212 protein-coding genes, 1 tRNA gene and 1 pseudogene (2 of these 214 cut by a window edge) are annotated in these 227615 nt (G+C 68.7%); 109 read left to right on the forward strand and 105 right to left on the reverse strand.

The features are described 5' to 3' along the window. The 5 genes from yvcK to tpiA all read left to right on the forward strand — a co-directional run. Nucleotides 1-1028, forward strand: the 3' portion of a protein-coding gene (yvcK, locus tag ACFWFP_RS05115; RefSeq protein ID WP_379293212.1) for a uridine diphosphate-N-acetylglucosamine-binding protein YvcK. 37 nt of this gene lie to the left of the window's left edge; only the last 1028 of its 1065 coding nucleotides appear in the window; its start codon lies beyond the left edge, outside the window; its stop codon occupies nucleotides 1026-1028. Then, nucleotides 1019-2002 (forward strand): DNA-binding protein WhiA, encoded by a 984-nt coding sequence (gene whiA / locus ACFWFP_RS05120; protein WP_056810477.1) that lies wholly within the window; start codon nucleotides 1019-1021, stop codon nucleotides 2000-2002. Before yvcK ends, whiA begins: the two co-directional genes overlap by 10 nt. Before the next feature lie 215 nt (nucleotides 2003-2217). Then, the gene (gene gap, locus ACFWFP_RS05125; RefSeq protein WP_378627065.1) at nucleotides 2218-3234 is read left to right on the forward strand and encodes a type I glyceraldehyde-3-phosphate dehydrogenase; all 1017 of its coding nucleotides are present in this window, start codon (nucleotides 2218-2220) and stop codon (nucleotides 3232-3234) included. A gap of 5 nt (nucleotides 3235-3239) precedes the next feature. Continuing rightward, the gene (locus ACFWFP_RS05130; protein ID WP_379293214.1) at nucleotides 3240-4454 is read left to right on the forward strand and encodes a phosphoglycerate kinase; all 1215 of its coding nucleotides are present in this window, start codon (nucleotides 3240-3242) and stop codon (nucleotides 4452-4454) included. A gap of 3 nt (nucleotides 4455-4457) precedes the next feature. After that, complete coding sequence (tpiA, locus tag ACFWFP_RS05135; RefSeq protein ID WP_379293215.1) at nucleotides 4458-5246, forward strand: triose-phosphate isomerase; 789 nt, start codon at nucleotides 4458-4460, stop codon at nucleotides 5244-5246. Between the two features lie 75 nt (nucleotides 5247-5321). Here the strand turns inward: tpiA and ACFWFP_RS05140 are convergent, their stop codons facing one another. Further along, nucleotides 5322-6107, reverse strand: a complete 786-nt coding sequence (locus tag ACFWFP_RS05140; RefSeq protein ID WP_379293217.1) for an META domain-containing protein — start codon at nucleotides 6105-6107, stop codon at nucleotides 5322-5324. Between the two features lie 71 nt (nucleotides 6108-6178). After that, nucleotides 6179-6709, reverse strand: coding sequence for an MmpS family transport accessory protein (locus ACFWFP_RS05145; protein WP_379293218.1), 531 nt, complete (start codon nucleotides 6707-6709; stop codon nucleotides 6179-6181). 236 nt (nucleotides 6710-6945) lie between these two features. Between ACFWFP_RS05145 and ACFWFP_RS05150 the strand changes: the two genes are divergently transcribed. After that, on the forward strand, nucleotides 6946-8541 hold the full coding sequence (locus ACFWFP_RS05150) for an MFS transporter (protein ID WP_379293220.1): 1596 nt from the start codon (nucleotides 6946-6948) through the stop codon (nucleotides 8539-8541). 99 nt (nucleotides 8542-8640) lie between these two features. After that, nucleotides 8641-8874, forward strand: a complete 234-nt coding sequence (gene secG, locus ACFWFP_RS05155) for a preprotein translocase subunit SecG (RefSeq protein WP_101468684.1) — start codon at nucleotides 8641-8643, stop codon at nucleotides 8872-8874. Between the two features lie 9 nt (nucleotides 8875-8883). Here the strand turns inward: secG and ACFWFP_RS05160 are convergent, their stop codons facing one another. Further along, nucleotides 8884-11034, reverse strand: a complete 2151-nt coding sequence (locus ACFWFP_RS05160; protein ID WP_379293222.1) for a thiamine pyrophosphate-dependent enzyme — start codon at nucleotides 11032-11034, stop codon at nucleotides 8884-8886. 505 nt (nucleotides 11035-11539) lie between these two features. Here ACFWFP_RS05160 and ACFWFP_RS05165 point away from each other — a divergent pair. Continuing rightward, entirely contained in the window at nucleotides 11540-11950 is a 411-nt protein-coding gene (locus ACFWFP_RS05165) for a hypothetical protein (protein WP_379293223.1), read from the forward strand. A gap of 34 nt (nucleotides 11951-11984) precedes the next feature. Here the strand turns inward: ACFWFP_RS05165 and ACFWFP_RS05170 are convergent, their stop codons facing one another. Beyond that, nucleotides 11985-12842, reverse strand: a complete 858-nt coding sequence (locus ACFWFP_RS05170) for a hypothetical protein (protein ID WP_379293224.1) — start codon at nucleotides 12840-12842, stop codon at nucleotides 11985-11987. Between the two features lie 375 nt (nucleotides 12843-13217). On the opposite strand from ACFWFP_RS05170, the gene ACFWFP_RS05175 reads away from it, so the two are divergent. Genes ACFWFP_RS05175 through ACFWFP_RS05185 form a run of 3 tightly spaced genes read left to right on the forward strand, consistent with a single transcriptional unit; the run spans nucleotide 13218 to nucleotide 17658 of the window. Next, a complete protein-coding gene (locus ACFWFP_RS05175) occupies nucleotides 13218-14183 on the forward strand; it encodes an alpha/beta hydrolase fold domain-containing protein (RefSeq protein ID WP_379293225.1) in 966 nt (321 codons plus the stop codon). Further along, nucleotides 14180-15952, forward strand: coding sequence for an ABC transporter ATP-binding protein (locus ACFWFP_RS05180; protein WP_379293227.1), 1773 nt, complete (start codon nucleotides 14180-14182; stop codon nucleotides 15950-15952). The genes ACFWFP_RS05175 and ACFWFP_RS05180 overlap by 4 nt, the downstream gene beginning before the upstream one ends. Next, a complete protein-coding gene (locus ACFWFP_RS05185; protein WP_379293228.1) occupies nucleotides 15949-17658 on the forward strand; it encodes an ABC transporter ATP-binding protein in 1710 nt (569 codons plus the stop codon). The genes ACFWFP_RS05180 and ACFWFP_RS05185 overlap by 4 nt, the downstream gene beginning before the upstream one ends. 102 nt (nucleotides 17659-17760) lie before the next feature. Here ACFWFP_RS05185 and pgl read toward each other — a convergent pair whose 3' ends face one another. Genes pgl through tkt form a run of 5 tightly spaced genes read right to left on the reverse strand, consistent with a single transcriptional unit; the run spans nucleotide 17761 to nucleotide 24299 of the window. Next, nucleotides 17761-18546 (reverse strand): 6-phosphogluconolactonase, encoded by a 786-nt coding sequence (gene pgl / locus ACFWFP_RS05190; RefSeq protein ID WP_379293229.1) that lies wholly within the window; start codon nucleotides 18544-18546, stop codon nucleotides 17761-17763. Further along, on the reverse strand, nucleotides 18539-19447 hold the full coding sequence (gene opcA / locus ACFWFP_RS05195) for a glucose-6-phosphate dehydrogenase assembly protein OpcA (RefSeq protein WP_379293230.1): 909 nt from the start codon (nucleotides 19445-19447) through the stop codon (nucleotides 18539-18541). The genes pgl and opcA overlap by 8 nt, the downstream gene beginning before the upstream one ends. Next, nucleotides 19444-21015 (reverse strand): glucose-6-phosphate dehydrogenase, encoded by a 1572-nt coding sequence (gene zwf / locus ACFWFP_RS05200; protein WP_379293231.1) that lies wholly within the window; start codon nucleotides 21013-21015, stop codon nucleotides 19444-19446. Before zwf ends, opcA begins: the two co-directional genes overlap by 4 nt. A 4-nt stretch (nucleotides 21016-21019) precedes the next feature. After that, nucleotides 21020-22153 carry a transaldolase gene (gene tal / locus ACFWFP_RS05205; RefSeq protein ID WP_379293232.1) on the reverse strand — a complete coding sequence of 378 codons (1134 nt, stop codon included), beginning with the start codon at nucleotides 22151-22153 and terminating at the stop codon, nucleotides 21020-21022. A gap of 4 nt (nucleotides 22154-22157) precedes the next feature. Beyond that, on the reverse strand, nucleotides 22158-24299 hold the full coding sequence (tkt, locus tag ACFWFP_RS05210; protein ID WP_379293233.1) for a transketolase: 2142 nt from the start codon (nucleotides 24297-24299) through the stop codon (nucleotides 22158-22160). A 502-nt stretch (nucleotides 24300-24801) separates the two neighbouring features. Here tkt and ACFWFP_RS05215 point away from each other — a divergent pair. Beyond that, nucleotides 24802-25737 carry a heme o synthase gene (locus tag ACFWFP_RS05215; RefSeq protein ID WP_379293776.1) on the forward strand — a complete coding sequence of 312 codons (936 nt, stop codon included), beginning with the start codon at nucleotides 24802-24804 and terminating at the stop codon, nucleotides 25735-25737. A 77-nt stretch (nucleotides 25738-25814) separates the two neighbouring features. Here ACFWFP_RS05215 and ACFWFP_RS05220 read toward each other — a convergent pair whose 3' ends face one another. Next, nucleotides 25815-27314 (reverse strand): FAD-dependent monooxygenase, encoded by a 1500-nt coding sequence (locus tag ACFWFP_RS05220; RefSeq protein WP_379293234.1) that lies wholly within the window; start codon nucleotides 27312-27314, stop codon nucleotides 25815-25817. A 95-nt stretch (nucleotides 27315-27409) separates the two neighbouring features. Between ACFWFP_RS05220 and ACFWFP_RS05225 the strand changes: the two genes are divergently transcribed. Continuing rightward, on the forward strand, nucleotides 27410-28012 hold the full coding sequence (locus ACFWFP_RS05225; RefSeq protein ID WP_379293236.1) for a TetR/AcrR family transcriptional regulator: 603 nt from the start codon (nucleotides 27410-27412) through the stop codon (nucleotides 28010-28012). 62 nt (nucleotides 28013-28074) lie between these two features. Here the strand turns inward: ACFWFP_RS05225 and ACFWFP_RS05230 are convergent, their stop codons facing one another. Next, on the reverse strand, nucleotides 28075-29040 hold the full coding sequence (locus tag ACFWFP_RS05230; protein WP_379293237.1) for a quinone oxidoreductase family protein: 966 nt from the start codon (nucleotides 29038-29040) through the stop codon (nucleotides 28075-28077). 76 nt (nucleotides 29041-29116) lie between these two features. On the opposite strand from ACFWFP_RS05230, the gene ACFWFP_RS05235 reads away from it, so the two are divergent. Further along, entirely contained in the window at nucleotides 29117-29482 is a 366-nt protein-coding gene (locus ACFWFP_RS05235) for a hypothetical protein (protein ID WP_379293238.1), read from the forward strand. A 71-nt stretch (nucleotides 29483-29553) separates the two neighbouring features. On the opposite strand, the gene ACFWFP_RS05240 is transcribed toward ACFWFP_RS05235, so the two are convergent. From ACFWFP_RS05240 to ACFWFP_RS05260, 5 genes are all read right to left on the reverse strand, one after another. Then, nucleotides 29554-30525: a heme A synthase gene (locus ACFWFP_RS05240; RefSeq protein WP_379293240.1), complete on the reverse strand. Its 972-nt coding sequence runs from the start codon at nucleotides 30523-30525 to the stop codon at nucleotides 29554-29556. 68 nt (nucleotides 30526-30593) lie between these two features. Then, a complete protein-coding gene (locus ACFWFP_RS05245; protein WP_379293241.1) occupies nucleotides 30594-31376 on the reverse strand; it encodes an ABC transporter permease in 783 nt (260 codons plus the stop codon). Next, nucleotides 31373-32305 carry an ABC transporter ATP-binding protein gene (locus tag ACFWFP_RS05250; RefSeq protein ID WP_378989105.1) on the reverse strand — a complete coding sequence of 311 codons (933 nt, stop codon included), beginning with the start codon at nucleotides 32303-32305 and terminating at the stop codon, nucleotides 31373-31375. The genes ACFWFP_RS05245 and ACFWFP_RS05250 overlap by 4 nt, the downstream gene beginning before the upstream one ends. Nucleotides 32306-32378: 73 nt before the next feature. Beyond that, nucleotides 32379-34097, reverse strand: a complete 1719-nt coding sequence (gene mptB / locus ACFWFP_RS05255; RefSeq protein ID WP_379293243.1) for a polyprenol phosphomannose-dependent alpha 1,6 mannosyltransferase MptB — start codon at nucleotides 34095-34097, stop codon at nucleotides 32379-32381. A 79-nt stretch (nucleotides 34098-34176) separates the two neighbouring features. Then, nucleotides 34177-35106, reverse strand: a complete 930-nt coding sequence (locus tag ACFWFP_RS05260; protein ID WP_379293244.1) for a rhomboid family intramembrane serine protease — start codon at nucleotides 35104-35106, stop codon at nucleotides 34177-34179. A gap of 356 nt (nucleotides 35107-35462) precedes the next feature. On the opposite strand from ACFWFP_RS05260, the gene ACFWFP_RS05265 reads away from it, so the two are divergent. From ACFWFP_RS05265 to ACFWFP_RS05305, 9 genes are all read left to right on the forward strand, one after another. After that, nucleotides 35463-36248 carry a helix-turn-helix transcriptional regulator gene (locus ACFWFP_RS05265; protein ID WP_379293778.1) on the forward strand — a complete coding sequence of 262 codons (786 nt, stop codon included), beginning with the start codon at nucleotides 35463-35465 and terminating at the stop codon, nucleotides 36246-36248. Further along, nucleotides 36245-37681 (forward strand): Fe-S cluster assembly protein SufB, encoded by a 1437-nt coding sequence (gene sufB / locus ACFWFP_RS05270; RefSeq protein ID WP_379293245.1) that lies wholly within the window; start codon nucleotides 36245-36247, stop codon nucleotides 37679-37681. The genes ACFWFP_RS05265 and sufB overlap by 4 nt, the downstream gene beginning before the upstream one ends. Next, complete coding sequence (gene sufD / locus ACFWFP_RS05275) at nucleotides 37681-38859, forward strand: Fe-S cluster assembly protein SufD (protein WP_379293246.1); 1179 nt, start codon at nucleotides 37681-37683, stop codon at nucleotides 38857-38859. The genes sufB and sufD overlap by 1 nt, the downstream gene beginning before the upstream one ends. A 32-nt stretch (nucleotides 38860-38891) precedes the next feature. After that, nucleotides 38892-39659, forward strand: a complete 768-nt coding sequence (gene sufC / locus ACFWFP_RS05280; RefSeq protein WP_379293247.1) for a Fe-S cluster assembly ATPase SufC — start codon at nucleotides 38892-38894, stop codon at nucleotides 39657-39659. Nucleotide 39660: 1 nt separating this feature from the next. After that, nucleotides 39661-40914, forward strand: a complete 1254-nt coding sequence (locus ACFWFP_RS05285) for a cysteine desulfurase (protein ID WP_379293249.1) — start codon at nucleotides 39661-39663, stop codon at nucleotides 40912-40914. Between the two features lie 3 nt (nucleotides 40915-40917). Then, complete coding sequence (gene sufU / locus ACFWFP_RS05290; RefSeq protein ID WP_379293250.1) at nucleotides 40918-41400, forward strand: Fe-S cluster assembly sulfur transfer protein SufU; 483 nt, start codon at nucleotides 40918-40920, stop codon at nucleotides 41398-41400. Next, entirely contained in the window at nucleotides 41397-41804 is a 408-nt protein-coding gene (locus tag ACFWFP_RS05295; RefSeq protein ID WP_379293251.1) for a metal-sulfur cluster assembly factor, read from the forward strand. The genes sufU and ACFWFP_RS05295 overlap by 4 nt, the downstream gene beginning before the upstream one ends. A 172-nt stretch (nucleotides 41805-41976) precedes the next feature. Next, nucleotides 41977-42405 carry a DUF4189 domain-containing protein gene (locus tag ACFWFP_RS05300; protein ID WP_379293252.1) on the forward strand — a complete coding sequence of 143 codons (429 nt, stop codon included), beginning with the start codon at nucleotides 41977-41979 and terminating at the stop codon, nucleotides 42403-42405. A gap of 215 nt (nucleotides 42406-42620) precedes the next feature. Beyond that, nucleotides 42621-43049 carry a DUF4189 domain-containing protein gene (locus ACFWFP_RS05305; protein ID WP_379293253.1) on the forward strand — a complete coding sequence of 143 codons (429 nt, stop codon included), beginning with the start codon at nucleotides 42621-42623 and terminating at the stop codon, nucleotides 43047-43049. A gap of 60 nt (nucleotides 43050-43109) precedes the next feature. Here ACFWFP_RS05305 and ACFWFP_RS05310 read toward each other — a convergent pair whose 3' ends face one another. Beyond that, the gene (locus ACFWFP_RS05310) at nucleotides 43110-43733 is read right to left on the reverse strand and encodes a TetR/AcrR family transcriptional regulator (protein WP_379293254.1); all 624 of its coding nucleotides are present in this window, start codon (nucleotides 43731-43733) and stop codon (nucleotides 43110-43112) included. Between the two features lie 159 nt (nucleotides 43734-43892). Between ACFWFP_RS05310 and ACFWFP_RS05315 the strand changes: the two genes are divergently transcribed. Continuing rightward, nucleotides 43893-45182: a PucR family transcriptional regulator gene (locus ACFWFP_RS05315; RefSeq protein WP_379293255.1), complete on the forward strand. Its 1290-nt coding sequence runs from the start codon at nucleotides 43893-43895 to the stop codon at nucleotides 45180-45182. Nucleotides 45183-45574: 392 nt separating this feature from the next. Further along, nucleotides 45575-46045, forward strand: coding sequence for a DUF4189 domain-containing protein (locus ACFWFP_RS05320; protein ID WP_379293257.1), 471 nt, complete (start codon nucleotides 45575-45577; stop codon nucleotides 46043-46045). Between the two features lie 52 nt (nucleotides 46046-46097). Here the strand turns inward: ACFWFP_RS05320 and ACFWFP_RS05325 are convergent, their stop codons facing one another. The 3 genes from ACFWFP_RS05325 to ACFWFP_RS05335 are packed head-to-tail and all read right to left on the reverse strand — an operon-like array spanning nucleotide 46098 to nucleotide 48642. Beyond that, complete coding sequence (locus ACFWFP_RS05325) at nucleotides 46098-46760, reverse strand: methionine ABC transporter permease (protein ID WP_379293258.1); 663 nt, start codon at nucleotides 46758-46760, stop codon at nucleotides 46098-46100. Beyond that, nucleotides 46760-47773, reverse strand: coding sequence for a methionine ABC transporter ATP-binding protein (locus tag ACFWFP_RS05330; protein ID WP_379293260.1), 1014 nt, complete (start codon nucleotides 47771-47773; stop codon nucleotides 46760-46762). The genes ACFWFP_RS05325 and ACFWFP_RS05330 overlap by 1 nt, the downstream gene beginning before the upstream one ends. After that, nucleotides 47770-48642, reverse strand: a complete 873-nt coding sequence (locus ACFWFP_RS05335; protein WP_379293262.1) for a MetQ/NlpA family ABC transporter substrate-binding protein — start codon at nucleotides 48640-48642, stop codon at nucleotides 47770-47772. Before ACFWFP_RS05335 ends, ACFWFP_RS05330 begins: the two co-directional genes overlap by 4 nt. Before the next feature lie 131 nt (nucleotides 48643-48773). Here ACFWFP_RS05335 and ACFWFP_RS05340 point away from each other — a divergent pair, with 131 nt between their 5' ends. Next, nucleotides 48774-49640, forward strand: coding sequence for a MetQ/NlpA family ABC transporter substrate-binding protein (locus ACFWFP_RS05340; protein ID WP_379293263.1), 867 nt, complete (start codon nucleotides 48774-48776; stop codon nucleotides 49638-49640). Between the two features lie 10 nt (nucleotides 49641-49650). On the opposite strand, the gene ACFWFP_RS05345 is transcribed toward ACFWFP_RS05340, so the two are convergent. Together ACFWFP_RS05345 and ACFWFP_RS05350 are read right to left on the reverse strand one after the other, a co-directional pair. Then, nucleotides 49651-50187: a GNAT family N-acetyltransferase gene (locus ACFWFP_RS05345; RefSeq protein ID WP_379293264.1), complete on the reverse strand. Its 537-nt coding sequence runs from the start codon at nucleotides 50185-50187 to the stop codon at nucleotides 49651-49653. Between the two features lie 15 nt (nucleotides 50188-50202). Continuing rightward, nucleotides 50203-51105, reverse strand: a complete 903-nt coding sequence (locus ACFWFP_RS05350) for a Ku protein (protein WP_379293265.1) — start codon at nucleotides 51103-51105, stop codon at nucleotides 50203-50205. A gap of 110 nt (nucleotides 51106-51215) precedes the next feature. On the opposite strand from ACFWFP_RS05350, the gene ACFWFP_RS05355 reads away from it, so the two are divergent. Both ACFWFP_RS05355 and ACFWFP_RS05360 read left to right on the forward strand, forming a co-directional pair. Next, nucleotides 51216-52283: a lycopene cyclase family protein gene (locus ACFWFP_RS05355; RefSeq protein ID WP_379293267.1), complete on the forward strand. Its 1068-nt coding sequence runs from the start codon at nucleotides 51216-51218 to the stop codon at nucleotides 52281-52283. Nucleotides 52284-52490: 207 nt separating this feature from the next. After that, the gene (locus ACFWFP_RS05360; RefSeq protein WP_379293269.1) at nucleotides 52491-54878 is read left to right on the forward strand and encodes an MMPL family transporter; all 2388 of its coding nucleotides are present in this window, start codon (nucleotides 52491-52493) and stop codon (nucleotides 54876-54878) included. Between the two features lie 66 nt (nucleotides 54879-54944). Here the strand turns inward: ACFWFP_RS05360 and ACFWFP_RS05365 are convergent, their stop codons facing one another. Beyond that, nucleotides 54945-55709 (reverse strand): SDR family oxidoreductase, encoded by a 765-nt coding sequence (locus tag ACFWFP_RS05365; protein WP_379293270.1) that lies wholly within the window; start codon nucleotides 55707-55709, stop codon nucleotides 54945-54947. A gap of 124 nt (nucleotides 55710-55833) precedes the next feature. Here ACFWFP_RS05365 and ACFWFP_RS05370 point away from each other — a divergent pair, with 124 nt between their 5' ends. Continuing rightward, nucleotides 55834-57465, forward strand: coding sequence for an ABC-F family ATP-binding cassette domain-containing protein (locus ACFWFP_RS05370; RefSeq protein WP_379293272.1), 1632 nt, complete (start codon nucleotides 55834-55836; stop codon nucleotides 57463-57465). A gap of 127 nt (nucleotides 57466-57592) precedes the next feature. After that, nucleotides 57593-57865 (forward strand): helix-turn-helix domain-containing protein, encoded by a 273-nt coding sequence (locus ACFWFP_RS05375; RefSeq protein WP_266290315.1) that lies wholly within the window; start codon nucleotides 57593-57595, stop codon nucleotides 57863-57865. A gap of 24 nt (nucleotides 57866-57889) precedes the next feature. Here ACFWFP_RS05375 and ACFWFP_RS05380 read toward each other — a convergent pair whose 3' ends face one another. The 4 genes from ACFWFP_RS05380 to ACFWFP_RS05395 all read right to left on the reverse strand — a co-directional run bounded on the left by ACFWFP_RS05380 (nucleotide 57890) and on the right by ACFWFP_RS05395 (nucleotide 60501). Beyond that, nucleotides 57890-58849: a hypothetical protein gene (locus tag ACFWFP_RS05380; RefSeq protein WP_379293273.1), complete on the reverse strand. Its 960-nt coding sequence runs from the start codon at nucleotides 58847-58849 to the stop codon at nucleotides 57890-57892. A gap of 17 nt (nucleotides 58850-58866) precedes the next feature. Next, a complete protein-coding gene (locus ACFWFP_RS05385) occupies nucleotides 58867-59286 on the reverse strand; it encodes a hypothetical protein (protein ID WP_379293275.1) in 420 nt (139 codons plus the stop codon). Between the two features lie 286 nt (nucleotides 59287-59572). Beyond that, nucleotides 59573-59992 (reverse strand): thioesterase family protein, encoded by a 420-nt coding sequence (locus ACFWFP_RS05390; protein ID WP_101467162.1) that lies wholly within the window; start codon nucleotides 59990-59992, stop codon nucleotides 59573-59575. 86 nt (nucleotides 59993-60078) lie between these two features. Then, nucleotides 60079-60501: a cupin domain-containing protein gene (locus tag ACFWFP_RS05395; protein ID WP_379293780.1), complete on the reverse strand. Its 423-nt coding sequence runs from the start codon at nucleotides 60499-60501 to the stop codon at nucleotides 60079-60081. A gap of 137 nt (nucleotides 60502-60638) precedes the next feature. Between ACFWFP_RS05395 and ACFWFP_RS05400 the strand changes: the two genes are divergently transcribed. Further along, nucleotides 60639-61139, forward strand: a complete 501-nt coding sequence (locus tag ACFWFP_RS05400; RefSeq protein WP_379293277.1) for a MarR family winged helix-turn-helix transcriptional regulator — start codon at nucleotides 60639-60641, stop codon at nucleotides 61137-61139. 70 nt (nucleotides 61140-61209) lie between these two features. On the opposite strand, the gene ACFWFP_RS05405 is transcribed toward ACFWFP_RS05400, so the two are convergent. The 3 genes from ACFWFP_RS05405 to acnA all read right to left on the reverse strand — a co-directional run bounded on the left by ACFWFP_RS05405 (nucleotide 61210) and on the right by acnA (nucleotide 64813). Continuing rightward, nucleotides 61210-61285: transfer RNA gene (locus tag ACFWFP_RS05405), tRNA-Trp, on the reverse strand. 17 nt (nucleotides 61286-61302) lie between these two features. After that, a complete protein-coding gene (locus ACFWFP_RS05410; RefSeq protein ID WP_067452641.1) occupies nucleotides 61303-61872 on the reverse strand; it encodes a TetR/AcrR family transcriptional regulator in 570 nt (189 codons plus the stop codon). Between the two features lie 130 nt (nucleotides 61873-62002). Further along, the gene (gene acnA / locus ACFWFP_RS05415; protein ID WP_379293279.1) at nucleotides 62003-64813 is read right to left on the reverse strand and encodes an aconitate hydratase AcnA; all 2811 of its coding nucleotides are present in this window, start codon (nucleotides 64811-64813) and stop codon (nucleotides 62003-62005) included. A gap of 283 nt (nucleotides 64814-65096) precedes the next feature. Here acnA and ACFWFP_RS05420 point away from each other — a divergent pair, with 283 nt between their 5' ends. The 10 genes from ACFWFP_RS05420 to ACFWFP_RS05465 all read left to right on the forward strand — a co-directional run bounded on the left by ACFWFP_RS05420 (nucleotide 65097) and on the right by ACFWFP_RS05465 (nucleotide 74532). After that, nucleotides 65097-65648, forward strand: coding sequence for a DUF6676 family protein (locus tag ACFWFP_RS05420; RefSeq protein ID WP_379293280.1), 552 nt, complete (start codon nucleotides 65097-65099; stop codon nucleotides 65646-65648). A 250-nt stretch (nucleotides 65649-65898) separates the two neighbouring features. After that, nucleotides 65899-67338 (forward strand): NlpC/P60 family protein, encoded by a 1440-nt coding sequence (locus tag ACFWFP_RS05425; RefSeq protein ID WP_379293282.1) that lies wholly within the window; start codon nucleotides 65899-65901, stop codon nucleotides 67336-67338. Nucleotides 67339-67514: 176 nt separating this feature from the next. Next, nucleotides 67515-68675 carry an AAA family ATPase gene (locus tag ACFWFP_RS05430; RefSeq protein ID WP_379293283.1) on the forward strand — a complete coding sequence of 387 codons (1161 nt, stop codon included), beginning with the start codon at nucleotides 67515-67517 and terminating at the stop codon, nucleotides 68673-68675. 23 nt (nucleotides 68676-68698) lie between these two features. After that, entirely contained in the window at nucleotides 68699-69655 is a 957-nt protein-coding gene (locus ACFWFP_RS05435; RefSeq protein ID WP_379293285.1) for a DUF58 domain-containing protein, read from the forward strand. Beyond that, on the forward strand, nucleotides 69652-70656 hold the full coding sequence (locus ACFWFP_RS05440) for a VWA domain-containing protein (RefSeq protein WP_056810311.1): 1005 nt from the start codon (nucleotides 69652-69654) through the stop codon (nucleotides 70654-70656). The genes ACFWFP_RS05435 and ACFWFP_RS05440 overlap by 4 nt, the downstream gene beginning before the upstream one ends. 84 nt (nucleotides 70657-70740) lie before the next feature. Then, nucleotides 70741-71457 (forward strand): 3-oxoacyl-ACP reductase FabG1, encoded by a 717-nt coding sequence (gene fabG1 / locus ACFWFP_RS05445; protein WP_379293287.1) that lies wholly within the window; start codon nucleotides 70741-70743, stop codon nucleotides 71455-71457. Between the two features lie 127 nt (nucleotides 71458-71584). Next, the gene (gene inhA, locus ACFWFP_RS05450) at nucleotides 71585-72421 is read left to right on the forward strand and encodes an NADH-dependent enoyl-ACP reductase InhA (RefSeq protein WP_358111777.1); all 837 of its coding nucleotides are present in this window, start codon (nucleotides 71585-71587) and stop codon (nucleotides 72419-72421) included. Then, complete coding sequence (locus ACFWFP_RS05455) at nucleotides 72421-73470, forward strand: ferrochelatase (RefSeq protein ID WP_379293288.1); 1050 nt, start codon at nucleotides 72421-72423, stop codon at nucleotides 73468-73470. The genes inhA and ACFWFP_RS05455 overlap by 1 nt, the downstream gene beginning before the upstream one ends. 86 nt (nucleotides 73471-73556) lie before the next feature. Next, a complete protein-coding gene (locus tag ACFWFP_RS05460; RefSeq protein ID WP_379293289.1) occupies nucleotides 73557-73952 on the forward strand; it encodes a hypothetical protein in 396 nt (131 codons plus the stop codon). Between the two features lie 88 nt (nucleotides 73953-74040). Continuing rightward, nucleotides 74041-74532: a hypothetical protein gene (locus ACFWFP_RS05465; RefSeq protein WP_379293290.1), complete on the forward strand. Its 492-nt coding sequence runs from the start codon at nucleotides 74041-74043 to the stop codon at nucleotides 74530-74532. A 72-nt stretch (nucleotides 74533-74604) separates the two neighbouring features. Here ACFWFP_RS05465 and ACFWFP_RS05470 read toward each other — a convergent pair whose 3' ends face one another. Together ACFWFP_RS05470 and ACFWFP_RS05475 are read right to left on the reverse strand one after the other, a co-directional pair. Next, nucleotides 74605-75417 (reverse strand): hypothetical protein, encoded by an 813-nt coding sequence (locus ACFWFP_RS05470; protein ID WP_379293291.1) that lies wholly within the window; start codon nucleotides 75415-75417, stop codon nucleotides 74605-74607. A 112-nt stretch (nucleotides 75418-75529) separates the two neighbouring features. Next, a complete protein-coding gene (locus tag ACFWFP_RS05475) occupies nucleotides 75530-76354 on the reverse strand; it encodes a DUF3097 domain-containing protein (RefSeq protein WP_379293292.1) in 825 nt (274 codons plus the stop codon). A 107-nt stretch (nucleotides 76355-76461) separates the two neighbouring features. Between ACFWFP_RS05475 and ACFWFP_RS05480 the strand changes: the two genes are divergently transcribed. Then, nucleotides 76462-76893, forward strand: a complete 432-nt coding sequence (locus tag ACFWFP_RS05480) for an NfeD family protein (RefSeq protein ID WP_378627172.1) — start codon at nucleotides 76462-76464, stop codon at nucleotides 76891-76893. A gap of 2 nt (nucleotides 76894-76895) precedes the next feature. Continuing rightward, complete coding sequence (locus ACFWFP_RS05485; RefSeq protein ID WP_379293293.1) at nucleotides 76896-78137, forward strand: SPFH domain-containing protein; 1242 nt, start codon at nucleotides 76896-76898, stop codon at nucleotides 78135-78137. An 82-nt stretch (nucleotides 78138-78219) separates the two neighbouring features. On the opposite strand, the gene ACFWFP_RS05490 is transcribed toward ACFWFP_RS05485, so the two are convergent. The 3 genes from ACFWFP_RS05490 to ACFWFP_RS05500 all read right to left on the reverse strand — a co-directional run bounded on the left by ACFWFP_RS05490 (nucleotide 78220) and on the right by ACFWFP_RS05500 (nucleotide 82208). Continuing rightward, the gene (locus ACFWFP_RS05490) at nucleotides 78220-79428 is read right to left on the reverse strand and encodes a molybdopterin-binding protein (protein WP_379293295.1); all 1209 of its coding nucleotides are present in this window, start codon (nucleotides 79426-79428) and stop codon (nucleotides 78220-78222) included. Between the two features lie 203 nt (nucleotides 79429-79631). Further along, nucleotides 79632-80705, reverse strand: a complete 1074-nt coding sequence (locus tag ACFWFP_RS05495; protein WP_379293296.1) for a tartrate dehydrogenase — start codon at nucleotides 80703-80705, stop codon at nucleotides 79632-79634. A gap of 9 nt (nucleotides 80706-80714) precedes the next feature. Further along, complete coding sequence (locus tag ACFWFP_RS05500) at nucleotides 80715-82208, reverse strand: NAD-dependent succinate-semialdehyde dehydrogenase (RefSeq protein ID WP_379293298.1); 1494 nt, start codon at nucleotides 82206-82208, stop codon at nucleotides 80715-80717. 107 nt (nucleotides 82209-82315) lie between these two features. Here ACFWFP_RS05500 and ACFWFP_RS05505 point away from each other — a divergent pair, with 107 nt between their 5' ends. Both ACFWFP_RS05505 and ACFWFP_RS05510 read left to right on the forward strand, forming a co-directional pair. Continuing rightward, nucleotides 82316-83557, forward strand: a complete 1242-nt coding sequence (locus tag ACFWFP_RS05505) for an aspartate aminotransferase family protein (protein WP_379293299.1) — start codon at nucleotides 82316-82318, stop codon at nucleotides 83555-83557. 31 nt (nucleotides 83558-83588) lie between these two features. Then, on the forward strand, nucleotides 83589-84083 hold the full coding sequence (locus ACFWFP_RS05510) for a DUF3830 family protein (protein ID WP_379293300.1): 495 nt from the start codon (nucleotides 83589-83591) through the stop codon (nucleotides 84081-84083). Between the two features lie 67 nt (nucleotides 84084-84150). Here ACFWFP_RS05510 and ACFWFP_RS05515 read toward each other — a convergent pair whose 3' ends face one another. Both ACFWFP_RS05515 and ACFWFP_RS05520 read right to left on the reverse strand, forming a co-directional pair. Next, on the reverse strand, nucleotides 84151-85545 hold the full coding sequence (locus ACFWFP_RS05515; RefSeq protein WP_379293302.1) for an amidase: 1395 nt from the start codon (nucleotides 85543-85545) through the stop codon (nucleotides 84151-84153). A 12-nt stretch (nucleotides 85546-85557) separates the two neighbouring features. Further along, the gene (locus tag ACFWFP_RS05520) at nucleotides 85558-86523 is read right to left on the reverse strand and encodes a D-2-hydroxyacid dehydrogenase (protein WP_379293303.1); all 966 of its coding nucleotides are present in this window, start codon (nucleotides 86521-86523) and stop codon (nucleotides 85558-85560) included. A gap of 86 nt (nucleotides 86524-86609) precedes the next feature. Here ACFWFP_RS05520 and ACFWFP_RS05525 point away from each other — a divergent pair, with 86 nt between their 5' ends. From ACFWFP_RS05525 to ACFWFP_RS05535, 3 genes are all read left to right on the forward strand, one after another. After that, complete coding sequence (locus tag ACFWFP_RS05525) at nucleotides 86610-87350, forward strand: Asp/Glu/hydantoin racemase (RefSeq protein WP_378995253.1); 741 nt, start codon at nucleotides 86610-86612, stop codon at nucleotides 87348-87350. A 76-nt stretch (nucleotides 87351-87426) separates the two neighbouring features. Continuing rightward, entirely contained in the window at nucleotides 87427-88158 is a 732-nt protein-coding gene (locus ACFWFP_RS05530; protein WP_379293304.1) for a maleate cis-trans isomerase, read from the forward strand. Then, nucleotides 88145-88801, forward strand: coding sequence for a GntR family transcriptional regulator (locus ACFWFP_RS05535; RefSeq protein ID WP_379293306.1), 657 nt, complete (start codon nucleotides 88145-88147; stop codon nucleotides 88799-88801). Before ACFWFP_RS05530 ends, ACFWFP_RS05535 begins: the two co-directional genes overlap by 14 nt. 10 nt (nucleotides 88802-88811) lie before the next feature. On the opposite strand, the gene ACFWFP_RS05540 is transcribed toward ACFWFP_RS05535, so the two are convergent. Next, nucleotides 88812-90428 carry a protein kinase gene (locus ACFWFP_RS05540; protein ID WP_379293308.1) on the reverse strand — a complete coding sequence of 539 codons (1617 nt, stop codon included), beginning with the start codon at nucleotides 90426-90428 and terminating at the stop codon, nucleotides 88812-88814. Between the two features lie 184 nt (nucleotides 90429-90612). Between ACFWFP_RS05540 and ACFWFP_RS05545 the strand changes: the two genes are divergently transcribed. Further along, nucleotides 90613-91467 carry an isocitrate lyase/phosphoenolpyruvate mutase family protein gene (locus tag ACFWFP_RS05545; RefSeq protein ID WP_379293309.1) on the forward strand — a complete coding sequence of 285 codons (855 nt, stop codon included), beginning with the start codon at nucleotides 90613-90615 and terminating at the stop codon, nucleotides 91465-91467. A 27-nt stretch (nucleotides 91468-91494) separates the two neighbouring features. On the opposite strand, the gene ACFWFP_RS05550 is transcribed toward ACFWFP_RS05545, so the two are convergent. Both ACFWFP_RS05550 and ACFWFP_RS05555 read right to left on the reverse strand, forming a co-directional pair. Further along, a complete protein-coding gene (locus ACFWFP_RS05550; RefSeq protein WP_379293310.1) occupies nucleotides 91495-92121 on the reverse strand; it encodes a DUF305 domain-containing protein in 627 nt (208 codons plus the stop codon). Next, nucleotides 92118-93767 (reverse strand): LVIVD repeat-containing protein, encoded by a 1650-nt coding sequence (locus tag ACFWFP_RS05555; protein ID WP_379293311.1) that lies wholly within the window; start codon nucleotides 93765-93767, stop codon nucleotides 92118-92120. The genes ACFWFP_RS05550 and ACFWFP_RS05555 overlap by 4 nt, the downstream gene beginning before the upstream one ends. A 230-nt stretch (nucleotides 93768-93997) precedes the next feature. Here ACFWFP_RS05555 and ACFWFP_RS05560 point away from each other — a divergent pair, with 230 nt between their 5' ends. Then, entirely contained in the window at nucleotides 93998-95731 is a 1734-nt protein-coding gene (locus ACFWFP_RS05560; RefSeq protein WP_379293313.1) for a BCCT family transporter, read from the forward strand. On the opposite strand, the gene ACFWFP_RS05565 is transcribed toward ACFWFP_RS05560, so the two are convergent. Further along, entirely contained in the window at nucleotides 95728-96648 is a 921-nt protein-coding gene (locus ACFWFP_RS05565; RefSeq protein WP_379293315.1) for a 3-methyladenine DNA glycosylase, read from the reverse strand. The two genes, ACFWFP_RS05560 and ACFWFP_RS05565, sit on opposite strands and share 4 nt — an antisense overlap. A gap of 249 nt (nucleotides 96649-96897) precedes the next feature. Here ACFWFP_RS05565 and ACFWFP_RS05570 point away from each other — a divergent pair, with 249 nt between their 5' ends. Continuing rightward, nucleotides 96898-98301, forward strand: coding sequence for a lipase family protein (locus ACFWFP_RS05570; RefSeq protein ID WP_379293317.1), 1404 nt, complete (start codon nucleotides 96898-96900; stop codon nucleotides 98299-98301). Here ACFWFP_RS05570 and ACFWFP_RS05575 read toward each other — a convergent pair. Beyond that, complete coding sequence (locus tag ACFWFP_RS05575) at nucleotides 98233-98922, reverse strand: TetR family transcriptional regulator (protein ID WP_379293318.1); 690 nt, start codon at nucleotides 98920-98922, stop codon at nucleotides 98233-98235. The genes ACFWFP_RS05570 and ACFWFP_RS05575 overlap by 69 nt on opposite strands. 122 nt (nucleotides 98923-99044) lie before the next feature. Between ACFWFP_RS05575 and ACFWFP_RS05580 the strand changes: the two genes are divergently transcribed. The 3 genes from ACFWFP_RS05580 (at nucleotide 99045) to ACFWFP_RS05590 (ending at nucleotide 102647) form a co-directional block, all read left to right on the forward strand. Further along, nucleotides 99045-99833 (forward strand): SDR family oxidoreductase, encoded by a 789-nt coding sequence (locus ACFWFP_RS05580; RefSeq protein WP_379293319.1) that lies wholly within the window; start codon nucleotides 99045-99047, stop codon nucleotides 99831-99833. 25 nt (nucleotides 99834-99858) lie between these two features. Next, complete coding sequence (locus ACFWFP_RS05585; RefSeq protein ID WP_379293321.1) at nucleotides 99859-100923, forward strand: diacylglycerol kinase; 1065 nt, start codon at nucleotides 99859-99861, stop codon at nucleotides 100921-100923. Between the two features lie 113 nt (nucleotides 100924-101036). Further along, on the forward strand, nucleotides 101037-102647 hold the full coding sequence (locus tag ACFWFP_RS05590; protein ID WP_379293322.1) for an FAD-binding protein: 1611 nt from the start codon (nucleotides 101037-101039) through the stop codon (nucleotides 102645-102647). A 36-nt stretch (nucleotides 102648-102683) separates the two neighbouring features. Here the strand turns inward: ACFWFP_RS05590 and ACFWFP_RS05595 are convergent, their stop codons facing one another. After that, nucleotides 102684-103664, reverse strand: coding sequence for an Lrp/AsnC family transcriptional regulator (locus ACFWFP_RS05595; protein ID WP_379293323.1), 981 nt, complete (start codon nucleotides 103662-103664; stop codon nucleotides 102684-102686). Between the two features lie 140 nt (nucleotides 103665-103804). On the opposite strand from ACFWFP_RS05595, the gene ACFWFP_RS05600 reads away from it, so the two are divergent. Further along, entirely contained in the window at nucleotides 103805-104179 is a 375-nt protein-coding gene (locus ACFWFP_RS05600; protein WP_379293324.1) for a VOC family protein, read from the forward strand. Between the two features lie 47 nt (nucleotides 104180-104226). Here ACFWFP_RS05600 and ACFWFP_RS05605 read toward each other — a convergent pair whose 3' ends face one another. The 10 genes from ACFWFP_RS05605 to ACFWFP_RS05650 all read right to left on the reverse strand — a co-directional run bounded on the left by ACFWFP_RS05605 (nucleotide 104227) and on the right by ACFWFP_RS05650 (nucleotide 115572). Further along, a complete protein-coding gene (locus tag ACFWFP_RS05605) occupies nucleotides 104227-105291 on the reverse strand; it encodes a hemolysin family protein (RefSeq protein ID WP_379293325.1) in 1065 nt (354 codons plus the stop codon). Next, nucleotides 105284-106639 (reverse strand): hemolysin family protein, encoded by a 1356-nt coding sequence (locus ACFWFP_RS05610; protein WP_379293326.1) that lies wholly within the window; start codon nucleotides 106637-106639, stop codon nucleotides 105284-105286. Before ACFWFP_RS05610 ends, ACFWFP_RS05605 begins: the two co-directional genes overlap by 8 nt. 285 nt (nucleotides 106640-106924) lie before the next feature. After that, the gene (locus ACFWFP_RS05615) at nucleotides 106925-108361 is read right to left on the reverse strand and encodes a GuaB1 family IMP dehydrogenase-related protein (RefSeq protein ID WP_379293327.1); all 1437 of its coding nucleotides are present in this window, start codon (nucleotides 108359-108361) and stop codon (nucleotides 106925-106927) included. A 51-nt stretch (nucleotides 108362-108412) separates the two neighbouring features. Next, nucleotides 108413-109273, reverse strand: coding sequence for a DMT family transporter (locus tag ACFWFP_RS05620; RefSeq protein WP_379293328.1), 861 nt, complete (start codon nucleotides 109271-109273; stop codon nucleotides 108413-108415). Between the two features lie 121 nt (nucleotides 109274-109394). Further along, nucleotides 109395-110846, reverse strand: a complete 1452-nt coding sequence (locus ACFWFP_RS05625) for a DEAD/DEAH box helicase (RefSeq protein WP_379293330.1) — start codon at nucleotides 110844-110846, stop codon at nucleotides 109395-109397. Between the two features lie 255 nt (nucleotides 110847-111101). Then, a complete protein-coding gene (locus tag ACFWFP_RS05630; protein ID WP_379293331.1) occupies nucleotides 111102-112040 on the reverse strand; it encodes a M56 family metallopeptidase in 939 nt (312 codons plus the stop codon). A gap of 64 nt (nucleotides 112041-112104) precedes the next feature. Then, the gene (locus ACFWFP_RS05635; RefSeq protein ID WP_279537543.1) at nucleotides 112105-112494 is read right to left on the reverse strand and encodes a BlaI/MecI/CopY family transcriptional regulator; all 390 of its coding nucleotides are present in this window, start codon (nucleotides 112492-112494) and stop codon (nucleotides 112105-112107) included. 62 nt (nucleotides 112495-112556) lie between these two features. Continuing rightward, nucleotides 112557-113381, reverse strand: coding sequence for an ABC transporter ATP-binding protein (locus ACFWFP_RS05640; protein ID WP_379293332.1), 825 nt, complete (start codon nucleotides 113379-113381; stop codon nucleotides 112557-112559). Further along, entirely contained in the window at nucleotides 113378-114529 is a 1152-nt protein-coding gene (locus ACFWFP_RS05645) for a FecCD family ABC transporter permease (protein ID WP_379293334.1), read from the reverse strand. Before ACFWFP_RS05645 ends, ACFWFP_RS05640 begins: the two co-directional genes overlap by 4 nt. Beyond that, complete coding sequence (locus ACFWFP_RS05650) at nucleotides 114526-115572, reverse strand: FecCD family ABC transporter permease (protein WP_379293335.1); 1047 nt, start codon at nucleotides 115570-115572, stop codon at nucleotides 114526-114528. Before ACFWFP_RS05650 ends, ACFWFP_RS05645 begins: the two co-directional genes overlap by 4 nt. Nucleotides 115573-115682: 110 nt before the next feature. On the opposite strand from ACFWFP_RS05650, the gene ACFWFP_RS05655 reads away from it, so the two are divergent. Further along, on the forward strand, nucleotides 115683-116381 hold the full coding sequence (locus ACFWFP_RS05655; protein WP_379293337.1) for a hypothetical protein: 699 nt from the start codon (nucleotides 115683-115685) through the stop codon (nucleotides 116379-116381). A gap of 86 nt (nucleotides 116382-116467) precedes the next feature. On the opposite strand, the gene ACFWFP_RS05660 is transcribed toward ACFWFP_RS05655, so the two are convergent. The 5 genes from ACFWFP_RS05660 to ACFWFP_RS05680 all read right to left on the reverse strand — a co-directional run bounded on the left by ACFWFP_RS05660 (nucleotide 116468) and on the right by ACFWFP_RS05680 (nucleotide 124303). After that, the gene (locus tag ACFWFP_RS05660) at nucleotides 116468-117898 is read right to left on the reverse strand and encodes a wax ester/triacylglycerol synthase family O-acyltransferase (RefSeq protein ID WP_379293339.1); all 1431 of its coding nucleotides are present in this window, start codon (nucleotides 117896-117898) and stop codon (nucleotides 116468-116470) included. Next, nucleotides 117895-118932 (reverse strand): alpha/beta hydrolase, encoded by a 1038-nt coding sequence (locus tag ACFWFP_RS05665; protein WP_379293340.1) that lies wholly within the window; start codon nucleotides 118930-118932, stop codon nucleotides 117895-117897. The genes ACFWFP_RS05660 and ACFWFP_RS05665 overlap by 4 nt, the downstream gene beginning before the upstream one ends. 1071 nt (nucleotides 118933-120003) lie before the next feature. Further along, nucleotides 120004-120516 (reverse strand): pyridoxamine 5'-phosphate oxidase family protein, encoded by a 513-nt coding sequence (locus ACFWFP_RS05670; protein WP_379293341.1) that lies wholly within the window; start codon nucleotides 120514-120516, stop codon nucleotides 120004-120006. After that, on the reverse strand, nucleotides 120513-120959 hold the full coding sequence (locus ACFWFP_RS05675) for a nitroreductase/quinone reductase family protein (RefSeq protein ID WP_379293342.1): 447 nt from the start codon (nucleotides 120957-120959) through the stop codon (nucleotides 120513-120515). Before ACFWFP_RS05675 ends, ACFWFP_RS05670 begins: the two co-directional genes overlap by 4 nt. Nucleotides 120960-121066: 107 nt before the next feature. Further along, entirely contained in the window at nucleotides 121067-124303 is a 3237-nt protein-coding gene (locus ACFWFP_RS05680) for a BTAD domain-containing putative transcriptional regulator (protein ID WP_379293343.1), read from the reverse strand. A 150-nt stretch (nucleotides 124304-124453) separates the two neighbouring features. Here ACFWFP_RS05680 and ACFWFP_RS05685 point away from each other — a divergent pair, with 150 nt between their 5' ends. Then, the gene (locus ACFWFP_RS05685) at nucleotides 124454-126025 is read left to right on the forward strand and encodes an MFS transporter (protein WP_379293344.1); all 1572 of its coding nucleotides are present in this window, start codon (nucleotides 124454-124456) and stop codon (nucleotides 126023-126025) included. Between the two features lie 108 nt (nucleotides 126026-126133). On the opposite strand, the gene ACFWFP_RS05690 is transcribed toward ACFWFP_RS05685, so the two are convergent. Beyond that, nucleotides 126134-126754: a maleylpyruvate isomerase family mycothiol-dependent enzyme gene (locus ACFWFP_RS05690; RefSeq protein WP_379293345.1), complete on the reverse strand. Its 621-nt coding sequence runs from the start codon at nucleotides 126752-126754 to the stop codon at nucleotides 126134-126136. Between the two features lie 70 nt (nucleotides 126755-126824). On the opposite strand from ACFWFP_RS05690, the gene ACFWFP_RS05695 reads away from it, so the two are divergent. Then, complete coding sequence (locus ACFWFP_RS05695; protein ID WP_379293346.1) at nucleotides 126825-127730, forward strand: MerR family transcriptional regulator; 906 nt, start codon at nucleotides 126825-126827, stop codon at nucleotides 127728-127730. Between the two features lie 50 nt (nucleotides 127731-127780). On the opposite strand, the gene ACFWFP_RS05700 is transcribed toward ACFWFP_RS05695, so the two are convergent. Next, entirely contained in the window at nucleotides 127781-128293 is a 513-nt protein-coding gene (locus ACFWFP_RS05700) for a L,D-transpeptidase (RefSeq protein WP_379293347.1), read from the reverse strand. Nucleotides 128294-128436: 143 nt separating this feature from the next. Next, on the reverse strand, nucleotides 128437-128820 hold the full coding sequence (locus ACFWFP_RS05705) for a hypothetical protein (RefSeq protein WP_379293349.1): 384 nt from the start codon (nucleotides 128818-128820) through the stop codon (nucleotides 128437-128439). 257 nt (nucleotides 128821-129077) lie between these two features. On the opposite strand from ACFWFP_RS05705, the gene ACFWFP_RS05710 reads away from it, so the two are divergent. Continuing rightward, nucleotides 129078-129461 (forward strand): PaaI family thioesterase, encoded by a 384-nt coding sequence (locus ACFWFP_RS05710; protein ID WP_379293782.1) that lies wholly within the window; start codon nucleotides 129078-129080, stop codon nucleotides 129459-129461. 75 nt (nucleotides 129462-129536) lie between these two features. Here the strand turns inward: ACFWFP_RS05710 and ACFWFP_RS05715 are convergent, their stop codons facing one another. Then, a complete protein-coding gene (locus ACFWFP_RS05715; RefSeq protein ID WP_379293350.1) occupies nucleotides 129537-130109 on the reverse strand; it encodes an exonuclease domain-containing protein in 573 nt (190 codons plus the stop codon). Between the two features lie 245 nt (nucleotides 130110-130354). Between ACFWFP_RS05715 and ACFWFP_RS05720 the strand changes: the two genes are divergently transcribed. The 8 genes from ACFWFP_RS05720 to ACFWFP_RS05755 all read left to right on the forward strand — a co-directional run bounded on the left by ACFWFP_RS05720 (nucleotide 130355) and on the right by ACFWFP_RS05755 (nucleotide 136639). Further along, nucleotides 130355-130657 (forward strand): urease subunit gamma, encoded by a 303-nt coding sequence (locus ACFWFP_RS05720; protein WP_101467224.1) that lies wholly within the window; start codon nucleotides 130355-130357, stop codon nucleotides 130655-130657. 9 nt (nucleotides 130658-130666) lie between these two features. Beyond that, nucleotides 130667-130978 carry an urease subunit beta gene (locus ACFWFP_RS05725; protein WP_379293351.1) on the forward strand — a complete coding sequence of 104 codons (312 nt, stop codon included), beginning with the start codon at nucleotides 130667-130669 and terminating at the stop codon, nucleotides 130976-130978. 57 nt (nucleotides 130979-131035) lie between these two features. Further along, the gene (locus tag ACFWFP_RS05730) at nucleotides 131036-132757 is read left to right on the forward strand and encodes an urease subunit alpha (protein WP_379293352.1); all 1722 of its coding nucleotides are present in this window, start codon (nucleotides 131036-131038) and stop codon (nucleotides 132755-132757) included. A gap of 158 nt (nucleotides 132758-132915) precedes the next feature. Further along, nucleotides 132916-133461: a YbaB/EbfC family nucleoid-associated protein gene (locus ACFWFP_RS05735; RefSeq protein WP_379293354.1), complete on the forward strand. Its 546-nt coding sequence runs from the start codon at nucleotides 132916-132918 to the stop codon at nucleotides 133459-133461. A 109-nt stretch (nucleotides 133462-133570) separates the two neighbouring features. Next, nucleotides 133571-133900 carry a type VII secretion target gene (locus ACFWFP_RS05740; protein WP_379293355.1) on the forward strand — a complete coding sequence of 110 codons (330 nt, stop codon included), beginning with the start codon at nucleotides 133571-133573 and terminating at the stop codon, nucleotides 133898-133900. A 2-nt stretch (nucleotides 133901-133902) separates the two neighbouring features. Then, a complete protein-coding gene (locus tag ACFWFP_RS05745; protein WP_379293356.1) occupies nucleotides 133903-134883 on the forward strand; it encodes a hypothetical protein in 981 nt (326 codons plus the stop codon). Between the two features lie 47 nt (nucleotides 134884-134930). Beyond that, entirely contained in the window at nucleotides 134931-135602 is a 672-nt protein-coding gene (locus ACFWFP_RS05750; protein WP_379293357.1) for an O-methyltransferase, read from the forward strand. Between the two features lie 107 nt (nucleotides 135603-135709). Continuing rightward, nucleotides 135710-136639, forward strand: coding sequence for a LysR family transcriptional regulator (locus ACFWFP_RS05755; RefSeq protein ID WP_379293358.1), 930 nt, complete (start codon nucleotides 135710-135712; stop codon nucleotides 136637-136639). A 9-nt stretch (nucleotides 136640-136648) separates the two neighbouring features. Here ACFWFP_RS05755 and ACFWFP_RS05760 read toward each other — a convergent pair whose 3' ends face one another. From ACFWFP_RS05760 to ACFWFP_RS05800, 9 genes are all read right to left on the reverse strand, one after another. Next, nucleotides 136649-137461, reverse strand: a complete 813-nt coding sequence (locus ACFWFP_RS05760; protein ID WP_379293359.1) for a carbohydrate ABC transporter permease — start codon at nucleotides 137459-137461, stop codon at nucleotides 136649-136651. After that, on the reverse strand, nucleotides 137451-138398 hold the full coding sequence (locus ACFWFP_RS05765; RefSeq protein ID WP_379293360.1) for a carbohydrate ABC transporter permease: 948 nt from the start codon (nucleotides 138396-138398) through the stop codon (nucleotides 137451-137453). Before ACFWFP_RS05765 ends, ACFWFP_RS05760 begins: the two co-directional genes overlap by 11 nt. Beyond that, nucleotides 138399-139256 (reverse strand): metallophosphoesterase, encoded by an 858-nt coding sequence (locus ACFWFP_RS05770; RefSeq protein ID WP_379293361.1) that lies wholly within the window; start codon nucleotides 139254-139256, stop codon nucleotides 138399-138401. Continuing rightward, nucleotides 139253-140623, reverse strand: a complete 1371-nt coding sequence (locus ACFWFP_RS05775) for an ABC transporter substrate-binding protein (RefSeq protein WP_379293362.1) — start codon at nucleotides 140621-140623, stop codon at nucleotides 139253-139255. The genes ACFWFP_RS05770 and ACFWFP_RS05775 overlap by 4 nt, the downstream gene beginning before the upstream one ends. Nucleotides 140624-140659: 36 nt before the next feature. Next, nucleotides 140660-141781: an ABC transporter ATP-binding protein gene (locus ACFWFP_RS05780; protein WP_379293363.1), complete on the reverse strand. Its 1122-nt coding sequence runs from the start codon at nucleotides 141779-141781 to the stop codon at nucleotides 140660-140662. A gap of 231 nt (nucleotides 141782-142012) precedes the next feature. Further along, nucleotides 142013-143236: a cytochrome P450 gene (locus tag ACFWFP_RS05785; RefSeq protein WP_379293364.1), complete on the reverse strand. Its 1224-nt coding sequence runs from the start codon at nucleotides 143234-143236 to the stop codon at nucleotides 142013-142015. Nucleotides 143237-143325: 89 nt separating this feature from the next. After that, nucleotides 143326-144177, reverse strand: coding sequence for an alpha/beta fold hydrolase (locus ACFWFP_RS05790; protein WP_379293365.1), 852 nt, complete (start codon nucleotides 144175-144177; stop codon nucleotides 143326-143328). 21 nt (nucleotides 144178-144198) lie between these two features. Next, nucleotides 144199-144645 (reverse strand): PaaI family thioesterase, encoded by a 447-nt coding sequence (locus tag ACFWFP_RS05795; protein ID WP_378988382.1) that lies wholly within the window; start codon nucleotides 144643-144645, stop codon nucleotides 144199-144201. Between the two features lie 169 nt (nucleotides 144646-144814). Continuing rightward, the gene (locus ACFWFP_RS05800; RefSeq protein WP_379293366.1) at nucleotides 144815-145801 is read right to left on the reverse strand and encodes a zinc-binding dehydrogenase; all 987 of its coding nucleotides are present in this window, start codon (nucleotides 145799-145801) and stop codon (nucleotides 144815-144817) included. Between the two features lie 207 nt (nucleotides 145802-146008). Between ACFWFP_RS05800 and ACFWFP_RS05805 the strand changes: the two genes are divergently transcribed. Further along, on the forward strand, nucleotides 146009-147226 hold the full coding sequence (locus ACFWFP_RS05805; protein ID WP_379293367.1) for a DUF418 domain-containing protein: 1218 nt from the start codon (nucleotides 146009-146011) through the stop codon (nucleotides 147224-147226). A 30-nt stretch (nucleotides 147227-147256) separates the two neighbouring features. Next, the gene (locus ACFWFP_RS05810) at nucleotides 147257-148465 is read left to right on the forward strand and encodes a DUF418 domain-containing protein (RefSeq protein WP_379293368.1); all 1209 of its coding nucleotides are present in this window, start codon (nucleotides 147257-147259) and stop codon (nucleotides 148463-148465) included. On the opposite strand, the gene ACFWFP_RS05815 is transcribed toward ACFWFP_RS05810, so the two are convergent. Together ACFWFP_RS05815 and ACFWFP_RS05820 are read right to left on the reverse strand one after the other, a co-directional pair. After that, nucleotides 148409-149083 (reverse strand): class I SAM-dependent methyltransferase, encoded by a 675-nt coding sequence (locus ACFWFP_RS05815; protein WP_379293369.1) that lies wholly within the window; start codon nucleotides 149081-149083, stop codon nucleotides 148409-148411. The two genes, ACFWFP_RS05810 and ACFWFP_RS05815, sit on opposite strands and share 57 nt — an antisense overlap. A gap of 162 nt (nucleotides 149084-149245) precedes the next feature. Then, on the reverse strand, nucleotides 149246-149917 hold the full coding sequence (locus ACFWFP_RS05820; protein WP_379293370.1) for a TetR/AcrR family transcriptional regulator: 672 nt from the start codon (nucleotides 149915-149917) through the stop codon (nucleotides 149246-149248). A gap of 90 nt (nucleotides 149918-150007) precedes the next feature. Here ACFWFP_RS05820 and ACFWFP_RS05825 point away from each other — a divergent pair, with 90 nt between their 5' ends. The 4 genes from ACFWFP_RS05825 to ACFWFP_RS05840 all read left to right on the forward strand — a co-directional run bounded on the left by ACFWFP_RS05825 (nucleotide 150008) and on the right by ACFWFP_RS05840 (nucleotide 153653). Next, entirely contained in the window at nucleotides 150008-151495 is a 1488-nt protein-coding gene (locus ACFWFP_RS05825; protein WP_379293371.1) for an MFS transporter, read from the forward strand. 109 nt (nucleotides 151496-151604) lie between these two features. Then, complete coding sequence (locus ACFWFP_RS05830) at nucleotides 151605-152255, forward strand: urease accessory protein UreF (RefSeq protein WP_379293372.1); 651 nt, start codon at nucleotides 151605-151607, stop codon at nucleotides 152253-152255. 32 nt (nucleotides 152256-152287) lie between these two features. Next, the gene (gene ureG, locus ACFWFP_RS05835; RefSeq protein WP_379293373.1) at nucleotides 152288-152995 is read left to right on the forward strand and encodes an urease accessory protein UreG; all 708 of its coding nucleotides are present in this window, start codon (nucleotides 152288-152290) and stop codon (nucleotides 152993-152995) included. Beyond that, nucleotides 152985-153653, forward strand: a complete 669-nt coding sequence (locus ACFWFP_RS05840) for an urease accessory protein UreD (protein ID WP_379293374.1) — start codon at nucleotides 152985-152987, stop codon at nucleotides 153651-153653. The genes ureG and ACFWFP_RS05840 overlap by 11 nt, the downstream gene beginning before the upstream one ends. A gap of 61 nt (nucleotides 153654-153714) precedes the next feature. On the opposite strand, the gene ACFWFP_RS05845 is transcribed toward ACFWFP_RS05840, so the two are convergent. From ACFWFP_RS05845 to ACFWFP_RS05860, 4 genes are all read right to left on the reverse strand, one after another. Then, nucleotides 153715-154440, reverse strand: a complete 726-nt coding sequence (locus tag ACFWFP_RS05845) for a hypothetical protein (protein ID WP_379293375.1) — start codon at nucleotides 154438-154440, stop codon at nucleotides 153715-153717. A 260-nt stretch (nucleotides 154441-154700) separates the two neighbouring features. After that, nucleotides 154701-156122, reverse strand: a complete 1422-nt coding sequence (locus ACFWFP_RS05850; RefSeq protein ID WP_379293376.1) for an NAD(P)/FAD-dependent oxidoreductase — start codon at nucleotides 156120-156122, stop codon at nucleotides 154701-154703. Nucleotides 156123-156279: 157 nt separating this feature from the next. Next, nucleotides 156280-157164 (reverse strand): tat pathway signal sequence, encoded by an 885-nt coding sequence (locus tag ACFWFP_RS05855; protein WP_379293377.1) that lies wholly within the window; start codon nucleotides 157162-157164, stop codon nucleotides 156280-156282. A gap of 126 nt (nucleotides 157165-157290) precedes the next feature. Beyond that, complete coding sequence (locus ACFWFP_RS05860; RefSeq protein WP_379293378.1) at nucleotides 157291-157497, reverse strand: hypothetical protein; 207 nt, start codon at nucleotides 157495-157497, stop codon at nucleotides 157291-157293. A 189-nt stretch (nucleotides 157498-157686) separates the two neighbouring features. On the opposite strand from ACFWFP_RS05860, the gene recC reads away from it, so the two are divergent. From recC to recD, 3 genes are read left to right on the forward strand one after another with little or no spacing between them, the layout of a single operon-like run. After that, nucleotides 157687-161022 carry an exodeoxyribonuclease V subunit gamma gene (gene recC, locus ACFWFP_RS05865; protein ID WP_379293379.1) on the forward strand — a complete coding sequence of 1112 codons (3336 nt, stop codon included), beginning with the start codon at nucleotides 157687-157689 and terminating at the stop codon, nucleotides 161020-161022. Beyond that, entirely contained in the window at nucleotides 161019-164381 is a 3363-nt protein-coding gene (locus ACFWFP_RS05870; protein ID WP_379293380.1) for a UvrD-helicase domain-containing protein, read from the forward strand. Before recC ends, ACFWFP_RS05870 begins: the two co-directional genes overlap by 4 nt. Then, entirely contained in the window at nucleotides 164378-166303 is a 1926-nt protein-coding gene (gene recD / locus ACFWFP_RS05875; RefSeq protein ID WP_379293381.1) for an exodeoxyribonuclease V subunit alpha, read from the forward strand. Before ACFWFP_RS05870 ends, recD begins: the two co-directional genes overlap by 4 nt. A 45-nt stretch (nucleotides 166304-166348) precedes the next feature. Here the strand turns inward: recD and ACFWFP_RS05880 are convergent, their stop codons facing one another. The 4 genes from ACFWFP_RS05880 to ACFWFP_RS05895 form a co-directional block, all read right to left on the reverse strand. Further along, nucleotides 166349-168559: a DUF4153 domain-containing protein gene (locus tag ACFWFP_RS05880; protein WP_379293382.1), complete on the reverse strand. Its 2211-nt coding sequence runs from the start codon at nucleotides 168557-168559 to the stop codon at nucleotides 166349-166351. A 73-nt stretch (nucleotides 168560-168632) separates the two neighbouring features. Continuing rightward, the gene (locus tag ACFWFP_RS05885; protein WP_379293383.1) at nucleotides 168633-169670 is read right to left on the reverse strand and encodes an ATP-binding protein; all 1038 of its coding nucleotides are present in this window, start codon (nucleotides 169668-169670) and stop codon (nucleotides 168633-168635) included. Further along, nucleotides 169667-170368: a response regulator gene (locus ACFWFP_RS05890; RefSeq protein WP_379293384.1), complete on the reverse strand. Its 702-nt coding sequence runs from the start codon at nucleotides 170366-170368 to the stop codon at nucleotides 169667-169669. Before ACFWFP_RS05890 ends, ACFWFP_RS05885 begins: the two co-directional genes overlap by 4 nt. 100 nt (nucleotides 170369-170468) lie before the next feature. After that, on the reverse strand, nucleotides 170469-171149 hold the full coding sequence (locus ACFWFP_RS05895; protein ID WP_379293385.1) for a TetR/AcrR family transcriptional regulator: 681 nt from the start codon (nucleotides 171147-171149) through the stop codon (nucleotides 170469-170471). 147 nt (nucleotides 171150-171296) lie between these two features. Between ACFWFP_RS05895 and ACFWFP_RS05900 the strand changes: the two genes are divergently transcribed. Next, nucleotides 171297-172871, forward strand: a complete 1575-nt coding sequence (locus ACFWFP_RS05900; RefSeq protein ID WP_379293386.1) for a succinic semialdehyde dehydrogenase — start codon at nucleotides 171297-171299, stop codon at nucleotides 172869-172871. Nucleotides 172872-172915: 44 nt separating this feature from the next. Further along, the gene (locus tag ACFWFP_RS05905; RefSeq protein ID WP_379293387.1) at nucleotides 172916-173743 is read left to right on the forward strand and encodes an SDR family NAD(P)-dependent oxidoreductase; all 828 of its coding nucleotides are present in this window, start codon (nucleotides 172916-172918) and stop codon (nucleotides 173741-173743) included. Between the two features lie 79 nt (nucleotides 173744-173822). Here the strand turns inward: ACFWFP_RS05905 and ACFWFP_RS05910 are convergent, their stop codons facing one another. Together ACFWFP_RS05910 and ACFWFP_RS05915 are read right to left on the reverse strand one after the other, a co-directional pair. Next, nucleotides 173823-174629: a putative protein N(5)-glutamine methyltransferase gene (locus tag ACFWFP_RS05910; RefSeq protein ID WP_379293388.1), complete on the reverse strand. Its 807-nt coding sequence runs from the start codon at nucleotides 174627-174629 to the stop codon at nucleotides 173823-173825. A 64-nt stretch (nucleotides 174630-174693) separates the two neighbouring features. Next, nucleotides 174694-175566: a YdcF family protein gene (locus ACFWFP_RS05915; protein WP_379293389.1), complete on the reverse strand. Its 873-nt coding sequence runs from the start codon at nucleotides 175564-175566 to the stop codon at nucleotides 174694-174696. A 163-nt stretch (nucleotides 175567-175729) separates the two neighbouring features. Here ACFWFP_RS05915 and ACFWFP_RS05920 point away from each other — a divergent pair, with 163 nt between their 5' ends. Next, complete coding sequence (locus tag ACFWFP_RS05920; protein ID WP_379293390.1) at nucleotides 175730-176581, forward strand: bifunctional 5,10-methylenetetrahydrofolate dehydrogenase/5,10-methenyltetrahydrofolate cyclohydrolase; 852 nt, start codon at nucleotides 175730-175732, stop codon at nucleotides 176579-176581. Nucleotides 176582-176630: 49 nt separating this feature from the next. Here the strand turns inward: ACFWFP_RS05920 and ACFWFP_RS05925 are convergent, their stop codons facing one another. The 3 genes and pseudogenes from ACFWFP_RS05925 to ACFWFP_RS05935 all read right to left on the reverse strand — a co-directional run bounded on the left by ACFWFP_RS05925 (nucleotide 176631) and on the right by ACFWFP_RS05935 (nucleotide 179135). Further along, nucleotides 176631-177932 carry a hypothetical protein gene (locus ACFWFP_RS05925; protein ID WP_379293391.1) on the reverse strand — a complete coding sequence of 434 codons (1302 nt, stop codon included), beginning with the start codon at nucleotides 177930-177932 and terminating at the stop codon, nucleotides 176631-176633. Nucleotides 177933-178043: 111 nt separating this feature from the next. Next, nucleotides 178044-178415 (reverse strand): annotated as a pseudogene (locus ACFWFP_RS05930) (L,D-transpeptidase); the annotation flags it as partial. Nucleotides 178416-178691: 276 nt separating this feature from the next. Next, a complete protein-coding gene (locus ACFWFP_RS05935) occupies nucleotides 178692-179135 on the reverse strand; it encodes a winged helix-turn-helix transcriptional regulator (RefSeq protein WP_379293392.1) in 444 nt (147 codons plus the stop codon). A gap of 75 nt (nucleotides 179136-179210) precedes the next feature. Between ACFWFP_RS05935 and ACFWFP_RS05940 the strand changes: the two genes are divergently transcribed. Then, on the forward strand, nucleotides 179211-180095 hold the full coding sequence (locus tag ACFWFP_RS05940) for an NADP-dependent oxidoreductase (protein ID WP_379293393.1): 885 nt from the start codon (nucleotides 179211-179213) through the stop codon (nucleotides 180093-180095). A 1-nt stretch (nucleotide 180096) separates the two neighbouring features. Here ACFWFP_RS05940 and ACFWFP_RS05945 read toward each other — a convergent pair whose 3' ends face one another. Then, entirely contained in the window at nucleotides 180097-180756 is a 660-nt protein-coding gene (locus tag ACFWFP_RS05945; protein ID WP_379293394.1) for a cyclodeaminase/cyclohydrolase family protein, read from the reverse strand. A 149-nt stretch (nucleotides 180757-180905) separates the two neighbouring features. Between ACFWFP_RS05945 and ACFWFP_RS05950 the strand changes: the two genes are divergently transcribed. Continuing rightward, complete coding sequence (locus tag ACFWFP_RS05950; RefSeq protein ID WP_379293395.1) at nucleotides 180906-181943, forward strand: LLM class F420-dependent oxidoreductase; 1038 nt, start codon at nucleotides 180906-180908, stop codon at nucleotides 181941-181943. A gap of 64 nt (nucleotides 181944-182007) precedes the next feature. On the opposite strand, the gene ACFWFP_RS05955 is transcribed toward ACFWFP_RS05950, so the two are convergent. Beyond that, nucleotides 182008-182343, reverse strand: coding sequence for an STAS domain-containing protein (locus ACFWFP_RS05955; protein WP_101468711.1), 336 nt, complete (start codon nucleotides 182341-182343; stop codon nucleotides 182008-182010). A gap of 38 nt (nucleotides 182344-182381) precedes the next feature. Further along, nucleotides 182382-182555, reverse strand: a complete 174-nt coding sequence (locus ACFWFP_RS05960; RefSeq protein WP_379293804.1) for a hypothetical protein — start codon at nucleotides 182553-182555, stop codon at nucleotides 182382-182384. Between the two features lie 52 nt (nucleotides 182556-182607). Here ACFWFP_RS05960 and ACFWFP_RS05965 point away from each other — a divergent pair, with 52 nt between their 5' ends. From ACFWFP_RS05965 to ACFWFP_RS05975, 3 genes are read left to right on the forward strand one after another with little or no spacing between them, the layout of a single operon-like run. After that, on the forward strand, nucleotides 182608-183087 hold the full coding sequence (locus ACFWFP_RS05965; RefSeq protein ID WP_379293396.1) for a cation:proton antiporter regulatory subunit: 480 nt from the start codon (nucleotides 182608-182610) through the stop codon (nucleotides 183085-183087). Nucleotides 183088-183146: 59 nt separating this feature from the next. Further along, a complete protein-coding gene (locus tag ACFWFP_RS05970) occupies nucleotides 183147-183629 on the forward strand; it encodes a cation:proton antiporter regulatory subunit (RefSeq protein ID WP_379293397.1) in 483 nt (160 codons plus the stop codon). Nucleotides 183630-183639: 10 nt separating this feature from the next. Then, nucleotides 183640-184833: a cation:proton antiporter gene (locus ACFWFP_RS05975; RefSeq protein ID WP_379293784.1), complete on the forward strand. Its 1194-nt coding sequence runs from the start codon at nucleotides 183640-183642 to the stop codon at nucleotides 184831-184833. A 54-nt stretch (nucleotides 184834-184887) separates the two neighbouring features. Here ACFWFP_RS05975 and ACFWFP_RS05980 read toward each other — a convergent pair whose 3' ends face one another. Together ACFWFP_RS05980 and ACFWFP_RS05985 are read right to left on the reverse strand one after the other, a co-directional pair. After that, nucleotides 184888-185541 (reverse strand): response regulator, encoded by a 654-nt coding sequence (locus ACFWFP_RS05980; RefSeq protein ID WP_379293398.1) that lies wholly within the window; start codon nucleotides 185539-185541, stop codon nucleotides 184888-184890. Continuing rightward, entirely contained in the window at nucleotides 185538-186554 is a 1017-nt protein-coding gene (locus ACFWFP_RS05985) for a histidine kinase (RefSeq protein WP_379293399.1), read from the reverse strand. The genes ACFWFP_RS05980 and ACFWFP_RS05985 overlap by 4 nt, the downstream gene beginning before the upstream one ends. Nucleotides 186555-186731: 177 nt before the next feature. Here ACFWFP_RS05985 and ACFWFP_RS05990 point away from each other — a divergent pair, with 177 nt between their 5' ends. Genes ACFWFP_RS05990 through ACFWFP_RS06000 form a run of 3 tightly spaced genes read left to right on the forward strand, consistent with a single transcriptional unit; the run spans nucleotide 186732 to nucleotide 188793 of the window. After that, nucleotides 186732-187007: a hypothetical protein gene (locus tag ACFWFP_RS05990; protein WP_379293400.1), complete on the forward strand. Its 276-nt coding sequence runs from the start codon at nucleotides 186732-186734 to the stop codon at nucleotides 187005-187007. A 29-nt stretch (nucleotides 187008-187036) separates the two neighbouring features. Further along, entirely contained in the window at nucleotides 187037-187495 is a 459-nt protein-coding gene (locus ACFWFP_RS05995) for a CBS domain-containing protein (protein WP_379293401.1), read from the forward strand. A gap of 14 nt (nucleotides 187496-187509) precedes the next feature. Further along, nucleotides 187510-188793 (forward strand): SLC13 family permease, encoded by a 1284-nt coding sequence (locus tag ACFWFP_RS06000; protein ID WP_379293402.1) that lies wholly within the window; start codon nucleotides 187510-187512, stop codon nucleotides 188791-188793. Nucleotides 188794-188806: 13 nt separating this feature from the next. Here the strand turns inward: ACFWFP_RS06000 and hutG are convergent, their stop codons facing one another. The 3 genes from hutG to ACFWFP_RS06015 are packed head-to-tail and all read right to left on the reverse strand — an operon-like array spanning nucleotide 188807 to nucleotide 192358. Next, a complete protein-coding gene (hutG, locus tag ACFWFP_RS06005) occupies nucleotides 188807-189724 on the reverse strand; it encodes a formimidoylglutamase (protein WP_379293403.1) in 918 nt (305 codons plus the stop codon). Continuing rightward, a complete protein-coding gene (hutI, locus tag ACFWFP_RS06010) occupies nucleotides 189721-190911 on the reverse strand; it encodes an imidazolonepropionase (RefSeq protein ID WP_379293404.1) in 1191 nt (396 codons plus the stop codon). Before hutI ends, hutG begins: the two co-directional genes overlap by 4 nt. A 10-nt stretch (nucleotides 190912-190921) precedes the next feature. After that, complete coding sequence (locus ACFWFP_RS06015; RefSeq protein WP_379293405.1) at nucleotides 190922-192358, reverse strand: purine-cytosine permease family protein; 1437 nt, start codon at nucleotides 192356-192358, stop codon at nucleotides 190922-190924. Nucleotides 192359-192490: 132 nt separating this feature from the next. Between ACFWFP_RS06015 and hutH the strand changes: the two genes are divergently transcribed. After that, entirely contained in the window at nucleotides 192491-194050 is a 1560-nt protein-coding gene (gene hutH / locus ACFWFP_RS06020) for a histidine ammonia-lyase (RefSeq protein ID WP_379293406.1), read from the forward strand. A 154-nt stretch (nucleotides 194051-194204) separates the two neighbouring features. On the opposite strand, the gene helR is transcribed toward hutH, so the two are convergent. Then, complete coding sequence (gene helR, locus ACFWFP_RS06025; protein WP_379293407.1) at nucleotides 194205-196397, reverse strand: RNA polymerase recycling motor ATPase HelR; 2193 nt, start codon at nucleotides 196395-196397, stop codon at nucleotides 194205-194207. A gap of 142 nt (nucleotides 196398-196539) precedes the next feature. Further along, entirely contained in the window at nucleotides 196540-198216 is a 1677-nt protein-coding gene (gene hutU / locus ACFWFP_RS06030; protein WP_379293408.1) for a urocanate hydratase, read from the reverse strand. An 85-nt stretch (nucleotides 198217-198301) separates the two neighbouring features. Between hutU and hutC the strand changes: the two genes are divergently transcribed. From hutC to ACFWFP_RS06105, 15 genes are all read left to right on the forward strand, one after another. Beyond that, nucleotides 198302-199057: a histidine utilization repressor gene (hutC, locus tag ACFWFP_RS06035; protein ID WP_379293409.1), complete on the forward strand. Its 756-nt coding sequence runs from the start codon at nucleotides 198302-198304 to the stop codon at nucleotides 199055-199057. Between the two features lie 367 nt (nucleotides 199058-199424). After that, nucleotides 199425-199751, forward strand: coding sequence for a hypothetical protein (locus ACFWFP_RS06040; protein WP_379293410.1), 327 nt, complete (start codon nucleotides 199425-199427; stop codon nucleotides 199749-199751). Between the two features lie 9 nt (nucleotides 199752-199760). Then, nucleotides 199761-200360, forward strand: a complete 600-nt coding sequence (locus ACFWFP_RS06045; protein WP_379293411.1) for a hypothetical protein — start codon at nucleotides 199761-199763, stop codon at nucleotides 200358-200360. A 698-nt stretch (nucleotides 200361-201058) separates the two neighbouring features. Beyond that, nucleotides 201059-202108, forward strand: a complete 1050-nt coding sequence (locus ACFWFP_RS06050) for a polyprenyl synthetase family protein (RefSeq protein ID WP_379293412.1) — start codon at nucleotides 201059-201061, stop codon at nucleotides 202106-202108. Then, nucleotides 202105-203367 (forward strand): hypothetical protein, encoded by a 1263-nt coding sequence (locus ACFWFP_RS06055; RefSeq protein WP_379293413.1) that lies wholly within the window; start codon nucleotides 202105-202107, stop codon nucleotides 203365-203367. Before ACFWFP_RS06050 ends, ACFWFP_RS06055 begins: the two co-directional genes overlap by 4 nt. 50 nt (nucleotides 203368-203417) lie before the next feature. Then, nucleotides 203418-204413 (forward strand): fatty acid desaturase, encoded by a 996-nt coding sequence (locus tag ACFWFP_RS06060; protein WP_379293414.1) that lies wholly within the window; start codon nucleotides 203418-203420, stop codon nucleotides 204411-204413. Further along, nucleotides 204404-205201, forward strand: a complete 798-nt coding sequence (locus tag ACFWFP_RS06065) for a methyltransferase family protein (protein WP_379293416.1) — start codon at nucleotides 204404-204406, stop codon at nucleotides 205199-205201. Before ACFWFP_RS06060 ends, ACFWFP_RS06065 begins: the two co-directional genes overlap by 10 nt. Nucleotides 205202-205237: 36 nt before the next feature. Beyond that, a complete protein-coding gene (mvk, locus tag ACFWFP_RS06070; protein ID WP_379293417.1) occupies nucleotides 205238-206284 on the forward strand; it encodes a mevalonate kinase in 1047 nt (348 codons plus the stop codon). Beyond that, on the forward strand, nucleotides 206281-207342 hold the full coding sequence (gene mvaD, locus ACFWFP_RS06075) for a diphosphomevalonate decarboxylase (protein ID WP_379293419.1): 1062 nt from the start codon (nucleotides 206281-206283) through the stop codon (nucleotides 207340-207342). The genes mvk and mvaD overlap by 4 nt, the downstream gene beginning before the upstream one ends. Then, complete coding sequence (locus tag ACFWFP_RS06080; protein ID WP_379293420.1) at nucleotides 207339-208421, forward strand: phosphomevalonate kinase; 1083 nt, start codon at nucleotides 207339-207341, stop codon at nucleotides 208419-208421. The genes mvaD and ACFWFP_RS06080 overlap by 4 nt, the downstream gene beginning before the upstream one ends. After that, entirely contained in the window at nucleotides 208418-209515 is a 1098-nt protein-coding gene (gene fni / locus ACFWFP_RS06085; protein ID WP_379293421.1) for a type 2 isopentenyl-diphosphate Delta-isomerase, read from the forward strand. The genes ACFWFP_RS06080 and fni overlap by 4 nt, the downstream gene beginning before the upstream one ends. Next, nucleotides 209508-210566: a hydroxymethylglutaryl-CoA reductase gene (locus ACFWFP_RS06090; protein WP_379293422.1), complete on the forward strand. Its 1059-nt coding sequence runs from the start codon at nucleotides 209508-209510 to the stop codon at nucleotides 210564-210566. The genes fni and ACFWFP_RS06090 overlap by 8 nt, the downstream gene beginning before the upstream one ends. Further along, nucleotides 210563-211735 (forward strand): hydroxymethylglutaryl-CoA synthase, encoded by a 1173-nt coding sequence (locus ACFWFP_RS06095; protein ID WP_379293423.1) that lies wholly within the window; start codon nucleotides 210563-210565, stop codon nucleotides 211733-211735. The genes ACFWFP_RS06090 and ACFWFP_RS06095 overlap by 4 nt, the downstream gene beginning before the upstream one ends. A gap of 9 nt (nucleotides 211736-211744) precedes the next feature. Continuing rightward, nucleotides 211745-213226: a flavin-containing monooxygenase gene (locus tag ACFWFP_RS06100; protein ID WP_379293424.1), complete on the forward strand. Its 1482-nt coding sequence runs from the start codon at nucleotides 211745-211747 to the stop codon at nucleotides 213224-213226. Next, nucleotides 213223-214701, forward strand: coding sequence for a flavin-containing monooxygenase (locus tag ACFWFP_RS06105; RefSeq protein WP_379293425.1), 1479 nt, complete (start codon nucleotides 213223-213225; stop codon nucleotides 214699-214701). Before ACFWFP_RS06100 ends, ACFWFP_RS06105 begins: the two co-directional genes overlap by 4 nt. Here the strand turns inward: ACFWFP_RS06105 and ACFWFP_RS06110 are convergent. From ACFWFP_RS06110 to mftR, 6 genes are all read right to left on the reverse strand, one after another. After that, the gene (locus tag ACFWFP_RS06110; protein ID WP_379293426.1) at nucleotides 214693-217050 is read right to left on the reverse strand and encodes a SpoIIE family protein phosphatase; all 2358 of its coding nucleotides are present in this window, start codon (nucleotides 217048-217050) and stop codon (nucleotides 214693-214695) included. The two genes, ACFWFP_RS06105 and ACFWFP_RS06110, sit on opposite strands and share 9 nt — an antisense overlap. A 52-nt stretch (nucleotides 217051-217102) precedes the next feature. Further along, a complete protein-coding gene (locus ACFWFP_RS06115; RefSeq protein ID WP_170112222.1) occupies nucleotides 217103-217696 on the reverse strand; it encodes a SpoIIE family protein phosphatase in 594 nt (197 codons plus the stop codon). 19 nt (nucleotides 217697-217715) lie between these two features. Beyond that, the gene (locus ACFWFP_RS06120; RefSeq protein ID WP_056809992.1) at nucleotides 217716-218129 is read right to left on the reverse strand and encodes an ATP-binding protein; all 414 of its coding nucleotides are present in this window, start codon (nucleotides 218127-218129) and stop codon (nucleotides 217716-217718) included. Beyond that, nucleotides 218119-218499 (reverse strand): STAS domain-containing protein, encoded by a 381-nt coding sequence (locus ACFWFP_RS06125; protein ID WP_056809990.1) that lies wholly within the window; start codon nucleotides 218497-218499, stop codon nucleotides 218119-218121. The genes ACFWFP_RS06120 and ACFWFP_RS06125 overlap by 11 nt, the downstream gene beginning before the upstream one ends. Nucleotides 218500-218509: 10 nt before the next feature. Continuing rightward, entirely contained in the window at nucleotides 218510-219415 is a 906-nt protein-coding gene (locus ACFWFP_RS06130) for an STAS domain-containing protein (protein ID WP_056809988.1), read from the reverse strand. 110 nt (nucleotides 219416-219525) lie between these two features. Continuing rightward, nucleotides 219526-220152 (reverse strand): mycofactocin system transcriptional regulator, encoded by a 627-nt coding sequence (gene mftR, locus ACFWFP_RS06135; protein ID WP_379293427.1) that lies wholly within the window; start codon nucleotides 220150-220152, stop codon nucleotides 219526-219528. 75 nt (nucleotides 220153-220227) lie between these two features. Here mftR and mftE point away from each other — a divergent pair, with 75 nt between their 5' ends. Next, on the forward strand, nucleotides 220228-220929 hold the full coding sequence (gene mftE, locus ACFWFP_RS06140; protein ID WP_379293428.1) for a mycofactocin biosynthesis peptidyl-dipeptidase MftE: 702 nt from the start codon (nucleotides 220228-220230) through the stop codon (nucleotides 220927-220929). Further along, nucleotides 220926-222170: a pre-mycofactocin synthase MftD gene (gene mftD / locus ACFWFP_RS06145; protein WP_379293429.1), complete on the forward strand. Its 1245-nt coding sequence runs from the start codon at nucleotides 220926-220928 to the stop codon at nucleotides 222168-222170. The genes mftE and mftD overlap by 4 nt, the downstream gene beginning before the upstream one ends. A 99-nt stretch (nucleotides 222171-222269) precedes the next feature. Here mftD and ACFWFP_RS06150 read toward each other — a convergent pair whose 3' ends face one another. Then, complete coding sequence (locus ACFWFP_RS06150) at nucleotides 222270-222461, reverse strand: hypothetical protein (protein ID WP_379293430.1); 192 nt, start codon at nucleotides 222459-222461, stop codon at nucleotides 222270-222272. On the opposite strand from ACFWFP_RS06150, the gene ACFWFP_RS06155 reads away from it, so the two are divergent. Then, on the forward strand, nucleotides 222454-222729 hold the full coding sequence (locus ACFWFP_RS06155; RefSeq protein WP_379293431.1) for a hypothetical protein: 276 nt from the start codon (nucleotides 222454-222456) through the stop codon (nucleotides 222727-222729). The genes ACFWFP_RS06150 and ACFWFP_RS06155 overlap by 8 nt on opposite strands. Here the strand turns inward: ACFWFP_RS06155 and ACFWFP_RS06160 are convergent. After that, nucleotides 222726-223235: a MarR family winged helix-turn-helix transcriptional regulator gene (locus ACFWFP_RS06160; RefSeq protein ID WP_379293432.1), complete on the reverse strand. Its 510-nt coding sequence runs from the start codon at nucleotides 223233-223235 to the stop codon at nucleotides 222726-222728. The genes ACFWFP_RS06155 and ACFWFP_RS06160 overlap by 4 nt on opposite strands. Before the next feature lie 256 nt (nucleotides 223236-223491). On the opposite strand from ACFWFP_RS06160, the gene ACFWFP_RS06165 reads away from it, so the two are divergent. The 3 genes from ACFWFP_RS06165 (at nucleotide 223492) to ACFWFP_RS06175 (ending at nucleotide 227216) form a co-directional block, all read left to right on the forward strand. Beyond that, nucleotides 223492-225168, forward strand: coding sequence for a fumarate hydratase (locus tag ACFWFP_RS06165; RefSeq protein ID WP_379293433.1), 1677 nt, complete (start codon nucleotides 223492-223494; stop codon nucleotides 225166-225168). Nucleotides 225169-225305: 137 nt separating this feature from the next. Further along, the gene (locus tag ACFWFP_RS06170) at nucleotides 225306-226697 is read left to right on the forward strand and encodes an ABC1 kinase family protein (protein WP_379293434.1); all 1392 of its coding nucleotides are present in this window, start codon (nucleotides 225306-225308) and stop codon (nucleotides 226695-226697) included. Between the two features lie 9 nt (nucleotides 226698-226706). Further along, entirely contained in the window at nucleotides 226707-227216 is a 510-nt protein-coding gene (locus ACFWFP_RS06175) for a M15 family metallopeptidase (RefSeq protein ID WP_379293435.1), read from the forward strand. 19 nt (nucleotides 227217-227235) lie between these two features. Here the strand turns inward: ACFWFP_RS06175 and ACFWFP_RS06180 are convergent, their stop codons facing one another. Beyond that, nucleotides 227236-227615, reverse strand: partial view of an epoxide hydrolase family protein gene (locus tag ACFWFP_RS06180; RefSeq protein ID WP_379293436.1) — the final stretch only. Its footprint extends 760 nt past the window's final position; 380 of the gene's 1140 nt are visible here — the last part of the coding sequence; its start codon lies beyond the right edge, outside the window — the gene reads right to left on this strand; it ends in the stop codon at nucleotides 227236-227238.

Here is a 227615-nt window from a genome sequence, read left to right on the forward strand (position 1 = left end):
TGGGCGGCGGCCATGGGCTGTACGCGACATTGACGGCCGTGCGCAGGCTGACCAAGCGGATCACCGCTGTCGTCACCGTCGCCGACGACGGCGGGTCCTCCGGTCGGCTGCGCGCCGAGCTGGGCATGCTCCCGCCGGGTGATCTGCGGATGGCCCTGGCAGCGCTGTCCGACGACGCCGACGATGTGTGGACCACGACGGTGCAGCACCGCTTCGGCGGCAACGGCGCGCTCGCCGGGCACTCGGTGGGCAATCTGATCCTGGCCGGGCTCACCGATATCCTCGGTGATCCGGTGGCCGCGCTCGACGAGGTGGGCAGGCTGCTGCGGATCACCGGCCGGGTGCTGCCGATGTCGCCGATTCCGCTCGACATCGAGGCCGAAGTATCGGGCCTGGAGTCGGATCCGCGGATCGGCCGGTGCGTGCGCGGTCAGGTTGCGGTGGCGACCACGCCGGGTAAGGTCCGGCGGGTGCGGCTGATTCCGTCCGATCCGCCTGCCAGCCCCGAGGCGACCTCGGCCATCGAGGACGCGGATGTTGTTGTGCTGGGACCCGGTTCGTGGTTCACCAGCGTCATTCCGCATGTCCTGGTGCCGCACTTGCACGCGGCGCTGGTGCACACGCGGGCACGCAAAGTTCTCGTGCTGAATCTGGCGGCGGAGCCCGGCGAGACAGCCGGCTTTTCCGCAGAGCGTCATCTGCATGTATTGTCCCAGCACGCACCGGATTTCGCGGTCGACGACGTGCTCGTCGACTCGGCGTCGGTGCCCGAGGGGCGGCAACGGGAACATGTGGCAAGAGCCGCCGAACAGTTGCGTGCACGGGTAACGTTCTGCGATGTCGCCGAGCCGGGAACGGATCGGCATCATCCCGGAAAACTTGCCGCCGCACTGGATCAGCTGATCCGGTCGCCGCGGTCGCAACTGACTGGGCTTCGATTCGAGAGACGGCACAGTGCCTCAGATGTGCACAGTGTTCCAGATGAGCGTTCGGGGTCGGTGGGAAAGGAGCGCGTCTCGTGGCGATGACAGCCGAGGTGAAGGACGAGCTGAGCAGGCTCGTGGTGTCGCAGGTCAGCTCGCGTAAAGCGGAACTGTCGGCGTTGCTGCGGTTTGCGGGCGGTCTGCACATCGTAGGGGGCAGGGTGATCGTGGAAGCCGAGGTGGACATGGGGTCCATCGCCCGGCGACTGCGCAGAGAGATCTTCGAGCTGTACGGATACGGCTCCGACGTGCATGTGCTCGGTGCGGGCGGGTTGCGTAAGACCTCGCGCTACGTCGTGCGGGTGTCGAAGGAAGGCGAGGCGCTGGCGCGCCAGACCGGATTGCTCGATGTGCGCGGCCGCCCGGTGCGTGGGCTGCCCGCGCAGGTGGTCGGCGGCAGCATCGGTGACGCCGAAGCGGCGTGGCGTGGCGCGTTTCTCGCGCACGGCTCGCTCACCGAGCCGGGTCGTTCCTCGGCGCTCGAGGTGAGCTGCCCCGGCCCGGAGGCGGCATTGGCGCTGGTCGGCGCGGCGCGCAGGCTCGGCATCACCGCGAAGGCGCGGGAGGTGCGCGGCACGGACCGGGTCGTGGTGCGTGACGGCGAGGCGATCGGTGCCCTGCTCACCCGGATGGGTGCCCAGGACACCAGGCTCACCTGGGAAGAACGGCGGATGCGCCGGGAGGTGCGCGCCACCGCCAACCGGCTCGCCAACTTCGATGACGCGAACCTGCGTCGTTCGGCGCGCGCGGCCGTCGCGGCGGCGGCGCGGGTCGAACGGGCGCTCGAGATCCTCGCCGACGATGTCCCCGAGCATCTCGCCGCGGCGGGCAGGCTGCGGGTACAGCATCGGCAGGCCTCGCTGGAGGAACTCGGTCAGCTGGCCGAGCCGCCGATGACCAAAGACGCTGTCGCGGGCCGGATCCGGCGATTGCTGTCGATGGCCGACCGGCGCGCCAAGGACCTCGGCATCCCCGATACCGAGTCCGCGGTGACAGCGGAACTGCTCGACGACGCGTAGTAGGTACAGGCACAGACTCCGCACGCCGCAAGGTGTGGCGAATCCGACGATTAGGGCAGAGCGGTCATGCATGGCCGCTCTGCCCTTTATTCTGGGGTCTCCGCAGGCCTGAGGCCGGGAGCTCACAACTCACAGGTGGCTGTCGTGAAGGCTGGCGCGGCTACTACTGTGGTGATCGTCGGAATGAATCCGCTTGAAAGCTGAGGAGCGATAACGTGACTGTCCGGGTAGGTATCAACGGCTTCGGTCGTATCGGACGTAATTTCTTCCGTGCGGTGGAGGCGCTGAAGGCCGTCGGCGAGACCGATATCGAGATCGTCGCGGTCAACGACCTCACCGACATCAACACCCTCGCCACCCTGCTGAAGTACGACTCGATCCTGGGTCGTCTGCCGCAGGACGTCTCCGTCGAAGGCGACACCATCGTGGTCGGCGAGCAGCGCATCAAGGCGCTCGCGATCAAGGAAGGCCCCTCGGCACTGCCGTGGGCCGACCTGAACGTCGACGTGGTCGTCGAGTCGACCGGCATCTTCACCGCCGCCGAGAAGGCCAAGGGTCACCTGTCCGCCGGCGCCAAGAAGGTCATCATCTCCGCGCCCGCCACCGGCGACGACATCACCATCGTGATGGGCGTCAACGACGACAAGTACGACGGCAGCCAGAACATCATCTCCAACGCGTCGTGCACCACGAACTGCCTCGGCCCGATCGCCAAGGTGCTCAACGACTCGTTCGGCATCGTGAACGGTCTGATGACCACCATTCACGCCTACACCCAGGACCAGAACCTGCAGGACGCGCCGCACAAGGACCTGCGTCGCGCCCGGGCCGCTGCCCTGAACATCGTGCCCACCGGCACCGGCGCCGCCAAGGCCATCGGCCTGGTGCTGCCCGAACTGCAGGGCAAGCTCGACGGCTACGCGCTGCGCGTTCCGGTCCCGACGGGCTCGGTCACCGACCTCACCGCCACCCTGGCGAAGCCGGCCACCATCGACGAGATCAACGCCGCGATGAAGGCCGCTGCCGAGGGCCCGATGAAGGGCATCCTCAAGTACAACGAGGACCCGATCGTGTCGAGCGACATCGTCACCGACCCGCACTCGTCGATCTACGACGCGCCGCTGACCAAGGTCATCGACAACCAGGTCAAGGTCGTCTCCTGGTACGACAACGAGTGGGGCTACTCGAACCGGCTGGCCAACCTGGTCGATCTCGTCGGCAAGTCGCTCTGACCGCGATGACAGTTCAGACACTTCAGGATCTCCTGGCCGAGGGTGTCGAGGGCCGGGGCGTGCTCGTGCGCTCCGACCTCAACGTTCCCCTCGATGACAATGGCCAGATCACCGACCCGGGCCGCATCATCGCCTCGGTGCCCACCATTCAGGCGCTGGTCGAAGCCGGCGCCAAGGTGGTCGTGATGGCACACCTGGGCCGCCCGAAGGGCGAGCCCGACGCCAAGTTCTCCCTCGCCCCCGTGGCGGCGAAGCTGGCCGAGCTGCTGGGCCGCAATGTCCAGCTGGCCGGTGACGTGGTGGGCTACGACGCGCTCTCGCGCTCGGAGGGCCTCACCGACGGCGACGTGCTGTTGCTGGAGAACGTGCGCTTCGACCCGCGCGAGACCAGCAAGGACGAGTCCGCGCGGGCCAAGCTGGCCGCGGCGTTCGTCGAGCTGGTCGGCGACGACGGTGCGTTCGTCTCCGACGGTTTCGGCGTGGTGCACCGCGAGCAGGCATCGGTCTACGACGTCGCCCAGCAGCTCCCGCACTACGCGGGCACGCTGGTCGCGGCCGAGGTCGAGGTGCTGCAGAAGCTCACCGAGGACCCGGCCCGCCCGTACGCGGTGGTGCTCGGTGGCTCCAAGGTCTCCGACAAGCTCGCGGTGATCGAGGCGCTGGCCCCCAAGGTCGACACCCTGGTGATCGGCGGCGGCATGTGCTTCACCTTCCTTGCGGCGCAAGGACTTCCGGTCGGTGGCTCACTGCTGCAGGCCGAGATGATCGACACCTGCAAGGATCTGCTCGAGCGCTTCGGCGACGTGCTGCACCTGCCGGTCGACATCGTGGTGGCGGACAAGTTCGCGGCCGACGCCGACACGAAGACTGTCGCGTCGACCGAGATCCCCGACGGCTGGCTCGGCCTCGACATCGGCCCCGAGTCGGTGTCACGGTTCTCCGCACTGCTGACGGAAGCGAAGACCGTGTTCTGGAACGGCCCGATGGGTGTGTTCGAGTTCGAGAAGTTCGCCGCGGGCACCCGTGGTGTCGCCGAAGCCATCGTGACCGCTACCTCCAAGGGTGCGTTCACGGTCGTCGGTGGCGGCGATTCGGCGGCCGCCGTGCGTGCCCTCGGCCTGCCCGATGACGGTTTCTCGCACATCTCCACCGGCGGTGGCGCGTCCCTGGAATACCTGGAAGGCAAAGAGCTGCCCGGTATTTCGGTGCTGGAGGGCTGAGCGATGGCATCCCGGAAACCGCTCATCGCGGGCAACTGGAAGATGAACCTCAACCACCTCGAGGCCATCTCGCTGGTGCAGAAGGTGGCGTTCGCGCTGCCCGAGAAGTACTTCGCGAAGGTCGACGTGACGGTGATCCCGCCGTTCACCGATCTGCGCAGTGTGCAGTCGATCGTCGACGGCGACAAGCTCCTGATCACCTACGGTGCCCAGGATGTCTCGTCGCACGACTCCGGTGCCTACACCGGTGAGATCAGCGGGTCGATGCTGGCGAAGCTCGGCTGCACCTTCGTGGTGGTCGGGCACTCGGAGCGTCGTCAGTACCACCACGAGGACGACGCGACCGTGCTGGCCAAGGCCGAGCAGGCGCTGAAGAACGAGATCACCCCGATCGTCTGCATCGGTGAGGGTCTCGGCGTCCGTGAGGCAGGCACCCACGTCGAGTACAACCTCGAGCAGCTGCGTGGTTCGCTCGAGGGCCTGACGGCGGAACAGATTTCGCAGGTCGTCATCGCGTACGAACCGGTCTGGGCCATCGGCACCGGCAAGGTCGCCTCGGCGGCCGACGCGCAGGAAGTGTGCGGCGCGATCCGCGGCGAGCTGGAGAAGCTGGCTTCCCCGGAGGTCGCCGCCGGTGTGCGCGTGCTCTACGGCGGCTCGGTGAACGCCAAGAACATCGGCGAGCTGATCCGTCAGACCGATATCGACGGCGCGCTGGTGGGCGGTGCGTCGCTCAAGGGTGACGAGTTCGCCACCCTGTCGGCGATCGCCGCGGGCGGTCCGCTGCCCTGATCGAGCACTGAACACCGAAGGGCCGGAAACCGAGTGGGTTTCCGGCCCTTCGCGTTTCGTGCGCAGAATGTGCCGCTACTGGGCGCGCAGGATGAGGCCGTAACCGTTGTCGTTGCGCAGGGTGAGGGTGTCGGCGTCGATGGTGGCGGTGGTTCGGCCGTCCAGCGCGCGCAGCACATTCTGCTCGACCTCCATCACTTCCGGCGAGCACATCATCCTGGTGGTGGCGACGGCGAAGTTCACCGCGTCGCCGGGCCCGACGCCCGCGGTGCCGGTGATCCGGTTGCAGCCCGCCGAACCGTTGACGGTGCCGCCCTCGCCGATGGTGAGATTCGGGCTCACCTGGTCGAGCGTGGTCGAGCGGATCTGCCCGTCCGGGGTGAGCATGGTGGTGACCACCCACGCGGTGCCGGTCAGCGGCTTGTCGGGCGACACGATCTTCTTGTCGGTGAGATGGATCGTGACGGACTTGCCGGTCAGCGTCAGCCGATCACCGTCGAGGCGCCAGGTGGGGTCGGATTCCAGGAAGGTGCTCTGCCAGGCGTCGGCGCGTTCGCGATCGCCGGGACATGCCATCAGGGTGCTTGCCAGCGGCGAGGTGTGCAGGATGTGGTTGCTCAGGTCGACGGTGCCGCCCGCGGAGTTGCAGCCGGAGTTCGCCGAGATCCGTCCGTCGGTGAAGCTGAGCGTCATCGGACCGCCGCCCGGTATCTCGTCGCCGACGACCTCGGTGGAGACATAGGTATGACCCATCGGCGTGGCAGTGTCGTCCACCGGTTCCTTGTCGGTCGATCCGCACCCGGCGGCCACCATGCCGACCAGGGCGAGCAGGGCGGCCAGAGGACGAGGTGATATCCGCATGGAGCCGATGGTACGGACCGCCCCGAGCACCGCTCGTCGATGTTCGGGGCGGGTCGCGATCGGTGTGGGAACTACTTGCCCGCGTCGCCCGTGCAGCTGGCGCTGGCGAGCTGGCCGGTGGCCTGGTCCTCGGCGATCACCTTGTCGCCGACCGTGATCTTGCAGGACACCGTTCCGCCGTCGATGCCCGACATCACGCTCAGCGACACGAACTTCACGAGCCCGGTGATCGTCACGTCCTTGGACCACGGCAGCGCGGTATCGGACTCCGTGACCACGTCGAGGCTGCCATCGGTGTAGATGACCGTCGAGGTACCGGTCCCGCCGGCCTGATAGGAGACGGTGACCTCCCGGCTCACCTCGTTCTCGATCTCATTGGCGACCGTGCCGACGAGCGCGACACATCCGCCGACGACCAGCAGCAGGACCACCAGCACCCCACCGAGCACCCAGGGCCACACCTTCTTCTTGCGCGGCGGCTGCGGGTAGCCACCCTGGGGCGGGTAGCCACCTTGCTGCGGGTAGCCACCCGCGGGCTGCTGGCCATAAGGCGGCGGTTGCTGGCCATAGGGCTGTTGCGGATGGCCGGGTGGGACAGTCATGCGGTTTTCCTCCGTGTCGTGCAGGCCCGCCGAACGAAACGGGAGCTCTGTACTGATCGCTCGAAAGCGACCAGAAGATAACACCGCATCGAAGATTCGCACTTCTATTGTCTTGCACCACAGTATTTCTGCGGGTTCACGGGGATCTTTCGCGGCCGCCGGCGCCGCCGTCGTCGCGCTGTCTCGGCACCGAGTGCTGGACGGGGATCGGCAGTCGCCAGGGATATGCTCGACCGGTGGGCACAGAGGCGGCGGAGCGGATCTCGACCTGGGCTCCGTTGCGCTCGCCGGTGTTCCGGGCGCTGTGGATCGCCCAGCTGGTGTCGAATCTTGGCACGTGGATGCAGACGGTCGGCGCGCAGTGGATCCTCGTGGATCAGCCGAACGCCGCGGCGCTGGTCTCGTTCGTGCAGACCGCGCTCGCCCTGCCGGTGATGTTGCTGTCGATCCCGTCCGGCGTGCTGGCCGACCTGGTCGACCGGCGCAGGCTGCTGATCGGCGCGCAGACCGGGATGGCGGTCGCCTCGCTCACCCTCACCGTCTTCACCGCCACCGGCCACACCACGCCCGCGGTCCTGCTCGGCCTGCTGTTCCTGCTCGGCTGCGGGCAGGCGCTCACCGCGCCCGCCTGGCAGGCGGTGCAGCCCGAGCTGGTGCCGCGCGACCAGATCACCTCGGCGGCGGCGCTGGGCAGCATGAGCGTCAATATCGGCCGAGCCGTCGGGCCCGCGGTGGCGGGTGTGATCGTGTCGATCGCCGGGCCGACCGTGGTGTTCGGGTTCAACACGGTGTCGTTCGTCGGCATCGTCGCGGTGCTGCTGGTGTCGAAGTGGCCGACGCGAACCAGCCCGCTCCCCAGTGAACGGCCCCTCGCGGCATTGCAGGCAGGCACCCGGTTCATTCGGGCCGCGCCCGCGATCAGGAGGGTGTTGTTCCGCGCGATCCTGTTCATCGCTCCCGCCAGCGCGGTGTGGTCGCTGCTGCCGGTGATCGCCCACGACCGACTCGGACTGTCGTCCTCCGGCTACGGTCTGCTGCTCGGCGCGCTCGGGCTCGGCGCGGTGTGTGGCGCGCTCGGCCTGTCACGCCTGCGGGTTCTGTTCACCCCCACTCAGCGGCTCGCGCTCGCGGCGGTCCTGTTCGGCATGGGTGCGGTCGCGAGCGCGCTGGTCCACCACGTGGTGCTGGTGCTCGTGTTGCTGGTGGGGGCCGGTCTCGCGTGGTTGCTGGCGATGGCGACGCTGAACTCGACCATGCAGTTGCTGCTGCCCGCCTGGGTGCGCGCCCGCGGGCTGTCGGTGTACATGCTGGTGTTCATGGGTGGGCAGGCCATCGGTTCGCTGCTCTGGGGCCTGGTCGCCGGGGCCTACGGCGCCGTGACGGCGCTGCTGATCGCGGCCGCGCTGCTGGCGTGCTGTGCCGTGAGCACCCTGTGGTGGCCGATCCGGCACAACGTCGAGGACATCGACCTCTCACCGGCGGCGTTCTGGCCCGAACCGCAACTCGTCGTCGAACCCGACCCCGAGAACGGCCCGGTGCTGGTGATGCGCGGCTATGACGTGCCGCCCGAGGACGTTGCCGCGTTCACGGAATCGATGGCGCTGGTCGGGCGATCGAGGCAGCGCACGGGGGCGATGGAATGGCGGCTCTACCGCGACGTCGGCACCGTCGACCGCTTCGTCGAAGCCTTCGTCGTGCGGTCCTGGGCCGAGCACATGCACCAGCACCAGGTGCGCCTGACCGCCCGTGACCGGGAAATAGAACAGACCGTCGCCCAGTACTCCGCAGGCACCCACACGGTCGCACATCTGGTCGCGGTCGAGCGTGATTAGGCGTACCCGCGCCGTCGCTGCGGCCGTGTGCGGCAGAGGAACGCAGTCGCGTCGGGGCCCATTAGACCAGTCGGTCCCGCACCACCTAGGATGAACCTCATGTCGCTGTTCCTCGATATCCTCCTTGTGATCACCAGCTTGCTGTTGGTGCTGCTGGTGCTGCTGCACCGCGCCAAGGGTGGCGGCTTGTCCAGCCTCTTCGGTGGCGGCGTGCAGTCGAGCCTGTCCGGCTCCACCGTCGTCGAGAAGAACCTCGACCGCATCACCATCTTCGTCGGCATCGTCTGGTTCATCGCGATCCTCGGCATCGGCCTCGAGATCAAGTTCGCCTGAGTTTCCGCGTCAGTGCGATAGACGGATTGCGGCTGCTTCGATATCCGCCTCGCTCAGCAGGACGGTGTCCGCGGCGGGACCGAGTGGAACGAAACTGTCCGCACTCGTGACTCGGGCGAGCGCACCGCGATAGCCCGAGTCGATCAGCGCCGCGTAGACCGACTCGGAAACGCCACCGCTGCTGCGAGTTTCGTCGGCGACCAAGACCCGGCCGGTGGCTTCGGCGTGGTGGAGCAGGTCGTCGGCCGGTAGGGGATTCAGCCAGCGCAGGTCGAGTACCCGGGTGTGGATTCCTTGGGCGGCAAGGCGATTCGCGCTGCGCAGACTCATCGGGACGCCGTTGCCGAAAGTGACGATGGTGAGGTCGGTGCCGTCGCCGTAGGTGCGTGCCGTGCCGATCGGGATGTGGTCGGTGACGGGGGAGGCCAGCCAGGCTTCGTCGCCTGGATGTAGATCCTTGGTGTGGTACAGGGCTATCGGTTCGACGAAGACGCAGACTCGGCCGTCGACGCGAGCCGCTGAGACACAGGTGCGCAGCATGGCTGCCGCGTCATCGGCGCGCGCGGGCACCGCGACGACGAGGCCGGGGATATCGCGCAGCGCCGCCAGGGAATCATCGTTGTGGAAGTGGCCGCCGAAGCCCTTCTGGTAGGCAAGGCCGGCGATGCGCACCACCATCGGATTGCGGTACTGCCCGTTCGAGAAGAAGGGGAGGGTGGCCGCTTCGCCGCGGATCTGATCGGCCGCGTTGTGAACATAGGCCAGGTACTGGATCTCGGGGATCGGGATGAATCCGGCCAACCCGGTGCCGAGCGCGGTGCCGAGGACGGACTGTTCGTCGAGGAGAGTATCGAACACCCGGCGAGCTCCGAAGCGTTTCCTGAGGCCCTTGGTGACACCGTATACGCCGCCTTTGCGGCCGACGTCCTCGCCGAATACCAGCACATCGGGGTCTGTGGCGAGGAGTTCGCCGAGAGTATGATTGATCGCTTGCGCCACCGTCATCCGGGAGTCGGACGCCTGTGGTGCAGGGCCACGCCGGGTGACGTCCGCGCGGATCGAGGTGGGGTGAGTCGGCGCGAGCGGCGCGATCACGGCCGCCGCGGAATCGAGCCGAGCCTCATGAACCACCTCGTCGGCAGTCTCGCGCACGCGAGCGCCGATCCGCTCGTAGCGCTCGCGCAGATCGCCCGCGTCGACACCCGCCGCGATCAGGAATCGGGCGGTGCCGAGCAGGGGATCGCGGGCGAGGTCTGCGGCGATATCGGCCGGACCGCGGTAGGCGGACTCGACATCGGACCCGGCGTGTCCACCGAGCCGCACGGTGCGCAGGTGCAGGAAGACCGGCGCCCGCCAGGTCCGTGCCAGATGCACCGCGTCTTCGGCGGCACCGAGGACGTCGGGCAGATCGCACCCGTCGGCGGCGAGGTAGGTGAGCCCCGGGCGTGGACCGTAGGCGCGCTCGATCCAGTCCGGCGCGGTCGGCACACTGATGCCGAGGCCGTTGTCCTCGCACACGAAGACCAGCGGCATCGGTACTCCCTGATGGGCGGCATGCAGTGCGGCGTTGACGGCACCGACCGCCGTCGAGTGGTTGGCCGAGGCATCCCCGAAACTGCACACCACCACTGCGTCAGCCGGCCACGGACACGAAATCCCCTGCTTCGCAGCACGATCCAACGCGAAGGCCAGCCCCACGGCTCGCGGCAGGTGCGACGCGATGGTCGAGGTCTGCGGAATGATCGAGGCCGCCGCGCTGCCGATCACCTTGTGCCGGCCGCCGGAAATCGGATCAGCAGCCGCTGCGACAACCCCCAGCAAGACATCCCGAATCGGATCCAGCCCCGGAATCTGCTTGCATCGCTGCACGAAGAACGCTGCCGAGCGATAGTGCAGCAACGCCGGATCGTCGACGCGCAGCGCGGCCGCCACCGCCGCGTTTCCCTCGTGTCCCGACGACCCGATGCTGTAGAAACCCTGCCGCGCGACCCCCAACCGGCGAGCGGTCAGGTCGAGATGCCTACTGGCAGCCTGGGATTCGAACAACTCCACCCCGAACGCGGCATCGATGCTCCCGACCTTATCGATCCGATCGGACACGACGAGACCGTCCAGCGCGGCCCGAAAGGCCCCATCCAGGTCGAGCGAACCCAGCGCCACCGCAACTCCTCGCCCGCAGTCGAGTCGACGTCCGAACCGTCGGCATGCCAAGAACCCGATGCTAGCGCCTGTCCAGGCGGATCCAGGGAGAACCCGAAAGGGAAGGATCCAGCAACCGAGACAGCCGTGGCTGGAGTGTCGGGGTAGTTCGTGCGGCCGGTAGTGTCCGGTGTTCATGTGGGACGGCGAAGGAGGGGCTATGACGACGCCAGGTGGACCGGGTGGTTCGTGGGGGTATCCGCAGCAATCGGGGCCTTTCGGGGCGCCGCCGCAGCAGCCGTACCCGCAGCAGCCGTATGGTCAGCCCGGATTTCCACCTCAGCGGCCGCAATACCAGCAGCCCCCTGCTCGATACGGTGCGCCGCAGGCGAATTATGCCGCGCCGCAGCAAAGTCCGCCGCCGAGTGGACCGCAGGAGAGCGCGGCGGTGCAGGCGTATCTGGCGGCTGTCGCGCACCATATGAATACGGGCGGGCTTCAGGTGAGCCGCAATTGGATTGGTCCGGTGCTGTCTCTGATCGGCGTCGGCGCGGTGATCAAGAGTTCGCTGAATCCGATCGAACTGGCCGTGTGTGTCGGCCATGCGGGCGAGATATCACCCGCCACCGTCGCCGGATTCACCAGGCAGGTAGATGAATTCGCCCGCTCGATCCGGCGCCCGAGCGCCTTCGCGGTGAAGGGTGGCGCCTGTGCCGTCGCCGCACTGATCTCCGATCGGGTACACCCGGCCAGTTTCGGCGCCGTCACCAACAAGGCGATGAGCTACGGCACCGTCGTGGTTCCCGCGGTGATCGACCTCGGTAACCGGCAGATGATGATCGCCCAGAACACTCCGATGATGGGATTCGCGCTCTGGAGTACCGTGCGCGGCAAAGCCGGTATGTACCTGCCGGATCCCCGTGCCGTCTTGGGCTGACCGCCCGCGACGGGCACCGCACACCGGCTGAATCTCACTGTGCCCGTACGACAATGGTCGCGATCATCGTTCGCCCGTCCCGGACGGTGGTGGTGATGAGCTGGGTGTAGAGAAGGTCCTCCGCTGACGTGCCGCCGGGGCGACGTTCGGTCAGGTCGAGTTCGTAGCTGTCGGGGCCGGTCTGGTTGATCTGGGCGCAGTAGGTGGTGCCGAGCGGCACGTACTTGTCGATGCCGTCCTGGATGGTCGGGGCCGAACCGACGGTGTCGGCTTCGGGGACAACGTAGGACCGTGCCTTGTCGCCGTTGCGGTCGGTGTAGAAGGCGTACTCGAAGCCGAGGATCACACCCGGGCCGGAGTTCCGGTCCCCGGGACCTCGGCCGATGGTGAAGGTGCCACGCTGTTCGCCGGCGCAGGCGAGTGGCCCTGCCGTCCTTCTCGTCGTCGTCGGTGGGCTGGTCGCCGCGACGACGACCGTTTCTTCGGGTCCACTGCTCTGACCGCTCACGACGACGTACGTCATCGCCGCCGCCACGCCGACCGCGACCGTGGCCATCGAACCGAGCAGGACGATGCCTGCCGTGCCGCGGCCCGACTTCGCGGAGGGATCGGTGGTGTGCGTTCGGCTGGACGGCGACTGCTGTCGACCAGATACCTGGCCCGGCTTGAAGATCGCGGCCATCGGGTCGTGATCCCACGACGGCGGAAGTTCGCGCAGATCCTGCTGATTCGGCCGTGCGGGCGACCAGTCCGGCAGCCGAGCAGGTTGCCAGGTAGTCGGGGCTTGTTCGTGCGAACCCGCAACGGCGGCGGGATCAGGCCCGAGGGCGTCCAGCGGCGGACCGAAAGGTGACCCCGAACTCTCGTCCTCCCATGGTCGCGTGGCAGCCACCCGTCACCCTTACCCTTCCCATGCCGGGCACCTAGCACCCAGCCCGCGCGCAACTCGGGGCACGACGGCACCACAGGTAGCAACCCGTGACAGTTCCCATTCGGCAAACTCGCGTCCCCCGCCAACCGATCGACCGACAATTTACCCGGTACGCCCCGGTGCGGAACCGGACGAGGCGGGCGGCCAGGGGATATGACGACAGGCTGTGCGATTGATCATGATCTGGCAAAAGCAGGTTTGAACGACTCGAACGCGGCAAGGGTCCGGCGCCGAGGACAACCGCAGGTTTCTGAAAGCGTGGGGGTGGTTGCGGCTGTCAGGGTAGCTCTACGCCGCCGGGAGAGCGGGCGGCGAGTGAGCGCCAGGAGGCAGATCATGCGAGGCAGAGTTCCTGTTCGGATGCGGGTGCTGACCGCACTGAAGGGTGGGCCGGATTGGGATTCGATCACTCCGGCGGAGGTGATCGAGGGGCGGGCGGCGCAGGAGGCGTTGCGCCGGTCCGCGTTCGGGTCGTTCATCACCGGTCGGCCGGATCGCGGTGCGCTCGGTACCGATCACACGCTCGAGCTGGCTGGTCGCACGCTGCGTGTTCGCGTGCACCGGCCGGTGCGTGGAGGGTCGGGGTTGCCGTTGATCGTCGCGTTTCACGGTGGCGGGTTCATCAGTGGGGTCCCTGAGCAGGATGATTGGCTGCTGAGTCATCTGGCCGCCGAGTGCCCGGCGGTGGTCGCTTCGGTGGACTACCGGCTGGCACCCGAGCATCCGATCCCCGCCGCCGTCGCCGATGCCCGCGACGCGGTCCCGCTTCTACTCGCGCGGGCGCAACAGTGGGGTGCGGACGGTACTCGGCTCGCGCTGCTCGGTAGCAGCGCGGGTGCCACCCTCGCGGCATTGACCGCCTTCGGCACTCCTGACCTGCGGACGCAGGTGCTGATCAACCCCCAGCTCGATTGGACCGACGGGGTGTTCGACTACCCCTCGTTCACCGAGAACGCGGACAGCCCCACCGCGACGCCGGCGAACTGCCGTGCGGTGCAACGCATCGCGTTCCCCGAGGGATTCGACGCGCGACAGATTTCGCCGATGTTCCACCACGACCTCGCCGGTTGCGCTCCCACCCTCATCCAGTGCGCCGGCCTCGACCCGCTGGAAGATCAATCGCCCGCCTACGCCGCCCGCCTGCGGCAGGCCGGTGCCGAGGTCACGCTGACCCGCTATCCCGAAGCGACACACGGTTTCCTGAGTATGCGGGGCCTGATCCCGGCGGCCGGACCCGCCCGCGCGGAGATCCTCGACCATCTGCGCAGCCACCTGGCTGTGCGTTCAGGAGCACGTCGATGACCGACGTCAGCGAACAGCCCACTCGGGCAACGAGTCTCACGAGCTTGCTTCGACCGTATCTCGGCAGTTTCGGTGCGGTGGTGATCCTGCAGGTCGCCGGGGCGGTGGCGGGGCTGGCTCCGTTGCTGGCCGTAGTCGAACTGGGTCGAATCCTGTTGTCGCCCGGCGAGATCGACCACGCTCATGTGTGGCTCGTCGTGCTGGTCGGTGCGGCTGGTCTGCTCGTCCGATTGCTGTGTACCGCGGCCTCTTCGGCGATCGGGCACCTGCTCGACGATCGTGTCCAGCTGTCGTTTCGGCGGCAACTGGCCGATCAGCTGGGGCGGGTGCCGATCGGCTGGTTCGCACGGCGGCGCACCGGTGAGCTGGCGAAGATCGTCGGCGACGACGTGAGCGCGGTGCACCCTTTCATCGCGCACGCGCCCGGCGAACTGGTGTCGGCGTTCGTGGTGCCGTCGGTCTCGCTGATCTACCTGTTCACCGTCGACTGGCGGCTCACCCTGATCACCCTGATTCCGGTGGTGCTGGCGATCGCGCTCGTCCCCTTGATGATGACCCCCACCCGGCTGCGTGAACAGCAGGATTTCGACACGGCCATGGGTGGTATCGCCAGCTCGGTCGTCGAGTTCGTGCAGGGCATCGCGGTGGTGAAGGCCTTCGGCGGTGCCGAACGCGCCCATCGCCGATTCCGCACCGCCACTGATGATTTCGCCGACATCTTCCTGCGGATGGTGCGTGGCCTGGCGGGCATCGCGGCGGGCATGCAGGTGGCGCTGTCGCCGCCGTTCGTCCTGCTGGTAGTACTGACCGGCGGCACGGTGCTGATCGCGAACGGCGGGATGGCCCCGGCCGATCTGCTGCCGTTCCTGCTGCTCGGTATCGGGCTCACCGCTCCCGTGGCAGCGCTCGGACACGGTTTCGACGATCTCCAGGCCGCGGGGCGGGCGGCAGGCCGGATACGCGATGTGCTCGACGAGGCGCCGCTACCCGAGCCGACCCGGCCGAGAGTGCCGCAGGGGCATCGCGTGCGGTGGCAGGGTGTCCGGTTCGGCTACGACGCCGAACACGAAGTGCTGCGCGGAATCGACCTCGTGCTCGAGCCCGGCACAGTCACCGCACTCGTCGGACCGTCGGGCAGCGGCAAGTCCACCCTGGTCCAGCTGCTGCCGCGGTTCTTCGACCCCACCCACGGCTCGGTCTCCCTCGGCGGCGTCGACCTGCGCGAACTCGGCAGCCACGAGCTCTACCGGACGGTCTCGTTCGTCTTCCAGGATGTGCGACTACTGCGGGCCTCGGTCGCGGACAATATCGCCCTCGCCGTGCCCCATGCCGACCGCGACACCGTGATGCGCGCCGCCCGCCTGGCGAACATCCACGACCGGGTGCTCGAACTGCCGCACGGCTACGACACGGTGATCGGCGACGACACGGTCTTGTCCGGCGGTGAGGCACAACGGATTTCGCTGGCGCGCGCCCTGCTCGCCGATACCCCGGTCCTCGTCCTCGACGAGGCGACAGCGTTCGCCGACCCGCAGACCGAGCAGGCCGTGCGGCAGGCGCTGTCGTCGCTGGGCCGTGACCGGACCGTCCTGGTCATCGCCCACCGGCTGGAAACGATCGCCGACGCCGACACCGTCGTGCTGCTCGACAACGGCACGATCCTCGAACAGGGCAGACCCTCGGATCTGCTTGCCCGACACGGAAAATTCGCCGACTTCTGGCACGCGCACCGAACGGTGACCGCGGAACTACAGGGAGATCCACGATGATTCGCATGCTGTTGCGCGTGCTCGGAGCCGACTACGCGGGTCCGGTTCGGCGCACGGTCGCGCTGATGACGGTCACCGCGGTCGCCGAGGGCCTGTCCTATGCGCTGCTGGTTCCCGTGCTGCGGGCGCTGTTCGGCGACGACCCCGCCGCTGCCCGGCCCTGGCTGATCGCACTGGGTGGGTCCGTTGTCTTCTATGCCGTCCTGCGCTACCGCAGTGACCTTTCCGGATTCCGCGTCGGCACCACGCTGCTGCGCGGGGTGTATTACCGACTCGGCGACCACCTGGCCCGACTGCCCATCGGCTGGTACACAGCGGGACGGGTGGGTGAGGTGTCGGTGCTCGCCAGTCGCGGTGTGCTGCAGGCGTTGAGCGTGCTCGCACACCTGCTGGCGCCGCTCATCTCGGCCGCCGTGACGCCGTTGACGATCATCGTGGTGATGTTCGCGTTCAACTGGCAGCTGGGGTTGGCGGCGGCGGCCGCCGTGCCGCTCGTGGCGGCGATCCAGGTCTGGTCGGGGCGTGCGATGGCGGTCGGCGACGCGCAGCGGCACGAACGCGACCACGACGCCGCGCAACGGGTGATCGAGTACCTGCAGGCCCAGCCTGTTCTGCGTGCCGGTGGGCGTACCGCCGAACGGTTCGGCCTGCTCGATGATTCGCTCCAGGAAGTCGCGCGCGCCTCGCGCCGCCGAGCCTTCACGGCGCTGCCCGCAATCCTCGGCCTGTCGTTCGCGGTGCAAGCGGTGTTCACCGGCCTGCTCGCCCTCGGCACGTATCTGGCTCTCGGTGGAATCATCGGTGCGCCGGAGTTCTTGGCGATCCTGATCCTGGCCGCTCGGTGCGCCGACCCATTGCTGTCCCTCGCTGACATCGGCGGCCAACTGCGCGGTGCCCGATCCGAACTGGTGCGTCTCGAGGCATTGCTGCGGACCGAAACCCTCCCGGAACCCAGCACGCCGCTGGAGCCGCAAGCCCATGACCTGGCCTTCGACGCCGTCACCTTCCGGCACGGCACCCGCACGGTGCTCGACGAAGTCTCGCTGACGATCCCCCAGGGACAACGGCTGGCCGTGGTCGGGCCGTCCGGCGCGGGCAAAACCACTCTCCTGCACCTGATCGCCCGCTTCTACGATGTCGACGCGGGCACCGTCCGCATCGGCGGCGTCGATGTACGTTCCGTCAGCACCGAAACACTGATGGCCCAGTTCGCCATCGTCTTCCAGGACGTCTACCTCTTCGACGGCACGATCGAAGACAACATCCGCCTCGGCCGTCCCGACGCCACCGACGACGAAGTGCGAACCGCCGCCACCGCGGCCCGCCTCGACGAGGTGATCGACCGGCTCCCCGGCGGCTGGGCGACCAACGTCGGTGAAGGCGGCGCGCTTCTGTCCGGCGGTGAACGCCAACGTGTTTCGATCGCCCGAGCCCTCCTGAAAGACGCCCCGATCGTCCTGCTCGACGAGGTGACCTCCGCCCTCGATCCCCTGAACGAGGCCGCGGTCCACGAGGGCATCGAACGCCTGATGGCAGGGCGAACCGTAGTCATGGTGGCCCACCGCCTGCGCACCGTCCACCGCGCCGACCGCATCATCTTCCTCGACCACGCCCACATCGAGGAAGACGGAACCCACGACGAACTCCTCGGTCGCGCAGGCCGCTACGCCGGCTTCTGGACAACCTCCCTGACCCCGGTCACCTGACCCGATGAACCCGGGCCGGTCCCGCTGACCGCGCTCGGCGAGGCTCACCCGACACGACGAAGCCCGGGCCCGATCAGCGTCGGCCCGGGCTTCGTCAGCGGCTTATTCGTCGTCGAGCAGCAGATCCGAGGCCGCGGCCTCGTCGATGACCCAGGTGGTCGACTCGATGCCGACCGCGCCGGCCGAGGGGATGTCGTCGGGGGAGGCGCCGTTGACGGCGGCGGCTACCGCGGCGGCCTTGCCTTCGCCGCTGACCACGAGCATCACGTGGCGGGAGCGGTGGATCGCGGGCAGGGTCATCGTGACCCTGGTCGGCGGGGGCTTCGGGCAATTATGGACGGCGACAACGTAATCCGTGGTTTCCTGCACCGCGGGGGAGTGCGGGAACAGGGAGTCGATGTGGCCTTCGGGACCCATGCCGAGGACCGTGAGGTCGAACTCGCCGCGTTCGTCGAGTTCGGTGTGCACGACCTGGGCGTAGGCGGCCGCGGCTTCCTCCGGGGTGCTGTAGGGGCCGTCGGAGGGGCCGATCGGGAAAACGTGGGCCGGGTTCAGCGCAACGAAGTCCAGCAGCGCCTCGCGGGCCTGGAGTTCGTTGCGGTCCTTGTCGCCCGCGGTGACGAAACGCTCGTCGCCCCAGTAGACGTAGAGGGTGGACCAGTCGATGTCGCCGGGGGACTGGCGGACGCGCTGGAGCAGGCGGATGCCGTCACTGCCACCGGTGATCGAGACCGAGGCGTGGCCGCGTTCGGCCTGGGCGGAGACGATCACGTCGACGAAGCGTTCGGCGGCCGCGTCGGCGAGCGACTCGGCGTCGTCGTGGATCTCGATCGTGTTGGCGGGGAATTCGGCACCGAGGTCGTCGTGCACGTCGATATGGTCACTCATAGGTCACCTTCTCGATTCCGGCGAGCGCCTCGGCGTAGATCTCGTCGGCGTCGAGCCGGCGCAGTTCTTCGGCGAGGCAATCGCGAGTTTCCCGGCGGGCCAGCGCGATCCGCTGGTCGGGTTCGCCGGTGCGGGTCAACGTTGCCGTCCTTCCTAGTTGCGGGCGTTCGATGGCGATCGAATCGGTGGTGCGCTGGATTTCCACCTTCAGCTCCCCGGTCTTGCGGATCACCGGGCAGTGCAGCCGGGAGGCCAGCCAGCCGGCCAAGGTGTCGAGTGCGGGCTCGGAGGCCAGGCCCGACACGGTGACCGAGGTGACCGGTTCGAACGGCGGCTCGTCCAGTGCCGCGGCCAGCAGGGCCCGCCAATAGGTGATGCGGCTCCACGCCAGATCGGTGTCGCCGGTCGCGTAGGAGAAGCGGCGCTTCTTGATCGCGGCCTGAGGGTCGGGGGCGTAGGTGGCGTCGGTGATGCGGCGCTTGGCCAGCTTGCCCACCGAGTCCATCGACGGGTACTCCGGCGCGCCACGCGGCCACCACGCCACCACCGGGGTGTCGGGCAGCAGGAACGGGGTCACCACGCTGCTTTCGTGGTTCACCAGCGCACCTTGCAGGCGCAGCACGATCACCTCGGCCGCACCGGCGTCACCGCCGACGCGGATCTGGGCGTCGAGGCGGGTTTCGGCGTCGCGGTCACCACGCGCCAACACGATGACCCGGCACGGATGTTCGCGGCTGGCGTCGTTGGCGGCGTCGATAGCGTCCTCGGCATCCGAGGAATCCAGGGTGCACACCACCAGCGTGAGCACCCGGCCCTGGGTGATCACGCCGTTGGTCTCGCGCAACAGCACCATCCGCTTGCCGACATCGACGGTGTTGGTGTCGGGCATGTCGACGATCACGGACGCCGCCATTCCCGCCCGCTGCGCGCGAGCATCTCATCGGCCGAGGTGGGACCCCAGGTCCCGGCTTCGTACGGTTCGGGTTTGCCGCCCGCGGTCCAGTGCGCGAGCACGGGATCGAGGATGCGCCAGGACAATTCGACCTCCGCGTTGACCGGGAACAGCGACGGCACGCCGAGTAGCACGTCGAGGATGAGTCGTTCGTAGGCTTCGGGGGAGGACTCGGTGAACGCCTCGCCGTAGCTGAAGTCCATGTTCACATCGCGCACTTCCATGCCGGAGCCGGGGACTTTGGAGCCGAACCGCAAAGTGATGCCCTCGTCCGGTTGCACCCGGATGACCAGGGCATTCTGGCCGAGCTCCTCGGTCATGGTCTGGTCGAAGGGCAGGTGCGGCGCGCGTTTGAACACCACCGCGATCTCGGTCACCCTGCGGCCGAGGCGTTTTCCGGTGCGCAGGTAGAAGGGCACACCCGCCCAGCGCCGGTTCTCCACGTGCAGGGTGAGCGCGGCGTAGGTCTCGGTCCGCGACTGCGGATCGAAACCCTCCTCCTCATGCAGGCCGACGACATGCTCGCTGCCCTGCCAGCCTTCGGTGTACTGGCCGCGCGCGGTCGTCTCATCCAGCGGCGCAACGAGTTTGGTGGCCGAGAGAGCCTTGATCTTCTCGGTGGTGAGCTGCATCGGCTCGAAGGAGGTGGGCTCCTCCATCGCGGTCAGCGCGAGCAACTGCAACAGGTGGTTCTGGATCACGTCACGGGCGGCGCCGATTCCGTCGTAATAGCCTGCGCGACCACCCAATCCGATGTCCTCGGCCATGGTGATCTGCACGCTGTCGACATAGTTGGCGTTCCAGATCGGCTCGAACAACTCGTTGGCGAAGCGCAGCGCCAGGATGTTCTGGACCGTCTCCTTGCCGAGGTAGTGGTCGATCCGAAAGACCTGTTCCTCCGGGAAGACCCGGTTGACCAAGGCGTTGAGCTCCTTGGCACTGGTCAGGTCGTGGCCGAACGGCTTCTCGATCACCACGCGCCGCCACGGGGTGTACCCGTCGAGCGCCGGTTCGGCCTGGGCCAGGTGGTGTTCGGAGAGCTGATCGAGGACCACGGGGAACATGTTCGGCGGAATCGACAGGTAGAAGGCGTAATTGCCGCCGGTGCCGCGGGTTTCGTCGAGGTTGTGCAACGTATCGGCGAGCGTCGCGAAGGCCGCGTCGTCGTCGAAACTGCCCTGCACGAACCGCACCCCTTCGGCCAGGTGATCCCAGACCTCCTGGCGGAAGGGGGTGCGCGCGTGCTTCTTCACGGCCTCGAGTACCACCGAGGCGAAGTCTTCGTCGGCGTAGTTGCGCCGGGCGAAGCCGACCAGGGCGAAACCAGGGGGCAACAGCCCTTGGTTCGCCAGGTCATAGATGGCCGGCATCAGCTTCTTGCGGGACAGATCTCCGGTGACACCGAAGATCACCAGGCAGCACGGGCCCGCGATGAAGGGGACCCGTTTGTCGCGTTCGTCGCGCAGCGGGTTGTGCCACAGCCCCGCCGTCCGATCCGTCGATGCTGTGCCGGCCATCGTGCTAGTTGCCCTCCGCCGCGATGTCGAGCTGGCCGGTGGTGGCCTCGATCAGCTCGCCCCACGCGCTCTCGAACTTGTCGACGCCTTCGCGCTCGAGCAGCGCGAACACATCGTCGACGTCGATTCCCACCGCTGCCAGATCGGCGAAGACCTGAGCGCCCTCGGCGCCACGGCCGCTGAGCGTGTCGCCCAGCACCTCACCGTGATCGGCGAACGCCTGCAGCGTCTTCTCCGGCAGGGTGTTGACCGTGTTCGGGCCGACGAGCTCGGTGACGTAGAGGGTGTCGGGGTAGTCCGGGTTCTTCACCCCGGTCGACGCCCACAGCGGCCGCTGCCGGTTGCCACCCTGTGCGGCCAGGTGGTTGTAGGTGGAGGTGTGCGCGCCACCGTCGAACACGTCCTGGTACTCGGCGTACGCCAGACGCGCGTTGGCCACACCGGCCTTGCCGCGCAGGGCGAGGGCCTCCGGGGTGCCGATCGCCTCGAGGCGCTTGTCGATCTCGGTGTCCACGCGGGAGACGAAGAACGACGCCACCGAGTGGATCTTGGCCAGGTCGTGGCCACCGATCTTGGCGTTGCGCAGACCGTCGAGGTAGGCGCCCATCACCGCGCGGTAGCGCGGCACCGAGAAGATCAGCGTCACGTTCACGCTGATGCCCTCGGTGAGCACCGAGGTGATGGCGGGCAGACCGGCCTCGGTGGCCGGGATCTTGATGAACAGGTTCTTGCGGTCGACGATCTTCCACAGCTCGATCGCCTGGGCGACGGTCTTGCCGGCGTCGAAGGCGAAGCGCGGGTCGACCTCGATCGACACCCGCCCGTCCACGCCGCCGGTCGCCTCGAACACCGGCGCGAGCACGTCGCAGGCGGCGCGCACGTCGTCTGTGGTCATCGTGCGGATCGCGGCGTCGGCGTCGGCGCCTTGGGCCGCAAGGTCTTTCAGCTGCGCGTCGTAGGCGTGGCCCACGCTCATCGCGGCCTGGAAGATGCTCGGATTGGTGGTGACGCCGACCACGCTGCGGGTCGCGACCAGGTCGGCGAGATTGCCGGACTGGATACGCTCGCGCGAGAGATCGTCGAGCCACACCGAGACGCCCGCGGCCGAGAGCGCGGCGAGATTCTCGTTCTGTGCCATGGTCTTACCCCTTCACCTTGTCGGTGGAACGCAGTGCCGCGCGGACGACGGCATCGGGGGTGATACCGAATTCGCGGTACAGAGTCTTGTAGTCGGCCGACGCGCCGAAGTGGTCGATGCCGACGACCTCGCCCGCGTCACCGACGAATCGGTGCCACGGCATCGCGATACCGGCCTCGACCGCGACCCTGGCCCGCACCGACGGGGGCAGCACCTCGTCGCGGTATCCCTGATCCTGCACGTCGAACCACTCCACACACGGCATCGAGACCACGCGGGTCGGGATGCCCTGCTCTTCCAGCGTAGTGCGCGCGGCGACCGCGAGGTGGACCTCGGAGCCGGTGCCGATGAGGATCACTTCCGGTGTGCCGGTGGACGCCTCGGCCAGCACGTAGCCGCCCTTCTTGACACCCTCGTAGCTGGTGCCCGCCAGCGTCGGCACGTCCTGACGGGTGAGCGCCAGCGCGGACGGACCGTCCTGCTGCGGCGACTCGTGCACCGGGAAGTGCGAGGTGTGCTCGTCGGAGTCCCGCTCGAGCACGGTGCGCCAGGCGTGGACGGTCTCGTTGGCGTCCGCGGGGCGAACGACGTTGAGGCCGGGGATCGCGCGCAGCGCGGCCAGGTGCTCGACCGGCTGATGGGTCGGGCCGTCCTCGCCGAGGCCGATGGAGTCGTGGGTCCACACGTAGATCGCGGGCACCCGCATCAGCGCGGCCAGCCGAACGGCCGGGCGCATGTAGTCGCTGAACACGAGGAAGGTGCCGCCGTAGGGGCGGGTCGGGCCGTGCAGCGCGATGCCGTTGAGGATCGAGCCCATCGCGTGCTCGCGGATTCCGAAGTGCAGGGTGCGCCCGTACAGGTTGGCCTTCCACGCGCCGGTGGAGATCGACTCGGGGCCGAAGCTCGGCTGGCCGGGCATCGTGGTGTTGTTGGACTCGGCCAGGTCGGCCGAACCGCCCCACAGCTCGGGCAGCTCGTCGGCGACCGCGGCGAGGAACTTGCCCGACGCCTTGCGGGTGGCCATGCCCTTGGGGTCGACCTCGAAGCTCGGCAGCGCCTCGGTCCAGCCCGCGGGCAGCGAGCGGGTCTGCAGGCGATCGAAGAGTTCCTTGTTCGCCGGGTTGGCCTCGGCCCACTGGGCGAAGCCCTGCTGCCACTTCGCCTGCGCCTCGGCGCCGCGGGCCAGTGCCTTGCGGGTGTGCTCGATGACGGCCGGGTCGACGTCGAAGGACTTCTCCGGGTCGAAGCCCAGCGCCTTCTTCACCGCGGCGACCTCGTCGGGGCCCAGCGCGGCGCCGTGCGCGCCACCGGTGTTCATCTTGTTCGGGGCCGGGAAGCCGATGATGGTGCGCAGAATGATGATCGAGGGCTTGGACGTCTCGGCCCTGGCCGCGTCCAGGGCCTTCTCGATGGCCACCACATCTTCGCCGCCCTCGACGATCTGCACCTGCCAGCCGTAGGCCTCGTACCGCTTGGCCACGTCTTCGGTGAAGGCGATGTCGGTGTCGTCCTCGATGGAGATCTCGTTGTCGTCGTAGATCACCACGAGGTTGCCCAGCTGCTGGGTGCCCGCGATCGAGGAGGCCTCGGCGGTGACGCCCTCCTGCAGGTCGCCGTCGGAGGCGATGGTGTAGATGAAGTGGTCGAACGGGCTCGTGCCCTCGGGGGCGTTCGGGTCGAACAGGCCGCGCTCGCGTCGCGCTGCCATCGCCATGCCGACCGCGGAGGCCAAACCCTGACCCAGCGGGCCGGTGGTGATCTCCACGCCGTCGGTGTGGCGGAACTCGGGGTGGCCCGGGGTGAGCGAGCCCCACTGGCGCAGCTGCTCGAGGTCGGTGAGCTCCAGGCCGAAACCGGCCAGGTAGAGCTCGATGTAGAGGGTGAGGCTGGAATGCCCACAGGACAGCACGAACCGGTCGCGACCGACCCAGCTGGGGTCCGCGGGGTTGTGGCGCATCGTGCGCTGGAACAGGGTGTAGGCCACCGGCGCGAGGCTCATCGCGGTGCCGGGGTGCCCGTTGCCCGCCTTCTGCACGGCGTCGGCGGCGAGTACCCGGGCGGTGTCGACGGCCAAGGTGTCGAGGTCCGTCCAGTCGCTGGGGTAGTTCCGCTGAGTGAGGGCGCGAATGTCGTCTGTGACTGGCACGACCGTAGTTCTCCTGACCTAGGTTTCGTCGACGGCGATAGCTTGGCTGCGGCGATGATGTTCGACAGCGGGTCGCACGCGGCCGGGATGCGTACCGATGTACAGGAATACCCTAGTGGTGCTGCTACAGCGGTTGGCGCGAACCCTGGCGTTGAGTCTAGTTCGAATCACCCCGAGTCGGCGGTGTGCGGTGTAGACCATCGCCGCCGCGCGGGCCGAGCCCGTCACGATGCCGTTCACCTGCGCGTCGACGCTGGTTCACCGCCGGGTGGGCCCGGGATGCGGGCTCGCGGGGCGTAGTGACCGCGCCCACGGTGGCGGGGGTCTGGCGCGGAGCGGCAGGTGAGTGGGTCTACCATCCTCTGTAGTAGTGGCCGCGCCGCAGCCGCGCGCTGCTCGTTCCATTACCGGATGCGAAGCGAAGCACAGCGTGCGAGGAGAAACAGTGCGGATCGGTCACGAGCCGGGTAGTAGCGGTGCGCACGGAACTTCGTCGACGGCGCTGGCCGACCGACTCCAGGGCGACAGCCTCGCCGCGCGGATAGTGCGCAAGCCCCTTGCCTACATCGCGCTCACCAAACCACGCGTCATCGAGTTACTGCTCGTTGCCACCATTCCGACGATGTTGCTGGCCGACCGCGGCACGGTGGACATCCGGCTGATCCTGGTCACCCTGTTCGGTGGCTGGATGGGCGCCGCCAGCGCCAACACTCTCAACTGTGTGGCCGACGCCGATATCGACAAGGTGATGAAGCGGACCGCGCGACGCCCGCTGGCCCGCGAGGCGGTGCCCACCTCGCACGCGTTCGTCTTCGGCGTCGTCCTCGGCGCGATCTCCTTCGCCTGGCTGTGGTGGCAGGCCAACCTGCTCAGCGGGTTGCTGGTCGTCGCGACGATCCTGTTCTACGTTTTCGTCTACACCAAGGGCCTCAAGCGCCGGACCTCGCAGAACGTGGTGTGGGGCGGTGCGGCCGGCTGCATGCCCGCGCTGGTCGGCTGGTCCGCGGTGACCGGCGATATCGGCTGGCCCGCGGTGGTGCTGTTCGCGGTGATCTTCTTCTGGACGCCGCCGCACACCTGGGCGCTGGCCATGCGCTACAAGGAGGACTACCGCGCGGCCGGTGTGCCGATGCTGCCGGTGGTCGCGACCGAGCAGGTGGTGACCAAGCAGATCGTCATCTACACCTGGTTGACAGTGCTCGCGACGATGGCGTTGGTGCCCGCGACCGGCGTCATCTACGCGGCGGTCGCACTGGTGGCCGGTGCCTGGTTCCTGCTGATGGCGCATCAGCTCTACGCCGGGGTGCGCCGCGGCGAGTCGGTGAAGCCGTTGAAGCTGTTCCTGCAGTCGAACAACTACCTCGCGGTGGTGTTCTGCGGTCTGGCCGTCGACTCGGTGCTCGGGTGGGACACGATCGGCAGCCTCGTCGGGCTATAGGACATTCTCGAGACAGTGGCCGGGCAGCGATGCCCGGCCACTGTCGTTTCCGGACTACATCGGGCCGGGGCGAAACTTCACCAGCGATGGGCGAGGTGGCCGTCCGGCCGGATCAGGATGGTGGTGCCCGCCGTTGCCGAAAAGGCGGTGAAGGCGTGTCCGTCGGTGTCGACAAGTGTCACAGACGCCGGTCGGGCGGATGGCTCGGACGGGGCGTCGACGCGGCGAATCTCGACCGTCAGAAGGCCGGATTCGTCGATCGGTGTCGCGGGGAAGCCGGATGTCGAGTTCGGGCCTGCCGCGAACTCGATGTCGTCGGTGGTCGGGGCGAAGCGGAGCAAGGTCGCGTGGGGGCCTCGGAAAAGGTCGAACAGGCGGATCGGGCGCCCGGACCGGTCGTGCAGAGGGGCGTCGGGTGCGCGATCGCCCGCGACGAGGCAACCGTGGTCGGTGGGGGAGCGGTAGGTGATGTCGAGTTGGCGGGTTTCGGGGCCGCGGCGCATCGCGTCCTCGTCGCCGTCGACGAGCTTGTCGAGCAGTTCGGTGCTCAAGCCGAGCACACGGGCGGCGACGGTGCGACGTTCGGATTCGTAGGTGTCGAGCGGGGCCGGGTTGCCGTCGAGGGCCGCGGCCAGCTTCCAGCCCAGGTTGTAGGCGTCCTGGACACCGGTGTTGAGGCCCTGGCCGCCGGTCGGCGGGTGGACGTGGGCGGCGTCGCCGGCGAGGAACACCCGGTCGGCGCGGAAGCGTTCGGCGAGTCGAATGTTCGGGCGCCACACCGTGATCCAGGACAGGTCGCTCAGTGCCAGACCTGTCGCGGGGCCGTGGCGGTCGGCGAGTTCCTGCAGGGCGGCCAGATCGGGGAAGCGGTCGTCGGTCAGCGGGGCGGCGAACTGGAAGCGCCGCGCGCCCGGTAGCGGGGACAGAGCAAAACCGGTCATCGGCTGGTCGGCCGCGGCGGCGAACCAGTAGCCGTACTCGTGGTCGAGGGAGTCGGCGCGGACATCGCCGAGCAGCATCTTGATCGAGTCGTCGGTGCTGCCCTCGAAGGCGATCCCGAGGCGCTTGCGCACCGTGCTCGCGCCACCGTCGGCGCCGACCAGGTAGCTCGCGCGCACCGACTCCGATGTGCCGTCGCGCTGCAGAGTGGCGGTGACGCCACTGTCGTTCTGAGTGAAATCGACCAGCGCCGTGGCGAATTCGACCGTCACCCCGAACTCTGCGAGCCGCGCGCGCAGGATCGCCTCGGTGTCGGACTGGCCGAGCACCCAGGTGTTCGGATACGGCACATCCGGTGTCGGCTCGGCCGGTTCGGCCACGCGGCGCTCGCCGACGAAGGTCCCCGCGATGTACGCGCGCATCACCGGGACCCCACGCCCGGCGGCCAGTACCGCGTCGATGACGCCTAGGTCGTCGAACACCTCCAGCGTGCGTGGTTGGAGGCCGTCGCCGCGCGACCCCTGAAACGGTGTATCGGCCCGGTCCACGAGGCGTACGTCCACGCCGCGCCGTGCGAGATCGAGGGCGAGGGTGAGACCGGTCGGGCCCGCACCGGCGATGAGTACCTGTTCTGACATGGGGATACCTCCTGCGACAATAACTGAACTAAGATTCAGTGAGTATGAATTCAGTTTCAGTGTTGGTACCGTGCTTGTCAAGGAGGTGATGTCCGATGGTGGGCAGCAGGCGCGAGAAGTCCGCGGAGACCGAGCAGGCGCTCAAGGACGCGGCCCGGCAGGTCTTCGCCGAGCACGGCTACCTGAACGCGAAGATCACCGACATCACCACCGCCGCCGGCCGTGCGGCGGGCTCGTTCTACAACCACTTCGCGAGCAAAGAGGAACTGCTGCAAGCACTTCTGCGCGATATGGCGGTGGCGAGCGACGAGCGCGCGGCGGACCCGGAGCACAACGGCGACTTCACCGACCCGGCCGCGGTGCGGTACCACGTCCGCGGCTACTGGACCTTCGCCCGCGAACACGCCTCGGTCCTGCGCGCGATGGGCCAGGCGGCGCAGGTCAGCCCGGATTTCGCCCGGATCGTCGCGGGCTTCGGCGCCGAACAGCGCACCGACATCGCCGACCACGTGGCGGACTTCCCGGAACGCGGTTTACGCCTGCCGGGAACCGTCGACGTCAGCCTGGCGATGATGTTCGCCGCGGTCGACGGGATGTTGCGCATGGTCGAAGACGGCTCGTTGACCATCGCCGACGAGGAGGCGATCGAGTCGATCACCCGTTTCGTCTACCGCGGGCTGACCGGCCGCGACTACTAGGTGCGATCCGAGAGGTTCCGAACTCCGCGTGCGCTGCTGGAACGCTTTGTTACCCGTCGTGGCTACGGCAGCAGGACGATCGAGCCCGTGGTCTTTCGCGCCGCGAGATCGCGATGGGCAGTGGCCGCGTCGGCCAGGGGGTAGGTGGCGCCGATGCGGAGGTTCAGGGTTCCCGCGGCGATCCCGTCGAAGACATCGGTGGCGCGCCACAGGAATTCGGTGCGGTCGCGGGTGTAGGCGCCCAGGGACGGGCGGGTGAGCCAGAGGGAGCCGGCGGGGTTGAGGCGTTGCGGGTCGAAGGGCGCGACCGCGCCGCTGGCCGCGCCGAACAGGGCGAGGGTGCCGCGGATTCGGAGTGCGGCGAGGCTCGCTTCGAAGGTGGCGGCGCCGACGCCGTCGTAGACCGCGGCTACGCCGATGCCGTCGGTGAGGTCACGGACGCGGGCGGCCAGGTCGTCGCCGTAGCGCAGGACCTCGGTGGCGCCCGCTTCGCGGGACAGCTTCTCCTTCGCGTCGGTGGAGACCGTGGTGATGACTCGGGCGCCCTTGGCGACGGCCATCTGCGTGAGCAGCAGGCCGACGCCGCCGGCGCCCGCGTGGATGAGTACCGGGTCACCGGGTTCGGGGGAGAAGACCGATTCGGTCAGGTAGTGGGCGGTCATGCCCTGTAGGAGGGCGGCGGCCGCGACGGCCGGTTCGACGTCGCGGGGCACCCGCACCGCCACGGCTTCGTCGACGGCGACCAGGTCCGCGTAACTGCCGGGCGCCGAGGCCCACGCGACGCGGTCGCCGACGGCGAACTCGGTGACATCCGAACCGATCGCCACCACGATGCCCGTGCCCTCGGAGCCGGGGATGTAGGGCGTCGCCTGCGGGTACTGGCCGGTGCGGAAGTAGATGTCGATGTAGTTGACGCCCACGCCCTGGGTCTCGACCAGCAGCTGACCGGGCCCGGCCTGCGGGTCTGGCACCTCGACGTACTGCAGGACCTCGGGACCGCCGTGCTCGGAAACCTGAATCGCGCGCATGGGTTCTCTTTCTACACCCCGTGTTCCAGGCCACTCGGGGCTGGACTGGAAACTACCGGCCGGTAAACTGCGGTTCATGAGTACAACCGCCGCCCCCGAGGCCGTGAAGGTGCCGGCCGAGGTCGAGAAGTCCATCGTGAAGTTCCTCGCCCAGCACGGTGGATCGGGAACGGCCGTGCTGCAGTACATCGGCAAGCAGGGCGTGCGGATCACCCTGGTCGGTGCCGACGGCATCCTCGGCGACCGGGTGGTCGGCGACATGGCGACCGCGAAGGCGCTCGTGGAGCGCGTCGACGGCCTCGCCGAGACCGACGAGTGGAGCCGCGAGCTGGGCTCGATCGTCACCCCCGCCCCGACGCACTGGGCCAGGATGGCCGGCTGGGTCGCCGGTCAGACCAAGTTCCCGAAGGCGCGCAACGCGAAGTTGTTCGCAGGCGCCTGACGCCCGGAGACGAGAAAAGCCCGCGAATCGCACTGCGACGCGGGCTTTTTCGTGTTCGGAGTTTCCTGACCTCAGCGCACGGAGGTTTGTGACAGGGCGGGCGCGTCGATCTTCTCGCGTGTGCGCAGCGACGCCCACAGTGCGGCGGTGGCCGCGGTGCAGGCCGCGGCCCCGCCGACGTGGATGGCGACGAGGGCGGCGGGCACATCGGTGAAGTACTGCACGACGCCGACGAGCGCCTGCGCCAGCACCAGCCCGAGCAGCACGAACAACCGCTTGCGGATGGCCGCCGACATGCCGACGGCGTACAGGCCGAAGGCGAGTCCGATCAGCAGTGCCAGATAGCCGATGAGCAACTGCGAGTGCAGGTGCACCAGCGTGACGATCTCGACTTCCAGTCGCTCGACCTGCCGCTCGATGCTCTTGTCGCCGGCATGGGGTCCGGCCGCCGTGACCAGCGTGCCCGCGATGAGGACACCCGCGAGCGCCACACCGGACAGCGCGGTGAGCCAGCGCAGGGGAGCGGGCACCTGGACGGTTTCGATGCCGTCGTCGGGTTCGCAGATCTTCGCGTACAGCACCACCGCCAGCCAGACCATCGCCATCGAAGCGAGCAGGTGCACGGCGACGGTCCACCACAGCAAACCGGTGCGCACGGTGATACCGCCGATGATCGCCTGCACGACCGTGCCGCCGGGCATCAGCCACGCGTAGGTCAGGACTTCCTTGCGTCGCCGTGCCCGGATGACGGCCAGCACGATCAGCCCGGCGCACAGCGTCACCGCGAAGGTGAGCAGCCGGTTGCCGAACTCCACGGTCTGGTGCAGGACGGGCACTTCCGATACCCCGATGGGGGTGAAGCTGCCGGGGAAGCACTGCGGCCAGGTCGGGCAGCCGAGGCCGGAGGCGGTGACGCGCACGATCGCGCCGGTCACCGAGATTCCCGCCTGACTCAGGATCACCGCGATGGCGATGAGCCGCTGCACCCGCAGCGAGGGGAGCGGCAGCCGGTCGACGAGGCCAACGAAGGCGCGATACAGCACGTCAGGAATGGTACCGGCCAGGAATTCGGCGCTGATACCAGGGCTACTACAGTGCGTCGTTGGACACGTCAGTGGAACCGGAACAGCCGGGTCGCCAGCCATCCGCACACCACGCCCCACACCGCGAGCACCGCCACCCCGTACCAGTCGATCGACCCCGTCAGCGCCGTGTCCAGCGCGAACGCCAGCGCCCCCGACGGGATGAGCCGCGCGATCACGGTCAGTGCGGTGGGCAGGGTGTCGCCCACGAGTACCAGGCTGGCGATGCCGAGCATGATGAACCACAGGATGTTGGCCAGCGCCAGCACGACCTCGGCCTTGAGCGTCCCACCCAGCAGCAATCCCATCGCCGCGAAGGTGGCCGTGCCCAGGGCGATCACCAGCGCGCCGAGGGCGAGTCCGCCCATTCCGGGCCGCCAGCCCAGTGCGACACCGATGGCGCCGAGCAGCATCGCCTGCAGCACCACCACGATGAGCACGGCCGCGCACTTGCCCGCGATCACACCCCAGCGGGGCAGCGGTGTCGCACCGAGCCGTTTGAGGGCGCCGTAGCGGCGATCGAAGCCGACCGCGATGGCCTGGCCGGTGAACGCGGTCGACATCACCGCGGTCATCATCACCATCGGCACGATCCGGTCGACCCGGTGCTCGCCCAGGTCGCCGAACGGCAGCAGGGTGAGACCGATGAGCAGGGTGATCGGGATGAACATGGTGAGCAGCAGCTGTTCGCCGTTGCGCAACAACAGTTTCAGCTCGAGCCCGGTCTGCGCGGTGAGCATCGTCGTGCGCGAGGCGGGCCGCGGATCGGGGGTGAAGGTGCCGGGCAGGAAACGGCTGGTGGTCTCGCTCATCCGCGCAGGTCCCGTCCGGTCAGTTCGAGGAAGACGTCTTCGAGGCGACGCTGGTCGATGCGGATGTCGGTGGCCAGCACGTCCATCCTGGCGCACCAGGCGGTGACGGTGGCCAGCACCTGCGGGTTGATCTCGCCCTCGACGAGATAGGTGCCCGGTGTCGTCTCGCGCGGCGAAAAGCCTTCCGGGAGAGCCGAGGTGAGCAGATTCAGATCGAGTTTCGGTGGGGCGCAGAACCTCAGCTGCCCTGCCGCGCCGTGGGCGGTGACCTCGGCGGGAGTGCCCTGGGCGACGATCTGCCCGTGATCGATGATGACGAGCTGGTCGGCGAGCTGCTCGGCCTCGTCCATCATGTGCGTGGTGAGCACGACACTCACGCCGTCGCGGCGCAGGGCGTCGATGAGTTCCCAGACGATCAGCCGGGCCTGAGCGTCCAGACCGGCGGTGGGTTCGTCGAGGAACACGATCTCGGGCTTGCCGACCAGCGCGCACGCGAGCGCGAGCCGCTGCTGCTGGCCACCGGACAGGCGACGATAGGGAGTGCGGCGATTGTCGCGCAGGCCCAGCGTCGACAGCAGCCAGTCGGGATCGATGGGATCGGCGGAGTAGGACGCGACCAGGTCGAGCATCTCGCCCGCGCGGGCGCCGGGGTAGGCACCGCCGCCTTGGAGCATCACGCCGATGCGCGGACGCAACTGCTCGGAGTCGGCGATCGGATCGAGGCCGAGGACGCGGACCGTGCCGGCATCCGGGCGCACGAAGCCCTCGCACATCTCGACGGTGGTGGTCTTGCCCGCACCGTTGGGGCCGAGCAGAGCGAACACCTGAGCGGGCTCGACATCGAACCGGAGGCCGTCTACCGCTGTGGTCTCGCCATAGCGCTTGACCACACCGTCGACGCTGACGGCGGGTCCAAGGCGTGTTGTCACAACCGCGCCTCGCTGACGCTCGGCTCCGTCGCGCCAAAAGGTGCTGTGCCCTTGGTTCGCTCGCTGCGCTCCCTCACGTTGTCACACGGTAAGCCGTGCCCTCCTGTGACGGAGCCGACACCCCCGGCTGCGCCCGCCATGGCAGCGTGTGCCGGGTGAGCGCGAAGAACAACGCGAAGCACACGACGGCCGCGAGCGCGGCGCCGATGATCTGGAACACCTGGAATTCCGCACCACGCGGCATCACCAGCATGGAGACCACCGCCGAGAACGCGACGGCGGGCACGCGGAACACCGGCTGGGTGGCCCAGGCCGCCAGCGGCACGATCGCCCACAGCAGGTACCAGGGCTGGACCACCGGGAACAGCAGCACTATCGCCGCGAGCGAGACGCCGAGCGCGCCGACGGGGTGGAGGCGGCCCATGCCGGTGGCGACGAGCATTCGGACCGTCACGTAGCCCGCGACCACCGCCGCGATGGGCCGGGTGATCGACAGCAGAGCGGTGGTGTGGTCGCCGAGTCCGAGGAGCACGCCGCCGAAACCGGTGACGATCCCGATGATGGTCGGGAGCGACATCCAGCTCCGGACGGCATTGGCGACGCTGAGCGTATTGACCCAGCCGAAGCCGAGCCCACTGGCGAAACCGATGAGAAGCGTTGTCGCCACGGCGATGACGCCGAGCAGCGCCGCGGCTTTGACGACGGCGGTGAGTGTGCCGCCCCAGCGTCTGGCCAGCGCCATGCCGACGAAGCCGAGCGCGATGATGGAGGTGAGCTTGATCGATGACGACAGCGTGATCACCACCGCGCCGCCGATCAGCAACCCGTAGGCGCGGGTGTCGAAGGGCGGCAGATTCGTGGCCGTGAGCCGGTCGGGTGTGCCTCCTTCGCCGTAGATCGCGCGCAGCATGAGCTCCACCCCGGCCAGCATCAGCCCGAGCATCAACGCGTCGTTGTGCACCCCGCCGACCAGGTGGAACAGCACCAGCGGATTGGCCGCACCGAGCCACAGCGCACTCACCGGCGCCACCCCGCACCGCACCGACAACCGCGGCAGCGCCCACACGATCAGCGCCACCCCGGCCAGCGCCAGCAGCCGGTGCACCCACACCCCGGCGATGATGTTGTCTCCGGTCAGCTCCGCGATACCGCGACCGATCCAGAGGAAGAGCGGACCGTACGGCGCGGGCGTATCACGCCAGATCGTCGGCACATTGTTGGTGAGCACATTGTCGATCCCGAGCCCGGCGACGGGGCCTTCGGAATACGGGTCGATTCCGCGGGCGGCGATCTCGCTCTGGGCCAGATAGGAATAGACGTCGTTGCTGAACATCGGGGGCGCCACCGACAGCGGAATGATCCACAGCAGCAGCGTGCGATCCAGCTGGGAGCGGGTCAGCCGGTGCAGTGGCGAACCCGCGAGCCCGCCGATCGCGAACCGTCCGAGCAGCAACCACGCGCCGATCACCAGCGCGGTGCCGAACATGCACATCGCGAGGGACCCGGTGTGCGCTCGCGCGAAGATGCCGAGCACCCGCACGCCCGAGACCGGATTCTGGTGCACGGGTTGGGCGCCGATGCCCAGCGCCGCGATCGCCATCAGCACCGCGCCGGTCGCGCCCATCAGCCGGATCCGGTCCAGTTGGGCGCGTTCGCTCTTGTCGAGCCCGGGGACTTCGGTCTCGTCGCGATGCAGCACCGCGACGGTGTGATCGGGCGCGGACACGTCGAGCCCCAGAGCTCGCCGCCCGAACGCCAATGTCTTGCGCGCCGCGCCCTCCAGTACCGCCACGAAGTCAGAGCCTAGTGTGCGCGGGCGCGACAGGGTTCGTCAGTCGTTCGCGCACCGCAGGCGCGCCTGTCGCGGCGGGCTACCTGGGTGCTTCGACGGGGGTCGGCGCGGTCACGGCCGGTGGTCCGACGAACGCCGGGTCCGCGCGCAGCGAGAGCGCGGCGGCGACGATCACGGCCACGCAGATCAGCGCTACCGCGCCGAGCGCCGCCCAGCCGATGCGCTGGGCGGACCGCTGATCGCGGGCCGACAGCCAGCCGGGCACGAACAGGATGCCGAGCGCGCTCAACGTGCCCGCGGCCAGACCACCGAGGTGGCCCCACAGCGAGATTCCCGGGATCGAGAAGCTGATCAGCACGTTCACGCCGATCACCACCAGCATCGGGGTCGGGCTCTGCCGCAACCGGATCAGCGTCACCGTGACAGCGCCGAACAGGCCGTACACCGCGCCGGAGGCGCCGGCCGTCGCCGTCACCGAGTCCGACAGCGCCATCACCGCCGCCGACCCACCCAGCAGCGAGACCAGATAGACGCAGCCGTACCTGACCCGGCCCAGCACCTGCTCGAGGTCGCGCCCCACGACATACAGGGCGAACATGTTGACCAGCAGATGGATCGCGCCGTAGTGCAGGAACCCCGACCCGAGCAGCCGCCACCACTCGCCGTCGGCCACCAGCAGCGGCACCAGCACGAACTCCCGGAACACCGACGACCCGCGGTAGTTGTACATGGGACTACCGGCCTGCGCCGCGGTGAGCACATAGACCAGCACATTGACCGCGATCAACCCGTAGGTCACGTACGGAACCGCGCCGCCTTGGCGTGCGCCGCCGACGGTCCGCACCGGCCGCACGTCCCGCTGACCCTGCCGCACACAATCCACGCAGTGCTGCCCGACCGCCGCCGGACGCAGGCAGTCGGGACAGGCGGGCCGCCCGCATCGCGTGCACGCGAGTCCGGTAGGCCGATCGGGATGACGGACACACGTGGGTGTGAGCGGGTTCGACACCCTGCCATCGTGCCAGACCGCACCCGGCGCCCGCCGCGTTCGCCACCGCGCCCCCCCGGGCCGTCGATCGCCGCGTCGTGGTGCGAATATCGCCTGCGAGCAACGCCGGGCGAGCGTGCCGGGCAGACCTTCCGGCACCGGATTCGGTGTTGCTGGGCGCGGGGTGGTCGCGGTGGCCGACCTGTGCGATGGGTCACCCGGCCGAGCGCCGGCGATCGGGCCGCAGGGTCCGCACCTGGGGTTTGTCGGGTGGGGGAGAGCCCCGATGATCTTCATCGCAGGTCAGGGCACCCTTTGTCAGGTGACCCTTATTAGATTTAGGGAAGCAATTCCGCCACACTGGTGTTGTGAAAACCGTGGGTTTGCGGACAGGCGTGGAAAGTGACGGTCGTAAGACGACCGGCACTCGGTCGTCGGCTGTCCCCGCGGCGGCCGCGCACGAAGGGCAGACCAGGGCGGCCATCGTCCAGTTGCTGCTCGAGCAGGGGCCGATCACCGCAACGGCGATCGGCACCGAACTCGGTCTCGCACCCGCCGGGGTGCGCAGGCACCTCGACGCGCTCATCGACGCGGGCCAGGCTCGGGCGAGCCGCTCGGCGCCGTGGCAGCAGAAGGGGCGCGGCAGGCCGGCCAAGCAATACCAGCTCACCGCGGCGGGCCGGGGCAACCTCGGGCACGCCTACGACGATCTGGCCGGGGCGGCGATTCGCCAGCTCGGCGAGATCGGTGGCGACGCCGCGATCGCCGAATTCGCGCGCAAGCGGGTTCGCGTGATCGTCGACGGCATCGAACCCGTCGCCGAGCACACCGCACCGGTGATCGAGGCCAAGGTCGAGGAGATCGCGGAAGCGTTCGCCGAGGCCGGTTTCGCCGCCACAACCCGTCAGGTCGGCGCCGGTGTGCAGATCTGTCAGCACCACTGCCCGGTGGCCCATGTCGCCGAGGAGTTCCCGCAGTTGTGCGCGGCCGAATTGGACGCTTTCCGCGACCTGCTCGGTACCCACGTGCAGCGCCTTGCGACGATCGCCAACGGCGATTGCGCCTGCACCACCCACGTACCGCTGGTCGCGGTGCCGAAGATCCCATCCGCCGCACAGCCCGCGGCGGGACGAACGAACGACTCCGGAAGGAGTGCCGAATGACGACCTCTACCGACCAGGTGCAACCGCTTACCCAGGACGAAACCATCGCCTCGCTGGGCACCTACGGTTACGGCTGGTCCGACTCCGATGTGGCCGGTGCCAGTGCGCAACGTGGCCTGTCGGAGGCCGTCGTCCGCGATATCTCGGCCAAGAAGAGCGAACCCGAGTGGATGCTCGACGTGCGCCTCAAGGCGCTGCGCATCTTCGATCGCAAGCCCATGCCGAACTGGGGTTCCAACCTCGACGGCATCGACTTCGACAACATCAAGTACTTCGTGCGTTCGTCGGAGAAGCAGGCCGAGAGCTGGGAAGACCTGCCCGAGGACATCAAGAACACCTACGACAAGCTGGGCATCCCGGAAGCGGAGAAGCAGCGTCTGGTCTCCGGTGTCGCGGCGCAGTACGAATCCGAGGTCGTCTACCACTCCATCCGCGAGGATCTGGAGAAGCAGGGCGTCATCTTCCTCGACACCGATACCGCGCTCAAGCAGCACCCGGAGATCTTCCAGAAGTACTTCGGCTCGGTCATCCCCGCCGGTGACAACAAGTTCTCCGCGCTCAACACCGCTGTCTGGTCGGGTGGCTCGTTCATCTACGTGCCGCCGGGCGTGCACGTCGACATCCCGCTGCAGGCCTACTTCCGGATCAACACCGAGAACATGGGCCAGTTCGAGCGGACGCTGATCATCGTCGACGAGGACGCCTACGTCCACTACGTCGAGGGTTGTACAGCCCCGATCTACAAGTCCGACTCGCTGCACTCCGCGGTCGTGGAGATCATCGTGAAGAAGGGCGGCCGCTGCCGCTACACAACCATCCAGAACTGGTCGAACAACGTGTTCAACCTGGTCACCAAGCGGGCCAAGGCCGAAGCGGGCGCCACCATGGAGTGGGTCGACGGCAACATCGGCTCCAAGGTCACCATGAAGTACCCGGCGGTCTGGATGACCGGCGAGCACGCGCACGGCGAGGTTCTCTCGGTTGCCTTCGCGGGCCCCGGCCAGCACCAGGACACCGGCGCCAAGATGCTGCACCTGGCCCCGCACACCTCCTCGACCATCGTGTCGAAGTCGGTGGCGCGTGGCGGCGGTCGCGCGTCGTACCGCGGTCTGGTCCAGATCAACAAGGGCGCCAACGGTTCCAAGTCGACCGTGAAGTGTGACGCGCTGCTGGTCGACACCATCAGCCGCTCCGACACCTACCCCTACGTCGACATCCGCGAGGACGACGTGACGATGGGTCACGAGGCGACCGTCTCCAAGGTCTCCGAGGATCAGCTGTTCTATCTGATGAGCCGCGGCCTCACCGAGGACGAGGCGATGGCGATGGTGGTGCGTGGCTTCGTGGAGCCGATCGCCAAGGAATTGCCGATGGAATACGCACTGGAACTGAACCGGCTCATCGAGCTGCAGATGGAAGGGGCCGTGGGCTGATGTCGACGCTCGAGACGCCGATCCAGAATCCTGGCGCGGGCGCCGCGGTCAACAAGGGCGAGGTCTTCACCTCGTTCGACGTCGACCAGTTCGAGATCCCGTCGGGTCGCGACGAGGCGTGGCGGTTCACCCCGCTGCGCCGCCTGCGCGGCCTGCACGACGGCACCGCTGTCGCCGACGGAGTAGCCACCGTCGAGGTGAGCGAAGTCGCCGGTGTCACCGTGGAAACGGTGGGCCGCACCGACTCTCGCCTCGGCCAGGCCGGTACCCCCGCCGACCGTGTTGCCGCTCAGGCCTATTCGGGCTTCGAGTCGGCGACCGTGATCACCGTCGGCCCGGAAACCGAAGTGTCGGACCCGGTGACGGTCACCATCACCGGTCCCGGTGAGGGCAAGACCGCCTACGGTCACCTGCAGGTGCGCCTGGACAACTTCGCCGTCGCCACCGTGGTCATCGACCAGCGCGGCAGCGGAACGTATGCCGAGAACGTCGAATTCGTGCTCGGTGACAGCGCCAAGCTCACCGTCGTCGCGGTCCAGGAATGGGACGAGGACGCCGTGCACGTCACCGCGCATCACCTGAAGCTGGGTCGTGACGCGAACCTGCGTCACGTGTCGGCGACCCTCGGCGGCGACCTGGTTCGCCTGTCCGGCACCGTGCGCTACGCCGGTCCCGGTGGCGAGGCCGAGCTGTTCGGTCTGTACTTCGCCGACGCGGGTCAGCACTTCGAGCAGCGTCTGCTGGTCGACCACGCCGAGCCCAACTGCAAGTCCGATGTGCTGTACAAGGGTGCGCTGCAGGGCGATCCGTCCTCGCCCAAGGGTGACGCTCGCACGGTCTGGATCGGCGATGTGCTGATCCGCGCCGCCGCCGAGGGCACCGACACCTACGAGGCGAACCGCAACCTGGTGCTCACCGACGGCGCGCGCGCCGACTCGGTGCCGAACCTGGAGATCGAGACCGGCGAGATCGCCGGCGCCGGACACGCGAGTGCCACCGGCCGTTTCGACGACGAGCAGCTGTTCTACCTGCGCGCTCGCGGCATTCCCGAAGACGTCGCCCGCCGCCTGGTGGTGCGTGGCTTCTTCTTCGAGATCATCCAGAAGGTCACGGTCCCCGAGGTCCGGGAGCGGCTCGAGGCGGCCATCGAGGCCGAACTCGCCACTGTCGGTATCTGACTCACCTACTTCCCACGAAGGATTCGAATTCGATGACCACCTTGGAAATCAAGGACCTGCACGCCGAGATCACCACCCCCGAGGGTGAGTCCAAGCAGATCCTCAACGGCGTGAACCTCACCGTGAAGTCCGGCGAGACGCACGCCATCATGGGCCCCAACGGCTCGGGCAAGTCCACGCTGTCCTACGTGATCGCGGGCCACCCCAAGTACACCGTCACCCAGGGCACCATCACCCTCGACGGCGAGGACGTCCTCGAGATGTCGGTCGACGAGCGCGCCCGCGCCGGCCTGTTCCTGGCCATGCAGTACCCGGTCGAGGTCCCCGGCGTCTCGATGTCGAACTTCCTGCGCACCGCCGCCACCGCCGTGCGCGGCGAGGCCCCCAAGCTGCGCACCTGGGTCAAGGAGGTGAAGGAGTCGATGAAGGAGCTCGACATCGACTCGGCCTTCGCCGACCGCTCGGTGAACGAGGGCTTCTCCGGTGGCGAGAAGAAGCGCCACGAGGTCCTGCAGCTCGGCCTGCTCAAGCCGAAGATCGCGATCCTCGACGAGACCGACTCGGGTCTGGACGTCGACGCGCTGCGCATCGTCTCCGAGGGCGTGAACCGCTACAAGGAGCGCGAAGAGGGCGGCGTGCTGCTGATCACGCACTACACCCGCATCCTGCGCTACATCAAGCCCGACTTCGTGCACGTGTTCGTCAACGGCAAGATCGTCGCCGAGGGTGGCTCCGAGCTGGCCGAGGAACTCGACGCGAACGGCTACGAGCGCTTCACGTCCGCGACCGCTGGAGCCTGACATGACCGCGACGGTGCCCGCCCTCGACGTGGCCCGGATCCGGGCCGACTTCCCCATCCTGCACCGCACGGTGCGGGACGGGAAACCGTTGGTGTACCTGGATTCCGGCGCCACCTCGCAGCGTCCGCTGCAGGTGCTGGACGCCGAGCGCGAGTTCCTGCTCACCCGGAATTCGGCGGTGCACCGCGGTGCCCACCAGCTGGCGGAGGAGGCGACCGACTCCTACGAGCAGGCGCGTGCCGATATCGCCCGCTTCGTCGGCGCCGATCCCGGCGAGATCGTGTTCACCAAGAACGCGACCGAGTCGCTGAACCTGGTGGCCAACGCGTTCGGTGACGACCGGTTCCCCTACAAGGTCGGTCCCGGCGACGAGATCGTCATCACCGAGCTCGAACACCACGCGAATCTCGTTCCGTGGCAGGAGCTCGCGCGGCGCACCGGTGCCACCCTCCGGTGGTACGGCATCACCGGCGACGGCCGCATCGACCTGGACTCGCTCGAACTGTCGCCCGCGACAAAGGTTCTCGCGTTCAGCCATCAGTCGAACGTGACCGGCGCGGTCGCCCCGGTGGACGAATTGATCCGCCGGGCGAAGGCCGTCGGGGCGCTCGTCGTGCTCGACGCCTGCCAGTCGGTGCCGCACATGGCGGTGGACTTCCACGCACTCGGTGTCGACTTCGCCGCGTTCTCCGGCCACAAGATGCTCGGCCCGATGGGCGTGGGCGGACTGTACGGCCGACGTGCGCTCCTGGAGGAGACGCCGCCGTTCATCACCGGTGGGTCGATGATCGAGACCGTCACCATGGAGAAGACCACCTACGCGCCGCCGCCGCAGCGCTTCGAGGCGGGTACGCCGATGACCTCGCAGGTCGTCGGACTGGCCGCCGCGGTGCGCTATCTCGAGGACCTCGGCATGGACGCGATCGCGGCCCACGAGCACGCGCTCACCGGTGCCGCGCTCGAGGGTCTGTCCGGGATCGACGGTGTGCGGATCGTCGGACCCATCGAGAACGTCGATCGCGGTGGCGCGGTGTCGTTCGTGGTCGACGGGATCCACGCCCACGACGTGGGCCAGATCCTCGACGACCAGGGTGTCGCCATCCGGGTCGGGCACCACTGCGCCTGGCCGCTGCACCGCAAGTTCGGTGTCGCCGCCACCGCGCGTGCCTCGTTCGCCGTCTACAACACCCTCGATGAGGTCGACGCGCTGGTTGCGGCCGTGCGGAAGGCCAAGACCTTCTTCGGAGTTGCCTAGATCATGCGTATGGAACAGATGTACCAGGAAGTGATCCTGGATCACTACAAGCACCCGCACCACCGCGGGCTGCGGGAACCGTTCGGTGCGCAGGTGCACCACGTGAACCCGACGTGCGGCGACGAAGTGACGATGCGCGTGCAGATCGACGACGCCGGTGAGGTCGCCGATGTCTCCTACGACGGCCAGGGCTGCTCGATCAGCCAGGCCGCCACCTCGATCCTCACCGATCAGGTGATCGGGCTGCCGGTGCAGCAGGCGCTGAAGGTGGTCGACTCGTTCAGCGAGATGATCTCCAGCCGCGGCGCGATCGAAGGCGACGAGGACATGATCGGCGACGGCATCGCCCTCGCCGGCGTGAGCAAGTACCCGGCGCGGGTCAAGTGCGCGCTGCTCGGGTGGATGGCGTTCAAAGACGCTGTCGTGCAGATCAGTTCGGCCGAGGAAACCAAGACACCGATGGGAAATGGGGAGTCTGCCACATGAGTGAGAGCACCGATACCGCACAGACCCCGGACGTCGCGCAGGCAGTCGAGGTCGACAAACCCGCCGAGGTCGAGTTGACGGCCGAACAGATTCAGCACCTCGAGGACCTCGAGGAGGCGATGCGTGACGTCGTCGACCCCGAACTCGGCATCAACGTCGTCGACCTCGGCCTGGTCTACGGCCTCTCGGTCGACGGGGAGAACATCTGCACCCTCGACATGACGCTCACCTCGGCGGCCTGTCCGCTGACCGACGTCATCGAAGACCAGTCCCGCAACGCGCTGGTGCGCAGCGGTCTGGTCGAGGACCTGAAGATCAACTGGGTCTGGATGCCCCCGTGGGGCCCGGACAAGATCACCGACGACGGCCGCGAACAGTTGCGCGCCCTCGGCTTCACGGTGTAGCACTGAGCTTTCGGGCCCGGATCCTGGCTGGATCCGGGCCCGTTTTGTTGCGGTTATGTGTCGACCGGTGTCGGTGTGATATTTCCCGTTTCGGTTGGCTGCCCCCGGGCGATCAGTGATGATCTTGAAGGTTCTGGGCTTGCCGGAACAGTGTCAAGAGGAGATCTTTCGAATGAGTTTCATGAGTAAGGCCGGCCTCGCCGTGGCGGCACTCGGCCTTGCGGCCGGCTCGGTGCTGGGTGCCGGTTCGGCGAATGCGGCGGGCGACCAGTGGGGCGCGATGGCCGCGGACGGAGACTGGGCGAACTACGGTCGTTCGGTCGGCTATCCCACGCGTGCCGAGGCCGAGGCTGCCGCGCTGGAACAGTGCGCCGCGGATGGTTGCATGGTGGAAGCCGTGTGGGCCAACGGCTGCGCGGCCCTGGTGGAGAACGATGAATTCATCGCCTGGGGCAAGGGCGCGACCCGCGCCGACGCGGAGCGGGAGGCATACCTCGCGCTGACCGAGGGCACCCCGCAGAGCCTGCTCGTCAACGTCGGTTCGTCGCAGCTGGCCGGCGGTCATGTGATCGAAACGGTCTGCACCGCCAACGCGGGCTGATCGTCACGGTGATTATCGAGCCCGGACCGCGCGACGGTCCGGGCTTGCGTCGTTTTCGCCCCGGGCAGTGATCACGGCAAGAGCAAGCGGGCCCGGATTGATGTGCTGACGGCGGTGATGTGATATTTCACCGCACGGTTGGCCGTCAACGGTTGTTCGATGATGATCTTGAAGGTTCCGGACTTCCGGAACAGCTTCCAGAGGAGATCTTTCGAATGAGTTTCATGGGTAAGGCCGGCTTCGCCGTGGCGGCGCTCGGTCTTGCGGCCGGGTCGGTCCTCGGTGCCGGTTCGGCGACCGCGGCGGGTAACCAGTGGGCGTCGATCGCGGTGAGCAAAGGTGAGCTGATCTACGGCACCAGTGCCAACGAAGCCGATGCACCGTCGGCCGAAGCTGTTGCGCTGGCTGATTGCCACTACGCCGACTGCGAGGTCCTCGCCACCTGGGCCAACGGTTGCGGCGCGCTCGTACAGAGCGACGATGCCTTCGCCTGGGCGATCGGCGCCAATCGGGCAGAGGCCGAGCGTGTCGCGTACGAGCAGCTGTCGACGGTGACGCCCACCGCGATTCTGGCCAACACCGGTTCGGCGAACCTCAGTGGCGCCAAGATCGTCGACGTCATCTGCACGGCGAACGCGCGCTGACCATCACATAGCGAACGGGCCCGGATCCTCACCCAGGATCCGGGCCCCTGCTGTTGTGCACTAGGCGTTTTCGATCACGGCGACCGAGTCGATCCAGGCGCTGATCATGTCGGCGGTACCGGCGATGATGGCGTCGAGTTCGGCGTCGTCGAGTTCGACCGAACGCAACGCGGTGGCGAAGCCCGCGTTGAGCACGACGAAGGCCATCACGTCGATGTCGACATGTTTGATCGGGCCCATGAACTGGATCAAGTAGAGCTTGATGAGCATCCGCAGCCGGGGCTCGAATTCGGGGATACCGCTGCCGTAGAACTGCAGATCGGCGACCAGGGCGCGCACGAGCGGTCCGTTGGCGACGAGGATGTCGACGGCGGAGCGGATCAGATCGATGACGGCATCGCGGGGGGACTGGCCGGAACTGGCGGTCAGCAGCTGGCTGTAGCGCTCTTCTACCTGCAGAAACAGGCTGTTGTTGAGTTCTTTGACGATCTCGTCGCGGTCGGTGAAATACCGGTACAGCGTGCCGATGCTCATGCCCGCTTCGGTCGCGATCCGGTTGGTCGAGGTATTGCCGATGCCGCGGGTGCCGAAAAGATGAGCGGCCACCGTGAGAATGCGTGTTCTCGTCTCCTTCGCCCGGTCCTGCTTAGGGCGTTTGCGCTGCTTATCGGCTTGCGGGGGCATCCATCGACCTCGGCGGAAAGAAGAGTAGAAGGTGAGCGGTTGCTCACCCTACAGTCATGATCACAGAGAAACCGCAGTGTAGGCCATCACATCGGCCGACAGCGCGGAAGCACAACCACTACCGGCGGCGCCGGGGTGTAGAGGAAGGAGGAGTCGACGATGACGATCCCACTGGATGAGACGGCCCTGTGGCAGCCGCTGCGCGATGTCCGGACGATGACCAGCCGGTTGGTCGGCCACTTCGTCGACAATGTCGCGACCTGCCGGACGCTACCCGGCGATGTGATCGCCGGCGACGTCACCTCGGTCACCCGGATGTGCCTGGAAATCGTCGGTGGCATGCTGGACGGCCGCGACGAGGAGGTGAAGCTGAACCGGCTCGCGGTGGCGGCGGCGGGCTGGGCGCGCGAAGGCGTGCCGATCGACACGATCCTGCACGCTTTCCACGAGGGCTTCCGGCTTTCCTTCGACGCGGTCTACGACGAGGTGGCCGACGCCGATCGCGCGAGCCTGATCCACGGCTTCCGCCGGGTCGTCGAGATCTCGGACCTGTTGTGTACCACGGTGACTCGTTCCTACATCCGCGAGCATCGCGAGGCTGTCGGCGAGCATCACACGGCGGTGCACACTCTCACCTCGGCGTTGCTGGCCGGTCAGTCGACTGTCACCATGGCCCGCGAGGTCGGCATCACTGTCTCCGACGCGTATTCGGTGCTCGCGCTCTCGATCGGGGCGCACCCCGACGAGCGCGACCCGCGCGTGAACGGTGCGGTGGTGGCCCGGCGCAAGCTGCGCAGGGTGCAAACGGCGTTGGCGCACCGGTGCGGTGAACAGGTGCTGTCGCTGCTGTCGGTCGACGGTGGGACGCTGCTGATCCCGGCCGATCTGCTGGTCGGCGAGCAGCTCGACGCGCTGGTCGAAGCGTTGTCGAGGGCCGCGCATGTCGACATCACCGCCGCTCTGGTGCCGGCCGCGACGGAGGAGATCCCCGACGCGGCCCAGCGCGCCCACGAACTGCTGGACATGGTGGAGCGTCTGGACAGTGCCCCCGGCCTCTACCGCTTCGGCGACCTGGCTTTGGAGTACCAGCTCACCCGCCCCGGTCCCGGGCGCGCCCGGCTCGGTGAACTCCTGGCTCCCCTCGACAACCACCCCGAGCTCTACGAAACCCTGCGCGTGCACATCGCGAACAACATGAACCGCCAGCGCACCGCCCGGCTGCTGCACATCCACACCAACACCGTCGACTACCGACTGCGCCGGGTAGCCCAACTCACCGGCCTCGACCCGGCCCAATCCTCGGGCCTGTGGCAACTACGTTCCTCGATGATCGCCCGCAGTTTCCACACCGGCCCCGCCCCCCACTCCACCACCGTCACCGAATCCAGAATCCCCCGCCGCCCCACCCCCCACCCCTACTCGGACCTGGACGGAGCCCGCTCGGCCTGACCCCCACACCCCGGCCCCGGCACCGCGACCCCGAAACATCGTGCTGCCGGGGCCTCGGCACGTCGATGCGGCAGTCCGCCAGCAAGAAACCGAACGGGCGCTTCGAAACGGAGCGGATCCGATTCGGTCCGTCGTTGCTTGTCGGTGGGCGTTGTTAGTCTGTGGCAGACGAACGGTTCGGGAGGAATCGGGCGTTTCGACAAGCGAGAAGTGTTGTGGCCGGAAATGTCTCGGCGCTATGACAGGTTCGCTGAATGGTGTCGTGGCGATGCCGGAACGCTATTTCCGGGGGAGTCGGCGGCCGTTCATGATTGGTTCGGCTTCGAGGCGCGGAGTCGGTATTTCGACGGGGAGAATCTCTGATGTCTGTTGTGGGCAAATATGCCTTTGGGGTGGCTGCGCTGTCCGCGGTGGCGGCGTTCACCGTGGTGAACGCCGGGCCCGCGGCCGCGGGGGCGAGTGGTGTCGCGATCGCCGAGGCGCCGGGGTACACCGCGGTGTCGCGCGATGGTGGATTCGAGACCGCGTCGGGTGACCTGTACGGGGCACTGGCGTTGTCGCCGGGGCGCGCCGTAGTGGCCTCGGCGGTGAATTACGGCAGTTGGGCGGCGGCGAGCCAGGCCGCGCTCGATGAGTGCGGCGTGCGCGACTGCCAGGTCGTCGTCGAATTCCGTAATGCCTGCGGTGCGGTGGCCCAAGGCGCCGACTACCGCTTCGGCTGGTCGTGGGATCACTCCCTGGACGCGGCCGAGCGCTCCGCGGTGGACGTGCTCGGCATCAGCGCGGCCCCGTTCCCGGATCCGGGTTCGGCCTCGCCGCGTGCGGCCAGTGTCATCCTGTCCGCGTGCACGGCGAACGTGTAGACCAACGCGAAGCAGCAGGGCACGGACCGAATAGGCCCGTGCCCTGCTGGATTCAGCGGCGCAGTACTTTCCTGGCCAGCCAATTGCCGAAGAACTGCACACCCTGCACACCGGCGATGATGATCAGCACCGCCACGATCGTGACCTGCCACTGGAATTGCTGATACCCGTAGACAATGGCGAAATCACCGAGCCCGCCACCGCCGACGGTGCCCGCCATCGCGGAGATATCGACAATCGAGATCACCACGAAGGTGTAGCCGAGAATCAACGGCCCCAGCGCTTCCGGAATGATCAGCGTGAGAATGATCCGCAGCGGTCCCGCGCCGACCGCACGCGCGGCCTCGATCACGCCCGGATCGACCGTCACCAGGTTCTGCTCCACGATCCGCGCGATCCCGAACGAGGCCGCGACGATCATCACGAACAACGCCGCCTCGGAGCCGATCGTGGTGCCGACCACCTCCAGAGTGACCGGGCCGAGCGCGGCCAGCAGGATGATGAACGGAATGGGCCGCACCACATTGACGATCACATTCAGCACGAAATAGATCGGCGCGTTCGCCAGCAGGCCACCCTTGCGGGTCGTGTACAGCGCGGTCCCGAGCACCAGCCCGATCAGGCCCGCGACGACGAACGTCACGCCGACCAGATAGACCGTGGTCCCGATCGCCTCGAACAGTGTGGGCCGCAGTTTCTCCCAGTTGGTCTCCATCAGCCCGCCTTCCGTTCCAGGTCGGCGACCACGCGATCCAGCGCGGCATCGGGCCCGTGCAACGCCAGGGTGACACTGCCGAAGGTCTTGTCCTGCAACGTGCTCACCCCGCCGTAGACGATCTCGAAGCGCACGTCGGCGGCGGTGGCGGCGGCCAGCACCGCACCGAGGCCGCTGTGATCGTCGATGTCGACGGTGACCAACCGGCCGCCGTGGAGCTCGCGCAACCGATCCAGCTCCGTCGCGTCGGGCCGGTTGTGCAGCACGGTCGCCACGAACGACCGTGTCGGAGCGGCCTGCGGCGCGGCGAAAACATCGAAGGTGGAGGCCAATTCGACGATCCGGCCCTCGGCGAGCACCGCGACCCGGTCGGCGACCGCGCGGATCACATCCATCTCGTGGGTGATCACCACGATGGTCACCCCGAGTTCGGCATTGATCTTCTTCAGCAATCGCAGCACCTCACCCGTGGTCTCCGGGTCCAGCGCGGAGGTGGCCTCGTCGGCGAGCAACAGCGAGGGCGAGGTGGCCAGCGCCCTGGCGATCCCGACCCGCTGCTTCTGCCCGCCCGAGAGCTGATCGGGGTAGGCGCGCGCCTTGTCGGTGAGCCCGACGAAGTCGAGCAGTTCGGCCACGCGGGCCTTGCGTTCAGCCCGTTTCCAGCCGGCCACCTTCAGCGGATACTCGATATTGCCCGCGGCGGTGCGGGATCGGAACAGGTTGAACTGCTGGAACACCATGCCGATATCGCGGCGCAGCGTGCGCACCGCCGACTCCGGCACCCCGGTGATGGGGGTGCCGGAAATCGTGACGGTGCCCGAAGTCGGCTTGTCCAGCGCGTTGATCAGCCGTACCAGCGTGGACTTGCCCGCTCCGGAATATCCGATGACGCCGAAGATCTCACCCGGTTCGATCCGCAGGTCGATACCGTCGAGGGCGGTGTGCCGATCGTCGCCGCTGCCGAAAACCTTCGTGACGGAGCGGAATTCGACAGCGGCGGGTTCGGCACTCACTTGGTCGTACGGATGCCCTGCTGCACCCGGTCCAGGATCTGCTCGAGCTCGGCGCCGGGGCGGTTCACCGCGACCGCCGTGCCCTTGGTGACCTCGGCGTGCGCGGTGGCCACCGCCGGGTCCTTCCAGATCTCGACCAGCTTCAGATACGTCGGATTCGTCTTGTCCTCGGCACGGCTGACGATCACATTGATGTACGGCTCGGCGGCCGGATTGTTCGGATCATCCTTGTACAGCGCCGATTTCGGGTCGACGCCCGACCGGTCGAGGAAGGTGTTGTTGATCACCGAGCCGTCGACCGACGGCAGTGACAACGCGGTCTGGGCGGCATCGACGGGAGTCACTCGCACCTTGGACGCGGCTTTGTCGATGTCGGCGGGGGTCGGCTGGGCCGAGGTGCCGGTGAGCTTCAGCAAGCCGGCGGCCTGCAGCACGAACAGCGCACGCGCCTGGTTGGTCGGATCGTTGGGGATCGCGATCTCACCACCGGCCGGGATATCGGCGAGAGCCTTGTGCTTCTTCGAGTACAGGCCCAGCGGCACGATGTACGTCGAGCCGATCGGCGTGAGCGTGTCCGAGCTCGCCACGTTGTACTGGCCGAGGAACTGCAGATGCTGGAACAGATTGAGGTCGATCTGTTTCTGCGACAGCGCCGTATTCGGCTGCTTGTAATCGGAGAAATTGGTGACCTTCAGCGTGATGCCCTGCTCTTTCGCCTTCTGTTCGAAGACCTCGAAAGCCTTGTCCTTGTCGGTGGTGCCGATCCGCACGACCGTGCCCGACGCGTCATCATCGGAACCGCACGCGGTCAGGGTGAGGGCCGCGGTTGCTATCAGCACTGGGATCGCCAGTGTCCGACGGAATTTCACTTGTACTCCCGAATTGCTAGCAGAAGATGAACTCGGCCATCCAAGCCGCCGGCGCTACCCGCCGACAACGGTTTGACTTGCCATGAGCGAAATCCTCGCAAATACTGGGACGGCCGTCTAACTTGCGGACAATGCGAATCCTGCGCCGTCTTCTGGCGATTCCGGTCCTGGTCGCGCTGGCAACGGGGGCGGTGAGCTGTGGGCAAGACCACCCGGACGGCGTGGTGCGTATCGGTGTGAACGACATCGCGCAACCGCACTGGGACGTGTACAAACGCAAGGCGGCCGAGCAGGGCATCACCGTCGAATACGTCAACTTCACCGACTACAAGCAGCCCAATCCGGCGCTGGCGCAGAAACAGGTCGACCTCAACAAATTCCAGCACGTGCGGTACCTGGCCAACTACAACGTGGCCAACAACGACACGATCGTGCCGATCGGCGCGACCGAGATCTTCCCGCTCACCCTGTACTCCACGAAGCACACGTCGGTCGCCGAGATCCCGCGGGGTGGGCAGATCACGCTCAGCAACAATCCGGCGCAACAGGTTCGCCCCTTGCTCGGGCTGTCGGCGGCGGGGCTGATCGTGCTGAAGGGTGGCGCGAGTTGGGACTCCACGATCGACGACGTCGACACCGGCGCCTCGAAGGTGCGCCTCACCACGATCGATCCGACGCTCACCGCGCAGTCGCTCGACAGCGTCGACGCGGCGTTCGTCGACGACACCTTCGCCGGGCCCGCGGGCCTGACTCAGCAGCAGGTCATCTATACCGACGATCCCGAGCGGCCGGAACTGAAGCAGTACATCAACGTCTTCGCGGCACGGGCGGCCGACAAGGACAACCCGACCTATCTGAAACTCGCCCAGCTCTACCATGATCCGGAGGTGGTGGCCGCGGTGCAGGCGGAAACGGGCTACGCGGGAATCTTCAAGACCAACGATGCCGCCGACCTGCAAGCCACGCTGCGCGAGCTGGAATCGAAGTTCCGCAAGTAGCGGCGGCGGGTCAGCGCAGCGGGTGGTCGACCGACAGTCGTCCGCGGCGGACGAGATCGCGTTTGCTGATCGGCGGCAGCGCGGCATCGTCGTCGGGGGCAGCGGGGTTGGGCCGCACGAGCAAGGTGACGGTGGCGGCGGGCACGAATCCGCTGCTGGTCATCAGCGCGGCCGAGGCGCTGTTGCGGTCCTCGACATCGGTGACGATATGGCGGGCGCCGCGTGCGAAGAGGGCCTGCGAGCACACGTTCACCAGCTGTCGCGCGATCCCGTGGCCCTGCATATCGGGGGCGACCGCGATCCATTCCAGATACGCCCAGTCGTCGCGATGCTCGAATTCCATCGACCCGAGGACGAACCCGACCACCCGGTCGGAATCCAGGGCCACCCAGCAGGCGTTGTCCGGGCTGTCGAGGTGCTCGGCGACGGCCGTGAGCGACCACGACGTGTACGGCTTGATGGTGGTGTCGAAGACCTGATGGCCGAGGTCGAGGACTTGACGCAGGTGTCCCAATCCCATCGGCACGACAGCGATGGCGGTGTCCATAGCCGCCAGTGTGCCCTACGCGCCCTTACGGGTCGCGGTCTTGGATGCCGCGGCTTTGCTCGTGGCGGCTTTGCGCGGCGCGGCCTTCTTGGCGGCCTTTTTCGCGGGCTTCTTCGCTGGTGCGGCTTCCCGGCGCCCGCTGGACTCGAGACTGCGTTGCAACGCGGCGACCAGATCCACGACTTCGGCATCGGCCTGTTCGGCGGGCGCGGTCTCGGCGGCGGGCTCGACCTTGCCGGTGCCGCTGGCGATCGCCTCGTCGAGCAACTTCTGCAATTCGATCTGGTATTCGTCGGTGTATTCGGACGGGTCGAAATCGCCCGACATCGACTCGACGAGGGTTTCGGCCATCTTCAGTTCCTGCGGGCGCGGGGCGGGCGCGTCGCCGAGCGACGGGAATTCGACGGCCCGCACCTCGTCGGGCCACAGCAGCGTCTGCAGGACCAGCACACCCTCACGCACGCGTAATGCGGCCAATCGGGTCTTCTGGCGCAACGTGAAATGGACCAGCGCGGTCTTGTCGATGCGTTCGAGGGTCGCCGCCAGCAACTGATAGGCCTTGGGCGTCGCGGAATCCGGTTCGAGGTAATAGCTCTTGTCGAACAGCACCGGGTCGATCTGGTCGGACGGCACGAATTCCAGCACGGGAATCTCATGTTTCTCCGCCGCGGGCAGTTTCGAGAAATCGGCGTCGGTCAGCACCACCTGCTCGCCGTCGGGCGAGGTATAGGCCTTGTCGATATCGGAGTACTGCACGGATTTGCCGCACACCTGACAGACCCGGTCATATTTGATCCGGCCCCCGTCCACGGCGTGGACCTGGTGGAACCGAATGTCATGGTCCTCGGTCGCGGTATAGACCTTGACCGGGACATTGACCAGCCCGAAAGCGATCGAGCCCTTCCAGATCGATCTCATGCACCCCATCATGATCGATATGTCGCGCCGCGGCGAGCAAGCGATCTCGAATAGGTGCCCGCCCGTGATCCGGCGGTGCTTGAAATCGTTGCGTCTGATCCAATGGCCGGGTGGGCGTGGAGGTGATCGTGTGTGGGCTCGGCCCTGCGGGTCGGGCCGTTGCCCATCGTGCGCTGGCGGCGGGGCGCGACGTCACGGTGATCGACCCTCGCCCGGATCGGGTGTGGACGCCGACCTACGCGGCGTGGGTCGATGAGCTGCCCGGGTGGCTCGATTCCGGTGTGGTCGCCGCGACGGTCGACGGGCCGGCGGCGTGGGCGGTGCGCGAGCATCGGATCGATCGCGCCTATCAGGTGTTCGATACGGCGGCGCTGCAGTCGTCGTTGACGCTCGATGGGGCGACCGTGATCGCGGACCGGGCTGTCGAGGTGAATACGCGATCGGTGCGAACCGCGGGTGGGCTGACCCGTCGCGGGCAGGTGGTCGATGCCAGGGGGCTGGCCCGGTCGCCGCGTCGCGCCGAACAGACCGCCTATGGGGTGGTCGTGGACCGCACGGGACTCGAGCCGACACTGTTCATGGACTGGCGACCGGACAACGGCGCGAATCCGGACGACCCACCGTCGTTTCTGTACGCGATACCCCTGAGCGCCGGCACCGTGCTGTTCGAGGAGACCTGCCTCGCCGGGCGGCCCGCGCTCACGCCGGAGGTGCTGCGGCGCCGGCTCGAACACCGGTTACGTGCGAGGGGGATCGCGCTCACCGGAACCGAACCTGTCGAACGGGTGCGGTTTCCGGTACAGGGCGGCACACCGGGGCGCGGCCGATTCGGGGCGGCCGGTGGGTTCACCCACCCCGCGACCGGATACAGCGTCGCGGCCGCTCTCGCCGCGGCGGACACCGTTGTCGCGGGTGATGTGGTGTGGACGCCCAGCGCGCGGGCCGTGGCCGCCCTGCGCCGCGCGGGGTTGCGCGCGCTGCTGGCTCTGCCGCCGCGCGAGGTCCCGGTCTTCTTCGAGACGTTCTTCGGTTTGCCCGCACCTCTGCAGCTTTCCTATCTCTCCGGCCTCGATGACCTCCGCGGCACCCTTGCCGCGATGCGCGCGCTGTTCGCCGATCTTCCGCCGAATCTGCGCCACACTGTCGTGACCTCGGTCGTCGGCGCGGCTCGCGGATAGCCGAAGCCGGGACCCGTCGCGAACCGGACGAACAAGGGTGTGCCAGAGGCCCGGCGGTGCCGCCACGAAGTTGCTACGATCGCCACGCGAACGTGCCGACCCGCCAACAGGATCGGGCCGACGAGGCGGGACGGCCGGAACTACTCCGAGCCCCCGCACGCCGACATGCGCTTCGCGCGATGGTGTGACGAGTTAGGGGACAATCCGGTGTTCGAATTCACCAGGCGGCGCAGCCGCTGGGTGCTCGGCGTTTTCGCGGTGCTCGCGGTGGTGCTCGGCGCACTGGGCGCCACGCTGTTCGAACGGGTGGAGGGCGGCGGATACACCGACTCCGGAAGCGAATCCAGCCGCGCGCTCGAGGTGTTGCGCACCGAGTTCGGGCAGGCGCCGCCGAACCTGCTGCTGCTGGTGGAGACCGAGTCCTCGGTCGAGGACCCCGAATCCACCGCGGCGGCCACGGCATTGGTCGCCAACCTGCAGGAACGGGCCGGTGTCACCGAGGTGATGTCGTACTGGACCTCCCATCAGCCCGCGCTGCGCAGTGTCGACGGCAAGCAGGGCCTGATCGTCGCCAGTGTGCTCGGCAGCGAACGCGAGATCGACGAACGCGTCACCGCCATCTCCGAAGAGCTGACGGGCGAACAGGGCTCGTTGCAGGTCAGGGCAGGCGGATTCGCCATGCTCATGCACGAGACGGTGCAGCAGAGCAAGACCGACATCGCCAAGGGCGAGGCCATCGCGTTCCCGCTCACCCTGATCGCGCTGCTGTTCGTCTTCGGCGGTTTGGTCGCCGCGAGCCTGCCGCTGCTCGTCGCCATCGGCACCGTGCTCACCACCATGGGCGCGCTGTGGTTGCTCACGCTGTTCATGCCGCTGTCGGTCACCGCGACCAACGTGGCCACGCTGCTCGGCCTCGGGCTGGCCATCGACTACAGCCTGCTGATCGTCAACCGCTATCGCGACGAACTGGCCGAGGGCCGCACCCCGGCGGGCGCGGTGGCCACCACCCTGCGCACCGCGGGCCGCACTGTCGCGTTCTCCGCGCTCACTGTCGCGGTGGCGCTGGCCGGGTTGCTGTTCTTCCCGCTGCTGGCGATCCGGTCGATGGGTTACGCGGGCATCGTCGTGGCGGCACTGGCCGCGCTGGTGTCGCTCACCGCGCTGCCCGCCGCGCTGTTGCTGATCGGTACGCGCATCGACAAGGGCCAGCTCGGCTGGTGGTTCCTGCGCGCTCCGCGTCCCGCACCGGGTGAGGGCGCCTGGCACAAGCTGGCCACGGCCGTGATGCGCAAGCCGATCTCGATCGGACTGGCCGTCACCGCGCTGCTGCTGCTGCTCGGCGCGCCGTTCCTCGGCGTGAAACTCGGTTTCCCCGATGAACGAACACTGCCGGAATCGATGAACTCCCGTCAGGTCACCGAGATCGTGGCGCGCGACTTCGGCGAGAGCGACCAGCACACCCTCGTCGCGGTGCTGCCCGAAAGCGCCTACAGCGCCGCGGGACTCGACACCATCGCCCGGGACATGTCCGACCTGGACAATGTTCGCCGCGTCGACACCGCCACCGGCAGCTATGCCCAGGGTGGGTTGCTCGTCGAGCCCACCGCGGCCAACGCGCGCTTCCGGGTCGAGAAGGCCGTCTATCTGTCGATCGTGCCGGCCACCGGTGACAGCGACGCCCTGGCGAACCTGGTCGAGCAGGTACGCGCGGTGCAGACGCCGAGCGAGTTGCTGGTCGGCGGCGTGGCCGCGGCCAACGCCGACTCGGTCGCCGCGATCGAGAACGCACTGCCGTGGGCGCTCGGTTTCGTGGTGATCATGATGCTGATCGTGCTGTTCGCGCTCACCGGCAGCGTGGTGCTGCCGGTCCTGGCGGTGATCCTGAGCGCGCTGAGTCTGACCGCGACCTTCGGTGCGCTGGTGTGGATCTTCCAGGACGGCCACCTGTCCGGGGTGCTCGGTTTCACCGTCACCGGAGACCTGTCGGCCACCGTCCCGGTGATGCTGTTCGCGGCGGCCTTCGGGCTCGCGATGGACTACCAGGTCTTCCTGCTGTCGCGGATCCGGGAGGAATACGACCGGACCGGCAAGAACGAGACCGCGGTCGCGCTCGGACTGGAGCGGGTGGGGCGCATCGTCACCGCCGCGGCGATTCTCATCTCGCTGGTGTTCCTCGGCTTCCTCGCCTCCGACATCACCTTCATGAAGGCCTTCGGCATCGGCCTGCCGCTGGCCGTGATCGTCGACGCCACCCTGGTGCGCGGGTTCCTGCTGCCCGCCGCGATGAAGGTGCTCGGCGACGCGAACTGGTACGCACCGGAATTCCTGCGCCGACTGCACGACCGGTGGGGGCTGGACGAGGGCGGCTCGGGCCGGACGAAACGTGAAGTGGTGGTGCGTGATCCGCTCGCCGCCAGGCCGGAGGAGATCGTCGTCGTGGATCCGCTCGCGCGAGCGGAGGCGGCGCGGGCGGAAGCGGCCCGGGCTGAGGCCGAACGTGCCGATGCGGCGCGGGCCGAGGACGGCGCGCGGGAGAACTCGCGGGCGCAGGAGAGTATCTCGGCCTCGGCGGGCAGCCGCGAGAGCTCGGACTGACACGACATCGCAGGGGCGGGCGCCGTCGAACCGCTGCCCGCCCCTGCGAGTTTCGGATGCTGTGTGTCAGATGCCGCCGGTGGACAGGAACCCGCCGTCGACCCGCACGCAATCGCCGGTGATCCAGGCGGCCTCGTCGGACACCAGGAAGGCGATCAGCCGGGCGACGTCCTCGGGCACGCCGAGTCGCTTCAGCGGGTACACGCTCGCGGCACGCTCCTCGTCGTCGGCGTACAGCGCATCGGCGAACTTGGTCTTGACCACGCCCGGCGCCACCGCGTTGACGCGGATCTTCGGGCCCAGCTGCCAGGCCAGCTCCTCGGTGAGCCGGATCAGCGCCGCCTTCGACGCGCCGTAGGCCGAGATCACTCCGGACGACCGGATGCCCGCGACGCTGGCCACGTTCACCACCGCACCACCGTGCTCGGCCATCCACGCCCGGTAGGCCTGCTGCACATAGCCCAGCGACGCCACCACGTTCACATCGAAGATCTTGCTGACGCCACCCAGATCGGCGTCCATCAGCGGACCGTAGACGGGGTTGATGCCGGTGTTGTTGACCAGGATGTCGAGCGAGCCGTACTCGGTGACGGCCCGTGCCACGGCCTCCGCGCGCGCGTCGGCATCGCCGGCGTTGCCGGCGACAAAGCTCACCTGGCCCTGGTGGCCCAGTGCGCGCAGCTCGGTGGCCGCGGCCTCCAGCGGCTCGGCTTTACGCGCGGTGATCAGTACGTTCGCACCGCGGCGCATCAGTTCGGCCGCCGTCGCGAGCCCGATGCCGCGACTGGCTCCGGTGACGAGAGCGGTGCGGCCAAGTAGATCGGTAGTCATGGCAAGAGAGTAACCACGCTCACATCGGGCAGCGCCGGGTTCGGCTTCCGGACGCGTCGACGGTAAAATAAGTGGTTCTTGCCGATATGCCCTTCCCGTTTTGTCTTACTCTGAGGAGAACTCTGTGATCACGGCGACCGACCTGGAGGTCCGGGCCGGAGTCCGCACCCTGCTCTCGGCCCCGGGGCCGGCGCTGCGGGTGCAGTCCGGCGACCGGATCGGACTGGTCGGTCGCAACGGTGCGGGCAAGACCACCACCCTGCGCATCCTCGCGGGTGAGGGTGAGCCGTACGCCGGAAAGATCACGCGCTCCACCGAGATCGGCTATCTGCCGCAGGACCCGAAGGAAGGCGATCTCGATGTGATCGCCAAGGACCGGGTGCTCTCGGCGCGCGGCCTCGACGTGCTGCTGCGCGACATGGAGAAGGCTCAGCTCGAGATGGCCGAAGTGGCCGACGATGCCGCCCGCGACAAGGCGATTCGCCGATACGGGCGCCTCGAAGACCAGTTCTCCTCGCTCGGCGGTTACGTCGCCGAGAGCGAAGCGGCGCGCATCTGCAACAGCCTCGGACTGCCCGACCGCGTCCTCGATCAGCAGCTGCGCACCCTCTCCGGTGGTCAGCGCCGCCGCATCGAGCTGGCCCGCATCCTGTTCTCCGCCTCCGACGGCTCGGGCGGTCGCTCCGATCGCATCCTGCTGCTCGACGAACCGACCAACCACCTCGACGCCGACTCCATCACCTGGCTGCGCGGGTTCCTGCAGAACCACGACGGCGGCTTGATCGTGATCAGCCACGACGTGGAACTCCTCGGCGACGTGGTGAACAAGGTGTGGTTCCTCGACGCCGTGCGCGGTGAGCCCGACGTCTACAACATGGGCTGGAAGAAGTACCTCGACGCCCGTGCCACCGACGAGCAGCGTCGCGTTCGTGAGCGCGCCAACGCCGAGAAGAAGGCGGGCGCGCTGCGTCAGCAGGCCGCCAAGCTGGGCGCGAAGGCCACCAAAGCCGCTGCGGCACACCAGATGGTGCGTCGCGCCGAACGCTTGATCAACGAGCTCGACGACGTGCGGGTGAGCGACAAGGTCGCGCGCATCCGGTTCCCCGAGCCCGCGGCCTGCAGCAAGACGCCGTTGATGGTGAAAGACCTGACCAAGCTCTACGGTTCCCTGGAAATCTTCACCGGCGTGAACTTCGCCGTCGACAAGGGCAGTCGCGTGGTGGTGCTCGGGCTCAACGGTGCCGGTAAGACCACCATGCTGAAACTGCTCGCCGGTGTCGAGACGCCGACCGCGGGCGGCGTCGAGCAGGGTCGCGGACTCAAGGTCGGCTACTTCGCCCAGGAGCACGACACCCTCGACGATCAGGCCTCGGTCTGGGAGAACATCCGCCACGCCTCCCCGGACGCCGGGGAGCAGGAGCTGCGCAGCCTGCTCGGTGCGTTCATGTTCACCGGTCCGCAACTCGACCAGCCCGCGGGCACACTGTCCGGCGGTGAGAAGACCCGACTGGCTCTGGCCGGGCTGGTGTCCTCGGCGGCGAACGTGCTGCTGCTCGACGAGCCGACCAACAACCTCGACCCGGTCTCGCGCGAGCAGGTCCTCGAGGCGCTGCGCACCTACGCCGGCGCCGTGGTGCTGGTGACGCACGACCCGGGCGCGGCCGAGGCGCTCAACCCGGAGCGGGTCATTCTGCTGCCCGACGGCACCGAGGACCACTGGTCCGCGGAGTACGCGGAGCTGATCGACCTCGCCTGATCGGTGGTGAAAACCCTGTGTCGGGGCGGAACTCGCCGCGATTGCGTGAGTTTGATCACTGTTTTCGTTGATCACCGAGTGCGGAGTGTCTAGCCTGGAAGAAGTGCTCGGCGACTCGGAGGAAGCCATGAGCGACAGTGCCAGACAGGCCGCTAGGTCGGCCAAGGGTAAATCGACGATCGGCAAGGCAGCCCTGGGCAAGGGCACCCGGGTAACGGGCAAGTCCCGCGACCGGTTGCAGTCCCAGCTGAAGAAGCAGTACGAGGCGGGGGCGTCCATTCGCACCCTGGCCAGGTCCACCGGCCGCTCGTACGGCTTCATCCACAATGTGCTGGTCGAGTCACATGTGGAACTGCGTGGGCGCGGCGGCGCCAATCGGCGCAAGAATCCGGCCGACTGAGCCGCGCGCGGCGCGACGGTGCCGCTACCAGCCTGCGACGGATCCGTCGCCACGGACCAGCAGGTTGGCCAGGCTGGCGAACAGTGGCAGCCCGGTCTTGATCTCGAGGTACGCGAACTGTCCCTGCGGGTTCACCTCGAGGAAGTAGTACTCGCCGTCGGTGCCGAGGCGCAGGTCGACCACGCCGAAGCTGAGTCCGAGCGCGCCCATCAGGGTCGCGAGGGACTTGCTGACCGACGCCGGTAGCCGGTCCGGCGCGAACGCGACCGAGGTGTCGAGCCGGGAGTCGATGCGCCCGACCCCTGCCTGGGAGTCGATGCGCACACTCCACTCGACGCCGTCGACCCAGACGACCCGAAGATCGCAGCCTGCCTCCACGTAGTCCTGGAACGTGGTCGGCGTCGAACGGATCGACTCGAGCCTGCCCAGCTCGGACCTGGTGATGATCCTGGTCTCCGAGAACTCGCCGCGGCCCGTGCCGGTGCGTTTGTACACCACTGGACCGCACCGGGATTCGACGAAACTACGCGCCTCGTCCGGGTCGTTGGTGATCAGCGTTTCCGGGATGGTGAAACCCGCCCGCTGCGCGGTTTCGAGCTGAACGATCTTGCGGGTAGCGGTGCGCTCGGCGGCCGGATCGTTGACCCAGTACGCCGGGATCGACCACAGCATGCCCTGCAGGAATCCGTCGCACTCGGCCTGGCGGAACTCGTCGTCGGCGGCGCGCACGCCGGTGGGAACCCGGCACGGGTGCGGCCTGCGCCACCACACCGCGCGCACGTCGTCGAGACCGTGGATATGCGACATCGCCCGGTTGGTGCCCGCTTTGTCGAGACGGAAACTTCCTGTCTCGGAAGGGAAGTCGCGCAGGTCGAGCCGAATCGGGTCGAGCCCGTGGTGTTCTCGCAGGGTCGACGCCAGCGCATCGGCGTGCAGGTCGTCGGTTTCGGAGACGATGAGCACGGCGTCGGTAGCGCCTTCCATGACTTGCGCGCGCCGTTTCAGTCGAGGCTGTCGCAGTTGATGCCGTCGCGGAAGGTGAACGTCGCCCCGGTGACACCACCTCGTTCGGCGATGCGCAGTTTCGCGGCCCAGCCGCGGGTGGCGCGGGCCAGCTGCTCGTCGCCGAGCGCCTCCGACGGTTCCGGGGCGAGGGTGATCGGCCGGTCGACGAGCTCGACGCGCATGCGCCGGGTGAAATCGGCGCATGCGCCGGGGCGGATGTCGACCCGTACCTGACGTTCACCCGCGCCGGCGCGGTCTTCGGTGAGCCGGACGACGTCGCTGCGGTCGAAAGTCCAGGTACCACCGTCGACCCGCACCGAGATGTCGCGATCGGACTCGGCCACCAGCAGTCCGCGCAAGGCGGGGCCCCGATCTCGGGACGACGCGGTTGCGGGGAGGTGGATGGCGTCGGTCATGGGCACTCACTCCGATCTTCTCGTCTGCTCGCGATTTGCCAGAACCCCAAAAGGTGCTTCGGATCATAACGTGAACGAGTGGTCCGCCGAGCGGGTTCGCGAGATTTGCGGAGCGCCGGGCAAACCGCCGAGCGGCGCGTGATCGCCTTGCGGGGAAAGAATTTCGGACAACTCGGATGCGTGAGCCGTGTTCGGGTGGGCAATCCGGCAGCAAACATACGACAACGGCGCGGTGGGCAGCCCAGGGTGGATGCCGGGAGCCGCGCGCCGCGCCGTTGTGTGTTCGCTAGAGGCCGAGCAGCTCGGGATTCTCGGCGAGCCCACGGAAGTGTTCGGCCGGTTCGGCGACGAGCCGGCGGGTCGTCAGATCCATCGCGCCCGCCACGACGGTGATCTCCGCGGAGACAGTGCCGTCGAGTTTGATGATCTGCTGGTGGAAGCGGAAGACCTTCTCGCCTTCCTTCCAATCGAAGACGCAGGTCACCGTGACCTCGTCGCCGCCGCGCAGCTCGCGCTTGTATTTGATGGTCGACTCGAGCACTACCGCGCCGACGCCGCTGGCGATGAACTTGTCCTGCGAGATGCCCGCCGCGCGCATCAGCTCCCATCGGGCGTGCTCACCGTACTGGTGGTAGACGGCGTGATTGAGATGGCCCTGGGTGTCGAGCTCGTAGCCGCGGACGAGGACCGGTACGGAGAACGTCATACGGCGTATAACCGGCCGCTTCGGCGCCGTTGTTCCCGATCGGGCTGCAATCTGCGCCACAGCGTGGTGGGGGAGCGCATGACGGATCAGGGGCGATGGGCGTTGCGCTCGGCCCACCACGCGGGCGCGTCGACGAAGTGATTGTCGAATTCCTCTTGGGCGGCGACGAATTCCTCCTGGGTCGCCTCGCCGTGGATGAGCCGGTCGAGCAGGCGGAAATACTCGAAGCGCTGGACGCCGGGCATCAGGGCGATGAGGATGCGCGCGCCGCTGTCCGGGGTGGCGCCGAAGGCGTGCGGCATCTGTCGCGGGACGACCAGCGAGCCGCCCGCGCCGAGGGTGAGGATGCGATCGCCCGCCATGACCTGGAGTTCGCCGTCGGCGACGTAGAACAGCTCGTCGGAGCGGGTGTGGAAGTGTGGTGCGGCGCCGTCGGCGCCCTGCGCCATCGTGACTTCGAGCGTGCTCACCGTGCCGTCGCTGGCGTTCGCGTCGGTGAGCAGGCGCATGCGCACGTTCTCGGTGCCCAGGGTCTCGGCATCCTCGGGCAGGCAGAGGGCGATGTCGCGGGCGTTCGTCATGACCATTCCGTTCGTCGGTTGATAATTCGCTACCGAACTATATCTCAGCGAATAGAATCGTGTCCATGGATGAACGCGAACCGGATGTGGTCGATGCGATCACGGCGCAGTGGCGGCGGGAGCGACCCGATCTGGAACTCGAGGCGATGGCGGTGTTCGGCAGGCTCGGCAGGCTGATGAACACCGCCACGGCGCGGATCGACAGCGTGTTCACCGCACACGGTTTGCAGCGCGGTGAGTTCGATGTGCTTGCGGCGCTACGTCGTTCGGGTTCGCCCTTCGAGCTCAACCCGTCGGTGCTCGCCGACACCTTGATGCTGTCGCGCGCGGGGATGACCGGCCGCATCGACCGGCTCGAAGCGGCGGGCCTGGTCCGCCGGATCGCCGACCGCGAGGATCGTCGCGCCGTCCGGGTGGCGCTCACCGAGGAGGGCCGGACTCTGGTCGACACGGTGGTCGTGGCGCACACCGAGAACGAGACGGCGATGCTGTCGGTGCTGACGGCCGCCGATCGTGGCGCCCTGGACCGGATCTCACGAACCCTGCTCGACGGCTGGGCGCTCTGACGTGTCCGATCCCTGCCGGGGAAAGGACACCCCGCGATGATCCCGCCGCGCGCAACCGGTGAAAGTTCGGTGGCCATGGAGGCGGGAATCGAACCCGCGACATCCGTCCGGTGGAGTCGGCGTTCTCCCTGCTGAACTACTCCATGGCCACGTCGAGCCCAACTCAGGCTTCCTTGCGCCGCACTGACGCTTCGACGAGATCCAGTACGGCGGAAAGGTTTTCGTTGGTGTGGCCCGAGGCGATGCGGGCGATGAGGCCGTCGAGAACCAGGTCGAGGTAGCCGAGCAGGACGTCGGTGGGGACGTCGTCGCGCAGGGCGCCCGCGGCCTTGCGACGCTCCAGGCGGGCGAGTGTCGCGGCGGTCAGTTCGGCCGAGCGCTGGGTCCAGCCCGCGCGGAATTCGGGGTCGGTGCGGACTCGGCGCGCGATCTCGAGGCGGGTGCCGAGCCAGTTGAATTCCTCCGGGCGGGCGAGCATATCGCGCATCACCTGGACGATGCCCTGGTTGGCGGCGACTTCGGCCATACGTTCGGCATCGTCCTTGGCCAGGGCGAAGAAGAGTGCGTCCTTGTCACGGAAATGGTGGAAGATCGCGCCGCGGGACAGGCCGATGGCCTCTTCCAGGCGGCGCACGGTGGCGCCGTCGTAGCCGTATTCGGCGAAGCAGCGTCGTGCACCGTCGAGGATCTGGCTGCGGCGCGCGGCGAGGTGGTCGTCGCTGACCTTGGGCATGATTCCTCCAGCTAGCGGATACACGGGCCCCCGCCCCGGCGAACCGAGACGGGGGCTGTCGCATTATTCACGGGCAACGAATGCCCTTGTGGCGCAACACCTCACGATGTCACGCCACCGGATCGAGCAGTTAGCCGCGGATCATGTTGCGCAGCACGTACTGCAGGATGCCGCCGTTGCGGTAGTAGTCGGCCTCACCGGGGGTGTCGATGCGCACGACCGCGTCGAACTCGGTGACCTTGCCGTCTTCCGCGGTGGCCGTGACCTTGACGGTCTTCGGGGTGACACCCTCGTTGAGGGCGGTGATCCCCGCGATGTCGAAGGTCTCGGTGCCGGTCAGGCCCAGCGACGCGGCCGACTGGCCGGCCGGGAACTGCAGCGGCACAACGCCCATGCCGATCAGGTTGGAGCGGTGGATACGCTCGAACGACTCGGTGATGACGGCCTTCACGCCCAGCAGGCTGGTGCCCTTGGCGGCCCAGTCACGCGAGGAGCCCGAACCGTATTCCTTGCCACCGAGCACGACCAGCGGGATGCCCGCGGCCTGGTAGTTCTGCGAGGCGTCGTAGATGAACGCCTGCGGGCCACCGTCCTGGGTGAAGTCGCGGGTGTAACCACCCGAGACGTCGTCGAGCAGCTGGTTGCGCAACCGGATGTTGGCGAAGGTGCCACGGATCATCACCTCGTGGTTACCGCGACGCGAGCCCAGCGAGTTGTAGTCCTTGCGGGCCACACCGTTGGCGTCGAGGTACTGCGCGGCGGGGGTACCGGGCTTGATCGGACCCGCCGGGGAGATGTGGTCGGTGGTGACCGAGTCGCCCAGCAGCGCAAGGACGCGGGCGCCCTTGATGTCGGTGACGGGGCTCGGGTCCATCGACATGCCGTCGAAGTACGGCGCCTTGCGCACGTAGGTCGACTTCTCGTCCCACTCGAAGGTGTCGCCCTCCGGGGTGGCCAGGCCCTGCCAGCGCTGGTCACCGTCGAAGACGGTGGCGTAGGAGTTGCGGAACATGTCCTGGCTGATCGAGGACTTGATGGTGTCGTCGATTTCCTGCGGCGAAGGCCAGATGTCCTTCAGGAACACCTCGTTACCCTCGGTGTCGGTGCCGAGCGCGTCGGTCTCGAAGTCGAAGTCCATCGTGCCCGCGAGCGCGTAGGCGATGACCAGCGGCGGGGAGGCCAGGTAGTTCATCTTCACGTCGGGGGAGATGCGACCCTCGAAGTTGCGGTTACCCGAGAGCACGGCGGTGACCGAGAGGTCGTTGTCGTTGATCGCGGCCGAGATCTCCTCGGGCAGCGGGCCGGTGTTGCCGATGCAGGTGGTGCAGCCGTAGCCACCGACGAAGAAGCCGAGCTTCTCGAGGTAGGGCCACAGACCGGCCTTCTCGTAGTAGTCGGAGACGACCTGCGAGCCCGGCGCCATGTTGGTCTTCACCCACGGCTTGGTCGACAGGCCCTTCTCCACCGCGTTGCGGGCGAGCAGGGCGGCGCCCAGCATGACCGACGGGTTGGAGGTGTTGGTGCAGGAGGTGATGCCCGCGACCACGACGGCGCCGTGATCGAGGACGAAGTCGCCGCGCTCGGTCGAGCGCACCTGCACCGGCTTGGACGGGCGGCCCGCGGCGCCGTTGGCGGCCGAGTGGGCGGGGGTGTAGCTGTCGCTGGCCGAGGAGGCCGACACCGACACCGGATCCGAGGCAGGGAAGGTCTCGTCGACGCCTTCGTCGAGCGCGGTGAAGTCACCGGTGACGTAGTCGCCGATGTCGGAGCGGAACGCCGACTTCGACTCGCTGAGCAGGATGCGGTCCTGCGGGCGCTTCGGGCCCGCGATGGAGGGGACGACGGTGCCCAGGTCCAGCTCCAGGTACTCCGAGTACGCGGGCTCGTTGTCGGCGTCGTGCCACATGCCCTGTTCCTTGGCGTACGCCTCGACGAGCGCGAGCTGCTCGTCGGTGCGGCCGGTCAGGCGCAGGTAGTTGATGGTCTCCTCGTCGATCGGGAAGATCGCCGCGGTGGAACCGAACTCCGGGCTCATGTTGCCCAAGGTGGCGCGGTTGGCCAGCGGCACCTCGGACACACCGGCGCCGTAGAACTCGACGAACTTGCCGACGACGCCGTGCTTGCGCAGCATGTCGGTGACGGTCAGCACCACGTCGGTGGCGGTGACGCCCGGCTTGATCTCACCGGTCAGCTTGAAGCCGACCACGCGCGGGATCAGCATGGAGACCGGCTGGCCGAGCATCGCTGCCTCGGCCTCGATGCCGCCCACGCCCCAGCCCAGCACGCCGAGGCCGTTGACCATGGTGGTGTGCGAGTCGGTGCCGACACAGGTGTCGGGGTAGGCCTGACCGTTGCGGACCATGACGGTCGGGGCCAGGTACTCGATGTTGACCTGGTGGACGATGCCGACGCCGGGCGGGACGACCTTGAAGTCGTCGAAGGCGCCCTGGCCCCAGCGCAGGAACTGGTAACGCTCGCCGTTGCGCTCGTACTCGAGGTCGACGTTGCGCTCCAGTGCGTCCGCGCGGCCGAAGACGTCGAGGATCACCGAGTGGTCGATGACCATGTCGGCGGGGGAGAGCGGGTTGACCTTGCTCGGATCGCCACCGAGGACGGTGACGGCCTCACGCATGGTGGCCAGGTCGACGATGCAGGGCACGCCGGTGAAGTCCTGCATGATCACGCGCGCGGGGGTGAACTGGATCTCGACGCTCGGCTGTGCCGAGGGGTCCCAGTTCGCGATCTCGCGGATGTGATCGGCGGTGATGTTCGCGCCGTCCTCGGTGCGCAGCAGGTTTTCTGCCAGCACCTTCAGGGCGTAGGGCAGCTTCTCGGTGCCGGGAACAGCCGAGAGACGGAAGATCTCGTAGGAGTTGCTTCCGACCTCGAGCGTGCCCTTGGCGCCGAAGGTATCAATCTTCGTCACGTCAGCTCCACTCATGTGTGAGGGTGTGCCGCCGGCGGGGCTGTGCCGGCGACTCGCGTCTTCGGAGGGGGTATCCGGCACCGTGAGATGCCTGTTTCCTCGCCGTACGATCCTAACAGTACGCTTGTCCTATGAAATACGCGGGGGCCGTCGGTGGTGCCGCGCAGGCGTAAGCGGGCGCCGAGTCGCGTACTGTGCCTCACGAGCGAAGTCGGGGAAGACGCAGTGACGCTCACCTTGGCAGTGTTGGACGCCCGTCGCGACACCGGCGATCGTGGCTCGACAGACCGGATGGAAGATGACCACTTTTGCGCCGATGGCGGCCGAACTGCCGCCGAACACCGTGCTGAGCAGCGTCGCGTCCGACCTCGCCGACAATCACGTCGCGGCCCCCAAGGGTCAGGATCAGGAGAAGCTGGCGGCGATCGTCGCGCAGGCGCGATCCGAGGGGATCCCGCTCAGCGTCGTCATCGTTCCCGGTAATCCCGGCCACGACTCGAGCCTACGTGACCTGGCGACCGAGGTCGGCGAGAACACCCACGGCACCGTCGCGGTGTTCAGCGACGACTGGCTGGGTACCTACAGCGACACCATCAGCCGGGTGCGGCTGGAGTGGGCCGAGGACGCGGCCAAGTACAAGGGCAACCATCCCGAAGAGGCCGTGCAGGCCTTCGTCGGCCGGCTCGAGCAGCCGGAGGGGGTGTCCTGGGGTGTCATCACCATGGTGTTGCTGACCCTGACGGCGCTCGTGATCGCCGGGCTGTACCTGGTGAAGGTCCGCCGTGGTCCCGATGCGGACGCACCGGCCACCGCCACGTCACCGCGCATCGACGCGAGTTCCACCAACTAACTGGTTTCGCTGCAGTCACATTTCAAGACCAACGGTCTGTTTTCTGCGGTAGAAAGCCGTCCTTTGTCAGGCTAATTCCGAGCAATCGATGAATTGTTGCCGCGCCCCGCTGTGACGGATGTTTCCTTTGGGAACGATGTGTCGTACGGTTGCGATGAACGCGATCGTGAATGCAGTGGTACAGGGGGCATTGGTCGACTCTTGTGGTCGGTGTTTCGACTGATGCGCCGGTGGCGTATGTCGAGTCGAGATGCTCGGAGGTACCGTGCGCAGTGCGGGCAGGCGGGACGAACCAGGTCTATTACGAATAGCGATCGGTTTGCTGGCGGTGGTGGCAGTGCTGCTCGCCGCGGGACCGGTCGCTGCTGTGCCACCCCCTCCGCCCAATCCGTCCGACGGTGAGATCGCCGGGGCGGGCGCCCAGGTCGACGCGCGGGTCGGTGAGATCGGCGTCCTGATCAATCGCGTCGCCGCGGCCGATCAGCAGTTGCGCGAACTCGACGACCAGCTCGCGGGCAAACGGGAAGCGGTCAACCAGGCGCTCGTCGACCTGCAGACCGCGCGCGACGCCGCCGACGCGGCCGCGGCCGCCGTGGCCGACAGCCAGACCCAGCTGGCCGACGCGGGCGTGAAAGTCGGTGCGGCACGCCAGGATTTCGATCAGGTCGCCACCCAGGCGTACGTGCGCCCCGCCACCAGCTCGGTCGTCACCTATCTCGCCTCCTCGACCCCCGACGCCGCGATGGATCGCGCGCAGGTACTCGGCATGGTGTCGAAGAATCAGCGCCAGGTACTCGACGGTCTGCGCCGCGCCCAGGTCGCCCAGGCCAACCAGAACTCCGCCGCCCGCCAGGCCAAGGCCGACGCCGACACCGCCGCCGCGGGCGCGGAACGCCGGCGCGACGCCGCCCAGACCGCGGTGAACATCGCGAAATCCGAATTCGACACCCAGGCCGTGGCTCGTGACACCCTGCGCCGCGACCGCAGCGCGGCCCAGTCCGCCCTCGACGTCGCCCGCTCGACCGTCGCCGGGCTGCAGAGCCAGCGTGAGATCTTCCTGGCCTGGGACGACCAACGCGAAGCCGAGGTGATGGCCCTGCTCGCCGCCGCCAACGCCGCCGCCTCGCGCGCCGCCGCCGACAAAGCAGCCCGCGACCGCGCCGCCCAGCTCAACGAAGGCCAGCGCCCGCACGCCGACCTCGAGGCGACCCCGGCGTCGCCGCGCACAACCAAGCCGCGCCCGTCGCAACCGCAGGTCACCGGTTCGGCGGCGATCGAAACCGTGGTCGACCGCGCGATGTCGCAGCTCGGCGTCACCTATGCCTGGGGCGGCGGCGACGAGGACGGTCCCACCCTCGGCATTCGCGACGGCGGCACCGGTGACGCCCACGGCGACTTCGACAAGGTCGGCTTCGACTGCTCGGGTCTGATGCTCTACGCCTTCGCCGGTATCGGGGTCTCGCTGCCGCACTACAGCGGCTACCAGTACAACGCGGGCACCCGGGTCGACGTCGAGGACCGCGAACGCGGCGACATGCTGTTCTGGGGTCCCGGCGGCAGCGTGCACGTGGCGATGTATCTGGGTAACGGCAAGATGATCGAGGCCCCTGAATCCGGGGATGTCGTGAAGATTTCCCCGGTCCGCGAGGACGGCATCATGCCGTACGCGGTCCGCATCGTCACCGGGTGAGTGTCTATCGCCGCTGGTAGGGGCGAGATCGGTGCAGCCTGTGCCACATTTGCCGCCGCACGTGAGCGGCGTCACGAGCATGACGAATCCCCGTCTAGTACTGGCCGGTTGCGGCGCACCGGGCGATTCAATGGAATAGTTGGTGCCGCACGCACAGGACCAAAGCGAAAGCGGGGATGTTGGTGACTTCGACGGAAGGTGTGAGCGGGCCGAAGCTGGCGAAGGACGCCGGTACGGCCACGCCGAGCACCCTGGAGCGTGACGTCCAGACTCTCGAGAAGGCGATCTACGAGGTCAAGCGGGTTATCGTCGGTCAGGACCGGCTCGTCGAGCGTTTGCTCGTGGGTGTTCTGGCACGCGGACACGTGTTGCTCGAAGGTGTGCCTGGCGTCGCGAAGACTCTTGCGGTGGAAACCTTCGCCAAGGTCGTCGGCGGCTCGTTCTCCCGAGTGCAGTTCACCCCGGACCTGGTGCCGACCGACCTCATCGGTACCCGCATCTACCGGCAGGGCCGCGAGGAATTCGACACCGAGCTCGGCCCGGTCGTCGCGAACTTCGTGCTCGCCGACGAGATCAACCGCGCGCCCGCCAAAGTGCAGTCGGCACTGCTCGAGGTGATGGCCGAGCGCAAGCTGTCGATCGGCGGCAAGACCTACCCGATGCCCGATCCGTTCCTGGTCATGGCGACCCAGAACCCGATCGAGAGCGAGGGCGTGTACCCGCTGCCCGAGGCGCAGCGCGACCGCTTCCTGTTCAAGGTCGTCGTCGACTACCCCTCGGTCGAGGAAGAGCGCGAGATCATCTACCGGATGGGTGTGAGCGCGCCGGAGCCGAACCAGATCCTCGACCCCGAGGACATCATCCGCCTGCAGAAGGTGGCCGCCAACGTCTTCGTGCACCACGCGCTCGTCGACTACGTGGTCCGCGTGATCACCGCGACCCGCACGCCCGCCGAGTTCGGCATGGAGGATGTGGCGAGCTGGATCTCCTACGGCGCGTCCCCCCGCGCGAGCCTGGGCATCATCGCCGCGGCGCGCTCGGTCGCGCTGATCCGTGGCCGCGACTACGTGGTTCCGCAGGACGTCGTCGAGGTCATCCCCGACGTGCTGCGCCACCGCCTGGTGCTGTCGTACGACGCACTGGCCGACGAGGTTTCGCCCGAGGACGTCATCAAGCGCGTGCTGCAGACGGTCGGCCTGCCGCAGGTCGCTCCGCAGGCCAACGGTCAGGCCGCGCCGCAGCAGCCGCCGGTGCCCCAGCCGCCCCAGTCCCAGCCTATGCCGCAGGCGGTGAACGGGCAGCAGTCCCAGCCCGCCGGCTCCGTCGCGCCCCAGTGAGTGCGCCGGAACCCGTTGTCCGCGTGCCCGTGTCGTCTCACGCTCCGCCCTCGTTCCGTGCCGGTGAACTGACCGACCCGAAGCTGGCCGCCGCGCTCAAGACCCTCGAGCTGACCGTGCGGCGCCGCCTCGACGGCGTGCTGCACGGCGACCACCAGGGGCTGATCCCCGGACCGGGTTCGGAACCGGGCGAGGCGCGGCTGTACCAGCCGGGTGACGATGTGCGGCAGATGGATTGGTCGGTCACCGCCCGCACCACCCATCCGCATGTGCGACAGATGATCGCCGATCGCGAGCTCGAGACCTGGCTCGTCGTCGACCTGTCGTCGAGCCTGGACTTCGGCACCGGCCGGGTGCACAAACGCGATCTCGCGATCGCGGCGGCCGCGGCGATCACCCACCTCACCTCCGGCGGCGGTAACCGGATCGGCGCCGTCGTCGCGACCGGTCAGGACCTGGTGCGGATCCCCGCCCGCAGCGGACGCATGCACGCCCAGACCCTGCTGCGTGGCATCGCCACCACCCCGCACGCCCGCGACGGTGTGCGCGGCGATCTCAAGGCCGGGATCGAATCGCTGCGCCGGCCGCAACGCAAACGCGGTCTGGCCGTGGTGATCAGCGACTTCCTCGGTGACGTCGACTGGCAGCGGTCGCTGCGCGCGATCTCCGCCCGCCACGACCTCCTCGCCGTGGAAGTGCTCGACCCCCTCGATGTCGCGCTGCCCGACGGCGGCGACGTGGTGCTGCACGATCCCGAATCGGGACGCACCCGCGAGTTCAGCGTCACCCCCGCGCTGCGTGCCGATTTCGCGGCCGCGGCCAGGGCCCAGCGTGAGCAGGTTGCCCAGGCGCTGCGCAGTTGCGGTGCGCCGGTGCTCACCCTGCAGACCGATCGGGACTGGATCGCCGACGTGGTCCGGTTCGTGTCCACCCGGCGCCACAGCCTCGGCGCCCCGAGCGGGCGGGTGCCTCGCCAGTGAGTATTTCGCATTTCACGGCCGTCGTCTGGCTCGGTTTCCTCGCGGTCGTCGCCCTGCTCGTGCTCGGTTACGTGCTGGTGCAGCGCGCCCGGCACAAGCGGATGCTGCAGTTCGGCAACATGGCCATCCTGGAGCGGGTCGCCCCGTCGCGACCGAGCCCGATGCGCCATGTCCCGATCGCGCTGATCCTGGCGGGCCTGGTCCTGCTGACGATCGCCGCGGCCGGTCCGACCGCCGTGCAGAAGGTGCCGCGTAACCGCGCGACTGTTGTTCTGGTGATGGATGTTTCGCTGTCGATGGAAGCCACCGACGTGGAGCCCAACAGGTTGCAGGTCGCGCAGAAGGCAGGCAAGGATTTCGTCGACGGTCTGACGCCCGGTATCAACCTCGGTTTCGTCACGTTCGCCGGCACGGCCTCGGTGATGGTGTCGCCGACGACCAACCGCGAGGCGGTCAAGCACTCGATCGACAACATCAAGCTGGCCGAGCGCACCGCCACCGGCGAGGGCGTCCTCACGGCCCTGCAGTCCATCGACACGCTGGCCGCCGTCCTCGGCGGCGCCGAGACGCCACCGCCCGCGCGGGTGGTGCTGATGTCGGACGGCAAGCAGACCGTGCCCGACGACAAGGACGTCGACAACCCGCGCCACGGTTTCACCGCCGCGCGCCTGGCCAAGAACAAGGGCATCCCGGTCTCGACGATCTCCTTCGGTACCGAATGGGGCACGGTCGAGATCCCGGACTCCGACGGCAAGGGTTCCCAGCGGGTGAAGGTACCGGTCGACAACGACTCGCTGCGCGAGATCGCCGAGCTGTCCGGCGGCGACTTCTACACCGCGTCGTCGCTGGCCGAACTCACCGCGGTCTACGACACCCTCGAGGAACAGATCGGCTACGAGACCACGCGTGGCGATGCGAGCAGGCCGTGGCTGTTGTTCGGCATGCTGGCCATCGCGGCGGGAGTCGTGGTCAGTTTGCTCTATCGTCAACGCCTGCCCTAGCTCCCACCGCCCCGCGTTGTGAGCTGTCGCAACGGCGCGACCCTGACGCGGGGCGCACGAATCGGAACAGATAGGTTGGACCCTATGTCGAACGTCACATCCCGGTCGGTCCTGGTCACCGGCGGTAACCGCGGTATCGGTCTCGCGGTCGCGCAGCGACTGCAGGCCGACGGCCACAAGGTCGCCGTCACCCATCGTGGATCGGGGGTGCCCGAGGGCCTGTTCGGTGTGAAATGCGATGTCACCGACAGTGATTCGGTCGATCGTGCGTTCACCGAGGTCGAAGAGCACCAGGGCCCGGTCGAGGTACTGGTCGCCAATGCGGGCATCACCGACGACACCCTGCTGATGCGCATGACCGAGGAGCAGTTCGAGAAGGTCATCGACGCCAACCTGACGGGTGCGTTCCGCTGTGCCAAGCGTGCCAACCGCAACATGCTGCGGGGCCGCTGGGGCCGGTTGATCTTCCTGGGCTCCGTGGTCGGCCTGAGCGGCCAGGCTGGGCAGATCAACTACGCCTCGTCCAAGGCCGGCGTCATCGGTATGGCGCGCTCGATCAGTCGTGAGCTGGGTTCGCGCTCGATCACTGCCAACGTGGTCGCGCCCGGTTTCATCGAGACCGACATGACCAAAGATCTGCCCGATGATCTGAAGGACATGGCGAAGAAGTTCATTCCGCTGCAGCGCCTCGGCCAGCCGGAAGACATCGCGGCCGTCGTCAGCTTCCTCGCCTCCGAGGACTCCCGCTATGTCACCGGCGCGGTTATCCCGGTCGACGGCGGCATGGGCATGGGTCACTGATCCGATAGAGGCGCTGTCGTCCACGTCGACGGCCGCCAGTGCATGGGTCACTGATCCGCTAACGGATTGCCCCGCGCCACCGACAAGGTGGCGGCAACCATACTGATTTCAGGAGAACCGAAAACTCATGGGCGGATTGCTCGAAGGCAAGACCATCCTGGTCACCGGCATCATCACCGACTCGTCGATCGCGTTCCACGCGGCCGCGATCGCGCAGGAGCAGGGCGCGAGGGTGATCATCACCGGTATTCCCGAGCGCTTGCGGCTCATCGACCGCATCGCCAAGCGGCTGCCGCAGGAGGTGCCGCCTGCCATCGGCCTCGACGTGACCAACGAAGAGGATCTGGCCGCGCTCACCGAGAAGCTGCGTGAGCTGGCGCCCGAGGGCATCGACGGCGCGCTGCACTCCATCGCGTTCGCGCCCCGCTCGATCATGGGCCCCGGTGCGCTGCCGTTCCTCGAGGGCCCCGGCCCCGATGTCGCCAAGTCGTTCGAGATCTCCGCGTGGAGCTACGCCTCGCTCGCGCGCGCCGTGCTCCCCGTCATGAACGAGGGCGGCTCGCTGGTCGGCATGGACTTCGATCCGCGCGTGGCCATGCCGTACTACAACTGGATGGGCGTGTCCAAGGCCGCGCTGGAGTCGGTGAACCGCTATGTGGCGCGTGAGGTCGGCGCGGCCAAGAAGGTGCGCTCCAACCTGATCGCCGCGGGCCCGATCAAGACCCTCGCGGCCAAGGCCATCGCGGGCACCGCCACCGACGATGCCAAGCAGCTCGTCCAGCTCGACCAGTACTGGGACGGCGCGTCGCCGATCGGCTGGGACGGCAACGATCCGCGCGCGGTCGGCAAGTCGATCGTGGCGCTGCTCTCGGATTGGCTGCCCGCCACCACCGGCTCGATCATCTACGTCGACGGCGGCGCCAGCCACAACATGTGGTTCCCGGAGAACATGTCCCTGAGCTGATGCCGGACGCCCTGCTGCTGCTGTCCTTCGGTGGTCCCGAAGGTCCCGAGGACGTGATCCCCTTTCTGGAGAACGTCACTCGGGGCCGCGGGGTGCCCCCCGAACGGCTCGCCGAGGTGGCGCAGCACTACCTGCATTTCGGCGGGATCTCGCCGATCAACGCGTTGAATCTGCAGATCATCGCGGCGCTCGAGGCCGACCTCGCCGATGCCGGGATGGATCTACCGGTCTATTTCGGCAATCGCAACTGGCATCCCCTGGTCGAGGACACGGTCGCGCGGATGACCGCCGACGGTGTGCGCTCGGCGCTGGTCTTCCCGACCTCGGCGTGGGGTGGGTACTCCGGTTGCCGCCAGTACGACGAAGACATCACCCGAGCCCGCACGGCTGTCGGCGCCGGTGCCCCCGAGCTGGTGAAACTGCGCCAGTACTTCGACCACCCGCTGCTGATCGAGTCGTTCGCCGACGCGATCACCGCCGCGGTGCACCGGATTCCGGCCGATCGCCGCGAGCGAGCGCGCCTGGTTTTCACCGCACATTCCATCCCCGTCTCGGCCGACCTGTCGGCGGGACCGCCGGCCGAGGGCGGGCGCCTCTACAGCAGGCAGGTCGCCGAAGCCGCCCGATTGTGTGCCGCGGCAACCGGTTTCGCCGAGTACGACGTGGTGTGGCAGTCGCGCTCGGGCCCGCCGCAGGTGCCGTGGCTCGAACCCGACATCGTCGACCACCTGGATGTGCTGCACGGCAAGGGAATCGACGCCGTGGTGGTGTGCCCGGTCGGTTTCGTCTCCGATCATCTCGAGGTGATCTGGGACCTCGACAACGAAGCCGCGACCCGCGCCACCGAGCTCGGCATGGCCTTCGCCCGCGCGGGGACGCCCGGCACCGATCCGCGGTTCTCCCGGATGATCGTCGAACTGATCGCCGAACGCGTGAGCGACGGTCCGGTGCGCGAACTCGGCACGGTGCCCGGGTACGGCTGCACTGTCGACGGTGCCCTGTGTGCTCCCGGTTGCTGCGAACTGCCCGCGCGCCCGGTTCGGCGCTGAACACAACCGGATAACCATTCACCGGTAGTCCCCGGTTCGAGGAGTAGCCTTTTCACAGTTGCGCTCGACTGATCGGAGGATTTCCGATGAATTCGACAACGCCGCGCCGCGCCGCCGGGTTCGCCCTGGTACTGACCGCCGCCGCGCTCGGTCTGACCGGCTGTGGCGGGGATTCCGGCTACCAGACCCAGCCCCCGCAGCCCACCGAGCCCACGATCTCGCAGGCATCCGTCCAGGAACTGTGCGGCATTCTCGACGGGCAGAAGGGGACGTGGAAGGCGCTGGGCCCGCGGGTCGCGCGGGTGGCGTTCACCGGCGCGGTGAGACTGTGGACGGTCAACGACACCGTCGCCAACGCCGCGATCGCCTACAACCGCCACATCGTCGACACCGTCACCGGCCGCACCTGCCCGCAGGTTCGCGATGCGACGCTCGCCTCGCTCGATGTGCCCAGCCTCAAAGTCGCCCTCGGCGGATTCTGAACTGGCACTTCCCACTTCGAGCCGGCTCTGCGTTAGCATCGCCGCAGACCTTCGCCCGAAGGTCGGGTGATGCTACGGGGAGGGCCCGATGAACCGTGCCGAGATGACGCTGACCGCACTGGCTCGGGGAGGTCTTCGCACCGGCGACGGCGTACTCGCGGGCGATGCGGGGACGGTGCTGGCCCGTCGTGGGGGCGGTAGCAGCGTCAGCGTCGGTGGCGGCGGGGTCCCGGAGTGGGTCTGGTACCTGATCATCGGCGTGGTCGTGCTCATCGTGGTGGTCGTGTTGATCCGCACGTTCAGTAGTTCCTCGAATCAGGCTGCGCCACACCAGATGCCGCCTCAGCACCAGATGCCGCCCCAGCCCTACCCGGCTCAGTATCAGCAGCCGTACCCGCAGCAGCAACCCTCCGGCCCCGGCTACCCGCAGGCTCAGTACCCGCCGCAGTATCCGCAGGGTCAGTATCCGCAGCCGTATCCGCAGCAGCAGCCGATGCCGTACCCGCAGCAGCAGTACCCGTACCCCCAGCAGATGCCGTATCCCCAGCAGCCGCAGTACCAGCAGCCGTACCGGCGCTGACGGATCGGCTCTGAGGGGTCCGGCGTGCGATACCGGATTCGGCGAATACGTTCCGTCCCGAATGCGGGTGGCTCAGGTGTCGCGGCGGGCGGCGGCGTGCACCGCGACGAGGCGGGCCTCGCGGATCGTGTTCCACAGCGGGCGCAGCAGGGATTCGTGCGCGCCGAGCGCGGTGGCCGAGGTGGGTGCGGACGCCGGCTCGTGCTGAGCGACGGTGAGGATCGCGGCGACGTGATCAGCGGTATCGAGAATTCGCTTGGCGCGCAACGGGATCGAGTCAGGGTAGGCATGGCGCGCGTAGGCTGCGAGCTGGGCCTCGATCTGTTCGCGCGGATCGTCGTCGCCGTTGCCGACCGAGGTGGTGTGCAGCCGCATCAGGGCGTCGGCGGCGTCGCGTACCGATTCGCGCATCGTGTACTCGGCTTCGCCGAGCGACATGTCGTGACCCGCGACACGGGGCAGATCGACGCCGTAGACGGTCCACTGCAGGGTGTCGTCGTCGTCCCACTGGGGGATCAGACCGGTGCCGGGTTCGCCGGGAACACCGAGCAGCAGGCCCTCCTCGGCGTCGATCGCGTCGGCCGCGAACGCGGTGCCCACCGGCAGCCCGCGGACGTCACCCGGTGCGGGCAGGACCAGGCGCACCTGCGCCCCGGCCGGCGCCATCGCCTCGCGGATCACCTTGAGTAGCGGCATGGCTCCGGTGCCCGCCGCACCGCGTGAGGTCCATGGCAGGTCCGTGCGTCCGCCGGTGACCGGGTCGCCCGCCGCGATGGTGTGCCGCGGCGCCCAGGCGTGCAGTGCCTCCAGCACGTCGTCGGGCGCGCTGGTACCGGCCAGCCAGGAGCCGGCCCACAGCGTCAGCGTGGCACTGGGAGAGCACATAATCATCGAGCATAAAGGTTCGCCCGCGATCGCGTGCGCGCACCGAGGTGGTCGATGGTGCCTACGCGGGTCACTGATTTCGGCGCGAGGACCCGCCTGACCTGCTGTGCCTTCACTCCGGCTCGGTCACGAAGTCGATGAGCCGCTCGACGGCGCCGATGAGTGGGGATTCCAGATCCCGGAACGAGCCGACCGCATCGTAGACACGGCGCCAGCCCTGCTGCGGTGTTCCCCAGCCGAGGCGCGCGCAGATTCCGGTCTTCCAGTCCTCCCCGCGCGGCACCGCAGGCCATGCGTCGATGCCGAGCGCGGCGGGGCGTACCGCCTGCCAGACATCGATGTAGGGATGACCGGTCACCAGCACGTGCGGGCCGAGGCCGGTGGTCAGGTGCGTCTCCTTCGAGCCGGTCACCAGGTGGTCGACGAGCACACCCACCCGGGCGCCGGGGCCGGGCTCGAACTCGGTGAGCCGGGCGCCCAGATTGTCGAGGCCCTCGAGGTGTTCGACGACCACGCCCTCGACCCGCAGGTCGTGGCCCCACACTCGTTCGACGAGCGCCGCGTCGTGCACGCCCTCCACCCAGATCCGGCTGGTCCGCGCGACCCGTGCCCGCAGTCCCTCGACGCGGGTGGAACCCGACGCCGACCGTGCCTGCTGTGTCGGCGCGCTCGTGGTGGGCTTGGTCAGCGTGACCGGTTTGCCGTCGATCAGGAAGGCCGCCTCACGCATCGCGAACAACCGCACCGCCCCGCGCGCGTCCTCGAGTTTCACGAACTCGCCGTCATAGCTGCGATCGAAACCGACTACGGCACCGCAGAATCCGCTCGCCGCGTCCTCCACCACCAGGTCGCGTTCGGCACGCACTGTCGGCACCGGCTTCTTCTTGGTCCGATCGTGTCCGGAATAGATGTCGCCGTAGCTGTCTCGTGCACTCACGCCCCCGAAACTACCTCGCCTGTAACAGAGTGTGTGGCATCGGCGCACCGGGCCCGGCAATCAGGCGAGCCCGCCCGCGAATCGGTCATCGGGGCTAGGCTGGCAGGGTGGCCGCAATAGTCTGGCTGATCGCGGGCATCGTTCTCGCGGCGGCGGAAATGCTCACCGGGGATCTCATGCTGCTCACGCTGGGCGTGGCCGCACTCGGCACGGCGGGCGTGAGCGCTGCCACCGACCTACCGGTGTGGGGCGACGCGCTGGTGTTCGCCGCGATGGCCGGTGTGCTCTTCCTCGGCGTGCGCCCGCTGCTGCGCCGCAAGTTCGGTACCCCGCCGCCCACCCCGACGAATGCCGATGCGCTGCCGGGGAAGTCGGCACTGGTGCTCGAGCAGGTCGCGGAGTATTCGGGTCAGGTCAAGCTCGGCGGCGAGGTCTGGACCGCGCGTCCGCTCGACCCGAGTGAAGTGTACGAAGCCGGTGTGACTGTCTATGTGATGAAGATCGATGGCGCGACCGCCGTCGTCTGGAAGGGTCCCTAGCAATGGTTGCCTTGATCGTGGCCGCCGTCCTCGTCCTGTTGGTCGTGGTGGTGGTGTTCAAATCGATCGCTCTCGTCCCGCAGGCCGAGGCGGCGGTGATCGAACGGCTCGGGCGTTATTCGCGCACCGTGTCCGGTCAGCTGACGTTCCTCGTCCCGTTTGCCGATCGGGTCCGCGCGAAGGTGGACCTGCGCGAGCGGGTCGTGTCGTTCCCGCCGCAGCCGGTGATCACCCAGGACAACCTCACCCTGCAGATCGACTCGGTGGTGTATTTCCAGGTCACCAGCCCGCAGGCCGCTGTGTACGAGATCAGCAACTACATCGCCGCGGTCGAGCAGCTCACCGTCACCACGCTGCGCAATGTGGTCGGTGGCATGACCCTGGAAGAGACGCTGACCTCGCGCGATCAGATCAACAATCAGCTGCGCGGTGTGCTCGACGAGGCCACCGGCCGCTGGGGCCTGCGGGTGGCCCGCGTGGAGCTCAAGTCCATCGATCCGCCGCCGTCGATCCAGGAATCGATGGAGAAGCAGATGAAGGCCGATCGCGAGAAGCGCGCGACGATCCTCACCGCCGAAGGTAACCGCGAAGCGCAGATCAAGACCGCCGAGGGTGCCAAGCAGGCGGCGATCCTGACCGCCGAGGGCGGCAAGCAGTCCTCGATCCTGTCGGCCGAGGGTGAACGCCAGAGCCGCATCCTGCGTGCCCAGGGTGAACGCGCCGCCTCCTACCTGCAGGCCCAGGGTCAGGCGAAGGCGATCGAGAAGGTGTTCGCCGCCATCAAGAACGGCAAGCCGACTCCGGAACTGCTCGCCTACCAGTACATGCAGACCCTGCCGATGGTGGCCAAGGGCGATGCGAACAAGGTGTGGCTGGTCCCCAGCGATTTCGGCAAGGCGCTCGAAGGTTTCGCCCAGAACTTCGCCACCAAGGGCGAGGACGGCGTCTTCCGCTACGAACCGTCCGCCGACGAAGCTCCGGTGAAGATCGAAGACGACACCGACGTGGCCGACTGGTTCGAGACCGCCTCGGACCCCAAGATCGCCGAAGCCGTCCGCGCCGCGGAAGCCACCGCGCGCACGCCCGTCGAGGGTTTCGATTCCCCCGCGCCGCGCCCGAAGACCTCAGTGGCCAAGGTGGACCCGGAACTTCCGACCCCACCCCCGATCGCTCCGGCCGAACACCCCGCCCCGCGCTCCGAGGACCCCTACGGTCGCCCCTGGCAGCCGCCGCAACAGGGCTGATCCGGTCGGATCCCGCAGCGTACGGCCCCGGTGTGGACTTCCACATCGGGGCCGTTTCTGTTGTGTGGCAACGCTATCGGGATCAGTGGGGGAGGGGGAGGAGTTCCACGAGCGAGCCTCGGCCGGTGCCAGGGGGCAGGATGGCCAGGGCTTGGCAGGGGATGAGGCCGGCGAGATGGGGAGTGTGCGCGGGGCCGGTGCTGCGCCAGACACCGCCGGGGTGTTGCTGGACGCCGACGATCCGGGTGGCTTCGCCTTCCATGACGCCGGCGTCGGAGAGCCGGCCCCACATGGTGGGGCCGGGCGTGCGCAGTGTGAGGGCGTCGACGATGGCCGGGCCGACGGCCAGGAGGGCGGCTACGGCGGCGAAGGGGTTGCCGGGCAGACCCAGGAGGACGCGGCCGTCGGGGAGCTGGGCGACGAGGGTGGAGCCGCCGGGGCGGATCGCTATCCGTTCGACGATGATGCGGGCACCCAGGTCGGCGAGCAGGGTGCGCAGGTGGTCGGCGGCGCCGCGACCGGTGGCACCGACCATGACGACCAGGTCGGCGTGGGATTTCAGGGTGAGCCAGGAGCGCAGCAGGTCGCGGCTGTCGGCGAGGTGCCACAGGCCGGTGCTCTCGATATCGCAGCAGCGCAGGAACTCCGGCATGACCGGGCCGAGGGAGTCGCGGGTTTCGCCAGGGCCGAGCGGGCCGACAGCGCGGATCTCGTCGCCGGTCATCACCACGTCGGCGCGCAAAGGTCCACGCACGCTGACGGTTTCGGCTTCGGCGCTGAGCGCCGCCGAAGCCAGCGCCGGTGAGACGCGCGCGCCGGCGCGAGCCAATTCCGTTCCGCTGCTCCAGTGTTCGCCTTGGCGGCGGGTGTCGTCGCGGACCGGCGCGCCGGGGGCGCGCATCACCACCGGTGTGCCGGACACACTCGTGGTCACGATGTGTTCGTCGCGCAGGGTCGCCGTGGTGCCCAGCGGGGTCGCCGCGCCGGTCGCGATCCGCACCGCCTCGCCGGGCGCCAGCACCACCGAGCAGCCGCGCCCGGCGTAGCTGACCTGCTGGTGCAGCCGCCACCACGGTCCGGGGCCAGCGACCGCGTAACCGTCCATGGCGGCGCTGTCCACCCGCGGCAGGGGCGTGCCCGCGGTGAGGGCGACAGCCAGGGTCGCCCCCACGGCCTCGGCGACGGGTCGCTCACGCACCGTGATCGGCTCGAGGTCCGCGGCTATTCGCGCGCGCACCAGACCCAGCCCGCATTGCACCGCCGGAACTACGCCCACCCGTGCGCTCGTCACCACGTTCCGCCTTCCGAGGACCATCATCGATACTGCGACTCATCGTGCGCATCACCGATTGCCTGCGATTTTCTGGGCAGTTGCCTCGCGATGACGTTGTGCTCACGCCGGCGCGTGCCGCTCGGTGCGCAGTTCGGCGTCACCAGCGGGTGCCCGCCGGTTACGTGCCGGCGTCCGGCCGGTCAGCGGCGGGCGAGTTCGGATCACGCTCGGGTGAGGGTGATCGCGAGTTCGGCGGCGCGTTCGGCGATGGCGGTGCCCAGGTCGGCGGTGGTAGCGGTGCCGCCGAGGTCCGGTGTCCGGACAGTACCCGCGGCGAGGACATCGCAGACCGCGCGGTCGACGGCGGTGGCCGCGGCGTGCTCACCCAGGTGGGCGAGCAGCATGGCCCCGGCGAGGATCTGGGCGACGGGGTCGGCGATGCCCATGCCCGCGATGTCGGGCGCGCTACCGTGCACGGCCTCGAACATCGACGGCGCGTCCGCCGCGGGGTTGATATTGCCCGAGGGCGCGAGCCCGAGTCCGCCGGTGACGGCCGCGGCGAGGTCGGAGAGGATGTCGCCGAACAGGTTCGAGCCCACGATCACATCCAGCCGATCGGGGTGGAGCACGATTTCGGCGGCGAGGGCGTCGACGTGCATCTGCCGGGTCCGCACCGTCGGGTACTCGGCGGCTACGCGCTCGAAAACGCTGTCCCAGTAGGGCATCGAGTGGATGAGCCCGTTGGATTTCGTCGCCGAACAGAGCGTCCCCGAGCGTTCGGCGGCGCGGTCGAAGGCGTAGCGGATGATCCGTTCGCAGCCGGTGCGGGTGAACACCGATTCCTGCAGCACGAATTCGTCCGGCCTGCCCGGGTTGTGGATGCCGCCGATCTCGGAGTACTCGCCCTCGGAGTTCTCCCGCACGATGAGAATGTCGAGGTCCTCGGCGTTGCGGTCGCGCAGCGCCGATTGCGTGCCGGGCAGCAGCCGCACCGGCCGCAGGTTGACGTACTGGCCGAAGGCGCGCCGCAGCGGAATCAGCAGGCCCCACAGCGAGATGTGGTCGGGCACCCCGGGGAATCCGACCGCGCCCAACAGGATCGCGTCGAACCCTGCGAGTTGTTCGGGCCCGTCGGCCGGCATCATCGCACCGGTCCGCAGATAGTTCTCGCACGACCAGTCGAACTCGGTCCAGCGGATTCCCGGCAGGACCCGGTCGAGCACCTTCACCGCCTCGACGGTCACGTCGACGCCGATTCCGTCGCCCGGAATGGTGGCGATCCGGTATGTGCGCACGCTGTCTCCCTAAACCTTGACGCCGATGTATTTGGTCTCGAGGAATTCGTCGATCCCGGTGAAACCGCCCTCGCGCCCGAGTCCGGATTCCTTCACTCCGCCGAAGGGCGCGGCCGGATTGGAGACCACGCCCTGGTTCAGGCCGACCATCCCCGTGTCGAGCGCTTCGCAGACGCGCAGTCCGCGACGCAGGTTCTCGGTGAACACATACGCCACCAGCCCGTAGGGGGTGTCGTTGGCGCGGGTGATCGCCTCGTCCTCGGTGTCGAACGTGCCGATCGCGGCGACGGGTCCGAAGATCTCGGTGTGGCACAACTCGGCGTCGTCGGGGACGCCGGTGAGCACGGTCGCCGGGTAGAAGGTGCCCGGTCCGTCGATCGCCGTGCCACCGAGGCGCACCTCGGCGCCGCGCTGGCGTGCGTCGGCCACGAGGTGCTCGACCTTGGCTACGGCATCGGCGTCGATGAGCGGCCCGACGACCACGCCCGGCTCGGTGCCACGACCCATCGGCAAGGCCGCCATGCGCGCGGCCAGTCGCTCGGCGAATGCCGCGGCGATGCCGCGCTGCGCCAGAATTCGGTTCGCGGCCGTACAGGCCTGGCCGATATTGCGCATCTTGGCGGCGAGCGCACCCTCGACCGCTTCGTCGAGATCGGCATCGTCGAACACCAGCAGCGGCGCGTTGCCGCCGAGTTCCATCGAGGTGCGCATGACAGTGCGGGCGCACTGTTCCAGCAGGAGTTTGCCGATGGCGGTGGACCCGGTGAAGGAGAGTTTCCGCGAGCGCGGATCGGCGATGAGCGGCGTCATCAGCGCACCGGGGTCGGCGGTGGTCACCACATTGACCACACCGTCGGGCACCCCCGCCTGGGCCAGGATCGCCGCGAGCGCCAGCATCGACAGCGGTGTCTGTTCGGCGGGCTTCACCACGCAGGTGCATCCGGCGGCCAGCGCGGGCGCGATCTTGCGCGCGCCCATCGCCATCGGGAAGTTCCACGGCGTGATGAGCAGGCTCGGCCCCACCGGTTGCTTCGTCACCAGGAACCGGGATCCGCCCGTCGGCGCGGGCAGGTACCCGCCGTCGAGGCGGACGGCTTCCTCGGCGAACCAGCGGAAGAACTCCGCGGCATAGGCGACTTCGCCACGCGCCTCGGCGAGCGGCTTGCCCATCTCGAGGGTCATGACCAGAGCGAGGCGTTCGGTGCCGGCCAGCAGCGCGTGGTGCGCGCGCATCAGGATGTCGCTGCGGGTGCGTGCCGGGGTGCCGGCCCAGGCCGCCTGGGCGGCGGCGGCCGCGGCGAGTGCGTCGAGTCCGTCGGCCGCAGTCGCGTCCGCCACCGCGCACAGCCGCGCACCGGTCGCGGGATCGAGGACGGGCAGCGTGGCGGCGCAGTCACGCCATCGGCCGCCGATGAACAGCCCCTGCGGAACGCTGTCGATCGCGGCCTGCTCGGCGGCGCTCAGGTTGTCGAGCAGCTGCGCGCTGCCTCCGGACTCGTCCATGCGGTGCCTGCCTCCCGACGCGGTGGGATCGCCCATTGCTGTGAACCCTGCCGCCATGTTATGCATATTGTCAACAATCCGACAATAGACAATCTGGGGAGTCCTTGATGACCGAGCTGTCTCCCGTCCTGAAGCAGGCCACGCCCGTCCACGTCGACCACGGCGCAGGCTGCTACCTCTACGACACCGACGGTCGCCGCTACCTGGATTTCACCGCCGGGATCGGCGTCACCAGCACCGGGCACTGCCATCCCACCGTGGTCGCGGCGGCGCAGGCCCAGGTCGCCAGCCTGATCCACGGCCAGTACACGACGGTGCTGCACCGGCCGCTGCTCGAACTCACCGAGCGGCTCGGCGCTGTGCTGCCCGAGGGCTTGGACGCGCTGTTCTTCGCCAATTCCGGCAGCGAGGCGGTCGAGGCCGCGCTGCGTCTGGCCCGCCAAGCCACCGGGCGCCCGAACGTGGTCGTCTTCCACGGCGGTTTTCACGGCCGCACCGTCGCCGCGGCGACCATGACCACCTCGGGAACCCGGTTCTCGGCGGGGTTCAGCCCGTTGATGTCCGGGGTACACGTGGCCCCGTTTCCGACGGCCTTCCGCTACGGCTGGAGCGAAGCCGAAGCCACCGACTTCGCGCTGCGTGAGCTCGACTATCTGCTCGCCACTCTCACCTCGCCCGCGGAAACCGCCGCGTTCATCGTCGAACCGGTGCTCGGCGAGGGCGGCTACATCCCCGGCAACACCCGGTTCTTCCACGGCCTGCGCGAGCGCGCCGACCGGCACGGCATCCTGCTGGTCTTCGACGAGATCCAGACCGGCTTCGGCCGGACCGGAAAGTTCTTCGGCCACCAGCACTTCGACGTCCGCCCCGACGTGATCACCATCGCCAAGGGCTTGGCCAGCGGGTTCCCGCTGTCTGGCATCGCGGCGTCGCGGGAGTTGATGGCCAAGGCCTGGCCGGGCTCGCAGGGCGGGACCTACGGCGGCAACGCGGTGGCCTGTGCCGCGGCGGTCGCGACACTCGAGGTGATCGAGGCCGAGGGTCTCGTCGACAACGCCGCCGTCCGTGGCGCGCAATTGCTCAGGGGCGTCGAAAGTCTCGCCACCAAGGCGATCGGGGACGTCCGTGGACTCGGTCTGCTCGTCGGCGCCGAATTCACCACGCCGACCGGCGAACCCGACACCGCGACGGCATCGGCCGCCCAGAAGGCCGCCGTCGACAAGGGACTGCTGCTGCTCACCTGCGGCGCGCACATGAATGTCGTGCGCATGATCCCGCCGCTCATCGTCACCGAAACTCAGATCGAGGACGCGCTGGCGATCTGGTCGGAAGTCCTCGCCGAGCTGTAGTCCGCCGCACCGCACAGGAAGCAGGAGGCCGATGGCCCGCTACATGAGCATCACCCTCACCAAAGCCGGCGTCACCTGTCGCGCGCGCCTGCTCGACGACGAAGCCCCGCTCACGTGTGCCGCCGTCTGGGATGCGCTCCCCCAGGAGGGCGACGCCTTCCACGCCAAATACGCCCGCAACGAGGTCTACGCCCTGGTGCCCCGCATCACGGCGGCCCCGCATCGCGAAAATCCCACCGTCACACCGATTCCCGGTGACGTCTGCCTCTTCGACTTCGAACCGTGGGAAATCGGCAACCCCGCCTACGGCTACGAACCCGGCTCCGCGGCCCATCACGCCCAGGGCGCCACCGACCTGGCCCTGTTCTACGGCCGCAACAATCTGCTGATCAACGGCGACCTCGGCTGGGTCCCCGGCAGCGTCTTCGCCACGATCGAGGACGGCCTCGCGGGCGTGGCGACCGCCTGCAACGGACTGTGGTTGCGCGGTGTCGAGGGGGAGACGCTGGCATTCGCCCGCGCGTGAGACAACGACCGCCTCGCCGCCGCCGATTCCCTCGGCGGCGGCGAAAGCGGTGCGCGCCCTATTTGTTTCAGGAGTTCAGCACGAACTCGGCGTGCCTGGCGACCGCGAGGATCAAGTCATCGGAATGCCGGGGGCCGACAATCTGCAAGCCCACCGGCATGCCGGCGCGCGTCGTACCGGCCGGGATGCTGATGGCCGGCTGCTGAGTCATGTTGAACGGGTAGGTGAACGGGGTCCAGTCGGGCCACCCGCGCAGTCCGCTGCCCGGCGGCACATCGTGTCCGGCCTCGAACGCGGTGATCGGCATGGTCGGGGTGATCAGGACGTCGTAGGCGGTGTGGAAATTGCCCATCGTGATACCGACTTCCGCCGCGACGTGGCGGGCATCGAGATAGTCGACAGCGCTGACGGCTTCGCCGCGCGCCCAGACCGCGCCCAAGCCGGGATCCACCTTCGCACGGGACCCGGCCGGGAACTTCGACAGCATGGTCGCCGCACCCGCGGCCCACAGAGTGTCGAAGGCTTCGCGCGGGTCAGCGAATCCGGGGTCGACCGCATCGATGGTCAGGTCGGCCTCGGCCAACCGCCGCACCGCGCTCTCGACGATCTCGGCCACCTCGGGGTCCACCTGTGCGTACCCGAGCGTGGCGGAGTAGCCGACCGACAGCCCGCGCACATCCCGCTGCATCTGACTGCGGAAGGTCGTCAAGGTGGGGGCCAGCGCCGTCGGGTCGCGCGGATCCGGCAGCGAGAGGATGTCCATCAGCAGTGCCGCGTCCTCGACGGTGCGCGTCATCGGCCCGGCGTGGGCGAGGGGCCCGAACGGGCTGGCCGGGTACAGCGGCACCCGCCCGTGCGTCGGTTTGAAGCCGACGATCCCGCAGAACGAAGCAGGAATCCGGATGCTGCCGCCACCGTCGGTGCCCACCGATACCGGCGTCATCCCGCCCGCCACCGCCGCCGCGCTGCCCCCCGACGACCCGCCCGCGGTCGTCGCGGGATCGGCGGGATTGCGGGTGATGCCGGTGAGCGCACTGTCGGTGACACCCTTCCAGGCGATCTCCGGGGTGGTCGTCTTGCCGACGAACACCATCCCGTCCTCGCGCAGCCGAGCGGCGACCGGACTGTCCACCAGCCACGGCCCGCCCGCGTCGACGCAGGTGGAACCACGCAGGGTCGGCCAGCCTTCGGTCAGGAAGATGTCCTTGATGGAAATCGGCACACCGTCGAGCAACCCGCGCGGATGGCCCGACTGCCAGCGCGCCTCGGAGTCCTTGGCCTGCACCAGCGCCCGGTCCGGATCGACCAGGCAGAAGGCGTTGAGCGCGCCGTCACGGGCGGCGATGGCGTCCAGGCAGGCTTGCGCCGCTTCGACAGGGGAGAGCTGCCCGGCCGCATAGGCCGAGACCAACTGAACCGCCGTCATCACGGTGGGATCGGTGGGGAGATCGGGCTGCGTCATGGCGGGGCTCCTTCAGCCGGGCACGTACCCGAGCGTCTTGTCGACAACGTTGTCCAGCGGCAGTCCGGCTGCCCACCTGCCGAAATTGTCGGTGAATGCGCGGACGATCTCGGTGCGCCAGCCACGGAAATCGCCCGAATTGTGCGGCGTGAGCACCACATTCGGCAGATCCCAGAGCGGATGACCGGCGGGCAGCGGCTCCGGATCCACCACGTCCAGTGCGGCCGCGGCGATCGAACCGTTGCCGAGCGCGGCCACGAGATCGTCGGTAACCACTAGTTCCCCGCGTCCGACATTGACAAACCTGGCATGCGGTTTCATCGCCGCGAACGCGGCGGCATCGAACATGTGCCGGGTCTGCGCGGTGAGCGGGGCGATCGCGATCACGTAGTCCGCGCCGGGCAGTTCGGCGTGCAGGTCGTCGCTGACGGTGCCGAAATCCGGGTCGCCGGAGCGGGCGCGGCGCCCCACCCCGCGCACCGTCATGCCCGCGGCGCGCAGCAATCGCGCGATGGTCCGGCCGATCGAGCCGGTTCCGACGATCAGTGCCGTGGCCCCGGCCACGCGCTCGGATTCGCGGTGGCGCCACTCGTGCCGCTGCTGCAACCGGATCGACCCGGGCAGGTCCTTGGCGAACGAGATGATCTGCCCGAGGACATATTCGGCGATGGCGGTATCGAAGACATTGCGGGTATTGGTGACCACCACATCGGAGGCGCGCAGCTCCGGGAACATCACCGGATCCACGCCGACGCCGCCCATGTGCAGCCAGCGCAGGCGATCGGCGCGGTGCCACGCACCGGGTACGGCGCGGGTCTGGAAGTCGTAGACGAACAGCACATCGGCGCCGGGTAGCGCATCGGCGAGCCCGTCGGCCTCGGTGTAGCGCACGTCGGCGCGCTCGGCAACGGGGGCCATGAGGTCCGGTTCGGGCACGCTGTCACGATGTAGGACGGTGACAATCGGCCCGTTTTCCACATTGACACCGTACGATCAGATCGTATGATTGTCAACAATCCGATCGTGTTCGGAGGTCTGCCCGGCTGAGCGCGAGAGGGGCCGCAGTGGAGTTCAGCTTCCCGGACATCGACGGGCCGGTAGCCCAACGAGGGATCGGCGTGATCGCGCCGTTCGACCTCGCCCTCGAACGGGAACTGTGGCGGTGGGCGCCCTTGGAGGTGAGTCTGCACCTGGCCCGCACACCGTACGAACCGGTACCGGTATCCCTGGCGATGGCCGAATTGGTGTCCAATCCGCTGCACCTGACCGCGGCCACCCACGACGTGCTGCACGTGGAACCGGAAGTTGTCGCCTACCTGTGCACGTCGGGCAGCTTCATCAACGGGCTCGCCTACGAACGATCCCTGCGGGAGACGATCTGCCTGGCCGGTGCGCCCGACGCGGTGACCACCTCGGGCGCCTTGGTGGAAGCGATCAAGCACCTCAACATCACCCGGATGTCGGTCATCACCCCGTACGACGAGATCCTCACCGGCAAACTGCACGACTTCCTCGACGAGGCGGGCTGCACCACGATCAAGTCCGATCACCTCGGGCTCGGCGGCGGTATCTGGAAGGTCAACTACCGCACCATCGCCGAACGGATACTCGGCGCCGACGACCCCCGCTCGGAAGCGATCTTCGTCAGCTGCACCAACCTGCCGACCTACGACGTGATCGAGCCACTCGAACAGGCGCTCGGCAAACCCGTCCTCACCGCCAATCAACTGACCATGTGGGCCTGCCTCGGCCGAATGAAACTCCCCATGATGGGCCCAGGAAAGTGGCTCGTCAATGTCTTCTAGTCGAATGAGGACGCGACATTCTGCCCAGGAAAGTGGCTCGTCAATGTCTTCTGAACGGTCTTCTGAACGGAGCGAGATGTACACGCCGACCATCGGATTCATCTACCCCGACCACGCCGCCGAGGACGACTACCCCCGCGCCGCGGCCCTGCTCGGCGCCGCGTTGCCGGTGGCCCACATCTACGGCACCGACCTGCACGCCGTCCCCGAACTGCTCGATCTGGGCAGCCCGGAGAAGCTGAGCCACGGCGCCGCGTTGCTCGCGGTCGAGGACCCCGCCGCCGTGGTCTGGGCGTGTACCTCGGGCAGTTTCGTCTACGGGCCGGCGGGTGCGCGCGGCCAGGTCGACAGCCTCGCCGAAGCAGCCGGGGTGCCCGCGTCGAGCACGAGTTTCGCGTTCGTCGAGGCGGCGCGGACGCTCGGCGTGCGGCGGGTGGCCGTCGTCGCGAGCTACCCCGAGGAGGTGGCGCGGTTGTTCGTCGACTTCCTCGCCGATGCGGGCATCGAGGTGGTCTCGATGTCGAGCGCCGGGATCGACACCGCCGCCGAGGTCGGCACCCTCACACCGGACCAGGTCCTGACCCTGGCCGTCACCAACGACCACGCCGACGCCCAGGCGCTGCTCATCCCGGATACGGCCATGCATACTCTCGAGGTGCTCCCGAAACTCGAGGCCGCGCTCGGTAAGCCGGTGCTGACGGCGAACCAGGTCACCATCTGGGAAGGTCTGCGGCTGGCCGGGGCCACCGCGGTCGCTCCCGAGCTGGGCGTGTTGTTCGCGCAGGGGAGTCGCCATGTCGATCATTGATTTCGAGCCGGTCAACCAGCAGTCCACCGCGGAGATGATCGCCGGCCGCCTGCGCGAGGCGATCATGCGCGGTGCGCTGGCGCCCGGCGCCCAACTCGGTGAAGCCGATCTGGCGACCAGTTTCGGCGTCTCGCGCGGACCCGTGCGCGAGGCCATGCAACGCCTCGTGCAAGAGGGCCTGCTGTTCAGCATCCGCAACCGCGGCATCTTCGTCATCGAACTCACCACCGACGATGTCATCGACATCTACCGCGCCCGCACCGCTCTGGAGGGCGGCGCGCTCGACCTCATCCTCGACGGCCGCCGCGACATCGCCTACGCCGCCCTGCGACCCAGTGTCACCGCCCTGCGACTGACCGCCGACGCCGGCGATGCCGCCGGTGTCTCCGACGCCGACCAGGCCTTCCACGAAGCCCTCGTCACCGCCGCCGACAGCCCCCGCCTCGTCCGCGCCGCCCGCACCCTGCTCATCGAAACCCGCATGTGCCTCGGCGCCCTCCAAACCACCTACCCCGACCTGCGCGAACAAGCCCGCGAACACGTCGAACTCCACGAAGCGATCGGCACCGGCTCACCCGAGCGTGCGCGCACCCTGCTCGTGGAACACATGGACGACGCGGTGCGGCGCCTGCGCGACCGCTAGCCCGCGCCGATCACGTCAACGGCACCGTCTTCCACCAGTCGAGCAATTGGGCCATGGACGGATCATTGCTCGCACCGAGGCCGTAGGAGTACATGATGAATTCGTCGCGACGCGGGTCGTGGGGGAACACCGTCGCGATGCGCGGAGGATCGGTCGGGGCCGAGCCCCATTTGTAGTTGGTGTAGCCCGTGCCGCCGTTGATGTCGACGTCTTGGGCCGCACCGGCGAAAGTGTCGGCTACCCGCTTCGCCTCGGCGGCGGAGGCGTACCGGAAGATCCTGACGTAGGGCCACCGGGTGATACTCGCGGGAATCATGTAGCTGTTGGCGTACCCGCATTGCCACATCGCGGTGGGCTCGCCGAGTTGCGGGTCCGGTCGGGACCCTGCCCAGAACCAGTGGATCTTGCTCCGTTCGTTGAAAACGTCTCCACTGCACGTCGTTTCGCCGAATCCTGGCCCCGAACCCCATGTCTGCCCCGCCGGTATCTCGTCGGCGGGGAGCATGTGCGCGAACGCTCGACGCGCCTCGTCGAGGTCGCGTTGGGGCGCAGTGCGATCCGTGGTCAGCGCCCAGGCACCGATACCAGCGACCACCACCACGACGAAACTCACACAGAGCCCGACGATCCAGCCGGCGTTCGAGCGGCGTCGCGGTGCCGGGCGGTAAGGATACGCGCCGCGTGGTGCCGCCGGGTACGGCCGCGCCACCGGCGAGTTGTACTGCGCTGGAGCCGGATACGGCCGCACGGGTGTCATCGGCCGGACCGGGATCGGGGCGGGCGGCTGTCGCGAGGCGATCCCCGTCAGCGCCTGCCGCGCCGCGTCGGCGAAGTCCGCGCAGGACGCGAATCGGTCGGCCGGTCTCTTCGCCATCGCCCGTGCCAGGACGGCGTCCAGCGCGGCGGGCAGACCGGGGCGGGCGGCAGACACAGCAGGCGGTTGTTGTTGCAGGTGGCCCTGGATCACGCCCGCCGGGTGGACCGATTCGAACGGCGCCGTGCCCGTGAGCAAGAAGTACAGAGTGCAGGCCAGTGAGTACTGGTCGGCGCGGCCGTCCATCTGCGCCCCGGTCAGTTGCTCGGGTGCGGCGTAGGCGAGCGTCGCGGTGAAGGTCCCCGTTCGGGTGAGGCGATTCGCCGCGTCATCGACGACCCGTGCGATGCCGAAATCGGTGAGATAGACCCGTTGCTGGTCGTCGGACGCCTTCGCCAGCAGAATGTTGGCCGGTTTCACGTCGCGATGCAGTACGCCTTTGTGATGGGCGAAGTCGAGCGCCGCGGCGGTCTCACCGACGATGTAGACGGCCCGTTCGGGCGGCAAGGTCAGCGGGTCGATGGTGGCCGCGTCCACACCATCGATGTACTGCATCGAAATCCAGAGCCTGCCCTCGTCGGCGCCACGGTCGAACACCGTCACGATATTGGGGTGCTCCAACTGCGCGACCAGATCGGCCTCCCGCTCGAACCGGGCACGTAACTCGTTGTCGGAGAACAACTCTTCGTTGAGCAATTTCAGCGCGAGCAATCGCGGCAGTCGTGGATGCCGGGCCAGATACACCGCGCCCATCCCGCCCTGACCCACCCGTCGTTCGATCGTGTATCCGGCGAAAATCGCACCGTCACGCACCCGCTGGCCCTCCCTCACATCCCGATCGCAAGCGCTCTGATGCTAGTTCAGCGCGGGGCGCCGGATGCTCGCGTCCGGTCTGGGACGGCGACGCACCGAGTCGAGCGAACCGATCGGTGTGGTCGAGGGCGAAAGCGGGCAGAATGGGCTCGGTCAGGACACCCGACTTCCGGCAGGAGCTCTCGTGGACAGCGAACAGCGCACACGCGCGCAGGCTTTCGTCGATCTGCACCGCGAAGGCTGCTTCCTGCTGCCGAATGCCTGGGATGCGGGGAGCGCGCGGATCCTGGAGTCGGTGGGATTCCCCGCGATCGCGACCACCAGCGCGGGGGTCGCCTTCTCGTTCGGTCGCCCGGACCACGACTTCTTCACCGAGCACGGTGCGCACGGTCGCGTCGATCGCTCGACGATGATGGGGCGGATCCACGAGATCACCAGCGCCGTGCGGGTGCCGGTCAGCGCCGATCTCGAGGAGGGGTACGGGCCGGACGCCCAGGACGTGGCGACCACTCTCTCCCTCGCCATCGACGCCGGTGCGGCGGGCGGCAACATCGAGGACTTCACCGGTGACCGCACCACCCCGCTGTTCGACGAGGTGCACGCGGTGGACCGGGTCCGGGCGGCGCGCGCGGCGGTGGCGGCCAGTGGGGAGCCGTTCGTGCTCGTCGGCCGCACCGACGCGCTGCTCGTGGGCGCCGGTCTCGACGAGGCGATCCGCCGCGCCAACTCCTACCTCGCCGCCGGCGCGGACTGCGCGTTCGTCCCCGGGGCGGCCGACGCGGCCACGATCGCCACCCTCGTCGCGGCGCTGCACGGACCGCTCAACGTCGTCATGGGTCTGACCGGTGGCGGCCTGTCGATGGCCGAACTCGCCGACCTCGGCGTTCGCCGGGTCACCGTGGGTGGCAGCATCGCCCGCCTGCTCTACCGCCACCTCCTCGACGCGGCCACCGAGCTCTCCGAACACGGCACTTTCACCTACGGCGACACCCAACTCACCCAGACGGCGCTCAACGCCCACTTCGCCGACCGCGCCTGACCGGGGAACCCGCCGGTTCGACCCGGCTCAGGACGTGGGTCGAGCACCGCGCAGGTCGAGCAGCATGCCGAGGTAGCCCATTTCCTGACTTTGTGACTGGGCCATGGCCCGTGCGGCCTGCTTCACCGGACCCGAGGTGAGCAGGGCGTCGGCGGCGCGGGCCATCGTGATACCGCCCGCGTGGTGGCGGTACATCAATTGCAGGAACAGGGTTTCGGCGGCGGCCGCGCGGGCCGCGGCGAGGGTGTCGAGGTCGGCGGTGGTGGCCATGCCGGGCATGGTGGTCGGCGCGGCGGTCGAGTGGTGGTGGGTTCCCGCCATCCAGGTCATCGGAACGTCGGCGGTGGGTGCGGCGCCGGCGAGCTGGGTCCAGCCGAGCAGGGTGCCGATCTCCACGCGCTGGGTGTCGGCGATCTGGTCGGCGAGCCTGCGCACGGTGGGATCCGCGGCCGGGTCGAGACGCTCGGTGAGGATCAGCGCCTGCTGGTGGTGTGCGGTCATGTCCTGGACGAAGCCGAGCTCCGTCGTGGTGAGAACCGGTGCGGGCGTGGCCGTCTCGGTGACGAAGAGCGGTCGCAGGGCCGCGCCGAGCGCCAGCAGGAACAGCACAGCGGCCCCCGCGAACGCCAGGCGGATCATCCGGTTCACGGTCACGACCCGACCGTGGACTGCTGATCCGCGGGCGGTGTGTACACCTCGTTGTCGAGCTGCAACACCATGAACCCGTTGTCGGAACAGGTGACGTAGAGCTGATCGCCACGCCATTCCGGTGGCGACAGGCACCAGTCCGTGGACAGATCACCGAACGCGATATCGCCGGCCCGGGCGGTCAGCACCTGCGCCGGATCGAACAGCCCCTCGGCCATCGACCGCAATGCCGCCGGAGCGCTCATCACCGGAATGCCGATGATCGAGGCAAGGGCGTGGGGTGAGTTCCAGATCTCGAGATTGCGTCCGGTGCGGGCAGGTGGATTGAAGTAGGCGATCTCGCGGATGTCGCCGGGATCGCGGACGTCGAACACCCGGATACCGGAGGAGATCCAGCCGCAGGCCAGTGCGGTCGGGTTGTCGGGCCGGTCGGCGGTGCAGTAGTGCGATTCGTAGGAGAACGCCGAACCGCCCATCGACGAACCGATGCCGGCGTCGATATTGTCGGGCAGGTTGATCTCGAGTTTGATCTTCGCGGTGATACGGGGCGCGCTGTCGTCGGACACGTCGATGAGTTTCACGCCACCGGAACCGCCCTCGTCGACGGTGAACAGGTGGGCCACACCGTCATAGGTCACGGGCACGCTGTGCTGGGTGGCCCAGCCGTCGGTCCAGAACGTGCGGCCCAGGTGCGGAACATGCGGATTCGGGTCGCGTCGTTGCACCGCGCTCACGTCGAGCACGGTGAATCCGCCCAGCGCGGAGATGTAGAGCCGGTTTCCGTCGGGACTCACCCCCAGCCCGTGCGCCTCGATCCCCGTCAGCCCCTGCCAGATCACCCGCGGATTCGCCGGATCGGTGAGGTCGATCGCACTGAGAAAACCGGGCACCAGGCCCGATGCCCAATACGTGCGACCGTCGGGGGAGAAGCCGCCCTCGTGCGTCGTGATCGGCAGCGGCATCGCCAGATTCGAGCCGGGCCCCGGATTGAGCAGCCGGGGGCGCGCGCAATCGGAGATGTCGTACACCGACAGGTAGCCGGCCCCGATGCCGACCGGCACACCCGTCCCGACGAGCAGTTTGCGAGTCGTGTTGACCTTCAACGTCTCCCAGGTGCCTGCCAGCATGGCGGGTTCGGCCAGGGTCGCGGTCAGCCTCGGATTCGCGGGATCGGAGACATCGAGGACCTGTACGCCCGGGTGCTCGCTGAGCATGTTGCCGGGGAAGAACGTGCCCAGGTAGGCGCAGTGCTCGAAACTGGTGGAGGTGATGCCCGCTCCGCGCCCGGCGTAACCCCCGACCATCGACATATTGCAGCGATAGCCCTGCGTGCTGCGCCCACTGTCCCGGTCACCCGCGGGGACGTCGCCCTGCAATCCGGTCTCCGGCAGCGAGCCGGGCCCACAGTCGGCCCGCGGCACCGCCGTTCGGCCCACATCGAGGAATTCCTGCACCGCGCCGGTCAGGTCGGCGCCGACATCGGCTGACGCGCCGGACGGCAGGCCGACGGCCACGAGTGCGGCGACCGCGGCCGCCGCCACCGACCGCACCAGCGAATGTCGCCGGCGATTCGGCGATGCCGCGCCGGGATCGCGCAGCGAGATCGCGGTCCCGGCCTCGGGTCGTGTGTCGGTGTGCGGACGTGATGGCATCGTTGCCCTCCCGAATCAATGATGCGGACAACGCAACTGGCTCAGACAGTTGTGCCGCATCACGAATACTAAGCCGGTCGAATGGTTGCCGAGGGGTGTTTCGGGGAACAGGGTGCTGGGCGGGGCTCGCGCTTACCTCGGGTCGTCACCCATACGCTGTACGGTTGCTCTGCACGACCAGCGCGTCTGAAGAGGCGGGGAGTTTCCGCGATCGGAGAGGACTCGGACCCATGTCCAACGATGTCGTAGGAAGTTCCGGCACCACACCGCCGCCGGGCGGATCGGTAGCCGGTGGATCGCCGGGCAAGGCCAGGCTGGATCTGCTCATCTTCTGCGCGACCGCGATCGGCGCACTCGCCTTCGTCGCCTGGGGTGTTCTCGACGACGAGAGTCTCGCCTCCGCGGCGAGCACCGCCCAGAAGTGGGTCATCACCAATACGGGCTGGTTGTTCGTGCTCACCGCCACCGCGTTCGTGGTGTTCGTGATCTGGCTGGCGATCAGCCGCTACGGCCGGATCCCGCTGGGCGCCGACGACGAGAAACCCGAATTCCGCACCGTGTCGTGGATCGCGATGATGTTCAGCGCGGGCATGGGCATCGGTCTGATGTTCTGGGGTGTGGCGGAACCGCTGTCGCACTTCGTGAATCCCCCGCCGCACACCGCCGAGCCCGGCTCACCGGCCGCCGCGGAAGTCGCCATGGCCACCACGCTGTTCCACTGGACACTGCACCCGTGGGCGATCTACGCCGTCGCGGGCCTGGCCATTGCCTACGGCACGTTCCGAAAAGGCCGCTCGCAGTTGATCTCCTCGGTGTTCCGCCCGCTGCTCGGCCGGCACGCCGACGGCATCGGCGGCCGGGCGATCGACATGATGGCGATCTTCGCGACCCTGTTCGGCTCGGCGGCCTCCCTGGGCCTCGGCGCCCTGCAGATCGGCGCGGGCATGGAGTTCAACGGCTGGATCGACAGCATCGGCAAGATCGGTCTCGTCGCGATCATCTCGGGCCTGACCGTCGCCTTCGTGCTCTCCGCGGTCTCGGGCGTCGCGCGCGGCATTCAGTGGCTGTCCAACATCAATATGGTGCTGGCCCTGGCCATCGCGGGCTTCGTGTTCATCGCGGGGCCGACCTTGTTCATCCTCAATATGCTGCCGACCTCGCTCGGCGACTACATCGAGGGCCTGCCGACCATGGCCTCGCGCACCGGCGCCGGTGACGAGGCGATGCAGGCCTGGCTGTCGAGCTGGACGATCTTCTACTGGGCCTGGTGGATCTCGTGGACGCCGTTCGTCGGCATGTTCATCGCGCGGATCAGCCGCGGCCGCACCATCCGGCAATTCGTCACCGGCGTGCTGCTGGTGCCGAGCGTGGTGAGCCTGCTGTGGTTCGCGATCTTCGGTGGCGCAGGCATCTTCGAACAGGCGCAGAACGGTGACCTCACCGAATCCGACGGCTCGGTCGACTCCAACTTCGCCCTGTTCCACCTACTCGACCAGTACCCGATCACCTCGGTGACCACGGTGGTCGTGATGATCCTCGTCGCCATCTTCTTCGTCTCCGGCGCCGACGCGGCCTCCATCGTGATGGGCACGCTGTCCGAACGCGGCAGCATCGAACCGTCGAAGTGGGTCGTCATCTTCTGGGGCGCGGCCACCGGCGCGGTCGCCGCGATCATGCTGGTGATCGCCGATTCCGACAATCTCGGAGGCGCGCTGACCGGCCTGCAAGCCCTCACCACGGTGGTGTCACTGCCGTTTTTGGTGGTGATGGTGGCGATGTGCGTGTCGCTGTACAAGGACCTGAGCGACGACCCGCTGATCCTGCGCATGGACCGTGGCGTCGAACTGGTCGAGGTCGCTGTCGACCAGGGGACCGAGATGCACGACGGTGACTTCGCGCTCGTCACCGAACCCGCGCCGGACAAGCCCGTCGAGCCCCGCGCCGACACCGAGGAACGCGCCTAGTTCGCGGCGTCGATCCCGGCCTGCGCCGACGACAACTCGGCGCAGGCCAGTCGCAGGCGATCCCGCAGTGCGTCCGCGGATTCGGCGATCGCCGCCTGGGACCGAACGTAATCCGCTCGTCCGGCGGGTGTTTCGATGCGCACCGGCTCATAGCCGAAGCCGGACAGATCGTAGGGGCTGGCCCGCATGTCGAGTTCGCGTGCGGTGCAGGCGAGTTCGAAGCAATCGAGCAGCAGGTCCGAGGAGATCAGCGGCGCGAGCTTGAATCCCCATTTGTAGAGATCCATATTCGCGTGTAGACACCCCGGCTGCTCGCGCTGGACCTGATCCGCGCGACTGAGCGGTTCGGCATTGCGCCCCACTGCCTCCGGTGTGAAGAACCGGAACGCGTCGAAATGCGTGCACCGCAACGACATCGACTCCACCACGGCATCTGTCCCCGAGTGCCCCAGACGCAGTGGAACCTGCTGATGCCGCACGTCATCGGTGCGATAGACCATCGCCCATTCGTGCAGCCCGAAACACGACAGCTGCGCCGGACGATTCGCCGTCGCGGCGAGTAGCCCGGACACGAACCCGATCGTGTCGCGCCGCTTGGCGAGGTACGCCGGGTCGGCAGTGAAGACACCCGGCTCGTCCGGCAGCTCGTGGTACCCCCGCGCACCTCGATAGTCATTCGCATCACGCAATCCGATCCCGAACCCCGGATGCCATCGACGCAGCTGCGAAGGCTTGTTGCCGTAGTAGGTGAAAAGGAAATCGATGACCGGATGGGTGGTTCCCGCCGCCCGCCGCTCCAGATACGGCCCGACCAGCCGATCGAGCCGGTCGCGATGTGCGCGCGCGGCGGCCCGCCACTCGACCGCAGGCAAAACCCGCAGGTCGAGAGCGCGGTAGAGGTCGCCGTGCGTGCTCACTCGCTCATTCTCCCGTACCGGTTGGTGGCGGCCGATCCGCCCCGAACCAAGACTCGAGATGGCGAGTCCAGCTGGACCGGGAAGCCCTGTGGGAACTGGGATACATGCCAGGTTCCGGGTCCGCCATGACCGGCCGGGTCGTAGAGAGCAACAACCGTCCCAGACACCTATTGTTCCGTGGCCGTGTTCACGGTAACCTCACTCTCCAGGTTTGAGACGATCACGTCTCATTCGAGTAAGGGAGTAAAAATGACCCCGCGGACAACGTTGTCTCGCAGGTTGGCAGCCTTGGCTGTCGCCGTCGCAGCCATCACGCCCACTGTCGCAGGCTCGGTTGCGAGCGCGGAGCCTACTGAGACAGCTCCGCTACCGGTCCAGCCTGCCCCGGCACTCGCCGTGCCCCCTGAACTCGATCCGGCGTTCTACCGGCCTCCGGCTGACATCGTGTCAGCCAAACAACCCGGCGAGATCATCGCCGCGCGGCAGGTCCATGTCGCCAACGCCGGCCTCATTCCGCTCAACGTCGACGCCTGGCAACTGTCCTACCGTTCCAGCAACACCCGAGACGAGGCCATCGCCGCGGTCGCGACGGTGCTGAAGCCACGAGGGTCGGCGCCGGACAAGCTGATGTCGATGCAGATCGCCGAGGACTCCCTCGCCGCGTACTGCTCGCCGTCCTATGCCGTGCAGCAGTGGTCGGTTGCGACGGCGGTCGGACAGATCGTCGCGCCGTTGGAATTCGTCATCGCGCAAGCCCAGCTGCAGCAGGGCTGGGCGGTGGTCATCCCGGACCATCAGGGCCCCGACAGCGCGTTCGGCGTCGGCCCATTGGGGGCGCGGATCACCCTCGACGGTATTCGCGCCGCCCGTGACTTCGAGCCGATGCGGCTCGCGCCCGAGACCCGCATCGGTATGTACGGCTACTCCGGCGGGGCGATCGTCACCGGTCACGCCGCCGAGCTCGCGCACAGCTACGCTCCCGAACTCGATATCGTCGGCACGGCCATGGGCGGCGTGCCCGCGGACTTCGGGCCGCTGCTCGACATCGGCAACGGCCAGATCTGGTCGGGCATGATCATGGCCGCCGTGCTCGGGCTGGGTCGCGAGTACCGCGAATTCGGCGACCTGCTCGCCCGCGATCTGGACCCACTGGGACAGGGACTTTCGGTGATCAAGGGCGGGCTGTGCGTGCAGTACAACACCGCGTTGTTCCCCTTCCTGAACATGAAGGGCATGCTGCGCGTCCCCGAGGGGGACCCGATGCGGAACCCGATCGTGCGCGACGTCCTCGACAAGACTCGCATGGGCAAGGCCGTACCCGACATGCCGATGTTCATCTGGCAGGCCAACCCCGACGAACTGATCCCCGTAGGCCCGGTCAACACCCTTGTCGATACCTACTGCCAGAGTCCCGAGGCCGACGTCCAGTACATTCGCGAACACCTCGGCGAGCACATCGCGACCGAGATATCCGGATCGGCCACCGCGCTCTTGTGGCTCCGTGACCGGCTCAACGGCATCCCCGCGGCATCGGGCTGCAGCACAACAGAAGCCGGCCTGCTGGCTTTGAATCCCGACGGGATCTCACTGCTGGCGAACACTTTCGGTGAAACGATCGCGTCGTTCTTCGGTAAGCCGATCGGCGTTCGCTGACTGGCCGGTGCTGACGGGAGCGGCGAGGGATCCGGCCAGCATGTCGATGATCTCTGTCCATGCCCGCGCATCCCCGGCCCGCGCGTCCCCCGCCTCCGCCGCACGTTCGTGATCGGCCAGGAGCGCGAAAAGCATGGTGGTCAGTGCCCGTAGCCGCCGAACCCGCAATCGCGGGGGCAAGGTGGTGAGCTCGCGGTCGAGGCCCTGCATGATGACGCGCACCGAAGTGCGCCCCGCGCTATCGAGGTTGGCCGCATCCGAGACCGACGGATGCGGGTGGATCTGTTCGAGAAAACGCGCGTAGTGGCGAATCCCGTGGCGTTCGCCGAGCTCGAACATCGGCACCACCAAGGCTTCGAGCAATCCGTGCAAGCCCGGTGGCCGACCGGAGCCCGCTTGTTCGGCGAGCAATTCCAGCCGCCGCACCTCCAAGGTCGCCAGCCGGAACTCGACCACCGCCTCGATGAGCCCGTCGCGGGACCCGAAGTGATATTGGATCGCTGAATTGTTTCGCTGACCTGCGGCAGCGGCGATATCGCGCAGCGGCACCGACCGTCCGTGCTCCGCGATCAAACGCTCCGCCGCGACGATGAGGCGTTCCCGCGCTGCTGTTGCTGCCACAGACCGAACAGTAGCCGCTCACCACTGCGATTGAGAACTACTCATTGACAGTTAAGCGAAATCTCTTAAAGATGCTGTGTGACCGCAGCCACATGCGGCCACCTCAGAGAGGAGCTTGCGCCATGATCCTGGATGCCTTCCGGCTCGACGGTCGCGTTGCTGTCGTCACCGGAGCGGGCCGCGGTATAGGTGCGGCCACCGCGCTCGCGCTCGCCGAAGCCGGCGCCGACGTCGCCATCGCCGCCCGCACCACCGAACAGCTCGATGAGGTCGCCGGGAAGATCCGGGCCCTGGGCCGCCGTGCTGTGACCGTGACGGCGGATCTCGCCGACCTGGCCGCGGTGAAGGCCTTCGCCGACACCGCGGCCGCCGAACTGGGCCGCATCGACATCGTGGTCAACAATGTCGGCGGCACCATGCCCAATACCTTCATGACCACCTCCCCGGAGTTTCTGGAGGAGGCTTTCCGCTTCAACGTGTCCACCGCGCACGCGCTCACCCAGGCCGCGGTACCGCACCTGCTGGAGTCGGACAACGCCTCGGTGGTCAGCATCTCCTCGATGATGGGCCGCACCGCAGGCCGTGGCTTCCTCGCCTACGGCACCGCCAAAGCCGCTCTCGCGCACTGGACCCGGCTGGCCGCCACCGATCTGTCTCCACGTATCCGCGTCAATGCCATCGCGGTGGGGTCGGTACTCACCTCCGCGTTGGATGTCGTTGCGAGTCAACCCGAGATCAAGGCCGCGATGGAAGCCGCGACCCCGCTGGGTCGGCTCGGTGAGCCCTGGGAAATCGCGGCGGCCATCGTCTACCTCAGTTCACGCGCGGGCGGCTATGTCACCGGCAAGATTCTCGAGGTCGACGGCGGCATCGAAAGCCCCAATTTCGAACTCGGCCTGCCCGACCTGTGATCTACACCCGCGCAAAGGATCTGACATGACCTACCGTGTAATCCAATGGAGCACCGGAAACGTCGGTGCGCGAGCCCTGCGTTCCATCATCGCCCGGCCCGAACTGGAACTCGTCGGCGTGTGGGTATCGAGCTCGGCCAAAGCCGGGAAGGACGCGGGCGAGCTCGCGGGGCTGTCCGTCGACACCGGCATCACCGCCACAACCGATGCCGATGCCCTGCTGGCTCTGCGACCCGACTGCATCGTGCACACCGCCATGGCCGACGACCGGCTGATGGAATCGGTCGAGGACCTGAAACGGTTCCTGCGCGCCGGTATCAACGTGGTCTCCAGCAGCCCTGTCTTCCTGCAATTCCCGTACGGAACCCTGCCCGACGAGGCGATCGCCCCGATCGTCGCGGCCGCCGAGGATGGCGGCGCGTCCCTGTGGGTCAACGGCATCGACCCGGGCTGGGCCAACGACTGGCTGCCGCTGCTGCTCTCCAGCGGCTCCGAACGGATCGACCGCATCATCTGCTCGGAGATCATGGACTACTCCACCTATGACAATCCCAAGGTCGTCTTCGACATCATGGGCTTCGGCAGTGACCTCGACGCCCTGCCCATGCTGCTGCAACCCGGCATCCTCACCCTCGCCTGGGGCAGTGTCATCCGGCAGCTCGCCGCCGCGCTCGACATCGAACTCGATTCCGTCACGCAGCATTTCGAACGGCTACCGGCCACCGGTGAGCTCACCGTCGGTAGCCGCACCATCGCCGCGGGTACGGCCGCCGCGCTGCGCTTCCAGGTCCACGGCGTCCGTGCCGGCCGCGAGGTGCTGACCCTCGAGCACGTCACCCGCCTGCACCCCGACCTGGCCCCCGACTGGCCACAGCCGACCGGAAAGGGCGGCTACCGCGTCGAAATCCAGGGCGAACCGGACTACCGGCTGGACCTTCAGCTCACCAGCGACGGTGACCACGCGCTCGCCGGTGTGGTCGGCACCGCCGCCCGCTTGGTCAGTGCGGTCGCGGCGGTGGTCGAAGCCCGCCCCGGCCTGCTGACTGCCACCGATCTGCCCCTCACCACCGGCCGCGGACTGATGTCCTGACGGCCCGCTGTTCCGCGACTCGACCGCACCGAAATCTAGAACACGTTATAGTTCTCTGACGACAGTGTGGTCGGGCGACGATGCGGTCGGCCCGTGCTCGGAAGGATGGACAAGTGCGGGCCTGGGATGATGCAGCCGATGTCGTGGTCGTCGGCTACGGCGGCGCGGGGGTGGTCGCGGCGCTGGCCGCGCGGGAATCCGGCGCCGAGGTCTTGGCCGTCGACCGGTACCTGGGTGGCGGTGCCACGGCGCTGTCCGGTGGCATCGTGTACGCGGGCGGCGGCACGTGGGTGCAGCGCGACGCGGGCATCGACGATGACGTCGACACGATGCTCGCGTATCTGGAGGCCGAGGTCGGCGACGCCGTGAGCGCCGCGACGCTGCGCCGATTCTGCGAGCAGTCCCCGGCGATGATCGACTGGCTGACCGAGCACGGCGTGCCCTTCCAGCCCTCGGTCTGCCCGTACAAGACGTCCTATCCGACAGACGACTACTACCTGTACTACTCGGGCAGCGAAAACTCCGGTGGCTACCGCGATCTCGCGAAGCCGCGCCAACGCGGACACCGCACCCACGGACCCGGTGTTTCGGGCAAGGCGCTGTTCGGGCCGCTGGCCGAGTCGGCGGCCGGGCACGGCGTTCGCGTCCGGACCGGAACCAGGGCCACCCGGCTCGTGGTCGAGGACGGGCGCGTGAGCGGCATCGAGACGATCACGATCGACGGCGCGCCCGCGGCGGTGCGGCGCCGATTCGCCGCCCTCGCCCGGATCTCGGCGAAACCCGGTGTGTATCACCAGGGATTGCGCCGTGCGGTGGAAGCGCTGATCGCCCGGATCGAGCGTAGATACGGGCGGCCGATCAGGATCCAGGCGAAATCCGGAGTCGTGCTCACCACGGGTGGGTTCATCGCGAACCAGGAGATGGTCGCTCGGCACGCTCCGGCCTATCCCTGGTCGCAGGGACTGCCGCTGGGCAGCGCAGGCGACGACGGCAGCGGCATCACCATGGCCCTCGACATCGGTGCGGCGAGCGGCAAGATGGACGCACTGTCGACGTGGCGTTTCATCGCTCCGCCCAGCGCTTTCTTCGGCGCTCTCGCGGTGAATGCGCTCGGCCTGCGCATGATCGACGAGTCCCGCTACGGCGCGGCTCTCGGCGCGGCGATCGCCGCCAGTCCAGGTCACCGCGCGTGGCTGCTCGTCGACTCCGAACTCGAGGCCGAGGCTCGCGGGCAGATCGGCACGCAGTCGGTGTGGTTCCAGCGAATGCAGACCGAGCGTCTGCTCCGGATCGGGCGCGTCAGCGGTAGCACCGTCGAAGAGGTCGCCGCCCGTGCCGGGATCGACCCGTCGGCGCTGCGGGAAACCGTGGACGCGCACAACGGGGCTATCGAACACGACCGCCCCGATCCGCTGGGCAAGCCCGACGACATCCGTCGCCCTGTTCGCACCGGACCGTTCGCGCTGCTGGACATCTCGTTCAAGGCGCGAGTGACCTATCCCATGCCGATGCTCACCCTCGGTGGTCTGCTGGTGGACGAGGACACCGGGGCCGTGCGCGCGGAGGGCGGGGGAGTCGTTCCCGGACTCTTCGCCGCCGGGCGGGCGGCGGTCGGTGTCTGTTCGAACTCCTACATCAGTGGGCTGTCGCTGGCCGACTGCGTCTTCTCGGGACGGCGGGCGGGTACACACAGCGCCGAGCCGCTACTGAGGACTTCCGGGTAGCGGCAGCACTGTAACGGCGCAGGCCCGCCGGCGCGCTCAGCGGCGGGAAAGTGGAAGCGGCCCGGCTCGTTTGATCCAGTCGGCGACAACCTCGGTGTGTACCCGATTCACCCCGGGCAGTGCGCCGATGCTGTCGGCGAGATAGGTGTGCAGCGCCTGCGCATCGGTGAGTTCGAGCAGCGCCAGCACGGAGCTCTCCCCGGTCGTGGTGGCGGCAAACGCCACCTCGGCGTGTGCGCCGAGGGCGGTGGCGACGGTCCGCAGGGACGCGGGGCGAACATCGAGCCGGCAGATGACGTCGATGCTGCGGCCGTACAGTTTGGGATCGATTTCGACTTCGAACATCAGCACGCCCTGCGCGGTGAGTTCGGTGATCCGTCGGCGCACAGTCGATTCGGCCATCCCCGACGCGCGGGCGAGCCGCGCGACGCTCATCCGGCCGTCGGTGGCCAGCAGCGTCAGCAGGCGCTGGTCATCGGCGGTGTGCGGCAATCCGGGCTGGGATCGCGCGAGGTCGGGGTGGCGGGGCTCGAGCAGGGCGTGCTGTTCCTGCGGGGTGAGGGCTTGAAGCCGGCCCGGCCACCCGCCGATACCGGCGACGGGGGCGAGTAGCCGTTGGGCCGTCACGGTGCCGGCGTGCGGCATTCGGCGGAGCTGGGCGAGCATGTCGACGTCGGCCGAGGTGGTCCGCAGGATGCAGAACAGGCCGCCGGTATCTGCCAGCGAGGCGATCCAGGACGTATCCGCGCGGGCGGCCAGCGTGCGGGCGATTGTGTCGACCGAAGCAGGTGCCGGGGTGATCTGGATGATCCAGTCCGCTCGGTCCGGCCGGTCGTGGCGGGTGAGACCGACCACGCGCAGGATCAGCTGCGAACGCAACCGGTGATAGCGGCGGGAGACACCGCGCTCCGACATTCCCAGTACCGCGCCGATACGGGCGAACGACGCACGAGGGCCGAGCTGTAGCGCGTGCAGCACCCGCCGGTCATCGGCATCGAGACCGACTGATTCCACCACAATCTGTCACCCTAGCGGCAGTATCCACCATCGAAGTGCCGCATGGACGACGAACTTCCACGCGCGAAGCACAGTGGGTTCGTGGCCCACGACGGGTCGCCCGGCGTCGCCGGACTGCTCGATTCCGAGGAGAAGATCCTGTGCTGACAGTTCTGCCCATCCGTTACGTCGCCGACGTGGCGGTCTCGCGCCGCTTCTACGAAGGTCTCGGGCTCACCTATCGTGCCGACGGCAGCGTCGCGGTCTGGGCACAGCTCGACGCGGCTGCCGGCGCGGTCGGTGTCCACGATGCCGCCGTCTCGAAGGGGCGAGCACCGGGGACGGTCGAGCTCGGCTTCTCCACCGACGAGCCGCTCGAGGAGGTCGCCGCGCGGCTGGCTGCCGGCGGCTACGACCACACCCTCGTCGAGGAGGATTTCGGTCGCAGCATCCGGGTCACCGATCCCGACGGTGTCGTCATCCAGATCCAGCAGATCGATCCCGAGACCGTTCGCCGTTCGCAAGCTCGGCTCTGAAACCGGACGCGCGGCCCGGCGCCGTGGTGCGGCGCCGGGCACGGAACTCAGTCGGCGAGGCGGTGGGTTCCGTCGCGCACGGTGCCGACGAACTCTTCGATCAGGTCCTCCAGGGCGACCACACCGACGGTGTTGCCGCGACTGTCGACCACTCGTCCCAGATGGCTGCTGGTACGGCGCAACCGGGCCAGTGCCTCGTACAGCGGGGTTCCGGTGCTCACCGTGGGGAGCGGGCGGATGTCGGTGCGGGGGATGACGGTGTCCGGGCCCGCGTTGTCGTCGGCGACCTCGTCGAGGACGTCCTTGATGTGCAGGTAACCCACCAGCGAGCCGTCGGAGGCGGCGACCGGGTAGCGGGAGAAGCCGGTCTCCGACACCGCTGCCTCGACCTCGCCGAGGGTGGTGCCGTTGCCGATCAGGGGCACCGATCTGGCTTGGGCCAGCGGCACCATCACATCGCCGACGACCTGGTCGGAGGTGCCGAGGGCCTGCGTGAGCCTGCGGTGTTCCTCCTCGTCGAGCAGCCCCTCGGAGCGGGATTCGCCGATCATCTCGGCCAGCTCCACCGTCGAGACGGTCGCGTCGAGTTCGTCCTTCGGCTCGATCCGCATCATCCGCAGCGTCATGTTCGCGGCCATGTTGTACAGCGCGATCAGCGGCCGGGCGATCCGCAACCACACCAGGTGGACCGGCACCAGCAGCAGCGCCGAGCGTTCCGGGCCGGCCAGGGCGATGTTCTTCGGCACCATCTCACCGAGCAGGATGTGCAGGATCACCACCACGGTGAGCGCGAGCGCGAAGCCCACCGGGTGCAGCAACTGATCGGGCAGGCCGAGCAGTTCGAACGGGCGCTCGATCAGGTGCGCGATCGCGGGCTCGCCGACGCGGCCGAGCAGGATCGAGCAGATGGTGATGCCCAGCTGCGCCGCGGCGAGCATGATCGACAGGTTCTCGCCCGCCTCGATCACCGTCTGGGCCTTCTTCTTGCCTTGGGCGACAAGGGCTTCCAGCCGATCACGGCGAGCGGAGATGAGGGCGAACTCGGCGGCCACGAAGAACGCGTTGCCCGCCAGGAGTACGACGGTCAGCAAGATTCCGAACAGGTCACCCATGAGCGTTCTCCCGTGCCGAGAGGGCGGCCGCGTCGACGGGGATCAACCGCACCCGGTCGATGCGCCGTCCGTCCATCCGTTCCACCCGGGCGATCCAGCCGCCGCCGGACCCGCGGGATTCGGGCAGCACCGCTTCGTCGCCGGTCGCCGGGATGCGGCCGAGCTGGGCCAATACCAGCCCGCCGAGGGTTTCGTATTCGCCCTCGGGTGCGTCGTAGCCGGTCGCGCGCGACACCTCGTCGATGCGCATCAGACCCGAGCAGTCCCAGCCGTCGGAGACCCGGCGCACATCGCGCTCCTCCTCGTCGTGCTCGTCGCGCACGTCGCCGAGGATCTCCTCGATCAGGTCCTCCATGGTCACCATGCCCGCGGTGCCGCCGTATTCGTCGACGACCAGGGCCACCTGCATGCCGTCGGCGCGGACGCGCTCGAGGACTTCGTCGCCGTCCAGGCTGGCGGGCACGATGGGCACCGCGACGGCCAGGTCGCTGAGCGGGATCTGCTTGCGCAGCTCACCCGGATGGGTGAACGCCTGCTTGACGTGCACCACGCCGAGGGTGTTGTCGAGGTCGCCGTCGACCACCGGGAACCGGGAGTAGCCGGTGCGTGCCGCGGCGGCGATGAGATCGGCGATGGTGTCGTGACGGTCCAGCGATTCGACCTTCACGCGCGGTGTCATGAGGTCCTCGGCGCTGCGCTCACCGAATTCCAGCGAGCGGTCCATCACCTGCGCGGTGCGCTGATCCATCGCGCCGCGCATGGCGGAGGTGCGCACCAGCGAACCGAGTTCCTGGGGCGAGCGGGCCGAACGCAGTTCCTCGGCGGGTTCGATGCCGAGCCTGCGCACCACCCAGTTGGCGGCGCCGTTGAGGAAGCGGATGAGCCACTTGAACAGCGCGGAGAACCCGATCATCGGACCCGCGGTGAGCCGGGCGACCATCATCGGCTCGGCGATCGCGATGTTCTTGGGCACCAGTTCGCCGTAGATCATCGACAGTGATGTCGCGATGATCAGGGCCAGCGCCAGGGCGACGCCGTGCGCGGCGTTTTCGCTCAACCCGATGCCGTCCAGGAGTGGATCGAGCAGCCGGGCGAGGACTGGTTCGGCGATATAGCCGGTGATCAGCGTCGTGATGGTGATGCCGAGCTGAGCGCCGGAGAGCTGGAACGACAGGGTGTGATGGGCTTGTTTCACCAGTCGTGACTGGGTGTCACCTTCGCGCGCGGCCGCTTCGACGGTGCTGCGTTCCAGTGCGGTGAGGGAGAACTCGGCGGCGACGAACAGTGCCGTGCCGAGAGTGAGTGCGACGAAGCCGAGCAGGCTGAGCACGGTCAGAACGATGGACATCCTCAGCACCGCCCGAGTGGGGGCGCGGTAGGGAAACCGGGGGATCGAACAGACGCTGCGGAAAGGAGGACGCCGGGTTTGTCACCCGGCTCCGTAGAGGAGCCCTCCTGTGTGGCGCCCTTGGACGCGGGTGACAACTGGATCCTTTCGAGGCGGGAGACGAGCTTGTGCCGTGATCGGCAACCCCATAGTAATCCGTGCCCACCCATGATGTGTCAGCGGCGCGGCCTCAGGCACGCCGACGGCGGCCGATCGACGGGTTCGATCGGCCGCCGCGTGCGGGGTTCACCAGCCGCTGGGCAGCGGCCTGCCTTCGGCGAAGCCGGCGGCGGACTGCACGCCGAGCACGGCCTTGTCGTGGAATTCCGGCAGCGAGCGCGCACCGGCGTAGGTGCACGAGCTGCGCACACCCGAGCAGATGTGGTCGATGAGATCCTCGACGCCGGGACGTTCGGGATCCAGACGCATCCGTGAGCTGGAGATCCCCTCTTCGAACAGTGCCTTGCGGGCGCGGTCGAAGCTGCTGTCGGCGGCGGTGCGGGCGGCGACCGCACGCTTGGAGGCCATGCCGAAGCTCTCCTTGTACTTGTTGCCGTCGCGGTCGATGCGCAGGTCGCCGGGGGACTCGTAGGTGCCGGCGAACCAGGAACCGATCATCACGTTCGACGCGCCCGCGGCCAGCGCCAGCGCCACGTCGCGGGGGTGCCGGACGCCACCGTCGGCCCATACGTGCACACCGAGTTCCTTTGCCGCGGCGGCACATTCGGCCACGGCGGAGAACTGTGGGCGGCCGACGCCGGTCATCATGCGGGTGGTGCACATGGCGCCGGGGCCGACACCGACCTTGATGATGGTCGCGCCCGCCTCGGCCAGCTCGCGGGTGCCCTCGGCGGAGACCACATTGCCCGCGACCAAGGGCAGACCGAGGCCGAGATCGGCGACGGTGCGCAGGGATTCGAGCATTTTGGTCTGGTGGCCGTGCGCGGTGTCGAGGACGAGCACGTCGGCGCCTGCCTCGGCCAGGGCCTTCGCCTTGGCGGCCACGTCGCCGTTGATGCCGACGGCGGCGGCGACGCGCAGCTTGCCGCTCGCGTCGACCGCGGGGGTGTAGATGCCGGCCCGGACGGTGCCGGTGCGGGTCATCACGCCGGCGAGGGTGCCGTCGGGGTGGGTGAGCACCGCGAGCTGGGCGTGGGCCTCGGCGAGGCGGTCGAAGATGTCGCGCGGGGACGCCTCGACGGGCACCTGGACGAAATCGGTGAACGCGACCTCGCGCAGGCGCGCGAACCGGTCGACATCGGCGCAGGCGGCCTCGGTGACCACACCGACCGGCTTGCCGTCCTCGACCACCACGACGGCGCCGTGCGCGCGCTTGTGCATCAGCGCCACCGCGTCCGACACCGAACGATCGGGGTCGAGGGTGACCGGGGTGTCGGCGGTGAGCGAGCGGCTCTTGACGAACGCGATGGTGTCGGCCGCCGCGGGGATCGGCAGATCCTGGGGAAGCACCACGATGCCGCCGCGGCGAGCGACGGTCTCGGCCATCCGCTTGCCCGCGACCGCGGTCATGTTCGCGACCACGAGGGGGATGGTGGTACCGGTCCCGTCGACGGTGGCCAAGTCCACATCGAACCGGGACGCGACGTCGGTCCGGTTCGGGACCAGGAAGAGGTCGTCGTAGGTCAGGTCGTACGGCGGCTGGGGTCCCGGAAGAAATCGCACTTGATTGATAGTAGCCCTGTGAGCATCGCGGCGTGCAAATCCCGCGACACGTCAGCGCACGGGTTCGGCGGTGACCGCTCTGGTGTGACACAGATCCACGGTCGCCGCGCACATCACCACGACACAGACACCGACGACGACCAGTCCGAGACCGCTGGTGCGCAAATGCTCGTCGAGAGCGGTGAGACCGAGAAACGCGGCGGCCAGGGGTTCGGCGATGGTCGCCGCGGGGAGTGAGGCCGACAGCGGCCCGGCCTGAAACGCGCGCTGTTGCAGGTACACGCCGAGCAGTCCCGCCGCCACCAGCGTCCAGGTCTGCCATCCGCCGAGTACCGCGCCGATCCCGTCACCGAACAGGGTGACCACGCGATCGGTGAGTGCGGCCGCCATCCCGAACAGGGCGCCACCGGCGAGACCGAGCGCGAGCGCCTGTCCCGATCGGCTGCCGACCGTCAGCCCGGCGACGGCCGCGGCCACGATCACGCCGAGCAGAATCGCCAAGGGCACCACCCACTCTCGGAAGGGTGCGGTGTCCTCGCCCGCTGTCGGATCGCCCACGATCAGGAACAGCGCGAGCGCCGCGACGAGGATCAGCGCGGTCGTGGCGGCGCGGGCGGTGATGCGCTGCCCGTTCAGTCGCGCGGACAGCGGGAGCGCGAAGACCAAGGCGCTCACCAGGATCGGTTGCACCACCAGCACCGCGCCGAACGCCAGCGCGAGCACCTGCATCGCGTAACCACCGGTGTCGCCGACGATTCCGGACCACCAGCGTGGGCTGCGGAGCAGGCCGCCGAGCAGGGACGTGCCTTCGGGCACCGCCGCGGCCGCCCGCTGCTGCGCGACGGCGCCCAGCGCGATCAACATGGCCGCGATCAGCGCGCACACGACGGTGGCGATCTCATGGTTCGTCACGGGCTCAGTGTGCGGGATCCGGCCCTCGTCGGCGCTGATCTACACCCGGAAAGTCGCCGTGTTCGCGGCCTCGGGAAACAGGCGCGTGGCCGAACCGTAATCGGTTCGGCCACGCGATGATTCAGTTTGCCGTGCGGTTGCGGTGCACGGCGGGAGAGGCCGGACGCGCGGCGCGACGACGAGAATTCGTCGGCGTGTCGCCCGTGCGGGCGTGTCCACCGGAGCGAGTGCGGGGCTCGTGCGCCGCACGCTCGCGCCGCGGTGCGCCACCACGGCCCGCTTCGGCGGCCGGAGCGCCACCGGTGCGCGGACGACGGGTCCGCCCGCCGCCGTTCGCCGACCTGGCCGGCGGCGCGGGGGCGACCGGCGCGGCCAGTGCGATCCCACTGGGCTTGCGGGCACCGGTGATCTCCACCAGATTCCGGTCGCCGGGGCGCACGTCGACGCCGTCGGTGCGCACGCCCGCCTTGCGGGTCATCGCGGCGACGTCCTTGCGCTCCTCGTCGGTGACGAGGGTGACCACGACACCGTCCTCACCGGCGCGCGCGGTACGGCCGGCGCGGTGCAGGTAGGCCTTGTGCTCGGCGGGCGGGTCGAAGTGCACGACCAGCGAGACGCCGTCGATGTGGATCCCGCGCGCGGCGACGTCGGTGGTGACCAGCACCGGCACCGACCCGTCGGCGAACGCCGCCAGGGTGCGGACACGGTTGTTCTGCGCCTTGCCGCCGTGTAGCGAACCCGCGTCGACGCCGGCGCCGCGCAGCTGCTTGGCCAGGCGATCGGCGCCGTGCTTGGTGCGCACGAACATGATGGTCAGGCCCTCGCGGGCGGCGATCTCGGTGGCCACGGTGCGCTTGATGTTCTTGTCGCGCACGTAGAGCAGGTGGTGGGTCATGGTGCTCACCGAGGCCTCGGGGGGCGCGGTGGAGTGGGTCACCGGGTTGTGCATGTAGCGCTTGACCAGCTTGTCCACGTCACCGTCGAGCGTGGCTGAGAACAGCAGGCGCTGCCCCTTCTCGGGGGTGCGGTCGAGCAGGCGGGTGACCTGGGGCAAAAAGCCCATGTCGGCCATGTGGTCGGCCTCGTCGAGCGCGGTGATCGTCACGTCCGACAGATCGGCGGCGCGCTGCTTGATCAGGTCGTCGAGGCGGCCGGGGGTCGCGATGAGCAGGTCGACACCGCGTGCGAGGCGATCGGCCTGGCGCTTGATCGGCGCGCCACCGACGACCGAGGCCACGCGCAGGCCCAGCGAGCGGGCGGCGTCTTCCAGGGCCTTCTCGATCTGGGTGGCCAGCTCGCGGGTCGGCACCAGCACCAGGCCGCGCGGGCGGCCGGGCTTGGACTGCGAGCCCTCGGCCAGGCGGGTCAGCATCGGCAGGCCGAAGGCCAGGGTCTTGCCCGAGCCGGTCGGGCCGCGACCGAGCACGTCACGCCCGGAGAGGGCGTCGCCGATCGTGGCGGCCTGGATGGGGAAGGGCTTGTCGATGCCCGCGTTGCGCAGGGTCTGCACCAGGGCGACGGGCAGGCCGAGTTCGGCGAAGGTCGGTTCGTTGGGCACGGCAGAGTTGGTCAAGGTGGCCTTTCGTTGGGCTGCGAATCGCGCCGAACGATGATCGGCGCCGATTACCCGAATACGCGCCTCGGCGTGAGCGGGGTGCGGCCCAGCAGGAAGGACCGGTCTCCCAGGATAGGCGTGTTCGGGCTCTGTTGGGTAAACAGGCTGGTCAGCGAAGTGGTTGTGGCAAGGTCTGTGCCGCCGCGAAATCGGGCGGCGGTGGTGCGGGCGCCGCGCCCGGCGCGCGGGGTGAACCGGCGGCTGATCGCCCGGTCAGCCGTGGAAGAGCCGGTTGAGCTCCTGCAGCCACGGCACCGCGACGGCCAGCGTCGGCACGACCAGAATCGCGGCCGAACCGAGGTAGGCGGCGGTGGCGACTCTCACGTCTCCGGTGGTGCTCGCGAGTCGTTGGATGCGGATCAGGGTGCTCGGTCCGCCCGCGGCGAGCGCACCCTGCGGTGCGGTGGATTTGGCGCAGGCGATCAGGGCGCGGGCGAGCGGCTTGGGGCCGGTGACCTTCACCGCGGAGTCGTCGGCGAGCAGTTCGATCAGCAGTTTCACCTGGCCGAGCGCGGCTTTGCTGCGGACGACCCGGGGAAAGGCCTCGTGCACGGCGGTGAACGCCTCGAGCACCAGATCGTGGCGTGCGCGCAGGTGTGAGCGTTCGTGGCTCACGATGGCGGTGACCTCGGAGTCGTCGAGGCTGGTCAACGTGCCTTCGCTGATCACGACCCGCTGACGAAGGCCCGGCAGGCAGTAGGCGATGGGTTCGGTGGCGGCCAGCACGCGGATGTCGGCGGCGCGGCGCACCGGGCCGCCCTGATCGAGCAGGTCGACCAGCATGCGATGACGGGAGCGGCGGCGCCGGGTGTGCACGCCGACGCGCACGATGGAGAACATCAGCCGGGCGCCGACCATCAGGGTCAGGGCGAAGACCAGCACATACAGTGTCCACAGCGGCAGACCGAGCGCGTCGATCTCCTTGGTGGGAGAGGTGGTGGGCCTACCGTCGGGGCCGGGTACGAGCAGCAGGCTGGCGATGGCGAGCCCGGATCCGAAGGCGCTGAGCACAGCGGCCAGCGCGATCGCCTGCCACAACACCAGCGCCGCGCGCGGGCTGCGGTGCACCCAGGTAGCGCGACTGAGCAGCGCTGGTACCGGCCCTGCGAGAAGCAGGGCGAGACCAGCAAAGACTGCCGCGGTTGCGTTCATCGACTCTGCTCACTGCGTTGTGGGGCCAGGGGCACTCACTCCATTGTGAGAGCCGCCAGGGAGTCTAGCCGCTGTTTTCGTCGGATTCGAGCTTGGCGAGTGCCTCGCGCAGCGCATCCGCTTCGTCTTTGCCCACTTGCTCCACGAAGTGCACCAGCGCCGCGGCGCGACTACCTGCGGCGTCGGCCTGTTGCAAGGCGTCGACCATCAGGCTCGCGACCAATTCGTCGCGGCTGTGAACCGGTGCGTATCGATGCGCGCGATCGTCGCGTCGCTGAACCACCAGGTCCTTCTTCGCCAGTCGTTGGAGCACCGTCATCACCGTGGTGTACGCGAGCTCGCGCCGCGCGGCCAGCGCTTCGTGGACCTGCCGCACCGTCAGTGGCTCATCGGCCGACCACAACTGGTCCATGACCGCTTTTTCGAGTTCGCCGAGACCTGCCATCCCACCGATTTTACGGCCTCAACGACAAACATGCGTACTACAGATTGTCGTAACGGGGTGTTTGCTGTGTGTTATTCGTCATACCCGTCCGCGCCGTGCACGTGCCGGGTCCCGATCGGGACGATCATCGGCCGCCCCGAGACCGGATCTGTCAGAACGGTGGCCTCGAGCCCGAAGACCTCCGCGAGCAATTCGGCGGTGACGATGTCGGCCGGTTTGCCCCGCGTGACGATCGCGCCCGCGTGCATGACCACGAGCTCGTCGCTGTAGCGGATGGCGAGGTTGAGATCGTGCAGCACCATCACCACCGTGCGCCCGAACTCGGCGTGCAGGCGGTCGACGAGGTCGAGGACCTCCAGCGAGTGCGCGAGATCGAGGTAGGTGGTCGGCTCGTCGAGGAGCAGGATGTCGGTGCCCTGGGCCAGCGCCATGGAGATCCAGGCGCGCTGGCGCTGGCCGCCGGAGAGCTCGTCGAGGGTGCGGTCGGCCAGGTCGGCGATCCCGGTCTGAGCCAGCGCGGCCGCGACCTCGGTCTCGTCGTCGGCCGACCACTGCCGCAACCAGGACTGATGCGGATGACGTCCCCGCGCGACCAGATCGGCGACGGTGAGCCCCTCGGGCGCGACCGGAGTCTGTGGCAGCATGCCGATCACCCTGGCCACGTCCTTGGTCTTCATCGACGAGATGGCCTTGCCGTCGAGGACGACCTGTCCCGCGCTGGGGCGCAGCAGCCTGCCCAGCGACTTCAGCAGGGTCGACTTACCGCAGCCGTTGGGGCCGATGACCGTGGTGACCACGCCGGGCGCGATGTCGAGGCTGAGCTCGTCGACGATCACCCGCTCGCCGTAGCCGAGGGAGACGGCGTCGGCGGCGAGGCGATGGGTGGGGCTGGTCATGAGAGCGTGGCCTTCCGGTTCATGCGGACGAGCAGGTAGAGCAGGAACGGTCCGCCGAGCGCGGCGGTGACGATACCGACCGGCAGGTCGACCGGCAGGAGCGCGCGCGAGACGACGTCGGCCCCCGCGACCAGTGCGGCACCGGTCAGCGCCGAGGCGATCAGGGGCTCACCCGGGGTCCGCAGTGCCATTCTCGCGATCTGCGGTGCGGCGAGGGCGACGAATCCGACCGGCCCGACGGCGGCGGTCGCCACCGAGGCCGCCACGACCGAGGCTCCGATGAGCAGTGCCTGTTGCGACTGGATCCGCACACCGAGCACCCGGGTCGACTCCTCGCCGAGGCGCAGCGCGGCCAGTGTGCGCGCCGACACGAGCGACACCACGGTCACGACGGCGAGGGCGATGACGGCCGGCACGACCCGCGCCATGTCGGCTCCGTTGAGCGATCCGGTGAGCCAGAGCTGGGCACGGGCGGCATCGGTCAGGCTGGCGCGGGTGAGCAGCCAGCTGATCACCGACATCAGGACCGCGTTCACGCCGATGCCGATGAGGACGAGCCGGAACCCGGTGACGCCGCGTTCGCCGCCGCCCCCGCGACCCCAGGCCAGCAGATAGATGACGATCGCGGTCATCAGGCCGCCGGTCAGCGCGGCGATCGGGGCTCCCACGGTCGCGATCAGCCCGGTTGTCGCACCGCCGCTGCCGACCAGCACCGCGACGGCGCCGACGCTGGCGCCGGTGGTGATGCCGAGCACGTCCGGCCCGGCGAGTGGGTTGTGCAGGATCGACTGCATCAGCGCGCCCGACAACCCGAGCGCGGCTCCGACGACCACGGCGGTCAGCGCCCGTGGCAATCGCGATTCGATGATGATGAAGCGCTGGGATCGGGTGCCGCCGCCGCCGAGCACGTCGAGAACGCGTCCCAGGGGGATATGGGTATCGCCTACGGCGATGTCCAGGCAGAACAGGACGAACACCGCGACCGCCAGTGCCACGACGATGCCGAACACGACCGGCCGCAGCACCAGCGACACCGGCCCGAGTCGCAGTGCGGGGCGCACCCGGCGCAGCTCGGTCACCGCTCGATCGGCGCTCGCGGGTTCGGTGGCGACCTGGTCGGCGGCCTTGCCCATCTCGACCCCGCTCACAGTGACACCAGCTTCTTACGACGCACCAACGCGATGAAGAACGGCGCGCCGATCGCGGCCAACATCACCCCGACCTGGAGTTCACCGGGCCGGGCGATCACCCGTCCGGCCACGTCGGCGACAAGCAGCAGCAGCCCGCCGAGGAGCCCGGAGTAGGGGATCAGCCACTTGTTGTCCGGTCCGGTGATGGTCCGGGCCATGTGCGGAACCACCAGCCCCAGGAACGCGATCGGCCCGATCGCCGCGGTCGCCCCGCCGCTGAGCAGCACCACCGCGAACAGGCCGAAGGCCCGCGCCCTGGTGACGTCGACGCCGAGTCCGCGGGCGACATCGTCACCGAGGCTCAGCAGATTCAGGCTGGGTGCCGCGGCCATGGCCATGCCGATGCCGACCACCAGAAACGGCAGGACCTCCCAGAACACTTCCGCTTCGCGCCCGGCCACATTGCCGACCACCCAGAACCGGTAGGTGTCGAGCGCCGCGTTGTCGAGCACGATGATCGCGTTCGTCATCGCCTGGAGGAAGGCGGTGACCGCCGCCCCGGCCAGGATCAGGCTCAACGGACTCGCCTTGCCCCCGCCGATCGAGGAGACCCCGAACACGATCACCCCCGCGATCGCCGACCCGGCGAAGGCGAACCAGATGTACTGCGCGGGCGCGGTGAACCCGAACAGGAAGATGCTCAGCGCGGCCAGAAAGCCCGCGCCCGCATTCAGTCCTAACAATCCGGCATCAGCGAGCGGATTCCGGGTATACCCCTGAATGAGCGCGCCCGCCACGCCCAACGCTATTCCGGCGACCAGGGCCAATGCGGTGCGCGGCAGACGCAGCTCACGCACGATTTCCTCGGCGGTGGAGCGGGCCGGGCATCGGAACGGGCCGCCGTCGCAGCCGACAGCGTGTGTGACGGCGTCGAACACCGTGGTGGGTGCGAGCGAGCGGGTGCCGATGGCAATGCTCGCCACCACCGCCACGGTGAGCAGGACAACGAGCAGCAGAAGCCCGGTCAGACGACGACGTCTGACGGTGCCAGGGTGGATCACGGCGACGAACTTCTCCTGCCTCGAAACCGGACACGACTTGTGAAGTCTGGTAAGCCTAACCTATGTTCCGAGACATCATCGTCACGGGAACCAACGTTCGAGGAGGTTCGATGTCCGAGCCCGTCACCACCGCTACTTCCCGCACCACCGCCGCGTTCGACCGCGCTTGTGCCAGGTTGCAATCGCTGCAACCCGAGCATCCGCGCGTGTACGCCGTCGCGGCGATGAGCGGGCAGGGCAAACGGCGATGGTGGCATGTGCCCAACGGGCTGTCCGAGGGCCGCGTCGAGCTGATGTACCGACGTCACGCCGCGGAAATGATCAACGACGACATCGCCGCCGAAGTGGTCGCCACCGCGCTCATCCACGCCGTGGCGGGCCGGGTCACGGCACTGTTCGTGATGGACGCGCAGGCGTGGGATCCCGGCCGCGACAACCTGTGGATCCACCACGACAACGACGGCGGTATCGACTGGGCGGGCTTGACCGACACCACGATTCGCGTCGTCGACTGCGATCCGGAGCCGGGCGCGGTCGCCTTCCCGTGCGAAGCCGCCATGGCGGTCTGGCTCGCCCAGCGCTGCGCGTCGTCGCTGATCCCGCTGCAATCGGTCCTCACTCGCTGCTCCGGCCTGCCCGCGCGCCGTTTCTGGACTCTCGTCGGCGAATCCATCATCGGCGCGGCGACTTACGTCCCCGACCTGGCACGCGCCGATGTCTCCGCGGGCGCGCGCCGCGGCCAGCTCCTGCTCGGTGCCTTCGAGGAACGCGGCCTCCCGGTGCGCCGCAGCAGCTGCCTGCAGCGCTAGTCGAATCTGGACGGTCGATCACCAGGATCTCATGCGGATATTCGCCGCGCGAACCTGAGGAGAAGTCCGGAGATCAGTGGGTGTGATCAGGCGCCGGCGGGCGCCGCATCTGCGAGGGCGTGCAGGGCGGTGGCGAGTGCGCGGAACGACGCGAGGATCAACTCGCCGTAGTGCTCGGGGTCCGGCATCATCGCGGCGTTCGTCGTGACCGCGATGACGATCTCGTCACCCTGCGAGGTGATCAGGTGACGCAGGCCGTCGCCGTCGAGGATGGGCAGTGACCCGACCGCGCGACGAACCGGCCTGCCGCAGAAGACCAGGGTGTCGGTCACCGGTGGCACGTTGCTGATCGTGGTGTTGCAGAACGGCACCGTCGCCGCGTCGTCGAAACGCCGTTGCGCCCTTGCCCATCCGGCGGCGCGCAGCAGCAGCGCGGGCGCGGTCTCCACCCGCCGGTCGGTGCGTTGGACCACCGGGTCGGCGGTGCGCTGCTTGGCGCGGCCCGCCGACTGCTCAATCGCGGTCAGCCGCTCGATCGGGTCGCCGATATCGGTGTGCAGGTCGACGATCATCTGGCTGAGCCGATTCGCCGAATCCCAGTCGGCCACACCGCGCATCGACATCGGAACCATGGCGGCCAGCGCGCCGTCGGGTGTCTCGTCGTGCTCGGCGAGATAGGCGGCCAGTGCGCCGGAGATCGTCGTGAGCATCAGGTCGTTGATCGTGACCCGGTGGGGCGCCGCGGTTTTCGCGGCGAGCACCTCCGGCATCGGGATCGGTAACAAGTGAAAGGTCAGCTCCGCGCCGATGTCGCGGTTGAACCGGGTGGCCGGGCGCTCGGCGACGGGATCGTGAACGGTGCCCGCATCGATCAGGGCGCGCAGTTCGTCCTGCGCCGTGCGCGCACGGCGCAGACCGGCGACGAAGCGCACCGGCGCCGCCGCGAGCGCGCCCGCGGTGCGCAGGGCGGTGGTCAGCGGCCGCGCTGCGTCGAGCCGGATCGCGGGCGCGGGTTCCGTGCCGAACAGTCGCCGCTCGAGTGCTCTGGTCGCGATGCCGTCGCCGGCGCTGTGATGGAACTTCAGGGCCACGAGGGTGGTCGTGCCCGGCATCGCCGGTACGCCGTCGACGCGGTCCAGGACATGGATCTCCCACGGTGGCCGGGTCAGATCCATCCGGGCGGAGGTGATCTCGGCGATCCGGGCGCGGGCGTCGTCCCACGAACCCGGAACGTCCAGGCTGACGTGGTCGCGCACCGACAGAGTCGGGTCGGGCTCCCAGTACGGCAGATCGAGGTCCATCGGGACGCGCCGCACACGCCGGTGGAACAGTTCCGCGTGCCCGATGCTCGCGCGCGCCCAGTCCAGCACCTGCTCGATCGTCAACGGGGTGTGGCCCGACGCGTCGGCGAAGTAGATCGCGACGATGTTCGACAGGTGCCGGTCGGTCTCGTCGTAGACGAACACCGCGTCGCGCGGACTCAGTCGCCGGGAGCTCACCCGGAGTTCGGCGCTCATATGCCCAGGGCTGTCGCCATCATCGGCCAGGACGCGTGGAGGTCGTCCTCCCAGTAGCCCCACGAATGGGTTCCGGTGGAACGGATGTTGTAGGTGATATTCGTGCGGCCCAGTTCCCGGGTGCGCTGCGCCAAATTCGCGGTGCAATACGCCGTCGCGGCTTCGATGCCGCCGCCGACGAGCATTTGATTCGTCAGAATCGAGGTCGGATTCTTTCCATTGATATGCACGCGCGGATTCGACAGCGTGTCGTGTGGTCCCGGCAATCCGGTGCCCGCGGAAATGTAGATCGGGATATTCGGCAAACGATGGGCTTGCACATAGGGATCGTGCTCGCGCCAGGCGGCGTCGGTCGCGGGACCCCACATGTTCTCGGTGTTGCCGCCGCCCATCCGTACGACGAGGGAGACGAAGGCCCGGCCGATCGGATCGCTGGTCATCGCGCACCCGCTGTACGCGGAGACGCTGCGGTACAGGTCGGGCGCCTGGATCGCGAGATCGAGAACCGAGGTTCCCGCCATCGAGATACCGGCGAGGGAGTTGACGCCGTTGGTGCCGAAGGCCGCGTCGATCACGGGCGGCAGCTCCTGGGTGAGGAACGTCGTCCACATGTTGTTGCCGTTGTTCTCGAGGTTCTTCGCCAGGCCGGCATCGGGTCGCTGCCAGTCGGTGTAGTAACTGAACGCGCCTTCCATCGGTATGACGACGTTGACGTGCTTGTCCGCGAAGAACCCACCGGCATCGGTCTGACCGGGCCAGTTGGCTGAATCCTCGCCGCCGCCCGCCCCGTTCAGCAGATACAGCGTCGGTGCCGGGGTCGATGTGTCGACCGGCCGGAGCACCCGCAGTGCGATCGCGCGATCCATGGCGGGGGAGTAGACGCTGATGTCGGCGACCTGGCCGGACTGCGTCTGGCTCATCAGGCGCGCGCCGGGCGCGGCCGAGGCCCGCGCGCCGTCGGCGAACAGGGGCGTCGAGGCCACAGCCAGGACGCAGACGGCCGACATGATGGCGCGGAGCATTTCGTTCTTCATGGTGTTGCGAGCCTGCTGCCTTCTCGGGCGGACGGGGTCCGCCACGCTGTGGCCGATCCCACGTGTTACTCGGAACTGGGGTGGTCCCCTCGGTGGCGGTGGTTGTCACCATCGGTTACTGATGTGATGCCGGTAACTTAGCGCTGTCGTAGCTGTGTGGCAAGACAGTGTTTCACTCGCCGGGAATCTTTCATTTTTTCATTCCGTATGGAAGCTACTGAGCGATTGCCTACATCCCTCGCTTGACTACGGGAGACCTGCTGATACGTCCACATGGCCGTAGCTGGGTGTTGTCGAGTGATTCGCCGTGGTGCTGGATTCTCGACAATCGTGCCCGGCCCGGCAATCCTGGTTCCTGATGTCGAATCAGGGTCGATCATGTGCATCAGCTATCGTAATGATGCGTTGAGTCGACCGTGGGCGGTGGGTAGGAATTCGGGGACGGACCTCGAACGGCCCGTCCCCGATTGTGCTGCCGGGTATTACTTACCCGGCGTCGGCGTACCGCCGCTGACCGTGATCAGTGCCTGAATGAAAGGCAGGGCGGCGTCGCTCAAGCTGCCGGCGCCGGTCGCCATCAATTCGTACAGGGATCCCATGTGTCTACTCCTCGGGTGATCAGATGATTACCGGACTCGTCGGCGAGTTCGGCCGTGTGCGTCGGGTGGCGCGTTTACGGGAAGAAGGCCTCGACGGAGCCGAGGAAGGCCGCGAGAAGGCCGTCGCCCTCGACCATGGAACCCAGTCCCGCAATTGCGGCCATCATTATTTCCGTCAGCGAACCCATGGTGAATCTCCTTGCATGATCGGTAAGCATCCCGCCGGAAAATAGGCGTACCGTCGGCCGGGATGTGGATCACAATCAGATCTCTGTTGTGATGTGGGTAACGTAGATCCGCTCATTTCCTGCGGCAAGGAAATCGTTCGATTCGCATAATTCGGGCAGAGATCCTTCCCGATGGAAGTGCCAGCGGGCATTGGTACCTGTCACGAATGATCGCGCCGTGACCTGTACAGACGTCCAATCCGGTCGGACCCGACGATGAACGGCCGCGTTCGCCGCCGGATCTGTCAATCCCCCTGAAGCGGGCTGCGCCAGAGGCGTGCCGGAATTCCGCTGACCAGATCCCGCCGTCGCAGCACCTGGATGCGCCACGGCGTGAGGCGAAGCACCTGGAAGGCTCGATCGTCGGCACCCTGCCAGAACTGTCCGGGGTCGTAGCCGGCGCCGGGTGGACTGCCGTGCCGGTACAGGTCCCACACGTGTGCGCGCTCGCCGGGATCATCGGTCCATTCGGCCACCGCGTCGACAGCGACGGTGTTCTGCGCCGGGCTCCAATAGGAGAACGTCACATGCGGATTTCCCGCGATATGAGCGGCTTTCACCGGCGTGCGGTAGGTCCCCAGCCATCCGAGCGGGTGGTCGGTATCGGTTTCCCACACCGGAATCAGCACGCGCGACCGTGGGCGCCCCTTGGCGTCGACGGTGGTCATGGTCGCGTAGTTGACGCCACCGACGATGGCGTCGAAGTCGGGCTTGATATCGGCGAAGGTGTGCACGTGGGCGCGCGTACGGTTACTCACAGCTGCTCCTCGACGCGTTCGAGTACGACCACCGGAATCGGCCGCACGGCCAGTCGCGCGTAGTGCCCATAGACCGGTGCCTGCCTGCGCATCTGCTCCCAGAGTCGTTGATACTCCGTACCTTCGGCGACCCGGGCTCGCACCCGGAACCGGTCGGCCTCGACCTGGACTTCCGCCTCGGGCGTGGCGCGCAGATTCCGGTACCACTGCGGGAATTCGGCGCGGCCCGCCGCCGACCCGGAGGCCACCAGGACGAGACGGTCGCCGTCACGTCCGAAGAACAGCCCGGTGCGTCTGCGCACGCCGGTGCGGCGGCCGACGGTGGTGAGGACGAGGTTGGTGGTGCCGCCTTCGAGGAAGCCGTCACGTCCGTCGGTGGCGAGGTAGCGGCGGACATGGTCGGTCACCGAGGGATCGGGACTGTCGGTCACGGTGTGAGTCATGGTTGCACCGTGCCCCGGCGGGCTTCGGACGGACTCAGGGTCTCCTCGAGGTGGCCGGGCGATCGAGGTCGGTCAGCGGTTTGCCGCTGGATCGCGCGGCGGTGGGCTCAGGGTCGGTTCTGGACTGGCGCGAGGTGCAGCGTCGAGGGGTCGGCTCGCCCACCCTCGGCGAGGTCATCGGCGAACTGGTTCGCGCCGATGTCAGCGAGGATGCGTGCCTCGATGCGGTCGACATCGCCGCGTTCGGCCTCGGGCAGCGGCGCCCCGGTGGACCGGCGCAGTGCGTCGGCGGCTCCGAGCAGCTGCGCGCCGTGCGCGGAAGATCCGGCGAGCGACCGGGCTCCGGCCAGGCCTTCCAGCGCGAGTGCGTGGGCACGGGGATCGCCGGTGCGCAGGGCGGAGTCGAGTCCACGCAGCTGCTGCTGTTCGGCGTCGTCGGCGTCACCGGCGAGTTCGGCGGTGAAGCCCAGTTCGGCGAGGATCAGGGCGGCGCCGAAATGCGACCCGGCCCGCAGGTGCCAGTCCAGCCAGGTGCCGAGGTACTCGCGCGCCGCCGCCAGGTCGCCGCGGCGCCGCGCGACCAGGCCGAGCCCGAGTACCGCGGATTCCTCCCCGACGAGGTGTCCCTGGTCGACCGCCACCCGGCGGGCCCGCTCGTGCAGTTCGGCGCTGCGGTCGAGCTCACCGCGCAGCAGTGCGATCCGGCCGAGCGAAGTGAGCCGCTCACCGACTTCGGTCCACAGTCCGAGTTCCTCGGCGGTGGCCAGCGCGGCGCGGTGGTGGTCACGGGCGGCGTCGAGGTCGCCGGTCACCTCGGCATGGCTGCCGAGCAGGAATCCGGCGATGGCCTGACCCCAGCGATCACCCACCCGCGCGAACAGATCCCGGCTCCGCTCGGCGTGCTCGCACAGGCGGATCAGGTCGCCGCGGGCGAAGGCGTCTCGCGCCAGCGACACCGAGGCGGCCGCGATTCCCCAGTCATCGGCGTTGTCGGCGAAGGCGTTTCGCAGGTCGGCCGCGTCGTCCATGCCCTGTTGGGCGGCGAACCCGGAGTAGACGTGCGCGAGATACCAGCGGGCGCGCAGTTCCGCGGGGGTGGGTCGCTCGGCGAGGGCGGGCAGCGTGTCGACGGTGCGGCCGGCGCCGATCTCGAGCGCGCTACGCCACAGCAGAGCCACCCGGCGCGCGACTGGTTCTGTCTCACCGGGCACGGCGAGAGCGAGGCCGAGTGACCGGATGCCCTCGGCGAGCCGTCCCCGCATCACCCAGTACCAGGCGAGAGCGTTGACCAACCGCAGCGCGTCCTCGGATCTGCCCGCGGCACGGGCGGTTTCGAGTGCCCGTCGCAGGTCGGCCGACTCGGTGTCGAGCCGAGCCAGCCAGCGGCGCTGGTCACCGGTGCGCAAATGCTGATCGGCGCGTTCGGCGAGCACGAGGTAGTAGGCGAGATGGCGCAGTCGCGTGCCGGATTCCTCGCCGCTGTCGCGCAGCCGGTCCGCGCCGTAGGCGGCGACCGACTTCAGCAGCCGGTAGCGCGGGCGGGTATCGGTGGCGGGGGTGATGATCAGCGAGCGGTCGACCAGGCGAGCCAGCACCTCCGCGACCTCGGTACCCGCGATGTCGCCACCGGCGCAGACCGCCTCGGCCGATTCCAGCGTGGCGCCGTCGGCGTGGGTCGAAAGCCGCCGCAGCACAGCGCGTTCGGGCTCGTCGAGCAGTTCCCAGCTCCAGTCGATCACCGCGCGCAGGGTGCGCTGCCGATCGGGTGCGTCCCGATAGCCGGACGACAACAGCGTGAAACGGTCCTCGATCCGCTCGGCGAGCACGTGTACCCCGAGCGCGCGGACCCGCGTCGCCGCCAGTTCCAGTGCCAGCGGCAGGCCGTCGAGATGGGCGAGGATGGTCGCGATCGCCGCGGCGTTGTCGTCGGTGACGGCGAAGCCGGGCGCGCTCGAGCGGGCTCGTTCGACGAAAAGCTGTGCGGCAGGAGAGGTTTCCACTTCGAGTGCACTCGCACCGGCAGCGGGTGCGGCGGGAAGGGCCAGTGGTGCTACCGGCCGGATGTGCTCGCCCGCGATATTCAGCGGCACCTGACTGGTGAGCAGCACCCGCAGCTCCGGTGCGGCGGCGAGCAGCCGTGACACCACCGTGGCGGCCGCGTCGGCGACGTGTTCGCCGTTGTCCAGCACGAGCAGTACCTGTTTGGCCCGCACTGCCTCGGCGAGATGGTCGAGCTGGGTGTCGTTGCCGGGCACCGGGAACGGGCTCGAACCCGCCGAATCGTCACGGACATCGAAGGCGCCCGCCACGACTTCGGTGATCGTCGTCAGCGCGCTGTCGGTGTCGGTGCCAAGGCACAGTCCGGCGAGTTCGACGAACAGCACGCCGTCGCGCGCCGGGTGCGCGGCCGCGATGGCCAGTGCCAGTCGGGTCTTCCCGACACCGCCCGGCCCGGTGAGCGTCACCAGTCGTTCGGCGCCGATCAGCGCTTCGACTGCGGCGAGATCGTCCTCGCGCCCGATGAGCGACGTGGGCGGGACGGGCAGGGTCCGGCGTGGGGTCACCGGCGCCGCGGGCGCGGGCCGCGCGGGCGCGCCGAGCGCCGGATCCTGTTCCAGCACAGCACGATGCAGTGCGGCGAGCTCGGGGCTCGGATCGAGGCCGAGCTCCTCGGCGAGGTGTTCGCGCAGTCGGCGATAGGTTTCCAGGGCTTCGCCGTGCCGTCCCGACCGGTACAGCGCCAGCATGTGGGCCGAACGCAGCCGTTCCCGCAGTGGATGGAGCTCGGTGAGCTCGCCGAGTTCGTCGGCGACCTGATCGTGTTCGCCGAGGGTGATCCTGACCTGGGCGAGCTCCTCGACAGCGGTGAGCCGCTGTTCCTCCAGCCGCAGCACCGGGATGCGCGCGAACTCGTGATCGGCCAGGTCGGCCAGGGCCTCGCCTCGCCACAACGCCAGTGCTTCGGTGAGAAGCGTTGCCCGAGTCGCGGAGTCGTCGGTGGCGTGCGCTCGATGGAGCAACTGCCGGAACACCTGGGAGTCCACCGAGCCGTCGGCGACCTCGAGAAGGTAGCCGGGGGAGCGCGACACCAGCAGCTCGCGCCCGCCCTCTTCGGCGTCGCCGAGAACCCGGCGCAGCTGTGAGGCTCGCGTCTGCAACGAACCGGCGGGATTGGCGGGCAACGCCGTATCCCACAGATGCTCGACGAGCCGGTCGGTGGGCACGATCCGACCCGGTTCGACCAGCAGGGCGCCGAGCAGAACCCGCACCTTGAGCTCGGGAACACGGACCGATTGTCCCTCGTCGGTCCACACCGCCACCGGACCGAGCACTCCGAAACGCATGTCACCCACCCTAAACGGCGCGATCGCAGGCCCGGCGACGCGCGGCGCCGGACAACCGCTCGAGGTCGTCTGGAGTCGACCCGAAGGGTTCCCGAAGCGCGGCTCGGCACTGTCGGTCGCAGTTCGCATCGTCCTCGAAGGGAAATCCTGATGTCCGAGTTCACCGAAGTCCCCGAGCGGGCGGGTACCCGCCAATGGCTGGGACTGGCGGTCCTGCTCCTGCCCACGGTCCTGCTGTTCCTGACCATGACCGTGCTGTTCCTCGCTACCCCCTATATCGCCGCCGACCTGTCGCCGAGCAGCGGACAGCTGCTGTGGATCAACGACATCTACGGTTTCGTGATGGCCGGTTTCCTCGTCACCATGGGCACGCTCGGTGACCGGCTCGGCCGTCGCCGGCTGCTGCTGGCCGGCGCTGTGCTGTTCGGCGCCGCCTCGATCCTGGCCGCGTTCGCGCCGGGTCCCGAACTGCTGATCGCCGCCCGCGCGGTGATGGGGTTCGGTGCGGCCGCCGTCATGCCCGCCACCTTGTCGCTGATCACGACCATGTTCCGGGACGACAGGCAGCGCGCCACCGCCATCGGTCTCTGGGCCGCGTCGGTGTCGGCGGGTGTGGCGCTCGGTCCGCTGCTCGGTGGTCTGATGCTCGCTTCGCTGTGGTGGGGTGCGTCGATGCTCATCGGCGTGCCGGTCATGCTGGTCGTCGTCCTCGCGGTGCCGGTGCTGATCCCCGAATACCGTGCCCCGAGCGCGGGTCGGCTCGATCCGATCAGTGTCGCGTTGTCGCTGGCCGCGCTGCTGCCGTTCGTCTACGGCGTGAAGAAGCTGGCCGAGGCCGGATTCACCGCCGAATCGCTGCTCGCGCTGGTCGCCGGTGTGCTGTTCGCGGTGGTCTTCGTCCGCAGGCAGTTGCGCCAGGCCGATCCGCTGCTCGATGTGCGACTGTTCGCGAATCGCACGTTCAGCGGGTCGCTCGGGGTGTACATGCTGGCCGCCGTCGCCCTCGGCGGGGTGTACCTGCTGTTCACCCAGTACCTGCAATTGGTCGCGGCCCAGTCGCCGCTGCAGGCCGGGCTGTGGATTCTGCCCGCCGCCATCGGCCTGGTCATCGTGTCCACCATCACCCCCGCGCTCGCCCGCCGCATTCGTCCCGCCTACCTCATCGCCGCAGGACTGGCGGTCTCGGCGGTCGGCTACCTGGTCCTCACCCAGGTCGGCAGCGTTGCCGGCCTGCCGCTGCTCATCGTCGGTTTCTACGTCCTCTACCCGGGCATCGCCCCGGCGATGGCGCTGATCCCGGGCCTGGTCATCGGTGCGGCCCCGGCGGAGAAGGCGGGCGCGGCCTCGGCGGTGAACAGCACCGCCAGCGACCTGGGCGTGGCATTGGGCGTCGCGCTCCTCGGTAGTGTGGGCGCCGCCATCTACCGCGCCGACATGTCCGAGGCGGCGGGATCCGCCGCGGAAACCCTTCCCGGAGCACTGAGTTCGGCCGAGTCGCTGCCCGCCGACCTCGCCGATTCGCTCGTACTGGCTGCTCGTGAGGCATTCACCCACGGCCTGAACGCTGCCGCGTGGACCGCCGCTGTGCTCTCGGCCGCCGGTGCGGTGCTGGCGGTGGTGTTGCTGCGCCGGATCCCGGCCGGTGCGACTTCTGTGCCGGAAAGTGACGAGCCACAGGAGGTGTCGTCAGGAGGCGCCGAGCGAAGCACCGTCGCTGTCTGACGGTCGCCCGATCTCGTCGGCCGGCAAGCGATCCGCAGCATCAGTCCATCGGGTGCTGCGGATCGCTGTCATTCGTTGCTCTGCAAGGTATTACAGAGACTGCGTCGACTACTGCCGGTCAACTCGTTCATCGGGGGAGGTGCGGCCGGTGACGACCATCAGCAGTTCCGCCGCTGTGCCGGTGATCGGTGTGCCGTTGCCGACAGACCAGGAGGAATCGGTGGTGCGCAACGAGTATCCGGCCAGTCGGCGCTGCGCGTGGAAGGGCGCGCCCATCGTCCATACCCGGTCCAGGGAAAGTTGCGCCGCCGCCGTCGGCATCACCCGCACGAGTCCGAGGGGGACGGCGATGTCCTGCCCGTGCACCAGCAGGTCCATCAGCCGATCGATCGGGGTGGTGCCGATCGGGATGACTCGGGAGTCGATCGTGGCGCGCAGTTCGGCGAGCAATGCGGCGGTCGATGTCCGGTCGGCGTGCCGCACGGCGGTGTCGTGGATGAGGCGGTCGGTGTTGCCGCGGGCGCGGATCAGGTTCACCAGCAAGGCGGTGATCGTGACGCGGGTGGCCAGCACCAGGTGCGCCACGACGTCCCTGATCCGCCATCCCTCGCACAGCGACGCGGTGTCCCACGCCGATTCGGGCAGGTCGCGCAGCAAGTCGACCAGGGTGGCGCGTTCGTCGGCCACCGCCTGCCAGATCGTGTCGGTCATCGTGTCCGGTCCGGTCATCGTCGGTTCTCCTTCGCGTGGGCGTCCTCGGTACCGTAGGAGTTCCACCGAGGTGGAGGTGCCAGCGAAAGTGACTCACATCACATATTTGACGATCGGCGAGCTCGCCACCCGGACCGGCGTCGCGGTGCGAACGGTCCGGTACTACTGCGATGCGGGCCTGCTGGACGCGGCGCGCACGCCCACCGGCCATCGGGTGTTCGAACCGGCCGCGGTCGAACGGCTGAACCTGTTGCGCCGGTTGCGTTCCTTCGGCATCGGATTGGCGGCGATCGAGGACGTGCTCGACGGCACCCGCTCGCTCGCCGAGGTGATCGCGGCCGAACGCGTCGTCGTCGACGACGAACTCGAGGCGCTGAACCGTCGTCGAGCCCTGCTGCGCGCCGTCGAATCGGCAGCTCCCGACCGGCATGACGAACACCTGAATCTGCTGGCCGCCGTGGTTGATCCGCGAGCGGCCCACGATGTTCTCGTCACGTTCTGGCGCCGCCAACTCGCCCCGCTACCGACAGCGGCCATCGACGGTTTCCTCAGCATGAACGTCCCCGAACTCACCCCCGGCGCCCACCCCGAGCACCTCATCGCCTACGCGGAACTGATTGCCGCGGTATCGAACCCGGACATCGCCACCGCCATGTACGACACCATCCGCCACCGCCGCACCCCCGGCGTCCGCGACGAACGCCGCCTCCTGTTCGATGTCGCCGACGCCTGCGTCGCGGTCGCGCCGCTCGTGGCCGCGGGCCGGCCACCCCGCCCCGGCCCCGAACTGGACCACTACGTCGATGTCCACGCCACCGCCCGCGACCGCCACGACACCCCGGCTTTCCGCCGCCAGCTCCTCACCGACGCCGCGGGCGCGGACCACCGAATCCGCCGATACTGGCGCCTCACCACCACTCTCACCGGCGAAACCGCCACCTCCGGCAGCACCCAACTCTGGCTCGTCGACGCCCTGACCACCTCGGTGCCGTGAAAAAGGGGAGGCCGAAGACTGATCCGGCCTCCCCTTTCCCGACGCGGAACTCAGGGAACGACTTCGACGATATCGCCCGGTTCCAGCCACTCGTAGTGCGCCTTGGCGCCTTCCGGGGTCAGGCGGATGCAGCCGTGGGACTGCTCCTCGGTGGGTCCGATGTGGTAGGCGATGTCACCGTTGAAGAAGACCGCGTACTCCATGGGGGCGTTGTGCAGGGTGCTCCAGTGGAACGGCTTCTTGAAGGCCACCTTGAAGACTCCGGGGGGCGTTTCGTAGCCGGGACGGCCGTGTGACATCGGGCTGGGCCCGAAGGTGACCTTGCCGTTGTCCATCAACCACGCGTTGTTGGTCGACAACTGCAGGCACGCACGGGCTTTCTCGCTGCACGGGGCCACCACGGGCTCCGGCGGCGGGGCGGGAACGATGGCGGGCACGCCGGGCACATCGGGCCCACCGGGCCACAATGGTTCGGCCTGGACGGGTGCTGCGACCGCGGCCCCGACCACCGCCGCGCACATCGCCGCCTGCGCGGCCCATCGGGGAATACGACTACTACTCACGAAATCTTGCCTCTCTCGCCGCGCCCACCCCTGGTCGTCGTACGCCCAGAACATGAGCTTTCACCATCGACACAAGCCTCGGAAACATAGAGGTACAGCGATCATGGAGTATTGCGATCGTGTTGAGCAAACCCCGGGGCGGGCTACCGGCGCGTCACGCGCGGCCGATCGGGCTCGGCCGCCGCGGGAGGGTTCGCCCCGAACGCGCGAGCGGCCATCGGTGGTACCACCATCAGCCGCGTGAGCTGGTCGCGCAGCCGGATCCGAATGTTCGTGGCGGGGACGAGCACGGCGCTGCCGGGGCCGACCGAACGCCGGCGAGCGCGGACGATCGGGCCGAAGGTGTGTTCGCAACGAACGAAGGCGGCCCCGAGGAGATGAATGCCGGTGCGGCGCACCGTGGTAGGCCCGCACTGCTCGATGAGGCGGGTGTAGCGGCGGCGCGCGGGATGAGCCGGATCGGGCGCCGCCGCGCCGCGGAGATCGCCGCCGCACTCGGCGTCTCGCGAGCAACCGTTTGCCGGCATCTCGAAGGGCAACAATGAGTCGAATCCACGAGCACTTGACGACTTAGGTAAGCCTGACCTACTCTGAACTCGGCGTACGGATGAGCCGGTGGTCCCGAGGGCTGCGGTCGACTCCGCCATCCTGCCGCGGCGGGCTCCGTTTTCGAGACGGAGCCCGCCGCTACGTCTTACCGGCTGCCGAGCACCATTTCGGATGGTGTAAACCGGACGGTATGAGCGAAACGCCCCTGTCCCTGGCCGATGTCACCCCCGAGCTGATGACCAAGGCCAGCGAAGGCACCTTCACCGACCTCATCGGCCTGCGCTACACCGAGGTCACCCCCGATCGGGTGCGCGGTGAATGGCAGGTGCGCCCCGAACTGCACCAGCCCGCGGGTATCCAGAACGGTGGCGTCTACTGCACCGTCATCGAAACCCTCGCGAGCGTCGGCGGCGGCGTCTGGTTCGGTGACCGTGGTTCGGTCGTCGGCGTCAACAACAACACCGACTTCCTCCGTGCGGTCCGCGAGGGCGTCCTCACCGGCGAGGCCACCCCCATCCATCGCGGCCGCAGCCAGCAGCTCTGGGTCGTCGTCATCACCGACACGGACGGTCGCACCGTGGCCCGCGGCCAGGTCCGCCTCCAGAATCTCGCCGCCTAGCCGGACGAGCCGTCGGGCCACTGCCCTCGGATCAGCCGTTGTTCCACGACACCGGCACCGGCGATCCGCTGCGCGTCAGTCGGCGGTGGTGATCCGCCATCCGCCGCGGCCGAGCACCTCGACGACCAGCGCACCGATGTTCCACGCGTCGTCGTCACCCCGGTGATGGGTGCCTTCGAGGGGGATGTCGGCGATCCGGAGTGCGTGGTCCATGCCGGGACGCCGTCGCAGGTCGTAGGACTCGGCGAACACCTGTTTGGCGTTGGTGTGCTCGGGGCCGAAGGGGTAGTCGACGCCGGTGTCCGCGCACTGGGTGCGGAATTGTTTGCGGTCGTAGTCGCCCCAGCTCGCCCACGGCCGCTCGCCTGCCGCGAACTCGTCGGCCAGCAGGCGGCACGCCTCGCCGAACTCGACACCCGTGTCGACCTGCTGCTGGGTGAGAGTGGTGAGTTCGGTGCAGAAATCGCTCACCGTCGACCGGGTGGGGCGCACGAGGATCCCGTGCTTGCTCACCCTGGTCCGGGTGGCGAGATCGACCACGGTGATCCCGATCTCGATGATCTCGTTGGTCTGTCCGGCGGGCGGATCGCCGGCCCAGCAGGTGGCTTCCACATCGACCACGTTGAGCAGGCCGGTCCAATCGTTCATGGATGTGACGGTACGGGCGCGTCATGCTGTGCTCCAGCGATATTCGCGGCGCGATGGCCGGTGGCGCGGCGCAACCGCCGCGCGGCCGGTGAGTTGGCCGTTCCCGAGCCGAGGGTGGGCACAGCGTTAACATCTCGTTAACCGCCTCGGGGTCGTCCCCGGTCGCGCTCGGCGGCGGTCGCCGCGCAGCCCGGGGACATGCCAGAATGTCGCTCACCGACCACGACCCGCCGAGGAGAGAACGTATGCGCCTGTCGCCGCACGAGCAGGAACGGCTGCTGCTGAGCTATGCGGCCGAGCTGGCGCGCCGCAGGCAGGCGCGGGGGTTGAAGCTGAACCATCCGGAGTCGATCGCGTTGATCACCGATCACGTGCTCGAGGGGGCGCGCGACGGGCGAACAGTGGCGGAACTGATGTCGTCGGGGCGGTCGGTGCTCACCCGCGAGGATGTGATGGAGGGGGTGCCCGAGATGATTCACGACGTGCAGGTCGAGGCGACATTTCCCGATGGCACCAAGCTCGTCACCGTGCACCACCCGATCGGATAGGCGAGACCCATGATTCCCGGCGAATATCTCTGTGCCGAGGGCACGATCGAACTCAACGCGGGCGCGGTGCGCGTCGAACTGGATGTGGTCAATACCGGCGACCGCCCCGTCCAGGTGGGCAGTCACGTGCACTTCCCACAGTCCAACGCCGCGCTGGAGTTCGACCGCGCGGCCGCCCACGGGCACCGGCTCGATATCCCGGCAGGCACCGCGGTGCGTTTCGAACCCGGTCTGCCGCAGCGGATTTCGCTGGTCCCGCTCGGCGGTACCCGCGAGGTCTACGGCATCAGCACGAACCCGCCGGGGCATCTGGATGCCTGAACCGACCGAAAACTATCGCGCGGCAGGCCACGTGCCGCGACGTCCGGGAGAGAGTCGATGACCGAACTGAGCCGCGCCCGCTACGCCGAACTGTTCGGGCCGACCACCGGCGACCGTATTCGCCTCGCCGACACCGACCTGATCGTCGAGATCACCGAAGACCGCAGTGGCGGACCGGGACTCGCCGGTGAGGAAGCGGTGTTCGGCGGCGGCAAGGTGCTGCGCGAGTCGATGGGGCAATCGCGCGCCACCCGCGCCGACGGCGCCCCCGACACCGTCATCACCGGCGTCGTGATCATCGACCACTGGGGAATCATCAAGGCCGACGTGGGCATTCGCGACGGCCGCATCTGCGGCATCGGCAAGGCGGGCAACCCCGACACGATGTCGGGCGTGCACCGGGACCTGGTCGTCGGCCCGTCGACCGAGATCATCGCGGGCAACGGCCGCATTCTCACGGCGGGCGCCATCGACTGCCATGTCCATTTCATCTGCCCGCAGCTGATGGACGAGGCGCTCGGCGGCGGCATCACCACGCTCATCGGCGGCGGCACCGGCCCCGCCGAGGGGTCCAAGGCCACCACCGTCACCCCGGGCTCCTGGCACCTGGCGCGGATGCTGGAATCCCTGGACCACTGGCCGTTGAACATCGTGCTGCTCGGCAAGGGCAATACGGTCAGCCACGAATCGATGTGGGAGCAATTGCGCGGCGGCGCATCGGGTTTCAAGCTGCACGAGGACTGGGGCTCCACCCCGGCCGCGATCGATGCCTGCCTCACCGTCGCCGACGCGGCGGGCGTGCAGGTGGCACTGCACTCGGACACGCTGAACGAGGCCGGTTTCGTCGAGGACACCCTCGCCGCCATCGCGGGCCGCGGCATCCACGCCTACCACACCGAGGGTGCGGGCGGCGGCCACGCACCCGACATCATCACTGTCGCTTCCCATCTCAACGTGCTGCCCAGTTCCACCAACCCCACCCGGCCGCACACCGTCAACACCCTCGACGAGCACCTCGACATGCTGATGGTGTGCCATCACCTGAGCCCGTCGATCCCCGAGGACCTGGCCTTCGCCGAATCGCGGATCCGCCCGTCCACCATCGCCGCCGAAGACCTCCTGCACGACTTGGGCGCCATCTCCATGATCGGCTCGGACTCCCAGGCGATGGGCCGGATCGGTGAGGTGGTGATGCGCACCTGGCAGACCGCGCACGTGATGAAGCGCCGCCGTGGTGCCCTGCCCGGCGACGGCGCGGCCGACAACGCCCGCGTGCAGCGCTATATCGCCAAATACACGATCTGCCCGGCGGTGTCGCACGGACTCGACGACGAGATCGGCTCGGTCGAGGTCGGCAAACTGGCCGACCTGGTGCTGTGGGAGCCGGCGTTCTTCGGTGTCCGCCCGCACGCGGTGCTCAAGGGCGGCATGATCGCCTGGGCCGCGATGGGCGACGCCAATGCCTCCATCCCCACCCCGCAACCCGTGCTCCCACGCCCCATGTTCGGGGCCGCGGCCCCGGCCGCCGCGGCGACCTCACTGCACTTCGTCTCCGAACAGGCCATCGACGACGGCCTCGCGAACCGTTTGAACGTGCGCCGAAAGCTGGTGCCGGTCAAGAACGCTCGCCGCGTCACCAAGGCCGACATGCCCCACAACGACGCCATGCCCCGCATCGAGGTGGACCCCGACACCTTCACCGTCCGCATCGACGGCGAAGTCTGGGCCGAGGAACCCGCCACCGAACTCCCGATGGCCCAGCGCTACTTCCTTTTCTGAACCGCCGTCAGGGTGCGCCAGGCGCACCTGCGGCCGTGCGCGGGCTGATGAACGTTGTCGCGGCTGCGTCCATTAGGCTCGTCGCGATCCGAGCGGGGCGGGTTCCGGCACGCCTTCCGCCGCACAGCGCCGGGGACCCGGCGGGAGGGGAACACAGCATGGACGACCTGAACAACGCCGCCGCGGAGCTGTCGCGCTGGGCGGAGGACCTGGAACAGAAGGCGCAGCGCTATCAGGAGCTGCACGCCAAGATGACCGCGGTGAGCGTCACCGATACTTCGGCCGACGGCCGGATCAGCGTCACCGTGGACGCCAACGGTTCGACCACCGCGATCACCTTGGCGGCCGCCGTGCGCGGCATGGATCCCACCGCCGTGGCGACCGAGCTCATGGCCTGCACGCATCGAGCCCAGGCGCGCTTGCGCGACCAGGTCACCGGCCTGGTCCATGACACGGTCGGCACCGACGAGGCCGGGGAGGCGATCGTCGGCCAGTACAGCGACCGGTTCCCCGACCTCGACCCGACCTCGTCGGCGCCCGTCCCGCCGTCGGCGCCGCCCGCCGCTCCGGCCGCCCCCGCCGCCTCGTGGCCGGCCGCGCCCGAGACTCCCGCCACGCGCAAACCCGACCGTGATCGGGTTGTCGCCCCCGAGGAGCCGTCCGACGAGGACATGTTCTACCAGCGCAAATCCTGGTTGCAGTAGTCACCGCTACAACCCGGCACACAATCGAGGGAACCGAACGGGGCCGGGGCGCGTCCAACTAGATCGAGAGCTGCGGACTCGACCGAGTTCGCCGGAGGAGGGATTCCGCGTGACCAGTTCGGTGAATGTGAATCTGGAGGCGATCAGGTCGCAGGCCTGCTCGGTGGACGGAGTGTCCGGCGGGGTCGCCAAGGCCCTCGAGGCGGCGAACTATCTCGCCCATGCCGACGACGGCTACGGCCTGCTCATCAAGCCGTACGCGGTGAGCACCCTCAACTCGCTGCACGACGACATCACCGAGACGCTGGCGCAGCTCGACACCCTGACCGCGGAGATGCCGGGCAAACTCCGCAACGCCGCCGACACCTTCGAAACGTGCGACACCACCAGGGCGGGCGATCTGACGGGCAAGACCGCCGAGATCGAAAGGAACGTCTGACCATGGCCGACGGACCCAACGCGGCGGGCACCTTCCTCAACGAGCACACCGTCCTGCCCGGCACGGTGAGCACCTTCGACGACGGCGAAGCTCCGGAGAACGACCTGCTCCAAGACGGTGTCGACTACCGGGACACCTACTACCAGGAAGACAACTTCCTCTTCAGCAACGTGGGCAGGCCGACGGGTGGGGAAGAACCCGACGCGGGCATCATGAAAGGCACTCTCCAAGGCGACACCTGGGAGAACGGCATCGGCCTCTACAACGCGATGACCGGTGACGGGTCGATCATGACCAAGGTCGACGCCATCTCCAAAGCGGCCGGTACCGCGGGTGATTGGGCGTCGGCGGTAACGATGTTCGGCAAGGCGATCAAGGGCACCTCCACGCTGGCGAAGTTCGACCCGTTCAACTTCCTCGGTTCGCAGCTGATGAGCTGGATGCTCGAACACGTCGAACCGGTGCGCAAGTCGCTGGAATCGATCACCGGCAGCCCGGATATGGTCCAGGCGTATTCGGATTCGTGGAAAGCGATCGCCGAGAGTCTGACGACCACCGCGCAGGAGTGGGCCACCGCGCTCGACACCGGAATCGGGGAATGGGCAGGCGCCGCCGCCGAAGCCTATGTGGCCGCGGCGACCGAGCTGACGGGCAAGATCGCCGAGAAGGCGGCCGTCGCCGAGGTGCTGTCGGAGTGCAACGCGGCGATGAAGGGCATCGTCGAGACAGTGCGCGGGATCGTGGTCGAGATCCTGAGCAATCTCGCCGGCATGCTCGCCGAGATGACCGCGCTGCTGATCGCCTCCGCGGGAACGGCCACCCCCGCGCTCATCGCCAGGGCGCTGCTCGACATCTCGCTGGCCACGGTGACGGTCTCGCAGATGCTGGTGAAACTGGCCCAGGCGCTGATCGATACGAAGATGCTGGCGCAGAGCGCGGTGAAGATCATCCAGGGCGTGACCGAGGTCGAGACCGCGAAGTAGCGACCGGGAAGCCGGTGCGGGCCCTGGCTCGGTGGCAGACTGCGTCTATGACGACCAACGATTGGGCCGATGTCGACAGCTACCTGGTCACCACCCTTGTCGGCGACGAGGGAGCGCCCGCCCTCACCGCCAACGCCGACGCGGGGTTGCCCGCCATCGACGTCTCCCCGCCCCAGGGCAAACTGCTGAACCTGTTGGCCCGCACCGCGAAAGCGCGCCGGGTGCTCGAGATCGGCACGCTCGGCGGATACAGCACCGAGTGGCTGGCGCGCGCGGTCGGTGACGGCGGCCTCGTCGTCACCCTCGAATTCGAACCCCGCCACGCCAAGGTCGCCCGCGAGAACCTCGACCGCGCCGGGGTGGGGGAGCGCGTCGAGATCCTGGTGGGCGCGGCGCTGGACACCCTGCCCGGTGTCGCCGAGGATCTGACCGAACCGTTCGACCTGGTGTTCATCGACGCCGACAAGGTCAACAACTCCAACTACGTGCAGTGGGCGCTGCGCCTGACCCACCCCGGTTCGGTGATCATCGTCGACAATGTGGTGCGCGCGGGTGCGGTGGCCGACGAGCAGACCGACGATCCCAACGCCCGGGCGAGCCGCGACCTGATCGAATTGCTCGCCGCCGAACCGAGTGTCGACGCGACTGTCATCCAGACCGTCGGCGCGAAAGGGTGGGACGGATTCGCCTACGCCGTGGTGAACGGCCCGAATTCCTGATCTTCACCGCCCGGCAATGCGCAGGGTCATTGCCGGGCGCCCGGGATTCATCGGGGGGTTGTTCGCTGCCGCTAGCGTGGGAGTGTTCGACTTCAGGAGCCGCCATCATGGAATTCCGTCATCTCGTCTCGTTCATCGCGCTCGCCGAGGAACTGCATTTCGGACGGGCGGCGCAGCGCCTGCATCTGACCCAGCCGAGCCTGAGCGCGCAGTTGCAGAAGCTGGAGAAGTCCCTGGAAGTGCAGCTGGTCGCGCGCAATTCGCACGAGGTGCGGCTGACGCCGGCGGGCCGGGAGTTCGAGCTGCAGGCCCGCCAGATCATCGCCCAGCTCGACCGGGCCGCCCAGGCGGCCAAGGCCACCGCCGCCGGTCGCGCGGGCAGCCTGAACATCGGCTACAACCTGCCCGCCAGCAAGCACATCCTGCCCGATGCGCTGGCCCAGCTCACCGACCGCCACCCCGGTATCTCGGTGTCGCTGTGGGAGAAGCGAACCGGGCCGCAGCTGGCCGCCCTGGCCGACGGATCCCTCGACCTGGCCATGGTCTACGGCCACCCCAGCACCGCCGATTTCCGGTACCGCCGGCTGCTGCACCGGATTCCGCTGGTGGCGGTGGTCGGCAGGCAACACCGCTGGGCGCACCGCTCGCACGTGCCGTTCGCCGAACTGCGCGACCAGGACTGCGTGCTGTTCGCCCGCGATCAGTGCCCGGCGATGTACGACGCGATCCTGCGGTCGGCCGCGCAGACCCGGATCTCGCTGAACATCACTCAGATTGCCGACGACCCGGGCGCCACCGCCCACATCGTCTCGGTGCGCCCGCTGGTCGGATTCGCGTCGCTGCCGCGGGCGGTGTCGGCGGGTATGGGGTCCTCGGACACCGACCCGGTGGCGGTGAAACTGGTCGATCCGGTCCCGACCTTGGATCTGCACGTGGTGTGGCGGGCCGACGAACAGAATCCGGCGGTGGCGATGTTTCTGGATTGCCTCGCGTCCACGGCACCTGCCCTGGCCGACGATCAGGTCTTGACGGCGTGAAGTCCTCGCTCATTTCAATCCCGATCGCACGAACGCATTGACGATGTGGCGCTGCAGCACCAGATACAGCAGCAGCACCGGCAGGCAGGCCAGCCCGGCCAGCGCCATCATCGGCCCCCACTGATCGCCTTCGGTGCCCATGAAGCTGCGCAGCCCGAGCTGGAGTACGGCGTTGGACTGGCGCAGCACGACCGCGGGCCAGAAGTACTCGTTCCACGCGTTGATGAACAGCAGGATGCCGAGCGCGGCGAGGGCGGGACGCAGGTTCGGCACCACCACGGTCCACAGGATCGACCACGACGAGCGCCCGTCGATCTTGGCGGCGGCGATGAGTTCTTTCGGGAACGCCGACATGTGCTGGCGCAACAGCAGCACCGCCAGCGCCGAGCACAGCGTCGGCAGCACGACGCCGATCAGGGTGTTGATCAGGCCCAGCTGGTTGAGCAGGATGTAGTTGGGCAGCATCGTCACCTGGAACGGCACCAGCCACACCCCGACGAACGCCAGATACAGCAGCTTCTGCAGCGGGAAGGTGTAGATGGCGAACGCGTAGGAGGCCAGCAACGCGATGAGCAGCTGGCCCGCCGCCGAGAGCACCGCGACGAAGAACGTGTTGGCGATCAGACCGGCGATGTCGACCTTCTGCGCCGCGTCGAGGTAGTTGGCCGTCGACAGGGGCCACGGGATCGGCGACAGCGAGGTGACGTCCTCGGGTCGGCGCAGCGACGTCGCGAACAGCCAGTAGATCGGGAACACGCAGACCAGTGCCGTGGCGGCGAGCAGCAGATGGCTGCCCACCCCGCGCAGTCGTTCAATCGTCATGGACAGCAACCTTTTCCGAGATCCAGACCAGCAGTGCGGCCACCAGACCGAAGCCGAAGAACAGCAGCACACCGGCCGCGGCGCTCAGGCCGGCGTCGAAACTGTGGAAGGCGTAGTCCCAGAGCAGGTAGTAGATGTTGGTCGTGGCCTGCGCGGGACCGCCCTGGGTCATCGAGTCGATGAGCGGGAAAGTCAGGGTGGGACTGAGCAACACGGTCGTGAGGATGAGAAACAGCACGGTGGGCGAGAGCAGCGGCAGCGTGATCCAGCGCCGGATCTGACCGGGTGAGGCGCCGTCGACCCTGGCCGCTTCGTCGTAGTCGCCACTGATGCCGGCCAGGCCGGCCCACACCACCAGCACCGCGAAGCCGATCAGGTGCCAGGCGGTGATCGCGATGATCACCCCCTGCGCGGTCGCGGTCTCGTACACCCAGTTGCGGTCCGAACCGGTCACCTGGGCGAGGAAGCCCGTCCCCGGATGCAGCAACCAGCGCCACACCGCCGCCGCCGCGACCGGCGCGACCAGGAACGGTGCGAACACCAGTGCCTGATAGATCGTGCGCGCCCGGCCGGTGACCCGTCTGCTCGCCATCGCGATCACGACCGGCAGTACCACCGTGAACGGCAACAGACCGAGGATCAGCGTGCCGGTGCGACCGAGGGCGCCCCAGAACGCCGGAAGGTCCAGCAGCCGTTCGTAGTTCGCGGTGCCCACCGGTGTCATCGGGGCGGTCGGCAGCAGGTTCCACGAGTAGGTGGACAGTTGCAGGGCCTGCACCAGCGGTTGATAGGTCCACACGACCAGCAGGAACAGTGCCGGACTCAGGTACAGGTAGGGCGCGACGAACCGGGCCACGCGGCGGCGGGTGAGGCGCCGGCGCACCGGTGTCGCCGCGACGGGCGGTATCGGCGACGCCGGCGCATCGATGACGAACATCTACCGCACCGCCGCCCGCGCGGCGACGATCGCCGCGATCTGCTCGAGCATCTCCGACTCCGGCCGGTCATAGACCTTCGGCGCCGGTGCGGCGTCGATCGCGGTGGCCAGCACCCCCGACTCGGAGACATCGATGCGGCTGTACCCGAAACCGGCGAACCCCCGGTGCCTGCCCGCCGGTGCCATCGGGTCCACCCGGTAGGCCGTCGCGGGACCGATCCACACCGGAATCCCGGCCAGCGCCGACGCACCGGTGAGGTGGTTGTGCCCGCACAGGATCATCCGGACATCGGTGCCCGCCACGACCTCGGCCAGCTGGTCGGCGTCCTTGAGCCGGAGGAAGTCCAGGGTGGCCAGCGGGGAACGCAGCGGCGGATGGTGCACCACCAGCACGGTGCCGTGCGGGGCGGGGGTGCGCAGCTGCTCGGCCAGCCAGGCCAGCTGCTCCGGCTCGAGCTTGCCGTCGTGCTGCGACGGCGTGGTGCTGTCCAGCACGATGATCCGCAGGCCCGCGATCTCGACACTCTGGTCGTGCGGGAGATCCGGGTCCACGGTGTCGCGGCCGAGCAGTTCGAGACCGAAGGCGGTGCGTTCGTCGTGATTGCCCATCGCGTAGACGATCTCGGCGCCGAGCTCGGCCGCGACGGGCTCGACCGCGGCCCGCAGCCGCCGGTAGGCCTCGGGCGAACCGTTGTCGCTGAGATCACCGGAGAAGATCAGCACGTCGACGCGCTGCCCGAATTCGCGCAGCCGGTCGAGCACCGCGTCCAGGTTGGCCGCGGTGTCGACGCCGTGGAGCAGTTCGCCCTCGGGCCGCAGGTGGGTGTCGGTGATCTGGACGATCGTCAGCTCGCTCATGACTTCGGCATGAGTTCGGTGCCCGCGGTGCGGGCGGCGGTGAGCGTCGACTGCGGGTCCGCGCCCTGGAACACGACGGCCTCGACGGCGTCCATCATGCCGTCACGCATCTGCAGGTAGTTGTTGCCCGGCATGGACACCCACGGCTCCATGTTCGCCAGCTGCGCGACATTCGGGCGCAGCAGCGGGTTCTGGTCGGCCCAGTCCTTGAGCCCGCCCGCTTCCTCGAGCAGGCCGGTCCGCAGCGGCAGGTAGCCGATGTTCTGCGCGATCTTCTTGTAGGAATCCTCGCTGGTGAGGTGCTTGATCAGCTCCCACGCGGCCCGCTGCTTCGCGGGATCGTTGGACAGGATGTGCAGGCCCGCACCGGAATTGGTCGGAATGGCGGGCTTGCTGCCGAAGCCGGGCATCGGCGCCGAACGCAGGTCCCACTTGCCCTTGGATCCGGTGACGAAAACGCTCTGCAGCGCGCTGGTTTCGAGCATCATGCCGATCTCGCCACGGCCGAACGCCTCGTAGCCCTGCTTCTGATTGAGCTTGGGCATGCTGCCGGTGTTCACGAGGTTCTGCGCCATCTTGGTGACCTCGACGGCGGGCGCGTCGGCGAACGTGAGTGTGTTGCGGTCTTCGGAGATCACGCGGCCGCCGTTGGAGCGCACCAGCGACTGGAAGCACCAGTCCTTGGCGGTCTTGGTCAGGCAGTCGATGTAGACCCCGCCCTTGCCGGTGCGGTCGGCGATCGCCTTCGCGGCGGTGGTGACCTCGTCCCAGGTGGTGGGCGGCTTGGCGGGATCGAGTCCGGCCTCGGTGAACAGCGAGGCGTTCAGATACAGGACGGGCGTGGAGAAGACGAACGGCACGCCGTAGGTGTGGCCGTCCCAGTCGTCGAGCGTGCGGGCGCGGGGCGCGTACGCGTGGCGGGCGCCGTCGAAGTTCTGCTTCACTTCCGCCGCGCCGACCAGCTGGTCCAGCGGCTTGGCCTTGAGCTGGTGGATGGTGAAGTCCAGGTCGGAGAAGCCGAGCTGGGCGACGTCGGGCGGGGTGCCCGCCACCATCTGGTTCTGGATGCTGGAGACGGTGTCGGTGGCCGGGTTGGGGCTGTTGCCCTGCGGCTTCTGCGCGGTGACCTTGATATTGGGGTGCTTGGCGCCGAAGTCGGCGATCAGGGCGTTGAAGGTCTCGGTCCAGGCGCCGGCTACGCCGTAGCTGTAGGACTCGAAGACGATCGAAACCTGTTGGTCGGCAGCCAGTTCGGGAATCTGGGCGGTGGCGGTGGCGTCGGTGGACCCGGTGGTGCCGAGGCCGCAACCGGTGAGGGCGAGGGCGGCGGTGAACACCACGCCCAGCGCGGGCAGTGTGCGTTTCATCGTGGTTCTATCCTTCTCATCGGGGTGGTGCCGAAATCAGGGGACGGGAATCGCGGCCGCGTCGACGGCCCGTTCCGCGGGGGAGTCGGCCGCTTGCCAGGTCAGCCGCAGGCCGGTGTCGGGGTCGAACAGGTGGATGTCGGCGGGGTCGACGCGGCAGGCGATGTCCTCGCCCACCCGGACACCGGCCGGCCGGGCCGCGCGCACACAGAGACCGGTCTCGAGGTGCACGAGTTCTTCGCTGCCGAGGTTCTCGACCATCCGCACCCGGCCGCGGACATCGGTCGAGGTGTCGTCGATCCGCAGACGTTCCGGGCGGATTCCGGCGACGACGGCAGTGGCGTCGCCGGAATCCTCGGCGATGTCCAGCGCGGCGTCGATGCCGTCGGCCATCACCGTCATATGGCCGTCGCTCGCGGTGACGACGGCGGGGAACAGGTTCATCGGCGGTGAGCCGAGGAAGCCGGCGACGAAGGTGGAGCGCGGGCGGTCGTAGAGCTCCTCCGGGGTGCCGCACTGTTCGATGCGGCCCTGGTTGAGCAGCGCGATGCGCGTCGCCATCGTCATCGCCTCGACCTGATCGTGGGTGACGTAGAGGAACGTCGCGCCCAGGCGCTGGTGCAGCGCGATCAGTTCGGCCCGGGTCGCGCTGCGCAGTTTCGCGTCGAGGTTCGACAGCGGCTCGTCCATCAGGAACGCGCCGGGATCGCGCACCATGGCGCGCGCCAACGCGACGCGTTGCCGCTGTCCGCCCGACAGCGCGACGGGGCGTCGCTCCAGCAGCGCCGAGATCTCCAGCGTCGCCGACACCTCGGCGACCCGCTGCGCGATCTCGGCTCGCGGCCTGCGCCGTGCCCGCAACGGGAACCCGATATTGCGCGCCACCGAGAGGTGCGGATACAGCGCGTAACTCTGGAACACCATCGCCAGATCCCGCCGCTGCGGCGCCGCGTCCGTCACGTCGACGTCGCCCACCAGAATCCGCCCCGCGCTGGGCTCCTCCAGCCCCGCGATCATCCGCAACAACGTGGACTTGCCGCAGCCACTTGGCCCCAGCAACACCATGAATTCACCATCGGCGATGTCGAGACTCACCTCGCGCACCGCGTACTCGGCATCGAACTTCTTCGACACCGCTTCGATCTGCAGTCGTGCCATGCGCCCAGTGTCGAACCCGCCACGGTCCCCGCGCCGGGGCGATAGTGAACGTCGATCGGTCCAGTCGTCTCGACCCCACCGACCCCCGAACGGCACCATCGGTGCTCGCCGCGCTCCCTACTCGGTAGTGGGGTTCGGCGCGGCCGTCACCGGGTGACCGGTCGAGGGCGGAGCGCCCCTACCGGTGTTCTCACAGGGAGGCGCGGTGCGAATCCGGCGATCGCCGAGACGTCAGCGCAGCCGGACCGGTAGTTCGAGGAGGCCCCGGATGAGGGTGCTGGTTTGCCAGCGCAGGTCGGCGGCAGGGGACAACGTGAGGCCGGGGAAGCGGTGCAGCAGGGCAGTGAAGGCGATGTCGGCTTCGACGCGGGCCAAGGGGGCGCCGACACAGAAGTGGATGCCGTGGCCGAAGGCGAGATGGCCCGCGGTGGGGGTGTCGGTGGCGAGGGTGTCGGGGGCGGCGAAGCGGGCGGGGTCGCGGTTGGCTGCCGAGAGGGCGACGTAGACGATCTCGCCTGCGGGAATCTCGGTGTCGCCCAGCGTGACCGGTTGCGCGGTGTAGCGGGCGGTGGCCATGTCGACGGGGCCGTCGAAGCGCAGGAATTCCTCGATCGCGGCGGGGACACCGGTGGGGTCGGCGCGCAGGGCCTGCCACTGGTCGGGGTGGCGGAGCAGGGCCAGGACACCGTTGCCGATGAGATTGACCGTGGTCTCGTGGCCCGCGACCAGCAGCAGGAACGCCATCGACACCAGTTCCTGATCGGTGAGCCGATCGCCCTCGTCGTCGGCGAGAACCAGGTGGGACAGCAGATCCTCGGCGGGCTCGGACTGCTTGGTGCGCACCAGCTTCGCGAGATAGCCGACCATCGCGGCCGACGCGGCGGGACGCTCGTCCTGCTCGCCCTCGCCCACGACGGTGACCAAGGACTTGGTCCAGGCTTGGAAGTCCGCCCGATCCTCGAACGGGACACCGAGAAGCTCGCAGATCACCGTCACCGGCAGGGGATTGGCGAAATCGTTCATCAGATCGACCTCGTCGCGATCGCTCATCGCGTCCAGCAGCGACGCGGTGATCTGCTCGATGCGCGGTCGCAGCAGGGCCACCTGGCGGCTGGTGAAAGCCTTGTTCACGAGCTTGCGCAGGCGGGTGTGCGCGGGCGGGTCGGTGCCGAGCATATGGCTCAGGAGCGCGACGATGTTCGGGTCCGTCGCCGTGGTGTCACGCTTGGTGTGCAGGATCGCGTTGATCTGCACGGCGTCCTTGCCCAAGCGCGGGTCGGCGAGCGCGATCTTGGCTTCGGGATAGCCGACGACCACCCAGCGGACCACATCGTCGGGGAAGCGAACCCGATGGACCGGGCCCTCGGCGCGCCACCGGCGGTACTGCGCGTGCGGATCGTCGAAGAACTCGGCGCCGATGGACTCGACAGGGGCGGAAGCGGTGCGGTCGGCCATCGAATCGACGGTACCCGCACCGGGCCGAACGCGCATCGACCGTGGCGACCGGAACCACGGAAAGCCCTGTGACGACAGCGGATTCGCGATCAGGTGGTGCGTGGCTCCGTCGTCGAGGTAGTCGACTCGACCGATGCCAGGAACCCGCGCAGGAGTTCGGTGACGGCCTCCGGTTGTTCGAGGGAACTCGAGTGACCGCACGCGGGGATCGTGTGGAGCCGGGCATGCGGGATGAGCGAGGCGATCTGGCGGGCATGCGGGAGCGGGGTGGCGGCGTCGTCCGCGCCGACGATGATCTGGGTGGGGACGGTGATCGCCGCGAGTTCGCCGTCGACGGCGCCGCGTTCGGTGACACCGTGGACGGCGTTACGTGTACCGATACGGTCGATGCCGGCCAGGCGACGCGACCACTCGCGGACGACGTCCTTGCCGGCGTCGGAAGCCCGAAACGAGGGGCCGAACAGGTGCGTGGCCACCCGGCCGGCGATGGGACGGATGCCGAACCAGCGCAGCGCCAGGGCCAGCCGGTGGTATTCGCCGATCTTGGCGGGATCCTCGGCCCGAGCGCTGGTGTCGAGCAGCGTGAGCGACCGCAGGAGTTCGCCGTGCCTGGCGGCCAGTCGCTGGCCGACGAAGCCGCCCATGGACAGCCCGACCCAGTGCACGGGGCCCACGTCGAGAGCGCGGATCACCCCCACCGCGTCGGCAGCGAGAGTGTCCATGTCATAGCCATCGGCGGTGGGTGGGGTATCACCCTGACCGCGCCAGTCGAGGGTGACGCACCGGTAGTCGCCTTGCAGGGCCGCGAGCTGGGCGCGAAACATCCAGCCGCCGAACAACAATCCGTGGCCGAAGACCACGGTGGCGGCGTCGGGTTTGCCCGGCGGAGCGCCGGTGTCGGTACAGGAGATCTGGACATCGTCGAGAGTGATGATCGGCATGAGGTCACTCGCCGCCGGTGCTCAGGCCGCCGCGAGGCGAACGTTGCGCATCGTCACCAGCGCGGTGGCACACAGGATTTCGCCGGATTCCTCCACCGAGAACACGTCGGCGGCGGCGATCGTGAGCAGTGCGCCCGGCTTGATCACCCGGCCGCGGGCGACCACGTTCGGGCCTTTGGCGGGCGCGAGAATCTTCACGGTGTAGTCGATGGTCATGTTCACCCAGCCTGCGGGCAGCAGCGTGCCCGCGGCCGAACCGGCGGCGAAATCGGCGAGCGAGCCGAGGACCCCGCCCTGGAAATAGCCGTCGTGCTGGGTGAGTTCGCGCCGGTGTGGTTGCACGATCTCGACATCGCCGGGCTCGACCCGGCTGAAGTGGAAACCCAGGTGCGCGGCGGCGGGCATGGACAGCACGACGCTGGGAACCAGCTGTGCGAAGTCGGGATTGGGGGCCTGTGCTGCGGTCATCGGCTCAGTCCTCTGCTCGGCGGCGGCGCGGCGTCGCCGCTCCTCCTGCGGCGAATCCTGCCCGCTGACGGCGCGCGACAACAGCCCATCGCGGAAATTTCGCCTGCTGTTGGGGGTCTGGAAAGAGTTCGGCCGGGCGGTGGCGTGCTCACCCCGCCCGGCCGAACGCTCAGCGAGTTCCGGCGTGCAGCACCACTTTGCCGTTGCGGCCGGGAGTTTCGGACACCACCGCGGCCTCGCCGGCCCGCGCGAGCGCGAAATCGGCCTGGACGTCCAGGCGCAGGGTGCCGTCGGCGGCGAGGGTGACGAGTTCGGTGATCAACCGCACGTAGTCGGCACGGTCGATGTCGGAGCTACGCTGCTGGCCCCAGAACCCTTTCACCACAGCCTGTTTGAAGATGACAGCGCCGGTGTCGATGATCAGCGGTTTGCCCGACAGCGCGCCGAAGGAGATCAGTTCGCCGCGCGGGGCGAGCAGCGCCATCAGATCGCCCGCGGCCGGACCGCTGACTTGGTCGACGGCCCGCACGATCGGTTCGCCACCGGTGATATCGGCTCCCGTGGCGAGCCAGCCCACCGATTCGGTGTCGAGCACGGGACCGTAGCCGAGTTTCTCCAGCGCCTGCACCGACGACTGGCCGCGGACCAGGCTCAGCACCCGCACCCCGCGTTCCTTCGCGAACAGGTTGAGCAGGCGACCGACCGCGCCGTTGGCGGCGTTCACCACGATCCACTGGCCTGCCCGCACCTGCAGGTCATCGAGCAGCATCAGAGCGCTCAGCGGCATGGCGAGCAGTTGGCAGGCGGTCTCGTCGGGCACGGAATCGGGCATCGGCACCGCTTGCTCGGCGCGGGCGAGGAAGGAATCCGCCCAGGCGCCACGGACGCCGGCGATCGCCACCCGCTGCCCGACCTGGAGGGCGTCGACACCGGGGCCGACCGCGTCGACGACACCGGCGGCCTCGGTGCCGGGGATCGCGGGCAGCGGCGGCCGATAGCCGTAGACGCCGCGGATGATCGCCAGATCGTGGTTGTGGATCGGCGACAGCGACATCGCGATCCGCACCTCACCCGCCCCGGGCTCCGGGGTGGGCACCTGCTGTGCGGTGAGCACGTCCTTCGGGTCGCCGAATTCGTCGATGACAACTGCCTGCATGTCCGCCTCCGTGGTGGTTGCGAGTACCTGCCGAGCGTGATCGTGCTCCATTGTGGCACCGTGGCGGTCGCGGGCGGTTCAGGGATGCCCATGCTCGGGCCCGGCTGTCAATACCTCGCAGGGCTGACAGCGGGTCACTCCGGCAGGGTGCGGAAATAGCTCGCACGGGGGACGAAGGTGACCGGGCGGCGTGCGTACCCTCGGTGCATGGCAGACGCGCTCGGAACACGCTCGCCCGCAGTGCGATCCGGATCGCGGATCGCCGAGGTCGACATCCTGCGCGGGTTCGCCCTGTTCGGGATCCTGATCACCAATGTGGTCGTGGCGACCTCGCTGTGGTCGGTGACAGGCACGCGCGAGGATCCGGTACTGCGCTTCGGCGGCACGGTCGATCTGCTGGTGCGCGCCACCGTCGACGCGCTCTTCGCCGGGCGGTTCTACCTGCTGTTCGCTTTTCTGTTCGGGTACTCGTTCACGTTGCAGATCGCGGCGGCCCAGCGTGCGGGGGCCTCGCCGGTGCGGCGGTTGCTGCGGCGGTGTGCCGCGCTGATGGCGATCGGGCTCGTCCACGTCTACCTGCTGTGGATCGGCGACATCCTCACCCTGTACGCGTTCCTGTGCCTGACCCTCATCGCGCTGCGCAAGGTGCGGCCGCGGACCGCGGTGATCACCGGTGTGGTGCTGTACGCGACGTGGTCGGCGTGGAGTTTCCTGCCCGGCAGTACCGGTCTTCTCGCCTTCGGCGAGTTCGCCGACCTGCCCGCGATATCGGCCGACTACACCGGGGACTTCGCCTCGACGTTCTCCGCGCAGACGGCCCTCGCGCCGGTATTCCTGTTGCTGATCTGGTTCGGTCAGGGCATACCGAGCCTGGCGATGTTCCTGATCGGCATGGCGGCAGGCAAACGCACCCTGTTCGCCGATCCGGATACGCTGCGCCGCTGGTCCTTTCGCGCACTGGTGATCGGCTTCGGGATCGGTGTTCCGATCTCCGCGATGACCTTCGCCGACTCGATGACCTGGTGGCACGCCCCCTCGGTGATCCACGGCCTGCACATGCTGGTGAACCCGTTCATGACCTTCGCCTATGTCGCCGCGGTCCTGCTGGCCGCGCAGTCCGCACGCCTGGGCCGCTTCGCCGCTCTGCTCGCCCCGGCCGGGCGCATGGCCGCCACCAACTACATCGGGCAATCCGTGGTGCTGATGCTCGTCTACACCGGATACGGCCTCGCCCTCGCCGATGACATCGCACCCCTGGGCGTCATCGCGATCGCGCTGCTCACCTTCGCCGCCCAGCTCGCGTTCAGCGCCTGGTGGCTGCGCGGTCATTCGTACGGCCCGGTCGAGTGGTTGCTCCGCGCCGCGACCTACCTGACCGTCCCGGCATGGCGGCGCCCCGTACAGAACACTGCGACCGGCGTCTGAGGCGCCGATTCGGCGCTCTACCGTCTACCCGTGCTCGACTTCCCGAATCCGCCCGCACCCAAATCTGTCCACCGGATCGCCGAGATCGACATCCTGCGCGGGTTCGCGCTGTTCGGGATTCTGATCACCAACGCGGTGGTCGCTGTCGTCCAATGGGCGCCGGACCGGGCGGACTCGACCGGCGACCGCGTCATCCTCGCGACAGTGGAGGCGCTGTTCTCGGCTCGGTTCTATCCGCTGTTCGCTTTCCTGTTCGGCTATGCGTTCACCCTGCAGGTCACGGCAGCGACCCGGGCGGGTGCTGCACCGGCAGCACGGTCGTTGCGGCGATGCGCCGCGCTGATGGCGGTCGGTCTCGCGCATGTCTTCTTCCTGTGGGACGGTGACATTCTCACGCTGTACGCGGCCCTGAGCCTGGTCTTGATCGCGATGCGCACGCTCGGCCCGCGTTCGGCCGCGCTCGCGGGTACGGCGCTGGCGCTGATCGGGGCGATCGGAAGCGTCGCGCCCGCCCTGTCGTTCGGCGACGGACTCCGGATACCCGACGTCGGGGCCGCCTATACCGGCACCGGCGGCGAGACCTTCGCGGCCCAGCTGGCCCTCGCGCCCACCGCCCTGTTGCTGGTGTGGTCTGCCGGGGCGGTGCCGACGCTGGCGATGATGCTTCTCGGGATGGCCGCGGGCAAGCGGAACCTGCTCGAGCAGTCGAACGCGGTGCGGATCGGGGCTGTACGAATTCTCGTGGTGGGACTGTGTGCGGGACTGCCTGTTTCAGCGCTCACCTTCGCGGCGGCGCTGGGGTGGTGGACGCCGCCGCCACTGCTGGCCGGGATCCAGGCGCTGGTGAACCCCCTGATGACCTTCGCCTACCTCGCCGCCGTGCTGCTGGCGGCGCGGTCGGTGCGGCTGGGTCACTACTGCGCGGTGCTCGCCCCCGCGGGCAGGATGGCGGCCTCGAACTACATCGGGCAATCGGTCGTGCTGATGGTCGTCTACACCGGCTACGGTTTCGCCTTCGCCGACGACGTGTCGCTCGCCACGGTGATCGCGGTCGGCGTGGTCACCTTCGCGGCCCAACTCGGGCTCAGTGCCCGATGGTTGAGGGCCCACCCGTACGGGCCGGTGGAATGGTTCCTGCGTGCCACGACCTACTGGGCCGCGCCTGCTCGGTGTCGCCCGGTGTCAGTCGGCGGTGTGCGGCAGGCGGTGGAACTCCGCCCGCCAGCGGTGGAGACCTGAGGCGTCGGCACGAGAGACGGTTTCTATCCGGACCGGGGTCAGGTCGGGGGCGGTGAAAGAGTCGATGTCGGCGCGGGTGAGCGGCCACGGCGGGCCGGTGGTGGCGGGGGCCTGGCTGATGTCGGCGATCACGAGCAGGGTCGCGCCGGGCGCGAGGAGGTCCCGGATGCCGGTGACGGCGAGGGGGCGGACGTCCAGGGGCAGGGATTGGACGGTGATCGACTCGATGGCCAGGTCGAAGGCGTGGAGCCAGGACGGCGGCGGGTGGAGGAGGTCGGCGACCTTGTAGGTGACAGGGGAACGCGGGAAACGGGCACGGGCGCCGCGAATCGCGGTGGGGGAGACGTCGAAGGCCGTGGTTCGAATGCCGTGGGAGGCAATGAATTCGGCGTCCACGCCGTACCCGCAGCCGATCACCACGGCCCGCGCACCCTGGCGCAGGGCGGCGGTGCGCAGCCAATCGACCAGCAGGGGATTGGGGACGTCTCGATCCCACGGAACCACCGAGGTCCCCGCCGCGGCCTCGGCGTAGAGCGGTTCGAACCATCCGGTCGGATCGTCCGCGGCCAGTGCCTGAGCGGCGAGGCGACGATCGGCGGACGGCTGCGCGTCGGTCATAGGTCCAGTCTTCACCACCGGCGGCCGCCCCGTCGTCCGGCATTCGGGGACGCGCCCGACGATCCCACCGTGGCGCCCGCGGCGGCGTACTGGACCAGCAGGGTGCCGATCCACCCCGGCCGCCGCGGTCACCACCGCGACGCTGTCAGCAGGTGCTCGAGGTCAAGCGCGCCGGGCGGCCCGCGCGGCGAAACCGTCGCAGAGCGCTTCCAGGCCGAGGAACAGCAGGTCCTCGGAGGTCAGGTCGCTCACCCCGGCGCCTTCGAGGTCGGCCAGCGCCGGCGGCACGGGGAAGGACGGTGTGCCCTCGAGGAGATCACGCAGCCCATTGGTGTCGTCGGTGGCGGTGCGCTTCTCGGCGAGCAGTGCGCCGCCCACCACCGGCAAGCTGGCGCCGGAGATGTAGTTCCAGACCGAGAACCCCATCGTGGTGGCCTCGCGGGCGGTCACGCCGAGTTCGCGCAGGCCCTCGACCAGCCACGCCAGGCTGGTCAGGCCCTGTGGGCCGAAGCTGTAGCGGGGGACCGCGAAGGTGAGCAGTACCCAGGGGTGCTGCTGGTAGAGCTCCCAATCGATCTCCGCGGCGATGCGCACCCGGTCGCGCCACGTCCACCCGCGACCGGCGGGATCGGGATAGGGGTGCCGGGCGGCGATCTCGTCGGTCATGGCCGCGATGAGTTCGTCCTTGTTCGCCACGTGCCGGTACAGCGACATGGTGCCCACATCGAGGCGGTCGGCGATGCGGCGCATCGACACCGCGTCGAGTCCGTCGGCATCGGCGAGGGAGATCGCGGCGTCGATGATCGCGGTGCGAGTGAGCTTCGCCTCGGTCATCCCATGACTCGCTGTCGTAATACAACCTTCATGCGTACACTGTACCCAGTTCCCGCGTACGGCGTACGCAAACCTCGGAAGGATGTCGGAATGACGAAGCTGGAACCGGCGGTGCCCACCGCAGTCGCCGGTGGACGCCGCGCATGGCTCGGATTGGGCGTGCTGCTGCTGCCGGTGCTGCTGGTGTCGATGGACATCTCGGTGCTCTTTCTGGCCATGCCGACCCTCACGGCCGACCTGGATCCCACCGCGTCGCAACAACTCTGGATCCTCGATATCTACGGGTTCATGCTCGCGGGTCTGCTCATCACGATGGGCAATCTCGGCGACCGGATCGGCCGACGCAACATCCTGCTCGCCGGCGCCGCGATCTTCGGTGTCGCGTCGGTGCTCGCCGCGTTCGCCCCCACCGCGCCGATCCTCATCGCGGCCCGCGTGCTGATGGGCATCGGCGGTGCGACGCTGCTGCCGTCGAGCCTGGCGCTGATCTCCACGCTGTTTACCGACGCGCGGCGACGGGCCACCGCGATCGGCATCTGGACCGCGTTCTTCGCCGGTGGTTCGGCCGTCGGGCCGATCATCGGCGGCGTCCTGCTGCACCACTTCTGGTGGGGCTCGGTATTCCTGATCAACATCCCGGTACTGGCGATCCTGCTGATCTTCGGGCCGATCCTGCTGCCCGAACATCGCTCCGCGGCACTGGGGCCGATCGATCTGCCCAGCGTCGCGCTCTCGATCGGCGGCATCCTGCCGTTGATCTACGGCATCAAACACATCGCCGCCGAAGGCCTGGACGCGGTGTCGCTGGTGATCGCCATGATCGGCGTCGGGCTGCTCGTGCTGTTCGTGCGCAGGCAGCGTCATCTCGCGGAACCGCTGCTCGACCTGTCGTTGTTCACGCGGCCGCTGTTCCGGGTGGCGATCGGGGCCAGCATGGCGGGCATGATGTCGCTCGCCGCGATGAGCTACCTGACCAGCATCTACCTGCAGTCGGTCACCGGCCGCGACCCGCTGGCCGCCGCGCTGCTCGGCATTCCGATGGCGATCGCGGTGTTCGTGTGCTCGATGAGCGGCGCGCGCCTCGGGCTGCGGCTCGGCGTGCGGGCGACGTTCACGCTCGCGCTGATGCTGTCGGCGATCGGCAACCTGATGCTGCTCGGCGTCGGTGTCGACGGCGGCCTCGGCTGGTACATCGCGGGTTCGGTGATCGCCGGTGTCGGGTACGGCTTCTCGTTCACCCTGGTGTCGGATGTGGCGGTGTCGGCGGTGCCCGCCGAGCGGGCGGGTTCGGCGGTCGGGATCTCGGAAACGAGTTTCGAACTCGGCAACGCGCTCGGTCTCGCCCTGCTCGGCTCGGTGGCCGCGTTGGTGTTCCGCTCCGGCGGCGAATTCGGCGAGACCCTGGGCGACACCCTCCTGGAGTCCGCCGGTGACGACGGGCTGATCCACGCGGCCCGCGAATCGTTTGTCAGCGGAATGCACATCGCGACCGCGGGCGGCGCACTGCTGCTGATCGCGATGGCGGTACTGGCCTGGCGCTCGGCCCGCACCGAGACGACGACCACCGACGCGCGCTGAATCACCCCTCGGCGAGCACGACCACCGGTCGGGGTGATCGACGCCACGGTGTGCCGCGCTGGTCGGCCTCACCGGGCAGACGTCCAGCTTCGTTGCATAGGATCGTCGAATGCGAAACGAGGGTGCGACGGGACTGGCGACATTGCTCGCCCTGGCCGATTCGCGCCTGCCCATCGGTGGACACGTGCACTCCGGCGGCGTCGAGGAAGCGGTGTCGTCGGGGTTGCTGCGCGACAACGCGAGCGTGGAGCTGTATCTGCGGCGGCGGATCTCCACCTCGGGGCTCGTCACCGCGTCGCTGGCTGCCGCGGTGTGCGGCGGGATGCTCACACCCGAACGCGCCGAGCTCGAAGCCGACGCCCGCACGCCCTCGCCCGCCGCCCGGACCGCGTCGCGCGCGCAAGGCCGTGGGCTGCTACGCCTGGCCAAACAGCTGTGGCCGCACCATGATTGGGCCGCGGTAGGCCCGCGCCCGCACCTGTCGACGGTGTTCGGCACGGTCGGCGCCGCGAGTGGAGCGAGCACCGAACAGCTGGCGGGCGTTGTCGTCTACACGACGCTCACCGGTGCCGCCACCGCCGCGCAACGTCTACTCGCCCTCGATCCCGCCGCCATCGCCGCGAGCACCCTGCGTCTGGCGCCGCTGTGCGACCGGCTCGCCGCCGAGGCCGCCGCCGGGCTCGCCGCCCTGTCCGATCCGCTGCAGGACGCGCTCGCCGAACGTCACCTCCATCGCGACATGCCGTTGTTCGCGTCCTGACCCCCGTGATTTCCGAGAAGAATGGAGCCCCCATGCCTCCCCATCTGATCGATGGCGAACCGCACGATCACAGCCACGACCGGCCCAAGCGCGACCGCGCCGCCGGTGAGGCCCTGCGCATCGGCATCGGCGGCCCCGTCGGCTCCGGCAAGACCGCGCTGGTCGCCGCCCTGTGCAGGCAGTTGCGCGACGAACTGTCGCTCGCGGTGCTGACCAACGACATCTACACCACCGAGGACGCGGATTTTCTGCGCCGCCACGCCGTGCTGCCCGACGAGCGGATCGCCGCCGTGCAGACCGGCGGCTGCCCGCACACCGCCATCCGCGACGACATCACCGCCAACCTCGACGCCATCGACGACCTCGTCGCGGCCAATCCGCCGCTGGACCTGATCCTGGTGGAGTCCGGCGGCGACAACCTCACGGCCACCTTCTCCTCCGGCCTGATCGATGTGCAGATCTTCGTCGTCGACGTGGCCGGTGGCGACAAGGTGCCGCGCAAGGGCGGTCCCGGCGTCACCTTCTCCGACCTGCTCGTGGTGAACAAGACCGACCTCGCCCCGCTGGTCGGCGCCGACCTCGGTGTGATGGAGCGCGACGCCGCCAAGGTCCGTGACGGCCGCCCCACCGCACTGGTCTCGCTGACCGACGACCCGGCCGCCACCCCGGTCCTGGCCTGGGTGCGCGAGCAGCTGCGGGTCGCCGCCGAACAGGACGCGGCCACCGGCGTTGCGCACTGAGCTGAGCATCGTCGCCGCACCGGGCCTGCTGCCGCGCATCGACGCGGTCGGCGGCCTGGCCGGGCGGCACACCGGTATCGACACCGTGCATCTGATCGGTACCGCGGCGACGCCCCTCGGCGGGGACGAACTCGACATCACCATCGTCGTGCGCGCCGGTGCGCGGCTGGTGGTTCGTTCGGTGGCTGCGACGATCGCCCTACCGGGCGCGGACACCATGGTGTCGAACGCGCACTGGCGTTTCGACGTCGGCGAAGGCGCCGAACTGGATTTCGATCCGGAACCCACGATCGTGGCCGGTGGCGCGCACCATCATGTGGTGACCTCGGTCCGGGTGGCACCCGATGCGCGGCTGCGGCTGCGGGAGCGGGTGCAGGTGGGCCGCAGCGGCGAGACCGGCGGCGGGTGGCGCGGTGATCTGCTGGCCGACCTGGGCGAGGTGCCGTTGCTTCGGCACCGGCTCGAGCTCGGGGCGGGTTCCGCGACCGACGATCGGCTGAGCGCGGCCCGTGCGCTCGACAGCGAACTGGTCTACCCGGACCACCGTCCCGCCTGGTCGGGCAGCGTGGACGAGGTTCGGCTGCCGCTGGCCGCGGGTGGTTCGCTCGCCACCCGCACGAGCAGCCGCCTGCGCGCGCTCGCACTCACGTCGGGCTAGCTGACGACAAGGCGGTGGGAGCCGGGCCGAAAGTGCCCGACTCCCACCGCTGGGAATTCGATCAAGCGTTGACGAGCTCGGCTTCGGTGTCGGCGGCCTCGGGCGTCATCCCACGCGGCGGCGCGAGGAAACCGCTCGCCGCACCCACCGCCGCACCGATACCGGCGCCGACGACCGTGACGGGGATCGAGACGGCCATGTACGCGGCCATACCGCCCAGGATCGGACCCGCGACCAAACCGATCGGCACGAACGGGATTCCGGCGACGAGCCCCGCCAGTGCACCGCCCGTGCTCGCCATCATCGCGAACGGGATGGCCACGGTGGAACCGACCGCCGCGCCCCTGGCCGCCGAACCGAGGGTCTCGGAAGCGATCCGGTCGGAGCGGCTGCGCTCGAGCCCGACCGAGTCGAGGAACGTCGCCAGGTTGGCCTCGGTAGTGGCCGCGGCGTCGTTGATCTGGATCGAGGTGTCCACCGGCACGAAGTCCGGCACCGGGACCTGCTGGTCACCGAAGCGGAACTGGCCCGGCGGGGGGAGGATCGGCGGCACCGGCGCGACCGCGGTCGGTGCGTGCAGCGGACCCACCGGGGACAGATAATCCATTTCCGGCCCCGTCCGCGACCACTGCAGCGAACTGCGGGTGTTCGCGGGCATCGGCTGGCCCACGTAGGGGGTGGCATTGGGCGCCACCGCGTCGAACTCCGGTCCGGCCTGATGCTCGGGCTGGGTCACCGCCGCCTGCGCGGGATCGGCATTCGCGGTGCCCGTGCCGATCAGGGCCATGACCAGGGGTACCGCTCCGGCTGCGACGACTGATCCAACTTTCTGTCGCTGCAGGTTCGGCGCCCTGTGTTTCCCCGTCGCCATAGATCACCTTTCATCCTGGGGATTGGTCACACATATGACCTCCGACATTCGGACCGGTGCTCGACTCGGATGGGTCCGAAACGTCGGTAACCCGCAATGGTGGTCTGCGGAAAGGCAACTGGCACGAGAAAGGCCGGGTGGTCCGACGGAACCACCCGGCCTTCGGAGTACTGGTGTCAGCCGATCTTGCGCTGCTCCGCGGTGAGCGGTTCGGCGCCGGCGGGCGGCGCGCCCACGTCGGCCGCGAGTTCCCTGGCCTCCGCCTGATCGGCGTTGACCTCCTCGATCGCGAGCCGCGCGAAGATCCACTGCTCGGTCGCCGCCATCTGCCCGCGGTTGCGACCGAGGAACGACACGAACCAACCGATCACCGTGACGATTCGGCTGCGATAGCCGACCAGGTAGTACAGGTGCAGGGCCAGCCAGGCGAGCCAGGCGAGGAACCCGCTGAACTCAAGCTTGCCGATCTGGCAGACGGCGTCGAACCGCGAGATCGTGGCCATCGAGCCCTTGTTGAAGTACTTGAACGGCTTGCGCTGCTCCGGCGTCTGACCGTGCAGCCCGGCCTTGATCGCCTTGGCCGCGTAGGTCGAACCCTGGATGGCGCCCTGTGCCTGGCCCGGCACGCCGGGCACCGACATCAGGTCGCCGACCACGAACACGTTCGGATGACCCTTGACGGTGAGGTCGGGCTCCACGATGACGCGGCCCGCCCGGTCGACCTCGGTGCCCTCGGAGCGCTCGGCGATCATCTTGCCCAGCGGGCTGGCCTGCACGCCCGCCGACCACACCTTGCACACGGCCTCGATGCGCCGGGTGCTGCCGTCGGCGTCCTTGACGATCACGCCGTGCGCGTCGACATCGGTCACCATGGCGTTGAGCTGGATCTCCACACCCATCTTCTCGAGCCGCTTGGCGGCCTTGGCGCCCAACTTGGGCCCCATCGGGCCGAGCACCGCGCCCGCGCCCTCGAGCAGGATGACGCGCGCGTCGCGGGGATCGATGGTGCGGAAGGTGCCGTCGAGGGTGCGGTCGGCGAGTTCGGCGATCTGCCCGGCCAACTCGACGCCGGTGGGGCCTGCGCCGACGACGATGAACGTCATCAGCCGGTCGCGCTCTTCCTGGGTGGTCGCCAGCTCCGCCTGTTCGAAGGAGCCGAGGATGCGCGCGCGCAACTCGAGCGCGTCGTCGATGGTCTTCATGCCGGGCGCGTAGGTGGCGAAGTGGTCGTTGCCGAAGTACGACTGCTGAGCGCCGGTGGCGACGATCAGGCTGTCGTAGTCGGTCACTGTGTCGCGGTTGAGTAGTCGCGAGGTGACCTTCTTGTTCGCCAGGTCCACGTCCACGACGTCACCGAGCAGCACCTGCGCGTTCTTCTGCTTGCGCAGCACCAGGCGCGTGGCCGGGGCGATCTCGCCGGTCGAGAGGATGCCGGTGGCCACCTGGTAGAGCAGCGGCTGGAACAGGTGGGTCGACGTCTTGGAGATGAGTGTGACGTCGACATCGGCTCGGCGCAGGTGCCGGGTGCCGAACAAACCGCCGAACCCGGAACCGATCACCACTACGTGGTGCCGCTTCCCGACAGACTCAGTGCTCATCGTCGCGCTCCTCGACAGACTGGGGTGGGCCCCGCGGTGGTAATGACAGGGTTAACCGTAGTCGGCTCCGGTTGTGACGTCGCAACAAGAACCCGATCGCGGCGTGTGATGCGGTGTCTCATCGAACGACACGATCGACAATACGGGATGCGGCGCGTCAGCGACCTGCGAGAAGGAGTTCGGCCAGCCGGGTGTCGGTCTCGGCGCCCTCGGTGTAGCCGCCCGCTCCGCCGAGCGCGTTCATGATCGACAGCGTGTACCGCTCACCGGCGCCCGCGACGCCGACCGAGTTCACCACCCAGCCGTCGGCCTCCGCCGACCAGCCGTTCTTCAGGCCGGGGCGCATCGACGAACCCGCGCCCCACACACCCCAGTGCTGGTTGGAGTCGACCGAGCGCATCCGGTCGAGCAGGTAGGCCAGATCGTCGGGGTGCATGGTGTCGAGGATGGTGTTCATCAGCCGATCCAGGTCGGCGGCCGTGCACTTCTGGAACGACCAGTCCGGGAACAGCGCGGTCGTGGTCGGCTGCGGGATCAGGCTGACCATGCCGTAGGCGCGGAACGCGTTGTTGTAGGCCATCCGGTCGAAGCCGATGTACTTCTGCCACAGCACATCGGTGGCGTGGTCGTTGGAGGTGGCCAGCATCGCTTCGATGTTGAAGCGGTCGTCGGGGGACAGGCCGATGGCGCCGACGCGGGCCCGGTTGAGCAGGTCGGCGGCGATGGCCAGCTTGATGGTGGACGCGGTCCAGACCTGGTTCTCCGCGTGGTCGTTGGCGTAGACGCCGCCGGTCTTGCGGTCACGCAGCACGTAGCCGACCACACCGGGGCGACCGGCGAGATAGGCGTCGGCCCGCGCGATCCGGGAGCTCAGGTCGGCGTCGAATCCCGGCACCGATACCTGGGTCAGCGCGGGCGGCGCGGCATGAGCCGGACCGGTGAGAACAGGGACGCCCGGAGTGAGGACGGCCGCGGCGGCGAGCAGGCAGGCAGTTGCTGCGACTCGGGAAACGACACGGGTGGAGGGGGAACGGTCACGCACGATGGACCACACTCGCACACCGGAGGCCGCAATGCACTACTTCACCCCAAATCCGGCCTCGGACGCGGCAGCGCTGTCGAGACGGTGGCCGTCGCTCAGGGTTGTTGCGGCACAGCGCAATTGCTGTCAGTGATGCGCGGCGTGCGGGGTGGCGATGGTGCAGCCGTTGAGGCGATGGCAGTGCTCGAACGCTTCGCCGTGCCGGTCCAGCGGCCACGAATGCAGTACCTGATCAGGCCCGTAGCGCCGGGAATTGATCAGCTCCCAGCGTGCGCCCACTCGGCGCACGATGAAGCCGTCACCGGGGACCAGGGGAAACACCTGCGCGATCATGAAACGAAACCAGCCTTTCGCCCGCGGCCGTACTGTCCCACCCGAACCGCCACGATCCCATACCCGGCGGCGAGGGTGCCGCAGGCGCGGCCGGGACACCTTGCCGTGTGGCGTATTTCACTAGCCCGGTGTAGTGATGGTCGCGGGGCCGCGCGATTGCGGGTCGGTCGCTGGGCGTATAAACAACGGATGCCGTTGCACCTCCATCGCGCCGAACGCGCCGACGCGCTGGCCGACGGACTGGGGCGTTTGCTGGGTGACATTCCCGCCGATCCCTTCGCCACGGAAGTGGTGGCGGTTCCGGCCAAAGGGGTAGAGCGCTGGCTGGCGCAACGGTTGTCGGGTGTGCTCGGGGTCGTCGGCGCCGAGGCCGGCGACGGGGTGGCCGCGAATATCGCGTTTCCCGCGCCTGCCGCGCTGGTGGCCGAGGTACTGGCCGGTGCGAGTGGGGTCGCGCCCGCCGATGATCCGTGGGCTGGTCAGCGACTGGTGTGGACGCTGCTGCGGGTGATCGACGAGGTTGCCGACCAACCGTGGGCGGCCGTGTTGGCCCGCCATCTCGGCCTGCCCGGGACGGATCACCGTCTCGGCAGGCGCTACTCCACGGCCGCCCACCTCGCGGCCCTCTTCGACTCCTATGCCGCGCAACGTCCGCAGGTCCTGCTCGACTGGGCGGCGGGCGCGGACAGCGACGGCGCGGGCGGGCCGGTGCCCGGCGACCTCGCCTGGCAACCGCGGTTGTGGCGCGCCCTGCGCACCGCCGTGGGCGCCCCGAGCCCCGCCGAACGGCTCGCCGATGCCTGCGCCCACCTCCGCGCCGAACCCGCCTCGATCGACCTGCCCGAGCGGCTCTCCCTGTTCGGGCTCACCCGTCTGCCCGCCGACCAGCTGGCCGTCGTCACCGCTCTCGCCGCCCACCGCGAAGTTCACCTCTGGTCGGCGCACCCGAGCCCGGCGATGTGGGCAGCGCTCGGTCAGGTGGCCGTCGGCGATGCCGCCGTTCGTCCGCGGGCGGACGACCACACCGCGGATCTCGTTTCCCACCCCCTGCTCTCGGGACTGGCCCGGGATGTGCGGGAATTGGAGCAGCGCCTGAATCCGTTGCTGGACAGCGATATTCACCTCGACGGCGAGACGGCCGCGCCCACCCTGCTCGGAGCCTTGCAGTCCGCCGTTCGTGCGGACCGCGTGCCCGGGAGGGACGCGGTGCCGGACGGGAGCATCGAGATCCACGCGTGTCACGGCCCGGCGCGCCAGGTGGAAGTGCTGCGGGATCTGCTGCTGAGCACGTTCTCGGCGGATCCGACACTCGAGCCGCGCGACGTACTGATCATGTGCCCGGACGTGGAGGCGTTCGCGCCGCTGGTGCGGGCGGCGTTCGGCCAGCGCGGGTCCGGGGTGGATCTGCCGGTCGAGGGCGAACACCCGGCGCATCAGTTGCGCGTGCGGCTCGCCGATCGCGGGCGGGCGGTGACCAACCCGATGCTGGCGGTGGTGCTCGAACTGCTCGAACTGGCCGACGGCCGCGTCACGGTGACGCAGGTACTCGACCTGGCGGCGAGCGAAACCGTGCGCCGCCGGTGCGGTTTCGACGACGACGACATCGAACGGCTGCGCGAGTGGGCGGCCGAGTCCGGCGCGCGGTGGGGGATCGGTCAGCGTCAACGCGAGGCGTTCGGGCTCGCCGATTTCGCCCAGAACACGCTCAATGCCGCGGTGGACCGCATCCTGCTCGGTGTGACCGCCGACGAATCGGGCGACGACTGGCTCGATCTGGCGTTGCCGCTCGACGATGTCGACTCCAACGACGTCGACCTCGCGGGCCGCTTCGCCGAGTTCATCGACCGCCTCGCGGTCTGCCTGCGCGACCTGCGCGGCCCACGCCCCGCCGCCGAATGGACCGCGGTGCTGCTGCGGGCGGTCGAGCTGCTCACCGACGTGCCCGACGCGCACGCGTGGATCCGCACCGAGGCGCGCCGCGAGATCGTGGCCGCCACCGAACACGCGGGCGCCACCCCCTTGCGTCTCGCCGACGTGGCGGTCCTGCTGACCAGCCGCTTGGCGGGCGGCCCCGGCCGCGCGAACTTCCGCACCGGCGAACTCACCGTGTGCACGCTCGTGCCGATGCGGTCGGTGCCCCACCGTGTGGTGGTCCTGCTCGGCCTCGACGACGACGTCTTCCCGCGTCCCGGCAGCGTCGACGGCGACGACCTGCTGGCCCGGGCGCCACTGGTCGGCGAACGCGATGCGCGCAGTGAGGACCGGCAACTCTTCCTGGACGCCATCATGGCGGCGGGGGACAGGCTGCTGGTCCTGTACACCGGTGCGGACCCGGTCACCGGCGCATCGCGCCCGCCCGCCGTCCCCGTCGCCGAGCTGCTCGACGTGCTCGCCACCCAGGTGGGTCCGGAGGCCATGGACGAGGTTCACATCCGTCACCCCCTGCAAGCTTTCGACCGCCGCAACTTCGCCCCCGAGAAGCCACGCAGCTTCGACACCGTCGCCTTGGCCGGTGCCCGCGCCGCCGCGCGCCCGTCCCGGCCGCGTCCACCGCTGCTCACCGCGGCACTGCCACCCGCTTCTGTCGCCGATGTCGCACTGGCGGAACTGATCTCGTTCGCCGAACACCCGGTGCGCGCGTTCCTGTGGCAGCGCCTGGGCCTGCGGGTGCCCGAGGAATCCGAGGACATCGCCGATCAACTCCCGATCGAACTCGACGGCCTGGCCAAATGGGACCTCGGCGAACGCATGCTGACGGCCCGCCTCACCGGCGCCGACCCGGCCGGGCTGCGTGCCGCCGAATGGCGCCGGGGAACCCTGCCCCCCTTCGCTTTCGGGGCCGAGGTGCTCGACGAAGTGGAGGGCACTGTCGACAACCTTGTGCGCACCGCGCTGCCCGACTACGCGGCGCCACCGCGCGCCGTCGACATCGCCGTCGACCTCGGCAACGGCCGAACCCTCGCGGGCACCGTGCCCGAGGTTCGCGGCGACACGCTGGTGCGCACCACCTACTCGCGTCTCGCGCCGAAACACCGGCTCGCGTCCTGGGTGTCGCTGCTCGCCCTCGCCGCCACCGAGGACCGCTCGTGGCAGGCGATCAGCACGGGGCGAGGGCAGTTCCGCAGCAGGCCGGTGGCCAGATCGGTGATCACCGCACCCGAAGCGCCTGCCGCACTGGCGATCCTGCGTGACCTGGTCCGGTTGCGTGACGAAGGGCTGTGTGAACCGCTGCCCTGCGCGCCCGCCGCCACCGCGGCTTACGCCGAGCGCCGCTTCCGGGGCGACAGCGTCGCCGACGCCCTGCTCGCCGCCGAGCACGCTTTCGACGGCGGTCCGAACGGCCCCGGCAAATTCGGTGACCACACCGACCGCTACCTGCGCTACGTCTGGGGCCGCGCACCCCGATTCGCCGGTCTCGCCACCGAATCCAGCCGTCCGGGCGAGCCGGAGAGTACCCACTTCGGTGCCCTCGCGCGCCGCTGGTGGGCGCCGCTGCTCGCCGCCGAAAGTCAGGGACAGCCGTGACCGGGACCGTGTCGGCGCCGACCGCCTTCGACGCCACCGGCCCGCTGCCCCGGGGCACCACCGTGCTCGAGGCCAGCGCGGGCACCGGCAAAACGCACGCGATCGTCGGGCTCGCGGTCCGCTACGTCGCCGAGGCGGGCATCGCGATCACCGAGTTGCTCCTCGTCACGTTCAGTCGCGCCGCCACCCAGGAGCTGCGCGAGCGCACCAGGGACCGTTTCGTCACGGTGGCGACCGCGCTCGCCGAGCCCGATACCGCACGGCACCATGAGGACGAGCTCGTCCGTGCGATGGCCGACGCCGATCCCGCGACGGTGCGCTTGCGCAGGCACCGATTGCTCACCGCCCTGGCCGATTTCGACGCGGGCACCATCGCCACGACCCACTCGTTCTGTCAGCGGATGCTCGACGAACTCGGCCTGGCCGGTGAGCACGATCCCGGCGCCCGGCTGGTCGAATCGGTGGATGAACTCGTCGGCACCGTCGCCGACGATCTGTATCTGGCCCGCTACGCCCGCGACCGGGCTCCGTTCACCGTGCGCGATGCCCGCACCTTGGCGCTGGCGGCGGTCCACGACCGGCATGCCGACCTCGTCCCACGCACCGACGGTGCGGCGGGCGAGCGGGTCGCCTTCGCCGGCGCCGTGCGCGCTGAGACCGAACGCCGCAAACGCCGTGCGGGACTGCGTGATTTCGATGATCTGCTGGTCCTGTTGCACGACGTGCTGGCCGACGCCGAACACGGACCACGCGCCCGCGCCCGGATCAGGCAGCGCTACCGGGTCGCGCTGGTCGACGAGTTCCAGGACACCGATCCGCTGCAGTGGGACATCCTGCGCCTGGCCTTTCACCAGCACGCGACCCTCGTCCTGGTCGGCGACCCGAAACAGGCCATCTACGCCTTCCGCGGCGCCGAGGTGCTCAGCTATCTCGACGCCGTGGCACTGGCGGATCGACGCAGCGAGCTCACCCGCAACTGGCGCAGCGATGCCGGACTGCTGCGCGCCGTCGACCACCTGTGTGGCGGTGCGGAATTGGGTCATCCCGAGATCAGCGTGTACCCGGTCACGCCGACGCGGCCGGCGACGCGCCTGCACGGTGCGCCGGACGTCATCAGCCCGCTGCGGCTGCGGGTGCTCCCCCGGACCGGGGCCGGTCCGCGCAATCGGTCGGGGTTCCCGTCGGTGGGCAGGCAGCGGGCGAAGGTCGCCGACGATCTGGCCGCCGATATCGTCACCCTGCTCGAATCCGGCACCGCCATCGACGCCAAACCCGTTCGCGGCGGGGATCATTCGCTCAGCGAGGTCGGCGACGGCCGGGTGCGCAGGCCGATCGGGCCCGGCGATATCGCCGTCCTGGTGCGCACCCGCTCCCAGATCGATGTGGTGCGTGCGGCGCTGGACCGGGTCGGAGTCGCCTCTGTCCTCGCCGGTGGCACCAGTGTCTTCGCGACCGTCGCCGCGACCGATTGGCTGTGGGTGTTGCGGGCGCTGGAACAACCGCATCGGGGCGACCGGGTGCGGCTGGCCGCGTGCACCCCGATCCTCGGTGTGACCGCCGCCGAGATCGACTCGGGCGGTGCGGATCTCGTCGGCCGGGTCTCCACCCAGTTGCGCGAGGCCGCGCGCTTGTTCGCGCGCGCCGGATTCGCCGCCGTGTTCGACAAGCTCGCCACCGAGACCGACCTCGCGCCCCGCCTGCTGGCGGTGGACAACGGTGAACGCGAACTCACCGACCTGCGCCATATCGCGCAGCTGCTCGACGAGGTCGCGCTGGCCGAGGGGCTCGGTCTGACCGCGCTCACCCGCTGGCTCGCCGACCGCGTGCGCGAACCGGAGGCGGGCAGTGTCAGCGGCCGCAGTCGCCGGCTCGACCGGGACGCGGCGGCCGTGCAGATCGCCACCGTCCACGCCAGTAAAGGCCTCGAATTCCCGATCGTCTACCTGCCTTTCGCCTGGGACAGTGCCAAGAACCCGTACCCGGCGACGCTGCTGTTCCACGACGACAACGGCACCAGGGTGCTCGATATCGGCGGCAAGGAGGCGCCCGGTTACGGCGAGCGCCAGTTGCGGTGTGAGGCCGAGGAATCGGGGGAGGAACTGCGACTGCTGTATGTGGCGCTGACCCGGGCGATGTGCCAGGTCGTCGCCTGGTGGGCGCCCGCGGTGACCACCGGCGCCGCGCCGCTGCACCGGATGATGCTGGGTCGGCGGCCGGGATCGGCACAGGTGCCTCGCCGGGCCGATGTTCCCGCTGATACCGCTGCGGCGCAACGTATTTCCGAATGGGCCGCGTCCGCCTCGGACGTGATCTCGGTGACCGTGGTCGACCGTCCCGAGGACGTGGCGCCCCGGCGGGTGCGCACCGAGCTGCCGACCGGTGAGCTGGCGGCCGCGGGCTTCACCCGCGCGCTCGACCAGCGGTGGCGGCGCACGTCGTATTCGGCGCTCACCGCGGGCGCGCACGACGCCCCGGGCGTGGCCGACGAGGAACCCGAGGACGGTCCCGGCCCGGACGACGAGCCGACCGAGGCGCCGGTCGACGCCCTGACCGGCAGCACGGCCGACCCGTCGCTGATGAACGACCTGCCCTACGGCGCCGAGTTCGGCACGCTGGTCCACGGCGTGCTCGAAACGGTCGACACCTCGGTGCCCGATCTCGCCGCCGAGGTCCTCCAGCGCTGTGTCGAGGCGGTCGAGCACACGATGGCCGAGCTCGATGTCGATCTGCTCTCGACCGCGCTGCTCGAAGTTCTGCGCACTCCGGCCGATTTCGGGTCCCTGGCCGCGATCGCGACTCGTGACCGGCTCAACGAACTGGAATTCGAGCTGCCGCTCGGCGGTGGTGATTCGCCCGGACCGCGCTCGGCCGGCATGCACGCCATCGCCACGTTGCTGCGCACCTACCTGCCCGCCGACGACGACCTCGCCGGTTACGCCGATCATGTTGCCGCACTCCCCGATACGGTGCTGCGCGGCTATCTCACCGGCAGTATCGACGCGGTGCTGCGGGTACCCGACGCGACGGGCGAGCTGCGCTATCTCATCGTCGACTACAAGACCAACCGCCTCGGCACCGGCGACCTCACCGTCGAGCACTACCGCCGCGAGCACATGGTCACCGAGATGATCCGCTCGCACTATCCGCTGCAGGCGCTGCTGTATGCCGTGGCGCTGCACCGGTATCTGCGCTGGCGGCTGCCCGGTTACGACCCCGCTCGCCATCTCGGCGGCGCCAGATACTTGTTCGTGCGAGGCATGATCGGCGCGGCGACCCCGCCGGGACACGGTGTCTTCGATTGGCATCCCCGCGCGGAACTCGTTGTCGCGCTGTCGGACCTCCTCGCGGGGCACTCATGACGTCTATTCAGGTCGCGCAGCGCGGGACCGGGTTGTTGCGGGTCTTCAACGAAGCCGGGGTGCTGTCCGCGGCGGACGTGCACGTGGCGGTGCGGTTGGGTCGCATGGGACGCGAGGACAGCGAGGACGTGCTGTTCGTGGCGGCGCTGACCGTGCGCGCGGTGCGCTCGGGGTCGGTGTGTCTCGAGTTGGCCCGGATGCGCGAGATCGGCATCGACGCCGACGAAACCCGTGACAGCGCCACCGGAATCGACCCCGCGACCCTGCCGTGGCCGGACACCGATCGGGTGCTCACGGCCCTGCGTCGCAGCCCGCTGATCTGCGGTGGGCAGTCCGGTCCGCTGCGACCGTTGCGGATCGTCGAAGCCGACGCGGAGGGTGGCGCGCTGCTCTACCTGGACCGGTACTACCAGCAGGAGCAGACCCTGCGACGAGTGCTCACCGAACGCAGCGCCGACCACCCCGTCATCGAGGCCGAACTCGTACGCGCGCAACTGGATCGGCTCTTCGCCGACCCGCTCGGTGAGGGCCCTGACCGGCAACGCCTGGCCGCCGCCCTCGCCGCGACCCACTGGACCACCGTCGTCGCCGGTGGACCCGGCACCGGTAAGACCCACACGATCGCCCGTATCCTGGCCCTGCTCACGGCCCATCGCGCCGCCTCGCCGAAGCTGCCCGCCTTGCGGATCGCACTCGCCGCCCCCACCGGCAAAGCCGCCGCGCGCCTGCAGGAAGCGGTGCGCGAACAAGCCGCCGCCCTCGGCCTGCCCGAACTCGCCGCCTCGACCCTGCACCGCCTGCTGGGCTGGCAACGCGGGCGCACCACCCGATTCCGCCACCACGAGCACAACCGCCTGCCCTACGACGTCGTCGTGGTCGACGAGACCTCGATGGTGTCGCTGACGATGATGAGCCACCTGTTCTCCGCCCTGCGCCCCGACACCCGCCTGGTCCTCGTCGGTGACCCCGACCAGCTCGCCTCGGTCGACGCGGGTGCCGTGCTGGCCGACCTCGTGGCCGGACCGGTGAGCGGCGCGCCCAATCCGGTGCTTCGCGAGATTCTCGGCGCCGACGCGGTACCGGAGACTTCCGGAGGCTTGCCGGTGAATCCCGCAGCGGCGCACGCACTGACGGCGCTCGAGCAGCGGCGGTTGCAGGGCGGGATCGTCCGGTTGACCAGGGGGCGGCGATTCGGCGGCCACATCGCCGATTTGGCGGTCGCCGTCCGCGCGGGCGACGCCGATGCCGCGCTGGCGATTCTGCGTGCGGGAGGCGAGGACGTATCGCTGTGTGGCCCCGACGACGTCCGCGCGGTGCGGGCGGACGTCACAGCCGCTGCCCTCGCCGTCACGGCCGCCGCCGAGGCCGGTGACGCGATCGGCGCACTGACCGCGCTCGAGTCGCATCGCCTGCTCTGCGCCCACCGGCAGGGCCCGTTCGGCGTGGAACGCTGGGACCGCACGGCGGCGGAGTGGGCCGCGGCGGGCGGTGCGGGACCCGAAGGGCCGCAATCGGTCTGGTACCCCGGGCAGCCGCTGCTGGTCACCGCCAACGACCACGAAGCCCGCATCTATAACGGTGACACCGGCGTCATCATCCGCCGCCCCGACGGCTCACTGCGCGCCGCACTCCAGCGCGGCAGCGAGCCCTACCTGGTCCACCCGACTCAATTCCCCGCTGTGGTCACGGTGTTCGCCATGACCATCCACCGCAGCCAGGGCAGCCAGTACGACACCGTGTCGGTCGTCCTGCCCGAACCCGAGTCCACTCTGCTCACCAGGGAACTGCTCTACACCGCCATCACCCGGGCGCGCTCCCACGTCCGCGTCATCGGCACCGAGGACTCCATCCGCGCCGCGATCGGCCGCCGGGTCCTGCGAGCCAGCGGCCTGTCCAGGACTGTCATGCCGCCTGGAAAGTAGTGGTGACGCGCGGTCGCCCGCAGGGGGCGACCGCGCCCGCGGTGGTCAGCGAGCTGAGCTGCGTGACCAGTTCCACGACCACCAGTGGTCGTTGTCGAGGTCGTCGAGGATGGGCGTTTCGATCTGTGTCCTGAGGTGCGTGGGCAACGGGTCGAGGGCCGCGAGGATATCGGGGGACAGGCTGCTCAGGTAGTCCGCGTCCAGGCGGCCGCTGGTGTGCCACCGGTCGATATTCCGTTCGGCGACAAGGTGTTCCGGGTTGAGCACCGCCACTGCGATGAGCGTGCCCAGCGCGGTGCCGATGGCGGCGCGCGGCACCCAGCTCCAGCGCAGACGCGCGATGGCGACCAGCACGAGAACGTAGACGAGGCCGACCCACAGCTCGCAGGTCGTCACCAGCAGACGCAGCACAGTGAACCCGTATGCCTGCTGGTAGGTCCACATCCGGCCCAGCGCGGAGCACACGATGACCAGCGCCAGCACGCTCACCGCGCTCAGCAGGATGCGCAGCGACCGGCGGTCGGCAGCGGTTTCGCGCACCGACCAGTGCAGGACCGCGAGGATCACGGCCAGCGTCAGAATGCTCACCGCCGACAGCTGCCAGAACCCGCTGCGCGCGTATTCGGCATAGGTCAGCCCGGCGGTGCGCTGCACGTAGTCGTCGCCACCGAACAGCGCGACGAACTGCGCGCCGACGAACACGGCGAACAACACGGTCAGCGCCCCGACCGGCAACATCCACTCGCTGCGTGACCACAGCCGCTGCGGCCGAACCGAATCCGTCGCGCGCGAAGGCGGCCCGGCGAGCAGATACAGCGCACCAAGCACGCTCACCGTGACGATCGCGAACAAGAAGATCCACTGCCATATCGCCGGGCCGTCCACGGTCGGGACGAGCCCGTTCAGCAGCTTCGCGAAGGTCGCGTCCGCTCCACCGAGCAGCGGCACGAACACCACCAGCAACGCCGCTGTCGCGGCCACCGAGATCCCGTACCGGCGGACACTCGAGGTCCCTACCGACCGCGACTCCCGCAACCCTGAGAACGCCCACGGCACCGCCCCGAACGACGCCAACGGCACCGCGAACATGTCGTGCGCGATGCCACGCACACTCCGTCGTCCCAACACCGCCAGCGACCCGGCGACGCACGCCGCGAGCACACAGAGCACGAACAGCCATCCCGCCGCCCGCACTGTTCCCACTCCCAGCAGCACAATCGCCGCTGCCGCCCACCAGGCGCGGTCACCGATCGAGACAGCGGGGGAGGCGATCTCGCCGGCTTCGACCGGATCAGCTGTCTTCGCGGCGCTGCTCGCGGGGTTCACCCTGTCGGCGGCCGCGTTCCCTGGAGCTGCGGCCGCGGCGCTCAGCGCCTCGGCCGAGGGCACGACCGCGTCGCTTGCCGCGGCGTGCGCAGGTGCGGCACTGTCGCTCGTGCCGGTGTCTGCCGCGCGGGCCGACTCAGAACGTCCGGTGACTGCCGCGACGTCGTCCGCGTCGGGCGCTGCGACTGCTCCGGGAGCTGAACGTGGCAGTGGTTCAGCAGCGTTCGTCCCGGTGCTGTCGGCCGCTGCCGGCGCCGGCGTGGACGGAGCCGGCGTGGACGGAGTCGGCGTGGACGGAGTCGGCGATGGCGGTGCGGAATCCGATGAACGCTCCGCTGACGTACCGCGGGTACGAGCCCGGTAGTCGACCACGCACAGCGCGCCGGCGATGGCGCTGCCCGCGATCAGCCAGCCGATGCCGGGACGGTCGAGCGGGATCACGCTGGCGCCGACGATTCCGGCGAGTGCCGCGGCCGGAAGGACCCCCGGTGGGCGCGCCACCCGCTGCCAGCGTGGGGGGACCGGCGGGATGGGCGGTGGCGGACTCGGCCACGCGGCGGTCCGTAGGTCGGCGGTCCCGGGAGGGGCGGACAGCAACTGCGCGAACGACACCGAGACGGGCGGCGCGGCCGGCGTCGCAGGTTCCGGTGGCGTCTTGGTGAGCACCGCTGTCGACTGAGTGCCGGAGCCTGTCGCGTCGCCGCTTCCCGGCGAGCGCGCACTGGAGATCTCCTCCTCGGGTGCGCGCACCGCGGACGGGCGTGGGTCGTCTGCGGCTGCGGTGGTGCCGCCGGAATCGGGCACGATGCTCGCAGCCGCCTCACTTGTCGGGTCGGTCGCGGGCTTCCCGGCGGCCGGTGCGGCGGTGTGCTGGTTCTCGGCGATGCCCTGATCGGGCGTCGGTGCCTCGGGTATCGGTGTGTCGGACACAGGTTTCCCCTCCTGGAGGTGTGCGGATGCGTCCCGGGACCGAAGTGCCGGGTCGATGGTGTCGAAGTAGAGGTCAGTCCGTGGGGAGGACGACGCGGATGCGGGAGCCGGGGTCGGCGACGGCGATGGTGCCGCCGTGCAGGTCGATCACCCACCGGGCGATGGCGAGGCCGAGGCCGGTGCCGCCGCCGTCGGTGCGCCCGCCACGGGTGAATCGGTCGAAGACGGTGGCGCGCTCGGCCTCCGGGATGCCGGGGCCGTCGTCCTGGATCTCCAGGACGGTCCCCTCGGCGCGGGTCGAGGCCGAGACGCGGACCTCCCCGCCGGACGGGCCGTGCCTGGCGGCGTTGTCGAGCAGATTGAACAGCACCTGGTGCAGGCGGGCCCGATCGGCGAACACCGTCGCGCAGCCCGGTTCGATCGCGGTGGTGAACCGGACACCGCGACCGAACGCGGCGGTCATCACCTCGGCCTCGGCGATCACCTCCGCCAACAGTGGTGCCAGCGGCAGGTTTTCGCGATCCAGCGTGAACGCGCCCGCTTCGATGCTGGACAGGTCGAGCAGTTCCGAGACGAGCAGGCCGAGGCGTTCGGTCTGGGCCAGGGCGGTGCGCAGCGTCGCCGGGTCGGGCTCGCTCACCCCGTCGACGAGATTCTCCAGGACCGCGTGCAGCGCGGTCACCGGCGTGCGCAGCTCATGGGACACATTGGCGATGAGGTCGCGCCGTTGCCGGTCGGCGGCGGCCAGGTCGGCGGCCATCTGGTTGAAGGCGGTCGCGAGCTGACCCACTTCGTCACGCGAGGAGGCCCGCACACGGAAGCTGTAGTCGCCCTGGGCCATACGCCGTGCCGCCGCGGTCATCTCGCGCAGGGGCCGGGTGATCCCGTGGGCGAGGAACTGCGAGGTGAGCAGCGCGATCCCGATCGCGGCCACCGTGGTGCGCGGCGGCAGCCAGCCGATCTTCAGCCGGAAGTACCCGAACGCGACACCGCCCGAACACAACATCAACACGGCCAGCTTGAGCTTGATCGATCGCAGCCGGTCCAGTGGCCGCGGCAGCACATCGGCGATCCGGTCCAGCAGTTCCGCGGCGCGGTCGGGGGCGGTCATCGCGCGTCCAAGGCGTAGCCGACACCGTGTACGGTGCGGATGAGATCGGCACCGAGCTTGCGCCGCAACGCTTTCACGTGCGAATCCACCGCGCGCGTTCCCGCCGCGTCGGACCAGTCCCAGATGTCCTCGAGTAGTCGTTCCCTGGCCAGCACCGCTCTCGGACGTTGCGCGAGCCGGGTCAGCAGGTCGAATTCCAGTGGGGTGAGCCGTGCTTCGGTGTCACCGCGCCACACTCGCCGCTCGGCGAGATCTATCCGCAGATCACCGACGACGATGCTGTTGTCGCCGCGCTCGGCGGCCCGATCCACCCGCCGCAACAGGGCGTGCACCCGGGCGGCGAGCACCCGCATCGAGAACGGCTTGGTGAGATAGTCGTCGGCGCCGACGCCGAGCCCGATGAGCTGGTCGGTCTCGTCGGTGCGCGCGGTGAGCATGAGGACGGGTACGGGGCGCTCGGCTTGGATCCGGCGGCACACCTCCAGCCCGTCGAACCCCGGCAACATGACGTCGAGAACCACCAGATCGGGTTCCCCCGCCAGCGCCGCCGCCACCGCGGCGGGCCCGTCGTGTGCCAGGTCGACGATGAACCCTTCGGCTCGCAACCGCGCGGCCACGGACTCGGCGATCGTCACCTCGTCGTCGACCACCAGGATCCGGCGTGCCGCCGGTCCTGTCCCGCCCCCACTGTTGTCCATGGTGCGACCCTAGCGAGCGGGTGTGGAGGGTTGCGTCGCCAAATGTGGAGATTCTGTGTGAAGTACCCCGCCACGATCCACGGCCGAGGACTCCGAGGCGCTACGGGTCGGGGAACAGGCCGGGCAGTTCCATCGCGTAGGCGAGATCGTCGCGGGTGCCGAGAGTGACCAGCAGGACGCGAATCATGGTCACCCTGGCCTCGGACGCCAGCGCCGGATCGGGATCGCTGCCCGGCTCGCTACCCGCGGTGAGCCGGTAGACGATGTATTCGCACACGTGCAGCGCCGCGTCCAGGTCCAGCGGCGCGGGTGCCGGGCGACCGAGTTCGCCGAAGGTCTTGCGCACCAGGTCGCGGATGTCGTCGAGCGCGCGTTCGCGATAGCCCGACACCACCGAGCCGGGATCGTGCAGCTCGGCGAACAAGGGCCGCAGCATCGGGCCGTGCCCGCGTGCCCAGTCCACGTACGCGTCGATCAGCCGGATGCCCAGCTGGACCGGCTCGTCGGTGCCCGCGAGCGCCTCGCGGATGCCGCCGACGAGGCCGTCGTTGGACGCGTCGAGCACCGCGTGCAACGGCTCGGACGCATTGCCGAAATAACGGTAGAACGTGGGCCTGGCCAGCCCGGCCTCTTCGATGATCTGGGCGACGCTCAACCCGCGCGAACCGTGGCGGGTGAACACCGCGGCGGTCGCCTCGACGATCCTGGCGCGGACTTCCTCGGCCTGCTCCTGGGTCTGCGGCGGGCGCCCACGACGCACCGTCGTCGCTTCCTCGGTCATCGCACCTCCCTCACAGCCGGCCCTCGCACACGGAAAGCTTGACACGAACCAGGGCGCTGGCATTAATCTAACACTAGTGTTCAGTAAATAATCTGAACGTGCGCGACCCGTTCCGCGCGATCCATCTGTTGAGGAGAAGGGCCGACAATGACGACAGCCCCCGAGCTGACCGCCGAACCCACCGCGCTGCCCGGCGCACTGGTCAAGCCCCTGTTCGAGCGCGGCGTCGCCGGTGGCGCACCGTCGGTCGCGGTCTTCGCACCGGCCACCGGCCACAAGATCGGCGACTTGCCGCAGTCCTCGGTCGCCGATATCGAGCGTGCCTTCGCGGTCGCCCGGCACGCGCAGCGCGACTGGGCCAAGGTTCCGGTGAAGCAGCGTGCCGAGATCGTGCGCCGCTTCCACGACATCGTGCTCGCCGAGCAGGACACCATCCTCGACATCGTGCAGACCGAGACCGGCAAGTCCCGGCCGCACGCCTTCGACGAGATCGCCGACGTCGCGCTGAACGCGCGCTACTACGCCACCGTCGCGCCCAAGCTGCTCGCCGAGCGCAAGCCGCGCGGCGTGCTGCCGGTGCTCACCTCGGTCGAGGTGCACCACCGGCCCAAGGGCGTCGTCGCGGTCATCTCGCCGTGGAACTACCCCCTCGCGCTGGCGGCCTCCGACGCGTTGCCCGCCCTGATCGCGGGCAACGCGGTTATCGCGCGCCCCGACAACCAGACCGCTCTCACCGCGCTGTGGGCCATCGACGCCGCCGAGCGGGCCGGGCTGCCGCGCGGTCTGTGGCAGGCGGTGCTCGGCCGTGGCCGTGAGATCGGTGGCGAGGTGATCGCGCGCGCCGACTACGTCGACTACACCGGTTCCAGCGCAACCGGCCGGACCATCGCCCAGCAGGCCGGTGAGCGTCTGATCGGCTACTCCCTCGAGCTCGGCGGCAAGAACCCGTTGCTCGTGCTGGCCGACGCGGATGTCTCCAAGGCCGCGAAACTGGCTGTGCGCGCGTGCTTCTCGTCGGCCGGTCAGCTGTGTGAGTCGATGGAACGCATCTACGTCGACGCCGGCGTGTACGACCAGTTCGTCGCGGAATTCGTCGGCAACGTCAAGAACATGTCGCTCGGCGGCGAACTCGACTACAGCCGGGACATGGGTTCGCTGACCTTCCAGCGTCAGCTCGACACCGTCAGCGAGCACGTCGACGACGCGGTCGCCAAGGGCGCCAAGGTGCTCGCCGGTGGCCGTGCCCGCCCGGATCTGGGCCCGTACTTCTACGAGCCCACCGTGCTCGCCGACGTGGCACCCGGCATGACGGTCTACCGGGAGGAGACCTTCGGCCCGGTCGTCTCGGTGTACAAGGTCGACTCCGACGATGCCGCCGTGGCGGCGGCCAACGACACCGCCTACGGCCTCAATGCCAGCGTGTGGAGCCGGGACGTGAACCGCGGCAAGCAGATCGCCGCCCGGATCAACGCCGGTTCGGTGAATGTGAACGAGGGCTTCAGCGCCGCCTGGGGCAGCGTCGACGCACCGTCGGGTGGTCTCGGCATCTCCGGCCAGGGACGTCGCCACGGCCCCGAAGGCTTGCTGAAGTACATCGACACCCAGACCATCGCCGTCCAGCGGGTGCTGCCGATCGCGCCGCTGCCCGGCATGTCCGAGCAGATGTGGGCCAAGACGATGACGCTGGTTTTCGGCGTCATGAAGACGCTGCGCCAGAAGTAGGCGCGCCGGAAGTAGTCGAACACGAGCAGGGGTAGGTAGCGAGAATGAAGTTGGAAACGGTCGCGGGCAAGCGGGTCCTCATCACCGGTGCCGCCATGGGACTCGGCAAATTGTTCGCCGAGAAGGCCGTTGCCGAGGGTGCCGACGCGGTGGTGCTGTGGGATATCAACGAGTTGGCGCTGCGCGAGACCTCGGCCCAGCTGACCGCCGCGGGCGGCAAGGTGCACCACTACGTGGTGGACGTGTCGTCGCAGGACTCGATCCGTGAGGCGGGCGAGGCGGTGCGCAAGGAGGTCGGCGGCATCGACATCCTCGTCAACAACGCGGGCATCGTCCGTGGCAACACCTACTTCTGGGAAACCGAGAACCGCGCCGACATCGACAAGACGATGGCGATCAACTCGCTGGCCCCGATGTACGTCACCCTGGAGTTTTTGCCCGGCATGGTCGCCGGTGCGGGTCAGGCACGCGTGCTCAATATCGCGTCGTCGGCCGGTCTGGTCGCCAATCCGCGCATGGCCGTGTACGCGGGGTCGAAGTGGGCGGCGCTGGGCTGGTCGGATTCGGTGCGCCTCGAGCTCGAGCAGGCGGGCCACGACCACGTGAAGGTCACCACGGTCTGCCCGACCTACATCAACACCGGCATGTTCGACGGCGCGAAGGGCATTCTGTTCACGCCGATGCTCGAGCAGCACGATGTCGTCGACACCTCGTGGTCGGAGATGAAGAAGGGCGGCGCCCTGGTGGTGCTGCCGTGGACCTCGCGGATGAACCGGGCGCTGACCGGTCTGCTGCCGATCAAGGTGCGCGACCTGTACCTGAACGCGGTGGGCGTGTACCACTCGATGGATCAGTTCACCGGACGCAAGTAACATTCGGTGTGGGGTGCCCCCGTCGACGGGTCGCGCAGGCGATCGTTCGACGGGGGCATCGTCGTGTCCGGCCCCGCGCTCAGCCAGGATGCCGGGTGCCGAGGACCACGGTGGCGTAGTACTCCTCGGACTCCGCGACGCGCGGTTGGAGACCGTGCGCGGTGAGCACCGAGCACGCGGTATCGACCTGTCCCGCCCCGGTTTCCACCAATACCGTGCCGCCCGGCGCCAGCCACCTGGCCGCCCCTTCGGCGACACGCCGGAACACGTCGAGCCCGTCCGCTCCACCGTCGAGCGCGGCTAGCGGCTCGTGCTCGCGTGCCTCCGGCGGCAGGTCCGCGACGCGGGCACTCGGCACATACGGTGTGTTCGCGAGCAGGACGTCGATCCGCCCGCGCAGGTCGCCCGGTAGCGCGTCGAACAGGTCACCGCCGAACACCGGTGCGCTCATCGGCGCGAGATTCTCTCGCGCGCAGGCGACGGCGACGGGGTCGATGTCGGCGGCGACGAGTTCGACGTCGCACCCGCGTGCGCTGAGCTCGGTCGCCGCGCTCAGTCCGAGGGCCCCACATCCGCAACACAGGTCGACCACGCAGGCTCGCGTCGTGTCCGGCGCGACGCCGTCGACCGCCTGATCCACCAGGAACGCCGTGCGCTGGCGCGGCACGAAGACGCCGGGGCGCACCCCCACCCGCAGGCCCCGGAATTCCACCCAGCCGAGCAGATATTCGAGCGGAGTCCCCGAGACCCGCTGTTCGACCAACGCGTCCAGGCGCCCGGGGTCGCCGCCCGCCGCGTCGATCAGCAGCGTGGCCTCGTCCTCGGCGAACACACAGCCCGCGCGCCGCAACTCGATGACCACCTCGGGAAAACCGGAACCACTCATGCGCCGATTGTTCCTGACCGGGCAACCGAATTATCGCCGCCGGCAGCCATCGCGACGCGACGACTCAGCGCGCGGTGTCCAGTTCGAAGGTGCGTGTCGCGTCGAGATAGATCCCGCGCTGGGCGTTGCGCGGGGGCGGCGGCAACTGGGAGACCAGCTGCTCGAGCGAGGTCGTCGCGCCGACCACGGTCGTCCCCGCGACGATGAAGTCGGCGACCGCGCGCCGAATGTGATTCGGTGAAGTCACCACCACCGCGCTGGTCGCGCCGAGATCGCGCAGCAGTCGCGTGCTGAACAGCGCGTTCTGCACCGTCGACCCGGCCCGATCCTCCACGTGGATCCGATCGCCCGGCAGCCCGCGCGCGATCAGCCAGCGCCGCATCGCCTCGGCCTCGGAGATGCCGTTCTGTGGGTTGCCGCCGGTGACGACCACCGGTGAGAACGGGGCGGCGATCGCCTGTAACCACGCCGCCGTGAGCCGGTTCTCCAACTCCGGGCGCAGGGCGCCGTCGGGCAGCAGCCCGTAGCCGAGCACCACGATGCCGGTCTGTGGACCGACGAGCGCGGGCAGCGGGTTGGGCAGGGTGGCGGCGGCCGCGGTCACCGCGTGCAGCACGCGGTTGGTGCCCGCGGCCATGCCGGCGTCGATTCCGCCGAGCCGGGCCAGCGCGTCACCGACCGCGGCCCCGTCGCCCGCGTAGTGCGACCAGATCGCCTGCAGCGCGAGCGCGTCGGCATCATGGGGATCGGCGGCGATCAGGGCACGCAGGTCGGCGCGTCCCGCGGCGTCGTCACCGTCGGTGAAGTGCCGCTGTGCCGAGTTGTAGAGCGCGGTCACATCGGCTTCCGCGGCGGCCGGACCGACCGTGGTGCCGGTCAGCGCGGCGGTCGCCACGACAGCGGCGGCCAGGTGTTTCCAGTGTTTCGAGATCTTCACGACAGTCGCAACCCTTCCCGCGAACGGTTCGGTACGTGCTGGCAGAGCAGAGCTGCCGACACCCTACGACCGCCCGTCCGGACCGCGGTGGACCCCGACCAGCTCGCGCGCGTCGCGGCCCGGCGCCACGTCGTCGGTCCGGCGGCGGATAAGGTGTCACACCGTGGATACCGCTTCGCTGACCGGCAAGGAACTCGCCGCCGCCATCAACGCCGACTCGAAGGAGCGCGCGGCCGCGCTCACCGCCGCGGGCACCGCGCCGACGCTGGCGCTGATCGTCGCCAACGACGACCCGGCGAGCGCCTGGTACGTGAACTCCCTGCGCAAGGCGGCCGAACGACTCGGAATCGCCTGCGAGCGCATCGATCTCGGCGCCGACGCGAGCGCCGAGACGATCCGCGCCGAGCTGAGCGCGCGCAGCGCCGACCCGGCCACCGACGCGATCATGCTGCAGACCCCGCTGCCCGAGGGCGTGAACCTCGACGATGTGAGTTCCGCGATCGCCGCGACCAAGGACGTCGACGGCGTCAGCCCGCTCTCGCTCGGCCTGCTCGCGTCCGGCCTGGACGGTTTCGTCCCCGCCACCTCCGAAGCGGTCGTCGAGCTGCTCGAGCATCACGGCATCGCGCTGCAGGGCCGTCTGGTCACCGTGGTCGGCCGCTCCAACATCGTCGGCAAGCCCCTCGCTCAGTTGCTGCTCGCCAGGAACGCGACCGTCACCGTCGCGCACTCACGCACCGCCGACCTGGCCGCGGTCACCACCCCCGCCGATATCGTGGTCGCCGCCGCGGGCCGGATCGGGCTGGTCACCGGCAAGCACATCGGTGACGGCGCCGTGGTGATCGACGTGGGCACCAACGAGGCCGCCGACGGCGGGATCGTGGGCGATGTCGACGCGGCGTCGGTCATCGGCAAGGCGGCGGCGCTGAGCCCCGTCCCCGGTGGCGTCGGCCCGGTGACCACCGCACTGCTCATGCGTCATGTGGTCGTCGCGGCCGAAAAGGCCCGCGCCTGAACACCTTTCGCGATCCGGTTGCCCGGACGCAAGGATCCGTGTTCGGGAGCTAGCGGGGTGCCGCCCCGAACGAAGTGATCAGCGTTTTGTTGCCGACCTCCGCGGTTCCCACGAGCTGCGGGGTGTAGGTGCTCGGCGCCGAATCCGGTCGGAACGCGGTGATCTTGACCAGGTACTGCCCGGCGTAGGCGCCCGGCGTGATCTCCACACAGTGCGTGGTCCCCACCGGGGTGGAGTCGATGCCGGCCTGGATGGCGGCTGCCGAGGGCGCGACCGCGTTCGATGCCACGAGGGTCCGTGCCTGGTCGCCGGAGCGCGCCACGTAGTACGCGTACTGGAAGGCCATGATCGCCGCGATGCCGGTCTCGGTGCCGCCTGCGTTGTTGCCCCGCACCATGGCGCCGATCTGTTCGGTGGGGCACTCGGCCGTCACCGGGCTCACCGAGCTCGGTACGAGCGGGGTGCTGGCCGCCGTGGATGCCGGTGCGGGCCCGCGTAGTTGGACGTAGGTGCCGCCGAGGAGCACGGCGCCCGCCACCGAAGCGACCAGCGGTGCGACCCATCGGGGCACCCGCCGTCGCTTGGAGCGATCGATCATCCGCGCGAAGACTTCGTCGTCACCGTGGTAATCGGGTGCCGGACGCGAAGACTCGCTGTCCGCGCCGTCGGAGCCGGATGCGGCGTAGGGCGAAAAGGCGTCCGTGCCGGGGTAATCGGGTGCGAGGCGCGGCGGAAAGGTGTCCGCGCCGTGGTAATCGGGTGCGGGGCGCGGTGGGAAGCTGTCCGTACCGCGGTATTCCGGTGCGGGGCGCGGCGGAAAGGTATCGGCGCCGCGGTTCTCGGGTGCGGGGCGTGGCGGGAAAGTGTCCGCGCCGCGAGTTTCGGGTGTGGACAGCGAATGCCGAGTCGCCGGAGCGTCGTAACCCGGCGTCGGGTGCTCGAGGGCCGCCCACGCGGGGCCGGGGGAGGTGATGATCGGCAGCTGATCGGTGTCGGGACCGTTGTCGTCGATCGAGAACGCGGTGTCCGGGAGACGGTGGCGCGCACCGGGATCGAATTTTCCGCCGACCACAGGGAGCCGATCGGTGACGGTGGCGTCCGCCGCGGCGACGCCGTCGTACTCGGCGTCGCGAAGCCGGGCCGCCGAAACAACCGGAATGCCCGCCGGTGTCGTCGGTCCACCTTCGATCCGGTGGCGAGCGCCGCTGGTGGGCTGCTCGCTCAGCCGACGCGGCCGTGGCGCGAGATCGCGGGACCGCCGAATCGGGGTGACAGCCGCGAGCGGAGCACCGGCCGATCCCGGGTCGTGCTGTCGAGCCCCGATCGGTCTGTGCGCTTCCGGTCGATCCATCGCCCCACCTTCATCAGGCTCGTCGCCGTCAGGGTATGTCCCGCAACGATTTCGTTACGGGCACGATACTGCCCTGACGGCGCGTTCGCCGAATGCCACGAGGGAAAATGTTTACCAGTGGATATAGACCTCGTCGCCGATGCCGACATTTTCGAAGTACCAGGCGGCGTCGTCGGGCGCGAGGTTGATGCAGCCGTGGCTCACATTGGCGTTGCCCTGCGAGTCCACCGACCACGGTGCCGAGTGCACCATCACGCCACCCCAGGTGAGGCGAACGGCGTATTCACCGTCGATGATGTAGCCCTCGGGGTCGTCGAGCGGGATGCCGATGGTCCGCGAGTCGAACACCACCGACCGATCCTTCTCGAGCACGCTGAAGGTACCGGTGGGGGTCTCGAAACCGGGCTTGCCCATCGACGCGGGCATCACCCGCACAACCTGTCCACCCTGGCTGACGGTGAAGGTGTGCGTCGACAGATTCGCCTCGGCGTAGGTGCCACCGCCGTATTGGGTGCGCTGTCCTCCGATCAGATCCGCGGACGCGGCTCCCGACCAGGCTGCGGCCAGTAGTGCCGCCATGATCGCGACGAACAGGAAACGAAATGCGCTCCTCATAAACGCCACCCCTTCACTTACTCGTAGGCGGATTCCAAGTCTAGGCCGCCATGATCAACTCGGCCTATCGAAGTGGTAACGGCCGACGGGCGCGACGGTGTGTCGTCTTGCGTTCACGCAGGTCGGGGCCCCGATGAAACGTTCTCACTTCGAGACCGGCGAAGGTGGGCGCCCCGGTTGCGCCAGCGGGACCGGCCCGGCGGCGCGCGCGGCGTCGAATTCGGCTCTGGCGTCGGTGATCTCCGCGTGGTGTTCGGCCACCCAGGCACCCATCGCCTGACTGATCCGCCCCAGATCCGCCCCGAGCGCGGTGATGCTGTACTCCACCCGGGGCGGCATCGTGGGGAACACTTCGCGCCGGACCATGCCGTCGCGTTCCAGATCGCGCAGCGTTCGGGTGAGCACCTTCTGGGTGATGCCGTCCAGTCGTCTGCGCAAGGCGTTGAAACGCACCGGCCCGCCCGCCTCGCGCAGGCTGCCGAGAACCAGCAGAACCCATTTGTCGGCGAGGACCGCCAGCAGTTGCCGCGCGGGGCAGTCCCGCAGGAACGCTTCGACCGAACTCTGATCGCCGCTGACAGTATCCATGAGGTACCACGGTATCCGAAAGGTGCCTACTACCGCTGGGACACCGGTCGGCGCAGACTCGACCGTATGTGGCAGATGGTGCAGAGATCCTTCGGCGGACCGGACGTTTTCGAAAGGGAGGAAGTGCCGCGCCCGGCACCCGGTCCGGGGGAGGTGCTGGTGCGCGTCGTGGCGACCAGCGTCAACGCGGCGGACTGGAAGGTGCGCAGCGGCCTGATCCGGCAGCTGGGTGAACCACCGCTGGTGCTCGGGCTCGACGTGTCCGGGGTCGTCGCGGCGGTGGGCGGCGAGGCGACACGTTTCGCGCCGGGAGACGCGGTGTACGGCATGGTGTTCGGTGGCGCCAACGCGGAATATGTAGTGGCGCAGGAGAATCGGCTGGCTCGCGTCCCCGCCTCGATCGACCCGGTGCTCGCGGCCGCGCTGCCGGTAGCCGGGGTCACCGCCTGGCAGGCACTGTCCTCGGTGCGGCCGGGCGAGCGGGTCCTGGTGCACGCGGCGGCCGGTGGCGTGGGGCATCTGGCGGTGCAGATCGCCGCGCGGCGCGGTGCGTGGATCGCCGCCACCGCGCGGACGGGCAATCACGCGTTTCTCCGCGAACTCGGCGTCACCGAACCGATCGACTACCGCACCACCGATTTCACCACCGCGGTGCACGAGGTCGACCTTGTGGTGGACCTGATCGGCGGCGACTACACGGACCGATCACTGAGCGTATTGAGCGACACCGGACAGGTGGTGGCCGCCGATGGCCCGGCGACACACCCGGATTCGCGCGTGCGCCGACTCTATGTCGAGCCGACGACGGCCGCGCTCGATCAGCTCGCGGCGACGGTCGACCGTGGGGAACTGACCGCCCACATCGCGCAGACCCTGCCGATCAGCGAACTCGCCGCCGCGCATCGGCACAGCGAATCCGGTCGGGTCCGCGGCAAGATCGTGCTCACCGCGGACCGCTGACTCAGCCGCGGACCGCGTGCAGCACGTCGCCGTGCAGGGCGTCGGCGCGGGCGGCGATGGTGTCGACGCGCAACAGCGCGGCGGCGAACGGATCGCCGAGGTCGGCGGGCAGCGAGCCGACGTTGATCTCGATATTGAGCTGCGAGCTCATCGCCGCGGCGCGGGCGGCGTCGGCGGCGGCGCCGATATCGGTGACCACGTTCGGATTGCCGATCGGCAGCAGTTCGGCGGCCAGCGAGAGGATTTCGTCGGCCTCGTCGACCACGGCGGCGGGCACGCGGGCGGCTTCGACGAGTGCGGCGTTGATCGCCGCGGTGCGGGCGGCGATCTCGGCGTCGGTGTCCTTCGGCAGCTTGTAGGCGGCGCCGACGGCGGTGAACGCGGCCGCGTCGGCGTCGGCGAGCGCGAGCGACCTGGCCAGCGCGGCGTCGGCGGCGGTGATGATCTGGTCGATCACCGGCCGGTTCTGCGCGTCCTTGGCACGGGTGGTGTAGCGCGCCACCATCGCCACCAGCGCGGCGGCCTGTGCGGCGTGCAGCGCGGCCACTGCCCCGCCACCGGGGGCGGGCACCTTCGCGGCCAGCTCCGACAGGTAGTGCTCCAAGGTCACCGAACCGAAGGAGGGGGCGATCTGCTGCGGCGACACGGTGGGCTGCGACACGACGGGGTGGCCTTTCGATGCGGCGAGAATTGCGTGGAATCTTCTCCCAACGCTACCGCGTGGCCGTCCACGCACCCCGCGCGACCAGCACCTGCGCCGACAGACCGACCGGTCGGGGTCGGCGCGTTGTCCGGGTCTATGTTGGGTGCATGCGGATCGGATTGAGCATCAACTACACGGACGGTTTCAAGGAGACGGCGGCCGAGGTAGCCGACCTGGAACGCGCAGGCCTCGACATCGTCTTCGTGCCGGAGGCGTACTCGTTCGACGCGGTGAGCGCGCTGGGCTTCCTGGCCGCCCGCACCGAGCGGGTGCAGCTGGCCTCGGGCATCCTGCAGCTCTACACCCGGACCCCCAGCCTCACCGCGATGACCGCGGCGGGCCTGGACTACGTCTCCGACGGCCGTTTCATCCTCGGCATCGGCGCCTCGGGCCCGCAGGTCATCGAGGGCTTCCACGGCGTCCCCTACGACGCCCCGATCGGGCGCACCCGCGAACTGCTCGAGATCTGCCGCACGGTGTGGCGCCGCGAGAAGCTGAACTACCAGGGCAAGTACTACCAGATCCCGCTGCCCGCCGAGCGTGGCACCGGCCTCGGCAAAGAGCTCAAGCTGATCAATCACCCGGTGCGCGCGGACATTCCGGTGCTACTGGCCGCGCTCGGCCCGAAGAACGTGGAGCTGGCCGCCGAGGTCGCCAACGGCTGGCAGCCGATCTTCTTCCTGCCGGAGAAGGCGAAGGACGTGTGGGGCGACGCGCTCGCGGCGGGCAAGGCCAAGCGTGATCCCGCGCTGGGCGAGCTCGACATCTTCGCCGGTCCCGCGCTGGCGATCGGTGAGAACGTCACCCCGTTGCTCGAGTTCGTGAAGCCGCATCTGGCGCTCTACATCGGCGGCATGGGGGCCAGGGGCAAGAACTTCTATCACACCCTCGCCACCAAGTACGGCTACGGCGAGGCCGCCGACCGCATCCAGGAGCTGTACCTGGCAGGCGACAAGCAGGCCGCGACCCAGGCCGTGCCCGACGAGCTGGTGCGCGACGTGTCGCTGATCGGCCCGGAGAGCTTCGTGAAGGAGCGCATCGCCGCGATGGCCGAAGCGGGCGTCACCACGCTCAACGTCACGCCGATCGCCGAGAACGCGGCAGGCCGGGTGAAGCTGATCGAGCAGCTGCGCTCGCTCTGCTGACACCCACCGACGACAAGCGCGCCGCCGTCCGGAGATACCCGGGCGGCGGCGCGTGTGTCGTGTGTCAGGACGTGAACGACGCCAAGGCGGCATCCAGGGTGGTGTGCATGGCGAACACCTGGTCCAGGCTCGTCATCTTCAGCTGACGACTGGTGGCGGGTCCGTCTGCCACGACCGCGATCGAGGTGGTCTCGCCTGCCCGCTGATGGGCGGCGACCAGCGTCGCCATGCCCGCCGACGCCAGGAATCCGACCGCGGTCAGGTCGATCACCAGCGCCGCCGGTTTCTCGGCCAGGATGGCCTCGATGGTGGCATCGAGCGCGGGTGCGGTCGCCAGGTCGACCTCGCCGGTCACCGTCAGCACCGTGACGCCGTCGTGTACCGCCGTCGTGGTGGTCATCGTGTCCGTGAGTGGATACGCGTCTCCGGAAGAGTTGGTCACTGTTCAACAACACACAACTTTGCCCGAATACGCAAGCCACCGCGGGTGCTCGCCACGGGATCGCCATGGTCGGCCCCGGCTCCGGCGGGGAACGCGATCGTCACCGCCCTGGTGAACGAGGCGACCAGCCCGGCCCGCGGGTCCACCCCGGCGCGGATCGAGGCGCCCACACGGCTCAGGGTAGGGGCTGGTGTTATTCCCATCTGGTCGTACTGTGAGGGCGTGAACATCGATGTGACGCCTTTACCGGGAATCGGCGTGTGCAAGGACTTTCCGCTGGCGGAGGCGCGCCGCCGGATCGGCGTGATCGAGCATCGCGACGGCTCCGTCGACCTGGTCGTCTCGCGAGCCGGCGACTACGACTCGACCACCTCGATTCCCCTGTCCGACACCGAGATCGGCGTGCTGGCCGGCTTGCTCGGCGCACCGCAGGTGGTGCAGAAGACGCGCGAGATCCACAGTGCGGGCGAGCTGTCGACCAGGCAGTTCGCGATCGATCGTGGCAGCCCGTTCGACGGTCGGCCGTTGCGCGACACCGAGATGCGGACGCGCACCAAAGCCTCGGTCGTCGCGGTGGTGCGCGCGGGTGAGGTGACTCCGTCGCCGGGAACCGATTTCACTTTCATCCCCGGTGATCTGGTCGTTGTGGTCGGCACCGACGAGGGTCTCGACGCGGCGGGACGGCTCCTCGACGCCGGCTGACAATCTCTGCGGATAGTAAAGGGCAGGTAAGGTATCCCTAGCTGAGGTTAGGTGATCCCATGAATGTAGAAGTGACGTCCCTGCCGGGAATCGGTGTCCGCAAAGAGTTTTCACTGTCGAAGGTGGACCGCCGGATCGGCATCGTCGACCACCGCGACGGTGGTACCGATCTGATTTTCACGAAGGTCGGCGACCCGGATTCAACCGTCCAGATTCCCCTGTCCGCTGTCGAAGCCCGCACGCTGGCGAGCCTGCTCGGCGCACCCCAGTTGGTCGCGCAACTGCGCGAGGAACATCGCGAACTCGACGGGGTGAGCACGCGGTCGATGCTGATACCGCCGAACTCGCCCTATGCGTCACGACGATTGGGCGACACCGAGCTGCGGACCAAGACCCGCGCCTCGATCGTGGCGGTTCTGCGCGCGGGCCAGGTCCTGGCATCGCCGGGACCGGAGTTCGTGTTCGCCGGCGGCGATATGGTCGTCGTGGTCGGCACCAATGCCGGACTCGATGCCGCCGCTTCGATCCTGACCGACGGCTGAGCCGGTGCAGATCAGTGGAACCGCGCTGGCATTGATCCAGCTGGGGGCTGTGTTCTTCGGGTTGGGGGTGCTCGGGCGGATCGCGGCCCGCATCGGCCTCTCGCCCATCCCGCTCTACCTGCTCGGGGGGTTGGTCTTCGGCACGGGCGGTCTGATCGAGTTGCACGAGGTGGAGGACTTCATCCACATCGCCAGCGAGATCGGCGTCGTGCTGCTGCTGTTGTTGCTCGGTTTGGAATACACCGCCGGTGAACTGGTCACCGGCATGCGAAAATCGTGGCCCGCGGGCCTGCTCGACCTGGTGCTCAACGCGACTCCCGGGGTGATCGTGGCGCTGATGCTCGGCCTCGGGCCGACGGGGGCGATCGCGATGGCGGGCGTCACCTACATCTCGTCCTCCGGAATCGTCGCCAAGGTGCTCAACGACCTGGGCCGTCTGGGCAACCGGGAGACGCCGACCGTCCTGTCGATCCTGGTGTTCGAGGACCTGGCGATGGCGGTGTACCTGCCGGTGCTCACCGCGGTGCTGGCCGGTGTCGGATTCGTGGCGGGGATGACCACGGTCGGTATCGCGCTGGTCGCGGTGACCCTGGTGCTCATCGTCGCGCTGCGATACGGCAGATACGTCTCGGCGATCGTGGCGAGTGAGGATCGTGAGATCTTCCTGCTCAAGCTGCTCGGTTCGGCGCTGCTGGTGGCGGGTATCGCCTCCGCGGTGCAGGTGTCGGCGGCGGTCGGTGCCTTCCTGCTCGGTATCGCGATCTCGGATTCGACCGCCCACGATGCCACCAAGATCCTCGAACCGTTGCGTGATCTGTTCGCGGCGATGTTCTTCGTGCTGTTCGGTCTGAGTACCGATCCGGCGAGTATTCCGCCGGTGCTGGGCTGGGCGGTGCTGTTGGCGGTGGTCACCACGGTCACCAAGATCGCCACGGGCTGGTGGGCGGCCAAATGGGCGGGGGCCTCGCCACTGGGCCGCGCCCGCGCGGGGACCGCGCTGGTCGCGCGCGGTGAGTTCTCGATCGTCATCGCCGGTCTGGCGGTGGCCGCGGGTGCGGTGCCCGACGAATTCGCCGCTCTCGCCACCACGTATGTGCTGCTGATGGCCATCATCGGCCCGATCGGGGCCCGCATCGTGGAACCGGTGATGCGGCTGGTGGCCGGTCGCAAGCAACGGGTGAAGGTCGACCCGCACGCGGAATGACGACCCGTGTCCAGGCCCCCGCGCGATCGTCCGGCGCGGGGGCCTTCGGCGTTCTCACGGCTCGATCAATCCGGCGCGGATGGCGTATCTGGTCAGGTCGAGCCGGTCGCGCAGGCCGAGTTTCTGCAGGATGTTGGCGCGATGCCGGTCGACGGTCTTCGCGCTGATCACCAGCTCGGCGGCGATCTCGCGCGCCGAGTACCCCTCGGCGATCAGCTTGAGCACTTCCTCTTCGCGCGGGGTGAGGATCGTTTCCGGCAACGCGCTGCCCTGCCGGGCGAGTTGCAGGTAGTCGCGCACGAGTGCGGTGACCGCGCCCGGGTAGAGGAACGATTCACCGCGCATCGTGGCCCGGCACGCCTCGATGAGGTCGCGATCGGCCACCGACTTCAGCACGTAGCCGGAGGCGCCCGCTTTCAGCGATTCGAAGAAGTACTGCTCGTTGTCGTACATCGACAGCATCAGGATGCGGACCGGATGGTTGTTCCTGGTGATCTCGCGGGCAGCCTGGATACCGGTCATCCGCGGCATGGCGATGTCGAGGATCACCAGGTCGATGCCCTCGCCGGCGAGGGCGGTGACCGCGTCCAGCCCATTGGCGGCCTCGGCGACCACGAGCAGGTCCGGTTCGTTGTCCAGGATCATCCGCAGCCCGCTGCGCACCAGGGCGTGGTCGTCGGCCAGCAGGATCCGGGTCGGCGCGCTCATGCCGGCACTCCTTCGCGTGCGGCGACCGGGACGATCAGTTCGACCGTGGTACCGCCCGAGGCCGGGGATGTGATGGTGAGCGTGGCGTCGATCAGCATCGCGCGCTCGCGCATCCCGCGGATGCCGGCCCCGTCCTCGACCGCGCCACCGCGACCGTTGTCGGTCACCCGCAGCAGCACGGTGTCGGCTCTCGGGGCGATCAGCAAGGTCACCTCGTCGGCGTCGGCGTGGCGCAACACGTTCGTCAAGCTCTCCTGGGCAACCCGGTAGCAGACGAGTTCGATGTCGGGGTCGAGGCGGCTGATCGCCGGGTCGACCTCGCGACGCACGGAAATGCCCGCCGTGCGGCCGAATTCGTGACACAACGCGGTGATCGCGCTGTGCAGGCCGAGTTCTTCGAGCACGTCGGGCCGCAGCCGCGCCGCGATCCCGCGCACCTCGTCCAGACAACCGCGCACCGTTTCCTGCGCCTGCTCGACCTCCTCGCGCAGGTCGGTGGGCGCCCGGTCGACGACCCGTTTGAGTCGCAACAGCGCCACGGTCAGGCTCTGGCCGATCTCGTCGTGCAGTTCGCGGGCGATGCGGCGCCGCTCACCTTCCTGCGCGGCCAGCGCGGTCCCACCGGCGACCGAACGTTCGGCCTCCAGCCGGTCGAGCATCGCGTTGAAGGTCTCGATCAGCTGGTGGAAGTCCCCGCTCGCACCGCGCTCGAGGCGGACCGCGCGCCGGGGCGGGTCGACGCGGCGCATGGAGGCGACCAGCTCGTCGAGCGGAGCCAGCGAGGTACGCAGCGCCACCGCGTTCGCCGTCAGGATCACCGCGAGCCCGATAACCAGCACCGGCACCTCGGTCAGGCGCAGCCGGGCCGACACCGTGGCCGGGGAGAAGGCCAAGATCAGCGTGCCGAGGGTGAAGATCACGCCGTTGAGCAAGCAGATCCGCCAGAACAACGCCGTCACCGGCGTTCGGATTCGCCGCGAGCGTCCTGCTCGCAGCGCTGCGAGACGGTTCATGACACCAGCATGCTGGCCCCCCCGCGTTCTGTCCATGGTGCCCAGCACCCATCCCGCACCCGGGTACCGGCGCCGCGGGCCCGAGGAAATGGGTGTCACGGCCGATAGTGCCCGCCACCTGCGCGAACCAGACTTCGATCAGACGCTTTTCGACGATCCGAGGAAGGACCGCCGGCCATGGACATCGACCGGACGACGATCCCGGGAGCCGGTGTGCTGCACAGCTTCCACACTCGCCACGGCATCCGATTCGCCCTGCTGACGCACTCGTCGGGCGCGCGACGCCTGCTCGCCTACGCGGAAGGCGGTGACGAGCCCACGGTCGACATCGAGCTGGAACCCGACGAGGCCGACCAGGTCGCCGAGCTGATGCGGTCGCGGCCGTTCGGCGACCGGCTCGCTCGCCTGGAACAACGCCTGGACCACCTGACCGGACGGCAGGCCCACCCGTGAGCACCGTCGAATCCCCCCGGAGCCATGCCATGCGCGCACGCGATATCGCGATGAACCTGCCGACCGTTCGCACCAGCGACCCCGTCGCCCGCGCGGTGCGGCTGATGGTCGTCAACCGGCTGCCCGGTCTGATCGTCGTCGACGAACTCGACCGGCCGGTGGCGGTCCTGCCGGGAACCCAGGTGCTGCGCCTGGCGATTCCCGCCTCCTATCACGACGACCCGTCACTGGTCCGCACGATCGACGAGGTGCACGCCGACCTGTTCTGGCAGGAACCCGGCAGCCTCACCGTCGGGGACTGCCTGCCCGACGGCGCGAGCAAACCGGTCACCGTCACCCCCGACGCGACCCTGCTCGAAATCGCGATCCTGATGGCGCGCAAGCACAGTCCGCTCATCGCCGTGGTCGACCGCTCGCGCACATTGCGCGGCGCGATCACCCTGGAACGGTTGCTGTCGAGCCTCGCCGTCGTCGGCCCCGGCGACTGAACGCCACGCCGCGCATGGCCGCAGCGCTTGCCGTCATCATCTTCGTTGTCGCGTTCTTCTTCATCGCCACGGAGAAAGCCGACAAGGTCAAAACCGTTCTGATCGCCGCGGGGGCGATGGCGCTGCTCGGCCTGATCCCCGGCGACGAGGTCTTCTATTCGGCCCACGAGGGCATCGACTGGAACGTCATCTTCCTGCTGCTCGGGATGATGATCATCGTCGGTGTCATCAAGCAGACCGGCCTGTTCGACTATCTCGCGATCTGGTCGGCGAAACGGTCGCGGGGCAACCCGTATCGCCTGATGGTGATGCTGATGTTGATCACCGCGGTCGCGTCCCCGTTTCTCGACAACGTCACCATCATCATGCTGGTGGCCCCGGTGACGCTGGTGGTGTGCCGGCGCCTGGGCATCGCCGCGCAACCGTTCCTGATCGCCGAGGTCCTCGCGTCCAATATCGGCGGCGCGGCGACGCTGATCGGTGACCCGCCCAACATCATCATCGCCAGCCGGGCCGGGTTGACGTTCAACGACTTCCTCGTGCACATGGCGCCGATCGTGGTGATCACCTTCGTGCTGTTCGTCGCGCTCACCCGGGTGCTGTTCCGCTCGGCGCTGCGCACCGATCCCACCTCCGTCGACGCGGTGATGGCGCTGCAGGAACGGCGCGCGATCCGTGATCCGAGACTGCTGGTGCGCTCGATGATCGTGCTCACCGGAGTGGTCGTCGGCTTCTGTCTGCACAGCGTGCTGCACGTCGCGCCGTCGGTGATCGCGCTGGTCGGGGCGGGCATCATGGTGCTGGTCTCCGGCCTCGACATCGGCGAGGTCCTGCAGGAGGTGGAGTGGCCCACGCTGGTGTTCTTCATGGGCCTGTTCGTGATGGTCGCGGGCCTGGTGCACACCGGGGTGATCGCCACCATCGGTGACGCCGCGATCGGCTGGGTCGGTGACAACTATTTCCTGGCCGCGACCGCGCTGGTGTTCGGTTCGGCGATCCTCGGCGCGTTCGTCGACAACATTCCCTACACCGCGACCATGGCGCCGGTGGTCGAGGACATCGTCGCGGGCGCGCCGGATCCGGCGACCGGGCAGTCACTGTGGTGGGCCTTCGCCCTGGGCGCCGACTTCGGTGGCAACGGCACGGCGGTGGCGGCCAGCGCCAACGTGGTCGCCCTCGGGATCGCCGCCCGCGCGGGGCAGCGGATCACCTTCTGGCAGTTCACCAAGTACGGCATGCTGGTCACGATGCTCAGCAGCTTCATCGCCTGGATCTACGTCTGGATCCGGTATTTCTGAGTCCCGTCCGTTCTCACCGGACGTGCCGGGTGACAATCCGGTGGATCAGCCGGGCGGCGGTGCGGGCGGTGCGATGGTCGATGTCCAGGCGCGGATTCAGTTCGGCGACATCGGCCACGACGAGTCTGCCGCAGGCGGCGACGCGGTCGCACACGGCCTGGATCGTGGACAGCGCGACACCGTACGCCGCGGGCGCACTCACGCCGGGGGCGACCGCCGCGGGCAGGACATCGAGATCGATCGTCAGATACAGCAGATCGATCCCGGCCAGGAAGTCGTCGACGAAGGCGGCGACGCGGGTCGGCTCACAGTCGTCGTCGAGGAGATAGCGCACCCCGAATCTGTCCGCGGTGTCGAACAGGATCCGGGTGTTGCTGGGCTGGCTGACCCCTATCACGGCGTACCGGACGTCGTCGTCGGTCTCGAGGATCTGCCGGAACGGGGTGCCGGAACTGGGCACGGGATCGGGGCGCAGGTCGAAATGCGCGTCGAGGTTGAGGATTCCGATGACGCTGCCAGGGACGCGGCGAGCGGATCCGGCCAGCCCGAGGTAGGTGCCGTAGGCGACCTCGTGGCCGCCGCCGAGCACGACCGGGAAAGCGCCGTCGTCCAGCAGCGCGGACACCGTCGCGCCCAGTCGCCGCTGACCGTCCTCCAGTTGGTCGCCGGTGACGGCGATCGTGCCCGCGTCGAAGGCGTGCAGTGGTGTGGCCGGCGCCATCGGTGCCAGCGCACCGCGCAGCGCGTCCGGCCCCGCCACCGCTCCGAGACGGCCCTTGTTCCGGCGTACTCCTTCCTCGCAGGCGAAACCGACGAAAACACACGCGCCGGGATCGTTGCCCGGCTGGTACGGCGCGACGGCCTGATGCCAGCGCAGGTGTTGCGGTGTCGCGCCGTCGACGCGACCGGTCCAGGCGGATTCGGAAGTCATCGCACCCCTTCTCGATTCGTGACGACGAGTACACCTTCGCGCCACACCTGATCGACCAGCGCAACGCCGGGGCGGTACGCGAGGTGCAGGTGCGAGGGGGCGTCGAGCGCGATGACATCGGCACGGGAACCGGGGGAGAGGGAACCGATATCGCTGCGCCGCAACGCTTTCGCGCCACCGGCGGTCGCCGCCCAGACCGCTTCCTCGGGCGTCAGGTGCATCTCCCGCACCGCCAGGGCGATACAGAACGGCAAGCTCGTGGTGTAGCTGGTGCCCGGATTGCAGTCCGCGCCGAGCGCGACGGTGACCCCCGCGTCCACCAGGGCTCTGGCATCGGGATAGCTGTTGCGCGTGCAGAAGTCGGCGCCGGGCAGCAGCGTCGCCACCGTGTCGCTGTCGGCGAGCGCCTCGATATCGGCGCGGGCCACATGCGACACGTGATCCACCGACGCCGCGCCGAGTTCGACGGCCAGCCGCACCCCCGGCCCCTGGCGCAGCTGGTTGCCGTGGACTCGCGGCACCAGCCCGTGCGCGATCCCCGCGGTCAGCACGGCGTGCGCCTGATCGCGGTCGAAGGCGCCCTGCTCACAGAACACATCGATCCACCGGGCGTACGGCGCGCACCGCGGAATCATCTCCTCGCACACCATCGTCACGTAGTCGTCGGCGCGCCCGGCGTATTCGGGTGGCGGTACGTGCGCGGCGAGCAGCGTCACCTCGTCGGTGCAGCGGGCCGCGATCTGGACGCTGCGTAGCTCGTCCGCCACGGTCTGGCCGTACCCGCTCTTGCACTCGACCGTGGTGCTGCCCGCCCGCAACGATTCGTCCAGCAGCCGTCGCACATTCGCTGTGAGCTGCTCGTCGCTCGCCGCCCGCGTCGCCGCGATGGTGGTGCGGATGCCACCCGCCGCGTAGGGCCGCCCCGCCATCCTCGCCGCGAACTCCTCGGCGCGGTCGCCCGCGAACACCAGATGCGCATGCGATTCGACGAAACCCGGCAGCACCGCGCGTCCGCCGAGATCGAACGCGGTGTCGGCGGCCGGTGCGGCGGCACTGTCACCGACCCACACCACCCGTCCGTCGTCGATGACGAGCGCGGCGTCGCGCCGCAGCCCCAGCGGGCCCTCGCCCAGCGCCGGGTCGTTGGTGACGAGAGTGCCGATATCGCTCAGCACGGTGGTGGGCACGGGAGTCCTCCTAGGCGCGGGTGTCGAGCATGGCGGTGTGCGCGGGGTAGATCATCCGCGCGGGCGGGCGGCTGGTGCGTCGCGCGATCGGGAAGTAGATCGCGCCGGTGAAGACGATGCCGACGATCCAGGAGATATCCGCGCCGCCGAGCAGGCCCGTGATCGGACCGGTGTAGAGCTTCTGCGCGAGGAACGGCACCTGGGCGGCCACGCCGAGGCCGTAGCAGAGCAGCGCGGGCACGTTCCACGCACCGTAGCGGCCCTTCGGATCGTAGAGCGCGGGCAGGTCGACGCGTTCCTTCGAGATCAGGTAGTAGTCGATCAGATTGATCGCGCTCCACGGCGTGAACACCATGAGCAGCACCAGCACGAAGTTCTTGAAGTTGTTCAGGAAGTCCGCGCTCGCCGCGAGCGCGATCACCATCGAGACCCCGACGAAGCCGACGATGTAGAGCGAGCGGGCGCGGGTGGAGATCTGCGAGCGCCCGTCGAACGCGGTGACGGTCGTCAGGATCGACATGAACCCGCCGTAGGCATTGAGGCAGTTGACGGTCAGCTTGCCGACCACGATCACCAGATACACCCCGAACGCGAGCAGCGCGGGCCCGGCGAGCGTGCCGAGGAACCCGACCTGATCGGCGAGGAACGCCTTGCCCGCCACGGCCGCGACGAGCGCGCCGAGGGTCATCGACCACTGCGAACCGAGCACGCTGCCCAGGAACGTCGACCAGAAGGTGGTGCGCTCGCTGGTGCCGCGCGGCAGATAGCGGGAGTAGTCGGCGACGTAGGGGCCGAACGTCAGCTGCCAGCCGGCGCTGAGCGAGATCGCGAGCAGGAACGTCACCACGTCGAATCCCGTCGTGCCGACGAAGTCGCCGACCGGGTACTGCGTGAACAACCGGACCGTCAGATAGGTGAAGCCGACGATGCCGACCACCGTCGCCACCCGGCCGACCACATGGATCAGGCGATAGCCGGTGATCGCGACGAACGCGGTGAGCGCGCCGAACACGACGATGCCGACCACCGGGTTGTCGACATGGAGCATGTTGTTCACCGCCTGCCCGGCGAGGACCGTGCCGGTGGCCGCGAACCCGAGATACATCAGGATCACCAGCACCAGCGGGATCACGGCCCCTTTGACGCCGAACTGGGCGCGGCTCGAGATCATCTGCGGCAAGCCCATGCGTGGTCCTTGCGCGGAGTGCAGCGCCATCACCGTGCCGCCGACGAGGTTGCCGAGCAGCAGGCCGATGATGGCCCAGAGCGCGTCGGCACCGAAGACCACCGCGAGTGCGCCGTCGACGACCGCCGTGATCTGCATGTTCGCCCCGAACCACAGGGTGAACTGGCTCCTGGGTGTGCCGTGGCGTTCGTCGTCGGGGACGACGTCGATGGTTCGGCGTTCGGGGGTGAGGAGATCCTCGGATGTGCCGTTCGCTGTCAATTGCGGCCTGTCTTTCTGCGGTGACGCCGTGGAGCGCGGGCCCGGCGGATGTGCGCCAGGTCACGTACGATAGGTATAGACCTGTATAGACAAGAACGTCAAGTGGTAGCCCGCAGTGAGGGGAGAAGCATCGTGAGCATCGACTCGGATCGGTCCGGACCGGTCGTCGTCGGCACGGGTCCGGTATCGGCGCGGGATCTGGTCCGGGTGGCCAGAGCCGGCGTCGCGGTAGTGGTGTCGGAACAGGCCGTCGCCGCCGTCGAGGCGAGCCGTGCGCGGATCGAAGCGCTGGCCGCGGACCCGAGGCCGGTGTACGGGGTGTCGACCGGGTTCGGTGCGCTCGCCGTCCGCCATATTCCGCCGCAGTCACGCAAGCAGTTGCAGCGGAGTCTGATTCGCTCGCACGCGGCCGGATCGGGCGCGGAAGTGGAGCGGGAGGTGGTGCGCGCGCTGATGCTGCTGCGCCTGTCGACCCTGGCCACCGGCCGGACCGGGGTGCGCCCGGTGGTGGCGCGGACCTATGCCGCGTTGCTGTCGGCGGGCATCACCCCGGTGGTCTACGAGTACGGCAGCCTCGGCTGCTCCGGTGATCTCGCGCCGCTGGCCCACGTCGCCCTGGCGGTGATCGGGGAGGGCACCGTCCGGGACGCGAACGGGGAGCTGCGACCTGCCGCGGCGGCCATGGCCGCCGCCGGTATCGCCCCGGTCGAACTGGCGGAGAAGGAAGGTCTCGCGCTGATCAACGGCACCGACGGCATGCTCGGCATGCTGGTGCTCGCCTGCCACGACCTGCGCGCCCTGCTGCGCCTGGCCGATGTGACCGCGTCGATGAGCGTGGAGGGTCTGCTCGGCACCGACCGGGTCTTCGCCGCCGACCTGCAAGCACTGCGACCGCAACCGGGCCAGGCGATCGCGGCGGCCAATATGGTGCGCGTGCTGGCGGATTCGCCGATTGTCGCCAGCCACGCCACCCCCGACTGCACCGTCGTGCAGGACGCCTACTCGTTGCGCTGCGCACCCCAGGTAGCCGGTGCCGCCCGCGACACCCTCGATCACGCCGAACGCGTCGCCGGCTACGAATTGGCCAGTGCCGTGGACAATCCCGTCGTCACCCTCGACGGCCGCGTCGAGTCCAACGGGAACTTCCACGGCGCCCCCGTCGCGTATGTGCTGGACTTCCTCGCCATCGTGATCGCCGACGTCGCCTCGATGAGCGAACGGCGCACCGACCGTTTCCTCGACAAGGCCCGCAACCACGGGCTCGCCCCGTTCCTGGCCGACGATCCCGGCGTCGACAGCGGCCACATGATCGCCCAGTACACCCAGGCCGCCATCGTCTCCGAGCTCAAACGCCTGGCCGCGCCCGCCTCGGTCGACTCGATCCCGTCCTCGGCCATGCAGGAGGACCACGTCTCCATGGGCTGGTCCGCCGCCCGCAAACTCCGCCGCTCCCTCGACGGCCTCACCCGGGTCCTGGCCATCGAAGCCCTCACCGCGGCCCGCGGCCTCGACCTGCGGGCCCCGCTGACCCCGGCGCCCGCGACCGCTGCCGTACTGAGCGCGCTGCGCGATCGAGTCCCCGGCCCGGGGCCCGACCGCTACCTCGCCCCGGACATCGAGGCAGCAGTCCGCCTCGCGGCATCCGGCGCGCTGCTCGCGGCCGCCGAATCGGTGACCGGCCCGCTCGGCTGAGCTGGTTACGCGACCGAACCTGGCCGGGGACCGCTGTCTCGCCCGCGCTGATCCGCCCGATGGCATCGTCGCGGTTGCCGCTCACCGGCGATCGGCCCACGCGAGCGGACGGCGAAGGCGATCGCCGCAGTCGGCGATCGCGTGCGTGAGATCGCTACGCCCGCAGCTGTTGTGCCGGTTCGATCTCGGTGAGCCCGCGCAGCGACTCGGGTAGCGGGGTCTGGTGCAGGACGCCGAGGCGTTGGGTCGCGCGGGTGAGGGCGACGTAGAGTTCGGCGGCGCCGCGAGGGCCGTCGGCGAGGATGCGCTGCGGATCCACGACCAGCACCGCGTCGAACTCGAGGCCCTTCGTCTGCGACGCGGGCACCGTGCCGGGTACCCCGGGCGGGCCGATCACGATGCTCGTTCCCTCGCGACCCGCCTCGGCCCGCACGAATTCCTCGATCGCGGTGGGCAATTCGTCGGCGGTGACCCGATGCGACCAGGGCGCGACACCGCAGGATCGCACCGAGTCCGGCGGGCGGACATCGGGCGCGAACTCGGCGAGCACATCGGCCGCCACGGCCATGATCTCGGCGGGGGTGCGGTAGTTCACCGTCAGGGAACGGTAGATCCAGCGGCCGGGGACGTAGGGCTCCATCATCGTGGCCCAGGAGATCGCGCCCGCCGCCGACCGGCGCTGCGCGAGATCGCCGACGATCGTGAAGGAGCGGCTCGGGCAGCGCCGCATCAGCACCCGCCAGTCCATCTCCGACAGTTCCTGGGCCTCGTCGACCACCACGTGTCCGTAGGTCCAGTCACGGTCCGCCGCGGCACGTTCGGCGAGCTCGCGGGTGTCGCGCTCGAGGAAGCGTTCGGCCAGGTCTTCGCCGTAGAGCATGTCCTGGGCGAGCAGGTGGTCCTCGTCGTCCATCAGGTCTTCGCGGCTGATGAGGGTGTCGAGCACGCCGGCCGCGTACTCGGCCTCGGCCTTGCGCTCTCGCTCGGCGGAGTCGTCGGCGGCTTTGTCGCGGCCGAGCAGGTCGACGAGTTCGTCGAGCAGCGGCACGTCCGAGATCGTCCACGCGGCACCGCCGGCCCGCCACAGCGACGCGTCCGCGCCCGCCGCCCGCAGTCGATCGGGTGAGGAGTACAGCTGGGACAGTACGGTTTCCGGCCGCAGGATCGGCCAGCACTGGTCCAGCGCCGCGGTGAACTCGTCGTTGCCGGCGAGTTCTCGGGTCAGGTCGGCGCGCAGTTGTTCCCACGCCTCGGTGTCGTCGCGAGTCAGCCAGCCCTCGCCGATCCGGGCGATCGCGCGCTCGGTGAGGACATAGGTGATGATCTCGGTGAACACCGCGCGCGCCTCGTTGTGCGGGCGCCCGCTCTCCCGTCCTTCCTGCCTGGCCCACTCCGCGGTCGCGGCATCGATCCGTACCGTCACATCGGTCAGCGCGATCGTGAGCGGCGCCTCGGGCAGTCGCTGACGGTCGGCGATCGTGGCGGCGAGGACGTCGAGGATACGCAGCGAACCCTTGTGCCGGGCGGCCTCCGGGGTGTCCTGCCCGGTCGCGCGCAGACCGGGCACCAGATCGGCGGTGGTGGCGAACACGACGTTCGTCTCGCCGAGTGAGGGCAGCACATGGGCGATGTGGTCGAGGAAGGCCGGGTTGGGGCCGACCACGAGCACGCCCTGGCGTTCCATCCGCCTGCGCTGGGTGTAGAGCAGGTACGCGACGCGGTGCAGTGCCACCACGGTCTTCCCGGTGCCGGGGCCGCCTTCGATCACCGTCACGCCCGGGTGCTCCAGGCGGATGATCTCGTCCTGTTCGGCCTGGATCGTCGCGACGATGTCGCGCATCCCCTCCCCGCGCGGCGCGTCGACGGCCGCGAGCAGCGCGGCGTCGGTTCCGCCCTCGCTCCCGTCCGGGCGGCCGAGCACCTCATCGGTGAAATCGACCACCTGGCGGCCGCGGGTGTGGAACTGGCGACGCCTGCGCATGCCCTCCGGGTTGGCCGCGGTGGCGACATAGAACGCGCGTGCCGCGGGGGCTCGCCAGTCCAGTAGCAGCTGTTCCAGGTCGTTCGACTCGTCGAACAGCCCGATCCGGCCGATATAGGACCGCTCGCCCGACGTCGCGTCGAGCCGACCGAAACACAGTCCGTTGTCGGCCACATCGAGGCGCTGCACTTCTTTGCCCAGCGCCCGCACCGCGTTGTCGCGCTCCATGGGGGAGTCGCCCTCGGCACGCAGCGCCGCGCTGTAGCGACCCTTCGCCCGGGCCCGCTCGGCATCGAGGCGCGAGTACAACCCGGCGACATAGCTTTGCTCGGATCGGCGTTCCTCTTCGTACCCGTGCGCTGACATAGGCCCCTAACTGTACTTTTTCCGGTGCGACCGGATGATTGTGCAGCACCCCCGGGGCCTTGCCGCAAGTCCCTGTTTACGCTATATATTGAAAGTGGAAAGAGCCCCGGCGATGCCGGGGCTCTCGTGTTCTCCGGGTCTGTCAGCTCTCCTGCATCGGAATGCGCACACCCCGTTCGCGAGCCACCTCGGCCGCGTGCTCGTACCCCGCGTCGACGTGTCGCATCACCCCGGTGCCCGGGTCGTTGGTCAGTACCCGCGCCAGCTTCCGCGCGGCCAGATCGCTGCCGTCGGCGATGCACACCTGGCCCGCGTGGATCGAACGGCCCATCCCGACCCCGCCACCGTGATGGATCGACACCCAGCTCGCCCCGGACGCGGTATTGAGCAGTGCGTTGAGCAGCGGCCAGTCCGCGATCGCGTCGGAGCCGTCGGCCATCGCCTCGGTTTCGCGGTAGGGGGAGGCCACCGAGCCGGAATCGAGGTGGTCGCGGCCGATGGCCAGGGGAGCCGACAGCTCACCCGAGGCGACCATCTCGTTGAATCGCAGGCCGGCGCGATGACGTTCGCCGTAGCCGAGCCAGCAGATCCGCGCGGGCAGACCTTCGAACTTCACCTTCTCGCCCGCCATGGTGATCCAGCGGCGCAGATGGTCGTTGCCGGGAAACAGTTCCAGGATCGCGCGATCGGTGGCGGCGATATCGGCCGGATCACCGGAGAGCGCGGCCCAGCGGAACGGTCCGAGGCCCTCTTCGAAGAGCGGGCGGATGTAGGCGGGAACGAAACCGGGAAACGCGAAAGCCCGGTCGTAGCCGCCCTTTCTGGCCTCGTCGCGAATCGAGTTCCCGTAGTCGAACACCTCGGCGCCCGCGTCCATGAATCCGACCATCGCCTCGACCTGCGCGGCCATCGACGCCTGCGCCTCGGTGGTGAACCGGACCGGGTCCTTCTCGGCGAGGGTGTGCCAGTCCGCGAGCGCGACCCCGATCGGCAGGTAGGACAGCGGATCATGGGCCGAGGTCTGATCGGTGACGATATCCATCGGTGCGCCCATGGCCAGCAGTTCGGGAAAGACCTCGGCCGCATTGCCGACCAGGCCGATCGAGAGCGGCCTGCGCTCGTCACGCGCGGCGATGGCGAGATCCAGCGCCTCCCGCAAGGTTTCGGCCTTCGTGTCGAGGTAGCCGTGGGCGATCCGCCGGTCGATGCGCGCCGGATCGCAGTCCACACACAGCGCGACGCCGTCGTTCATGGTCACCGCGAGAGGTTGCGCGCCACCCATCCCGCCGACGCCCGCGGTGAGGGTGATGGTGCCGGCGAGGGTGCCGCCGAATCGCTTGCGTGCCACCGCGCCGAAGGTCTCGTAGGTGCCCTGCAGAATGCCCTGACTGCCGATGTAGATCCACGACCCGGCCGTCATCTGCCCGTACATCATCAGGCCCACCTGCTCGAGTTTGCGGAACTCGTCCCAGTTGGCCCAGTCGCCGACGAGATTCGAATTCGCCAGCAGCACCCGCGGCGCCCACTCGTTGGTGCGGAACACCCCCACCGGCTTGCCCGACTGCACCAGCAACGTCTCGTCCGCGGCGAGGGTCTGCAGCGTTCGCACGATCGCGTCGAAGGCCGCCCAGCTGCGCACCGCGCGCCCGGTCCCGCCGTAGACGACCAGGTCATCGGGCCGTTCGGCGACCTCGGGATCGAGATTGTTCATCAGCATCCGCAGTGCGCCCTCCTGCTGCCAGCCGAGGGTGCGCAGCTCGGTGCCGCGCGGAGCGGACACGGGACGGGGGCCGGAGACAGGCTGTGTCGCGTCGTTCATGGGACCAGTATAGTCCTGTATATACAAGTGACGGAAAGGTTCGGGCGCAACGTATTCTCTGGGCGAGGCGAGGAGATGTTCGGTGGTGGCGATCGAGGTAGTCGATGCGGAGCTGGCCGCGCTGTACGGCGAGCTCGGCAGCGAGTTCGCGGCGTATGAGCGGGTCAAGCAGCTGATCATGGCGCAGATCAAGGCGCGCCGGTGGAACGCGGGGGAGCAGATCCCCTCGGAGAACCAGTTCGTCGCCGCGCTCGGCCTGTCCCGGATGACGATCAATCGCGCCCTGCGTGACCTGACCGCCGACGGCGCGCTCACCCGCGTGATGGGTGTCGGCACCTTCGTCGCGGCGAGCAAAGCCACCTCACCACTGTTCGAGGTGCGCAATATCGCCGACGAGATCACCGGTCGCGGACATCGTCATCGCACCGAGGTGGTGTTCGTGCGGTCCGAGGTGCCGGGCGACGCGGAATTGGCCAATGCCATGGGCGGCACGGTATTCCACTCGCTGCTGGTGCACTTCGAGGACGGCGTGCCGATCCAGCTCGAGGACCGCTACGTCAACCCGGCGCAGGCCCCCGACTACCTCGCTCAGGACTTCACCGAAGTCACCCCGAACATCTACCTCAGCGAGGTCGCGCCACTACTGCGCGGCGAGCATGTCGTGGAGGCGGTGCGGGCCGCCCGCGAGGAGTGCGCGCTGCTCGGCATCGATGCCGACGACCCGTGCCTGCTGATCCGGCGCCGCACCTGGTCGTCGGGCGGGCTGGTCAGCGTGGCACGGCTCGTGCACCCGGGGTCCCGCAATCGGCTGGAAGGCAGCTTCGGTAGCGAACCGGGCTGACTTCGCGTCGCCGAACAAGTTCCCGACTCGAAACCGCTGTCGCCGCTTGGCAATTGCGCGGTGAGATTCTGATCAGGCGGATTGTCGAACTGTTTTCCTTCCGGATGTAATGAAGACGTGCTCATCGAGAAGGGTGACATCGCCGTCCCCTGAAATTGTTACGCGATCTGAATGAAGAACAGGTGTGGCAAATTGACGGTTAATGAGTAAAAGCGCCCTGAGCTGGGGCTGAGTGGCCTGTTCGGATTTGGTTCAGTTTCGAGTTATCACTGTTTCGTGACGAAGTACGCGGTTGACCGGATCGGGGCTGTACGTTTGGGACTCGATAGTTTCGCTGGGTTCCATTCAGGTAACGGAGAGGGCGGAAATGGCTACAGTCACGCAGCCGTCGGGGCCGCACACAATGATCTCTCGACGTGATTTCTCCGCAGCGAAAACCGTGATGACGCCGTCGAGCCTGGTGACTCTCGGGCTGATCTTGCTGATACCTGTGTTCCTCACCGCGGGCCCGATCTTCGCGTACGCGCTGATCGCGCGATACGACGGTGTCGGGTGGTCCGGCGGGGTGGTCTTCGGGGCGATCGCGGCCGTCGTCGTCATGTCGGTCCTGGCCTCGGCGTGGGCATTCCGCCTGGCGTGGCGGCGCGGTTACGGCGCCACACAGCACCGGTTCGGTTCTTCTCTCGCGCGGTAGGAGGTCGACATGCAGACGCACCGACAGGCGGCGACGCCGCTCATCGAACCGCCCGTGGCCACCGCTGCCGACGAATGCCGCCTGCTGCGGATCGTCGCCCGGATCGAGGCGCCCCACGTATGGGACTCGACTTCTGCCCGGCTGCTCGACTGCGCGCGCCGACGGTGGCAGGGCAGGCCCGATATCGCCGACCACCCGGCCCTGCGTCGCTGGTCGCAGATCCAGGACTCCCAGCAGCGACCCGAGCAGCCGTGTCTGCGCACACTGTTCGCCGCCTTCGCCGCAGGCTCGCTGGTCGGCGGCGAGCCGTGCGCGGACCTGGCCGCCGCGATCATGCTCCTGTCGAGCTGCCCGGCCGAAGCGGTTCGGCAGGTCGACCCGCGCAACGACCAGCACACGGTGCGCTTCTCGGTCTACGCCTACCGCGACGACGACCTCCCGCTGGCCGAAGACTTGATCACCACCACCGTCCACGCCTGCGGCACTGTCCTGGTCCGCCGCTGCACGATCATGCGTCCCCCGGCCGCCCGGTCCGCGGCCCCGCTCGTCGATCACCCGACCCCGGACATTCTGATCCTCGGTAGTCTCGGCAGCACCGCCGCCCGCTGACCACCCCGGTCGCGCCCCTGTCGCTGCGCGTCGCGTCGCTAGCGAAACTAACAGTGCTGCAGCATGTTTCGTCGTTACATCGGACGTGAAACCGGACCTTCGGGTCGGTTCTCGATCGCGCCTCGGCTCGCGGTGACGCGATTCGGATTGTATGGTTCAGACAGAGCTGCCCCCGTCACCGGAGTTGTTGACGAACGGACGGTTCGTGTCACTCTGGTCCCGAATCGTGTGTGTTCCAACAACATTGACGTTGCGAGCTCCGACTCGACCGCTTCGCGGTCGACCCCCACGCAGCGCCGGTTGACCCCCGAGGTGTCCACCTCGGGCGTCCCGGCGACTCGTGAATTCGCGCCCTGATTGCCGCGATGACGCGGAATCCATTGTGGTGCAGGCGATTACGCCGCGCCGCGGAATTCGGCAGACGGTCACCATCTGCTGTCTTCCCCGCCCAGAGACGCCGTAAACCATTGTGGTACAGCACAATTGCAGGTTTCAAACTTGGAACATGTTGGAATGCTTGACATCTCGAGCTTCCTCCACAAAACTACCCGTCGGTAGCCAGCGAACGGGACGGTCGACCCCGTCAGCTGCGAGAGGTGACCCCCTACGACTGCCCCGCCGGAAATTCCGTATACCCGTGACCGGCAGTCGCCGGTGAACCTCTCCGCATCGTGACCACACCAAAGGAGCTCAGCGCTATGGATAATCCCGCGCTACCCGCAGCACAGCACTCGGGTGACCAGCACTCGGGCGACCAAGTGGTGGTCATGCCCAGACCGGCCGGACCGACCGAGCAACTGGCGCTGGTCACCGCACGGCTGCGGGAACTGCTCATCACCGGTGAGGATTTCGACGCGATCTACACCCACATCCTGGCCGCTCCCGGCAAGCGGGTGCGGGCCCGGCTCGTCCTGGCCTGTGCCGGGCTGCTCCCCGACGCCGCCGACACCGCCGCCCCGCTCGGCGACGCCGTCGACCTGGCCTGCGCGATGGAGATGCTGCACGAATCCTCGCTGGTCCACGATGACATCTGTGACGGATCACTGCTGCGCCGCGACGCGCCGTCGGTGCCCGCCGCGTTCGGTGTACGCACCAGTGCCCGCGCCGGATTCCACCTGGCCGGCGCGTCGATGCAGGTCGTCGCCCGCGTGCTGACCGACAACCCCGAGGTCTTCGCGCGGGTCGGTGAGGCGCCCGGCATCACCTACGCCGACCGGCTCTCGGACCTGTCCTACGGTCAGCTCATCGAGACCCTGCCGCCCTCGATCGACGAGGTCGCGCTGCGCCGCCACTACGAACTCGTGGCCGGCGCCAAGACCGGCACCCTGTTCCGGCTGTCGTGCGCGTACGGCGGCACCGCGGGTGGCGTCGACCTCGACCGGCTCTACGCCCTGATGGAGTACGCCGACCAGCTCGCGCTCGCCTTCCAGATCATGGACGACGTCCGCGACATCGAGGGCGGACCAGGCCTCGGCAAGGACGCCGGCGGTGACCTCGAACGCCGGGTGCCGACCTGGCCGGTCATCGAATGGCTCGGCTCCCGCCCCGGCGCCCGTGAAATGTGGCTGGACGCCGAGATTTCCAGCGCGACCCTGCAGGAAGACCTGGTCGAGAGCGGGGCCACCAAAGCCGCCCGCCTGGTCGCGATGGACGCCACCGAGAAGGCCACCCGCGCCCTCGACGTCTTCCCCCCTTCCCTCGCGCGCGAGGACCTGCGCGAACTTCTCGAGCAGGTGATCTCCCGATGAGCACAGCACGACTTCCCCTCCTGATCCGCGGACTGCGGCACCTGCGTCGCGCTCCGGATCTGGACGCGCTGCGCGCGGCCCGGTCGCCGCAGGAACTGGCCACGCTCGCCCTGATCCCCGCCGGTCGCAACCTGGGCATCGCCGTCGGCCTGTTGCCGGCGACCTTGCGCGCCGAGGCCACCGCGGCGCTGCTCGCCTGCCGCGTGCTCGACGCGTTCGAAGATCTCAGCGATCGCGCGGTAGCCGGCGGGGCCGTGCTGGCGGCAGTGGATTACCTCAACGGTGCCAGTGACACTCTCCCGGAACCACTGCCCGCGCTCGCGGGCAAGATTCGCGACAGCGAAGCCGTCGACCGGGTGCTCGCCGAGCGCATCGCCGACATCAGGGCACTGCTCGCGGCGTTGTCCGAGCAGGGGCGCGAACGGGTCGGGCTCGTGCTCACCGATGTCGGCCGGGTCATGGCGCGCAATATCGACGCACCGCTGACCCGCGTCGCCTACAGCGAAGGGGTGCTCGGCCGGATCACCCACTACGCGTGTGCCCTGGTCGCCGAAGAGGTGCTGCCCGAGGCGGATCTGCGGGAACTGACCGGTTGTGTCGCGGTGATCGCTCAGTCGGCCAACGACCTGCGCGACAACGAGCTCGCGATCTACGGCGCCGCCGACCGCGAGGAACTCACCCGGATGGTGATGCTGCGCCAGCTCACCCCCGCCCTCGGCGGCTTCGCGCTGCTGGCCAAGCTCGGTCCCGGCACGCCGAGCCTGGGCGCGCGGGCGGCGATGGCGTACATGACGATCACGACCTCGGCCTTCCTGTGTGGTGCCGTCGGGGCGCCCGCGCCCTTCCGGCGCCCGGTCGCCGCGGCCACGCTGGCCGCCGCCTCGCCGGCCTACTGGACCAAGATGCTCGAGCGTGTGCGCCGCAGCGGCGACGCCGCGATCCATCAAATGCTCGACGCCTCACCGGATTTCACCACCGGCTCGGCGTCGTCCTCGCAAGTGCTCGGTGCGGGCGACCTCGCTTCGACGGAAACCTCGTTGATGCCGCTGATCGTCGACACCACCTTCGCGCTGGTGCAAACCCTGCCCGAAGGCCGCCTGACCGGCGAACTCTCCGACTCGGCGATCCGCACCATGATGATCGCCGATCACCTGGCTTTCGGTGCCATGGAGCGGGTGCCGAGTCACGAACCCGACGCGATCCGGGCGCTGGCCACACGGCTGCAGCTCGCCGCTCTCGACAACAGCAGCCACCAGTAGTCGGGGAACACCTCCTCGATGATCGTCACTACTAGCGAAGGAGCTCTCCTATGAGCACCGGAACGCCCGTCGCGCCCACAGAGAAACCGCCGTTCAGCCGGCGCGTGTTCAAACTCGAGCACGCGTCCAACGTCGGCCCGCTGCTCCACATCGCGTTGTGGATCGGCATGACCTCCGCCGCGCTGTTCGTGCCAGGTACCTCCGCCTGGTACCTCGCGGTACCGCTGATCATCGTGCTCTCGCTGCTGAACCTCTCGCTGACCATCGGCGTGATGCACATGCACACCCATCGCCCGCTGTTCGTGTCCAAGTTCCCCAACCGGGTGGTCGACATCCTGTGCTGCCTGCCCGGCAACCTGACCGCGGCCGAGATGCGCGAGGTGCACGTCCTCAACCATCACCGGTTCAACGACGGCCCGGGCGACGTCACCGCGACCACCGGCATGGACAAGGGCATCGGCGCCATCTGGTACTGGGTCCGCTACGGCATGGTCGTCAAGATCCACACGGTGCGCACGGTTTTCGCCGCCAACCCGGCGCCGCGTCGCCGTAAGACGCGCCACCAGTTCATCTTCGACCTCGCGGTGTACGCCGTCGTGATCGGCTCCGTCTGGTACGTCGCCGGTTTCGAGAAGTTCGTGCTGTTCTACTGGGTGCCGTTCCTGATCACCCAGGTCAACGCCGGCTACTTCGCCTGGCTGAGCCACGCCCCCGCGCGCGGATTCACCGATGAGCCGAGCACCTCGCTGAACAACGCGGGCAACATCCTCAACTTCCTGATCTTCAACCAGGGCTACCACAGCGTGCACCACCGCTACCCCGGCATCCACTGGAGCCAGATCCCCGACAAGCTCGACTACATGCGCGATGTGAACCCTGGCGTCATCGTGCCGTATTGGATGGTGGCGCAGTCGGGTTGGCGTCTGGTCGTGCCCGGCGGCTTCCTCAACGAGGGCTACGGCAACAAGTGGAAGGCGCGCCTGGAGTCGCGTCTGGAAGCGGGCACCGTTCGCTCGCGCTACCTGCCGTGGTTCGCATGGATCTGATGTCACCGCAACAGGTTCGGGGCGTGGTGACGAGCCCCTCGCGGCTCGTCCCGTTCCTGTTCTCCTTCGCCGTCTACGGTTTCGCCGGCATCACGGTGCCGCTGATGCTGCTGTTCGCCGGCGGCTGGTGGCTGCCCAAGACGGTGGACAAGGGGCCGCACCTGTCCGCGGTCCCCGCGATCGCGATCGACCTGGTGCTGCTCGGGTTGTTCGCGTTGCAGCACTCGGGCATGGCCCGGCCCTCGTTCAAGGCGTTCATCACCCGCTGGGTGCCCGAAGCGCTCGAGCGCACCGTCTACATCATCGGCGTGTGCGTGGTGATGTGGGTGATCATGCTGGCGTGGCAGCCGGTGCCGCACGTGCTGTGGTCGGCCGAGGGCGCGCTCGGGGTGGTGCTCGATACCGGGTTCTGGATCGGTTTCGTGCTGGTCTACGCGGCTACTCTGCTGCTGAACCACTTCCACCTGCTCGGCATCAGTCAGGCCTACCGCCAGTACGTGATCCAGGTACCGGACGCGACGGTCGACCGTCTGCAGGTGAACGGCGTCTACAAGCTGGTACGTCATCCGCTGATGACCGGCCTGCTGGTGTCGTTCTGGTTCGCCAGCGAGTTCACCGTCGGGCACCTGGTGTGGGCGCTCGGGCTGACCGGGTACATCCTGCTCGGAACCTACCTGGAGGAGCGCGATCTCATCGCTCGTTTCGGTGCGTCCTATCGCGCGTACGCCGCGCAGGTGCCCGCGTTCTTCCCGTCCGTGCGCGCCATTTTCGGCCGATCGTCTCGGTAACCGGCACGGCCGGGCCGAGTCTGGAGAGGAATCGTCGTGAACAGTCCCGTTCGAGAACGTACTGAACACAGCTCCACAGCGACCGGCCCGGTCCGTGGCGTGGGCCGAGCCCACGCCAAGGCGATCCTGCTGGGTGAGCACACCGTGGTGCACGGCACGCCCGCCATCGCGTTTCCGCTGCCGACCCTGTCGGTGCGGGCGATCGCGCGTCCCGGCACCCCCGGCGGCGTCATCGAGGTTCCCGCCGGACACTTCGGATTCGTCGCGGGCAACCCGAACGCCGTGGCGAACTCGTTGTCCGGACCGCGCGTCGCGGTCGAGGAGGCGTTGCGGCGCTGGGGCCTGACCGGGCATATCGCCGATGTGGTGATGGAGTGCGACATTCCGCTCGCTCGTGGGCTCGGATCGAGCGCGGCCTGCGCCGGCGCGGCGGTGCGTGCGGTCGCCGACCTGCACGGCCGGACCGTCGATGCCGCCACGCTCTACGAACTCGTGCAGTGCGGGGAACAGGTCGCGCACGGCAGAGCCAGCGGCATCGATGCGAGCGCGGTGCTGGCCGACGGCCCGATCCTGTTCCACGAGGGCACCGCCACCGCACTCGAGATCGGTCTCGACGCCGCGCTGGTGATCGCCGATACCGGCGTGCCCGGATCCACCCAGCACGCGGTCGCCGGGGTGCGCCGCACCCTCGATCGCGATCCGCGGTCCGCGCGCCGGGTGCTGACCAGGGCGAGCGAGCTGATCGGCGGCGCCGCGGCGGACCTCTCGGCCGGCGACGCCGCCTCGCTGGGCCGGGCGATGCTCGACTTCCAGGACCTGCTCGCCGAACTGGGCGTCAGCACCCCGCACATCGACACCCTGGTCGCCGCGGCGCTCGAGGCGGGCGCGTACGGCGCCAAGCTCACCGGCGCCGGTCTCGGCGGCTGCGTCCTCGCGCTCACTGAGACCGGTGACGCGCGCACGGTCAGCGCCGCATTGCGCCGCGCCGGCGCGGTACAGACCTGGACGGTCCCCACCCGCAGCCTGCGTTCCGGCGCGGAGTCCCTATCCGTCTCTAGCTCGGAACACGGTGTCAATCCATGACTTTCACTCCCGCATCACCCGCGGTCGCCGAGCGCGGCGCCGTGACCGGGCCGTCCGCCGAGTCGGTCGCGTACCCGAACATCGCCCTGGTGAAGTACTGGGGCAAGCGGGACGAGGACCTGTTCCTGCCCGTCACGGGCAGCCTGTCGATGACCCTCGACATCTTTCCGACCACCACGTCGGTGCGGGTGATCGACGGACCGGCCGATGTGATCGAGTTCAACGGCGTCGCGGCCACCGGTGCCGCGCGGACCCGTATCGAGACGTTCCTGGATCTGGTGCGCGCCAAGGCCGGTCGGGCCGAGCGCGCGCTGGTGGTGACGTCCAACGCCGGGCCCACCGGTGCCGGTCTGGCCTCCTCGGCCAGCGGCTTCGCGGCCCTGGCCACCGCCGCCGCGGCCGCCTATGAGCTCGACCTCGACGGTCGCGCCCTGTCGCGACTGGCCCGGCGCGGCTCCGGCTCCGCCTCGCGCTCCATCTTCGGTGGATTCGTCGTCTGGCATGCCGGGGAAGGGGAAGGCGAAGCGGGGGACCTGAGTTCGTACGCGGAGCCGATCGGCGGCGACGGGCTGGACCCGGCCCTGGTGGTCGCCGTGGTGAACCAGGGCGCGAAGGCTGTCTCGAGCCGTGTCGCCATGCGCGAGACCACCGCCACCTCGCCGTTCTATCGCCCGTGGGCCGAATCGTCGGTGCTCGATCTGGCCGAGATGCGCACCGCCATCGCGCGCCAGGACCTCCCCGCGATCGGGGAGATCGCCGAGCGCAACGCCCTCGGCATGCACGCCACCATGCTCACCGCTCGCCCCGGAATCCGGTACCTGTCACCGCATTCGATCGCCGTCCTCGACGCGGTGCTCGCGCTGCGGGCCGACGGGATCATGGCCTACGCCACGATCGACGCGGGTCCGAACGTCAAAGTGCTGTGCTCGCGTGCGGACGCGCCACTGGTCGCCGCCACCCTGGACGGTCTCGGCGATTTCGTCACCACCCGGACCGCGCACATCGGTCCCAGCGCGTCGCTGACGACGGCCGGCGCGCCGGCGGGTGGCGATCGATGACCAGTTGTCGCGCACCGGGAAAGCTCTTCATCGCCGGGGAATACGCCGTGGTCGAGCCGGGACACCTCGCGGTGCTCACGGCGGTCGACCGCTACGCGACCGCCACGGTCACAGCGGCGGATCCCGGCGACGGCATCACCTTGCACTCGGATCTGGACGGTGGCATCACGCTGTCGTGTGGTCGTCACGGTGATGAATTGGTGCCCACCTCCGATGCTGTTGTGCCAGCGGCATTTTCGTACGTCTTCGCGGCCGTTTCGGTAGTTCACCGGCTGCTGCTGGAACGGGCCGTGCCCGTCTCCGCGTTCCGGCTGAGCGTCACGGCCGACCTCGGCGACGCCGACGGTCGCAAGTTCGGTCTGGGATCCAGCGCGGCCGTCACGGTGGCCACCGTCGCCGCCCTCGGGCAGCACTTCGCCCTCGGGCTCGATCTCATGGATCGCTACCGGCTGGCCATGCTCGCCACGATCGCCGTCAATCCCCGCGCTTCGGGCGGCGATGTCGCCGTGAGCACCTGGGGCGGCTGGCTCGCCTACCGATCCCCGGATCGCGCCCAGGTGGCGGCCGCGCTCACCCGCGACGGCGTCGACGCGACTCTGCGTGCACCGTGGCCGGGCCTGTCGGTGCGCCCGCTGCCCACCCCGACCGAACTCACTCTGCAGGTCGGCTGGACCGGGAACCCTGCCTCCACCCCGGCGCTGGTCGCCGGCCTCGACGGCGACCGCACCACCTTCCGGGCGCACAGCAACGAGTGTGTGGAACGGCTCGTCGCCGCGATCGAGGCCGACGACTCCCGCGCCGTGCGAGTCGAAATCGACAGCGCGCGAGCACTGCTCGTCGACCTCGACGCGATGTCGGGCCTCGGCATCATGACGCCGCGGCTGCGCGCACTGTGCGCTGCGGGCGCCGCGGTGGGCGCGGCGGCCAAGCCCTCGGGCGCCGGTGGCGGTGACTGCGGTATCGCCCTCGTCGAACGCACTCGCCCCGCCGCGATCGCCGAGCTCACCGGGCGCTGGCTCACCGCCGGAATCCGCCCGCTGCCCCTGCGAACCCACCGTGCCGAAGGGGACCCACGATGATCGCCGATCGCAAGGACGACCACGTTCGCCACGCGGTGAACCACCAACGTCAGGCCACCGGAGTCAGCGACTTCGATTCGGTCACCTTTGTCCACCACGCCCTCGCCGGCATCGACGCCGAGGATGTTTCCCTGGCTGTCGACGTCGCCGGGAAGCAGTGGAACACGCCGCTGTTCGTGAACGCGATGACCGGCGGCAGCACCAAGACCGGCGAGATCAACCGCCAGCTCGCCATCGCCGCCCGCGAGACCGGCATCCCCATCGCGTCGGGCTCGATGAGCGCCTACTTCCGTGATCCGTCGGTGGCCGGCACCTATCGCGTGCTGCGCCAAGAGAATCCGCACGGATTCGTGATGGCCAACGTCAACGCGAACGCGACCGTCGACCAGGTGCGCAGCGCCATCGACCTGCTCGAAGCCGACGCGTTGCAGATCCATCTCAACGCCGTGCAGGAAGTGGTCATGCCCGAGGGCGACCGCTCCTTCGGCGCCTGGCCGCGCCAGATCGAACGCATCGTCGCCGACACCGCGGTGCCGGTCTTCGTCAAGGAAGTCGGGTTCGGCCTGAGCAGGCAGACCGTCACCTGGTTGCGCGACGCGGGTGTGTCCGTGGCCGACGTGGGCGGGCGCGGCGGCACCAATTTCGCTCGCATCGAGAACGATCGGCGCGTCGGCGGCGACTTCGGATTCATCGAGAGCTGGGGCCAGTCCACCCCGAACTGCCTGCTCGACTGCGCTGATATCCCCGGCATCGACATCGCCGCCACCGGTGGCATCCGCTCGCCACTGGACATCGCGCGCGCGCTCGCGCTGGGCGCCGACGCGACCGGGGTCGCGGGCGCGTTCCTGGAAACTCTGGTGAGCCACGACACCGCCGCCCTGGTCGACCAGATCGGGACCTGGCTCGACCAGCTGCGCACCATCCTCACCGTCCTCGGCGCCCGCACTCCAGCGGATCTGGTCGGCGCCGACCTGCTCGTCACCGGCGATGTCGCGAGCTTCTGCCTGCTTCGCGGTATCGACGCCGCAGCACTTGCCCACCGGAGCCCCTGGTGGCGTGAATCCGAAAATCGAGAAGGAGTCACCCATGAATGACATGTCGTACGCGGCGGTGCCGCTGCAGTGGGTGGGGCCTGTGCGCATTACCGGAAATGTCGTCGACGACGCCGTCGACGTTCCCCTCGCCACCTACGAAACCCCGCTGTGGCCCTCGGTCGGGCGCGGTGCGCGCATCAGCACCCTGGCCGAGAAGGGCATCGTCGCGACGCTGATCGATGAGCGGATGACGCGCTCGATCCTGCTGGAAGCCGACGACGCCTACACCGCCTACACCACGGTCCAGCAGCTGGAAGGCCGCATGGCCGAGCTCCAGGAAGTGGTCGCCGGCAGCAGCCGGTTCGCCCGGCTCATCGATCTGCACCACCAGATCACCGGCAACCTGCTGTTCCTGCGCTTCGAGTTCACCACCGGTGACGCCTCGGGCCACAACATGGCGACCCTGGCCAGCGACCACCTGATGGACCACATCCTCTCGACCGTGCCGGGGGTGCGCTACGGCTCGATCTCGGGTAACTACTGCACCGACAAGAAGGCCACCGCGGTCAACGGCATTCTGGGCCGGGGCAAGAACGTGATCACCGAACTGCTCGTCCCCCGCGAGGTCGTCGAGCAGCGGCTGCACACCACCGCCGCGCAGGTCGTGCAGCTCAACATCCGCAAGAACCTGATCGGCACCCTGCTGGCGGGCGGAATCCGTTCCGCCAACGCGCATTACGCCAACATGCTGCTCGCGTACTATCTCGCCACCGGTCAGGACGCCGCCAATATCGTCGAAGGATCCCAGGGCATCACCCATGCCGAGGATCGTGACGGCGACCTCTACTTCTCGTGCACCCTGCCCAATCTGATCGTGGGCACGGTCGGCAACGGCAAGCACGCGAGTTTCGTCGACGAGAACCTGGAACGCCTCGGCTGCCGCGAAGACCGGCAGCCCGGCGAGAACGCCCGGCGCCTCGCGGTGATCGGGGCGGCCACCGTGTTGTGTGGGGAGCTGTCGTTGATGGCGGCACAGACCAATCGCGGTGAATTGATGCGTGCCCATACCCAATTCGAGCGGTCCACCACGAGCAACGGAAGCCCACGATGACAACTACACCGGTCGGTATCCACGACCTCTCGTTCGCCACCACCCACTACGCACTCGATCACGCCATTCTCGCCGAGCGACTCGGCGTGGATCGCGACAAGTTCTACCTCGGCATCGGCCAGGAGAAGATGAGCGTCGCCGCCGCCGACGAGGACATCGTCACCATCGCCGCGGCCGCCGCCAAGCCGATCCTGGAACGGCACGGCACCGACAACATCCGCACCGTGCTGCTGGCCACCGAGACCGGTGTCGACCAGTCCAAAGCCGCTGCGCTGTACCTGCATTCGCTGATCGGGCTGCCCAATGCCGCCCGGGTCGTCGAGCTCAAGCAGGCGTGCTACGGCGGTACCGCCGGGCTGCAGTTCGCGGCGGGTCTGATCGCCCGCGACCCGTCGCAGCGGGTGCTGGTCATCGCCGCCGACATCGCGAAGTACGAGCTCGACACCCCGGGTGAGCCGACCCAGGGCGCCGCCGCTGTCGCGATGCTCGTCACCGCGGACCCGGCGATCCTGGCATTGGACCCGATTTCGGGCCTCTACAGCGCCGACATCATGGACTTCTGGCGTCCGAACTACCGGACCGAGGCCATCGTGGACGGCAAGACCTCGGTCAACGCCTACCAGAAGGCCGCCCAGGAGGCCTGGTCGGACTACCGCCGGCAGGGTGGGCGCGAACTCGGCGAGTTCGCCGCGTTCTGCTATCACCAGCCCTTCACCAAAATGGCCTACAAAGCGCACCGCCACCTGCTCGAAAGTCAGGGCCACACCGCCGACGCCGACGCGATCGAGGCCGCCATCGGCACGACCACGACCTACAACCGCACGGTCGGCAACAGCTACACCGCCTCGCTGTACCTCGGCTTGGCCTCGCTGCTCGATCACGCGGACGACCTCACCGGTAAGGCGCTGGCGATGATCAGCTACGGGTCGGGCAGTGTCGCCGAATTCTTCAGCGGCACCGTGCAGCCCGGTTACCGCGCGCACCTGCGGACCGAGGCGAACCTGGCCGCGATCAGCTCCCGTGAGCTGCTCGGCTACGAGCGCTACCGGGCGCTGCACGAGGCCGCCTCGCCCAGTGACGGCGCGTACCACGCCATGGCCGAGGAAACGCGGCGCCCGTTCCGGCTGGCCGCGGTCTCCGGTCACAAACGCATCTACGAATCACGCTGAGGTCGCCCCATGAGCAGTAACGACACCCGCCACGTCCAGGTCATGATCGTGGGCAGCGGGCTCTCCGGCCTCGGCACCGCCATCCGGCTCAGCCAGCGTGGCCTGTCCGACTTCGTGGTCATCGAACGCGGCCCCGATGTCGGCGGAACCTGGCGCGACAACACCTATCCCGGTGCGGGCTGCGATGTGCCCTCACACCTGTACTCGTATTCGTTCGCGCTCAATCCCGACTGGTCCCGGTCGTTCTCACCGCAGCCCGAGATCGAGCAGTACCTGCGCACCGTGTCCGAACGCTACGGCGTTCGCGACAAGCACCTCTTCGACTGCGCGCTGACCGCGGCCCGCTGGAACGACGCCGACGGCCGCTGGGACATCGAGACCAGCAAGGGCACCTTCACCGCCGACTTCATCGTTTCGGCGGCGGGTGTGCTCGCCGAGCCGAATCTGCCCGATATCAAGGGCATCTCGAGCTTCGAGGGCGAGATCTTCCACTCCGCGCGGTGGAACCACGACGCCACTCTGGCCGGCAAGAAGGTCGCCGTGATCGGCACCGGTTCCTCGGCGGTGCAGATCGTTCCGTCGATCGCGCCCGAGGTGGAGCACCTCGACGTGTACCAGCGCACCGCCACCTGGGTGATGCCGCAGATCTCGCGGCCCTACCTCGGGCTGGAACGCTTCGCCTTCAAGCGCGTTCCGGGCCTGCAACGGTTGATCCGCGCGCTGATCTACATCACGCGCGAGCTGTTCGTGATCACGCAGGTGAAGTATCCGTGGACCGGCATCGTGCTCGAGACCGTCGGGCGATTCAAGATGCGCTTCGAGATCCGCGACCCGGAGCTGCGCCGAAAAGTGCTGCCCCAGCACCGGATCGGCTGCAAACGCATGCTCGTGTCGAACAAGTTCTACGGCGCGCTCGACCGTGACAACGTCGACGTCGTCACCGACGGCATCGCCGAGGTCCGCAGCGGATCGATCGTGTCCGAGGACGGCACGGAGCGGGAGGTGGACGCCATCGTGCTGGCCACCGGCTTCCACGTCGCCGATTCGCCGACCTTCAACCTGTACACCGGCCGCGACGGCCGGACCGTGTCCGAGGCAGCCGATGCCGAGGGCTACCAGATGTACAAGGGCACCACGGTATCCAATTTCCCCAACATCTTCTTCATGCTCGGCGCCAACTCCGGGTTGAACTACACCTCGCTGATCTACATCATCGAATCCCAGATCAACTACATCGTCGACGCGATCACCACGATGGAGCAGCGCAACCTGCAATCGTTCGAGGTCCGACTGGACGCCCAGCTCGAATACAACAGGCAGCTCCAGCCGAAGATGGCCCGCACCGTGTGGGTCAACGGCGGCTGCACCAGCTGGTTCCTCGACAAGCACGGCAACAACTCGGCGCTGTGGCCGGACTTCAGCTTCAAATATCGGCGCGCGGTGCGCACGTTCGACATCGACGCCTACGACACCACCACGAAGACCCGGTGACCGCACCGCAGGGACGCCACTCGCGCGTCGCGATCATCGGAGCCGGGTTCGCCGGGTTGGGGGTGGCTATTCGGCTGCGCCAGTGGGGTATCACCGACTTCGTCGTCTTCGAACGCGCGAGTGATATCGGCGGTACGTGGCGTGACAACACCTATCCCGGCGCCGGGTGCGATGTCCCGTCGCAGCTGTATTCGTATTCGTTCGCCCGCAATCCGCACTGGACGCACTCGTTCTCGACGCAGCCGCAGATTCAGCGGTACGTCCACGACGTCGTCGACCGGCACGGGGTACGCGATTCGGTCGTCCTCGAGTGCGAGGTCACCGGCGCGCGGTGGAACGACGACACCGCGCGCTGGGAGATCCAGACCAGCGACGGCGCCTACACCGCCGACATCATGGTGTCGGCGGCCGGCCCGCTGAGCGCCCCGAAACTGCCCGATATCAAGGGCATCGGCACGTTTCGTGGCCCGATCTTCCACTCCGCGCGCTGGGATCACGAGTTCGAGCTCGCGGGCAAGCGCGTCGCGGTCGTCGGTACCGGCGCGTCCGCGATCCAGATCGTGCCCTCCATCGCGGGCGAGGTCGCCCGGCTCGACCTCTATCAGCGCAGCGCGCCGTGGGTGCTGCCGCGGATGGGCCGCAGATACACCTGGCTGGAGCGCCTGTACTACCGGCGAGTTCCGGGTGCGCAGCGGCTGGCCCGGATCGGGGTGTACTGGGTGCGTGAGTCTTTCGTGCTCTGGCAGTCCAAGTACCCACCGCTTGCCGACTTCTTCTCGTTCGGTGCGCGAATGAAGATGTGGTGGGTGATCCGGGATCGGGAGCTGCGCCGCAAAGTCACCCCCGGCTACCGTCTCGGGTGCAAGCGCATGCTGATCTCGAACGTGTACTACCCCGCGCTGGCCCGCGACAATGTCGAGGTAGTCGTCGACGGCATCGCCGAGATCCGCGAACAATCCATCGTGGCCGACGACGGTACCGAACGCGAAGTGGACGCCGTCGTGCTGGCCACGGGATTCCGGATCACCGACTCGCCGACCTACGACCTGATCAGCGGGCGCGACGGGCGCACCCTGTCCGAGGTGTTCGGTGCCGAGGGCATGAGCGGGTACAAGGGCACGACCGTCGCGAACTTCCCGAATCTGTTCTTGATGATCGGCCCGAACTCCGCGTTGAGCTACACCTCGGCGGTGTTCACGATCGAATCCCAGATCAACTACGTCATCGATGCCGTGCGGACGATGGCTGCCGGTGGCCTGCGCACCGTCGAGGTTCGCGAGGACGCGCAGACCTCGTACAACCGGGAGCTGCAGCAGAAGTTCGACGGCACCGTCTGGAACACGGGCGAATGCACCAGCTGGTTCGTCGACGAGAACGGCCACAACGCCACGCTCTGGCCGGATTTCAGCTTCCGATTCCATCGGATGCTGAAGACCTTCGACGTCGAGGCTTACCGGACGACCCGGTCAGAATGAGTTCTGCCGGGAGCTGACGGCCGGCGGTCGCGACGAGGCCCGCAGCGGGTTCGCGGTGGGGAAGGTGATCGAGGGCAGAGTCACCCACATGCGAACCCGGGTGCCGTTCTCGTCGTGGTCGAAGGTGAGATCCTCGGTGAGCACCCGCATCATCTCCACGCCGCGACCGCGATAGCCGGGATCGGTGGGCGTGGGAATCCAGGCGCCGTTGTCGGTGATCTCCAGGACCACCCGGTCACCGTCGCAGCGGGCCGTCAGGCTCACCCGACCCGGTTCGGTGTCGCGGTAGGCGTGTTCGACGCTGTTGCTGCAGGCCTCGTTGGCGGCCGCGACGAGGTCGGCGGCCAGGTCGTGCGGAACCGCGGCGGTGGCGAACCAGCGGTAGAGGCCGCGGCGCACCCCGGCCAATTCGGTCGCGGCAGCGGGGAAGTCGAGACTCAGCGGCTGCGGGGGCTGGCGGTAGACGACCATGGCGACGTCGTCGTCGTAGCCCGCGGGCGGGCACAGCCGCGACAGCACGGCGTCGGCCACGTCGCGGGGGAGTGCGGCACCGGTTTCGCTGAGCACGTCGGCGATCTTGACGAAGCCCTCGGCGATGTCGTACCCGCGCTGTTCGACCAGGCCGTCGGTGAACAGCACCAGGGTGGCACCGGGCGGGAGCGCCGTGGTGGCCTCCGGCCTGCGCGGGGTGTCGAAAGTGGCCAGAGGGACCGCGCGCCCACCTTCCAGGATCCGGCCCGGCCCGCCGGGAGGTGCGAGGACGGGCGGCATGTGGCCCGCGTTCGAGTACCGCACCATCCCGCGCTCCGGGTCGAGCACCGCCGCGCACACCGTCGTACACATGGCGCCGGGGATCCGGGAGGCCACGGCGTCGAGTTCGGCGAGCAGCTGTGCCGGTCCGGCGCCGCGCAGCAGCAGAGCCCTTGCCGCGGTACGCAATTGGCCCATCACCACGGCGGCCGACAGGCCACGGCCGACGCAGTCGCCGACGACGACGCCGATGGTGCCGTCGCGCAACGGCACCACGTCGTACCAGTCGCCGCCGATCTCCAGTGGTGGCAGGGCGGGTTCGTAGTGCACCGAGAACCGCGGCGGCAGTTCGATCGGTCCGAGCATCGCCCGCTGCAGGGTGAGCGAGGTGGCGCGCGCCTGATCGAAGTTGCGGGCGCGCTGCAGTGCCACGCTGAGATGACCGACGAGCAGTGAGTACAGGGCCCAGTCGGCGGCGCTCACCGCGCGCGGCGCGCCGAAGCGCACCCACAGCGCCGCGTCGCCGGTCTCGCCGAGCGGTGCGACGACCGCGTCGACCCCGCCCTCGTCGCCGGTGATGGCCGCGAGACCACGGGCGGATTGCCTGCGCGAGCGATCGAGCAGGGCCTGGGTGTCGTCGTCGAGCACGACCGGGCCGTCCGCGCGCGGGCCGCTCTGCCGCATCGGCGTCGCGGTGAATTGTGATGCGGTGCCGTAGGTTTCGGGTGCAGGCTCCGCGTCCGGGCTCGACGGCGTCACGCCGCAGGAGTAGACATCGGGGCGTCCGGTCCGGCTCGGCCAGATCGCGACCAGCGCGGTCTCGGCGCCCATGGTCCGGCGCAGCTCGTCGAGTCCGACCGTGAGGACCTCCACCATGCTCGTCGCCGCGCCGACGGCGGTGGCCAGGCGCGAGGCGGCCTGGTCGCGCGCCTGTGCGTCGTGTTCGGCGGTCACATCGCGCACGGTGCCGACGAAGATCCGCTCGTCGTTCTCCTGCTTCACCAGCGAGCTCGCGCTCACCGCCAGCCAGCGTTCCCGGCCGTCGCGATGCCGCACCGGCATCACGAATCGCGCTGCCTCCGTGCCGATCTGGGGGTAGCCGGTGCGATCGCTCAGCGCCCAGGGATGCGGGAGCTGGAACGGTACCTCGTTGGCGCCGTAGCCGGTGAGCACCCCGAACGCCGAGTTCACCTCGACGATGGTGCCGTGGTCGTCGGCGACGAAGAACCCGTCCTGCAACGATTCCACGAGCGCGGTGCGAAACGCGTCGCGGCCCGCGAGATCCTCCGCGCGGGAACGCTGCTGCTCGTAGCGGCGGGTGCCGTCGAGATAACCGCGGGTGGCGATGTCGAGGGCCGCCATCGTCTGCAACAGGAATTCCAGTGCCACTTCGGCGCGGCGCGGATCGGCCTGCGTGCCGGCGTCCTCGGCGACGGCGCGGAAGTGATGCTCGGTGAGATCGAGCAGGCTGATGCCCTCCACAAGGGCCCGCCTGCCGAGGTCGTAACCCTCCGAGAGGCCGGCCTGGCCTGGTGCGGCGACGTGGCGGCGCATAGCCGCCGAATAGTCGTCGAGAAATGCGACCAGGACAGCGCTCATCGGCAACCTCTCATCGGCCGGGTCGGTGCGAACAGACCGCGGCGTCGGGGCCTCACGGGCACGGCCCACGGAAACGCGCCGCCAGCACCAGCGCGTCGTCGGTGTCCTTCGCGTCGCGGGCGAGCAGATCGCCCGCGATGGCAGTGGCCGGTTTGGCCAGGTCCAGCGATTCCGGGCCGACCGCGACGATCCCGTCGGTCGCCATCAGCAGCAGATCGCCGGGGCGGATCGGCAGCGTCTGCGGCTGTAGGTGCGAGGGCAGCCGGTATCCGACGATGCCGCCGGTGAGCAGCATCGTGGCCCGCAGTTCCGGACCGGCCGGGCCGAGGGTGAGCAGTCGCGAATCGACGTTGCCCACGCCGAGCCATTGCAGCGTCTCGCCCGGCTCGATCAGCGCCAAGGACACCGCCGCGCCGCGAGTTTCGACCATCGCGCGATGACAGAGCACCATCAGCACATCCAGCGGTTCGCCACAGTTCTCGGTGAGGATGACCGTCGCGCGATCGGCCGCCTCGGCCGCGGGCGCGCCGTGCCCGAGCCCGTCGAGCACCGCGAACAGCACACCGGCGCCGGTGTCGAGCACGAGCGCGCGGTCACCGGAGACGTCCTGGCCGGGCAGCGCCCGACCGGCCGTCGACCACTCCATGCGCCCGATGATCCCGTCCTCATGCAACGTCGGGTACCCACTTCCACATCTCGATCAACGTCCCGCGGCCCGGGGCGGAATCGATGGTGAGGCGGTCCATCAGCCTGCGCGCGCCGGGCAGTCCGAGTCCGAGTCCGCGGCCGGTGGAATAGCCGTCCTCCAGCGCGCGGGGAATGTCGCGGATACCGGGACCCTGGTCCTCGGCTTGGATGACGAGCGCGCGGCGACCCTCGCGCAAGTCGATGAGCAGCCTGATCTCGCCGCTCCCCGCGTAACTGGTGATGTTGCGGGCGATTTCGGAGATGGCGGTGGAGATCATGGTGCGGTCGGTGAGGGTGAAACCGAGGTCACCGGCCAACTCGCTCCCGGCCTGCCGGGCGGTGACGATATCCTCGGACACCTTGACCGCGATCGCCACTTGCTCAGCGGCCACTGTCGCGACCGTCTCGTCGCCGCGGGTGCCGATTCAGCCAGGAGAGGCCTTCCTCGAGATCCAGCGCGGTGTGCATGTCTTCGAAGGTAAGGCCCAGTTGCACCATGGCGAAGGCCACTTCGGGTTGCAGCCCGACGATGACGGTTTCCGCGCCGCGCAACTGGGTCATGTGCGCGATCGTGCGCAACGAGCGCGCGGCGAAGGAGTCCATCACGTCGATGGCGGTGACGTCGACGATGATGCCGGTCGCGCGATAGCGACTGACCTGCTTCATCAGGTCGTCCTGCAACCGCTCGGTGTCAGCGTCGGTCAGGGCCGACTGTACCGAGGCGATCAGGTACGTGCCCTGCTTGAGAATAGGTACCGGCATGGTGGCTTGGTCAGCGCCCGTCCCGCTCGCTCAAGCGCTCGGTCACCCGGGAGACCTCGTAGCCGAGGAGACGTTCGGCCTCTTCGATACCGCCCTGCAGGTCGCCGACGGCGTTCATCTTGGACAGGTCGAGGCCGATGGTCACCAGGGTCAGCGCGATCTCCGAGGACAGGCCGGTGATGATCACGCTCGCGCCCATCAGACCGGACGCGTCGACGGTCTGCACGAGGTGGTTGGCCACCACGGAGTCGATCGCGGGCACACCGGTGATGTCGATGACGACCACCTTGGCGCGATTGGCGCGGATGGCGCGCAGCAGCTGCTCGGTGAGCTGGCGGGCGCGCTGGGAGTCGAGCACACCGATGATCGGCAGGATGAGCAACTGCTCGCGGACCTGCAGCACCGGGGTGGACAGCTCGCGGATGGCCTCTTGCTGGCGGCTGATGACGCGCTCGCGCTCCTGCACGAACGACACGGCCACGGTGTTGGCGATGCGGTTGGCGGCCGGTTCGTAGGCGTCGAGCACGCGGTTGAGCAGCTCGAAGTTGGATTGGTACTTCTCGAAGAGGCTGCGGGCCAGCACGTCGCGCAGCAGCAGCACGATGCCGATGACCTCGTCGGTCTCGACGCCTCGCGGAATGATGCGCTCGGACAGGTCGCGGGCGTAGGCCTGCAGTGCCTCGACACTACCGGTGACGAGCACCTCGACGTAGTTGTCGTACATCGACGTCGCCTCGGAGAAGATCTCCTCCGGGGTCATCGCGGTCAGCAGTTCGGCTTCGGTGATGCGCCGTGCCCACTCTTCCCGCAGCCCGGTGCGGTTCTGCCGCAGGTGCTCGACCAGCTGCGGCAGCAGATTGTCGAGCGGTTGCGCCGGCAGCGAATCCGCCGAAAGACTCGTGGACACCTCGGACATGGAAACCCCTGCCCCTTTCGACGACGGACGTTTTCGGTGCGCACAGTGCGCGTTGAGCCTGAGCCTACTCATACCCCCTCTGTGGTGCTGCCCAAACGTGGCGCGCCCGGCTATTCCGGGGCGAACCCGCGTTCCAGCGCGCGCAGTGCCCGGTCCAGATAGACGGTGAGGTCGGTGTCGCCGCGCTCGAGCCAGGCATCGAAGGCGGCTCGCGCGGCGGCGAGGGTGGTACGCCCGATGGCGAGTGGGATCAGCTCGCCTGCGCCCGTGCCGAGGCGGCTCGCGGCGAACTCGCCGACGGCGTGTTCCCACGCGTCGTAGTGCGCCCCCGCACCCGCCGAGAGGGCGGGGACGCCGGAGACGAGCCGCATTCTGGTGCGCAGTTCGGGGATGTCCTCGGGGCGATATCTGTTGGCCGCCACCACGATGCGGCGCACCGCCGCCATCATCGGCTCGTCGCCGGGGACGGCGGCGAACGCGGCGCGCAGGTCGTCGACCTCGTTGTCGAACTGGTGCCACAGCACCTCGGCCTTGGAGGGGAAGTAGCGGAAGAACGTGCGTTCGCTCACCCCGGCCTCGGCGGCGATGCGTTCGACGGTGACGTCGTCGAACCCGTGTTCGGCGAACAGCTTCATCGCGATCACCTCGAGTTCGCGGCGGGTGGTGCGGGGCGGACGCCCGCGATGCCCCGACTGCTTCGGAATCGACATCGGTGCGCGCGGCGGCGGGGCGGACATGGATACAGGATAGGGAGAGCTCTCGACCTGCACGTGCTCTTGATTATGTCAGTGACTGACGTTAATGTTGGCGCCATGTTCGTGGCGCACCTCACATCGTCCGAGGCCGGTGTGCGCGCCGCCGAGGGAGTGATCCTGGTCATTCCGCTCGGCGCGACCGAGCAGCACGGCCCGCATCTGCCGCTGTCGACCGACAGCGATATCGCCTCAGCGGTGGCCCGGCGGGCCGCGGCCGGGCGAACCGATCTGCTCATCGCGCCTGCCGTGGCCTACGGGGCCAGCGGCGAGCACGCGGGGTTCGCGGGCACCTTGTCGATCGGACAGGCGGCGCTGGAACTGCTCGTCGTCGAACTGTGCCGCTCCGCCACGGACACCTTCTCGCGGATCGTGCTGGTCAACGGGCACGGCGGCAACGTGGAAGCGCTGCGCCGAGCCGTCGCCCTGCTGCGGTCGGAATCGCGCGACGTGCGTCTGTTCTCGCCCGGCTACGGCGGCGACCCCCACGCCGGGCGCACCGAGACCTCGATCCAGCTCGCGCTGCGCCCCGACCGGGTGCGCACCGAACTGGCCGAACCGGGCGACAGCCGCCCGCTGGCCGAACTGCTGCCGCTGCTGCGCGCGGGCGGCGTGCGGGCAGCCAGCCCCAACGGAATCCTCGGCGACCCCACCGGATCGAGCGCCGAAGAAGGCGCGAGCCTGCTGACGATCGCCACTACCGCATTGCTGGAAGACCTGCGCCGATGGTGGCCGCAGGATCATGAGGAAGGACCCCGATGAATCCCTGGTTCGAGACCGTGGCCGAGGCGCAGCGACGCGCCCGCAAGCGCCTGCCGAAGTCGGTGTACGGCGCGCTGATCGCCGGATCGGAACGCGGACAGACCATCGAAGACAACCAGACCGCGTTCACCGAACTCGGTTTCGCCCCGCACTGCGCCGGTCCGATCGGCGAGCGTGACCAATCGACCACGGTGCTCGGTCAGCAGGTGTCGATGCCGGTGCTGATCTCGCCGACCGGCGTGCAGGCGGTGCACCCCGACGGTGAGGTCGCCGTCGCCCGCGCCGCCGCGGCCCGCGGAATCGCCATGGGACTCAGCTCTTTCGCGAGCAAGCCCGTCGAGGACGTGGTCGCGGCCAACCCGGCGACCCTGTTCCAGCTGTACTGGTGTGGCAACAAGGATCAGATCCTCGAGCGGATGGCCAGGGCGAAGAAGGCCGGTGCGGTGGGCCTGATCCTCACCCTGGACTGGTCGTTCTCGCACGGTCGTGACTGGGGCAGCCCGGTGATCCCCGAATCGCTGAACCTGCGCGCGATGATGAAATTCGCACCGCAGACCCTCGCGCGCCCGCGCTGGCTCGCGACCTACCTGCGCTCGGGCAGCATCCCCGACCTGACCGCGCCCAATATGGCGATCGGCGGCGGCGCGGCCCCCGGATTCTTCGGCGCCTACGGCGAATGGATGCAGACACCGGCACCTGATTGGGACGATGTCGCCTGGATCTGCGCGCAGTGGGACGGCCCGGTGCTGCTCAAGGGCGTGATGCGGGTCGACGACGCCCTGCGCGCCGTCGACGCGGGCGTCGCGGGCATCTCGGTGTCCAACCACGGCGGCAACAACCTCGACGGCACCCCGGCCGCCATCCGCGCCCTGCCGGTGCTCGCCGACGCGGTCGGCGACCAGATCGAGGTCCTCCTCGACGGCGGTATCCGGCGCGGCAGCGATGTGGTGAAGGCGGTGGCGCTCGGTGCGCGCGCGGTGCTGATCGGGCGCGCCTCCCTGTGGGGTCTGGCGGCCAACGGCCAGGCCGGCGTCGAGAATGTTCTCGACATCCTGCGTGGCGGAATCGATTCGGCGTTGCTGGGTCTGCGCAAGACCTCGATCACCGACCTGACCCGCGACGACATCATCGTGCCCGCCGGCTTCGAACGCGCGCTGGGCGTCGTTTCGGGTCAAAAGAATTCCGGCAACGGGGATTTCGCCACCAACGGAACAGTCGTGAGCGGCGCCACTTCTGGATAGTATCGGCGGTTGTTCATCACCGCCGAGGGGGAATTTCGTGAGTGTGGTTTCGGAAATCGAGGGTTCGCGCCGGCGAATCATGATGTCGCGCAGCGTGTCCTACACGCTGCCCGCTGTGGTGGCGGTGGCGCTGGTCTCGGCCGGATGTAGCACCGCCACGCCGAAACCGGCACCGCGCGCGGCGTCGACCACGCTCACGACCACCTCGAAGCCCCCGACGACGACCTCGCGGGCGACCACGACGACCTCGACCGCCGCCACCACGGCGTCGGTCGGCGTCTGCGTGGACAAGACGACCAACGTCCGCGTGGCCGACGACCAGTGCGACACCAGCGACACCAAGTACTCGCGCTTCTGGTATCAGCACACCGACACCTTCGTGTACCCGGCGATCGGCGTCGCTGTCGCCCTGGCGGCGGGCAGTTTCCTGCGTCCGAGCAGCGGCGACGTCTTCGATCGCGGCGCGCCGGCCAAGGGCGGCACCGTCGCGCGCGGTGGGTTGGGCAAGGCCCGGCCCGACTCCTCCGGCGGGGGCGGCAGCGGCAGCGGCGGGTCCTAGTCCTCGCCGGGCGCGGCGGTCTGTAGCCGGCCGACCGGTTCGGCCGGCTTCGCGCCGCGGTGATGATCGACGAGCACGTCGTAGATCTCGGCGAGGGTCGCGAGCTGGTCGCGATCGAGCACATCGATCATGTGCTTGCGTACGCTGCGCACATGGGCGGGCGCGGCCGTGGTGAGCAGTTGCCCGCCGGTCGGGGTGAGCTTGGCCACGGTCCGGCGCTGGTCGTGCGGCATCGTCTCGCGCGAGACCAGGCCGCGCTTCTGCATGCGGGTGATCTGATGCGAGAGCCGGCTCTGCGACCATTCGAGCGCGCAGGCCAGGTCGGCGAACGTGAGCCGCTGACCCGGCGCGTCGGCCAGGTAGACCAGCACGGAATATTCGACATAGCTCAGGTTGGCTGCCCGGCCGGCGTCGCGCCCGATCGCCGCGGCGATCAGGTCGCGGGTTCGGACATAGCCCAGCCAGGCACGCATTTCGACATCATCGAGCCACTGTGGATCGGTCACGATCGAGCTCCAGATTCTGAAGGTGCAGGCTTCGGATTGAACGGTGCACTCCCGCCACCGCCCGGAGAATGGGTAGCACCGTTTGGGTTGAACGTGCAACCTCGATGTTAGTTAGGGTCGGCTGGCAACCTCACATAGGGTTGCCTAACCGTCGTGCGGGTGTGGGTGGTCGATAGGCTGCGGATTGCTTTGTGACCAGCCCTGCCTGGTGCTCCGCAGTGTTGCGGTGCCCGCCCTGCCCGAAGGAGTGCGATCCGTGACCGCGCCGGAGTTCCGCTATTCCGATCTGCTGCCCATCGGCGCCGACGAGACGCCCTACCGCCTGCTCACCAGCGAGGGGGTCAGCACCTTCGAGCACAACGGGCGCACCTTCTTGCAGGTGGAGCCCGAGGCGCTGCGGCTGCTGACCGAGACGGCGATTCACGACATCAGCCACTACCTGCGCCCCGCGCACCTGCGGCAGCTGCGCAAGATCATCGACGACCCCGAGTCCTCGGGCAACGACCGCTTCGTCGCGCTCGACCTGCTCAAGAACCTCAACATCTCCGCCGGTGGCGTGCTGCCGATGTGTCAGGACACCGGCACCGCGATCGTGATGGGCAAGAAGAGCGAGGGCGTGCTCACCGGTGCCGACGACGCCGAATGGCTCAGCCGCGGCATCTTCGACGCCTACACCAAGCTGAACCTGCGCTACTCCCAGCTCGCCCCGATCACCATGTGGGACGAGAAGAACACCGGTACCAACCTGCCCGCTCAGATCGAGCTGTACTCGACCGAGGGCGACGCCGACAACCCGGTGTACAAGTTCCTGTTCATGGCCAAGGGTGGCGGTTCGGCCAACAAGTCGTTCCTGTACCAGGAGACCAAGGCCGTCCTGAACCCCGAGCGCATGCTCGAGTTCCTCGACGAGAAGATCCGCTCGCTCGGCACCGCGGCCTGCCCGCCGTACCACCTCGCGGTGGTCATCGGCGGCACCAGCGCCGAATTCGCCTTGAAGACAGCGAAATACGCCTCCGCGCACTACCTCGACAACCTGCCCACCGAGGGCTCGATCACCGGTCACGCGTTCCGCGACGTCGAGCTCGAGGAAGAGGTCTTCCAGCTCACCCGTGAGTTCGGCATCGGCGCGCAGTTCGGCGGCAAGTACTTCTGCCACGACGTCCGCGTGGTCCGCCTGCCCCGCCACGGCGCCTCCTGCCCCGTCGCCATCGCGGTCTCCTGCTCGGCCGACCGCCAGGCCCTGGCCAAGATCACCAAGGACGGCATCTTCCTGGAGCAGCTGGAAACCGAACCGGCCCAGTACCTTCCGGAGCAGACCGCCGACATCCTCGGCGGCGATGTGGTGCAGATCGACCTGAACCGCCCGATGGACGAGATCCGCGCCGAGTTGTCGAAATACCCGGTGAAGACCCGCCTTTCGCTGACCGGCCCGCTGGTCGTGGCCCGTGACATCGCGCACGCCAAGATCAAGGAACGGCTCGACGCGGGCGAACCCATGCCGCAGTACCTGCGCGACATGGCCGTCTACTACGCCGGTCCGGCCAAGACGCCCGAGGGGTACGCGTCGGGCTCGTTCGGTCCCACCACCGCGGGTCGCATGGACTCCTACGTCGACCAGTTCCAGGCCGCGGGCGGCTCCATGGTGATGCTCGCCAAGGGCAACCGCTCGGCCCAGGTCACCAAGGCCTGCGACGAACACGGCGGCTTCTACCTCGGCTCCATCGGTGGGCCCGCCGCCCGCCTCGCCCTGGACTGCATCAAGAACGTCGAAGTCCTGGAATACGCCGAACTCGGCATGGAAGCGGTCTGGAAGATCGACGTCGAGGACTTCCCCGCGTTCATCGTCGTCGACGACAAGGGCAACGACTTCTTCGCCGAGACCGCCAAGCCGATCGCCCTGCGCGTGCGCACCCGTTCCAAGGAACGCGTGTAGGCATCCGGCCTCGATACCCCGGTGTCCGCTGCGGCGGGCGCCGGGGTTTTCGTCTGTTCCGTGGGCCCGGCGACGACCGACACCCCGGTGTAGTGTGACGCACGGCATACGATGGACTGGCTTGACAGGGGTGCGGATTGGCGAGCGGTGGAGTTCCCCGGGGGCGGGCGACGCGGAGTGCGAAGCTGGGGCAGTTCGCCGCCGGGCAGGCGGTGCGTGAGGTCGGGCGCCGGCTGTCGATGATCGGGCGCACCGACGAGGCGCGGGAGGTGCTGGCCGAGCGGTCGGCGATGATGAAGGCGCAGCAGATCGTCGCGGTGCTGGGGAGTATGAAGGGCTCGGCGATGAAGCTCGGGCAGATGGGCTCGGTGCTCGATCTCGACTTCGTTCCCGAGGCGCATCGCGAGCAGTTCCGCGCCCAGCTCGCGGCCCTGCAGGACCGGGCGCCCGCGATGCCGTTCGCGACGATGCGGGAGGTGATCGAGGACGATCTCGGTCCACTGGCGCGGACCTTCGCCGAGTTCGGTGAGACATCGATCGCGGCGGCGTCGATCGGGCAGGTGCACCGCGCGCGACTGCACGACGGACGCGTCGTCGCGGTCAAGGTGAAGTACCCCGGGGTGGAGCGTGCCGTCCACGCCGACATCAGCAATCTCGAGTTCCTCGGCAAGATGGCCCGCACGGTGCTGCCGAGCATGGCCGATACCGGTGTGCTGGAGGAGGTCGCCAGCAATCTGCGCAGCGAACTCGACTACGAGCGCGAGGCCCGGACCCAGCATCGGGTCGCGCAGCGCTATCGTGGCCATCCCTTCATCACCGTGCCCGACAGCATCGAGGAATTCTGCACGCACAATGTGCTGGTTACCGAATTCGTCGAAGGGCACCCGTTTTCGCATATCCAGACGCTGCCTGCCGCCGAACGCGACCGGCTCGGCGAGCTGATCTACCGCTTCTACATCGCCGGGTTGTTCGCCGACAACGAGTTCTGTGGCGACCCGCATCCGGGCAATGTGCTCCTGGCCGACGACGGCAAACTGGCCTTCGTCGACTTCGGCCTCTACAAGGAGATGGACCCGGCACACGTCGAGTTCGAGCGCTCGGTGCTGCGGGCCGCCGCGGAGGGCCGGGGCGAGGATCTGTTCGCCGCCTGGCTGGGCCGGGGGATCATCGACCCCGATTCCGAGGTCACCGTGGAGGAGAGTCTGGCCTATGTCTGGGCCGCCACCGGCTGGCACCTGCTCGACGAGGAAGTCACGATCACCCCGGAACTGGCCACCGGTGCACTACTTCTCGCCGTCGACCCGCGCGCGTCGGACTTCCAGGGCATGCACAAACAGCTGCTGCCGCCCGAGCACGTGTTCTCCCGCCGCGCCGACCTGTTCACCTTCGCCACCCTCGGACAGCTGCGCGTCACCGCCAACTGGCACCAGCTCGCCCGCGAATGGCTCTACGACGAACCCCCGCAGACCGAGATCGGCCGGGCGATCGAGCAGTGGCGCCGTGGTCTCGACGACCGGCCCGGTCGATAGAATCCGCCTATGAACCCTGTGCTCGGCCGCGTGGCCGACCGCCTCCTGGTGACCATGACGGCCGCCGCTGCGGTGACCGCCCTCGGCATCGGTACCGCCGACGCCCGACCCGAGCCGCGCGAACAGTTCCAATCGGCCGCGGGCACCGAGGGCCTCGACCCGTCGCTCGCCGCCGCCTACACCCTGGCCGAACAGCAGGCACACGCCGAGAACGTGCCGCTGTCGATCACCTCCGGCCATCGCACCTACGAGCAGCAGCTGTGGCTCTGGCAGGACGGTGTGGCCACCTACGGCAGCCCCGAGGAGGCGCGACGCTGGGTGCTGCCGCCGGAGGAATCCACCCATGTCTCGGGCCGTGCCGTCGATGTGGGCCCGCAGGTGGGGGCGCAGTGGCTCGAGGACAACGGCAACCGGTGGGGACTGTGCCGGACCTTCGACAACGAGTGGTGGCATTTCGAGCTGGTGACCGCGCCCGGTGCGCCGTGTCCGCCGCGGGTGCCGGACGCGAGTCAACGCTAGCGCCGAACCGGCCGTGAGTTCAGCGCAGCCCGGCGAAGAAGGTCCGGATGTCGGCGACGTGCGCGGCGGGTTCCTCCATCGCGACGAAATGGTTGCCCGGATTGCTCGTCGGCCAGTGGGTGATCTTGTTGCCGCGGTCGGCCAGTGCGCGCATGAGCGGTGAACCGCCACCGTAGACGCCGGTCGGCACCACGTTCTGGTCGGTGGGCCAGCCGAACCCGCCGCCGGTGCGCAGCCCGTCGTACATCGGCCAGGACGAGGTGCCTGTGGTCTGGGTGAACCAGTACAGCGCGATGTTGGTGAGCAGATGGTCGCGCTCGATCACGTCTTCGGCGCGCTCGGCCGTGTAGGCGAACTCCTGGAACTTCTGCATCATCCACGCGAGCAGCGCGACCGGTG

It is taken from the genome of Nocardia sp. NPDC060249, assembly GCF_042728755.1.
Lineage (GTDB): Bacteria > Actinomycetota > Actinomycetes > Mycobacteriales > Mycobacteriaceae > Nocardia.

Excerpts from the sequence above, each read along its gene's own strand:
- ACFWFP_RS05130 (WP_379293214.1), top strand. The coding sequence starts at position 3,240 with ATGACAGTTCAGACACTTCAGGATCTCCTGGCCGAGGGTGTCGAGGGC.
- tpiA (WP_379293215.1), top strand. The coding sequence starts at position 4,458 with ATGGCATCCCGGAAACCGCTCATCGCGGGCAACTGGAAGATGAACCTC.
- ACFWFP_RS05140 (WP_379293217.1), bottom strand. The coding sequence starts at position 6,107 with ATGCGGATATCACCTCGTCCTCTGGCCGCCCTGCTCGCCCTGGTCGGC.
- ACFWFP_RS05145 (WP_379293218.1), bottom strand. The coding sequence starts at position 6,709 with ATGACTGTCCCACCCGGCCATCCGCAACAGCCCTATGGCCAGCAACCG.
- secG (WP_101468684.1), top strand. The coding sequence starts at position 8,641 with ATGTCGCTGTTCCTCGATATCCTCCTTGTGATCACCAGCTTGCTGTTG.
- ACFWFP_RS05175 (WP_379293225.1), top strand. The coding sequence starts at position 13,218 with ATGCGAGGCAGAGTTCCTGTTCGGATGCGGGTGCTGACCGCACTGAAG.
- ACFWFP_RS05180 (WP_379293227.1), top strand. The coding sequence starts at position 14,180 with ATGACCGACGTCAGCGAACAGCCCACTCGGGCAACGAGTCTCACGAGC.
- ACFWFP_RS05185 (WP_379293228.1), top strand. The coding sequence starts at position 15,949 with ATGATTCGCATGCTGTTGCGCGTGCTCGGAGCCGACTACGCGGGTCCG.
- pgl (WP_379293229.1), bottom strand. The coding sequence starts at position 18,546 with ATGAGTGACCATATCGACGTGCACGACGACCTCGGTGCCGAATTCCCC.
- zwf (WP_379293231.1), bottom strand. The coding sequence starts at position 21,015 with ATGGCCGGCACAGCATCGACGGATCGGACGGCGGGGCTGTGGCACAAC.
- tal (WP_379293232.1), bottom strand. The coding sequence starts at position 22,153 with ATGGCACAGAACGAGAATCTCGCCGCGCTCTCGGCCGCGGGCGTCTCG.
- ACFWFP_RS05220 (WP_379293234.1), bottom strand. The coding sequence starts at position 27,314 with ATGTCAGAACAGGTACTCATCGCCGGTGCGGGCCCGACCGGTCTCACC.
- ACFWFP_RS05225 (WP_379293236.1), top strand. The coding sequence starts at position 27,410 with ATGGTGGGCAGCAGGCGCGAGAAGTCCGCGGAGACCGAGCAGGCGCTC.
- ACFWFP_RS05230 (WP_379293237.1), bottom strand. The coding sequence starts at position 29,040 with ATGCGCGCGATTCAGGTTTCCGAGCACGGCGGTCCCGAGGTCCTGCAG.
- ACFWFP_RS05235 (WP_379293238.1), top strand. The coding sequence starts at position 29,117 with ATGAGTACAACCGCCGCCCCCGAGGCCGTGAAGGTGCCGGCCGAGGTC.
- ACFWFP_RS05245 (WP_379293241.1), bottom strand. The coding sequence starts at position 31,376 with ATGAGCGAGACCACCAGCCGTTTCCTGCCCGGCACCTTCACCCCCGAT.
- sufB (WP_379293245.1), top strand. The coding sequence starts at position 36,245 with ATGACGACCTCTACCGACCAGGTGCAACCGCTTACCCAGGACGAAACC.
- sufD (WP_379293246.1), top strand. The coding sequence starts at position 37,681 with ATGTCGACGCTCGAGACGCCGATCCAGAATCCTGGCGCGGGCGCCGCG.
- sufC (WP_379293247.1), top strand. The coding sequence starts at position 38,892 with ATGACCACCTTGGAAATCAAGGACCTGCACGCCGAGATCACCACCCCC.
- ACFWFP_RS05285 (WP_379293249.1), top strand. The coding sequence starts at position 39,661 with ATGACCGCGACGGTGCCCGCCCTCGACGTGGCCCGGATCCGGGCCGAC.
- sufU (WP_379293250.1), top strand. The coding sequence starts at position 40,918 with ATGCGTATGGAACAGATGTACCAGGAAGTGATCCTGGATCACTACAAG.
- ACFWFP_RS05295 (WP_379293251.1), top strand. The coding sequence starts at position 41,397 with ATGAGTGAGAGCACCGATACCGCACAGACCCCGGACGTCGCGCAGGCA.
- ACFWFP_RS05300 (WP_379293252.1), top strand. The coding sequence starts at position 41,977 with ATGAGTTTCATGAGTAAGGCCGGCCTCGCCGTGGCGGCACTCGGCCTT.
- ACFWFP_RS05305 (WP_379293253.1), top strand. The coding sequence starts at position 42,621 with ATGAGTTTCATGGGTAAGGCCGGCTTCGCCGTGGCGGCGCTCGGTCTT.
- ACFWFP_RS05310 (WP_379293254.1), bottom strand. The coding sequence starts at position 43,733 with ATGCCCCCGCAAGCCGATAAGCAGCGCAAACGCCCTAAGCAGGACCGG.
- ACFWFP_RS05315 (WP_379293255.1), top strand. The coding sequence starts at position 43,893 with ATGACGATCCCACTGGATGAGACGGCCCTGTGGCAGCCGCTGCGCGAT.
- ACFWFP_RS05325 (WP_379293258.1), bottom strand. The coding sequence starts at position 46,760 with ATGGAGACCAACTGGGAGAAACTGCGGCCCACACTGTTCGAGGCGATC.
- ACFWFP_RS05340 (WP_379293263.1), top strand. The coding sequence starts at position 48,774 with ATGCGAATCCTGCGCCGTCTTCTGGCGATTCCGGTCCTGGTCGCGCTG.
- ACFWFP_RS05345 (WP_379293264.1), bottom strand. The coding sequence starts at position 50,187 with ATGGACACCGCCATCGCTGTCGTGCCGATGGGATTGGGACACCTGCGT.
- ACFWFP_RS05350 (WP_379293265.1), bottom strand. The coding sequence starts at position 51,105 with ATGAGATCGATCTGGAAGGGCTCGATCGCTTTCGGGCTGGTCAATGTC.
- ACFWFP_RS05365 (WP_379293270.1), bottom strand. The coding sequence starts at position 55,709 with ATGACTACCGATCTACTTGGCCGCACCGCTCTCGTCACCGGAGCCAGT.
- ACFWFP_RS05375 (WP_266290315.1), top strand. The coding sequence starts at position 57,593 with ATGAGCGACAGTGCCAGACAGGCCGCTAGGTCGGCCAAGGGTAAATCG.
- ACFWFP_RS05380 (WP_379293273.1), bottom strand. The coding sequence starts at position 58,849 with ATGGAAGGCGCTACCGACGCCGTGCTCATCGTCTCCGAAACCGACGAC.
- ACFWFP_RS05385 (WP_379293275.1), bottom strand. The coding sequence starts at position 59,286 with ATGACCGACGCCATCCACCTCCCCGCAACCGCGTCGTCCCGAGATCGG.
- ACFWFP_RS05390 (WP_101467162.1), bottom strand. The coding sequence starts at position 59,992 with ATGACGTTCTCCGTACCGGTCCTCGTCCGCGGCTACGAGCTCGACACC.
- ACFWFP_RS05395 (WP_379293780.1), bottom strand. The coding sequence starts at position 60,501 with ATGCGCCTGCTCACCGACGCGAACGCCAGCGACGGCACGGTGAGCACG.
- ACFWFP_RS05400 (WP_379293277.1), top strand. The coding sequence starts at position 60,639 with ATGGATGAACGCGAACCGGATGTGGTCGATGCGATCACGGCGCAGTGG.
- ACFWFP_RS05410 (WP_067452641.1), bottom strand. The coding sequence starts at position 61,872 with ATGCCCAAGGTCAGCGACGACCACCTCGCCGCGCGCCGCAGCCAGATC.
- acnA (WP_379293279.1), bottom strand. The coding sequence starts at position 64,813 with ATGAGTGGAGCTGACGTGACGAAGATTGATACCTTCGGCGCCAAGGGC.
- ACFWFP_RS05420 (WP_379293280.1), top strand. The coding sequence starts at position 65,097 with ATGACCACTTTTGCGCCGATGGCGGCCGAACTGCCGCCGAACACCGTG.
- ACFWFP_RS05425 (WP_379293282.1), top strand. The coding sequence starts at position 65,899 with ATGCTCGGAGGTACCGTGCGCAGTGCGGGCAGGCGGGACGAACCAGGT.
- ACFWFP_RS05430 (WP_379293283.1), top strand. The coding sequence starts at position 67,515 with ATGTTGGTGACTTCGACGGAAGGTGTGAGCGGGCCGAAGCTGGCGAAG.
- fabG1 (WP_379293287.1), top strand. The coding sequence starts at position 70,741 with ATGTCGAACGTCACATCCCGGTCGGTCCTGGTCACCGGCGGTAACCGC.
- inhA (WP_358111777.1), top strand. The coding sequence starts at position 71,585 with ATGGGCGGATTGCTCGAAGGCAAGACCATCCTGGTCACCGGCATCATC.
- ACFWFP_RS05455 (WP_379293288.1), top strand. The coding sequence starts at position 72,421 with ATGCCGGACGCCCTGCTGCTGCTGTCCTTCGGTGGTCCCGAAGGTCCC.
- ACFWFP_RS05460 (WP_379293289.1), top strand. The coding sequence starts at position 73,557 with ATGAATTCGACAACGCCGCGCCGCGCCGCCGGGTTCGCCCTGGTACTG.
- ACFWFP_RS05465 (WP_379293290.1), top strand. The coding sequence starts at position 74,041 with ATGAACCGTGCCGAGATGACGCTGACCGCACTGGCTCGGGGAGGTCTT.
- ACFWFP_RS05470 (WP_379293291.1), bottom strand. The coding sequence starts at position 75,417 with ATGTGCTCTCCCAGTGCCACGCTGACGCTGTGGGCCGGCTCCTGGCTG.
- ACFWFP_RS05485 (WP_379293293.1), top strand. The coding sequence starts at position 76,896 with ATGGTTGCCTTGATCGTGGCCGCCGTCCTCGTCCTGTTGGTCGTGGTG.
- ACFWFP_RS05500 (WP_379293298.1), bottom strand. The coding sequence starts at position 82,208 with ATGGACGAGTCCGGAGGCAGCGCGCAGCTGCTCGACAACCTGAGCGCC.
- ACFWFP_RS05505 (WP_379293299.1), top strand. The coding sequence starts at position 82,316 with ATGACCGAGCTGTCTCCCGTCCTGAAGCAGGCCACGCCCGTCCACGTC.
- ACFWFP_RS05510 (WP_379293300.1), top strand. The coding sequence starts at position 83,589 with ATGGCCCGCTACATGAGCATCACCCTCACCAAAGCCGGCGTCACCTGT.
- ACFWFP_RS05515 (WP_379293302.1), bottom strand. The coding sequence starts at position 85,545 with ATGACGCAGCCCGATCTCCCCACCGATCCCACCGTGATGACGGCGGTT.
- ACFWFP_RS05530 (WP_379293304.1), top strand. The coding sequence starts at position 87,427 with ATGTACACGCCGACCATCGGATTCATCTACCCCGACCACGCCGCCGAG.
- ACFWFP_RS05535 (WP_379293306.1), top strand. The coding sequence starts at position 88,145 with ATGTCGATCATTGATTTCGAGCCGGTCAACCAGCAGTCCACCGCGGAG.
- ACFWFP_RS05555 (WP_379293311.1), bottom strand. The coding sequence starts at position 93,767 with ATGCCATCACGTCCGCACACCGACACACGACCCGAGGCCGGGACCGCG.
- ACFWFP_RS05560 (WP_379293313.1), top strand. The coding sequence starts at position 93,998 with ATGTCCAACGATGTCGTAGGAAGTTCCGGCACCACACCGCCGCCGGGC.
- ACFWFP_RS05570 (WP_379293317.1), top strand. The coding sequence starts at position 96,898 with ATGACCCCGCGGACAACGTTGTCTCGCAGGTTGGCAGCCTTGGCTGTC.
- ACFWFP_RS05580 (WP_379293319.1), top strand. The coding sequence starts at position 99,045 with ATGATCCTGGATGCCTTCCGGCTCGACGGTCGCGTTGCTGTCGTCACC.
- ACFWFP_RS05585 (WP_379293321.1), top strand. The coding sequence starts at position 99,859 with ATGACCTACCGTGTAATCCAATGGAGCACCGGAAACGTCGGTGCGCGA.
- ACFWFP_RS05605 (WP_379293325.1), bottom strand. The coding sequence starts at position 105,291 with ATGGGTGACCTGTTCGGAATCTTGCTGACCGTCGTACTCCTGGCGGGC.
- ACFWFP_RS05610 (WP_379293326.1), bottom strand. The coding sequence starts at position 106,639 with ATGTCCATCGTTCTGACCGTGCTCAGCCTGCTCGGCTTCGTCGCACTC.
- ACFWFP_RS05630 (WP_379293331.1), bottom strand. The coding sequence starts at position 112,040 with ATGAACGCAACCGCGGCAGTCTTTGCTGGTCTCGCCCTGCTTCTCGCA.
- ACFWFP_RS05640 (WP_379293332.1), bottom strand. The coding sequence starts at position 113,381 with ATGACCAGCCCCACCCATCGCCTCGCCGCCGACGCCGTCTCCCTCGGC.
- ACFWFP_RS05655 (WP_379293337.1), top strand. The coding sequence starts at position 115,683 with ATGTCCGAGCCCGTCACCACCGCTACTTCCCGCACCACCGCCGCGTTC.
- ACFWFP_RS05660 (WP_379293339.1), bottom strand. The coding sequence starts at position 117,898 with ATGAGCGCCGAACTCCGGGTGAGCTCCCGGCGACTGAGTCCGCGCGAC.
- ACFWFP_RS05665 (WP_379293340.1), bottom strand. The coding sequence starts at position 118,932 with ATGAAGAACGAAATGCTCCGCGCCATCATGTCGGCCGTCTGCGTCCTG.
- ACFWFP_RS05675 (WP_379293342.1), bottom strand. The coding sequence starts at position 120,959 with ATGACTCACACCGTGACCGACAGTCCCGATCCCTCGGTGACCGACCAT.
- ACFWFP_RS05680 (WP_379293343.1), bottom strand. The coding sequence starts at position 124,303 with ATGCGTTTCGGAGTGCTCGGTCCGGTGGCGGTGTGGACCGACGAGGGA.
- ACFWFP_RS05685 (WP_379293344.1), top strand. The coding sequence starts at position 124,454 with ATGTCCGAGTTCACCGAAGTCCCCGAGCGGGCGGGTACCCGCCAATGG.
- ACFWFP_RS05690 (WP_379293345.1), bottom strand. The coding sequence starts at position 126,754 with ATGACCGGACCGGACACGATGACCGACACGATCTGGCAGGCGGTGGCC.
- ACFWFP_RS05705 (WP_379293349.1), bottom strand. The coding sequence starts at position 128,820 with ATGCCGGCAAACGGTTGCTCGCGAGACGCCGAGTGCGGCGGCGATCTC.
- ACFWFP_RS05710 (WP_379293782.1), top strand. The coding sequence starts at position 129,078 with ATGACCAAGGCCAGCGAAGGCACCTTCACCGACCTCATCGGCCTGCGC.
- ACFWFP_RS05715 (WP_379293350.1), bottom strand. The coding sequence starts at position 130,109 with ATGAACGATTGGACCGGCCTGCTCAACGTGGTCGATGTGGAAGCCACC.
- ACFWFP_RS05720 (WP_101467224.1), top strand. The coding sequence starts at position 130,355 with ATGCGCCTGTCGCCGCACGAGCAGGAACGGCTGCTGCTGAGCTATGCG.
- ACFWFP_RS05725 (WP_379293351.1), top strand. The coding sequence starts at position 130,667 with ATGATTCCCGGCGAATATCTCTGTGCCGAGGGCACGATCGAACTCAAC.
- ACFWFP_RS05730 (WP_379293352.1), top strand. The coding sequence starts at position 131,036 with ATGACCGAACTGAGCCGCGCCCGCTACGCCGAACTGTTCGGGCCGACC.
- ACFWFP_RS05735 (WP_379293354.1), top strand. The coding sequence starts at position 132,916 with ATGGACGACCTGAACAACGCCGCCGCGGAGCTGTCGCGCTGGGCGGAG.
- ACFWFP_RS05745 (WP_379293356.1), top strand. The coding sequence starts at position 133,903 with ATGGCCGACGGACCCAACGCGGCGGGCACCTTCCTCAACGAGCACACC.
- ACFWFP_RS05750 (WP_379293357.1), top strand. The coding sequence starts at position 134,931 with ATGACGACCAACGATTGGGCCGATGTCGACAGCTACCTGGTCACCACC.
- ACFWFP_RS05755 (WP_379293358.1), top strand. The coding sequence starts at position 135,710 with ATGGAATTCCGTCATCTCGTCTCGTTCATCGCGCTCGCCGAGGAACTG.
- ACFWFP_RS05760 (WP_379293359.1), bottom strand. The coding sequence starts at position 137,461 with ATGACGATTGAACGACTGCGCGGGGTGGGCAGCCATCTGCTGCTCGCC.
- ACFWFP_RS05765 (WP_379293360.1), bottom strand. The coding sequence starts at position 138,398 with ATGTTCGTCATCGATGCGCCGGCGTCGCCGATACCGCCCGTCGCGGCG.
- ACFWFP_RS05770 (WP_379293361.1), bottom strand. The coding sequence starts at position 139,256 with ATGAGCGAGCTGACGATCGTCCAGATCACCGACACCCACCTGCGGCCC.
- ACFWFP_RS05775 (WP_379293362.1), bottom strand. The coding sequence starts at position 140,623 with ATGAAACGCACACTGCCCGCGCTGGGCGTGGTGTTCACCGCCGCCCTC.
- ACFWFP_RS05780 (WP_379293363.1), bottom strand. The coding sequence starts at position 141,781 with ATGGCACGACTGCAGATCGAAGCGGTGTCGAAGAAGTTCGATGCCGAG.
- ACFWFP_RS05785 (WP_379293364.1), bottom strand. The coding sequence starts at position 143,236 with ATGGCCGACCGCACCGCTTCCGCCCCTGTCGAGTCCATCGGCGCCGAG.
- ACFWFP_RS05790 (WP_379293365.1), bottom strand. The coding sequence starts at position 144,177 with ATGCCGATCATCACTCTCGACGATGTCCAGATCTCCTGTACCGACACC.
- ACFWFP_RS05795 (WP_378988382.1), bottom strand. The coding sequence starts at position 144,645 with ATGACCGCAGCACAGGCCCCCAATCCCGACTTCGCACAGCTGGTTCCC.
- ACFWFP_RS05800 (WP_379293366.1), bottom strand. The coding sequence starts at position 145,801 with ATGCAGGCAGTTGTCATCGACGAATTCGGCGACCCGAAGGACGTGCTC.
- ACFWFP_RS05805 (WP_379293367.1), top strand. The coding sequence starts at position 146,009 with ATGGCAGACGCGCTCGGAACACGCTCGCCCGCAGTGCGATCCGGATCG.
- ACFWFP_RS05815 (WP_379293369.1), bottom strand. The coding sequence starts at position 149,083 with ATGACCGACGCGCAGCCGTCCGCCGATCGTCGCCTCGCCGCTCAGGCA.
- ACFWFP_RS05820 (WP_379293370.1), bottom strand. The coding sequence starts at position 149,917 with ATGACCGAGGCGAAGCTCACTCGCACCGCGATCATCGACGCCGCGATC.
- ACFWFP_RS05825 (WP_379293371.1), top strand. The coding sequence starts at position 150,008 with ATGACGAAGCTGGAACCGGCGGTGCCCACCGCAGTCGCCGGTGGACGC.
- ACFWFP_RS05830 (WP_379293372.1), top strand. The coding sequence starts at position 151,605 with ATGCGAAACGAGGGTGCGACGGGACTGGCGACATTGCTCGCCCTGGCC.
- ureG (WP_379293373.1), top strand. The coding sequence starts at position 152,288 with ATGCCTCCCCATCTGATCGATGGCGAACCGCACGATCACAGCCACGAC.
- ACFWFP_RS05845 (WP_379293375.1), bottom strand. The coding sequence starts at position 154,440 with ATGGCCCTGATCGGCACGGGCACCGCGAATGCCGATCCCGCGCAGGCG.
- ACFWFP_RS05850 (WP_379293376.1), bottom strand. The coding sequence starts at position 156,122 with ATGAGCACTGAGTCTGTCGGGAAGCGGCACCACGTAGTGGTGATCGGT.
- ACFWFP_RS05860 (WP_379293378.1), bottom strand. The coding sequence starts at position 157,497 with ATGATCGCGCAGGTGTTTCCCCTGGTCCCCGGTGACGGCTTCATCGTG.
- recC (WP_379293379.1), top strand. The coding sequence starts at position 157,687 with ATGCCGTTGCACCTCCATCGCGCCGAACGCGCCGACGCGCTGGCCGAC.
- recD (WP_379293381.1), top strand. The coding sequence starts at position 164,378 with ATGACGTCTATTCAGGTCGCGCAGCGCGGGACCGGGTTGTTGCGGGTC.
- ACFWFP_RS05885 (WP_379293383.1), bottom strand. The coding sequence starts at position 169,670 with ATGACCGCCCCCGACCGCGCCGCGGAACTGCTGGACCGGATCGCCGAT.
- ACFWFP_RS05890 (WP_379293384.1), bottom strand. The coding sequence starts at position 170,368 with ATGGACAACAGTGGGGGCGGGACAGGACCGGCGGCACGCCGGATCCTG.
- ACFWFP_RS05895 (WP_379293385.1), bottom strand. The coding sequence starts at position 171,149 with ATGACCGAGGAAGCGACGACGGTGCGTCGTGGGCGCCCGCCGCAGACC.
- ACFWFP_RS05900 (WP_379293386.1), top strand. The coding sequence starts at position 171,297 with ATGACGACAGCCCCCGAGCTGACCGCCGAACCCACCGCGCTGCCCGGC.
- ACFWFP_RS05905 (WP_379293387.1), top strand. The coding sequence starts at position 172,916 with ATGAAGTTGGAAACGGTCGCGGGCAAGCGGGTCCTCATCACCGGTGCC.
- ACFWFP_RS05910 (WP_379293388.1), bottom strand. The coding sequence starts at position 174,629 with ATGAGTGGTTCCGGTTTTCCCGAGGTGGTCATCGAGTTGCGGCGCGCG.
- ACFWFP_RS05925 (WP_379293391.1), bottom strand. The coding sequence starts at position 177,932 with ATGGATCGACCGGAAGCGCACAGACCGATCGGGGCTCGACAGCACGAC.
- ACFWFP_RS05935 (WP_379293392.1), bottom strand. The coding sequence starts at position 179,135 with ATGGATACTGTCAGCGGCGATCAGAGTTCGGTCGAAGCGTTCCTGCGG.
- ACFWFP_RS05940 (WP_379293393.1), top strand. The coding sequence starts at position 179,211 with ATGGTGCAGAGATCCTTCGGCGGACCGGACGTTTTCGAAAGGGAGGAA.
- ACFWFP_RS05950 (WP_379293395.1), top strand. The coding sequence starts at position 180,906 with ATGCGGATCGGATTGAGCATCAACTACACGGACGGTTTCAAGGAGACG.
- ACFWFP_RS05955 (WP_101468711.1), bottom strand. The coding sequence starts at position 182,343 with ATGACCACCACGACGGCGGTACACGACGGCGTCACGGTGCTGACGGTG.
- ACFWFP_RS05970 (WP_379293397.1), top strand. The coding sequence starts at position 183,147 with ATGAATGTAGAAGTGACGTCCCTGCCGGGAATCGGTGTCCGCAAAGAG.
- ACFWFP_RS05980 (WP_379293398.1), bottom strand. The coding sequence starts at position 185,541 with ATGAGCGCGCCGACCCGGATCCTGCTGGCCGACGACCACGCCCTGGTG.
- ACFWFP_RS05985 (WP_379293399.1), bottom strand. The coding sequence starts at position 186,554 with ATGAACCGTCTCGCAGCGCTGCGAGCAGGACGCTCGCGGCGAATCCGA.
- ACFWFP_RS05990 (WP_379293400.1), top strand. The coding sequence starts at position 186,732 with ATGGACATCGACCGGACGACGATCCCGGGAGCCGGTGTGCTGCACAGC.
- ACFWFP_RS05995 (WP_379293401.1), top strand. The coding sequence starts at position 187,037 with ATGCGCGCACGCGATATCGCGATGAACCTGCCGACCGTTCGCACCAGC.
- ACFWFP_RS06000 (WP_379293402.1), top strand. The coding sequence starts at position 187,510 with ATGGCCGCAGCGCTTGCCGTCATCATCTTCGTTGTCGCGTTCTTCTTC.
- hutG (WP_379293403.1), bottom strand. The coding sequence starts at position 189,724 with ATGACTTCCGAATCCGCCTGGACCGGTCGCGTCGACGGCGCGACACCG.
- helR (WP_379293407.1), bottom strand. The coding sequence starts at position 196,397 with ATGTCAGCGCACGGGTACGAAGAGGAACGCCGATCCGAGCAAAGCTAT.
- hutU (WP_379293408.1), bottom strand. The coding sequence starts at position 198,216 with ATGAACGACGCGACACAGCCTGTCTCCGGCCCCCGTCCCGTGTCCGCT.
- ACFWFP_RS06040 (WP_379293410.1), top strand. The coding sequence starts at position 199,425 with ATGGCTACAGTCACGCAGCCGTCGGGGCCGCACACAATGATCTCTCGA.
- ACFWFP_RS06045 (WP_379293411.1), top strand. The coding sequence starts at position 199,761 with ATGCAGACGCACCGACAGGCGGCGACGCCGCTCATCGAACCGCCCGTG.
- ACFWFP_RS06050 (WP_379293412.1), top strand. The coding sequence starts at position 201,059 with ATGGATAATCCCGCGCTACCCGCAGCACAGCACTCGGGTGACCAGCAC.
- ACFWFP_RS06055 (WP_379293413.1), top strand. The coding sequence starts at position 202,105 with ATGAGCACAGCACGACTTCCCCTCCTGATCCGCGGACTGCGGCACCTG.
- ACFWFP_RS06060 (WP_379293414.1), top strand. The coding sequence starts at position 203,418 with ATGAGCACCGGAACGCCCGTCGCGCCCACAGAGAAACCGCCGTTCAGC.
- ACFWFP_RS06065 (WP_379293416.1), top strand. The coding sequence starts at position 204,404 with ATGGATCTGATGTCACCGCAACAGGTTCGGGGCGTGGTGACGAGCCCC.
- mvaD (WP_379293419.1), top strand. The coding sequence starts at position 206,281 with ATGACTTTCACTCCCGCATCACCCGCGGTCGCCGAGCGCGGCGCCGTG.
- ACFWFP_RS06080 (WP_379293420.1), top strand. The coding sequence starts at position 207,339 with ATGACCAGTTGTCGCGCACCGGGAAAGCTCTTCATCGCCGGGGAATAC.
- fni (WP_379293421.1), top strand. The coding sequence starts at position 208,418 with ATGATCGCCGATCGCAAGGACGACCACGTTCGCCACGCGGTGAACCAC.
- ACFWFP_RS06090 (WP_379293422.1), top strand. The coding sequence starts at position 209,508 with ATGAATGACATGTCGTACGCGGCGGTGCCGCTGCAGTGGGTGGGGCCT.
- ACFWFP_RS06095 (WP_379293423.1), top strand. The coding sequence starts at position 210,563 with ATGACAACTACACCGGTCGGTATCCACGACCTCTCGTTCGCCACCACC.
- ACFWFP_RS06100 (WP_379293424.1), top strand. The coding sequence starts at position 211,745 with ATGAGCAGTAACGACACCCGCCACGTCCAGGTCATGATCGTGGGCAGC.
- ACFWFP_RS06110 (WP_379293426.1), bottom strand. The coding sequence starts at position 217,050 with ATGAGCGCTGTCCTGGTCGCATTTCTCGACGACTATTCGGCGGCTATG.
- ACFWFP_RS06115 (WP_170112222.1), bottom strand. The coding sequence starts at position 217,696 with ATGGAGTGGTCGACGGCCGGTCGGGCGCTGCCCGGCCAGGACGTCTCC.
- ACFWFP_RS06125 (WP_056809990.1), bottom strand. The coding sequence starts at position 218,499 with ATGCCGGTACCTATTCTCAAGCAGGGCACGTACCTGATCGCCTCGGTA.
- ACFWFP_RS06130 (WP_056809988.1), bottom strand. The coding sequence starts at position 219,415 with ATGTCCGAGGTGTCCACGAGTCTTTCGGCGGATTCGCTGCCGGCGCAA.
- mftR (WP_379293427.1), bottom strand. The coding sequence starts at position 220,152 with ATGTCCGCCCCGCCGCCGCGCGCACCGATGTCGATTCCGAAGCAGTCG.
- mftE (WP_379293428.1), top strand. The coding sequence starts at position 220,228 with ATGTTCGTGGCGCACCTCACATCGTCCGAGGCCGGTGTGCGCGCCGCC.
- mftD (WP_379293429.1), top strand. The coding sequence starts at position 220,926 with ATGAATCCCTGGTTCGAGACCGTGGCCGAGGCGCAGCGACGCGCCCGC.
- ACFWFP_RS06175 (WP_379293435.1), top strand. The coding sequence starts at position 226,707 with ATGAACCCTGTGCTCGGCCGCGTGGCCGACCGCCTCCTGGTGACCATG.